The following is a 227,232-nucleotide window of genomic DNA, read 5'->3' on the forward strand; positions in this document are numbered from 1 at the left end:
GAACACGCCTTGAAGTGACGGTTACGATCGAGCCAACATCGCCAAGAAAATGCTTCCTCCCACTCTCATGATCGTTTGTCGACATTGCCGTCGCTGAGAAAGTGGGATCGCTTTCTTGGTGAAGGGACTCTTAGCACCGGGTGCGCCAAACGTAGGTGTTGAGTTTTGTTTTGTGTTGTAAGTGCTTTACAGTTATGGCTTTGTGGGTATTGGAAAAGGTTTGTTTCTTGCTCGGGGCGATCTTCGGGCCGATTGGCTGAGCTAGTGAAGCAGGCACGGTTAAGCGGATTTGCCTTGTTTCTGTGCATTTATTAATGTGCCGACCGGGGGGCCTGCAACGCGAGGTTCCGTCGGGAATCGTGGTGCTGTAGCAGGGCGATGATGATCGGCGAGGACGCTGGTGATCTCGGCGAGGACGCTGCGATGGGCGGGACGCTGCGATGGGGGGCCCCCTCTCGCACCCATCGATCATGGGGCGATTGGGACGGAAGCGGCCGGTGGCGATGGGCCGGTGGCGATGGGAGTGAGGGTGGCGACCATCATCGCCGCCTGATGGGCAACCTGCGTGCAGTCGCGAAGCAGCTGGCGGAGAGAAAGCGAGGCCGCCGGCGCAGAAGAAGGGGCCACCGGCGCAGAGGAAGCACAGGGCCGTGTGATCGTCCGTTGCACGCTCCTGACGCTGGACAGGCCGGTTCGCAGGGGGCGGGAATGCATCCCAGCGGGATTGCGTCCAAGGACGCCTCTACCTCCGCTGCGACAGGCACGTGTTTAGCGGTTGCGAAGATTCGTTTAGCGGGCGAAAAGATAGGTAGCGGGCGAAAAGATGGGCGAGGCGACCCCGACGCGCTACCGCGTCGGGGGAAGTTGCTGCGACGCCTCGGTGATGCGCTAGTAGGCCTTCGCGAAGATCGCTTTTTTGGCCGCCGGACGGCCTGTTGCAAAACAGACGCCGCTGACATCATTGTGGTCGCGTGGCACGCAGCGAATCGTCACCTTCAATTCTTTTAATAGCGCATCAATCGACGCTTCATCCGCGAAATAGCAACGCGCGAAGCCGCCGTGAATCTCGGGTTGCGCTTCGTTTTTGGGGGTAAAGAACTTACGGAACTCGGCTTCGTTATCGATATCGACGGTGTTGGATTCACGCAACTCGAGAGCGCGATCGAAAAGATTCTGTTGCATATCAGCAAGCGTCTTGCCGATCGTTTGAATGAATTCGGCTCGGGGCAGCCCGACACTTTTGGCTTGGTCCCGTCGGCCTACAAAGACCGAGTTCTTCTCGATGTCTTTGGGGCCGACTTCGATGCGGATTGGCACGCCGCGTTTGACGTGATGCCATTTCTTTTCGCCGCCGCGGACGTCTCGATCGTCGACCTCGACGCGAATGGGCAGGCCCGCATAGGTTTGTGCCATCAACTCTTTTTGCAGGCTCGCGACGTACTCCAAGACCTCCGCTCGCTGAGCCTGGTCACGATAAATCGGTAGGATCACGACTTGCGAGGGAGCCAAGCGTGGAGGCAGGACAAATCCGTCATCGTCACTATGGGTCATGATCAGTGCACCGACCAATCGGGTGGATACCCCCCAGCTAGTCGTCCAGGCAAATTCGCGATCGCCGGCTTCGGTTTGGAAGGCGATCTCTTGAGCTTTGGAGAAATTTTGGCCGAGGAAGTGGCTGGTGCCCGCTTGCAGTGCCTTGCGGTCTTGCATCATGGCTTCGATCGAAAGCGTGTCGACGGCCCCAGGAAAACGCTCCGCAGCCGTTTTGCTGCCGACGATCACGGGCATCGCCATCCAATTTTCGGCAAAGTCCGCGTAGACGTTGATCATCCGTTCGGTTTCTTCGATCGCTTCGGCGGCGGTGGCATGCACGGTATGACCTTCTTGCCACAAAAATTCGGCGGTCCGCAAAAACATGCGAGTGCGCATTTCCCAGCGGACGACGTTGGCCCATTGGTTGATCAGAATCGGCAGGTCACGATAGCTTTGCACCCATTTGGCATAGGTTGCACCGATGATCGTTTCGCTCGTCGGACGGATGATCAACGGCTCTTCGAGTTTGCCCGCGGGGCGGAGACCTCCATCGGGGTCGGGCTCGAGTCGGTGGTGCGTGACGACCGCGCATTCTTTCGCGAAGCCCTCGACATGTTCGGCTTCCTTTTCCAGAAAGCTCATCGGGATCAAGAGCGGGAAGTAGGCGTTTTGGTGTCCGGTGGCCTTGAACATGTCGTCCAGGGCGCGTTGCATGTTCTCCCACAATCGATAGCCCCAGGGCTTGATCACCATGCATCCACGCACGGGGGAATTCTCGGCCAAATCGGCAGCGCGAATGACCTGTTGGTACCACTCTGGGTAATCGTCCGCGCGAGTCGGTTGGATGGCAGTTTGAGGTGGTTTGGCCATAGAATTACGAGACCGCGATGGGGGGGAAGGCGAGTGTGAGCAAGGGAGCTGGAAAGTGGACCACCGGTGGCAGAAAACGTGACCAAACGCTGATTGTGGGCACTGTTGCGTTTTTGCCTAGACCCCGTTGGCCAAGTCCAGGTATCGGGATGCGGAGATGCATCCGGTTCGTTGTGGAACGCTTGGCCGTGAATGTCGCCCAAGCTCGCTCCACCGACGAGAGCCTCGCCAACCGGCGGCGCGGTTGGAGGCAAAAAGTAGGCCGCAAAAATGAGGCTAAGTCGACCCGCGTTAACGTCGTAGATTCAAGAGCTCGTCGAGCAATTGTTGGCTGGTCGTGATCACGCGGCTATTGCCTCGATATTGAGTGCTGGCGAGCACGAGTGAGATCAAGTCCTTGCCGATGTCGGTGTTGCTAAGCTCCAAAGCACCTCCGATCACGCCGCCGATCCCGTTTTCGCCGGGGCCACCTTGGACGGGCAAACCGGTGTTGATCCCTTGAGCGTACAGGTTCAAACCACGCGATTCCAAGCCAGCCGGGTTAGCGAAACGCGCCAGTTGGATTTTGCCAAGGTCACGGGAGATGCCGTTGCTGAACACCCCTCGAATGCTTCCGTCTTCGCCAATTGCGTAGCTGGTCAACACCCCCGGCCCGCTGCCGTCTTGCTGTGTTGCCGCAAGCGTAGCGTTTTGCGTTGCCAAACCGGAAACCTTTGTGAAGTCGACCTTGATTTGCAGCGGCGAAACACTGGGGGTACCTTCTCGGTTGATCGCAATTTGATCGTTGGTGGCGGTAACGAAGTTGCCGTTTCCATCAAATTTGATCAAACCGGTGCCGACCGAGATGTCGGTGCCATTTGCGGTTTGGTTGTCACTGCTGTCGGCATACCAGCGATAAATGGTTTGTTCATTGGTACGACTTTCGAGTGTCGTGGACATCCGCACCTTGACCGGAACCCCGAGTGAGTCGTAGACGACGAAGTCGCTGACCGCGCTCTGGCCGGTGGCTTCTTGGACGGTGCCAAAGGCGAGATTGGGCGTGGTGACGTTCCCGTTGCGCGCCGTGATCCGAAAGGCTGACAGGTCGATGTCCAATGCATTCGATGTGCCGGTGTTGCTGACAAATTGAATGGTGCCGTCTTGGATGTAGCCCCCAGGAGAAATGGTGCCCGATTGGCCCGGTAAGGTATTCTCGGAGGGAGGAATTGGATTTCGAGCGTCGACTTGAACGGTTTGGATGCCGGAGGAGTCCTCGATGAAATCGATGAAATCTTGTAACGTCGTGGTCTCGGTGATTTCGAAATCTTGGGTCCCTAACGCACGCTCTCCTTTGCGACCGCTGTAGCTAAGGGTTCCCAGTTCAAACGCCTTTTCGTATTTGACGCCGTCACGCTTCAGCACGTCGGTCAGCAAGGTGCCTGCGTTGATCTGAGGACCATCCATGTCGAGCAGTTTGTTCCCGCTGGTGGTCAAATCGGCGATTTCGGCATCCGATTTTCCATCGGTAAAGGTTTCGCCCGGGGCGACCGTGTCGACTAAGTAGAAGTTGTTCTGGTCATTGGACAAGTTGCGGTAGATCTTGATCTCGTTGTAGTTCGGAAACCCGTCGGTCAGTCCGGGAACCGGAGGGGTCGGAAATCCCGAGAGCGAAATGCGACCGTCAACGATGTTTTGCGGCCCGATTAAAACGCTCGGGCGTGTTTCCGGTTCACCCGCACGGCCGTACGTCACCATGTAGGTGTAGTTCCCCGTCAGCTTGGTATCGTTAAGCGGCGTGGGCGAGAGTGGCGTCGCACCCGTATCGTCGAATGTGGCTCCCGCGGCAGCCGAACCGAGACGGAAAAACTCGTTCCCATCGGGGCCGGTGCGATAAATGTTCACGGTGGAGTAATCGCCCCCGTTGGGGTCCACCGGAAGCGCACCCAGTTCGACGCGTCCACCCGCCCCTACGGTTGCGTTGATGACACCACTAGGTGCCGCTTCGTTTCCTTGGCTATCGACCAGGGCCACGCGGTATTTGTAGGTGCCTGCGGCCAACGTGCCGGCACCACTGGTGTCGACCGTCACGCCCGTGGGGTCCGACAACGGAGCGCTGGTGACGGTAATGCCGCTGGCATCGGGCTGAGGTACTTTGGCGTCACCCAGACGCAGACTTTGGATGATCTGGCCTTGGGTTGCGAGATCACCTTGGGGCGTCAGTGTGCCTTCAAACGAGACATTAGAGGTGACCTTGGCAACGCTTTCGGTGCCCAACGGAACCGTCATCGGTACTAACTGGGACTCCTGCAAACGAAATTGCTCGTCGACGCCATAACCGAGCAAACGCTGACCCGTGGAATTGACCAATTCGGCGTTGCTGTTGAGTTTAAAGATGCCGTTGCGAGTGTAGAGACGTTCACCCGAACTGCCTTCGACGATGAAGAAACCATCGCCTTGAATTGCCAAGTCGGACGGACTGCTGCTGATCTCGATCGTCCCTTGGTTGTGGTTCGAAGCGATTTCCGCAACTTGAACCCCTAGTCCAATTTGTCGTGGGTTCGTCCCGCCATTGTCGGGCGTCGAGCCACCGCCGAGCGACAAGGTTTGCAGGAACTGTGTCGCAAAGACCGCCTCGGAGGACTTGAAGCCGACCGTTTGCGAGTTCGCCAAGTTATTGCCGATCACATCGATTTGTGTTTCGGCAGCTGAAAGTCCCGTCAGAGCGGTGGTCAGTGCTGAGGTTAATCCCATCGACTAAGTTCCTATTCGCGTCACCGAATAGAAAGGCGTCGATTTTGAGCGGCTATCGAGCTCACTCACGTAATCGTCAAATTCTACCCAGTCTGAATTTCTCGAATGTTCTTAATCTCCATCGTCTTTTCACCCACGTGAACTTTGACAGAACGTGAATTGTTCTCGTCACTAGTTTCCACGGTGATCCGATCGACCACGCCATTGATGTTGCTAGCATCGTCTGCCAAGCCTTCCACGGTGCGGCCGATCAGCCCGCTCGCGGTGACCAACTCTTGGCTGTTGGAGAGATTCGTTAGCGTTTGGGTCAATTGATCGGTGGCCCCGATTTCGCGAATTTGGCCGATCTGTTGGATCATTTCGGCATTGTCGGTGGGGTTCAGCGGATCTTGGTTTTGTAATTCGCTAATCAACAGCTTCATGAAACTGTCGGTATCGACAGAAGAAAAGCTGTCATTGGTGCCGGTCTGGCCCGTTTGCTCTTGGGCGGTGAATTGAGAAGTACCGGTTTGGCCGATTTGCGACATGGTCGAAGCCCTTTTTTAGGGATGAATTTTCGATGCGGGGGGAGGGACTCTCGATCAATACGTTCTTGTACGCGATGGAACGCAGATCTGACGAGAGCAATCTTTTTTCGTTGGAGACAAGTTTTCACTGCTTGCAAAACAAGCGACGGGATGTATAGGCACATATTCTTCCCGTTTCGCCCTTCACGGACGGTGTTCCTACCGTTGCGTGGAGGTTGGGCGTCGAATAGCCTCTTAGAGTCTATCGGCGAAACACAAGCGTTGAGTTTTTTCGGCGTTGACTCGTTAGATGCACTCCTCCCTTGCTCCCCTGCCTGGATTCAGTTTCAAAACCTAAGGAATGAAATAATGTTGGCGTTGCTTGTCTGGTTAATTGCCTGCGGCTCCTCGATTTTGGCGTTGGTTTGGGCTTACCGTTTCTATCGTGAAATGATGCAGGCCGATGAAGGCAACGAATTGATGCGAGAGATCGCTCAAAGCGTTCGTGAAGGTGCTGACGCCTATTTGAAACAGCAATACAAATGGGTCGCGATCGTTTTCATTTTTGTCGCTGCGTTGCTAGCGGTGGCTGCATTCGTGTTGAAGGTGCAGAATGCGTTTGTTCCGATCGCCTTTTTGATGGGCGGATTCTTTAGCGGGCTTTGCGGTTGGTTTGGAATGAAAACGGCGACCTATGCGAGCAGTCGCACCGCCGCGGGAGCCCAGCGTTCGCTCAATGACGGATTGCAAATCGCGTTTCGAAGTGGCGCGGTGATGGGGTTGACCGTGGTCGGCATGGGACTGATTTACATCTGTTTTTGGTTTGCGGTTTTGTATTGGTTGTTGCCCATGATCGGCGGCGGCAAGTATGCGATGACGTTGCAGCAGATCTCGGTCGCGATGTTGTCGTTTGGAATGGGGGCGAGTGCGCAAGCCTTGTTCGCGCGTGTCGGCGGTGGCATTTTTACCAAGGCGGCCGATGTCGGAGCGGACTTGGTCGGCAAGGTCGAGCAAAGTTTGAAGGAGGACTCGCCACGTAATCCTGCCACGATTGCGGACAATGTCGGCGACAACGTGGGCGACGTCGCGGGCATGGGGGCCGACTTGTACGAGTCGTATTGTGGCTCGATCTTGGCGGCATCCGCGCTGGGGGTCGCCGCGTTCCAATCCAGTGCAGGATTGCCCGAAGGCTATGATGCGACCTCAGCCCAATTGCAAGCGATGCTGCTTCCGCTGGCGATTGCGGGGGTCGGGATTTTGTTGTCGATCGTGGGGATCTACGCTGTCCGAACCGGGGAGGAACCATCTCAAAAGGCGCTGTTGAAGGCGTTGGGCAAGGGGATCAACCGATCGTCGTTGTTGGTCATGGTTGCCGCTGTGGGGCTTTCGGTGTGGTTGATGCCGCCGGTTCCCGGCACGATGATCCTGGGCGTCATCCCGGGAATCGCCGTTAGTATCATCGTCGGTTTGGTCGCGGGATGGGGCATCGGTCAATGGACCGAACGCGTGACGAGCGATGAGTATCCGGCGACACGCAAACTCGCCGGGCAAGCTGAAACGGGCCCCGCCACGCTGATTATCGGCGGGGTGGCCGACGGCATGTTAAGCACCTGGGTTCCCGTCGTGATTGTGTGTGCGGCGATGTTGCTGTCGTTTGGGTTCGCCAACGGAGGATCGTTCAATGAAATGAATCATTTTTCGTTAGGGCTCTACGGCGTTGGCATCGCGGCCGTCGGAATGCTGAGCACGCTGGGAATCACGTTGGCCACCGACGCTTATGGACCGATCGCCGACAATGCGGGCGGCAACGCCGAAATGTCCGGCTTGGAAGACATTGTGCGGGAGCGAACCGATGCACTCGATAGTCTGGGCAATACGACCGCCGCGACCGGCAAGGGATTTGCGATTGGCTCCGCTGCGTTGACGGCGCTGGCGCTGTTGGCGGCCTACGTCGAGGGCGTTCGGGATGGAATGGTTCGCTGGGGCGATGATTACGTGCTCAGCGAAGCGGTGACCGACGATGGGGTGTATCAGATGACGCCCGATTTGATCCTCAACAAGGCAGGCGACGATTCGGAGGTTTTCCTGGTCCTCAATCCCTCATTGGATAAGGACGTGCAAGTCAAAGAGTGGCGAGCCTTAAGCAATCCGAAACTCGATGAAACGATCGTCTCCTTGCCCGGTGAGAAGCATTATGGGCGAGTGGAATCGATCGGAGCTGCGATCGTTTCGGTGCGGCATGCGAATTTGAAAGACTTCCTTCTCTTCTACGATGCGACGGTGATGAACCCTCGCGTCCTGGTGGGAGTTTTCTTAGGAGCGATGAGTACGTTTCTGTTTTGTGCGATGACGATGAAGTCGGTGGGGCGTGCCGCCCAGGGGATGGTGATCGAGGTCCGCCGACAATTCCTTGCCAATCCCGGCATTTTGGACGGTTCGGTCAAGCCGGACTACGAGACGCCGGTCAACATCAGTACCAAGGCGGCTCAGCGAGAAATGATTCTGCCCAGCTTGTTGGGGCTGCTGATGCCGATCCTGGTCGGCTTGGTGCTGGGCGTCGGGGGAGTGTTGGGGTTATTGGTCGGCTGTTTGACGAGCGGGTTCTGTTTGGCCGTCTTCATGGCCAATAGCGGTGGAGCCTGGGATAACGCGAAAAAGTATATTGAGGCCGATCATCACGGCGGAAAAGGGAGTGATGCTCACAAAGCAGCGGTTGTAGGGGATACCGTTGGGGATCCTTTTAAGGATACTAGCGGTCCTAGCTTGAATATTCTGATCAAGTTAATGAGTATGGTGAGCGTCGTCGTTGCAGGTTTGGTGGTTCGTTATTCGCTCGTCGCGATGGGGATCTTCTAGGCCAATGTTAGAAACATAGCAGGCTATGAGTAAACGTATTTCTGGGATTTTGACTCCACACATCACCCCGGTCGATCGCCATGGGCGGGTCGATGAAGACCGTCTCTGTGGTTATATCGATTGGTTGATTGAACGCGGCGTCGACGGGTTGTACCCCAACGGCAGTACCGGTGAATTTGTTCGATTTACTCCTGAGGAACGCCGCCGGATCATTCGTGTCGTCGTCGACCATACGGCCGGTCGCGTGCCGGTGTTGGCCGGAGCCGCCGAAGCGAACGTCAAAGAAACCATCGCGGCCTGTGATGCCTATGGTGAAATGGGGGTCCGCGCAGTCGCAATCGTGGCTCCGTTTTACTACCGCCTCAGCGACCAAGGGGTGTACGCCTACTTTAAAGAAATCGCCGATACCGTCTCGGTCGATGTGACGCTCTACAACATTCCCATGTTTGCGTCGCCGATTGAGCTGCCCACGGTGATCCGCTTGGCGAGCGAATGTCCGCGAGTTGTCGGGATCAAAGACAGCTCGGGGGATTTGCCATTCATGATGCGGATGATTGCGGCCATTCGTCCGATGCGGGACGATTTTTCGTTCTTGACCGGATGGGATGCATCGTTGGCGGCGATGTTGATCGCCGGAGCCGACGGGGGCACCAATGCGACCAGCGGGGTTGTGCCTGAGTTAACCCGCGCGCTGCATCGCGCCGTCAAAGCGGGAAACATCGACGACGCAATCCGACTGCAGTACCAATTGTTGCCGCTGTTTGATGCCATGCTCGGATTGGGTGAGTTTCCCGAAGGATTTCGCGCCGGAGCCCGATCGCGGGGTTGGGATCTCGGACCAGGGCGTGTCCCGGTTTCCGAGCAACAACGTGATGCGATCGCGAGAACTCAGCGAGAAATCGACGCGTTGGTTTCGGGAGTCACCGAATGCGGATCGGGAAAGCAGACCGTGTTGCCCGCCGATACGATCGAGCAAATTGTCCAACGAGTGCTGCGGCAATTGTAAGGCGTTTTCCGCAGCGAACCCAGAAATCCCAGACGACTTGAAACGCTTCGCGAGTTTGGGGCGCTTCGCGGGGGCCAAGCATAGGCAACGAGACATCGCACTTGGCTGGGGTGTTTCAGCTGAGGTGTTTCGATTCAGCCCCGATGGGCTTGGCGTTGAAAACTAGGCGAAGGTTGGGGACTGCCGAGCTCCATCGACTGGGGGGGGCAGTTGCATCGACTGGAGGGCTCTGTGCCGTCCAAGTTGACCGGGGCCGTCCGAGTTGATCGGGGCCGTCCGAGTTGATCGGGGCCGTCCGAGTTGACCGGGGCCGTCCGAGTTGATCGGGCGAAATGCCGAGGATCGTGCGCAAATTCACCAGAACAAAGGTTGCGATGCGGCCAAACTCGGCGGCCGAACTCGATGGCCATGGGGGGGGGGCGGTCAGTCTGACCCGCTCCCTACTCTCTTTACCGTGCACCAATGTTTAGGTGCACTCCGGGATGAAGCTTTAGAATCCGATATGGATTGAGCTGCCGCGGCGGCGCGGGTGGTGGCCATGGTGGTAGTCGTAGTGACCATGGTGATAGTAGTGCGGACGATAGGTCGGCACGATAATCGGTTCATGGACGATCACCGGTTGTCGAACGACGGGTTGGGCGATGACGGGCTGGGCAACACGCGATGATCTTTGGATCCCGGTGGGGGCTTGTTGCATTGCTGAAATCACCGCTTCACTTACCCCTTGTTGGTGCAAGGCGATGATGTCTGCGACTTGCAAGGTTTGTTGAACCCCGCGTTGGCGAACTTGGTTGGAAATCACCGCATCGCTAAGTCCACTACGGCTCATCGAAACCACATCGGCAACGGAAACGGCCTCTTGGGTCGCTGCGAGGTTGGATTGTTGAGCTTGGTATTGCTGTTGTTGCGATTGGTAGTATTGCTGTTGTTGTTGATATTGTTTTTCTTTGTCCGAAGCGTTGCCGAGCAATCCACCCGCGACGGCACCGACGACGCCCCCGATGGCGGCGCCCGCACCCGCTTTGTCGTTATGGTCACCGATCAAACCGCCCGCGACCGCACCGGCTAGTCCACCGAATGTCGCACCCCGTTGGGTTCCCGCTTGACCATAACCAACGCTTGGCAAGCAAATGGCCATCGAAGCGATGATCAACCATCGAAAGCTTGTTTTGGAAATCATATTAACGCGTCCTTGCAATACCCGCGGATGGCGAAGCCCAGCTTCACCCGCCCCGCAGCATGAAATTTGTTGTAGCGCGGAATTGTTGTGTTGTAGCGCAGAGATCAACCGTCCGAAATAGATGATCGAACCGATCCTCAGCGTTGTTTGAAACTATCTAATAACTTTCAGAGCGGTTTGAGAACAATGCCAATTTTTTCGGAAAAAGCCTACCGGGGCAGATCGGGATCGCGGTCGGCGATGTTTGAAATCGTGCGAATAAAATCATGGGCGTCATCAAATTCGCGGTAAACGCTGGCAAAGCGAATGTAGGCGACTTGGTCGAGCGACGCCAAGTGTTTCAGCACGATGTCGCCAATTTGCCCCGCCGTGACTTCGGAATCAAACGATTCGTAGATGTCGGCCTCGATCGTTTGCACCACTTGCTCAATCTTGGAGCTTTGGATGGGACGTTTTGAACAGGCGCGTTCAATCCCGCGGCGAATCTTTTCACGATCGAGCGGTTCTCGAGTTTCGTCGCTTTTGACCACGCGAACATTGAGCTGTTCGAGCTTCTCCAGCGTCGAGAAGCGTCGATGACAGGACGAGCAGACTCGTTTTCGGCGGACCATATAACCGCCTTCGGCGGCTCGTGTGTCAAGAACACGGTCGTTATCAACGTGACAGTAGGGACAACGCATGCGTGATTCGACTTCAATGATGGGGGCGGTGTTTCCGTAGTATCGGAAACCGAGGGGCTGGGCCGCAAGGGCTTGGGGGCAACGCAAATTGAGTATTGTGAAGCTGCGATTCGGCTGACGTTTCTCGGGGGGCTGTCGCTCTTGGCATTCCAACGCGATACAATCGTGATTGCGTCCGATCGGTGAGTTCGGGCGAACCGGGGGGGCAGCTCGGTAGTAAGCCCGGTCGTAAGCCCGAATGCGAGTTCCATTTCTCCGTTGCGAGTCAATGGAATTCGCTGCAATGAATTCTTAGCGTGGTAAGAGGAAATTGGCGTGGCCGAGTGGTATATCCAACAGCTTGATGCGCCTGAAGACATTGGCCCTTTGCGCCCCAGTGATCTGTTGATGAAGGTTCGCGCGGGCGACGTCAAACCCGATACGTTGATTCGCAAAGATGATTCAGCATGGTTTGTCGCCGCAGAGGTGGGCGGTTTGTTCGAAGCGGCAATGCGTCCGACGATCGAATATTTTTGCCCCCAATGTGAACGCCCCGTCAATGAACCGCCCGTGCGTTGCGGAAACTGTGGCCGAGAAATCCACAAGGCACTGACGCGGATTACGGAAAACACCATCTCCAGTGGCTCGGTGATCCCTGGTCAACCGGGACGCTCGGTGCAAAGTTGGCTCAAACGCAAAATGCTACGTCGCCCTCAAGATGGCGAAGCGTAGCACGTTGCGATTTACATTGTTGCCTTGCATCGAAGGCGGATGAGGTAAGGCATCGCCGATCTGCAGAGCCCGTTTTCACTGCGGCCTAGAACTTTACCGCGGATTAGAACTTGAAGTGAGCACTCGCGGTCAAACCGGTGATGAAGATGTCGTCATCCATTTGAATATTGCGGCCGAGATTGGGGGTCACTACTTGGTTGAGTTGATCTGCTGCCGATGCCAATCCGGCGATGTACCACAGTTCGGCTCCGGCTCGTAGCGTTAGCATCTCGCCAAGTTGGTAGCGGTACCCGCCCCCGATTTCGAAGACGCCCGCAAGTTCGGTCTCTTCGTCGATGTTGGCAACGACCGTCGTGCCGGCGTTGAACAAACGTGTGTCGGATTCGGCAAAGTTCAAGTACCCGCCGGCACGACCACGGAAGTCGACATAGCCGTTGCAGGACACTGGGAACAGCAGGTCCATGCCAATCTGAGCACCGAACATCGAGTTTTCGACATCGCTACGCAACAAGCCGCGGTCGCCACTGGCGATTAGGCTGTTGTAGTTATACAGCTCATCGTAGTCGATGTAACGAGCTCCGAAGAGGATCTTGGCAACTTCCCAACCGACTAGGATCTTGTTGGCTTCGATGCTCCAATACTCGGCGTTGTAATCTTGAGATTGGAATACCGCGTCGTTGAACGTGCTTAGATCGCCAGCAGCGACAGGGATTCCCGGCACTAATACTGAATCGATTCCACCGAGACCATTGGTCAAACTAGCGTTCATGTCCCACTCTAAAGGTGCCACAATGGTGGCTTCCCAGCCGTGAACGCAATCGGGAACCGTCCCCACGGTAAAGCGTGGAGCGAACTCGAAGTCGAATTCATCGAGCGAAAAGTGTTGGCTGTAACTGAAACGGTCGCTTGCATCGAGATCCATGTACAAGGCTTCGCCGACGACATACCAGTAGGGTTCGCACGCGACCCCGCAACCCAGGTAGTCGCCGTTCAGACTCATCGCGGAGTAGCCGCCGTAGCTCGACCCACACGCTCCACTACCACACGCTCCACTGCCGCAGGCTCCGCCACAGTTGGTGACGCCCGAGTAACAGCCGGTTTGTGCCACCGAGCCTTGTGCTAAGGACTCTGGTAGATTGCCAACCGTCGAAACTTGACCGCTCGTTCCGCCGAGAGTTTCATACCCCGAGGCGTTGACGACACGGAATTGTTGGTTGCCGTGCATCACCGACTTGGGTGTCGAAGCGGTCGGTGACCCGAAGACGCCGAGGGAGCCCGGGTCCGCATTCGCGTCAGCAACGGTTAGCGTGCTGGCGAGGAGTCCGCACATGGCAATGGTGCGAGCGGCAGTGCGGCGGAAGTGTTTTAGCATCGAATGGATCTTCATCATCAAACCTCGTTGACTCTCAGTGCGTTTGGATGCACCGCTTGGTATTGACCGCTTGGATGGACGGGGAAGGGATGTGCTTCGTGAACTAGCGAATTGTCAGTTCATCACGCACGGGTATTAAGCAGGTCTTGCGGACCATGCGAAGGATTTTTGACGCCGTAGCTTCACTGGAACACGTTCCGTGAATGACCAATTGATCGCCGACGGTTTTGACGACAACCTTGCTGTCGGGGAACGATTGTTTGATCGTCCGCGTCAGTAATTGGGCCTTGTCTCCAACCGAGTTTCCGGTTGCTTCCACCGCGTCTTGGACATGCACGTCGAATTGACGGACCATCGATCGACCGTCGGTCGCCCCATCGGCCCAAACGACGAGGCGTGTGGTTCCGTGTCCGGCTCCAATCAACTTCAATTCGTTGGATCCCGCAGCGATCGCATGACAGATGTTTTGATCTTCAATGCTGACACGCCGGAGGTCGCCGCCAATGGTCAACGTGCGAACCTGGGCTCGTGTGATATAGAGCGGTGTCGCTGCCCCGGTCGGTTGTGGCAAGTGGGTGACTTGGGTGCCACTTCCTTCGCCAATGATGCCTTCGACGTGGTCCTCGTCGCTGAGCATCGGTGGGCTAACCGATTGAACGGCCGCAGCCGTCGTGGGGCCCTCGCTGCGTTCGTAGCCCAGTGGAGGAGCTTGAACCGCAACCGGAGGACGATAACGCTTCGCAGGTTGTCGGGTGGCGTCCTTTGGTCGCTCAAAGGTCGGAGCGACCTGGGCCGTCAAATGAGGGTGACCGGACATGCCACGGGGCGAGTGTTCCATCGACTCAGCCGACGACTCGCTGGTTTCGTTGAGTGGTCGAAGTTGGGGCTGAACCTGGGGCCCAGTGTTGGGGTTCGAGTTGGACCAGGCCGGTTCCGTTGCCATTTCTACGACGACGTTTTCAGATCCTCGAGAATCCTTTTCGAGAACGCTCGAATCGGTCTCGCGGGAAGTCGTGTCGACAGCCATCGTTTCCGAGTCAATCTCCTCGGAGTTGATCTCTACCGATTCATCGCTTGCCTGGTCGGCCGGTACCACCAATCCAGTGGAGTCGTCCGACAGCGAAAAGTAGATTGGTTCGGAATCCGGCAGCGGTTCCAGGTTAGGGCTATCGACGACTGCATCACGTTGGTCGTCCGTGGACGTGGGCAGATCGAGAGCGGGCGACGATTCGACCGTCCTCTCGTTGACACTCGTTTGAGCGTTAACGGTGGAAGGGATCGCGGGGCCGGTGGAGGTCAAATCGACAACGGCTTCGACGAGATCCCCGTTTCCGTGGTGAGCGGAACCGACTAGTGGGTTGGGTTGAATGGAAGGAGCCGGTAGCTCCTCAATCGTGAGTGCGGCACCCGATGAGCTGACGATGCGGGGGCTTCCGATTGGATGTAACCCAATCGCTGCTCCGATCGGCTTGAGCCGAATCGCAGCGGGGGCATCTCCCGATGCCAATTGGATCGCAGGATCCACGCTCTTCGTCACCGGTTCGGTTTCACAGAACGGATTCGCTCGAACCGTTTGGCCTGGGCCTGTTGTCTGGTAATCGATCTGTTGGATCGGCTGCAGCGGCAACGGAGGCATGATCCGAAATGTGGTCGCGGTGGGAGCGAGCGCATTCGGTTCGGCCCCAAGCGTCGTCGATGGGGTTAACCACGACGAACTTACCGCGATGACAAGCAAGCTGAGAGCAGCCCGTTGCCGAGTCCGTTTTTGTTTTTTCAAGCTGGTTCTTAAGTCACGCATGCCGCATCCTTGCGTCCGAACGAGTTGGTGCGCCCCCCTCGGCTCACCATGAAGGAAACGTGCAAATTGCACGAGTCCTCCGGTTGCTCTAGTTATCGGATGCGAATTGCAATGACATTAACGATTCTGACGTCTCTGGCGGGTGTGGCGGTTGTTTGAGTCGTGCCAGTTGTGCTGAAATTGCTCGGAAGAGGTGTTTTAACGGTTGTTTCGTTGCAATGCCTTTCCGCAGCAGGCATGGGGGCAAAGACACTTTGCGGTAAAAAATGGCGGGGCTTTGAGCGGTTGGGGGGGGCCGATGGCACTTCGAAGCGATGCCGACGGCATTTTAGTGGCGGCGTTGATCGATCGACGCCTTGCAACGTTGACGCTTGGCTTCGAACAACACGACCGCCGCAGAGACCGAGACATTCAAGCTGTCGACCTTGCCGAACATCGGAATCCGCACGCCCGCGATGTCGACCCCCTCGGCGTGTTGCCAGCGCGGACCGAGTCCGTTGGCTTCGCTGCCAACAATCACGGCAATCGAGCCTGAAAAATCGGTCTCCCAAAGCTCTTGGGATGATTCAACGCGGGCTGCGACGAGTCGAATGTTTTGCTCGATTAGGAAACGGGCGACGTCCTTTTCGCAGCCAACGGCACTGGGAATTTGAAAGATGGTACCGAGAGAGCTGCGAATGGCATTGGGGTTATAAATGTCGCTCCCCCCTCCGCAGAGGATCACTGCATCAACGCCTGAGGCATCCGCACAACGGAACACGGCGCCAATGTTTCCCGGCTTTTCAAGACTATCAAGGACCAAAACTAAGGCGTTCGGTGGCAGCTTGAGTTGATCGAGCGAGTGGTCGGGTTGCACAAATTCGCTGACCACGCCGCGGAACGATTCGCCATACGCGATCTTTGCCATCACCGCATCGGAAACAACACGCAGGGTTTGCGAAGATTTGGCGGCTTCGATGACGATAGAAATTCGGGGGTCGGTCTCGTGGGCTTGCCCAGGGTTCGCCCCGGTGCGTTTTTGAGGGGGCGAATCATGCCGAGGCTGGGGGATTCCCGATTCGGGAAGAAAAAGCCCCACCAAGTCCAAGCCGGCGTCGATCGCTTGCAGCGTTTCCCGCCAACCATCGACAAGCAGACGTTTCTCGCGTCGTCGTGTACGATTATCTCTCAATCGAACGAGGCGTCGAACCGTGGGATTTGCGGGGCTGCGAAGTACTAGTGGCTCCGATTCGCTCATGCCAAACTCTTGTTAAACGTTGATTCAGGCTCGTGTCGGCATCAACACGGCCCTTAAATACAGTGACTTTGAAAACGGAATACGAACGCGATGAGCAAGACGCTAACCTGTGACGAGGTGACCTCAAAACGCGACCAGAAGGAATTTCTTTATCTGGAGCGCGAAGTTTATCGGGACAACCCCCATTGGGTTCCACCGCTGTGGGCCGAACGTCGCAAAATTGTCGGTTTCAAGCACCACCCTTTTTATGACGATGCCGACCGACAAGCGTTTCTGGTTCGCCGCGAGGGACGCGCCGTGGGCCGCATTTTGGCCGTCGTGAACCATGCTCACAATCGTTGTCATCATGAAAAACGTGGCTTCGTCGGCTTCTTTGAGTGCGAGAACGACCGTGAAGCGAGCGGGTTGCTGTTCCAGCATGCCTTCGATTGGTTGCGACAACAAGGGATGACCGATGTTCGCGGCCCCGTCCATCCCAGTCTGAATTACGAGGTCGGGTTGTTGGTCGACGGCTTCGATTCCCCCCCCACGTTCATGATCCCCTACAACCACGACTACTACGAAGGTCTGTTTCTTGAATCAGGATTTGAGCAGGTACAGGACTTGTTCAGCTACGAAGCGCACATGGATATCCTCGAAGATCTCGATCCCAAATTGGCCTTCGTGATTGAAGAGGCGACGCGTCGATTCAAAGTGAATTGTCGCCCCATCGATCGCAAGCGATTCAAAGAAGATGTCCGCTCGTTTCTGGAAATTTACAACCAATCGCTGCAACGTACCTGGGGCTACGTGCCGATGAGCGAAGCTGAAATTCGCGTCCAAAGCGATGGCTTGAAACACTTGATCGTTCCCGAATTGACCAGCATCGCGGAAATTGATGGACGCCCCGTCGGGGCGGGCTTTGGGTTGCTTGATTACAACCAAATCATTCGAAAAATTGATGGGAATTTATTCCCCTTTGGATGGATCAAGCTGTTAACCGGTAAACGAAAAATTGATCGCCTGCGTTTGATCAGCACCAATGTCTTGCCGGAATATCAAAAATGGGGGCTGGGTTTGGTGACCCTCTCGCGGATCTTGCCGGACGCGATCGACTTTGGGATCCAAATCGGCGAGTTCTCCTGGGTGTTAGAGAGCAATTCGCTCTCACGAGGGACGATCGAGCGTGGCGGGGCAACGCGGACCAAGACGCACCGGCTGTATGATCGGACGCTGGAGGCGTAGATGATTGCCTTCGGGCGAGCGGACGTTTCCGCCCAGTCCAATTCTGCCCAGTCCAATCGGGTTAACTTGCATTAGCCGCGTCAAAAAACGCGATCTCGGATGAGTTTACCAACGACCCTGGTCATCGAGGTCGTTGGCAATCATACTTTGTCACTCGTCTCATTTTTGCCGTCTGAATCGTCGTCGTCCCCCGTATCGCCATAAACTCGAACATGCCGGAAAACCGAATCGTTATTACCGGAGCGGGCGTGGCGTCTGCGATCGGACTGGGCCAGCAAGACTTCTTCGACGCATTTCTCCGCGGCGAATCCGGGGTCCGCTCCCTTGCCGATCGCGATGATGAGGGTCCCGTTCCGCCGCCAGGATGCGAAAACGACGGTTTTTGGATCGGGGCTCCGATTGTCGGTTTTGATGGAAAACAGTTCGTCAAACCGCGCAAGGCCCTGAAGGTGATGTCACGCGAGATCCAACTCGCTTATGTCTCGGCAATGATGGCGATCGAGGACGCAGGGCTCGATACCGTCCTCCCGGCGAGCGTTCCCGCTGCCGATCACTCTGCTGCTGATCAATCCGCATCGGACTCCATTTCGTTCGCTCCGCAAGAGATCGGGACCGTGTTTGGCAGCGAGATGCTGTACGGTCCCCCGACCGAATTGGCCGAGGCATTCCAAAAGTGCCTCGACGAAAATGGCGACATGGACGAGTCCCGCTTTGGCGAGGCTGCGATGCGGAGCGTGATGCCGCTGTGGATGCTGAAGTACCTGCCCAATATGCCTGCTTGTCATGTCGGCATTGCGGTCAATGCACACGGTCCTAATAACTCGCTAGTGGTCGGTGACACCTCGGGCCCAGCGGCGTTGGACGAAGCGATCTCGTGTCTCACTCGCCGAATTGCCTCGTGCATGATCACCGGAGCCGCAGGGACGCGAATCAACGCGACTCGGTTGAACTATCGCAATGATCTGCCAATCGCTGAAGCAACGCCCAAGATTGCCGACGCCTCGCGTCCCTTTGATCCCGAATCCAAGGGAGTCGTCGGAGGCGAAGCGGCTGCCGTGTTCGTGCTTGAAACCCTTGCGTCGTCGACCCGACGCGGTGCGGCCCCGCTTGCCGAAGTGGTCGGGATCGCCTCGCGATTTGTTGCGTCTGGCGGTATGTCGCTAGCGAAACGCTCCTGCGATATTCACACCGCCGGCATCCGGGGCTCTGCCAAAGCAATCGAATTAGCGGTTGCTGATGCGATGCGAAAAGCGAAGGTGACGGCCAACGACATCGGGTTTGTGGTTTCACATGCGATGGGCGATCCCATCATCGACGTTCAAGAGCGAGACGCGCTGCAGAGAATGTTGCCTAACATTCCGGTTGTCACTCCGATCTCGACTCTGGGGCACACCGGAGCGGCGAGCGGATCGATCGAGCTCCTCGTCGGCGTGTTGGCGTTGAAGCGAAACATGATTCCACCCTCGATTCAACTTTCGCCAACAACCCACACCAAGCCTGTCGTTTCCGATGCTCAGCGGCTGACAAAAAGGTATGGGATTTGTTTAAGTCACACGCCCGAAGGGGCGGCAATCGCCACGGTCCTGGCGAGTGTGAACTAGCACACAGGTGGCCTCCGTTGGCCTAGCCATGTCGGCCTAAACGCGTGCAACGGAGTCTGCTTTTTAGGCTCGCGTGGAGATCGCGTTTCTCAAGCCGTTGTCGATCCTCTTGCCACAAAAAATTGCCACAAAAAAAAGGCGAGTTCGAATCAAGCGATTCGAACCCGCCTTTTGGGATCGCAAATGCGTCCTGCGCGTTATGCGAAGGGGCTGTGCTTGCCGGGAACCGGCACAGGGTATTTGCCATCGTCACCGGGCATCACTGGCGGATCGGATTCAAGCGTGTACTCGTCGATTCCGGGACTCAGGTTCGCACCCTTTTGCATCAGGTCATCCCATTTGATCACCTTGCCCGAGTAGCAAGCTTCGCGACCTAGAATGGCGGTGAAGGTCGATTTTGCACCGATCTCCCCTTCGTTGTAGATATCGCCTCGCATCAGCGCTTCGATCAAATCATGTTGCTCTTGTTGATGGCCGTTCTCGCTCTTGCCAGTGAACTTCCATGGGTTCTCGCCTTCGATCGTTCCCGAGGGGTCGGACGAACCTTTGGTGCCATGAGCGTACTCGCCGACATGGTTCCAACCGCCCGCGAGGTGACGTCCTTGGCTGAACATCTTGGATCCATCGGCGAAGGTGTATTCACAGAAGGTGTGATCAAAAATCTGTGACTTCGTTGCGTCGCCACCTTCGCGCATCTCACGTCCTCCCATCCCGTTGCATTCAACGGGGTAGGCATCCTTGACCCAGCAACCGACGTCAAGGTTGTGGATATGTTGTTCACAGATCTGGTCGCCCGAGAGCCAATTGAAGTGGTACCAATTGTTGGTTTGGAAGGCCATTTCCGTCATGTCTTTGTCGCGGTTGCGATACCAGATGCCGCTACCGTTCCAGTAGACGCGTTGAGTGATCACGTCACCAATCGCACCGTCGTGGATTCGTTTAATCGTCTCCATGTAACGCGGTTCGTGACGGCGTTGCAGACCAATGCCCACCATGCGATTCTTTTTCTTCGATGCTTCGACGGCGGCTAAGACCCGCTGAACACCGGGAGCGTCCGAAGCGACGGGCTTTTCCATGAAGACGTGTCGATTCTTTTCGATCGCGTATTCAAATTGCTGAGGTTTAAACCCAGGCGGGGTCGCGATCACCACGAGGTCGCAATCGACGTCAATCGCTTTCTTGTAGGCATCGAGTCCCGCGAAAATTTGATCCTGCGGCACAGCGACTTTGTCTTGATGCGACTGAGCGAGGCGTTTGACGGCATACTCGGCCTTGTTTTGAAACGCATCGGCCACCGCGACCAACTTCACGTTCCCCTTGGTGTTCATGATGTTGGTCGCGGCACCCGAACCTCGTCCACCACATCCGATGACGACGAATTTGATCTCATCGCTTCCCGCAGCATGAGCCGTGCGAGCGACGTTCGTTGCAATCGCGGCACTAGCGGCGACTGCCGTGGATTGCTTCAGAAATTTGCGACGAGAAGGAGTATTTTGCATCAGGGAAGTTCCTCTTGCGGAAAAAACAGGTGAGCGGGGGATGGATCAAATTGCGTGTCGACTCGAACGATTCACGAACTTTGGAAACCATTTATGTTGACTAAGCTCTCAATTATAGACGCTAAACAGGGGAAAGTCGCGTTTGGATCCGGCAAGGGGAAAACGTTTTCCCATATCGGCGGCATAGCAGTTTCTTTGTTCAGCCATGGTCGTCGCACGCGGCTGATCTGAACAAAAGCGGGTGACCCCAGCGAACCGGTGGATCACCGCGAACATGACTCGCGTCGAAATGGGGGGCGGACTGCAGTCGCCTCGGCGGCGGTTGGGGGGATTCGAGGGATCGTGCTTGCTGCTCACGCTTCCCAATTTGCTTAAGCCACCCGATGTAGCGGTTTGCATGCAGTGACAACGGGGATGCAGCTTAGTTTGTGAGGTTAATGCTTGCGATTGCAGACTGTCGTACCTACCATGCTTACATAGAGGTAATTCGTTTTCCTCCGCGTTTTGCACCGTAACGATGCCTCGTTCGTTCCTGTGCGACTTGCATGGTTGACGCGGTTGTGTGTGTTATTTGAATTCGACTTCTCGTTCGTCTGGGTGTCACGCTAGTGAGTCTTTCCGAAGTTGACCGACAGTTTCTGCAACGGTGTCTGGAGCGTGCGCCCCGCGCTTGGCAGAACTTCGTCGATCGATTTTTGGGGTTGGTGGTCCATGTGGCCAACCATACCGCTGAGTCGCGTGGGATTACGCTCGATCAATCGACGCGTGATGATCTCGTTTCGGAGGTCTTTCTGGCTTTGATTGCCAACGATTTTGGCGTCTTGCGGCGGTTCCGACGCAATTGCTCCTTGGCAACCTATTTGACAGTGGTTTCACGCCGTGTGATTGCCCGCCGTTTGGTGACATGGCAAACGACGGTACAGACGACGCATCATCTCGAGGCGAATCATCGCGATCTCGAGACGAATCATCGCGGGGCGAGCGGGGCGGAAGATAGCGGGCCGCATTCAAGAATCGAAAACCGCGAAGAGGTTCAGCAATTGCTGTTGAGGCTCGACCCGCAAGAAGCCAATGTGGTGCGGATGTACCACTTGGAAGGCAAGAGTTATCACGAGATTAGCCAAAGCGTCGGGCTGGCTGAGAATAGTATCGGCCCGGTGCTTAGCCGAGCACGATCCAAGATGCGCGGTGATGCCACTTGAAGGCGACGCCTAATGGAGGGTGTGCCAACGAGTGATGTGTTAGCTAATCCTTCGCATCGGCTGCGAATAACCATGGCTCTTCTTCGCAGAGCCTGACGGCCATTCGCAGAGCCGAAAGTTCGCAGAGACTGGCGGCCATTCACGGGGACTGGTGGCCAGTTTCGAAGCCCTGCATCGTGTCCAACGTGACTACGATAGGCTTTTATCGCGTCAAGCTTTATTCGTTAATCGGTTCAATCGTTGCCGACATGCTGCCCTTACAGCGAGCGATCAGTTCGTCTTTTCCGAACGCGTGGATCTGGTCTCGCTTCAGTTCCGCATGCTCGAGCGTCGTGGTCAAGCAAATTGCTTTTCCCGAGTTGTCGACTTCTTTGGCAATTTGGAAACCGGTTTCAATGGGATGACGAAAGACGCTTTTCATCATCAGCACCACATATTCGTAGCTGTGGTCCGAATCGTCCCACAAAACGACACTGTAGCGAGGCTGCTTTTTCGCCTTGGGCTTCTTGCGGTGATCGACTTTCGGTTCGGCCACTTCGGGTTCGGCCACCATTGTATGATGATCTGCCATTACTGAGCATGCTCCTTGCAACATTTGACGGTTGGTTACAAACATTCCAGATAATGCTAACGTTTTAAACGATTCAATTCGTGAAAACTTGGGATGGAGACTTACGTCTCCACGCTGGCTTGCCCTCATTTTCGAGTGGCATCGCCAAACAGGCAAACGGCTAGACTCCCACCGGCGGCCTGGAAAACACGCCGTCCTCGAACTTTCGTGTGCTGGTCGGTTTCGTTTCTAAGACTTAGGATTGTCTCTCGTTTTCGTTCTCAGCAACGAAGCTATATTGTAGCGCCGTTGGACTTCGCACGGCAGTCCTGGTTAGCACGTTTTTGAGTGTCTTGCCGCAATTTTGGGTCCTGCGGTGGCAAGCTTTAACGGCACTTCCGCATTATACCTCGTTCCAAGTACCCCAGACCGATTCGATGAACTTACCCGCTTTGTTGGACACTCTGGCTAAGGATTCCGATCGCCATTTGGACGAGTTAGTTCAGTGGTTGAAAATTCCTAGCATCAGCAGCGACACTTCCCATCGCGAACCGACCGCGGCGGCAGCTGATTGGGTCGCGGCAAAGTTGCAAAACGCCGGTTTGGCGACCGAATTGGTGCCGACCGATGGACATCCCATGGTCATCGCCCAGACGCCGGCCGTTCCCGGGGCTCCGGTGGCGCTGGTTTACGGTCACTATGACGTACAGCCGGTCGAACCACTCGAGGAATGGAAAACGGGGCCGTTTGAGCCCACCGTTCGCGATGGCAATCTCTATGCACGCGGGGCAACCGACGACAAAGGTCAAGTCTTGACCCATGTCCAAAGCGTTTGTGATTGGTTAGCCACCGGTGAACCGCTGCCGCTGCAGATCAAGTTTTTGATCGAAGGCGAAGAGGAAGTGGGCAGCGAAAACCTCGAACGGATGTTGCCCAGCCTGCGCGAGCGTTTGGCATGCGATTGTGTGGTCATCAGCGATAGCGGTCAGTATGCCGAAGGCCAACCCGCGATTACCTATGGGCTGCGGGGGATCGCAACCTATGAATTAGAGCTCAAAGGTCCAGCCCAGGATTTGCACAGTGGTTCGTTCGGCGGAGCGGTCATGAATCCGGCCATCGCGTTATGCCACCTGCTCTCCTCGATCGTCGATCGCGAAGGTCGCATCCAAATCGAAGGATTTTATGACGACGTTCAAGCGTTAAGCCAAGCCGAACGCGATGCCTGGGCTCGTTTGCCTCAATCGGATGCTCAGTTTGCCAAGGGCGTTGGCGTCACGGAATTGTTTGGCGAAAAGGGCTTTACGACCGACGAACGCCGTTGGGCAAGGCCGACGTTTGATGTCAATGGATTGCGCAGCGGGCATCAAGGCGAAGGCGTCAAGACGATCATTCCGGCAACCGCGTCCGCAAAACTCAGTTTCCGCTTGGTCGCCAACCAGAATCCGCAAACGGTGACCACTGCACTCCAGCGTCACTTGGAGCAACATCTCCCTAGCGGTGTGCGGTTTACCTTGCGACCCGATCATGGAGCCCCGGGGATGTTGGCTGACCCAGAGAGCCGTTTTGCCACCGCGGCATCGCGTGCGATCGAAGCCGCCTTTGGTGTCGCCCCCGTGATGATTCGCGAAGGGGGTTCAATCCCGATCGTGACCCGCTTCCAAGATGTGCTCGATTGCGACTGTCTGTTGTTGGGATGGGGATTGTCGGACGATAATGCACACAGCCCGAACGAAAAATTCAAGATCCAAGATTATCATCGAGGCATTGCAGCCTCGGCGATGCTTTGGAGTGAACTCGGAAAACTAAGCGAAAGCAAATAGAGACTATGCTCGATCGAAAATTTATTATTCAGAATGCACAAATGATCAGCGACAACTGCAAGCGTCGCGGTGTCAATTGTGATATTGAAACGCTGGTCGCACTCGATGAACGTCGACTCGTCACGCTGCAAAATGCACAAGACTTGAATCGACAAGCCAACGAAGTCAGCAAGGGAATCGGTGCGGCCAAGGACGCCGACGAACGTCAGCAGATGATCGAGAGGGGCCGCCAACTGCGTGAGCAGAAAGAAGCCGCTCAGCGCGAGCACGATCAATTGGATGAACAGATCAGCGGCATTCAAGCTCAAATTCCTAACCTCACGCATCCCGACGCACCGACCGGCGGTGAAGAGGATGCGAACGAATTATCGTTCGGCAAAACCGCGAAGCCCAAGTTTGATTTCAAACCGCTCGACCATCTCGAACTGGGCGAAAAACATGACCTGTTCGATTTTGAATCGGGGGCGCGGGTAGCGGGTGCCGGTTTCTACTTTTTGCGAAACGCGGCGGTACGGCTCGATTTGGCGCTGCAGCAATTCGCCGTCAGCTTTTTGTCCGAGCGTGGGTTCACCCCCGTGACGACGCCCGATGTGGCGCTCACGAGCGTGCTGCACGGAACAGGCTTTAACCCGCGTGGCCCCGAAACGCAAATTTACAGCATCGAAAATACCGAATTGAATCTCGTCGCAACCGCCGAAATTCCACTCGGCGGCATGATGTCGGGACAGACCCTTGAGTTGGAGAAGTTGCCGTTGCGGCTTTGTGGCCTCAGTCACTGTTTTCGAACCGAAGCGGGCGCAGCAGGACGCGCTTCGAAAGGACTCTATCGAGTTCACCAATTCACCAAGGTCGAAATGTTTGCCTTCAGCTCGCCCGAGCAAAGCGATGTCTTGCATGAAGAAATGCGTTCGCTCGAATGCGAACTGTTCGATCAATTGGAAGTGCCCTACCGGGTCATCGATACTGCTAGCGGCGATCTCGGCGGCCCCGCCTATCGTAAGTACGACCTCGAAGCGTGGATGCCCGGCCGAGGCGAAGCGGGCGAGTGGGGGGAAGTCACCAGCACTAGCAATTGCACCGACTACCAAGCCCGACGACTAAACATTCGCTTCAAGCGAGCGGGACAAAAGGGGACCGAGTTTGTTCACACCTTGAACGGCACCGCCGTGGCAACCGGGCGAGCCATGATTTCGATCATCGAAAATCATCAGCGAGCCGATGGCAGCATTGCCGTCCCGAAAGTGCTGCAACCTTGGGTGGGCACCGATGTGATCGGTTAAGGAGGGGCGCGCGTTAACCGCATCTTCCCCTCCCCTCGCTTTTTCTGTCGAGGTTCCCAACTGGCATTGACACCCCGTTCGCTCAGTTCCTAGGTTCCCAACTGAATGTGAAATGGGGTCATGGTTGAACGGATTTTACCGATTTGGGGAATTTGTTTGATTGACCGATGTCCAATTGTCCGAATGAGCGAAAGGATATCGCTTGTTCGGAAACCAGGGGTCAAGGTAGGCAGGGATGCTTTCAAAACTTGCAAATAACCGTCGTGCACTCGTTGCCGCATGTGTGACCGCTTCGTGCTTATCGCTCGGATGCCGTTCTAGTATGCGACCCTTGAGTATGTTTGCTCGACATAAAGAACCTTCGGCCGAAGCGCTTGCAGGAGCGGGGCCAACGAAAACCTATCCTGCCCCACCGAGCGCCTCGGTGACCCCCGAGGCCATCGCCTCGGTCGCAGGAGGCACGGCGGGATCTCGCAACGATCCTATGAGCGGAAATACGGCCACTCAGATTGCCGGTAACACTCCCAAAACCCCGGCCTTTGCCGGCGAGGATCGCTCCTCCGGATTTGCAACCCCCGCATCGGCAAACATGTCAGCCGCTCAGGCCAACGGTTTCCAGGGGACGCCACAAACCGCATCCTACGCGAACAGCGGCAATCCGAATGCGATGACCTCGGGCTATCAATTCGGCAAGAAAACCTTCACGCCGAAGACGAGCGAGTCGGTCGCGGCGACGACGCCAACCGGTTCACAGTTCACATCACCTTCTACGACGGCGCCTTCAAGCTACACGGCCCCCTCATCGTTTACGCCTCCCGCTTTGGCGGCATCGAAAACAAGCGACTCGACCAGCGGCACAAACGCAGCTTCCGATGCGGGGCTAGGCTCAGGCGGCTTTATGCTTCCGAGTGATATCGCCGCGACCGTTCCCAAGACCACTGCATCGGCAACCGAGGCGGTGGGCGGGTGGACGCCTCCATCACTGGCGACGTCAAACGCCTCACCAGCCGCAAGTGATTCCTCGGTTGCGGAAACGAAGACGGCCAAAGCGATTAGCAGCACTTCGGAGACTCCGGCGAGCTTCACGCCATCGGGCGGCGCCGCAGCGACTACGGAGTCAACGAAAAGCGGTGGCTACATGCCGGGAAGCACCAGCGGTTCCTCGGCTTATCCCGGCACCAACTATGCACCCACGAGCACCTCGGGGTCATTCTACCGATAACGCGGATGGATCATCCGGGCTAGCGCGAGCTTCCGGGGGGCGTTATCGCCAACGCCGCTGTGCTCGCTCGCTGGCGGCGTGAACTCGACTTTCGCGGTCTACCAACAAATGTCGTTGGCATTGAAGATGGGGCCTTCGACACAGGTGCGTTTGTAATCCCAAGGCTCGGGACCTTCTTGGCGAACCTTTGCCACACAAGAAAAACAGACGCCGATGCCACAGGCCATCGGCGTTTCCATCGAAACGTCGCAGTCGACTTCGGCCTCGGCGCAAACCTTTGCGACCTTTTCCATCATGATTTCGGGGCCGCAGGTGACGACGCGAATGCGCTCATCCTTGGACAATTCCGCCAATCGGGCCGCCAACACATCGGGAACCAGTTGGCGCACGCCTGCGGAACCGTCGTCCGTACAGAGAGTGACGTCGAAATCGGCCGCGCGGAAGTCGTCCACGCCGGCCAAGAATGATTTTTTTCGAGCTCCGTAGATCAATTCCACATTTTGGCTCCAGCCGTTTTCACGCGCCGGACTGCCGAATGATTGTGACCCATTTGCCTCGCGTCCAAGCGTTAGCATCGGCGTTTGCCCGATCCCTCCCACCGCCATGATCAAGCGGTCACAGGGTGTATTGGAGAAACCGTTGCCAAGCGGTCCCCAGAGCGTGACCGCCGTTCCCAAGGCAGCGTTTGCGAGCGTCTCCGTCATGACACCCTTGCGAAGATAAACCAGGTCGATCCAGGTGGGAGTTCCCGTGGAATCGTTCGTGACATTGTAGACCGCTAAGGCGCGGCCAATCAAAGGTGCGTCAGTTCCCGCCAAGCGAATCATCACGAATTGGCCTGGCACGACGGAAGCCGCAATCGCGGGCGCGGCGACCCGCAAGCGGTACGTCTTCTCGCCCACCAACTCGTTTTGCTCAATCGCCGATTGGACTTGGGTCATCTTGTCGGCGTAATACTTTGCGTGCAGCTTCGACATGGGGATTAACGTCTTCGTTTCTTTTTCGCGTTTCGATTACTGGACTGTTTTCCCGCCGCTTTCCCTTGGGAGCCGAACGATTTTTTGGTTGCCCGCTTGGCCCCTCCGCGGCCACTCGTCGCAGTGGACTTCTTGCGTTTTTCGGGCTTGGGCTCCGCGGGTTCACCGCCGATGATCACGCCGGTGGTTGGCGGTGGCTCGTAGCTCGGCGATCGATCGATGCGAATGCCGCGAGTCTTGATTGGACCCGCTGGAGGTGCTCCGGTGCGTTTGGCTGGCTTGGCGGGGCCTGACTTGCGTTGCCCCGACTTGGTGGAGTCCGCACGCTGTGTTTGCCGCGTTCCGGTGGCTCGGCGAGAGCCCACGGGTTTCGCAGTCGCGCCGGCTCGTGCTGCCGTCTTGTTTTTATCGGTCTTGTCTTGGCTCGCCGAGGTCCTGCCCCGCGGCCGTCCACCTTCTTGGGCTTCCTTGGCGGCGTGCCTGATCGATTCCTCTGCGGCGTTTCGCAACTTTTTGACTTCGTCGCGACCTAAAACGCGATAGGCACCGATCGGGATTTCACCCAAACGAAGCGGTCCCACGGCGATCCGGCGAAGTTGTTGCACCTTGTGTCCAAGACGCGCAAAGATGCGACGGATTTCGCGGTTCTTGCCTTCGCGAAGCGTGACTTCCAATTCGGTCGCCTTGCCGCGACTCTTCAGTACCTTCGCCCCCTCGACCCGTACAAAGCCTTCGGCGATATAAATCCCCTTTTCCATCTGTTTCATCGCCTTGACGTCGACCTTGCCGGCGACCGTGACGCGATAAACCTTTTGGATTTGGTACTTTGGATGAGCGAGCTTTTGGGCGAGTTCGCCATCGTTGGTCAGCAGAATCAAACCTTCACTGCTGCGATCCAAGCGACCCACGGGGAACACTCGCTCGGTGGGCGGCACCATGTCGATGACACGGGGACGCCCCTGTGGATCCGAGTTGGTCGTGACCACGCCGACAGGTTTGTTGACCGCGTAATAGACAAGCTTCTGAGCTCGCAACGCCACGCCATCGACGAAGACCTTCGCCTCCTTGGGATCAAAGCTGGCACCTAATTGATCGACGATCTTGCCGTTGACTTCGACCCGTCCCTCGATGATCAACTCTTCGCATTGTCGCCGGCTCCCAAAGCCGGCGGCAGCCAGCAATTTTTGCAGACGAATTTCAATGCTGCTTTCCGGTGAAGCATCTTCAACCGGGGTGCGGCGTTTGGGTTTGAATTTTTTTGAGCTTGGGCGTGGCATTCGTGTTCTCGGGCCGTCGACATGGACTTATCGACAAAAGGTACCAGAACAAAGCCGGTTTGTGACGCAGGGGTATTTTATCTGGCCAAAGAGGGCTGGGGGAAGTAGGGAAGCCGAAGTAGGCAAAGCGAAGTGCCCCCGTTACGGTGCAGCGACAGGGCGACGGTATCAGGAGCATGCGGTGCTGTGCTCGCCCCCCGCTAGACTGGCCGACTCCGTTTGCAGTTACACGATTCCCGTGATTCCAGCTGTTGTGATTTCAGCAAACCATAGCCCGATCCGCCCGCGACGGGACGAGTCGAGATCGATTTTCCCTCGCTCACGCGTCGGGTTGTGAAAAGCAGGCGACTTCAGGACCCAATGACGGGTACAAGATCGACTAGCGGCCCAACCAAGGCATCGCATCCGGAATCAGACGATTGCGGACCGGTTCCGGCAAGGGTTGCTGATAGCTCGGTGGACGCGAAGCGGCCTCGTAGGGGGCGATGTCATTCTGGGGGTAGGGGTCGTGGACGATCGCGTTGGCTTGTTGCTGGTTCATCGTTCCCGGTGCAGCGAACCAGCCTCCGCCACGACATCCGGTTATTGAGATCGCGAGTACGGCAGTGCAGAGAAGTGCCGAAATTTTGATTGGGGGGATTCGCATGCGTCCGATTCCATTGGATTGCCACGGCCGGGCAATGTGCTCGTCCGCAAGCAGTTTTCTGCTTTTAGCAAGTCACGACCCATCGGTGGGAGAGTACGAAGTCTGGGTGTCGTCTGCCAAGAGGAATTAGGAGGGTGGCAGCGGAAGGGAACACGTCCTGCCCTTCGATAAAGACTATCGAAATGAAGCCTTCACCCGATGCAGTGTCGATGCCATTTGATAGCAAGATTGACGAGAGATGGTTTCAGTTGCGAGGGTTGTTGCGGATGGGTTGGTGGCCCCCTCTTAGGTTGTGCCGCTTGCGACGCGAGAAGACATCGTGGGGGGGGGCGAGAATACATCGCGGGGGAACGCGCGATCCGGTTCACACGGCGGTCATTTCCAAGGCGGTGCTGTGCTCGCCCAAATCGAGCCGAACGGGGCCGAGTGCCGCTGGCAGTAGTAGAGAATCGCCAGTCGCAAGCCGCAGTTTTTCGGTCGTGGTGGTCAACGTCGCGGTGCCCGACGGCACGGTGATCAGGTGGAATCGATCGTCGTCGCCGAACGTTTCGCCCGTTACCGGAGCGGGGCCACTTTGGAAGGCGCGGAGCACAAATTTGTCACACATCACCAGCGTTTGCCACGCATGCACGTCCTGTCGGACTTGGATGGGTTGGACCGGGCCGCGGTCAAAATCGGTGACTTCAAGGCCTCGTTGAAGATGCAATTCGCGAGAATTTCCCTGCTCGTCGACTCGATTCCAATCGAACAACCGGAACGTGGTGTCGCTGGATTGTTGGATCTCGGCGACCAGCAATCCCTTGCCCAAGGCGTGGACCGTTCCTGCGGGAATGAAGACGCAGTTTCCGGGTTCAGGGTGAAATTGATGTAGCACCTCCTCGGCCCTACCCTCTTGGATTGCCGCGCGTAGGTCGGCTTCACGGACCCCCGTTTTCAAGCCCGCGTAGACGACGCTATCGGGTTGGGCGGCGACGATATACCACGCTTCCGTTTTACCCCGATCGGGAATCGGCATTTTTGCAGCGTAATTATCGGACGGGTGGACTTGAACCGACAACACCCGATTACAATCGAGGTACTTTAGTAGCAAAGGGAATTCGTCATCTTCGGACTCGCCCATCAACCATGGTTGGTGCTCTACTAGTAGCTCGCGAAGGCTTTTCCCCGCTAAGGGGCCCGAGACAACGATGCTCTGGTCGGCTCCGTGATCGACAACTTCCCAACTTTCCGCGTAATTGGCACCCTCGCCGATCGGTTTCCCGAGATGATCGCCGAGCAATCGGCCCCCCCACAGAGTTTGTTTCAAAACGGGCTTGAATCGAAGCGGATATGGCTCAATCATGGACACGAAATCGAAGCTTTCAGGTTTTTAGAGACTTGAATCGACGATGGTGACATCGAAAAGAAAGATGCGTTGTTAGACTGGTGCTATGGTCATCGTAGCGTCGCTGGCATTCGGCGCGGCCCCCCAAATTTAGTCAACTCGACTCGCATTTAACCTCTTTAACCTCGACTCTTAATTAAAAAATCTATCGTGGATCGACCGGCACTCCCTAAAGACGACCTTTTCGAGAATTCAACGATGACCTTCGGGGAACACCTCGAAGAGTTGCGTGGCAGTCTGGTCAAGGCAATTATTTGGCTCGGTGTCGGCTTATGCGTTGGTCTTTTCTTTGCCAACGACGTGATACGGTTTATCCAGGCACCGCTTCAAGGTGCGATTCAGCAGTTTAATGCGGACCGCGATTTGAACAGTTTGGGGTACAAGGATTTATCCGATCCTGAAATTCAGCCGCTGCGTGAATTCTTGATGCAGAATGCGCTGGTCTGGGAAACGATTTACGAAATTCCCGCCGAACTGCAAACATTGGCTCCCGAATCGATCCAGCCCAATGCGCAAGAGGGGACTGACGGAGGTGACGTCGATGCTCCGGCGTTGACGGTCAAGCCGCTGGTGATGAAAGAGTTGCTGCAAAAATTGCCTGAACCGTCGGCGCTGCAGCCCAAGATCCAGTTGCGGCAAAGCAAGACCAGCGTCAGTTCGCTCAAGATCGAAGAACCCTTCATGATTTGGGTCAAGGCAGGCTTGATTGTCGGAGCGGTTTTGGCTTCCCCGATGATTCTGTATCACCTTTGGACCTTTGTCGCCTCTGGCTTGCATGCACATGAGCGTCGCCACGTTTATCTCTACATGCCGATTAGCGTGGTGCTCTTTAGTTCGGGGGTCGTGCTCGCTTTCTTTCTCGTGTTGCACTACGTCCTAACGTTCTTGTTGGCGTTCAATGGCAGCATGGATGTGGCGGTGGAGCCTCGGTTGACCTACTACGTTAACTTCGTCTTGATGTTGCCACTCGGGTTCGGGATCGCGTTTCAATTGCCTTTGGTGATGTTATTCCTACAACGCATTGGGCTTTTCGAAACCGAGGCGTACATCCAAAGTTGGAAGGTTGCCGTGTTGGTGATCTTCGTGATGTCGATGTTGTTAACGCCTGCGGACGTGACCAGCATGGTGGCATTGGCGATTCCGTTGATGTTGCTGTATTTCCTCGGCATTTTGATGTGCAAGTTCATTCCACGAGGGCGAGGCCTGGGCAGCGCCGCCTACGATCCTGCGTAGCCGATCGGGATGATCGGCGTACCGGGATGGTGTCGCGTCGCCGTCGTCACCCGGCGGCAACCCTCCGCGAGCGGAGCTTGGCTTGCCCGTAGCTCAAGCAGATGCCGCCATCGGCGGATCGCGTGGAGGCCGAGTCGTTGTAAACGCTAGAATCGGGTTGATCGGCGTGGGGATCTCGCCGTTTGGCCGGAATGGAAGCTTGTTTTTCTGGTTTTTACTGGCGGGGTGCTACACTCGGGATTCTCAAATCTCGACGGAGCAAGCACTCTCTCTACCGGCTCAATTATGCATTTGCAATCGTTTCTGTTGGTCGTCCTTTCGCTGAGTTGTGGTTCGCTGCCGGCGGGCGAAGTCGATCTGACGCGAGCGGTTGTGGCTACGTTGGGGATGATTGTGGCTTGGTGGATACTTTGCCATATCGCAGCCAGGACCACTTCGCAACAAGTGATTGCGGGAAATATCGAACCGATCCAAGGGGCTCAGTGGCTGGAAACGCAATTGGATGTGTTTCGCTGGCTCGGTCTCGGGGTCGTCGTGATGTGTTTAGCAGGCTTTGGCTTGGCGAGAAATCTTGATGCCATGCCCGTCATTCAAAACTCGATGTTTTTGCAGTCGTTGGTGCTGTTGTTTCCCGGGCTAGCGATTTCAGCGGCAAGTTGGTCTGCCGAGCATCGCTATGGCGTGTTGCTTGAATACGCTGACCGTGGCATTGTCACCCACCTTCGCAGTATCGTCAGTTCATTTCGTGGTGGGGTGGCTTGGTTGGTGGTTCCGATTTTGATGTTGTTAGCCAGTGCCGACGCCATCACGCGGTTGCCGATTAGCCAGCAACAAGCGGGATGGGTGATGGCGGGGGCGCTCGTTTTGTTTCTATGTGTGGGACTCCCTTGGTTGGCCTCTCGATTATTCAAAACAGGTCCACTGGATGGCGAAGCGGAGGCATGGGTGGCGAGTTTGTTGTCCGCCTCGGGTTTGCAGCGCACCAAGGCGGTTCGCTGGGATACGGAAGGGCGTTCCTTTAATGCCTTGATTACCGGTTTTGTTCCTCCGCTGCGAACGTTGTTGTTGTCGGATCGATTGCTCGACGAACTTCCTCGCGGACAGTTGGCGATGGTGGTGCTTCACGAAGCGGCTCATTTGCGTCGCCGTCATGTGCCGTTGCGAATGTTGTCGATTCTGCCCGCTTGGGGGGTGGGGGCGGGCGTCACGCGATTGGCTGGCGATGCGAGTTGGGCGATGGTGGCCGGAAGCGTCGTGGCAATCATCTTGACGCTGGGGGTTTTGCGTTTGATTGCCTATCGGACGGAGTTTGACGCCGATGTCCAAGCCTGTCGCTTGGCCGAGAAAATTGCACCGTCGGTGAGTGAGGTGCCCGAGAGCTATGCCGCGGCTGCCGAGGCGTTGAGCCGGGCGCTCATTCGAGTCACCGAAGATCATCCTGCCGCACGCAAACCCACATGGCTTCATCCCGGAGTCGTCGACCGAATTGAATGCATCCGCCGACAACGGATCATTCCCAACGTTAATAACGTGACCGCTGGGACCATGGCAAATCCGGTATAGCCGTGGATTTCCACCAAGGTGTGCATCGTTAGGGTGGACGCCATCGGTAACATGCACATGAACACGCTGGCAATCGAAAGCAGTCCGGTCACCAGCGTCAACCAGAATCCGAGCTGCAGCAGCGTATTGGATTGCTGCGTGCCGATCGCTTGACCGATCATCAAGATCCCTAGGATCGGTAGTGCGGTCACGACCCCGCCGCTAGCCATCATGTGCACGATCAGTGCCTTGCCCGATAAGTGACCGCCGGTGAGCGACGGCAATGCGGTGACGGCGAGCACGGCGGTGCAGACCACCGTCACGAGCAGGCAGATTCGAATCGCGAGTTTGATCATAGCGTCCAAGGCAAGGCTTCTTAGGCAATGCTTGTTTTGAAAGAGGCGGTGTGCGGTGTTTTTTTCAGACCGTGTGATGATTGCGGCGGGTGAAGCGTGAAGCCAAGGCTCCCACGCCGACGAGAAGGATCAGGCACAGCAACGCAATGGATGTCGCCATGATGTACTTGAACGAGGCGCGTCCCGCGAACAATTGGTTCCACATCAACGTTTGATTGGGATCAAGTCCTTGCAGCGAAGCCATCGTGATTCGTTCGCCTTGGTCGGGGCCAGGGCCTATCGATTGGACGGTCGATGCAAAGATCGCACTTTGCTCGCTGTGGCATTCGGTGCATCCACCGGCGCCAAGCGACCAACCCGCGGGACGCACGTTATGAGCGATCGGCCACGTCATCATTTCAATCGCATCGGTGTTTTTGATTTCATCGCGTGGCACTTGAGATAGCGAATTGCCCTCATCCGTACGGCGATAAACAAATCCGCTGGAGACGTAGACCGCGGTTTCGACGTTCAATTCTTTTTCGATCGCGGCGAGTGACGCCGAGACTTTCTCATGAAATAATTCGCGGCCGGCGGCATTCTGTGCCGCTGCCAATGTTTCGTGCTCTGCCGGTGTCAGTTCCGTTTCGGGTGCTTTGGCCCGCTCGTCACCGAGAATTTTCTTACGCTCGCTCGAGCTCAGTTTCGGCTTGATGATTTCTTTGACAAAGTCGCGGCGTACGCGCAGCGATTTACGCGTCAGGTCATACGTCGTTGCAGGGTCGAGTGGTTGGATTTTGCCTTCGCTGAACGTGCCCCAAAACGCGGGCCAGAGGGCGCGTTGCGGATAAATTTTTCCATCATCCCCTTTGCTGTAGATGGGCCCCGCAATGGACGGTAGTTCCAAACCGGTACGATGATCTTTTGACCCCAGTGAATGGGACAGGCTGGTCATGATTTGCATCGCCTGTTCGCGTGGTAAAGGGCCTCCGTGGCATGCGGTACACGCGAGTTTCTCGAAATGCAGAGGCGGCAGCCCTGCATGGTGAGGAAAGGGGGCGCCCAGACGTCCGGGGCGCGAGGCGATGGTGGACGAACCGGTTTGCTCGGATCCCATGTGACATCCGCTGCAAGAGAGTGTTTCGATTGTCGTGGCGCTGACCGACGACGGGTTGCTCTCGCCTGCAAAACCGCGAGTGGTGTGATGTTCAATGCCGTTGCGGTGACAATCAACGCACTGCATCCCGGCGCGAAGATGGACGTCTTCGTCATGCATCCAACGTAATTCGATCCCTTGATCGGTCACGGTTTGTTGGCTGTGGCATTGGAAGCACGCGTTGTTGCTCGGTTGCCGGACCAAGTCCATGAACACGGTGCCGTCGAGTTCAAAGCGGCGAGGATCGTAGGTGACTTTGGGAAGCTTCTGTTGCGTGGACTCGTCCGCGGGGTCCGCGTCATCCTTGATTCTAGAAACGCTGCCTTTCACGGTGCCAAGTCGGATTCCGGCGGTGGCGGCCCAGGCAAAGTTTTCGTCCTCAATTTGTTCGCGCCGTGAATTGAAGTCGTACACACCGCTGCTGGCATGACAGACCATGCAATCGATTTGCAGCGAACCGCTCAAGGGCCAGCGATTGGAGGTGGCGGCGTGGCGAGCTTCCTCGCGGCTGGTTTCGGCGGCGTCTCCATCCACCTGTGGGGCGACCGCGAAGCCTCCGCCTGGGACGCGGCTACCAAATTGGTGCGTCATGTCCCAGTGGCTGATTCCGAGATCCTGTGGGTTGAACGTTTGTTTCCAATCGCGATACGAGAGCGGGAGCTGCGTTCCGGTTCGAGGGTCGGTCCAAATCCAAGGCTCCCCTACGCGTCCGTCGACCGTGTCGTTCATGAAGGCATTGAAATGCCAACCGTGGGAAATGGTCTCGTAGTCATGGCAGCGACCGCATGTGTTCAGCGACGAGTAAGGTTGGTCGGATTCCGGAGTGATTTTGCGATTGTGGATGTCATACAGATCGATGTGGTGGATGTAGCGAGCATTTGAATCGCTATGAGCGTATTTAGTGGTTTGCCCATACAAGAGTTCAGGACTCGCTATGGTCATACTTCCTGCAATCAAAATCGCGTAAAAGCGGATTCCTGAGGACGTAGCAATACGGTGAGCAGCGCGGAGATTGCGGTAGCGGAACATCGGGTGGCCATCACTTGATGTTAGAAAAGTCAAAGACGTGCCGGGCGACAATGACGTGCCGGGCGACCGCCGATGATGCAAAGAGGACAAGGAACTGCAAAATGGTTTGAGCTTCGCTGGCATGCCGATCAAGCTGTCTTGGCTAAATCGCCCGCCGCTGAATCGTCTGCCTGTGGATGGGAAATGATCGGGGGAGGCCCCCGCGGGAGGCCCTGCATCCCATCACGACCGTAAATGCACCCTATTCACGATTCGCCGAATCCACCCCATAATTTTGCCTTGGCTAGTTTATAAACCTTTTACGCATGGAATTCGAGATGGGACGTTCAGGAGTGATCACTTTCAAAGGCAATCCAATGACTTTGGAAGGAAGCGATTTGGTCGTGGGAGCGACGGCACCTTCGTTTTCGTTGCACTATGCCGAAAATGGAATTCAGACGTTGACTCTTGACGATCTGAAAGGAAAACCCTCGATCATCAGCGTCGTGCCAAGTTTGGACACCCCAACTTGCGCAACGCAAACCAAGCGATTCAACGAAGAACTGGGTTCGCTCGGCGACAAAATCAACGCGGTCACCGTTAGCCGCGACTTGCCGTTCGCACAGGCTCGCTTTTGTGGCGCTGAAAATGTCAAGATGCGCACCGCGAGCGACTATCAAACTCACGCGTTCGGAACCGACTACGGTTTGACGATTGAGGAACTGAAGCTTTTGACACGAGCCGTCATCGTGTTGGATGCCGACGGCAAGGTGGCTTACAAGGAAGTGGTTGCCGAGGTTACCCAAGAGCCTGATTACAGTGCGGCGATGGCTGCACTGCGTATGTTGGTTTAGTTCGCTCCTCAGGCGTGGATGATTGAGATGACAAATGAATCCCCTTCGGTTGTAGTGGCGGCCTTGTACCGGTTCGTTTCGCTTCCGGATTACGTCGAGCTGAAGGCGCCGATACACGCTGAGATGGTTTCTTGCCATGTGCGTGGGACGTTGTTGCTTGCGGCCGAGGGGATTAATGGAACGATTGCGGGGTCGCGTGAAGGGATCGATACGTTGTTATCGATGCTTCGTTCGGACCCGCGATTAGCCGATCTCGAGGTCAAGGAATCCTTTTGCGATGAACTTCCGTTTAAACGCTCACGAGTGCGTTTGAAGAAAGAGATCGTCACGCTCGGTGTGGATGGCATCGACCCCAATGATGCGGTGGGGACCTATGTGGATCCCACTCAATGGAATGAATTGATCGGCGATCCCGATGTGTTGCTGATTGATACTCGAAATGATTATGAAGTGGCGATCGGCACTTTCGAAGGGGCAACGAATCCTGAGACCCATTCGTTTCGCCAGTTTCCTGATTACGTCGACGAGCACCTTGATCCTGAAAAACACACCAAGGTGGCGATGTTTTGCACCGGCGGGATCCGCTGTGAAAAATCAACGGCACTGTTGAAGCAACGCGGCTTCAAAGAGGTCTACCATCTGCGTGGTGGCATCCTTAAGTACCTCGAACAGGTGCCGCAGGAAGAGTCTCGCTGGAATGGCGACTGTTTTGTTTTCGACGAGCGAGTCGCGGTCGGCCATGGATTGAGTGTGAGTGAGCATGTATTGTGCTTTGCCTGCGGTTGGCCGGTCGATCGCGAAGCTCAGCAACATGCCGATTACCAACCGGGGGTTCATTGTCCGCAGTGTGTGGATAAAATTTCGGACGAGCAAAAGCGTCGTTTTGCCGAGCGGCAGCGGCAGCTCGAGCAAGCAAAGCAAAAAAGTTAGTCATTTTTTGCTGACATTTAAGGTCGCAGATTGGACCAAGAAGCTCGTTTAGTGCTCGATTAGCGATCGGTCGGTTGGGATCCTCGGGTTATCGATCGGTTTGGCTGGCGTCATCCTCCCCTCATCTGTTTAATGGCGGATGCGTTTTTTATGTGCAATGTGTTACAATGGACAACGACGTAATGATTGCATGAACTAGTTTGGATTACCGAGGAATTTAGATGGCGGATACGGAATCAGAAAACACATCTTTGGATACCGTGGTCGAAGGTCAAGTCGGGGTTGATGCAACAAAGATCGATCAACCTGTCGCTACGGAAGTCGTGGTTCCTGGTTTAACGCTAGCGGATGTGAAAGCATCGCCTGAGGATATCGACGCAGACGGATTTGTCAGCCTGTGGAACATCGCGTCGAACGCGTGCAACAAAAATACCATCGAAACGAGAGAGTTGGCCGCGAGATTGCTGTGCTTCTTGTGCCGAAAGCAATGCGACTTTGTGGTCACCAGCGGCAACAATGCCGAGTACCTTGACCAGTGGTTTGAGCGTGACAACAAGTTGCTGTACGACTGGAAACCCGAAAGCGAAACGGTCGATGTCGTGGCTCAGCACGCGGAAGTGCCTCACGATGCATTCGTTAGTTTTCTCGATAACAACAAGTTTGATCCGGCTGGGAAATACGCTGCAACGCGTGCCGTTCGCGTTCAATGGTTCCAGGAAATGTGGTGCGTTGGCTAGGTCGCGTTTGAGTGCACCTATGACGATCGCCGAACGCGTGATGCGTTCCGTTTCTAAGTAGGATTCGACATGTTGGAGGAGGCTGTTTCAAGGTCTCCGTGATCTCCGTTACCCCGGGCTCATTCCTAATCTCATGTCGAATCCACTCCGCCAACCAGCACCGCAACCAGATGGGTTGCCCCCAGTCCCCGCGAAGAAAAAAGGGGGGGCACTATTGGGCTGTCTGGGGGCGGTTGTCTTTTTCTTCGCATTGCTTCTCTGCGGTGGTGCTGGGGCGTATTGGTACTTCGCCGAGCAATTGGAAACGTTCACGGCGAGTGCGCCCGTCGAATTGCCCGTCGTGGAGTATGCGCCTGAGAAAATTGAAAAGCTTGAAGCTGAGATCGAGACATTCCGTCAATCGCTTGAGGCACCCGAGGCCCAGCACCAAGAGCTCGTCTTAACCGCCGATGACATCAATGCCTTGATCAGTAGGAACGAGGCGCTGCGTGGCAAGTTGCATGTCAATATCGTTGAGGGGCAAGTGATCGGTGACGTGAGTGTGCCGACCGATTCGATACCGGGAGGCGAAGGACGCTTTTTCAATGCGAAGGTTCGGTTTGATGTTTCGCTGGAAGAGGGCGAGGTGGTGATTTTGCTGGCTAGCGCAGAGGTCAAAGGCCGTGAAGTACCGAAGCCGATTGTCGACGCGATGGCGGGCCAGAATCTAGCCAAAGACTTGTACAAAAATCCAGAAGCGGCACAGTGGCTTGAGCGTTTCGAGAGTATCACGTTCGAGGAAGATCGCGTCAGGATTCGCGTCACAGCGGAGCCTGGAGTCGACCAGGGGGCGTTCGAAATGCCTGTGCGTTCGTTGCTCGCCCCCACCTCGGGTGCGATGCCCGTATCGTAGCATCTCGGCGGCTTAGTGTCTCGGTGTCGGAGCTGCAGCGAATGCTGAGTTGATTCAGCGGTCTGTTCTCGCTCAGATGATAGAGAGAGCGGATTTTGGGGGTGAATGAGTCCCGTCGGTTTGGGGGCGCTCGCTGTGCTATAAAAAGTTGTCGCTTAGGCGGCGCTGCATCAGAATCGGTCTTTACACGCGTTGGCTCAGTTCGCTAACGACGGTGTCATGGTTTCGAGTGGAGGAGAAGCGTGATGTCCCCTTTTCTATCGATCGTCGGGTTTGTGCTGGCCAACGTGTTGGTGGGTGGTGCGTCAGGGGGGCCCGCAAGCTTGGCGGAGCGCGTGGATCTGATCGAGCTGAATCACTTTGTCGATGAGAACGGCCGCGAAGTTTTTCAGCAGCTCATTTTCTATGATTGGTCAAAGCAAGAGAGGCGATTTCACGTTCGCGCCTGGCGTTTGATCAAGGGCCCCGAGCAATTGCCGGTTCGCCGCTGGAACCCAACGTTGTATGAGTGTGTTTGGCACGATGGCGGGGTCCGGAAAATGGTCACTGCGTCATCGATGCGAGAGACGTGGTCGCAAGAAGATCCGGAGCGAGCCAACCGCAGGTTCCTTGCCGAAGATCGGCGTATCCCGCTCTGGAGGCCTCGGGCGGCTCAAGGTAAGCGTGGGGCCACGCGGCGTTAGAACGCGTCGCGTCGATTGCACTGCAATGGGCCGGGGTTGCGCGGGCGGGGTGACTCCGCTTAGCGTTGCTCCACCCGTCCAGGCATGCGATCTAGGAAGTTGCGGGCGTGGTCAAGGATTTCGTCGTAGGAGTGGGTTTCCACATCTTCACCGATCAGTTCCACTTCGAGTGGGCCGTCGTAGTGGTACTCGTGAAGCGTTTCCAGGATCGTTCGCAATGGAACGCAACCATCGCCAAGCAAGCAGCGATTCATTTCGCCTAACGGCGAGTGTTTTGCATCACCGAGTTGAACGAGATGCAAGTGCGGCACCACGTCGGGTAGCCAGCGAACGACCTCTTCATCCATCCCGACATGATAGGTATCGAGAACGAGTCCGAGATTGGGGCTGTTGACCGTTTCAATGATGTCGAGTGTCGATTGCAAGTCGTTTACAAACGACCACTCATCGCCGCATCCCGGGTGGAAAGGTTCGAGTGATAAGCGAACCCCAAACTCTTCGGCGACGCCAGCGATCTCATGCAGTGCGTCGCAGAGAGTACGACGAGCATGGTTGCGAATGTGGTTGTTTTGCCCCCCGGCTAAAACGATCAAGGTTTCCGCTTTTAGGTTTGCCGCGTCGCGAACCGCATGGATTGCATCGGCAATGGCGTCGTCGGTCGCACGCCCGTCGCTGCCGGTGAAGCCGCCGACCCAAGAAAGTGAAGTGACCGACAGGTTTGCTTCGGCTAGTAGTTCAATCGTGCGATCCAGTCCGAAGTCTTCGAGCTTTGGGCGATAGACACCGATCCCGCTGAAGCCTCGCGATGCGTAGGCCTGCACATCTTCGGTGAAACTCCAGCGCAGTGTCGACAACTGGCTGATGGCAAGCGTGTTCTTCCGTGGGGGTTTGCTTGTCGAGAAGTGGTCCATTCCGATTTGGTTCTCAGTGAGTTTATTCGAACGAATGAATCCGGACGAATGTTTACAGAGTGCCCTGCGTCCATCGCGTGCGGGTCGCAGTATGGATAGCTGGCCCAATTTTGTAAAGATTCGTTTGCCCGCTTCATTCGCTATGGAATTCTTTTCAGTAAACAAAAAATATTCGTCGAAAACGAAGGGTTTTTGCTTACTTCATGTGCGGTAATCGGCGCCCTTGGCTCCGCGCGAGGGTCAGTTGATCATTCAACTCCTCAACGCTTAGAGATGCTATCGGAATGGTGATGAGGAACTGCGGGTCGATCTCACTACTGATCCGTCGCTTTGCTAGCTGTTCGACTTCTTCCTCTAACGCATCGAGCCATGCGGGGACATCGAGCCCAACTCCCGTGGGGTGTCGCGTCAGGATTTCGGATTCGGCTTCGAGTAATTCGAAGGCTCGGCTCGGCTGATTGTTCTCCGCATCTCGCATCGCAGGTCCGACCAGGGCTCGCATGCGATCGATGGTCATGGGTTGCACAAAGCGTTCCAGGATTCGGTCGGCGACGGTCGGCATTCGCATCGCATAGTCTTTTTGCATTTGCCGAAGCTTCTTGACGTAAATTTCGGCTTCGGAGTCGATGCGTTCACTGAGGCTGCGTCGCCATAGCACCGATGCGGCTTCGAGTCCGCTGCGAACGAGAACCTCGTGCGCCCACATCACCGGTTTTAGGTTCCATGCGATACGTTCATAGCGAACGCGCAAGCGGAGAAAGTCGAGGAACATATAGACAAGGTCGCCGCGATCGCTTTGCGTTGTGGTGCTATTGTAATCGAGGTACTCGGCGTGGTGGTCGATTAGCGATTCATAAACCAGGGTGATCGGGCGTTCCGCTCGCGAGATTTTCAAAGCCCCCGATTCGAGGTCTTGGAAAAGTTTTGTATCACAAAACTGATCGTCACCCTCTTGAATGACACGTTCGAGCCAGGCGTCGACGCCTTGGTGCAGGATCGCTCGGACATTACCAAGCTGCAAAAACATTTGCGTGAAAATGGGGTCACCGTACTCTTTGATGAACTCCACTAGCAGAGCCCATTTTTTGGGGTCGGTTACGGTTTCCAGCGGCGACAGGCGAAGCGTTTGGCTGTGCGCCAACCAGCTGCCTAGCAGTGTTTCGGTCAATCGCTCGAGTAAGGGGATCAGTGCATCGGCGAGCGCGTCTTCGTCGACGGGGGTGCCGCTGTTTTCGGAGTTGATGCGGACCGACTCGACGATCGAGGCGACGAGGGAACGAAAGCCGACTTGGAACAGTCCATCGAATTCGGTGACGGCGCCGATACCGATCGGATTGAGTTGTTCCATCTCGCGGGCGGTTTCGATCAACCGGCATGCCTCGGCAATCAAGCCGCGTCGCGGTAACCACAGCATCAGATGTCGCAGCACGCGTTGTCGCAATCGCGCGACATAGATTTTGACGGGATCGCCGCCACGTGAGAGCGGGATGTAGAGTAGGTTTTTGTCTCGAAGTGCAGCCAGGAAGGGGGGGAATTGCTGGCGTACTTCATCGCTATCACCACCGATCAGGGCGGCGAACATTTTGACGCTTTGGGCGTCATCTTCAAGCATTTCGTGATCGGGGTCGATCGAATTCCAGCTGGTCGTGGGGTGCGCGAGCAGCGAGCCGCAGACCAATCGTCGCGAATCGGACATCTCGACCGCCGTGCCGATGATGCGTTCCATCAATGAATCACGCAGGACTCGGTGTCGATCGTAGTTGCGCATCGATTCTTTGTCGCTGCCGCCCGGAGTGATCTTGTAGCGACGCACGGCATCAAGCAATTCGAGCAGACCGATGCGGTTTTCACGTGCCCGGGCGCCCCATGACTCGAGGGAATGCACGCGGTCGGGCAAGTCGCTCTCGTTTTGGTCCATCACGGCAATGTCCGCGGCGACCGCCCACATGCGAGCGAGCGATTGCAAGAAGCTAAGGTGCTCGGTCAGTCGCTTGGATTCGGCTTCGAGTTCATCGCGGCTCCCATCGTCGCCGTACTCGTAGATCGCGCCTTCGTTGCCATCGTCGGTTGTGTCGCGGTAGGACATGTCTTCATACGCGGCGTCGTAGAGACCTCCTTCGTCTTCACTCTCTTCCTCGATTTGCAGCAATTCGCGATCCCAGTCGCGATTTTTGGACGCGCCGGGCGATTGATCTAGGTTGAAATTTGGCGCCGACCAAAATGATTCGGCATTGGCTTCGAGGTAGTCAAAGAACTTGCGAACCAGAGGCCAGATCGCAGCGGTGTCTTTGCCGGCGGATTGTTTCAGCGCCGGTTGCACGTAGGCTTCGGCTTCGCCTTCGAGTGAAAAACGCAGACGCAATAACCAGCGTTCGGCGAGTCGCGGCAGCGAGCTTCCGCCCACGCGCAAACCAACGCGGTCGGCATTGTTAAGCCAGTACACTAGTAACGCCATCGCCGGAGTGAAGTCATCGCGATCGAGCAATGCCGAGATCACCAGCGCGTAGGCGCGTGGCGAGTCAAACATTTCAGCATGAGGCGCCCAGAACGCGATGTTGCCAGCCTCGGCACCCCCTTCGTGCCACAGCCGGAGCGCTCGGGCGACAAGTTTTGCTGAGTCGTAGGACTCCAGTGGGTCGACCGCTTCGATCGAATCGATCGTGTGCGCTGCGAATTGACGCCACCACTCGGCCATCTCGCGATAGCGAAGCTCCATCTCGTCGTAGGCGGCTTGGTTATTCTGAGCTGCCGCTTCGCTCCAAACTCGAGCCATGTAGCTAAAGATTTGCTCGATCATGAATAGCAAATCGTCGACACGGGCGTCGTGGACGCTGCACTCGGGACTCGGGTAGAGGCTGAAATTGCCGCCAAAACCAAGGATGTCCCAAGGGTCGATCACGGCGCCACATTCGATCGAACGCCGCAACAAATCAAAGGACTCCGAGGGAACTCGCAGTGCGTCTTCGAGTTTTCCGGCGCGCAGGGCTCGCAGCCCTAGTGTGATGTCGCAATCGATCCGGCAAAACATTCTCGCCGAAGCCGCCGGAACGGTGTCGGCTTGGCGTTTCGCCGCATCGGGATACCCCATGCGTGCATACATGCGAGCGAGTTGGACATGCTGCACTTGAACGGCGCGGCGTTCGGCGAGCGCCGCGTTAAGGTGTTGTCGCACCGCGCCGAAGGGTTGCCGTCGCATCTGTTGTTCGCGCGCCAAGCGTTCGGCGTGTTCCCCGGTGAGTTGTTGAAGACGGTCTTCGTAAAACGCATCACGGTACAACGCAATCGGCTTCATCAGCGATGTCAATGTAATGTCGCTGGTGTAGGCGCCTGGGCCCCAGCCGCTAATGCCTGAGGCCATCAGGATCGTGCCCGCCAGTACCGTGGCCGCTTCGGATAGCAGTTCCGCAGGATCGATCTCGCTTGGTTCTCGCAGTCGGCTTAGCAGCGCATCGAGTGTGACTTGGCGCAACACGAAGCGGTTAAAATAGCCGTCGAGGGTGATCGAGCGTGTGTCCCAGCCACCAAAGTGATAGTTCGGCCGCCGGTTGACGGGGTGGTCAAAGTCAAAGGCGCGAGGATCGAGCGAGAGTTCGTCAACGCGGTCGAGGTCAAACGCGGCGGCGCGAAGGATCTCGGGGTCGGTGTTCCGCAACACTTCGATCGCGGAAGCGATGATCTTGTGGTAGGGGCCCGCGGAAATGCCAGCCCCAGCGATATACAGCGGAATGGGACGCACGAATTCGTGCGGATAGGGTTCGCAACGACGATTTTCGAGCACCGGCACAGGGCGATAGCCGACGTAGTCGTTGAGTTGTTCGATGGCCATCTCGACAATGGCATCGTCGCTGAGGGGGGAATCTTGTTTGCCGAACGCAATCGCCAAAATGACATCGGCGGCGCGTCCCATGAAAAAGCCGTTGAACAACAGCTCGGGTTGTTGATGGAACAACAAATCGCGGTGGTAGTCGACGTAGGCTGGAAGCAGATCGCTCCACAGGATCTTGACAACACGCTTGGCCTGGCTGGTGTCGCGAAACGCGCTTTGACTGGCCTGTAGCGAGTCAAGGGTCTCGTTCATCCAGTCCTTGAGCACCAACCAAGCGGGCGGGCCGCTGAGCGGATCGCCCGCCGATGCCTGTTGATAGACTTGGTTCCAAGCGGCGAAGGTCGCTGGGTCGCTGGTACCGGACGAAAAGTTTAGATAGCCCGCCAGTCGCCGAAGCGGTTCAGTGATTGCATCGGGTGGCGAAAGTGTTGACATCTCGTTGGGCACGTTTCAGGAAGAAAGCGTCGGTGGGTAGAAAGTCATTGCGGGGGGGCGAGATGTGGGATTGGTTTCCAAGAGGAGCCGCGTCTGATTCGGCCTCTCGCAGACCGCTCCCACTAATTTCTCACTCGTTGCTCAGCCTTTCTTCTTCTTTTTTGCGACCGCCTTCTTCTTGGTTGTTTTCTTGGCCGTTGCGGTAGCGGCTTTTACTTTGCTTACGGTTTTCTTCTTGCTGGTCTTAGGGGGCGACTTCTTCGCGGCGGATTTCTTGGCGACCTTCTTGCTGGTGGCTTTCTTCTTTTTCGTCGTGCCACCAAAGATGGAGCTCCAACCGTCCGAATACTTTTCGTTTGTGCCGACTCGAAGAATGGTCATCTGATTTGTCTTTGTTTTGTAGGGGTGCGTGAATCGCAAGTGGGAAGCGGGGCAACACAAGGGGCCGCCGCTTCGTGAATTAAAACGTGGCTGACGCGCCGGACGCGTCAGCCGAATGAACAACAGGAGGCGATGGGATTATCCCGCGTGAATGCTCTTGTAACGTGCTCGCTTGGAGGCGTCGTCTGGATCGTCTCCCATTCGCTCGCGTAGGTTTCGTTCGTAGATATCGAAGTTTCCTTCGCACCACGTCAGTTTTCCGTCACCTTCAAACGCCAGGATATGGGTTGCGAGTCGATCAAGGAACCAGCGGTCATGGCTGGTAACGACGACGCAGCCTGCGAAATTCTCAATCGCCTCTTCCAACGCACGCAACGTGTCGACGTCGAGGTCATTGGTCGGTTCATCCAACAGCAACACATTACAACCTTTACGGAGCAAGGTTGCCAAGTGGACTCGATTGCGTTCTCCACCGGAAAGGTTGCCGACTTTCTTTTCTTGGTCGGGGCCCTTGAAGTTGAAACGTGACACGTAGGAGCGGGACGCGATGCTGCGTCCGCCCATATCCAAGTGATCGTGTCCACCACTGATTTCTTGGAAAACCGTTTTGTTGGGATCGAGCGCGTCGCGACTCTGGTCAACGTAGCCGAGGTCCACCGTTTCACCCACGCGGATCGTTCCCGAATCGGGGGTATCTTGGCCGGTGAGCATGCGGAATAGCGTCGTTTTTCCGGCGCCGTTAGGGCCAATCACGCCCACGATACCGCCTGGGGGCAGGCGGAACGAAAGGTTGTCGATCAGCACTTTATCGCCGAAGGCTTTGTGAACGCCGGTGCCTTCGATGACGAGGTCGCCCAAGTGGCGTCCCGGCGGAATTTGGATTTCAAGCTCGTCAGGTTTGTCCTCGTAAGATTGCGCCGACATTTCTTCGTACGACTTGATGCGAGCTTTGCTTTTGGCTTGTCGCGCCTTCGGGCTCATGCGAATCCACTCCAGCTCGCGAGCCAGTGTTTTGTCACGCGCTTTTTGAGTGCGTTGCTCGACGGCCAGTCGTTTGGCGCGTGCGTCGAGCCATGCCGTGTAGTTACCTTCAAAGGGAATGCCTTGGCCGCGATCGATTTCCAGAATCCACTGCGCCACATTGTCGAGGAAGTAGCGATCGTGGGTAACCGCGACGACGGTTCCGCTGTAGCGTGCCAGGTGTTGCTCGAGCCACGATACCGATTCGGCATCAAGGTGGTTGGTCGGTTCGTCCAACAGCAACAGGTCGGGTTGGCGAATCAGCAGTTGGCACATTGCCACGCGGCGACGCTCGCCCCCGGAAAGCTTCGTGATCTCGGCATCGCCGGGTGGCAAGTTCATTACCGCCATTGCTGTTTCTACTTGGCGATCGAGTTCCCACAGGTTTTGGGTGTCGATAATGTCCTGCAGTTTCGCCATCTCGTCACAGAGCTTCATCATCTCCTTGTCGTCGCTGACATCGCCCAGCAGCACGCTGATTTCGTTGTAGCGGTCGAGGATCGCCTGGCGGTCGGCAACGGCGGTTTGCACGTTTTCAAAGACCGTCTTGGTGGGGTCCAGCGGTGGTTCTTGCTCCAGGTATCCGACACTGAAGCCATTGCCTAAGCGCGCGGTCCCTTCGAACTCGGTGTCTTGACCCGCCATGATCCGCAACAGCGTGGATTTACCCGCGCCATTGGGGCCGAGGACTCCAATCTTTGCACCTGGGTAAAACGCCAAGTTAACCTCATTGAGCACGACTTTCTGGCCGTGCTTTTTGGTTAGATTCGTAACTTGGTAAATGAATTGTCCAGCCATGGGGAATTTTGAAGTTGAGAGTGAAGAGGGGTGGAAGTGAGACCGAAGGAACTTGAGGGTGGGGGGATGCACCGTTCGCCATGCAAGCTGCGTTTATTCCCATTCAATGGTGGCAGGCGGCTTGCTGCTAATGTCGTAGCAAACGCGGTTGATCCCCGCGACTTCGTTAATGATGCGTGTGCTCATTCGTGCGAGCAAGTCGTACGGTAATCGGCTCCAGTCCGCCGTCATGAAGTCGTCGGTCTTGACGCTGCGGATCGCAATCGCGTTGTCATACGTGCGTGCGTCGCCCATCACACCGACACTTTGCACCGGCAGCAAAACCGCGAACGATTGGCTGGTTTCACGATACAGACCGGCGTTGATGATTTCTTCGACGACGATCGAATCGGCTTCGCGAAGGACTTGCAATTTTTCGCGGGTGACTTCGCCCAGGCAACGCACCGCCAAGCCTGGGCCTGGGAACGGATGCCGCCAAACCAGTGATTCAGGAAGGCCAAGTTCGAGCCCCAGTTGTCGCACTTCGTCTTTGAATAAATCACGCAGCGGTTCGATTAGCTCGAACCCAAGTTCGTCCGGCAGTCCGCCGACGTTGTGGTGCAGTTTGATGGTTGCGGCGGGCCCATCCGGGTCAGCACCACTTTCGATCACATCGGGATAAAGCGTGCCTTGGGCGAGAAAGTGAGCGTCTTTAATCTTTGTCGCTTCCGCCTTGAAGCAATCGATGAACGCGTAGCCAATGCGGCGACGTTTTTCCTGGGGTTCACTGATCCCTTCGAGGGTCGCCATGAATTGTTCTTCGGCGTCGACGACATGCAGGTCGGTTTTGAAGTGATCGCCAAACTCGCGAATCACCATCGCTTGCTCGTCTTTGCGCAGCAGACCATTGTCGATCAGGATACAGGAGAGTTGCGGGCCAATGGCTTTGTAGAGCAGTGCCGCAACGACCGAAGAATCGACGCCGCCGCTAAGTCCACAGATCACTCGTCGGTCGCCAACGAGTTGCCGCACGTGATCAATTGCCGCTTGGGCAAAGTCACCGAGTTGCCAGGTGCCCTCACATCCACAAATATCGATGACAAAGTTCTTCAGGATTTGTCCGCCTTGAGGCGTGTGCGTTACTTCAGGATGAAATTGCATCCCAAAGATCGGCAGCGTGCGATGTGCGATCGCGGCGTAGGGGCAGGTGCTGGTTTGGGCAAGCGGTTCAAACACTTCGGAGACAGACGAAATCTGGTCGCCATGGCTCATCCACACCTCGATATCGCCGTTCAAATCGCGGAACAGCGATTCGTTATTGCGAATCGTGCAGTTGGCGCGGCCGTATTCGCGACTGGGCGTGTTGTCCACCTTTCCGCCCAACGCGGCACAGACCAATTGCATGCCGTAGCAAATTCCCAGCACCGGGATGCCAAGTTCGAACAGTTTGGGATCGCATTTGGGAGCTCCGTCGACATAAACGCTCGACGGACCGCCGGATAAGATAATCCCTTTGGGATTCAGTTCGGCGATTCGATCTGCGGCGATGTCATGACGCAGGATCTGGCAATAAACATTTTGTTCCCGAACGCGTCGGGCAATCAATTGTGCGGTCTGTGAGCCAAAATCGAGTACCACGATCCGCTGTGCGGTCAGGCTATCGGACGTGAGTTCAGCTACGGAGAGAGTCGTATCGGCCATCGCAACGCTTGGGTTGTTTCCGCTCAATGGAGGCATCAATACAGGATGCCTTTTCGGGCTAGCGGAATGAGTGGTGTCGCAGGAAAGAATCATGAAGTGTAGAAAATGCCACATTGATACCCAAGGGGCCTGGGTGAAATCGTTCGGCGACAGGGCCTTTTCAGTGCTTGGGTACGTTCTATGACGGACTCTGCGTCCTTCCTACTCGATAAAACGATCGCAATGAGAATTTTATTAACCAATGATGACGGTGTGTTTGCTCCTGGTTTGGCTGCGCTCGGGCAGCAACTTCGCCATCTGGGCGAGGTTGTCGTCGTGGCGCCAGCGACGGAGCAGAGTGGCGTGGGGCATTCGATCACCTTTTTGTCACCGTTAACCTGTAAATCGATTCGCCGGGATGGCCAACATTGGGCTTGGGCCGTCGATGGATCGCCCGCCGATTGCGTGAAATTAGCGATCGCGGAACTGTTTAAGGATGATCCCATCGATTTGGTGGTCAGCGGGATCAACAACGGGCTCAATGCGGGAGTCAACGTTTTGTACTCTGGTACGGTGGCCGCGGCGATCGAAGGCGCCTTTTTCGGAGTCACCAGCGTGGCTGTCTCGCTGGAATACGATCCCGATGCCGATTTCCAAGCCGCGGCGGTGATTGCTCGCGATGTCGTGGGCGGATTGGTCAAGCGTCCCGAAGCGAGCGGGCGATTGTTTAATTTGAACATCCCCACCGCGGCGACGCTTTCGCCGCCCCATCTGTCCATCGTCCCAATGGGACTTGCTCAGTATGGCCGGATGTATGAAAAACGCCAAGATCCGGGGGGGCGTGACTACTACTGGGCGTTGTGGTCGGAACCGGAAAAACCGCCCGCGGAGCATTCTGACGTGACGGCCTTGCGGAATGGCAATGTGACGCTGACGCCGCTTCAATTTGATCTCACCGTCCAGCCGTTGCTCGAATCGATGGACGATTGGGAGCTCGAGCTCTAACGGACCCTTTTGGGTTTCGCCGCTTGCGGCTAATATTTTGCTTGTTGCAGCCGTTCCCCGCACGGGGCGGATTGCGAGCAAACAAGCGAACAACTCAACGACCCAACAGCCAACCCCGCGATCGGAATCGTGGGGGCGGCTCCTTTCCCTTTTCCCTCTCACAAGAGTGACCGTACCGATGAGCGTTGCAAGCACCGATATTCAAACCCTAGCCATCGATACCATCCGAGCCCTTAGTATGGATGCCGTGCAAACGGCAAACAGTGGTCACCCCGGCACCCCTATGGCGTTGGCGCCGGTTGCGTACCAAATCTTCAACAAAACGATGGATTACGATCCCGCACGGCCTCATTGGCCCAATCGAGATCGGTTCGTCCTCTCTTGTGGCCACGCATCGATGCTGCTCTATAGCACCTTGCATTTGGCGGGCGTTAAGGCGGTCGATAAGTCGGGTAAGGTGCTCGACGAACTGTCAATCAAACTCGATGACATCAAGAATTTCCGTCAAATTGGCAGCGTTTGTGCAGGGCACCCCGAATTTGCCGAAGCCGCAGGGATCGAAACCACCACAGGCCCTCTCGGTGCCGGGGTCAGTAATTCCGTCGGGATGGCCATGGCTGAGAAATGGCTCGCCGCAAACTACAACACCAAGGACGCCGTGTTGTTTGACTACAACACCTACGCGCTGTGCAGCGATGGCGACTTGATGGAGGGGGTTGCGTGTGAAGCGGCCTCGGTCGCGGGACACTTGAAACTCGACAACCTTTGCTGGATCTACGACGACAACCACATCACCATCGAAGGCGATACCGATCTTGCGTTCAGCGAAGATGTGGCCACTCGCTTCGAAGGGCTCGGTTGGAATGTCGTTCGTGTGGACGACGCCAACGATACGGCCTCGCTCGCCTCGGCGCTCGCAAAGTTCAAAGCTTGCAGCGACAAGCCGACGTTGATCATCGTTCGCAGTGTGATCGGTTGGGGAGCGCCTAATAAGCAGGATACCCACGGCGCTCACGGCGCTCCTTTGGGTTGGGACGAAGTCGCGCTCGCCAAACAGGCCTACGGTTTGCCCGCCGACGAAAAATTCTACGTCCCCGAAGGGGTTCGTGAAGATTTCGCCACGAACGTCGGAGCACGCGGAAGCGAAGCTTCCAAGGCTTGGGACGTCGTTTGGGCTAAGTACAAGGAGTCCAATGCCGCTAAGGCTGCGGAACTCGAAGCGATGTTCGCCGGTGAGTTGCCCGAGGGCTGGGACAAGGACATCCCTGTTTTCGAAGCAAGCGAAAAAGGCGATGCAACGCGAAACAGCAGCGGCAAGGTGCTTAACGCGATCGCAAAAAATGTCCCTTTCATGCTGGGGGGCTCTGCTGACTTGGCGCCCAGCACGAAGACTGAATTGACGTTCGAGGGTGCCGGCGAGTTTCTGCCCGGTCATTACGGCGGCCGTAACTTGCACTTCGGGATCCGCGAACATGCAATGGCGGGAATCGTCAACGGTTTGTCCCTTTCCGGGCTGCGAAGCTTCGGAGCGACGTTCTTCGTCTTTAGTGATTACATGCGTGGTGGTTTGCGATTGAGCAGCATCATGCACCAACCGGTCATGTACATCTTGACGCACGATTCGATCGGCGTTGGCGAAGACGGACCCACGCACCAGCCGATCGAGCATTTGGCCGCTTGCCGTGCCATTCCTGGGATGAACGTGTTCCGCCCAGGGGATGCAAATGAAGTCGCCGAATGCTATCGAACCGCAATGCAGATCAGCGATCACCCCGCCATGTTCGTGCTTTCACGCCAAAATATGCCCACCTTGGACCGCACTCAATATGCTGCGGCAAGTGGTTGCAGTCGGGGCGCTTACGTGTTGAGCGATTGTGAAGGCTCGCCCGATGTGATTTTGATGGGCAGCGGAAGTGAGTTGTACATGTGTGTCGATGCGGCTAAAGAGTTGACCGCGGCGGGCAAGAAGGTTCGCGTCGTGAGCGTTCCTTGCATGGACATCTTTGCCGCTCAGGACCAGGCTTATATCGACAGCGTTTTGCCACCAAGCGTGACAAACCGAGTCGCGATCGAAGCCGGAGTTCGCATGTGTTGGGATCGCTGGATTGGCAGTGCCGGCAAGTTTGTCGGGATGAGCGGTTTTGGCGCCAGTGGGCCTTTTGAGCAGGTTTACGAGCACTTCGGTATCAATGCAGCAGCCATGGTTGCCGCTGCGAATGCCTAGTTTCAAGCCATCTTGTTGCTATTAGAGGGTAGCCCGTGGCTGCCCTTCGGGGACGCCGGGGCTGCCTCAGGGGCGAGGCGTCCAGCGGTGCTAGCCTTTTTTATCTCTTCTGCTCGTGAGGCACCGCTCGCTGCGTATGCCGATGACGCTATAGGAAGTCCTTCTCTCGGCCGGTTCAATGTTGAGGTTGCTCTCGCACCGCGAAGCGAATATGTAAGAGTTTGCTGCCGAATAGTCGTGTAGGGCCGGTGCCTACCGGTCGCTCACACGGCGAAGTGAAAATAGGAGAGTTTGCTAGCGGCTAACGCAGCAAGTCTTCGGTTTTAAGGCTGGCGTGATGCGGGGATCGATGCGGAAGCCCGCTTAGTTGGGTGGGGCGGGATACTAAAGCAAGCACCCGGTCAACGGTCTCGTTAGCATGAGTGAGACGGCGTTTAGAGGTGGGGGGGCAACGAGTGCTTCTGTCATCCTTCCTCGCCGCGAGCGGTGCCTCTGCGGGTGCCGCTGATCACGGTGATTAAATAGTTGTTTGCCGATGGTATACGAGAAATGGGGCTCTTCAGCGAAGTGATGTTGGGTGTCGCGTCGGTGGTGTCCGGGAAGTACCCAATTGCGGTGCTTCACGAGATGCGTCGGTTCGCGATAGGTTGTTGGATTCGATGGGGGTGAATGTCACGTTCACCTTGACGGTTTTTGCTGACGGCGGGCGATCGAGGCCCTTATAGTGTACAACCTCAGTGGCGTTCCGATTGCTTGGTCTCTCGGTGACGTGTTCGATGAAACAAGGGCGGCCAATAATTGATGCATGCGACAACACGTTTCGAGCCGAATCCCACTGTAACTCTTCATGGGTCGACTCACGGAAATTCCGATAAAGAGTTATTGCGTCATTACGATGGACTGACCCGGGCTTCGAAAGTCAGTTGGACGGGACATCATCATCTGCTGCGTCTTTTGGGTCAGGGCGGCCAGGGCGAGGTGTATTTGACGGAGTATCGAGGGACCGACGGATTTACGGTTCCGGTCGCCATGAAGGTTTTCTCACCCGAGCGTTATGCGGACGCTCGCGCCTACGAAGAGTCGATGGCACGCGTCGCGTCCGTCGCAGCCCGGGTGGCGTTGATCCAGCACGATAATCTGCTCGACGTTCAGAATTTTTTTGAGCGAGACCGCATTCGCATCATGATGATGGAATGGATCGATGGTTACGATCTGCGCCAATTGGTTTCCCCCAGCTGTTTGGAGTTGTTGCGGAATCGTGTTAGCCAGCGGCGTTGGGATTACATTAACGAAGTCATTTTAACCGACGGCGTCGGTCAGTCGCGATTCAAGGCGGGAGTGGCCGTTGCGATTATGCGTGAGTGCTTGGCGGCGCTTGCGGCATTGCACCGCGAGAACATTGTTCACGGTGACGTGAAGCCTGCGAATATCATGCTCAAGCGATCGGGGCATGCGAAGTTGATCGACATGGGGTCCGCGTTTGACTTTACCAACCCGCCCCGCGATCGCGAGTGCACGCCGGTTTATGCGGCACCCGAGGTGCTTGAGAACAACGAAGCGACGCCGCGCAGTGACTTGGCAAGTGTTGGTTACGTTTTGATTGAGCTGTTAAGTGGGGTGAACCCGTTTAATGGTTTTGAAAATTTGCGACAATTGTTGCAAGCCAAGCGAGAGTTGCCCGCGCGGCTGCATAAGATTTTGCCAGAGGATGTGCTGCGGAACGAATTGTTGATGAGCTTTTTACAGGGCTTGATTGCTCCGGATCCGAACCGACGCTTCCCCAGCGCTGAAGCCGCCGAGCATGTGGAGCAAGGTGCGGCGGCGTTCCATCGTCAATTGATTCGTAGCGATATGGCGACCGAGTATGACAATGACATTCGCGTCTGGCTCGAAGAGCTCAGACAACTCGAAGAATTTGAGCAATAGAATTAGGATGGATCAGCAGCATTTGGACGTCGCCGTGGCCGCGGCAAAAGCAGGAGCCGTTGAGTTGATGGCCCGTCGTGATGATCGTGTGGTGCGCGAGAAGGCGCCGAAGGATTTGGTCACCGACGCGGATCTCGCTTCCCAGAAGGCGGTTCGCGAAATTTTGCTAAGCCACTTTGCCGACTATGCGTTTGTTGGCGAAGAAGAGGGCGAAAATGAGCCGCCCGAGGCCGTTCGCCGAGGGGCTCTCGATGCTCCGCCGTGCTGGGTCGTCGATCCTTTGGATGGCACGGTGAACTATGTTCATCGTCTGCAGAGTTTCGCAGTGTCGATTGGTTTGTACGCTGCGGGGAAAATGCGTTTAGGCGTGATTTATGATCCGGTTTGTGACGAAATCTTTACCGCGATTGATGGCGGCGGTGCGTATGTCAACGGTCGTAAAATGAAGGTGAGTGGTCAGCATGACCTCAACGATAGCTTGCTCGCGTGTAGCTTCCCTGCGGGAGTGACCGCGGACTCGCCGGATGTGGCGAGGTTCGTTCGCGTGTTAGAGAGGTCGCGCGCGTTGCGGCGACTCGGTTCGTGTGCGTTGAATATGTGTTACGTCGCCGACGGTCGACTCGATGGCTATTGGGCGACCTGTGTTCATTCTTGGGATGCCGCTGCGGGGATCGTGATCGCACGCGAAGCCGGAGCGTCAATCTCCGCTTATGATGGTTCCTCGCTCGATGATTGGAAGCCGAGGTTCTGTGTTTCCGGGTCCTCGGAATTGCAGCGAACGTTGGTGGGTTTGTTGGCCTAAATCCGCGGTGCATGCGAGATGGGCGTTAGCGAGGTTTCTCGATCTTAACGATCTCGGCTTCGAAGACTTCCACGATCGATTTGACCATCTCGTTGGCTTCGATTTCCTTCATTCGCTGCATTCGCGAGCGGCCGGGATCGACAACGACCGCTTTGGGGGCCACTGCTTTGGGCGGTGCCAGTTGAAGTTCCAAGGCAATGTCACAACCCGCTAATTTTGCCACGGCGGTGTTGAGTTGCGTCTTGTGTTGCGGGCTTTCGCAGCGGCTGAAGGCGAGTTTTGATTCTCCAGGAAAAATCAATCGTAGCTTGCCTTCCTCGGCAACGACTCGCGTGACGGCTCGGGCGAGTGTTTCGGTCATCGGTTCGACCGTAGCGATCGCTTCGTTCCAGATGCGTTCTGCATTGGCTTGATTCCAGGCGGGGGCCGAAGCTGACCGCGTGGGGGCCGGTTGCGCCGGGGCTGAATTCGCGGGGGCCGAATTCGTGGGGACCGGCGGAGCGTTGGTGGGGCTGGGCTCGGTCTTGCTGGCTGCTGCTGGTGCGTCGTTGGCGGCCGGGCTCGCCGTGGTGTTTGTCACCGTCGGAGCGGGCGCGCCGGCGGGGCGGCTCGCGGCGGGTTCCGCACTTGGGCCTGAAGGAGTTGGGCCTGAAGGAGTCGCCGGGTTAGCTACTGTGTTTTTTTTTTCGGCGGCGCCACGCTGGGTCGGCGCTGTGGGGATCGAATCCGCTGCGGCTGCCAAGTCGGCGATCTGTTGCAAGTCGGGCAGGCTGCAGATTTGAATCGCGGTCGCTTCGAGCAGCACGCGTGAGTAGACGCTGTGGCGAATTCGAACAAGAGTTTGGTCGACTAATCCGACGACCGCTAAGACCGTTTGCAGCCCCCAGCGTTGCCCGAGTTCGTTCAGTTCGTCGTAAAGTGCGGTCGAGGTATGTCGCATCAAGGTTGCGTCGCAGCCGACGGTGACGGCCATCAGATCGCGAAAATAGGCGAGCAATTGTTCGGCTAGTCGGCCCGCGTCCACGCCCGCATCGATGCCGGCATCCAATTGCCGGAGGACTTCGGCGGCGTCGCGTTGTGCCATCGCTTGGGCGAGGGCGTGCAGACGTTCGTCGTCCGCTGTGCCGAGCATCGCATGCACCTGCTCGGCGGTCAATTTGCCATCGCTAAAGCTAAGCACTTGCTCGAGCAGTGATTGGCTATCACGCATGGAGCCCGCCGCCCGTCGAGCGATCAGCTCCAAGGCTTTTTCGTCGGCATCCGCGTTCTCGGCGTGCACGATTTCACGCAGTCGGTCGACGATTTTTGGAACTTCGACCGGTGCAAAGTCAAAACGCTGGCAGCGACTCAGGACCGTGATCGGAAGTTTTTCAGGGTCGGTCGTGCAGAAGATGAACTTCACGTGCTCGGGCGGTTCTTCGAGCGTTTTTAATAACGCGTTGAAGGCCGCACCGGTCAACATGTGCACTTCGTCGATGATGTAGATTTTGTAGCGAGATCGGCTGGGGCGGACGCCCACGTTCGCACGCAGGGAGCGGATTTCATCGATCCCGCGATTGCTCGCACCGTCAATTTCGATGACGTCAACGTCTTCGCCCGAATCGATCGCTTGGGCAACGTCCGTGTCATTGTCGGGCGTTGCGGTCGGCCCGGACGGGTCGTTGAGCGCTTTGGCAAAAATGCGTGCCGTCGACGTTTTGCCGACTCCACGTGCGCCGGTGAAGAGATAGGCGTGCCCGACGCGGTTGGTGTCGATGGCGTTCTTTAACGCCCGCCCGACGTGGTCTTGTCCGACCAATTGGTCAAAGGCGCGGGGGCGATAACGCCGCGCAACGACCACATAAGAGTCTTGCTTTTGGGCGTTTTGCTGACCGGAAGACTCAGGCATGGGGCGAGATGAAAACAGTACGCGTAATGATTTTCAGCGCGTCGCGAGCCGAACGCGGTTGAGTTTGAGCTTGGCTGCGAGCGGCCCGTTTTCCTGGCATTGCCTCGCGGCAATTTGCGTTCGAGATGCGGCAACGTCGTGCCCGAAAGAGGCGACCCTCACACAGAGCTACACCGCTTATGGCTGCTCCAGTTAAGGCCTGACCAGGTTCACGATTCACAATCGCAAGGGTCGCCACTTTCGGGCACAATTCGTTTCGCGTCAGAAGGGGTGATTCTGACAGAAAATGTCTTCTTTGGGAACCGTCCACTGTGAAATGTGCAGTGGATTTTAAACGGCCGCCATTGCCCCGGGGTGCAGGTCGGCTCCGGTGGCTACTGCGAGACACCATGTCCGCTGACGAGGCACCATGTCCACTGGGGCGAGACCCCGAGTCCACTGCGAGGCGATGGCTCGCAGTAGTGGGAGGTTCTTGGGCTCGTTGTCGTTGAGGGTTTAGCGGCGTTTGCCGCCGCGGCCTCGTCCACCACCGCCGCTACCGCGGGCGGGAGTCTTTTTGTGGTTTTCCACATTGGCATCGACGAGCAGGCTGACGGTTTCAAGCCACGTTGGAGCCGAGGGGCGGTCGGCCGATCCCTCGGAGTCGGAGGCGTTGCGTCGTCCACGGCCACGTGAGCGAGAGCTGCTTTCGGAGGACTCGTCTTGATCGGACGGCTCTCGTGAGCTTGAATCGCGAGCGCCGCGAGATCCTCGTCCTGATTGTGGACGTCGCTTCTCTCGGCGGATCGCATCGGCTTCATCGTCGTCTTCGTGGTCGTCGTCGAACGATGGAAGTTCAGCGAAGGTGTCGACGGAATCGTCGTTCTTTGCCTCGTCTTCGGGGCGGTTGGCTTCGTCGCGGTTGCGTCCGCGTCGGCCACCGCGTCGGCCTCTTCGGCGCGATCGTGGGCGTGGAGCCTCTTCGTCGCGATCGGCTGCTTTGGGCTCGTCGACGTCTTGGTCCTCGCTCAGTACGTCATCGTCGTCAAAGTCGTCGACGAACAGGTTCGAAGCGAAGCCATCTTCGAAGTCTCGGTCATCGTCTTGGGCTCGTTCGGGGCGCGACCGTCCCGAGCGATTGCTCGGTTCAACCGCTTCTTTGGCTGGCGATCGCTGGCGACGCCCTGCATCGCGATCGCTGGCGGGGCTGCGCTGTGAGTCGCGTGACGATCCGCCTCGCGATCCTTGCTCACGACCGCCTTGCTCACGACCGCGGCCCGAATCGCTACGGCCCGAATCGCTACGGCCCGAGTCAGAGCGGCCCGAATCGCTGCTCGCTGCAGCGGTGCGTCCGCCTTCGCTGCGATTTCGCTCGCCACGTCGAGGTGACGCCTCGCGACCGGCACGCGGTTTTTCTTCGCTTTGAGCGGGAGTCTCTTCGCCGCGCTCGAGTTGGTCCTCGGTGATCCGTTGGCGGACACCCCGGCGACGGCCTCGCCGCCGTGGGGCGCGCTCGCCCGTTTCGGAATCGTCATCGTTGAGCGACGATTTCTTTGAGATGAATTTGCCTTCAGGTTCGTCCGAAGATTGCACATCACGGCTTCGTTCGCTCCGCCCGCGTGAGGGTGCAGGGGTGTCGCGGCGGCTCTCTGCGGGTGTGGGGCGTCGGCGTGGCGCACCAAAGGCCTCCGTGATGTCTTCGCCGCTGTCTTCCGATGGGGCAACATCGAGCCCGGTGCCGAAGCCACTTCCTTGACTCTTCGCAGGGCTGGGGCGGCGGTCGCTCGCAGCGTCTTGGGGCGAATCTGAGCGTGACTTCGTTTGGTTGTCGCGGCGGCCCCCCTCCGATCGCTCCGGGCGATTTCGGGAATCCGAAGGCGCAGGGGCCTGTCGCGATGGCGACTCGGAGGATGGGCTTCGCTCGATTGCGAAGTCATCGTCTACCGTGACACCAAGTTGATTGGCGAGGCTTCCCCATGCTTGGTCGGTATCTTCGTTCGCGGCGGGGGCAGTCGCTAGTTTGGGGGTTTCTGGCGAATTGGAGGTGCCAACCGGGTTGCGGGGACGATCCTGGAAGCCGGCTGGTTTGCTGGTCTCCGCTGGACGCTCCGCTTCGGTGGACCGTTTGGCGACCGCTTGGGCTTTTTTGGGAGGGCCAAATCCAGGGATGTTTTGGGGTGGAGTAGCTGAGCGAAGGGCGTCGAGCACATCTTCCACGCTTTTGGGGGCGTCCCCGCTCGTCTTCGAAGTGACGGGAGTGGGCAGGTTTTGTCGCTTGGGGCGTTCCCCCTGTTCCGTTGGCTGCGGTGCCGTCTCTTTGGAGGCTAGATCCGACGATGATTGTTTTCGAGACGATTCTGCTTTGGAGGTTTCGGGTTCAGGCGAGGGGGCAACGGGCTTTTTCGGAGCCGCTTTCTTTTTCGGCGAATCGCTTGAGTTCGAAGCCCCGAGTAGGTTGGCAAGAAAGTTCCAGTGATCAGATCTCATGGATAACTGTTTGGGTAGAATTTTGTGTGTTTTGTAGTGTTTTGGCTGGTCGCAGCAGCAAGGAGGAGCGTTTGGAGCCTGCGAGGAAATCGCAACAAGGGCTCAAGGGACGCATCAAACGTGGTCCGCGCGAAACCAGCAAAACAAAGTGACTTCGTCGAATTTTGGACAGCATTCCGAGTTGGAATTTGCTTTCGATCTTTTACGATCAAAGTGGCTGACTAGATATAGCTTACCGACACAGACGCCCGCATGCGCTATCAGATTCAAGCCTGAGTTATAGCTTGACAAGATTTTTCTCCCAAGCCCGAACCCCGAAATATACTGATTACGCGGCTGGAAACTGAGGGTTAAACCGCATGGAAGCCCTCTGCCGTCATGGCCATTTATCGGGTTTGTTTGGGCTTTTAAGCGAATTTGATCCTCTGGGGGGCTGTCGTCGAATTGATTGTCGGCGGAGCATTTAGTGATAAATGGTCCCGTTTTTGCACGGATTTAGGAACCGTTAATGCAGTTTGGCGAAGGAACGTTGGCGTTTTGCCTCGCGTTTTCCGATCATGTTCTAGAGGCTCCCTCTTTCAGGAGCGGCAGACGGTGACCGCAAAATGAGCTCCTCGCGGTTGCCACGATTGTAGCAGGCGTGAAATTTGTCCTCGATAAAACCAAGCCTCTCCTAGGTCTATCTTCTAAACATGATGTTGCGACCAGCCAAACACGCTCTCGCTCTACTCATTTCGATGAGCTGGGGGCTCGGTCTGTGGCTGGGGTTGGTGATTTGCCTCGTCAATGGCGTTTTCGTGGCCTCGGCGACGGGGCAAGAGGCGGCGCCGCAGGGGAACACGCGTTACTGGACGACGAATTGGAACTTTGACTCGATCGATGTCAAACAGCTCAATCGTCGGTTGGCGCAGATGGGGGTCGGGATCCCGATCGAAATGGAAGGGATCGTTTCGGTCAATTTCAAGGTTTCGGTCCCCTTGAATGCAATCACCGACGGTCGCAAATATCGTTTTGAGGGGCTGGTTCGGTCGTCGCGGTTGCAGCTTGAGCGAGTGGGGTTGGAAGATTTTCAATCTCACCTGCGTGTGGCGGATGGGGTGATGACGATTGACCAAATCCAGGCGAAGCTCAGCGAAGGGACCGCCAGTGGTGTGCCGAATCGCGTGGCAGAAAGGAAACGAAACGCGAGTCGCGTCGGCACTGTTTCTGGCTCCGCGACGCTCCAACTCTCGCCGATCGGCGACATCGACGCGTCGCTGATGACCGAGTCGGTAGCGATCGAGCCGTTACATCAATTGCTTCTGACGATTCAAAACCGCGACGACCGAGAGCCACTCGATGGCGTCGTTTCGGGAGAGCTTCAGTTTCGAGCACCGCTAAAAGAGATACGGGATATCCGCCTTTGGAACGCGAAAACCAACTTGCGAATCGCAGGTTTGTCGCGTGGGGATGCCTTGCCGCTGGACGTCGATCCCGCATCGATCTCGATTGCGGATGGAGTGCTGCGAGCGGATGATTTGCAAGTCCGTTCGACGGAGGCTCCCGAGTTGTCCGCCCGGGTGCGAGGTAGGGTCGAGTTGATCAAGCAACAGCGGTTTGCTCTGGCGATTCGAGCGGACAATTTGCCGCTGGAGGTTTTGACGCGAATCGCGGGAGCCAGCCCAAGTCGCTTTGGCGAAGGGCAAGTGGATGTCGACGCTACCGCCAGCGGCGAACTGGCGAGCCGAAAATGGGATCTCAAAGGACGCGTTGCTTCGCCAAAATTACGCGTCGCGGGAGTCGATCTGGGGTTGATCGAACACGCGTTTGAGTTTGATGAACAACACCTCCGCTTGGCCCCGCTGCGTTCGCTAGCCGGGCAAAATCGCAGCGATTTGATCCTGCAAGAGGTGAGTGCGAATTATCAGCTGTCGGCGCAACAATGGTTGCTTTCGAATGTCGATGCCCGTCTGTTCGGTGGCGAAATCACGGGGGACGCATCGCTCGCGTTGGATAAGCGAGAACGCAGCAAGCTGAACTTGAAGTGGCGTGGTTTGACGCCGACGGTGAACGCCCAACTGTTTTCGCTTGCCGATGTGGTGATTTCAGCGAGCTCCTCGGGCGAGATCGCATGGACCATCCCGGCGGGCGATTGGAGTCGTTTGGATGATCAGAGCGGGAAGTTGGATGTGCGGCTCGAATCGATCAAAGTGGGCGAAGCCACCGTCGGTGAACTGCACCTAGCAATCGCAAAAAACGCAGACGAGTTGCAACTGAAGGCGGACGGGAATCTGTTCGGTGGCGAAGTCACCGTGGTTACAAGATCGGACGTCATCTCAGGCATGACGTGGCGTGATTTGTGGCAACGTCCGGCACAGATCGATCTCTCGTTGGATGCCCTCAGACTCGATCGGTTGATCGCCTCGGTTCCCCGCCAAGTGCTTGTCTCGCCACGCTATCGCCAGCTTCGTGGTCAAGTGTCCGCAGACATCGAGTGGACCGGAACGCCGCATGCCAAAGCTTCCGATTCCCCTTGGGAATCCGAGATGACAGTTCAGTTAGAGCATTTGTCGATGGGATCGGTGTTGCTGACGCGGCGTTTGGATGCAAGCGTTCGCACTCAAGGAAGTTCGGTTACCATTGACAATGTTTCGGGTAACTACGCCCGAGGTCGGGTGACGGCGAGGGGGCAATGGAATCTCGTTGAAAACGACGGGCATCTCGATGTTCAAGTGGATTCGGTGGATGCGACGGATTCGATCCACTTGGTGTCCGAGTCGGTCGCCAAGCGAGTCCAAGGGAAATTGTCGGGCCAGTTTCATCTGACAGGCGGACGCTCCATTCGCGCGCGGGGGGCGGTGCAAGCGAGTGACGCCTTTGTCGCCGGAGTTCCTGTGGGCAACGCAAACTGCGGTCTGCTCGCATCCTATTCGCTTCGCAGCGGGCAATGGGATGCCTCGTTTTCTTCGATCAAGGGAAACGTTGCTCGCGGCCAGTTGATGGGGCAAGCAAAAATAAAGTCGTCTTATCGCCCAAAGCGATTTGATCTGGCGAGCCGATGGTCGTTTGAACGAGTCAATTTTGCGAAGCTGATCTCCGATGCCGGGGGAGGAAACTCGTCGTACGCGATTGGGCAAGTTCGAGGATCGCTCACCTTGGCGGGCGAAGGAATCGCCTCCCATTCCGATCTGCGCGGTCAATTCAAAACCGAGTTGGCGGGGTCGCAAGCAGCCGCCATCCCCGGTCTCAGCGAAGCACAGCGGTTTCTTGGTGCGATACCGTTGGCCGGAATTCGGGTCGAATCAGGCCGGCTCGAGGGGACGATCGCCGGGGGCCGCGCTCGCATCGATGAATTTGTGCTGAGCAGCCCGCAACTCAAAATGTGGGCCGAAGGATTCGTTCAACTTGATAGCAATCGAATGGATATCGAGGCGGTGATCTCAACGGGGAATTTTGAGACGAGCCAGCTAACGGCCTTGTACTTGCAAGCCGCGTCCTTCACCGCGCTCTCGCCCGTCTCTCTTTTGATTCGTATCAATCAATTGCTCAGCAACCGCACGATCTATGTGGACGTGGGCGGCACCCTGGCCGATCCGAAGCTGAAGTTGCGACCACTGGCAACGCTGCGGGACGAAGTCGCTCGCTATCTCATTGCGGAGGTGTTGGGACTCAATTGTGCTGCCTTGAGCTCGGGAAATCCGTTCGATCTCCAGGATTAAGCCGTGATGTTGGACCCCCTGGAGCGTCGGTGGCCGGCAGGCTCGTGTTGGCAACCGCTGTGGAACTTTGCGGTTTGTAATGGAAAATGCGGTTTGCGTAGAAAAAAGTGGGCATCACAATTGCACCGGCCATGCCCCTCTTGTTAGGACGATAAAAGCGACTGGATCAATTCAGTCGATTTTTATCTTGCCTGGGACGCCCCCTCGATGTTTCGCACACTATTAATCGTTCTGTGTTTAACGCCTGGGGTTGGTTGCAGCTCGCTGGGGATCTCGCTGTTCCCGGCCGGTCACCATTTAACCAAGCAAGCCGAAGAGGTGTTAAGACGTTCACCGAATGCTCCTGCATTGCCGCGAGAGCTGCATCGAACCGTGATTCCGGTGCATTATCTTGAGCCCGGTGACACGCTCTTGATTGAAACCGTCAAGCTCGACAGCGATGTGCGACTGCCTGCGGACCAGCAGGTCATGACCGATGGCAGCATCGATTTGGGCGGCTACGGACGTGTGGTCGTAGCCGGTTTGACGCTGGAAGATGCCGAAGGCCTTGTCGAGCAAGCTCTCCTCGACGAAGGGGAAGAGAAGACAGCGATTAACATTCGGCTGTTGGATGCCATGCATCGTTTTTACGTGCTCGGCGAAGTGAATTCGCCGGGAAGTTATCCGTTAACGGGATTCGAGTCGGTGCTCGATGGCATTTTGGCGGCTGGCGGTTTGACCAGCGATGCGGCACAGTGCAAGATTTTGCTCGCTCGCCCCACTCCATCACATGCATCCCGGGTCACACTGCCGATCTGCTATCGCGAGATCGCACAAATGGGCGATACCTCGACAAACTACCAACTTCAGCCCGGAGATCGGATCTACGTGGCGAGTCGTTCGTTTTTTGATGAGCTGATGTTCTGGACCGCTACCGATACGTGCGACCGTTGTTGCAAGCGTCAATCGCCCAGTTCCAATCCGGAGAGCGTCAATACGGTTACACCCGTGATGCCTGGTTTGATCGGAGTGCCGATGTCACGAGAATCTTACGTCACGCAAGAGCTTCATTCGTCCACTTCGCTGCCGACCGAAGCGCCCGTCTATTCCGAAACGTATGCGGGGCCGGCGCTGGATGCCGAGGGCGAACAACTGCCTTCGCCACGAGGGACGGAGGATCCGCAGGCACGCGAACTGGAATCGAGCCGTATTTTTGTGCCCCGATCCTCTAAGACCCGCGCTCCCTTTGATGCTCCGCTAGCGGCCCCCAGCAAAGCCTCTTCCGCAGACGCGTTGAAGCGGGAGTCGAAGGGGCAGCTTGATTTTGCCGAGCCAATGAAGCTTCCCGGCGACGAGCCCTAAGTCGAAGGCGAGCTCGGTCACCTCTCCTTTGATAGCATTTTGCCAAGTAAAATCGCAACGAATTTTTCGTAGGGACGTTTGCTTTGCGTCGCCGGATTGCCTAATATCTCCGCCCAAGAACAAGGATGTCTTTTTAGGTAGAGAAAAGCCTCTTTGTGATTCGGAGTGGACGAATTTTGTTGGCATTTTGTTGAAGAGGGAGTTGAAGAGAATGACACGTATTCCATTGAGCCGCGTTGAAGAGGAAGCACGACTTCGCCGCGAGCGTCTCGACCTCAGCATTGCTGAGATGGGGCTTTCGGTCCGCACGACGAATTGTTTGGAGGAAACTGGGATTTTGACCGTCCGAGATCTTCTTAACGCGACCCCACGGCGTTTGTTGGGGATTAGCAACTTCGGCGAGAAAACCCTCGGAGAGGTTTACGCCGCGTTGGAAGAGCTGGGGTTCTATCGTCCTGGTCGCGAAGCAGCTGTGGTTTCGTAGTCTCTTATGCCCCGATTTCCTAAGCCTTGGAGCAAAAAGCGGGGCAAGCGACGATTAGGTCATGTGCTCAGCGGAATCGCAGGTGAAGCTGTTTTTTACGCTTCGCTTTTTCTGCTGGGCGTGTTTGGAATTTCGGTCGTTTTGATCGCGCGGTTTGCGCCCGAGCAGGCGCTCCAAGGTTCCTCCGAAACGCTCTCGAGCTCGCTTAGTTTTTGGGTTTTTGGGATCCTTTCCCTGGCCGCGATCGCGATCGGGGGTGGGGGATTGTTGATTCGGCTGGGCAGTTTACGGTCCAGCCACGAGCGTCGTTCGGCCAACGCCACTCGCGTAGGCACGATTGAAATCATCGGACCGACCGCCGACGACGATTCCAAGTTGCCGAGCGTGCCCCAAGGCAGGATGCTAACCGATAGCCCCGGCGAGCGTCTGACGTATCGCTTGGCAATGTCTAATCCTGACGACGGAGGTGTGTTGGGACCCGCGATGTTGGCATTGCTTTGGAATACCGTTTGGTTCGTTTTGTTAGCCGTGGTAGTTTCGGGGGTTTATTACGACCGTCCTCGTTACATCTTAACTTTCCTGTTGATTCCCTTAGGCGGAATCGGATTTTGGGCGTTTCGTTCCTTCATCGTCCAGGTGCGACGGATTGCGGGAGTGGGAGCCACGATCGTTGAAATCAGCCACCATCCGTTGGTCTCAGGCGACAATTACCGCCTCTATGTTTCCCAAATGGGACGCTTGAAACTTCGCCGTTTGAAAGTTTTGTTGTGCTGTGAAGAAGAGACGTTTTATCGCCAGGGGACGGACGTTCGGGTCGAAAGGCACGAAGCATTTAGCCAAGTAATTTTAAATCAGCGCGACGTTGCGGTTGACCCGCAGGCACCTTGGGAACAACAATTAGCCATCGAGCTTCCCGAAAATGTCATGCATTCCTTTGTCAGTTCTCACAATGCAATTCGCTGGAAGATCGTGGTTTCTGGAGAGTCACGTCCTTGGCCATCGTTCTGCCGAAGTTTCCCCGTCATCGTTCATCCACCCGGGTTGCCTCCGAACCGCAACCCGCGGTGAGTGTATCGCTCTGTCGTGATGACGCGACGTATGAGGTTGGTGACGCACTAACGGCGCGCTGGCGAATTAGCCGTGTGCCTTTGGAGCAACTCCAAGGACTTGAGATCTCGGTCCTTTGGCACACCGAAGGCAAAGGGGACGAAGATCTTCATGTGCACCATTTTCATCGCCTCGATGAGAATCAATTGCGGCAAAGCGGTCTCATCGGCTCGCAGTCGGTTTCGTGCAAATTGCCATTCACGCCTCTGAGCTACCATGGCCATCTGATCCGATTGCGTTGGTGTATTCGTCTGCGGTTGTTTGTTGCCGGCGCACGCGAAACGGTCACCGAGCAACCGTTCCACTTGGTTTCCAATCGGCTGCGGGCGAGCATGCCGTTGGGAAGCGATTTGGTGGCCACCGGCAACAAGGTCGCTTCCACTGCGACCGAGTCCAGCAAGGCTGTGGTTTTGAAAAAGGGATTCGTCCATCACAGTCGCTCGAGCCGGTTAGCGACCGCCTCGAATGCGAAGCGAAGCTAAGCTGTAGGCGCGGCGGTGGATTTTCAGCCCTCCAATCCGTTTTGCACTCGCATTGTCCGGCCAGGCGCGATTCCGTACCAGTTCGATGGAGATCGCGATGCCGCTGCCGTTCTGCAGGACTTGGTTGGTCGCTTGCTGCGATCTCGATACCACTTGGTCGTCGGCCCCCACGGTTCAGGCAAGTCGACACTCGTTCGCGAATTGGTTCCGCACCTAAAACGCGGTTTTGCCCATTGGCTCGAAGTGCAACTGCACAGTAACTTGCCACGGCACGGCGATATGCGTTGCCCACCGCGTGGGCCGAAGCGATGGTTTGCCCAGTGGATGCATTGGCGCCGCATGCACGCGAGGGTGGCTGCCCAGCAATCCCAGGCCCCGCGTGGTAGTTTGTTGATCATTGACGGGCTTGAGCAATTATCCTTGCTCGGAGTGTTTGCGACACGGTGGCGGGCCAAGCGATCGGGCCACGCGGTGTTAGCGACGAGTCACCGAGAGCACGCTGGCTTCGAGACCTTGATCAACACGACCCTTCGACCACACAAGATTGTCGAACTGACCGAGTTCTTGATTGCATCGCTCGCGGAGCCCGAACAGGAACGGGTGCGACGCGAATTGGGACGCCGGTCGCTTGGCCCGCAAACCAATCTTCGGGATCTTTGGTTTGATTTTTACGATTTAATTGAAACCTCTCGGAGGCAACCGTATGCCAGTTCGCTTGACCGTTGTGATCGTCCAAACGCCCCCGTCGAAACTTGCTCCGGCGAATCTCGCAACGCAGCCGGGTGACGCTAGCGGCATCCAAGGGGGGCGTGTCGATGCGGTTGTGGGGGAGTTGCTCGGTTTGCCCGAGATTGATCTCACGTTGATCAATCGCTTGGAAGCGGTGTCCGACGCCTCCACCGATCAACTCACGCTCGAGGGGATCGCGGGGGATATGGTGGTGTTGGATTGGCAAACGCCCGAGCAAACGTGTCAGTCGCTAGCGACGATCAAAATCGCGGGAGTGCGATGGCCACACAAAGATGATCCCGCTGCGGTAGTCCATCCTGGCGAGCGGCGCCGACGATTTTATGCGTTTGATCTACGTCAGTTTGCGTTGGCCAGCGCGGTGCGGGAATCGATATCGCAACTGATTGCCGCGAAACAGGTGAAGACCGTTTCATTCTCGCTGGGGCCAAACCCAAAGAAACCGATTTCGCTGCCCACGGGGGCCGTCACGGTTCAAAGTCTCTCGTTACCGGAGACAGAGAAGCTGGAGACAGAGAAGCCGGGCACGGGGAAACCGGAGACTGGGGCAAGTGAGACTGGGGCGGGCGAGATTGTTGACCAACACACGGACCAGCACCGCGCTGCAGCTGCCTCTCACTCTGCGGCACAGCTCGATGCGTTGGTCGACCAGCTGGATGAATTCGATCAATAACATTGGGGAATCGCGTTTGCCCGGTCTCTTTTTGGGAGCATGATTCTCCTTACATCCGGTGGGGGGGCAATTAGGCTGGGTGAATTGCCACAAGGCGTCGCGGGTGATAACCTATTGCGGGGGCACCCTCGATTGACAGGCCCCCGCTTTCTTCCTTTCATTCTTGCGAAAGCAATCTATGTCGGCTATTACGACCCAAGTAGTGAACGAGATATTGTTGGTGGGTTTTACCGACAGCAAAATTCTTGACAGCCAACGAATCGAACAAGTCGGGCGCGAGCTTCAGGAGGCCGTTCCGCAGGCGGTTCACAAAAAGATGCTGTTGAACTTTCGCGGTGTCTCGTTCATGTCATCCGCGATGATCACCAAGTTGGTGATGCTGAACAAAGGATGCAAAGTTCAAGGCGTGGGGCTCAAGTTTTGCGAAGTTTCGCCCAACGTGATGGAAGTTTTCAAAATCACCAAGCTGAACAAGCTCTTTGATATTCAAGAGGGCGAAGAGAAGGCGATGGCGAGTTTCGACAAGAAAGGTTGGTTTGGTTGAGCGCCGCCGACTTTGATTCGACCCCGCATGATCCAAAATCGAGTGGTTCCGGTCATCGCGCTGAAACGCTTCGCTCACTTGAAAACAGTCGTTTGATTGAAGCGGAGCGTGCCACCGTGGGGCACGAAATTCACGACACGTTGCTGCCGTTGCTATTCGGGGCTTCGGCGGGGCTTCACAATCTGATCCAGCAGCCTGGGGGCGATCAGTCGGATGCCAGCGTGGATGCTGCGGCTCACTTGCGTCGCGAGCAACTTAAAAAAATTGCTCACTGGATTGATCAGGCTCTGGAAACTGGCCGACGCATTCTTGGCTCCGCCTATCCCGCTGAATTGGCTCATCGCAATTGGGCTGATGCCGCTGCCGATACCCTCCAACGCATCCTCGACGAAGCGACGCAACGTCGGACATCCGTTCAATGGGATGTTTCGGACGCCGCAAAAATCCTCTCTGAACCGATTGCGACGGCGGCCTATCGGATTGTCATTGAAGCGGTCCGCAACGCGTGTCGCCATGGCAAGGCGACCGAAGTGCGTGTCGCGGCAAGGGTGCAAGAAGACAAGTTGAGCCTTGTCGTGGAGGACAACGGAATCGGTTTTGACCCCCAGCATGTTGCGCCGGATCGCTTCGGAATTCGGTCGATGAGCGGACGTGCCCATTTAGTCGGGGGACAACTCTTGCTGAGCTCGCAGCCCAGCGGGCCCACGACGGTCACGTTTCGCTGCCCCATAGATTCACCGGCGGCGGATTCATCGACGGCCGATTCATCGACGGCTGGCGAAGAGGCGTTTTAGGCAGCTTCGCTTGAATTCATGTCTTTCAGCGACTTGCCGAGTCGCTTCTTGTTTGCAGCCGCCTTTCCACGCGTTGATTTTGTCGGTCCCGTATCGGTCGCCAACAGAGCCGCGACGTTGGGATGCAGATCATCGCTGTCCTCGGGCGTGCCAATTTGCTCAATCGCGTCGCTGACACCAAGCAATACCGATTGACGTACTCCGTCTCGCAGCCATTCAAAGAAATTCACGTTCATTGCAGCTCTCCGTCCCTGGTTTGGATTTGAGGTTTTTCCGAGGTGCGTCCAAAGCCTCACACTTCTACTTCGTGGGTTCTAGGATACAAACACGCGAACCGTCTAGACCGATTTCATGGCGGTCTCACCATTTCCGCTGGACAACGCATCCCCTCGCTCGACCGGATCGTAATCCCCGTCGAGATCCGAAAGCGGGAGCTGCGGCATGCTCTATGTGCCAGGCGTCATCGTGGGAGGGCGTCATCGTGGGGGGGGGCGCCATCGGCTCCACGCCGAGACTCGGCCGGCTTCACGCCCATGGAGGGCCGTTGCCTACGCTGCTCGTCGAATCGGTTCGTGGGAAGCGTCATCGCTTCGTATCGGCATCCGGATGATCGATTCCTCGGCCGCAGGCGATTCTTCGGCTGCCTCCGCTTCCTCGTGGGCGTCAATTTCATCGCGATGGAAGACGCATTGCAGCGAGCCCGAATGCGAATAGATTTTCAATTCATCTTCTTCGATGAACCAAATCGCGCGATACTCGGCGGTGCGAAAGCAACGGCCACAGAAGAAACCGTCTCGGATCAACATCGATTCGGACAAGATTTTTGAACTAACATGCTCGGTTTCGGCATCCGCACCCTGGTCGGAAACCCATTGGCATAGGCGATTTCGGACAGCTTCCAAACGTTGAGAATTTGTCATGCGAAGTTCAAATCACGGTCGAATCGGGGAAACGCAACCGCATCGCTTGGCACGGCGGTGAGAAAACCCCGGAAAAGGAAGTGAGGGTGCGGGAGGGACTCGTTGATCGTGACATTCTCCCACTCTATTCTTTTCGACGCATTGCAATCGTTTCATTCGATCCATCTCGATTCGCAGGCAATCTGGCCCTAAACTTCCCAGAGTGCCATTGTTTTTTGCCACCTTTGCATCCTGGAACGGATTTTATGCGAGTTTTGTTAGACGAAACGGAATTGAACGAAGGCGTCCTGCGTCTGGCGAGCGAGATTGATCAGTACTATGGAAATCAGCGTCACTTGACCGTGATTGCCGTAATGACAGGAAGTTTGGTGCTGTTTGCCGATCTGATCCGTCGACTGTCGATGCCACAACGGGTGGGAGTGGTCCAAGCGTCGAGCTATCGTGGCGGCACCGAGTCAGGAGAGTTACGCGTTGATTCTCAGATGATGATTGATGTTTCGGGGCGTGACGTTTTATTGGTGGACGACATTTTCGACACTGGGAAAACGCTCGATCGACTGCAGAAAATGATGCTTCAATCGGGGGCCGCAACCGTCAAGACCGCGGTCCTTTTGCATAAAAATCGTGAGCATTCGGTGGCGCTACGTCCCGACTTTGTCGCCTTTGAAATTCCCGACGAATTTGTGGTCGGCTACGGGTTAGACTATTTAGATATGTATCGCAATCTTCCTTACTTGGCCGTGCTTGAACCCGCCGAGATCGAGGCCACCGCATCGGAATCGCAGCCGTGAGTGTCAATCAAAATGCAAGGCCGTTGAGAGTCCTCTTGGTGGGCCGTCACTTCTGGCCTCACGCGTCATTTGATGCCGCCGGTTTCTTGGGGCAATTAGCCGTCGACTTGCATCGCAGCGGTCTGCATGTGGAGGTTGTAACGCCTCGTTATGCTGCATCGTGGCCCGAGCATTTCCACTTTCGTGAAATCCCGGTTCACCGCCCCGCCGCAGCGCCCCGCAGCGATTGGTCGATGGGACGTTACGTTCGACACCTCGCGACATGGTTAAAGGAAAACAGTGGCTCGTTTGATCTCGTCTTAGTCGATTCGATGCGTGAGGAATCGCAAGCCGTGATTGAAGCGGCCAGTGAATCCGGGATCGCAACGGTGCTGATTTGTGGAGGTCACTCCACCGACATCGACCCCGCGTGGTGGCAATCCTCACGCAGCGCTCGGCGATGTGTTGCGACGAGCAAGGAGGCCGACGCCATTGTCGTTAAAAATGCGGTTGCCGAGCGAATGATGCTTGCGCAAGGCTTCCCCCAAGAATTGCTGCAGCGAATCGAAATCGGCTTCACCAGCATCAGCAGTCATATCGAGGATACACGTTCGGCAGCACGCGTCCGTTTGGCGGCCGTGAATTCGGACTTGACCACCATGCCCGAGACTCCAGTGGTGTTGTGCACCGGTCGGATGCAAAAGGACGGCGCAATGAACTTGTTGGCCAACGCGGTTCGCCCCTTGATTGCTCGGCGACCGGATTTGCGATTTTGGTTTGTGGGCGATGGTCCCCATCGACAATCGATGTACGATTTTTTACGTGGCGAAGGGGTGCGTCATTCGATCGCGATGCCGGGATCGTTTGTCGACATCAGCGATTTGATGCTGGCTGCGGACGTGTTCTTCCAAGGAGACCATCAAGGGCTCGATTTTGCGTTGCCCGCGGCCGTCGCCGCCGCCCTTCCGATTGTGGCCATCGAGACGCCCGAAGTGCGATCAACGCTGACTCCTGGGGGCAAACCGCACCACCGTGTCGCCGCTGCGTCTCGCGCCAACCACGGTTCCGAAGCGGGTCAGGACACGGATGATGTGACTTGGCTTTCCGCCGCGACGTCCAAGTCCATTCGAGTGGCGCTGAATCATCTGCTCGACAATCTACCCCAAGCCAGACTCAATGCGTTGCAACTTCGACGCGATCTTGTGCGGTGGCGCCCGCAAGCGAAGTCGATCGAAGCCTACATCGATTTAGTGACGCGGGTGGTTCGCGAGAAGTCGGTGTCTCGGTCACGAATTGTTAATGATTCGAATTCGATCGAGGCTGCCTCATGAGCATGCGCATTGCATTGGTGATTCCCACAATGGACCGTGGAGGCGCCGAAAAACAGCTCTGTTTGTTGGCCGAGCATTTACCGCGAGATCAATTCGATGTCCACGTGATCTTGCTGACACGCGACGGCCCCCGCAGCGAGTCGCTGCGGGCGGCGGGGATTCCCGTGACCGTGATTGGCAAACGATTCAAAGCGGATCCGACGGCGCTGTTTCGCTTGCGCCGAGAACTGGTGCGTTTGAAACCGGATGTGGTACACACCTGGATCTTCGCAGCGAATAGTTTTGGGCGTGCGGCTGCCAAACTTGCCCGTGTACCGCGGATCCTCGCCAGTGAGCGTTGTGTCGATCCATGGAAAACGGAAGTCCATTTTGGGATCGATCGGCGACTGGCCCGCTGGACCGACGCGATTACCACCAACAGCACCGGGGTGGTTGATTTTTATGCCTCGCACGGGATCGCCCGAGATAAATTTCACGTCATCCCTAACGCAATCCAACCGCGATCGGAGTGCGAGATCGAGCGTGCCGAAGCGCTGGATCGTTTGCAGGTTCCCCAGCAGCAAAAGCTAATTCTTGCGGTGGGGCGTTTGTGGCCTCAAAAACGCTATCGCGATCTGATTTGGGCGGCGGAGCTGCTCGGCAGCGTCCGCGATGATATTACTTTGGTGATCATCGGTGACGGGCCACAGCGGGGGGAATTGCTTCGCTTTCGCGACTCCGTCTCCATCCCCGAGCGAGTGCGATTCGCCGGCACTCGGCACGATGTTTCAGAATTGTTGCCCCATGCTGACGCATTTTGGATCGGCAGCGATTACGAAGGGCAAAGCAATTCAGTGATCGAAGCGATGCAGGCGGCGGTGCCGGTGGTGGCCTCGGACATTCCTGGAAACCGGGATTTGGTGATCCCCGAAGTGACCGGCAAACTGGTGGCGGTGGGCGATACGGCCGATTTTGCTCGGCAAACGCTTGAATTGCTGGAAAACCACGAGCTGGGGGCTCGCTACGCTGGAGCGGCCCAGCAGCGGATCGCCACCGAGTTCACGGTCGAGGCGATGGTGCGAGCTCACGCCGAGTTGTATGGCCGTGGCCACTGATACGCGCCGTGGCCACTGATACGCGCCGTGGCCAATGATACTCGCCGTGGCCGCTGACACATCAAACGGGACCACGCGGTGATTCTCGTAGCAAATCAGCCAGGATTTTTGGTAAGAGGTTCCGTTCGTAACGATCAGGAGATGATAGGGGGGGCAAAATTGACGGCAAAAGTTAATTTTGACTCAATTACTCGTTGAGCCATGAATCGAGACAGATACCATCGATCTTGTGCTGAGCGTCAAGCACACCGTGTTCATCTAATTCCCTTGGATTCCTTTCCAAAGCCTTTAGGTCACTCACGTCCTTCCCCACGAAGACTACCTACACCATCATCAGGTACCGCCATCTATGGATATGAGCGAGACAAGCCAGCCCGCTATCGATGAAGTCGATTTGATGTTGGCGAATGCCCGCTTGCGTGACGAGCTCGAGCCCTATCGTGACGAATCGATCGATAGCTCGTCGATGCACCGGATGCCACTGCAAACTGAAAACGAGTATCTGACTTCGATGTTGGCTTGGGAGCGTGCTCCGGCACTTCCCATCACATCCTGGTTCAATCCTCCGTTGCAATTGCCGACTCCTGATTCGGTTTCCGACAGCACGCTTCCGCGGTTGTTGGCGAACACGATCGAGCGTTTGTATTCCCAACGCGTCGTTCTCAAGTTCACGGACCATTTATCGGATCGTGAGCTGTACAAAATTATCTATCGCGACATCATGCCATCGTGTGAGAAAAAACTCGATATTCCTGGCAAGTGCCTGGAATGGCGATGTGTCGAGGATAATGAAACTTGGCTTCGCTTCTATGCGGACGCCGTAGATCGACGTCGCTTTCAAGAAGAGTACGATGTTGATTTACCGCCTTCAGAGCAACCGAAGTACAAGCGGAATCTACCCGGCAATTAGCCTAACCTTTGCGGTAGATCCACATACACGCTAGTGCGGCGACGGCATCTTTCCAACCAATTTTTTTGCCTTCGTCGTACCCTCGGTAATCATAGTTCGTCGGAACTTCTAATAAACGAATCTGCTTGGCTGCAATCTTTGCTGTGATTTCAGGCTCAAATCCAAAGCGACATTCTTTCAGTGAAATGCTTCTTAGCATTTCACCATCGAACGCCTTGTGGCAGGTTTCCATGTCGGTCAAACGCAATCCAGTCATCTGGTTGCTTAGCGTCGTCAACATCCAATTGCCCAAACGATGAACCAACGACGGGTCCGTTGAACCGCCCAGGTAACGCGATCCGTAAACGACATCGGCGTTGCCATCGAGGATCGGCCATATCGCTCTTAGCAAGAACGCGGGATCATATTCGAGATCCGCGTCCTGGATCGCCACGACCCCTCCTCGGCTATGACGAATCGCCAATCGCACCGCAGACCCTTTGCCATGATTGCGTCGACGCCGAATCACGGTGCGGTTCGCTCGCGGTGCTAAACCGGCGAGCCACTCGCTCGTTCCATCGGTGCTGCCATCATCGACGACGATCACTTCGGTCGAACGAGGCATCACTTCGTCAATCCGCTCAAGCACTTTGCCCAGCGTTTCTCGTTCATTGAAAACGGGAACAATGATGGTCAAGTCGTAGTGATCAAGCGGCTCCGCGTGGGCCGCCGCGATCGACGCTTGGGCGAGAAAGTCGAGTGTGGCTTCGGTGCGGTGAATGACTTCGTCGGTCGAATCGACCAGGTCGATGTCCCAGCAGTCGCTCGCATCGGCCGCTTGAAAATCCGCCCGTTGGTCACCCGCGCGTGCGCTATCTTGGAGCGGAGATGCGTTCCTGGATTGTGCTTGGATCGCAACGGGGATCGTCTTGAGCCCCAAGTCAGTAGGGTGCTCGGTTTTGATTGGCATGCTCAGCTCATTCTCAGGCAGTGATATCGATGGGAATGGGGGGGCTTCCCGCTGTAAACCTGGGCTCTCAATATCGCTTGAGTCGGATAATTCGTCTCAACCGGATGCATCTTGCGATGCGGTAACGTAAGTGGTTCCGGTTAATCCGTTTATGCCGCCACCATCGCATGCGGCGGCATTGCCGTTTCTAAAGCCACCCTTTGGGAATCGGAGGACCCTCCAATGGTGCGGGGCCGTCTGCAGCTAAGTTGTTTCCTTACCGAAAGTGAGGCAAACCGAAAGTGGGGAGAAGTGCGTCCAATGGAGTGGCTCGCCGTCGTTTGAGACGATGGGGGGCGGTTGGCAATCGATGAATGGAGCCGGAGAGGGAGATGGGTTGGGGACCACGCAAGCGTTCTCGGACACGGGAGTGCAATGAATCGTTCTCACGTCCATTCACAGCGGTCGCTCCCGGTGTGGTGCTCAATAGCGTGGTGCTCAATGACGTGGTGCTCAATGACGCGTTCTTCAATTAAATCGCTCCCAGTTCGCTAACCGCTAGATCCAACCCAGAGCCGTCCGCTACATTATCGACCTTGATGACCTTCCGCACCTTGCTGCAGTTTTCGTAACGCGAACCGCGTCCCCACTTGGCTGCCTAGCCCATTTTGACTGACTCTTTTACCTTTTGGTTAACTCGAAACATCCGCGAGGCTTTCGCGTAAGTTGTTTTCTCACTTACGCTTCCGGTTAATTTACGGCTGACGTTGGCACTGTCCTGCGAAGCCAGGATCGGGAGGCAACGGAAGTAAGTTTCCCGCACCCGCTGCTGGAAACCGCTGCTGCGGGGTTTTGAACCACGGGGAACCGATACTTTTTTCACGCGATTCCAACGCGAAATCGACATTATGGACCTACTGCTTTATCTAGCCCTAATCCCCTCGCTTGGTGTTGCAGCCCAATGGATTGCGTGGCGAACGGGTTTACCTGGCATCTTGCTGCTGTTGTTGTTCGGAGTCCTGTTGGGGCAGTTTGTCCAACCGGATTCGTATCTTGCCGAATTGACCGGGGGCGAGATTGCCAAGGCAGGTCCCGAGTTATTGTTCCCGATCGTTTCGCTCTCGGTCGCGGTGATCATGTTCGAAGGGGGATTGTCGCTCAAATTTCATGAGCTTCGTGAAGCGGGCAGTGCCGCGTTTCGGTTAGTGACCCTCGGCGCATTGATTACGTTCTTGGGCACCGCGGTGGCCTCCCATTTCACGCTTGGCTTTGCGTGGCCCATCAGTTTTTTGCTGGGGGCAATTTTAACGGTGACCGGTCCGACGGTGATTGGCCCGCTGCTTCGGCAAGTCCGGCCGACCCGGCGTGTGGCGTCGACGTTGAAGTGGGAAGGGATCGTGATCGACCCGATCGGAGCGGTTTTGGCCGTGCTCGTGTTTGAGAATATTTTGGTGCATTCGTCCGAGCCGAATCTCGGTTCGGCGATTTTTATGCTTTCCAAAACCATCCTCGTGGGGATGGGACTCGGCTGCGCCGGCGGCGCTTTTCTGACCACAGCATTTCGGCGTTATTGGGTGCCCGATCAACTGCACGGGATTGGGACGCTTTCGGTCGGGTTGCTGTTATACGCAATCAGTGACCATTTGGCGCACGAGTCCGGTTTGATCACGGTGACCGTGATCGGATTGTGGTTGACGAATCAGCGTCACTTTGACATCGAGCACATCATCGAGCTCAAAGAGAACCTACGGACGCTGCTAATCGGTTGTCTGTTTATTGTTCTGGGTTCGCGCGTGGCCATTGATGATGTGATCGCTCATGGTTGGCATGGTTTGTTGTTTTTGCTGTTGATGATTCTGATCGTGCGGCCGATCTCCGCGTTTGTCTCGCTGTTGGGCTCGCCGCTTGATTTACGAGAGCGAGCCTTTGTCGCCTCGCTTGCCCCCCGCGGGATCGTCGCTGCGGCGGTTAGCAGTGTTTTTGCGTTGGAAATCGAACGCCGCGGCGGGGCGTTTGATCTCGCCGGCTCGGATCAACTTGCCACCGTGACGTTTCTGGTCATCGCGGGAACGGTCGCCGTGTACGGGATTGCCGCTTCGCCCATTGCTCGACTGTTGGGACTTGCCGATGAAAAGTCCAATGGAGCTTTGATTGCGGGTGCGGAACACTGGGTGAGAGACTTTGCCCTGGAGCTCAATAACGCGGGCGTGCCGGTGATGCTGCTCGACACGAACTACAACAAGGTTTCACAGGCGCGTGTCGCGGGGCTACGAGCGGAGTGCATCAATATTCTTAACGAGCATGCACGCAAGGATCTGACGGTGGCGGGGATTGGGCGTTTTCTGGCCATGACCCCGAATGATGAAGTCAACTCGCTGGCGGTTCGAGAGTGTCGTGGGATGTTCGAACGCGCCCAGCTTTATCAGCTTAATTTCAGCGTGAAAAACACGAATTCACGGCGTGAAATGACCCGGAATTTGATGGGGCGACAACTTTTTCGCGAAGGGTTGACGTTCTCGAAAATTCGCGACCTGCATGAGTCCGGCGCCCTATTCAAAACCACCAAATTGTCCGATTCCTTCAGCTACACTGACTTTATTCGTCGGTATAATGAGGTTCCCGAACTGTTGTGTGTGATTTCAAGCGATGGAACCCCGCTGATGAATACGGTCAGCGATCCTTTGAAACCCGAGTCGGGGCAAACGATTATTTGTCTGGTCACGTCGGTTCCGTTGCCAGTCGAGCATGTGGCGATGGATCCAGAGACCAAGTCGGCAAAAGGATAATGCGTTGGCAAAGCCATTGGTCGCTTTGGCGAAGCGAATGATGACGTTGCGGGACCTGCATGATCCTGGATCCGTAACCCACTTCCCTTCCCTTTCTCGGTCCCTCTCTTATCGATGTTGATTCCTCCGTTCACGCTACTGCTTGCCCTGCTACCGCTGATTGGCTACCTGATTTTGATCGGTGGCATTCGCGCCTCAGGACGGGCGATGATTACGACCGGAGCCCGTGACGTTGCTGCATTAGGGATTGCGATCAGCGGGTTGGTTGCGGTCGGACCCGCGGAATTGTTTTTCCCCACTCCGGCGGCCAGCATGTTTGGACCCTGGGTTTGGTTTGCGATTGCGACCTTCTACTCGCTTTGCTTGACCCTCATCGCGATCACAAGCCGGCCCAAACTCGTCATCTATGGTCGTTCGCCTGAGCAAGTCTTCGAGCCTTTGTTGCAAGCCGCTCGTCGGCTTGATCCTGCGGCGGTCGGCGATGCGACGCGGTGGCAAGTCACGTTGCCCACGATCCAAGTCCAATTGCGAGTCGATGGCCATCCGGGAGCGGACTCCGCTCAAATATTGGCGTTTGAACCGAATCTCACGCCTCGATTTTGGCATCAATTGCAAGGATATCTCCGCGAAGCGGTTCCCCGACAGTCGGTGCCACGCAATTTCGCAGGGTTTTCGATGCTCTTGGCTGCCGCCTGTCTGATCGGTCTTTTGCTTTGGCATAGCTCCGGTCGAGAAGAGCTTGTCGTTGAGGGCTTTCGTAAATGGTTGTGGCGATGAAATAATACCGTTGGTCTTTTATTCCCATCCCTTAGGGGCTGTCCCCAATGAAGGGCAGCTACTCAACCATGCTTGCAAAAGAAGTCAAACCTGGATCCGTCGTGGTCCACGAAGGAAACCCGATCGTCATCGTTTCGCTGTCGGTTCAATCGCCCTCAGCTCGTGGCGCCGCGACCTTGTACAAATTTCGTGGCCGCAATGTCGTCACGCGAAATAAAGTCGACATCACGTTCAAAGGAACCGATGTCGTTGCCGAAGCAGATTTTTCCAAACGCAATGTGCAATTGATGTATACCGATCCAACTCATATGTACGTGATGGATCAGGAGAGTTTTCTGCAATACGACGTGCCCATCGAAGATGCGGAAGAGCAACTTCCGTACATCACCGAAGGGCTCGAAGGCATTCGGGCACTGGTTTACAACGACGAGTGCGTGGGGATTGAGCTTCCAGCGTCGGTCGAGTTGACGATCAAACAGTGTGACCCAAGTATCAAGGGCAACTCTGCGACCGCTCGGACGAAGCCTGCGACCTTGGAAACCGATCTTGTCGTGCACGTCCCCGAATACATCAAAGAAGGGGAGCGAATCAAAGTCGATACCCGCACGGGCGAATTCTTGTCGCGTGCTTAGGGCTCGCGGGCGACATTTTCGATTCCGCAACACAACCCAACATCGAACGCTCGGCGGCGTTCGATGTTGGCAATTTTTACCGCAGCTCTACAAGGCAGCGGGCTTTTCAGCGGCGTATTTCACGAACGCTTTCGCGGTTTCGTCGGCATTGAAGTCACCTTGATAAAGGATCACTCGGCAGCGGATCGACATCGTTTCGCCATCCTTCAGGGTGGTACCTTCTGTTTTATCGCCGCCGTTGAAGTGGTAGTGGCCAAACGGGTTTGCAGCAAACAAACCGTAGGTGCGAACGTGCCAATTGCAGGGTGCGGCAAAACTCGACGGATGATAGAAAACGGACATCCCCACGGGCTTGTTATTGACCGGGCCCGAGTAATTTACCCAATTCGATTTCTTGGCCCAGGCTGCCGAGTCGGTTAGCCCTTCTGCATTGGTGATCTTGCCGCCCTGCTTGGCGTCAACCTTCATGGTGCCAGCGACGCGGATGCCCAAGCTTCCTTCTTTGGTATCACCGAAGTTCACATCGCCATCGGTCGCGCGCAGGACAACCTCAAAGTCGATGATTCGTTTTCCATCAAGCGTGCGAAAGGTGGTGCGACGTGAATCGGACAGCTGGCGTTTTCCTTCGCCGTCATTCCAGTCATTTTCGGTGGTGATGACGACCGCGTTGTGTTTTTTATCGACGGTGGCTTTCCCTGCAGTTTGGACAATCCGTCCCGCACCTTCATGGGCGTCATCGATCCAGAAATCGACTCCGTTGACCTCGCCGTGCGTGAACCACATTGAACGATGATGGTCGTGGTCTAATTTTTCGCCCTCGGTTCCCGATTTCATCGGGAAGTCACGCGTCATCCGTTCTCCCCCAGGGCCGATCACGGGATAAATAATCGGGAAACCGTTTTGGTTCGCGATATAGCCGGCGAACAATTTACCGTTGTCGTAAACGTTCCATCCCTTGGGCGAGTCTTCTTCGGTCACGCTCAACGTGGCGGTAGTCGCTGCGGTTTCTGCCCATGCATCGGACGAGCCGACCGCTGCGAACGCAACCGAGGCAGACGCGAGGGTAACAAAACGCAGCGATTTAAGTACTTGAGCTTTCAACTTTTCCATGGTCGTTCCTAGGGAGTAAAACAAAGTGGTCATTCAGCGGAACCTGGCAAGCCGGGCTCCGCCGATTGATATGGGGTTAACGGAGTTCGTTGGTGTCGATATTGGGCTTGGCATCGGGGACGCCATCGGTTTCGTCGCCAATGTCGTTCAGCTTATAGTTTAATTGCAGCTTTTCGATCCCGATGTCAACAATCACAAGATCTTGGCCGGGAGGAATTTTTGTTTGCGTTTCCAGTTCATTGGTATGGCTTGGAACGTCTTTATCCAGCACCGAGGCGACTTCGTGCCCGTCATCGACATCAAAGGCCACGAAGTCCAAGGTGCGGGTGCGGACCGGAGGGTTGCGGAATGTCGATCGACCACGCGTCAACAACACCGCAGGCGTCGAGTCGGGTTGATGGATGGTGCATCCCCAAGCTTCCTCGAATTCTTTTTGCCACAGTAGAGTTCCGTCGCCGAGTGAAATTGTAAACAAGGCGTTGGTTGTTTCGTGGTCGTTGCCTTCGCGTGTATGGAGCTGCGAGCTAGACGGCAATTCATTGGGTTTCGGGCGACGCATCGGCAGCAAGAAGAACTTATCCTCCAACCGCATCGCATGCAGCCCAATCAAGTCGGGGTAAGCGGGCAATTGCAAACTGCTGATTTCGGTGGCATCCATCAAATCCCAAAGGGTTGCGTTTCCCGCGGTGTCCAATAGTGAGAAATAGCGGCCTCCCACAATGCGGCCGTAGGACGCGGGGATGTTTTCGTTGGTGCGGTTCGCCTCGGCGGCTCGTTTGCTGAGTTTGATATCGTTGGTAAAGGGATTGATCAAGCGAATCTCATACTCACGTGACGTGGTGGTAGGTTGATACGCTAGGACATGTTCGCCTTGGGCGGTCCAAATTTGGCCGTGGGTCCATGGGGTTTCGCCTCGCTTGGCTCCGTCATGCAGGTCGTAAAACACCATTCGTTTTTCACTATCGGAAACCACCGCGATTTGCTTGCCATCGCAGAGGACGACGCCGCTAACGGGGGCATCCGAATTTCGCCACTGCGTTTCCGAGGTGAACAGATCAAGCGACATCAACTCACCGCCCTGGAGTGCCAATACACGGTCGCCAAGGATTGGGCCTAGATTGAACGTGGGGACCGGGGTTCGGGCGGTCGCACCATTGATCAAATATTGAAAAACCTGGTCGCCAAATCGAGTGGGGCTGCTGCGTCGTTTCAGCAGAGGTGAATCGTCACTACTGAGGCTGTGTCGCCAGAGGACCGATTCATTCGCTTGGCTATCGAGCCGATGCAAGTCGATCGCAACGAGCGCGTTGGGAGTGACGACGACCATCACGCCGCCAGAAATTTTGGCCTCGTTTTGTCCCATGTCACGTTGCCGGTTTTCGAGATCCAGCGGAATCCCGCGAGGATAGCCATGCGGATTTCGCAGCGCCAAGGCAAACGCACCTTCACTGACCAAACGCCAACCTTGGAATTCCCGGCCCGCTAAGATTGTCGTTTCCGAAACCTGTTGCTTTAGCGACATCGTCGCTCGCGTGCGACTCGGCCGCGGTTCCCACTTTAGGCTCGCTGAATCGGACCACTCCGGTGTTGTGATCAGTGGCAGCGTCGCGGCTTCGAGTTCATCGAGCATTGCGAGCTCGGGGCCATCTTCGCGACCGCGAAGCTGTTCTAAGATGTGAATCGCATCCTTGGCAAAACCGCTCCGCGCGTAAATTTTGGCCAGACGAAACAAGCGATCCGTCGGTAACGATTCCAATTGAGCGTCGGTCGCGAGTCGGTTACCGAGCTGCAAGCTGTAGGCGCGAAGCCATTCTTGTTCTTTCTCGAATCGTGTCGATAACTCGTTCCGAATCGGATCGGATCCTGTCACCGAACCGAATTGTTGTAGCAATCGCCACAACAAGTTATTGGGGCTATGGAGTTTATCTGCGAACGAATCGGCAAAGATACGGTTGACTCGCTCGCGATCCTTCGCCCCGGTTTGGCTCGCTAATTCGGCCGACCGCGCCGCTAACCAAGCGTCGAGCGAACACTGACGACCCGCATCTGAGACAATGCGATTGATCGCATCTTCGCTGGCGGGTTCCGACGTCACGACGTTGGACAACTCAAGCATGTACTTCGCGGCATCCTCGTGCTTTTCAGCTTGCAGTGCCGCACGCACCCGTAACGCTAATAACTCCACGCGTTGTTCGGGTTGGTAAATCAACTTATCAAGCGTTTCCACTAAGCCGCCATCGACTTCGGGGGATTCACGTAGCGAGTCGAGCATGGCTGCGACCGACAACATCAATGCTTCGTCGTTGTCCGGTTCTTGCTCTCGTGCTCGGGCCAACAACGTCAACGCTTCGTCTCGCTGACCACGTTGAATTAGTAGTTCGGCTTTATGAATGAGCGCCTGGATATCCTCGGGGTTCCGCGCTAAGGCTTGCTCGATCTTGGGACCTAGTGACGCTTCCCCATAAGCGACGGCAAGCGAAGTGGGGCTGTGAGACATCAACTCGCCCTGGGCGGCAACGAGATTGCCGAGTGGGAATCGTAGTTGGCGACGATCCAACGCCGATCCGTCACTCAACGAGACCTTGATGATTTCATTCGATGTCGTGGGCAACAAATAATAACCTTCTCCAAACACGCCCCGTCCCGAAATGTTCTGACCGACCGTTAACAGGTCCGATGTCGTGGTCCACACATTGGTGCCGGTTTGGGCATCGTAGGCACTCATTTGGTTGGTCCCGACCAAGAAAAATTTGCCGTCACGGATCCCCGCCAGGTAGCGCATCGTGATGCGGTTTTTTTCACTAAACAATGCTTCCCCACTCACCAAATCGAATCCATAGAGTCGATCGGATTCGATCGGCGTGACCAGCAAGGTTTGGTCCGCCGCGATGGCGGTTCCGTTGTGCCAACGCTGCATCAGCGGCACGGTTTCGACACCGCGACCTCGTCCAGCCATGTTGCGAGCAAAATCGTCGTTTCGATTGAAGATCGTTCCCCAACGAAACATCCGGTCGACCAAGTCGATCGCGACCATCGCTCCGGCGCCGGTGGGGCAGATCAATACGCCTTCATGGAACGTCGGTGTCGCCCCCGCCACCCGCCGAACCGGATCGGTGTCGACGCCTCCCGTCTCCACGGCGGTCAGATGTTGACGCCACAATTCCTCCCCCGTGGCTGGATCGAGACAGACCAATAAGATGTCGCCCGCGATTTCAACAAGCGAGTAAAGGCGTCCATCAAGTGGCAACGGTGGGCCGAGGAAAAACGCGTCGCTCAGTGTCGATGCGGTGCTCTCTCCCTTGCCCAGACGCCACAATAGTTTTCCTTCGGTTGCCAAATCCAACGCGACAAGCGTATTGGAACTGCTGTCGGCAGGACGGGTGCCACGCATCCCCATGATCGGACTAAACGATGCCATCTCGACTTCACCAAGATCATCGACCATGAACACCCGCTTGCCATCGCTACTGATTTCTCCGTAGGGCAAGTCATTCCAAACACGTTGGGTCAACAGGTCCGCAGCATCGTCTTCGCCGGGAATGGCGTCAAACTCGATCTCGTTGGATTGATGGCTTTGATGGGGCGAGAACCATGGGTACATCCAAATGCGTTTGCCGCTGAGGTAGTCGACGCCCACGAGCCGTTCGGTGGTTCGCATCAGAACTTGGTCACCGACCCGAATCGGAGTCCAGCTCGGCGGCGGCAATTTTCCACTCGATGCTAAGCTCGATGACACCTCTCGAAGGGTGCGACCTTGGCGTGGACTGGCTGTTGTATCTAGCAACCAACGTTCATTCTCCAGCGGCATTTCACCCTGGCTCAATTCATTGCGATTGGGTTCGCCACCGAAGATCGGATAGTCGGCGTCGTTGCGCTCGATGGCATCGCGGTTGAGCAGGTGCTTTTCAAGCCAGCTCTTCCACTCGTCGGCCGAAGCAATCGTTTCCGATTTCCCATCGATCGTGACCGACGCCCCTTTCCAATCAAATTCGGCAACGTCACGACCCGATGCGTGGCACGTCGCTGCGTAAAGGAGGTGGACTGATTCACCTAGGTGTGAAATTGCCGCCGGTACCGTCACGATGTCGTCAAGCAACATCGAAGCGGCTAACGCATGACCGCCGTAGAATTCACGTTTGGCTAGTAATAGCGACGCTTCATAGCCTGCGTCGGTGTGAAAATACATGCGTCGAACCGCGGCCACGGCTTTCCAATCGCGTGTCGCGGCCGCATCGCCGAGCATCTTACGCGATAACGGACCGTAGCGAAGTTGATAGGTTTCGCGGGCTTGGGAAGGCAGGCTGCCGACGATGTCGCGCGCCCGACGAAAAAGACTCTCTTTGAATAGAGTCGTGCCGTTTGTCGCTTCATCGGCGTCCAGGAAAAAATCTTGCCCGCCAAGTCCATTCTCGTCGTTCGCTCTGGAGTCTCGCTGTAACAGGTCGCCAAGTCGCACTACCGCATCACTGTAACTCTGACTTTCAATCGCACGCTCCGCTTCACGTAGTTGCTGCAGCATGCCTCGCGGTGCTTCAATAAACCGTCCCGATTGTGCCCCCGAGATCGGGCGAAAGAACCCTTGCGCCCAACTGCCTTTCGTCATCGTGACTGAGGCGAGGACGAAGAGACAAGCCACCGAGAAATGCAATCGGTCCATCTTTAAGCACGTACGCACAGCAAATCCTGTGAATGAAAGGGTGAGGGGGCGGACGATTTTAGTGAGCCGCAACGAGTTTTCCCTACAACGTATTGTACCGCAAAGCACCCGCTCGATTGGACCGCAGGTTAGCAAGTTTATGGGATCCTCGCGCAATCCGACAAAGCCGAATGCTTCGATATTGACGCAGCTGCCCTGCGAATGCCGCGAGGTTCTGCGGTGTCCGCCCGCCCGCTCGCCCGCAGGCCCGCTCGCCGGCCCACGCGCCCATCCACGCGCCCGTCCGTCCGCTCCTGTAACGCTTCGAAAAGCAGTTGCCGCCTCGTCGACGAAACTCCCAAACCGAACGCGCCGAAATTCTCGCCGCGGTTCACGACGAGATCCGCATGCGTGATGGACCGAGGAGCCGCATGCGCGACAGACCGAGGGGCGATGTGAAAGCAACCGGAGTCACATCGGGGGCGGCTAAGTACACCGGCGAAAAAAGCCGCGTCGCATCGTGACCTCAAGCGTCGCGATAACGCGCACTAAACCTTCTTCGGTTTTGCCGATTGAACGCAGGAGCGGATCTGCGCAAACACCTCATCTGGCGATCGACTGCCATCGATATGTCGCACGATCCCGTGGCTTTCGTAGTAATTCAAAAGCGGAGCGGTTTGGTTGAAGAAAACGCGAAGCCGAGCGGAGATCGTTTCTGCATTGTCATCGGGCCGGTTCTCGATCTTAGCTCGATTCAACAGTCGTGAAACCAGTTCCTCCTGTCCGACGCTCAAATCAAGAACGAGATCCAAGCCATCGTTCTTGGTTGCTAAATGCTCATCGAGCATTTGGGCTTGGTCGAGCGTTCTGGGGAAGCCGTCGAACAAGCACCCCCCCCTGCAATCGCCTTCGACCAATCGCTTCGTCACGATTCGCATGACAAGATAATCGGGGGCGAGTCGACCGCCGTCAATGTATCCCGATACGATCCGCCCCAACGCGGACTCCTTGCGCGTCGCGCGCAACATCTCGCCGGTGGAGAGATGAGGGATGTCAAGTAACTGCGTAAGCCGCTTGCACTGAGTTCCCTTGCCAGCACCCGGCGGTCCGATAAAGACGATCCGCATCGCGCTCTACTCTAGAAATGCGTGAACTCAACTGTAAAACGCCAGCTCGTGATCTAGCGTATCTCGAACCGAGGTCGAGATACGATCAACGAGTCAGCTCACCACGTGCCAATGGTTCGACTAAACCACCGGCGAAACGCCTCCGCCGGCTCCTTCAAGCAAGCCGCGATAGTTTCTCATCACCAAGTGCGAGTCGATTTTTTGGACCAGGTCAAACGCAACACTCACTGCGATCAACAGACCGGTGCCGCCGTAGAAACCGGCGATCGAGTAAGGCACCCCAAGGGAGCCGTAGACGATTGTCGGAACGATTGCCACGATCGAGAGGAAGCCTGCACCCACGTACGTGATTCGCACCATTACCTTTTCCAGGTAATCGGTCGTTCGTTTCCCAGGTCGATAGCCGGGAATAAACGTTCCACTGTCTCGCAAGTTGTCTGACATTTCCTTCGGGTTGAAGGTGATCGCCGTCCAGAAGAAACAGAAGAAGAAAATCAACGCCACATACAATAGATTGAAGATGTACGACGTCTGGTCGCTCAGCGTCAAACTAAACATGTTCAGCACGTTAAACACGCCTCCGCCACCCTCGAAGCGTCCGGCCATGAAACCAAACATTACGCCTGGGATCATCAACAAGCTGCTCGCGAAAATAATCGGCATCACGCCGGCTTGGTTAATGCGTAGTGGCAAGTGTTGACGTGTGCCACCGTAGACGCGACGACCTCGAGTGAACTTGGCCGATTGAGTTGGAATCTTGCGTTGTCCGAGCGTGATAAAGACCACGCCGAAAACGACCCCTACAAACAACAACACCAATAAGATCAATGTTTCAATACCGACCTGGCCGCGGCTCAGCCCCGTCAGCTCGGTTTTCATGTTACGGATCAATTCGTACAGTGCCTTCGGCATCTGAGCCAAAATGCCGGCCATGATCAGCAAACTGATCCCGTTGCCGATCCCGTATTCGTCGATCTGTTCGCCGAGCCACATTAGGAACACGGTTCCACAGGTCATCACCAACACGGCCACCATTTGCCAGCCAAAGTACAAGCCGGTGGCATCCGCGTTTAGGAAGTTCGGATTGATATTGCCGTAGCCGGTGCTACCACCCGCCATCAACATGAACTTGAGGTACATGTAGCTCTGGATCACACAGATGAACACGGTCAAGTAACGCGTGTATTCGTTCAGTTTCTTGCGGCCAGCTTCGCCTTCCTTTTTCAACTCCTCGAGCGGTTTGTACACGCTGCCGAGCAGTTGGAAGATAATCGATGCCGAAATGTAAGGCATGATTCCGAGACCGAAGATGGTCGCTTGGCGAAGATCGCTAGCAGCGAACACGCTAACTTTCTCGAAGAAATCGGAGGCCGCTCCGCCCGCCGCGTCGCCCATGTTTGTTGCAATCATCGGCAGCGGAATATGAAACCCGATCCGATAAACCGCCAAGAGGCCGATGGTGAGGAGAACCTTCTTACGAAGCTCAGGAATCGAAAAAATGATTCGTAGTTTCTCAAACATACGTCTAGGCTATCTCAGAGTGTGGGACAGGTCTTTGCGAAGAAAGCCTGCCTAAATCCTAATGGCAGACCCCGAAATCAAGGCTGCCCCACGATGTGAACGCTGATTGCTTCACTTACATTTATCGGCCGAGTCTATCGTTTACACGAATTTGCAGCGATAGGGAAGTGAGTCTTGAGCTAATAAAAAAGGGATGAATGCTCGCATCCACCCCTCTTCGTTTAATTCATAGTTTTTTCGAACGCTAAGCGATCACGCTTTCGCTTCACGTTGCTTCTTCAAATCAGCAGCGCGCTCAGCGGGTGGGCGTTTGGCGATCAACTTGATGATCGTTCCTCCCGCCGCGGTGATCTTCTCTTCAGCTGACTTGCTGAAGCGGTGTGCCGACACGGTCAGCTTTTTGGTCAATTCGCCGTCGCCGAGGATCTTCACTTCGTCGAAGGTACCTTTCGCAAGGTCCTTCTCCGCGAGCAACTTCAAAGTGACTTCCGCACCATCGTCGAAGCTATCGTTCAACCGACCGACGTTCACTGCGAATACGGTCAGCGCCCAACGGTTGTTGAAACCACGCTTTGGAATGCGACGGAACATTGGCATCGCACCGCCCTGAAAGTTGGGCTTGCGGCTGTATCCGCTGCGACTCTTGTGTCCGTTGTGACCACGGCCGGACGTCTTTCCGGTACCACTACCGGGACCGCGACCAATTCGTTTTCGGGCGCGGTGCTTGGTTATCCCGCGATGCACGTCGTTGAGGTTCATAACGAAACCTGAGCCAATTTCTTATTGTAATCGTTGTCTAGTTGTTCGCCGAGTTCGGACCGTACTATACGGTCAACTCGTTGAGTTCTACGCCCCGCAAAGCAGCGATCTGCTCGCGTGTACGCAGCTTGGAAAGTGCGTCGATGGTCGCTTTGACCAATGTGACTGGATTGTTGGTTCCGTATGATTTGGTCAAGATGTCGTGGATGCCGCATGCTTCGCATACCGCACGAACCGCCTGCCCAGCGATGATACCGGTACCAGCTCCTGCTGGAATCATGACAACCTTGGCGGCACCGAAGTGACCCCAAACTTGATGAGGGATGGTTCCGTCAACCACAGGAACTTCAATCAAGCTATTGCTAGCTTGCTTTTGTGCCTTTTGAACGCTTGGGGGAACCTCGTTTGCTTTGCCGTAGCCCCAACCGACTTGGCCCTTGCCGTTGCCGACAACAACCATCGCTGCAAAACTGAAACGCCGACCGCCTTTAACAACGGCAGCACAACGCTTGATCTTGACGACGCGATCTAGCAAATCACCGAGATGGTTTTCTTCGCTATTATTTCGCTTGTTTCGTGGTCCGTTACTAATCGTTCTGTCCTCAGGAAATGTTTCTTTACGTTCTGATCAAACTTTAGAATTGCAGTCCGGCTTCTCGCGCGGCTTCTGCGAACGCCTTGACCCGACCGTGGTACTTGTTGTGACCCCGGTCTAGTTTGACCGCTGTGACTCCGACCGACGAGGCACGTTCCGCGATTAGCTTTCCGATCGCCGCGGCCGCGTCATTGTTTCCGCCATTGCTTAAGCTGGCTCGGACGCTCTTGTCCAACGTGCTCGCACTCACAAGGGTGCGACCCGACTCATCGTCGACCAATTGGCAACCAAAGTGCTTGAGTGACCGTTGAACGCAAAGTCGAGGATGATCAGCACTGCCTCGCAATTTATTGCGCACGTGGTGCCGTCGACGTAAACGTTTCTTTTGCAGCTTCTTATTCTTGTCCATCGTTCTATTCGCTAGCTCTATGCCCAGATTTGATTTTACGCCGAATGACTACTTGGTCGCAGACTTACCAGGCTTGATCTTAACGTATTCGCCTTGATATCGAATCCCCTTGCCTTTGTAAGGCTCAGGAGTACGACAAGCACGCACTTCGGCGGCAAATTGGCCAACGCTCTGTTTGTCGCAGCCTTGGACGACAATATGAGTCTGGTCCGGGCAGCTGACCTGTAGGTTGCTTGGGATCTTGCACTGCAATTCGTTGGCAAAACCAACACGCAACTGCAACACATCTCCGCTGATCGACGCCAAGTAGCCAACGCCGACAATTTCTAGTTTCTTCTCGTAGCCCTTCGTCACACCCTCGATCATGTTTTTCACGAGAGCGCGGGTCAATCCGTGAAGCTCACGCGAGGTGCGGTCGTCGTTATCACGACTGACGATCACTTCGTTGTCGTCGCCATTGATGGTGACGGTCACTTCGGGGCGATGTTCAAACGTCAACTTGCCCTTGGGGCCTTCTACTTCGATGACGTTGCCGTTAACAGCCACTTTCGCGCCACTGTCGATTGCAACCGGCTTCTTTCCGATACGGCTCATTGTTTTGTCTTCGTTATCTGCGGAGATGTCTACAACGAGAACATCTGCGTTTGACTGTGCAAATTTATGGATTGAGTTTCGCTTACCGCTGGCCCACCGGCGAAGTCGCCGAGTGGTAACCGAGCTGCAGCACTAGGATACTTCGCAAAGAACTTCGCCACCGACATTGTCGCGGCGAGCTTCACGATCGCTGACCACGCCCTTGCTGGTGCTGATGATGCTAATGCCCATCCCACCGAGAATCGGTCGCAGTTCTTTGCTGTGGCTGTACAAACGACGGCCAGGCTTGCTGATTCGCTTGATCGATTGGATCACGCGTTCGCCGTTAGGGCCGTACTTGAGTTCTAGGCGAAGGGTTGGCGAAGGATTGTCTTCGTCAACTTCTTTCCAGTCCCAGATGAATCCTTCTCGCTTGAGCACATCCGCAACACCGCGTTTAACGCGACTCGTTGGGATATCCACATACGGCTTTTCGACGCGTACCGCGTTGCGGATTCGAGTCAACATGTCGGCAATTGGGTCTGTCATCATAATTAAGTTCTCCCCTTTTGAATTACCAACTGGCCTTGCGAACGCCGGGGATCAACCCAATGTTGGCGTTTTCGCGAAAACAGATTCTGCACAAACCAAACTTGCGATACACCGATCGAGGACGACCGCAAAATTTGCAGCGGTTCTCTTGTCGAGTGCTGAATTTTGGTTTTCGTGCGGCCTTCGCGATTTTCGATTTACTTGCCACGGGCGCTGGTTCCGTTGATTAATTCAGGGTCTTTGTTTTGTTTCGTAATAACATGTCGATAGAAGCGACAAGACGATCGCGACTCTAAGCGGCGTCGGTCTTTTTCTTCTTTTCAGCCTTGAAAGGCATTCCAAACTGAGTCAGCAGATCGCGAGCTTCATCATTCGTTTTTGCCGATGTGACGATCGTGATGTTCATTCCCTGGGGACGGGTGAATTTGTCTGGGTTCAACTCGGAGAAGACCAGTTGTTCACTCAAGCCAAGAGTGTAGTTTCCACTACCGTCGAACGCGTTCCGGTTGATACCGCGAAAGTCACGAACTCGCGGTAACACGATCGAAATCAAACGGTCGAGGAACTCGAACATCCGTTGGCGTCGTAGTGTCACCATGCAACCGATCGGCATACCTTCACGCAATCGGAATCCGGCGATCGATTTGCGAGCCAAGGTCACCACAGGCTTTTGGCCTGCGATCTCGGTCATGGCTTCGTACGCCAAGTCGAGGACCTTCTTGTCGCCGGTCGCCGCGCCCACACCCATGTTCAACGTGATCTTTTCGACACGTGGGATTTGGTGCGGATTCTGGTAGCTATGCAGATCGGCCAACGCTTTGCGTATGGTCTCTTCATAGCGAACTTGCATTCGTGGTTTGGATTCAGCCATTTTGGCTCAGCTACATCTAATGTGTTGAACGGTTGTATTGTATTTTCACCGAGCCGTTTCACTGAACGACTCGCAGCCGATTTGTTGGCGAGATTAACGCCAACAAGTCACCAGCTACTTTGCTGCGTAGGTTGCTCTTGCTGGAGCAATTTTGCCCAGCGATGCGCCACTTTTCTTGGCGAAACGTTCTTTGCTGCCGTCGGCCAAGTAGCGGACGCCAACGCGAGTTGGGGTGCCGGTGGTTGGATCGATCAGCATGACATTGCTTGCCGAGATGGGCATCTCTTTGTTGAGACGACCGCCTTGGGGGTTCTTTTGGCTGCGGCGAACGTGCTTCCAAACTCGGCCAGCACCTTCGACGACAACCTTATTTTCTTTACGATCGATTTTCAGGATCTTTCCTTTGTGCCCTTTGTCGGCACCAGCTGTCACCTGGACTTCGTCATCAACGCGGAAAAACATGGTAATTCGTACTTGGGTAAAAATTTGGATTGCTTAATCTATCGTGGTTTTCTAGAAAGCCAAGACTCCGAACGGCTTTGTTCGCCTGAATCTGGCGACTTTCCTTCAAATTAAACCACTTCGTTCGCCAGACTAACGATCTTCATGAAGCTTCGGTCCCGAAGCTCACGAGCAACCGCACCGAAAATACGCGTTCCACGAGGGGCTTTGTCCTTGTCGATCAAAACGACAGCGTTTGTATCGAACTTGATGTAGCTACCATCGGGGCGTCGGGTCGGAGTCTTGGTGCGAACGATGACCGCACGCACAATCGCTTTCTTCTTGACGTCGCTGCCAGGAATAACGCTCTTGACGCTGCAGACAATCACATCACCGACTCCAGCAAACCGGCGACGACTGCCTCCGAGTACCTTGATGCACATCACTTGACGAGCGCCAGTGTTATCGGCGACTTCGAGACGGGATTCTTGTTGGATCATGATCTATCGTGGCCGGAGGCCATTCCGCTACTAAACGAAAATTATGTGTTGTTACACGGCTTTTCAACCGTCGGTTCAAAGCCGCGTCGCTGGGGTACAGCGTTGGGTTCAATGGCTTAGCGTCTAATTGGACTCAGCCGCGTGGGTCGCTTCCATCGCCTCGGTTTCAGCCGATGCTTTACGAGCCGCACGCAGTGCAGCCACATCCACATCGGTGCTCTTTTCGAGCACGCGGACCAACCGCCAACGCTTGAGCTTGCTCAATGGCTCGGATTCGATGATCTCAACGCGATCGCCAGCACCCGACTCGTTGTTCTCATCGTGGACATGGCAAACCGTCCGTCTGCGAACATACTTTTTGTACTTCGGATGTTTAACGACACGGTTGATCTCGACGCGACGAGTCTTGCTCATCTTGTCGCTGGTCACGGTTCCGGTAACGACGCGCTTTGGCATAGGTCTTTAGTACCCGTTGGCGGACGGGAAATTAGGGGTTAGTTGTAGTCGCCTTGGAACGCTCTGTTTGGATCGTTTTGACCCGAGCAATCGTGCGACGGTTTTTTCTGATTTCGCTCGGAGTGTTGAGCCGTTCCGATTGAGACTGGAAACGCAAGCGAAACAGGGTTTGACCCGCTTCATTTGCAGTCGCTTCCAGCTGATCGTCGCTCATCTCGCGAAGTTCGGTTGTCTTTGTCATAGCTTTGAAATGTCTTAGGTGTAAGCGAACTCATCGCGACGGCCGCAATTGGCCGTCGCCTGTTACTCACATTAAGCAGTGCGTCGTTCAACGAACCGAACTTTGACCGGTAGTTTGCTCGCTAGACGAGCAAAACAAACCTTGGCCTGTTGTTCGGTAACACCACTGAGTTCGTATAAAATGGTTCCCGGCTTAACAACCGCGGCCCAGAAATCCGGTTCACCCTTACCCTTACCCATACGAGTTTCCAGCGGAGTGCTGGTAACCGATTTGTTGGGGAAGATTCGAATGTACAGTTTTCCTTCGCCGCGGACGTATTGCTGGGCAGCGATACGACCGGCTTCAATCGTCGTGGCTTTGATCCAACCCGCATCTAGCGATTGAATACCATAGTCACCGAAGACGACTGTGTTGCCGCGCGTCGCGTTACCTTTTATGCGACCTCTTTGGCTTTTTCGATGCTTGACCCGCTTGGGCATCAGCGCCATCGGATTCGTCTCCGTAAGTACCTTGATTAATCCAAACCTGAATCCCGATGTGCCCCTGTGGCGTCACCGCTTCAGTCGTTCCGTAGTCAATTTTCGCTTGCAGGGTGCTCAACGGAATTGAACCCGCAATTTGTTTCTCTCGGCGAGCCATCTCAGCTCCACCTAACCGGCCTGCCAATTGAATCTTGATTCCCTTGGCTCCGGCATCCATCGTCTGTTCGAGCGATCGCTTCATCGTACGACGAAAACTTGATCGTTTGGACAGTTGTTGTGCGATGTCTTCGGCAACCAGCTGTGCTTGCAGTTCCGGGCGACCGACTTCTTCAACCTTCAAGTTGATTCGTCGGCCGATCAGGTTTTGCAATTCCGCTTGAAGGATCTCAATTTCTTGGCCCTTCTTGCCAATGATCAAACCTGGTCGTGCGACGTACAACATCACGCGAACTTCGTCACGCGTACGCTCGATCTCAATGCGATCGATGCCCGCGTTCTTGTATTGTGTTTTCTTGGGATGCTTAGTGATAAACTCTCGCAGCTTGCGATCTTCTACCAACAAGTCCGCGAAGTCCTGCTTCGACGCATACCAACGACTGTTCCAGCCGCGGGTCACGCCTAGTCGAAACGCAATCGGGTTAACTTTTTGACCCATAACTTAGGACTCGTATGTTCTTTCTAACGGGATTGGTTTGTTCCGACCGCTCCTTAGCGTGCCCGAACAATCGATTCGTCAAATCTGTTTGGTTTAAACTTCGTCAATCGGCGTCAAGCCAACGCTGATATGGCTACTTCGCTTTTTGATCATGAACGCGGTTCCGCGAGCACGGGGACGAATGCGTTTCAGCATTGGTCCGCCGTCGATGCGAACATCGGTCAATACCAACTCTTCAATGCGGTGGCTTCGGCCATCGTTTTGATCAGGATCTTGTGCGTTGCCGATTGCACTCTTGATGCACTTCTCAAGCATTCTCGCACCACGTTGTGGTTGAAACTTGAGTGTATCAAGTGCCTCGTCGGCGTACATGCCTCGGACTAAATTCGCCAGAAGTCGCACTTTTTGTGCGCTGATTCTCGCGTTCCGATAGTGTGCTTTGAAACTTGCCATAACTTATCTCGTGTTCGGTTACACCAACGTGTTACTTTTTGCCGCCCTTGCCGCCGTGACCCTTGAAGGTCCGCGTCGGAGCAAATTCGCCTAGCTTGTGTCCTACCATGTCTTCGGACACCAGCACCTTTACATGCTTGCGACCGTCGTGAACCATGAATGTGATATTCACGAATTCAGGGACGATTGTGCAACCACGAGCCCAGGTCTTGATTGGTTCGGCGCGAGCACCATCAAGTTGCTTTTGGACCTTGAAGAACAACTTCGGGTCGACGAACGGGCCTTTTTTGCTGCTACGGCTCATAATCAATCAATTTTTAAATGCCAGACCACAGGGCACCAGTGCCTTGGGCCCAGGGAATATGTTCCTGGTGAATGTCTTACTTGTGTAGCTTCAGTTGACCATAACGGCGGCTCTTACGCCGACGAACGATCGAGCTGTTGCTTGGTTTGCGTTTTTGGCGTGTCGACCCGCCCTTGGCACTCTTGCCCTGAGGACTTACTGGGTGACGACCACCCTTGGTTCGGCCTTCACCACCACCGTGCGGGTGGTCGATCGGGTTCATTGCAGTACCGCGAACGTGAGGGCGTCGGCCCAACCAACGTGAACGACCCGCTTTTCCGAGGCGGACATTCATGTGATCGCTGTTGCCGACTTGACCAATGGTCGCTCGGCAAACGCTAGGGATCCGGCGAATTTCACCGCTTGGCAGTGAAATCTGTGCCCAATCTGCCTCACGAGCCATCAATGTCGCTTGCGTTCCCGCCGATCGACAAAGCGTTGCTCCCCGGCCGGCTCGCAATTCGATGCAGCAAACCGTGGTGCCCAATGGGATGTTCTTCAATGGCAGGCAATTGCCGACTACCGGAGCCGCATCGGGACCGTTGAGCACCGTGGCACCCGCTTTTAAACCCGCAGGAGCGACGACGTAATGCTTTTCGCCATCCGCGTACTTCAGCAATGCGATCCGAGCCGAACGGTTCGGGTCGTATTGAACCGAGTCCACGACTGCCGGCATTCCGTCTTTGTTGCGACGGAAGTCGATGACACGATACATTTGCTTGTGACCGCCACCACGGTGACGTGCGGTGATCTTGCCCTGGTTGTTGCGTCCGCCGGTCTTTCGCTTCTTGCGAAGCAAGTTCCGCTCGGGCTTGGCACCAGGAGTCAACTCGGCAAAGTCGCTTACTGACGCGTTTCGGCGTCCAGCACTTGTCGGTTTGTAGACTCGGATTCCCATGATGATTCAGTCAGCAGTTAACAGTTTGCAGTTTTCAGTTTCGGTTAAAAAGCGGTCGTTGCCGCGATTCTAATGTGCTAGAAGAAGTCGATGCGGTGGTCGGGGCCGAGCTTCACAATCGCCTTCTTCCAATCCGCGGTGCGTCCCGCTCGGAAGCGGTAGCGGCGGGTTTTGCCTTTGCGAGTTTGCGTGCGAACCTTCTCGACCTTTACGTCGAAAAGCGTCTCAACCGCGTTTTTCACATCGAGCTTGGTGGCATCGCGGTGAATCTGGAACGCGTATTGATTGTTGCGGCTTGCCCGGTGTACACCCTTTTCGGTGACGAGCGGGCGAAGCAGAACCTGGTGCGGCTCTAAGTCGATCGCGTTCGCAGGTGCTGGTGGTTTAATATGTGCCATTGTTTCTTCACTCGGCTAAAACATTTGTTGTGCTGCGGTGGCGAGGCGTAGGGTTTTTGCTACGCCGCGCGAGCGGGTTAATCGCTACGGACTCGTTCGTTCGACGTCCTACTCGTCGCTGGCTTGTGGGCCAGCGAACGTGCCGTCCTTGATTTTATCCAAGGCATCCTTGGTCACCAGCATTCGCTTCGGACGCAAAACTTCCAGTGCGTTCAAATCGCGAACCGGGTGGACGCTAACGCCTTGGATGTTGCGGCCACTCTTGTAGACCGTCATGTCCTGGTCAGCGGTTGCAACCAAGGTGCTCGTGCCCTCAAGGCCAAGTGCCTTTAGGATCGTAGCCATCTGTTTCGTCTTGGGGGTGTCGAAACCGAGCGAATCGATTACCAGCACTTCACCATCATCGATCTTGGATCGGATTGCCATACGGGTCGCCAATCGAACTGCCTTTTTGGGCAACCGGTAGCTGTAGTCGCGAGGCTTGACCGTGCGAGCCACGCCACCGCCACGGCGAATGTTGGTTCGCTTGCTGCCGGCACGTGCGTTGCCCGTGCCTTTTTGGCGATACATTTTCTTTGTCGTGCCGCTCACCTGGCCGCGAGTACGAGTGTTGTGTGAGCCTTGGCGTTTGTTCGCCTGGTACATCACCACAACGTCGTGCAGCAATTGCTTGCTGACGCGATTCGCGATTGCTTCAGTGTCGATATCGTATTTACCGACTTCGCTGCCGGTAGCATTGTAAATGGTTAGGGATGCCATCGGATGCTTTAACCCACCTTGTTAGTTTGGCGGACCGAAACGAAACCACCATTGGGACCAGGGATCGCACCACGGACGAGCAACAGATTGTTCTCGGCGTCGATGCGAACCACTTCCAGGTTTCGGACGGTCGTCTTTGTGTTGCCGTATTGGCCAGCCATCGGCAGGCCCTTGAAAACGCGACTTGGTGCCGCTGAGCAGCCGGTGCTGCCCGGGTAACGGTGACATTTCTTGACACCGTGCGACGCACGTTGGCCGGCAAAGTTGTGTCGCTTCATGACACCCGCATAGCCGCGGCCCTTGCTCGTGCCGGTGACGTCGACTTTCTTGACTTCGGCGAACTGGTCGACCGTTACGGCCGTGCCTACTTCGAGGTCGCTTTCGCCTCGGAATTCGCGAATGTATCGTTGCGGCTCGCAACCAGCTTTAGGGGTCGCTTCGACGCCAGCGGCGGCACGCCCCTTGCTTCGCTTGCTGTCTAGCTTCGCGACGTGGCCACGCTCACTGCGGATCGCAAGGCGGCGAGGCTTGTCTTCGAATCCCAGTTGAACCGCACGATAGCCGTCACGCTCTTCGCTGCGAAGTTGCAGTACGTAGCACGGGCCAGCCTGGATGACCGTTACCGGTACCGACGTACCGTCTTCGAGGAAGACCTGAGTCATCCCGACCTTCCTGCCGAGAATTGATGGTGACATATATTTCATCTCGCCCTGCTATTGTGCAGAGCGTCCGTCGTTCGTGTTTGGAACCCAAGATCGCCGAGCCGAACCTTTCATCCCCGGGCTGCGTCGCATTGTCGTGCGGAGCCGGATCCTGTGGTTATCGTCTCGACTTCCGTTCATTTCGGAAACCGTATGCTTCTTAGACTGAGTGCAAAGTTTGCCGCTGGAGTAACTGACAAAGCCTTAGAGGGCTTCGGGAGATCCGCTCTTTTCCAGAACAGCAGTCACTCCGCTTGGCGATTGGCTAACTGGCCTTATCGTGCCGATGCTTTGATTTTGATATCAACGCCAGCGGGAAGACTTAGCTTGTTCAGTGCTTCGATCGTCTTGGCTGTCGCCTGGACAATGTCAATGAGACGCTTGTGCGTCCGGATCTCGTACTGTTGACGAGCTTTTTTGTTTACAAAGGGACCCGAAAGGACCGTGTACCGCTCGACTCGAGTCGGCAACGGGATCGGTCCGTGCACTTCGCTGTGCGTACGCTTTACCGTATCGACGATTTCCTGTGCGCTAATGTCCAGCACAGAGTGATCGTATGCTTCCATACGAATTCGGATAACCTCACTAGCACCGGCTGACACGATTGCAGATCCGTCGAAAAAAGGGTGAAAGGTAATTGAGTGTTTGCTGTCGTTGCGGCCTGTTGTTTTGCCAGGTCGCTCACGATAGAACTCCATTGTCCCAGAGCGAAAAATTTGCCCAGGTGGAAGGCGGAGAATTTACGCGCGATTTCGTTTTGCGTCAACGGCTGTTGAACGTTTAGTGAAATTTCTTTTGATTTTCTTCTGCAGTGGACACTCAGTTTTGGCACTTTGGCACACCGGAGGTCGGGTTTGCGAAGAAGAATAGGGTTATATCGTGTTTTTACATTGATGGTTGGGCTCGTTCCGCTTGCATTGTTGATGATCGCAAGGCAGCTGAGCCCAAGCTCACAGGGGTTGGGGACACACCAGCAGCTCGGGCTGCCCCCTTGTTCGATGCGGTTAATTTTCGGAATTCGCTGTCCCGCGTGCGGGATGACCACCTCTTGGTCTTACTTTACTCGCGGGCAATGGCTCGATAGTGTCCAAGTGAATTCAGGTGGTTTTCTGCTTGCCTTGGTCGCCTGCTTGGGCGTTGTTTTGTCCGTCATTTGTTTGGTGAAGCCCGGTGTTGACTTGATGCGATATCAAAAAGTGGCGGGAATTACGGCACTTTGTATCGCATTGGTCACGTTTGTGGACTGGGCGGTTCGTCTTTATCAATGACGGGAATTGCGGCGTTGCCCAGGGTGACGGCGACTCAGGCTCCGCGCTCTTCACCAAGTGTCTCGTTGGCGAGGCTGCGGCATTCCCCCCCCGTCCATTGCTATCAAGCGGCATTGGTAGGGCTGGGGAGTTTTGGCGGCACGGTCTCTCGGTGCCATTGATTTTTGGGCGTTGCGTCGTTCGTAGCTGGTGACATCCACTGATCTGATTGCTATCGGCGACACGGATGTCGGAATCCAGCTGCTCGTTTGGTATTTTGAAAATCGGTGTGGTAATGGGGATGCGAAAATGCGTATGCAGTGGTTGTGACACTCTTGCTTTTTGAAACGGATCGTGTCGATGGGCCCCATTTGACGTCGATTTGAGTTGTTGATTTGACCGGGGCCATCGGTTCGGTGGTGCGAAAGGATTCGCTAAAATATGAATAAGTCTATATTCGCTAGGTCGGCTACGTGGTTCACGTTTGCGAGTGTGCTGCTCTCGTTGGTTTTGGCGACTCAAGTGGGATGCTTGGGCTTGTTGTCAAACTTTATGCATGCGGTTGGCGCCGACAAAGTTCCTGCCGATTACAAGGATGCCAAGAAGCTTGCCAAGGGGCGGCTTGCGATCGTGACGCTCGCCGATAACAGCGAGTACTCGGACAATATCTCGGCGCGACTTTTGAGCCGAAATGTCCGTGAAATCCTGACGCGAGAGCTCAGCGGCGTGAGTTTGGTTCGCGAAGATGAAATTGCCGATTGGCGAGACAGTAATGGCTGGGATAAAGTGGACTTCGCTGCGATCGGCAAAGGGGTCAAGGCCGATAAAGTGATTGGAATTGAATTGCGGAATTTGCGTCTTCGTGATGGAGCAACCCTTTATCGCGGACGATCCGACGCTACCGTGGTTGTGATCGATGTGCCGACGGGCGAGGTGCTTTATCGTCGCGATTTAGACGAGTACACCTATCCGACCACGGCCGGCCAATACACGAGCGAAACAACCGAATCGCGGTTTCGAAAGCTTTATCTAGGAATGTTGGCGACCCAGATCGGTCGATCGTTCCACGCCTACGATTTTAGCGACACCGTTGCGATCGATGGCGCAATCGCCAGCCAGTGATCACGCCACTTGGGCTCAAGCGGAAGCCGGGCTCAAGCGGAAGCAACTGCGTGTATGTTGGATTAACGCTGAAAAACCGCCGAGGGACGTGTTTGTGAAACGCCGTTAATGCGTTTTGGAATCACGTCGCGGTTTGCGTTCGCTACGCCCATCGGAGCAGGCCGCGGCGACGAGATTTGGCCTCCAGCAACGGGGCCCACTCGCTTGTTAAAACGGCCTTCATTGGCACGTTGTGGCTAGAATTCCAGCGTCCCTTTTCACTCCAGTGTAATTTACTGCTGGAGTCCGGGTGCGTGTGTTTTAAGCTCGAGATGGAGGGGCGATACACGCATGAATCCGCCGCATGGCGGCGGTCGACGGTGCCCTCTGGGCGGCCTATTATAAGTCGCCGACTGGCGGTAACACTGGAGCTTCAGGGGCCATCGCTGCAGCGGCATCGGTTGCCGGATCTTCGACTGCGGTTGGATCTGCCGCGGGAGCCTCCGCCGTGTCTCCAGGGGCCGCAGGAGGGGCGTTGCCATCGGCTGGCGCAGCGACGCTCGCTGGGGCCGCCGCAGGACCCGCAGGAACGATCGGGCTGGCTGCGGGAGCTTCGGGGACGGCATCGGTGGGAGCTTGGGCTGCCTTGTCGGCCGGAATGCCTGACATTTCCCTCGCCGCAGCCTGTTCGATTTCAATCGCGACGGGGCCCGCCATCTCCTTCAAAACTTCGATCTGCGCCACTAACGCTTCCATGAACAAGAGTTCGTCCGCGTTGGATTGATCGTTTAACGACTCCACGACCGCTTTCATGTCGGATAGCCATTTTTCAACAACCACTTTGTCCTTCTCTGCTACCGAGGCAAGCAGTCCAGCGGGGGTTTTGGGGATGCCAAGATTTGGGCTGCCGCTGGCACCGAGGTAGAGTTGTTGGATGATGAAGAGCAGTCGTTTGCGCGACGCAATCACTTCGGGTGCTTGGGGAAGCGCCGTGGTGTTGGCGGATCCGCCGGCGAAGCCTTCCATGTCCATCATCATCATGCCGTCCATCTCCATCTGCGAGCGACCACGGCCTCCGCCGCCAGGCCCCATGGCCATGCCTTCCATACCGCTATCGGCCATCATCATTTCGGGGCCCATCATGCCGTCTTCCATGCCTTCCATGCCTGGCCCTCCCATTCCCATTCTCATTCCATTGCGGCCACCTGAGGGCGTCTTTTTCGGTTTGTCGGTCACTTGCAAATGCGAATCCGGAGACGATGGCTGTAGATTTGCCTGTGTGGGGCGTTCAAGGGATTGCATGCGTTTAAGTTCGTCTTGAAGCGACAACCAAACGCGCGCAGACCAGCTTTCGAGGATGGTGCTGGGCGATTCAACCTGCCCTTGCAGTTCCTTCATTTGCCCGACGCGCGCCGCCGAATAAAGGGCGATTAGGTTAGGCCGTTTCGGATCGGCACTGATGCTAACAAGCTGCTTGGCAAGATCGGGAGCAGCACCGGTGCGGGCGTAATCGAGGATGTCCACTGCATAGCGTTGCAGAAAAGCGTGAGCCTTTTTGCTGCGGTTTTGTGGGACTGGCGCGTCCAGCAACTGAGTCATTAGCTGGGTCAATTTGGTCCGCTCGTCCGGTTTCAGATAATAAAATCCGTAGGTGACATAACGGCGGATTCCATGCAAAGCGGCCGCCCGAATGCCTTCAGCGTTGGCCTCGTCCTCGTAAAGTTGGATCAAAATCGGTAAGCACACCGTGAGCGGCACCGGTGGCTGTTGCTTTATTTGATCGGCCTGTTTGATATCGAGTCGGCCCAAAACGAGCGTCGCGTTGATGCGGGCGATTGGAGCATAATTCCCCTCGGCAACCTGCTTCATCCCGATGTACACCCACTTCAGCATTTCATTCGCTCCGGGAACCCCGCTTCGCTGAGCACGGCTGAGGTAGCCCATCGCGTCTTGAACGCTTTTCGAAACTTCCTCCAGCGCGTCGGGCTGGGTCATCTTCGCAGGCAGATACCGCGTGAAATATGCCTGTGCCACTCGGAGGTCTTTGAAGTTCGCGACGACGTCACGATGGCTTGAAAATGCCGCCGCGGCACGCTCCATCCGCTTGATGGTGTCTTCATTTTTGAATGCATCGATCATAGGGATCGAATCGAATTTCGCTTCTTGGCCTCGGGTTTGCACCCCCATAAACGCCATCGTCACCACTAAAATGGCGAAGAACATACCCACTAAACGTGTCTGGTGGGGCTGCTGCGACAAGTTGATTGCAGTTGCCACGCGAAGAGTCATTCGTTTCACTCGTGAAATGCGGTGCCCACCGATAAATCGGTGTGGTCTGAGATGAGATGGTTTGCTCTATTATCTCAGATTGAGGGCCCAAGCGTCAAACATTCCCGAGGTTCGACTCGAGAAAAAACGTGAAAAACGGACGGTCGGAGGGGCAATGTGTACTTTCATGGCGGATCAAACTCATTGTTGGGGTGAATGATGAAGCGTCCTGCGAAACCTTCGCCGCAGCGGCAACCTCTTGCCGACGCACAACCAGCTCGCAAACCCTCCGTTTCGTCACCGGGGACTCCTGCTAGGGCCGTGCGAGAAAGGGAGCCCACGCCATTCGCCCGAAAGTCGTCGGAGGGGATTTCGCCGCGAGACCCCGATGTCTTGCATCGTTTGGCGGAGGAAGTCGGTTCACGTCGGTTTTCAAGCCAGCAAATCCAGGCTTGGCAGAGTGAGATCTATCAGCAAACGCTCTCGCTCAGTCGTTTGATCAGCCAGCCCAATTTCACCAAAGTCGGCCGCGATGATTTGGTCAGGATGATTCAAATGTACGACGAGCGGTTCTTTGCCGGGAAAATTTTGCCCGCCGCGCGTGCCGAAGGGATCTCCTTTGGGTTTTCATCGCGGATGACGCGAATCGCTGGCAAGCTGGTCACGCACTATCCTGAAGGGATCCATCGCAAGCGGAAATTTGAGCTGATCCTGTCGTCGACGCTGTTATTTCAAACGTTCGAGGATGTCGATCGGCCCGTCGAGGTGACAGGCCGTGTTTGTCGGAATCGACTCGAGGCGATGCAACGCATTGCCGAGCACGAATTCACGCACTTGATCGAGATGTTGATTTGGAACTGCGGGAATTGTAGCGAGAAGCGGTTCCAGTCGATTGCCAGTCGTTATTTTGGACATCGTGATTATCGGCATGATTTGATCACCCAGCGTGAGCGAGCGGTTACGAAATTTGACGTTCGCGTCGGAGATCAAGTGCAATTTGGACATGACGGTCACACGATGTGCGGCCGTGTTAATCGCATCACCCGCCGCGCAACCGTGCTAGTCGAAAATCACAAAGGCCAACCGTTCAGTGACGGTGGCCGCTATGTTCGCTACTACGTGCCGCTCGAGAAGCTAACCAAAGTAAACTGAGCCCAAGGTAAATTAACCTAAGGGCATTCGTAGGGCGTCGTCCCGATCGCGGACTCTCGCTACACCAAAATTTCCTCGACGACACGGCCTGCAACATCGGTCAGGCGGAAATCGCGTCCCGCGTACGGGTAGGTCAAGCGAGTATGATCAATTCCTAGCAAGTGCAAGAGGGTGGCGTGCAGGTCATGCATGTGCACGCGATCGGTCCGAGCGTAGTAGCCGAAATCATCCGTTTCGCCATACGCAAACCCGCTTTTAACTCCGCCTCCGGACAACACCATCGTAAAGCCTTGGGGATTATGGTCTCGCCCATTTTTGCCTTGTACCACGGGGGTTCGGCCGAACTCGCCCCCCCACACCACAAGCGTTTCATCCCATAAGCCACGGCGTTTTAGGTCGCGAATCAGCGCGGCGATCGGCAAGTCGGTCGCCGCTGCGTTTTTGTTGTGACCGTCTTCTAGATTGCCATGTTGGTCCCAAACTTGTCCACTGCTGACACTGATGAATCGCACACCCGCCTCGGCCAATCGACGCGCCAACAAACAACCACGTCCATACGAATCGGTCGTCTTTTCACCGATCCCATAATCTCGTAGCGTCGCCGCGGACTCGTTGTTCAGGTTCATTGCCTCAGGTGCAGCGTTTCGCATTCGCGACGCTAAATCGACCGCTTCGATAGCCCCTTCGATTTCGCGATCCGCACCACTGCGGGCCAAATGCCGCTGGTTCATCGCTTGAATTAGATCGAATCGATCACGCAACGATGCTTCGTCCTCGCGGCTGTCAAGAAACGGAATCTTGCCATCGCCGAACCGCCCGTTGCGTCCGATCACGGTCGCTTGGTGCATCGCCGGCAGAAACGCGGCGCCGTAGTTACGGGGGCCGCCATGCGCCGTCGCGGGCGAGATCGCCACATGCGCCGGCAAGTCGGGATGTCCGCTGCCCAGCGCGTAACTGATCCATGCTCCCACGCTCGGACGCACCAGGTTGTCACTGCCGGTGTTGACCATGCTGACGGCTTGCCCATGCGATTGCCCTTTCGTGTGCATGCTGCGGATCACACACATCGAGTCGATTTCGGATGCCATGTGAGGCAGCAAATCGCTGACCCAAAGTCCCGATTCGCCGCGTTTCTTGAATTTCCACGGTCCGTTCATCAGCGTCGGGGCCGCGTCAATGTTCGGTGGCAAGGCAAAGGGAAGCGGCTTTCCATCCTGCTTCGCCAACATCGGTTTGTAATCGAACGTGTCGATGTGACTCGGCCCACCATGCATGAACAAAAAGATCACGCGTTTGATTCGCGGCGGCACGTGAGGCACCTCGATTGCCGCGGCGGAGCAACGCGAAACAAGCGAAGGTGCCGAAACCATGAGCGACCCCAATCCGATCCCAGCAGCCGTATTGAAGCGTCGTCGTGAAAGAGTCATGTTCGGATCTTGGGTTACGGGCGGGGTGAAATCGAGGCCGGCATGTTCAAGCGGGGTGAGTGTGGTTGAGGGAGATGCTAGTCGAGTAATCGGAATTCGGTCGCGGCAAACATCGCGGCTATAAAGGCATGCCATCGCGAGGTTGAATTCTCGTGGCCAGCGAAAAATGCGGTGGCAATTTCACGGTCCTCCGCCGTCGGCATCCTCTGAAAACAACATCGATAGGCCTCTTCGATCCGCGCCGAAAAATCGGAGTGATTGCTGCAGATTCGCTTCGCCGTCGCCTCGGACCACTGCTTGATTTCGGGGCTGTTGATCAACACCAACGCTTGACCAGGCACATTTGTGGTCGGACGTTTGCCCACCAAAAGGTCGGGATCCGCCGAGTCCAACGCTGTCACCAATGCCGGTACATAACCGCGGACAACCGGCATATACAGCGTGCGGCAGGACTGTGAAAGCAAACCGATCTCGGAGTTGCTGTCGCTGTTGTTGTTCGAAACGAGTGTCCCCATCCCCTTCATCGGTTCATAACGAGGGTTGCGATCGAGTTGGTTCGCGGCGACGAGCATCGTGTCGCGGATCGCTTCGGCGGGCATTCGGCGGCGGTGGACTCGCCAAAGAAGGCGATTTTCAGGATCACTTTCACTCGAAATTGAGTTCATTGATGACGATCGCTGGTAGGCTTGCGTCGTGACGATCCTACGGATCAACGGTTTTAATTGCCAACCACCTCGCAAAAAGTCAGATGCCAGAAAGTCGAGTAATTCAGGGTGTGAGGGACGTTCGCCCTGCACGCCAAAATTATCGACTGTCCGCACGATCCCTTCGCCCATCAGATGCATCCAAACGCGATTGACAAACACGCGAGCCACGAGCGGATTGTCTGGATCGGTCAACCAATCGGCCAATTCCAAACGTCCACTACCCTGAGGGGACGCAATTGTGGCGGTCCCGCCGCTACAGACTTGCAAGAAGCCGCGTTGCACAACGTCGCCCAAGTTGGCCGTCTCGCCGCGAATATGAATCGGGCAGTCCGCAATCGCGTCGCTGCTTCGGTCTCGCGGCGCCATCGCCAAGGGTAGCGGTTCGGGGGGATTCTTTTTCAGTTCCGCGAGCTTCGCTTGAACCTGTTCCCGTTCGCTGCTTTTTTGTTTGACCGCTTGGGCGATGCGAGGATCCGGTTTCGGCTTGCCGTCTGACTCGCTCGTTGCGTCCACCTGCAAGAATTGGATCGCGTCTACAATCACATAGCCATCGGTGTTGGCGTTGCGGATCGTGACGATGGCCTCTTGATCTGCATCGAACTGGAACTCACCCAGCGAATTCCAGATTTCGTCGATGGCCGCTGTTCGTTGGTTAACGAACAGCTCATGATCGCCGCTGGCATCCTTGATCGTGACGGGAACCTGTGACGCACGATTGGAGCTCGGCGAACCTGCTAGCCGGATTTCATAGCGTCCGGACTTCGGCAGAGGCACGGAAAATTGAATCGACAGACTACCTTTGTCCGCGTTGTTATCGTGCACGTATCCTTTGGACACAAAGGTGTGGAAAAGCTTTGAAGCTTTCCATAGACCCGTCTTTTTGCCTGCCTCGTCATCGATCACTAACCCGCGGTGAGTGGTGCGTTCTTTCAGTGCCGACAATTCTTTATCGAGTTGCTTCAAACTATCCTCGAGCGTTCTTTGTTTTTGCGTGTAATCCGCCAAGGCTTTTTTGTGTTTGTCGCTGGTCGGCAGTGGGGTCTTGTTCCACGTGCTGACGTACAGCTGGCTTTCTCCGTTGAGCGTTTGGGTGCTGCGGAAAATTCCGGCTAACGCGTAGTAGTCTCGCATCGGCACAGGATCAAACTTGTGGTCGTGGCAGCGAGCACACCCCAGCGTCAGTCCTAAGAAAGCACGCCCAACGGTGTCGATCTGTTCGTCGACCACATCCATCTCGAGTTTGACTTTGTCGCGTTCACTCAGCATCTTCGTCCCCAACATCAGAAACGTCGTGGCGACCAAGTTGTCCCAACGCTGCGAATCGCTTGACGCGGGTAAAAGGTCGCCGGCGATCTGTTGCTGGATCATTTCGTCAATCGATCGGCCGTCGGCAAACGAGCGAACCAAATAGTCGCGATAACGCCAAGCGTCGTGATGTGTCGCGTTGAAGTCGGCTCCGTTGCTGTCGGCGTACCTCGCAAGATCCATCCAGTGACGAGCCCAATGTTCGGCAAACCCCGTTGAGCTTAGCAGTCGATCGACAATCTGGTTCCAATGTTGTGGGGATGGATCGTGTTGCCACGCTTTTTGTAATTCGAGCCCCGGAGGAAGTCCGGTCAGATCAAAGCAAAGTCGTCGCAGGCGAATTTCCGGAGACGCCAGCTCATTGGCGTCAATCTTCGCTTGCTCGAGTTTCTCATCTAAAAAACAATCGATCGGCGTACTGTGGAAACGATTGGGTTCGCCCGACGCGGAAGTAGCGAGCGTTTTCTGTTTTGATGGGATGGCGATGGGAATCGCCGGAGCTTCGATCGGGCGAAACGCCCAAAATTGTTTGCCCGCTTCGATGTCGATCGCGGGCTTCGATTGAGGAATCGCGAGCGGCTGGTCTCGCGGATCGATCGCTCCTGCAGAAATCCATTGTTCGAAATCCGCGATCACCTTGGCTGGCAATGGTCCTTGGGGCGGCATTTCAGACGATTCGTAGCGGATCGCGGAAATCAACAAACTCGCCTTGGGGTCACCCTGCACAATGGCAGGTCCACTGTCACCGCCGCTTATCATGCCGCCCGAGGAATCCAGTAATAACGATCCGCCAAGATCGTCCGAGCTCGATGAGTGGCACTTGTAGCAATGTTCAACCAGAACGGGGCGGATGCGGCTCTCGAAAAATTCGACCGATCCTGGTTCCTGAGAACACGCAGTAAGCGAACAAAACGCCAACGAAAAAACGAACCCAGCGGTCAAAATGACACGACCATTCATCGAGCTGGGGACTGTAGCCATGGCGTAAGTCTATCGAGTGCAGGGCAGGGATTGACGTGGATGGAGTCGGGATCGGCCGTGGACGCCACTTACGGGTGTTTCGATGCCCTCCTAGGTTAGCACAAACGGTTTATTCCTGCACAATAACAACTGAATTGAAGCTCGCTGCACGTTTTTGTGGCGGTAAGGTCATTACGGATGCGGCCGACCGTTTCCCCTGTTTTGTTCCATCACACCAACGAATTCGATGTCCATGAATATTCTGATTTTGACCGGCGCCGGAATTTCGGCGGAATCGGGCGTGCCCACCTTTCGAGACGCGAATGGGCTATGGGAAGGACATCGGTTCGAGGATGTTGCCACACCCCAAGCGTTCCGGCGCAACCCTTCCTTGGTGCACCATTTTTATAACCAGCGTCGCCGCAGTTTGTTGGACGTTCGGATTCAACCCAATCCTGCTCATCGAGCCCTGGCGGAATTCGAAGCTGAACATCGGGGCGGGTTCTTGCTGGTAACCCAAAATATCGATGACCTGCATGTGCGAGCGGGCAGCAAGAACGTGCTGGCGATGCACGGCGAACTCCTGAAAGCTCGCTGCGAAACCACTGAGGAAATTTTTCCATGGCGTGACGATCTCGATGAAACGACGACAAACCCCAATCACCCCGAATTCATCGGAACGATGCGTCCCCACGTGGTGTGGTTTGGGGAGATGCCCCTGGGGCTCGCACGAATCGAAGAGGCCGCGAGAAACGCAGACCTGTTTATTGCGATCGGAACCTCTGCGGTTGTCTATCCGGCCGCGGGAATCGTCAGACAAACCAAACCCACGTGCCGAAAAATTGAAATCAACCTCGACGCCACCCCAAACTCTTCTGAGTTTGATCAGTCGATTCGAGGGAAGGCCAGCATCGAAGTGCCCGCATTCTTGAAGAGTTTGGCCTCCGGTTGATGCGTTGGATCGAGATCAGAGGGCATTAACCAGAGGGAAAGCGGCTTTCACCTTGACGTGTCACACAGCCGATTTGGGGGCGTCAAGTCAAGGGAGCGAGTGCCAGATTTACTTGATCTTGAAAAGCTCGACTACAAAATGCAGCGTCGCGTTGGGTGGGATCACTCCTCCGGCGCCTCGTGCACCGTACCCGAGTTCCGCGGGGATCTCGAGTTCGATCATGCCTCCTTCGCCGACGAGTTGCAGCCCCTCGGTCCATCCCTTGATCACGCCGCTTAATGGGAATGAGATTTTAGAAGCGCGGCGATACGAACTGTCAAAGATGGATCCATCGTCGAGCCAGCCTTTGTAATGAACCTCGACGCTGTCACTGGCACTGGGGCTTGCGTTATCACTCTTGCGGAGCATGCGGTACTTCAAGCCGGAGTCGGTCGTTATGAATTGCCCATCGGCATCCTCATCGATCGGGCCGGGCTTCTCCTGTTCTTGGGAATCCGCCGGACCGGGTTCAGGCTTCGGACCATCCTTGTCCTCGGGGGCCTCTTCGCCACTGGCGCCGACCGTCATGGAAACAAAAAGCAACAAAAGCAGAGCCGTTTTAAGCATGTGATTCATCCACAAAGTAGAAGCAGGGGGCATACGTGAGCGGCAAATCATATCAAAAATGAAGAATCGCAGGCCGAGTCAATTAGAAATCGCAGTTGCAAGTTCAGGTGCACTGCCATGCTCCGCCCATGTTTTGTGCCCTGCCATCCCGCTCACATGCGTGACGTTTTGATTCACGTCTCCGAAACCTACCGTGGAAAGGTCAAAACGAACGACGTCACTTCAGTGGAGGCATCGGAGTGTTCCGAATGAAATGTGCAAGTTCACGGTCATCAAGCACGCCGAGGTCGCAAACGCGGCCAAGCCTCGCCGAAGGAAACTTCTGGCTTAGTCTGATTGAACCCAAACTCTGGGAGGGGCGGTACTTTGCGAGGAGAAGGTTTGAGGTAGACCGAAGCGTTACAGACGACATGCGAGATCAAAGAACCCTCCCCGCTTGTTTCACGCGTCCCACCTGAAATTAGAATTCACCTTCCCCTTGGGGAGGTCAGAGTCGGCAATAGCCGGCTCTGGTTGGGGGCGTTGAGTTGGAAGTGGATCGTGCAAGCATCGTTTCCCACCATCCCCGGCCCCATGGTGCGGACTTCCCGTCCCAGCCGGGAAGGTGAAATATCACGAGGCAAACGGAACGGGAGCGTTACCGTCGGCGCATAAAAAAACTCTCTTGCAGCAAAGCTACAAGAGAGTTTTAAAAATCCGGCAATACCTACTTTCACGCTGGTATGCACTATCATCGGCTCAGAAAGCTTGACTTCTGTGTTCGGGATGGGAACAGGTATGACCTTTCTGATATGGTCGCCGGAAAGACACACTTACGGGTATTTCACCGCAAGTGCGCCGAGTTGTTTGGTAGCTGTTATTGTATCTGAAAGAGTTTTCTTAAACTTCGTCGAAGCCATGTATCCCTATAGAACATGAGTGCGGGATATCGATGGCCAAACTTTCGCCCGTTAGTACTGGTTAGCTTAATACCTTACGGTACTTACACGCCCAGCCTATCAACCAAGTCGTCTTCTTGGGGGCTTTCGACTAATGTCTACGAATCCTAATCTTGGAGCGGGCTTCACGCTTAGATGCTTTCAGCGTTTATCCGTTCCGAAGTTAGCTATCCAGCCGTGCCGCTAGCGCGACAACTGGTACACCAGAGCTTCGTCCAACTAAATCCTCTCGTACTAAAGTTGAACCTCCTCAAGATTCGTACGCCCACGGCAGATAGGGACCGACCTGTCTCACGACGGTCTGAACCCAGCTCACGTACCACTTTCATTGGCGAACAGCCAAACCCTTGGGAGCTTCTACACCCCCAGGATGTGATGAGCCGACATCGAGGTGCCAAACCGCATCGCCGCTGTGGACGCTCGGATGCGATAAGCCTGTTATCCCCGGAGTACCTTTTATCTGATGAGCGATAACCCTTCCATTCGGGATTACCGGATCACTAAGACCTACTTTCGTACCTGCTCGACTTATGGGTCTCGCAGTCAAGCACACTTCTAACTTTACTCTCTTCGCCTGATTACCGACCAGGCTGAGTGTACCTTTGCACTCCTCCGTTACTCTTTGGGAGGAGACCGCCCCAGTCAAACTGCCCGACTGACATTGTCCTTCGCCCTGATTCAAGGGATCGAAGTTAGAATTAAAATATAACCAGGCTGGTATTTCAACGACGGCTCCTTCGACACTAGCGTGCCGATCTCAAAGCCTCCCAGCTATCCTACACAAATTATATCTCAACCCAATATCAGCCTACAGTAAAGGTTCACGGGGTCTTTCCGTCTAACCGCGGGTATGTGGCATCTTCACCACAACTACAATTTCACCGGGTCTGTGGTTGAGACAGTGCTCCAATCGTTACGCCTTTCATGCAGGTCGGAACTTACCCGACAAGGAACTTCGCTACCTTAGGACCCTCATAGTTAGGGCCGCCGTTTATTGGGGCTTCGGTCGCCAGCTTCGCTCCGAAGAGCTAACCGTCTTCCTTAACCTACCAACACCGGGCAGGCGTCAGACTCTATACATCCACTTGCGTGTTAGCAGAGTCCTGTGTTTTTGATAAACAGTCGTTAGAGCCGATTTTCTGTGGCCCACTTGCGTGGGCGCCCCTTATCGCGAACTTACGGGGCCATTTTGCAGAGTTCCTTAACCACAGTTCTCCCGAGCGCCTTAGAATTCTCATCTCGCCTACCTGTGTCAGTTTTAGTACGGTCAGTTGCTTAACTTCGCAGCTTTTCTTGGACGTCCTTCCAATGACTTCGAGAACTTAAACGCTCTCGAGCTATACCTTGGCTTATGTCGGGTCTTTTAATCCCCAACACCTCAGTGGTCGCTACGGACATTTCTATTCGTACCGCTCACTTTCCGGACGCCGTCCCTGCGATTAGATACACAACCGGCACAGGAATATTGACCTGTTATCCATCCCCTACGCCTTTCGGCCTCGGGTAAGGTACCGGCTAACCCTGGGCGGATTTGCCTTCCCCAGGAAACCTTAGGCTTTCGGCGAATAGGATTCTCACCTATTTTATCGTTACTCATTCCGGCATAATCACCCGATGACGCCAACACCGCTCGTTACCGTACGGCTTGTATCTCGTCATCGGCGCTCTCCTACCACTTTAACCCGAAGGTTAAAATCCGCTGCTTCGGTGTTTTACTTACTCCCGTTCATTATCGGCGCAGAAATGCTCGACTGGTAAGCTGTTACGCACTTTTTAAATGGTGGCTGCTTCTAAGCCAACATCCCAGCTGTCACGGCATTCCAACTTCCTTAGTGACTAAGTAAAACTTCGGGACCTTAGCAGGCGATCTGGGTTGTTTCCCTCTCGACCCTGGAGCTTATCCCCCAGGGACTGACTGCCGCGGTACGGTCACCGGTATTCGGAGTTTGGTTCGGTGGGGTACCCCGGGAAGGGCCCCCATCCGATTCAGTATCTCTACCCCCGGTAACTAATTTACACGACGCTATCCCTCAAGATATTTCGGAGAGAACGAGCTATCTCCTGGTTTGATTACACTTTCAGTCCTCCCCACAAGTCATCCCCTCAGTTTTCAACCTAAGTGGGTTCGGTCCTCCACGCAGTTTAACCCGCGCTTCAACCTGCTCATGGGTAGATCACACAGGTTTCGCGTCTGCAGCAAACGACATATTTCGCCCTATTCAGACTCGGTTTCCCTTGGGCTTCGTTCCGTAAGAACTTAACCAAGCCGTTTACCACAACTCGCCGGATCATTATGCAAAAGGCACGCCGTCACACATTAAAATAGTGCTCCGACCGCTTGTAGGCACATGGTTTCAGGTTCACATTCCTCCCCTAGCAGGGGTTCTTCTCACCTTTCACTCACGCTACTGGTACGCTATCGGTCGTTAGAGAGTATTTAGCCTTACGGGATGGTCCCCGTGGATTCAGTCCAGGTTTCACGTGACTGGACCTACTCAGGTGCTCCTATGGTGCATGCTTATTTTCGTGTACGGGGCTGTCACCCGCTATGGCGATCCTTCCCAGAATCTTCCACTAACAACACACAATCCAATATCGAAGTCCTACAACCCCGCGAAGGAAACCTTCACGGTTTGGGCTATACCGATTTCGCTCGCCGCTACTGACGGTATCGATTTTTCTTTCTCTTCCTCTGGTTACTTAGATGTTTCAGTTCACCAGGTTGTAACTAACCTGCCTATGAATTCAGCAGGCAGCAATCGGGTATCCCGGGATCATCGCTTGTTTGTCAACTCCCCCAGGCATTTCGCAGACTTCCACGCCCTTCATTCTTCTAACGCCAAGACATCCCCCATGTGCCCTTAATAGATTGGCCATCGAAATCCCGAACTCAAAAGTGTTTGACCACAATCAAGCGCGACAAATCGTTGGTTTCTATGGTTAACGATATCACATGTGGTGATTGCTGCTTTACTCCACCCACTCCGAAGAGAAGGCTTCACTGACTACAGCAATCACGTTGCACAGAATCCTATAAGAATACATTCTCGCCAACGCTTTCCATTGCGACCCGCACAGTAAACTGCGTGAATCGAACTTAGGCGTTGGCAACGCTTCTCAGAACTTGTTTTCACTTCTCTCGCTTTGAAACAGAGCCTCCCAAGACTTAGCCTTGAGCTGAACTGCCCTTTGCGAGTGTAGTGCTCTTTCAGATGCCAACTACCAAACAACCAAATTGTCAAATATCAATGCGTTGCGTTCGAGTGTAAGTCGATAGTGCAACGGACGCTGCCTTGTGAGCAGCCGGTTGACGTCATCTTTGGAAGGCGAGCAAGTCGCGTTCCGTTCTTGGCGTCAGCCGGTCGTTCACAAGTGAGGGCGAAGAATACTGTTGAAGGTTTTCTTCGTCAACCTCGTTTTGAGAAGCTTTTTAAAGTTTCTTAAAACTTAGTTGATTCGCTTGAGACTCGTGTTTTCGGGGCACCGAGGTGTCCGTTGAACGCTTGTCTCAGGCAGGAAGGAAGGATATCGATTTCGAACCTGGGGTCAACCTCTGTTTGAGGAAAAGTTCAGGTTTTGTTCGTGTCGTTTGAATCTTTCAAGAAGAATGATTCTCTGGACACTTTCGTATCTTTCACTTCACCTGAATCACTTGCGTGATTCAGGCTAGTGGAGGTAGACGGACTTGAACCGACGGCCTCCTGCGTGCAAAGCAGGCGCTCTCCCAACTGAGCTATACCCCCGAGGCGATTTGTGAAGTTTGCATAGTGAGCGGACTGACGTCAAGCTGACTAATTAAGAACTTCTTAAATCGCTTCTAATTAACTCTTCACTTCTCTAAGTGGGCGTACCAGAACTCGAATCTGGGACCTCGTCGTTATCAGCGACGCGCTCTAACCAACTGAGCTATACGCCCGAATTGTTTTGTTTCAGCAAGTCGCTAGGCGACCGCTGCTGTTTCAATTCACCTCCTGGAGTTCGCATTCGGTAGTTGATCGTTACCGCGAATGTTCCAAGAGGGGCAAAGTTTACGCAAACTACGTCGGCTGTCAAAGGGAAGAGATGCCTCTAACAGACAAATTCGTTGCTTTTCTCTTTTTGACCTCCTTACCAACCGCTGTTTTGGCTTCGATTGGCTCACCAAAGTACCGTTTCAGTTGTTGGCTGAAGTGTCAATTCCTCTCGTGAGACCTTTTCTTCGACCAGCCTTGCGTCGGTTCTTAACCAATCTCGATGAATTTGATCGGTTTCTTGTTTTTGGTCGGTGGAGCTTGTCAGCGATCGGGCCCCTGGAACGCGGCATCACGTGGTGATTTGGCGAGTTGGGCCGCGTTTGCCGGGGATCCGCGGTGCGTTCGGTGTGGCGGCTCGGCCATCGATGATGGCTGAGACCCGGGGGCGTTCCAGATTCAAGCGGGTTCAGCCAGACGCGGTTAATAAAAATCGACGCTTTAAAAATCGACATTCCCACCGGGGGCTAGGTTCGGGCACAATAATTGGTATTGCTGTGAAAGCGAAAGGCCGGAAAGATCCGGCTAAAATTCGAAACTCCGCAGGCAATCTTTCAAATACACGGTTCCTGGCGGCACCCTCCTACAACTCTTTGATGGAATGTTTGGCATGATGGATCTCCCCCCTCCCGGACGGTTTGTTCGTTATCGAACCGGCTTCATTGGTATGGTTGAATCGATTTCTTCCCCGAAATGCCTGACGAAAGCGACGTCGACGATGACGTTGGTTGCGGCAGGTTTGTTGGCATTGCCGATGACTCCAGCCGTGGCTGCGACTCCTTCGGCCAAGGATGCGCTGCAGTTGAAGCCGGTTCAGGCCGATGTCGAATACGAGCAAGTGGAGGCGTCTGAGGTTGCGAAATGCACCGTGACGGATTTAGAGCACAACGATTGGTCCGGTTGGGAAGTGCGGGCGGGCGATGGAACTTTGCTGCGTCGATTTGCCGACACTAACGACGACAACAAAGTCGATATGTGGTGCTATTTCAATTTTGGAATCGAGGTTTATCGGGATATTGATCGTGATTTTAACACAAAAGCCGATGAATACCGCTGGTTTGGTACCGCTGGTACTCGCTGGGGATTGGATGAAAACGAAGACGGCAAGATCGACGCTTGGAAGCAAATTTCCCCCGAGGAAGTGACCGCGGAAGTGGTTGCGGCCCTACGCGATCGCGATGTGGCACGCTTCACCCGTTTGATGGTCACCGGCAAAGATCTCGAGTCGATCGGGGTGGGCAGCGAGACGATGCGGCGATTAGGCGGGAAGGCCACTCTCGCGGTTCAAAAGTTTGGTGAGTTTGCAAAATCTCAAAAGGCCGTCGGACGCGACGCAAAATGGGTTCAATTTGCAGCTGCCACTCCCGGGGTTGTTCCCAGTGGAACCGCGGGATCGAGCAAAGATATCACCGTGTATGAGAACGCGGTCGCCATGTTCGAAGACGCAGACGGTAGCGGTCAACTGTTGGTCGGAACGATTGTTCGCGTCGGTGATGCTTGGCGAATTGTCGATTTACCATCGATTGGGGAAGACGGCGAGGCGGTCGCTCAATCATCGGGAAACTTTTTTACCCCTGGAGGGATGGGAGGATCCGCGGCGAATCTGAACTCGGGAATCGGAGCTCAATCCCAACAATTGGTCACGGAGCTCGAAGAAATCGATCGCAAGCTCGCCACGACCAGCAATCCCAAGGACTTGGCCAAGCTTCATGAAGGACGGGCCCAATTGGTGTCGCGTTTAATTCGAGCCACTGAGAACCCAAGCGAGCGAGATGCGTGGACGCGTCAGTTGATCGATACCGTCAGTATGGCGACGCAAAGCGGGGCATATCCCGATGGAATTAAGCAATTGAAAGCGATCGTCACCTCACTGGGGGACAACAACGAGTCGCTAAAGGCCTATGCGGAATACATGATGATCGGCTCTGAATATGCGCTGCGTCAAACTCCCGATGCCGATTTTGCGGAAGTCCAGAAATGGTATTTGGAAACCTTGATCGATTTTGTCGATCGCTACCCACGGATGCCAGAATCGGCTCAAGCGATGTTGCAATTAGCACTCAGCAAAGAGTTTGAAGACAAAGAGAGCGAAGCCCTGGGCTACTACAAAAAGGCTGCCGAGGCATTTCCAGGTTCCGACACGTCGGAGAAAGCCGAAGGAGCCGTTCGTCGCCTCGAATCGGTGGGCCAAGTGATCGATCTGCAAGGGCTGTCGATCGATGGTAAACCATTCAAGCTCTCACAACTGCGTGGTCGTCCCGTGGTGTTGCACTACTGGGCGACCTGGTGCGAGCCATGCAAGCAGGACATGAAGCTGTTGCGTGGTTTGCAGGCGCGTTATCAGAAGGCCGGGTTGCAGCTTGTCGGCGTGAATGTCGATGCGACTCGCGAAATGGCTAAGGGATTTTTGAAGGAGACTCCCCTGCCCTGGATCCAATTGTTCGACGACGGGGGACTCGAATCGAGTGACCTTGCTAAAGCGTTTGGCGTCCAGACCTTGCCTACAATGATGTTAATCGATGAGCGAGGCCGAGTGGTTCGTCACAATGTTCGCGCTGCCGAGCTCGAAAGCGAACTCGAGAAAATGACGAAGAAGTAGACTTCCGCAGCCTTGGTGGCCGAATGCCTTCGTGGGTTTCGCCAATCCAATGAGTTTGCCGTCAAATGACAGCCGCTTGGATCTCAGCTCGAGAATCAGGCGGCTTTTTTTGTGGACGCAACGCTCTTCTTAACGTTTCGTTACCCCGCGAGCTTCGTTGCCCGAGAGGCGGGCACTCTTGTAAAACACCCCTCGCATTCCTTGTTGCGGCGGGCGAATGCCCCTCCCAATTCCTCGCTTGTTGTGATGTCTGATCTTGGTGCAGCGGTCCTTGTGCGCGGTTATGCTATGAATTCGGCTACGGTACTCGGTCGTCGTTTCCGCTTCTATACTTGCTGGGCAACCCTGCGACGATGAATCGGCAGCGATGGTGGTTGCTCCTTCTCGAAGTCACTTTTCGATCAGGTAATAAACGCGATGGGCAAGCGGGATGATCTTCTTCGTCAATTAAAAAAGGCCGATCGACGACGTGGTCGCCGTACGTCTAGTACCGCGGCGTCGAACGATTCGGGGCGTCAGAGTCCTGGGGCGAGTGACGCTGCGGACCAGGTGGATGTGACGGCATTGATCGTTTCCGATGTGCTCGCGTTTGCACATTCAGAGAAAGGTTGTCGAGATCCCCAGGTCGTTTCCGCGCTGCGTTCATTGCTACGGGGGTCTGACCCAACGGTGCCCGTTGCACGTGGTTTACGCGATCAGATACAGCTCATCGCGGATCGTCCCGACGTCAACCTTCGCGACTTTCGCAGCTCGGTCAAAGGCCTTTTGGAACAAGCAGCGCAGTTCGATCGCGAGGCAGGCAATGACGACCGCTTTTTGAATTATTTAGCAGTGTTAATCGAGTAAGCCAGTGTTAATCGAGTAAGCCAGCGTTAATCGAGTAAGCCAGCGTTAATCGAGTAAGCCAGCGTTAATCGAGTAAGCCGGTGCCCCGCGAGTAAGGCAGAGCATGGGATGCCAATTTTTAGCACGACATAGCCCTCTTCAGACGTTCAATATGAATCGCACTCCAATTGAAAATCCGTATCTCAGCTCAGCAGCGACCCGCGACGAAGCCGGTCAGACCAATTTGAGTGGACTGGTTCGCACGGGCCAGATCATCGCATTTGCGCTGCTGCAAGGCGTTCTGTTCATCACCGCAATTTTTGCTTATTTGACGTTTGTCTCCGGTGGAAATGGGGAGCACGGCGCGGCCGCGGGGAACGCTGCGATGCCGGAAAATGACGGCGATTGGGTGTTTTTGTTGATCGGTATCGTAGCCTGCTTCGCCGGTTGTTTCGCCTCTTTCGTTGTTAATCGATTGATGAAGCAAATGGCGATTAGGCAATTTGTGGCCTCGGGATCCGAGGTTGCGGTGCCGGTCGCGGAAACCGTGACGATCACTCCCGAAATCAGTCAATTGTTGGCGGCATCCCAAACGCAGACGATCATCGGTTTGGCTATCGTCGAAGGTGCCGCAGTGATCAACGTGGTCTTGATGATGCTCGATGAAAACATGTTGCATCTCGTGATGGTCGCATTTTGTCTGGTCGCGATGGCGGTCCAATTTCCTACGCTGCGAAAAAAAATGGATCTGATCGAGTTCGCCGCACGGGCATCGCGAGACCGAATCTGAAACCCAGTAGAGGTGGAGAGTAAAGAATGCCCTCTCCGGGCCATGGAGCCCAGCTCTCCCCGAGGGAGGATGAAGTGGGAGGGGAATTTGAAAAAGCTAAATTGAAAATCGCGGGGAACTGTACTGGATTTGATCTGACAAGAGGAAACGGAGGGGCCCGACGAGCGCAGTTGTCGGGCTACATTGGAAGAATGGGCGTACCTGTCCAGTGCAACCAATCCTCCTCGGACGCTACCCGCGTCCGCCCCTCCTCCCGCAAGCGGACGGGTAAACCAAAACTCTCCCTGCCTCCCTGCCTCCCTGCCTCCCTGCCTCCCTGTCTCCTTGTCTCCTTGTCTCCTTGTCTCCTTGTCTCCTTGTCTCCTTGTCTCCTCACTAGATTGCCATCGACGGTAGCCTGTCTCGGATGCTATAGCCGTTGATTCCGTTTTCAGCTTTCGCTATCCAAAATCCGAGGTCGGCTTTGATGAAATTTCCAGCCCCCATTGCTGGATCGTTCTGCGTTTTGATGACGATCGTTGGATGTTCATCTGAAAATGCCAACGATGCTACTGGCTGGCAAGCGAATGGCGAGTCGAGAGTCGAAGCCACTCAAACGCCCGAAGCGGAACCGACGTTTGAAGTCGCTTCACCAGAATCGACCGCAGGCATGCGGTCGATGCCACGTGCCGAATACTCCGTCGCCCCGCAGCAGATCGAGGCCCCTTTTCAACAGTCCGAGGCGATGCGACAGCCGCAGGCGATGCAAACGCCCCCAGCCATGCAAATGCCCCTCGCCATACAAATGGATGCTCGGTCAATGCCAATGGAAGCAGCCGATGCAGTAGATCCACACGTCAGCCTTCCGGCGGGTGCGCAGCGAAATGGAGACGACGGCTTCGCGACCGTGCAAGTCTTTTATGCAACCGATCGCCAGCGAGGCCCTCTGACGTTGGCCGATTACCAAATCAGCGGCGAAAAACAAATCGTGCAAATGATTGCGATCGCCGCGATCGGCTTATTCGCCTTCGCGATGCTCAATTGGATGCGAGGGCGATCACGCACGGGCGCCTTGTCAGCGATCATGGGGGGTGGTGTCGCTTGCCTAGCGGCTGCGTTCATCGCGTTTGGGCAGGCGAGTATTGAAAAACACGGGGTGACCTATACGGCGGATCGCGGCGTGCTGGTGCGAGGTGTCTGCGAAGTCACGGTTCCTGATTCCCATCGCCGTGGGTTGGTGGAACGTCCCAGTCTGCTGAAATTCGAAGTGCGCGAAAATCAGCGTGAACACATTGTATTGACTAGCGCCGTGGAGCTCGCCGAAACCGATTTTCAACAACGCTTGTCTGAAACCGTCGCCCAGTCCAGCGATCGTGACTTGTTGGTCTTCATTCATGGCTACAACGTCGGCTTCGAGGCCGCCGTTCAGCGTACCGCTCAAATCGCCGTCGATTTGCCTTTTGAAGGCGTTCCGGTTTGCTATAGCTGGCCCAGCCAAGCGTCGCTGTTGGGTTACACGATCGACGAAAATAATTCCGAATGGACGATCCCCCATTTGAAGCAATTTTTAAGCGAGCTTGCCAGCGAATCAGGAGCCACGTCGATCAACGTGGTCGCTCATAGCATGGGCAATCGAGCGATGACCGCAGCGATGCAACAGATTCGCTGGGAGTTGCCTGAGGGCGTTGCCCCGCCATTTGATCGCATCGTGTTAGCCGCTCCCGATGTCGATGCGGATCGTTTTCGCCGTGACCTGGCCCCCGCGTTGTTGGAGGTTTCGAATCAGGTCACCCTTTACGCTTCTTCGGATGATCAAGCTTTGATTGCGTCCAAGAAGGTGCACGGTTATCCACGCGCCGGTGAGAGTGGAGCCAATATATTGGTGGTCCCGGGAGTTGAGACGATCGATGTCAGCGGCATCGACCTGAGTTTATTGGGGCATAGCTACTATGGTGACAACGAATCGATGCTGCGTGATCTCTACGAACTGGTTCGCTCGCGATTGCCCGCACCGCAGCGCAACATGTTGATCGCACGGCAAGCAGGCGAGATGATCTATTGGCAGCTCGCCCAGCGAGAAACCACCCCGCTGCGATAGACCGACGCTGTGGGGAGGGAGACAGGGAGACAAGGAGACAAGGAGAGAGGGAGAGAGGGAGAGAGGGAGACAGCTGTGACATCCTCCCTCTGGGAGGGTCGGTCGCAGGAGGCGGCCGGGGAGGGCTGGTGGCCCTGAGCTTGCATGTTCCTATTTCGGGGACACGACGTCATTTCGAACACTCCGAGGCCCCGCCCACAGCCGCCTACCGCCACAAAAAGCACCCAAGGCCCCGCGTCTGCGGAACCTTGGGTTCTTTGTATTTAACAAGCCATTTTCAACGAGCAAACGCTTCCGCCTTACGCGTTCTTAGGTTGCTTACGCAATTGGATCCATTCGCTGTGGAACGTGCCGTCCATGTCGGTTCGTTTGTAGGTGTGAGCACCGAAGTAATCACGTTGAGCCTGCAGCATGTTGGCGGGCAAGCGTGCCATGCGGTAGCCATCGTAATAGCACAACGCGGTGCTGAACGCTGGCACTGGGATACCCAGGATCGAAGCGGCCGCAACCACAGCACGCCACTTCTCTTGTGCGTTTTCAACGGCATTCTCGAAGAATGGGTGCAGCAGCAAGTTTTCGAGGTTCGGGTCCTCGTCGAATGCTTCCTTGATGCGATCCAAGAAGACCGCACGGATGATGCAACCACCACGCCATAGCAGGGCGCAGTCGCCGTAGTTGAGGTCCCACTTGTGCTCCGCCGATGCCGCTTGAAGCTGGACGAAGCCTTGAGCGTAGCTGACGATTTTGGAGGCGTACAAGGCTTGACGGACCGCTTCGACAAACGCTTCGCGATCGCCGACCATCTTCATCGCGGCTGCCCGCATTTCTGCGTTGGATGCTTCCGAAGGACCATTGAGTTTTTCACTGGCACGCACGCGAGCTTCTTTTTGAGCCGACAAACCGCGTGCGAACACAGCCGTGGTCACCAACGTGCTCGGCACGCCAAGATCCAAGGCCAATTGGCTCATCCATTTTCCGGTGCCCTTGGCACCGGCGACATCCAAAATCTTGTCGACCAAGTAGCCATCGCCACCTTGGTCATCTTTGACGCTGAAAATGTCACGACTGATTTCGATCAAGTAGCTCGCCAAGTCGCCATCGTTCCACTTGTCAAACACGTCGTAGAGTTCGTCGTTGGATAGACCGCCGACCTCGCGAAGCAATTGGTACGCTTCGCAGATCAGTTGCATGTCGCCATATTCGATCCCGTTGTGGACCATTTTGACATAGTGACCGGCACCGCGAGGGCCGACCCATTCGCAACAAGGAATGTCATTGTTGGGGCCGACCTTGGCCGAAATCGCTTGGAACATCTCTTTGACTTCGGGCCAAGCGCCCGCGCTGCCGCCGGGCATCATGCTGGGGCCCAATAACGCCCCTTCTTCACCACCTGAAACGCCGCAACCACAGAACAGCAGCCCTGCGTCTTCGACTTTCTTGGTTCGTCGCTCGGTGTCAGCGTAGTGCGTGTTACCGCCATCAATGATGATGTCGCCGGGCTCGCAAAGTGGGATCAATTGGTCAATGATCGCGTCGACCGCAGGTCCCGCTTGCACCAACAACATCAACTTGCGTGGTCGTTTGACCGATTTGACGAATTCTTCGATCGAGTGCGTGCCGACAAAGTTCTTTCCTTTGGCTCGGCCATTGATCAGGTTGTCAACCTTCTCGGTGGTGCGGTTGAAGACGGCAACTTTGTAGCCGCGACTTTCGACGTTTAAAGCCAAGTTCTCGCCCATCACCGCTAGTCCGATTAGGCCAAAATCGCAATCGCCGCTCATAGTTTTTCCAGGTAGTAAAAGGAGGTTGGATAGAAGTTCCGCCGGATTTTAGGCGCTGTTAACAAAACGGGGAAGAACGGGAGAAAACCGGGGAGTTGGGACAGGGGGGGCCAGCGGTGGGGGGAATGGAGCGAGAAGTCTCCCCGCAAGGAAGCTGTGGTGGTAAATCCCCACTCAATCACACCCGGATCGGCCGTGAGAAGTGACAAATATTCGTCTCAATCGCTAAAACGTTCCTAAACCACCACCGATTAGCGGATATCCAGCGTTCATTTGTTGCTGCAGCGCTCTGCGGCGATTATTGTCAAAGGACGCAAGCTGTATATGCTGCGCAATTGACCCATCTTTTCGCAAAGTCGCCTTTTTAGGCTGAGTGATGAAAAAAACAAATCGAATTGCTGCCCTGCTCGTTTTTGCCCTCTTGTTCTCATTCGGATCCGATCAGGTTTCGGCGCAGAACCAATTGGCTGGGGTGGATGTGGACGCCAATGGCATCTTGAAGGTCAAACAGTTTGATCCACGCTTGGCCCAACAACGACTCGCCGAAGCTCGCAATCGTGCCGAGACTGGCGTGATGCAAACGAGCAAGTTGCGAAAAGTCTCGCTCAATCGACTCGAAGCGGAAATCGCAAAGCAACTCGAAGCGGGCGGGACCGTGTCGGATGACATGAAAGCGTTGGCAGGCTTAACCTCGCTCGAATACGTCTTTTTCTACCCCGATACCAAAGACATCGTTATCGCCGGACCGGCCGAAGGTTTTGTGCCCGATCCCACCGAACGGCTCGTCGGCATTCAGACGGGAAAACCGACCGTTTTGCTCGAAGACGTCGTGACCGCGCTACGTGCCTACGCTCCCGGGGCGAAGCCCACTTCGACCATCAGCGTTTCGATCGACCCAACTAGCGAAGGGCTCCAGCGGATGCAGCGATTCCTGGCTTCGGTCCGCGGTCGAGTGCAACCAAGCGACGCCGAGCGATTGGCGATGGGGCTGAAAGACAACCTGGGGCTGCAAACCGTCACCATCAAAGGCATTCCCAATTCGACTCACTTTGCCCGCGTCTTGGTCGAAGCTGATTATCGCATGAAGCTTGTCGGGATTGGACTCGAACGTCTGCCGGTGCGTTTGCAAAGTTACGTCGATCGGGCGAATCCGAACACCGTGGCCTCCAACGCAATGGAACGTTGGTACTTCCAACCCAACTATGACGCGATCTCGGTCAGCGAAGATGGGCTGGCAATGCGAATCAATGAACGAGGCGTGGAGCTTGTGGGCGCCAATGAACGCGTCGCCAATGGACGTCGGATGCAAATTGCCGGCAAAGTAAACCGTGCCAGCCAGACGTTCTGTAAAGATTTCACTGCGGCGTTCCCCGAAATCGCCCAAAAGGTTCGCGTCTATGCCGAACTCAGCCAGTTGATCGATATCGCCGTCGCTGCGGCTTACATCCAAGAACAGGATTTCTATGGCCAGGCCGATTGGTCGATGCCCGTTTTACAGGACGAAACGTTGGTTTCCGTTGAAACCTACACCGCGCCGGAGCAAGTGGAAACGGCTGTCAACGCCGTCTGGCGCGGCAACACGCTGATGACGCCGCTCGGAGGGGGAGTGAATATGCAGCCACGACAAGCACTCAAAGCCGAGCATGTCCGCCAGGATACGGATGGCCGAGTCGTGAAGACCCACAGCGAAGCGGGCCCAAGTCAACTCAAAGAGGGACAATGGTGGTGGGATTGATCCCGCATCATGCCATTGCGTGATCGGCGCTCTCTCGCGTCACACCAATGCAACGCACCTTCTTTCGGGTCCGGTCGTTTTTCAGTTTCGCAGCCCCATCGAGTTACATCACGCTCCAGGCGAAGCATAGGAGGGGCGGGGCACGAGCCTCTCGCGATTTTCCGGAGCCGGGCGTTTCTCAACCGACCGCTCTTGGCGAGGAGACCGCATCGGTGCGAGTGAGCGGGTGTCGCCAATAGCCCATGGGACGCTCAGGACGCGAAACATCGTGACGCTCATGCTATCGGGGCGTATGATGTTTTTCGTGCTTTTGTCTCAACGCATCCGCGCGGAATGCTCATGAATCGGCCCAGTGAATTTCGCATGCCCAGTGACGAGTGTCGGCTCGTCGTGGTCCAGGACCAATTGCAACCGTGTCCGTATCTCGGCGACACGATGGCTCGTATGCCGCTTCGGCTTCCCATCGGCAACGTGACCCCGGAAATCACCGATCAAATGCTGGCGATGGGATTTCGCCGTAGCGGCGACTTTGTCTATCGCACGCAATGCCCTGCCTGCCAAGCATGTCATCCGACGCGGCTTGATGTGTCGACATTCCGGTGGACAAAATCGTTTAAACGCGTGCTCCGTCGTGGAGATCAAGACCTGACTTGGCAATGGAATCCACCAAGTGTCGATGCCCTGCGCACGGAAATGTTTAACCAACATCGTCACCAGCGAAACTTGGGAATCCGTGATGAACAGGTCGACGAAGACGCTTACCGCTCATTCCTCTCGGACTCGTGTTGCGAGACTCGTGAGCTCTCCATCTGGAAGGCGAACCGACTCGTTGCCGTTTCGATTGTCGACATCGGCCGGCGTAGCACTTCGGCGGTCTACACTCACTTTCGGCCCGAAGAGAGTCGCTACAGCCTGGGTACCTACGCGGTGTTAAAGCAAATCGAGTGGGCGCAAGCCACTGCTCGCCAATATGTTTATCTCGGTATGTACGTCGCCGAGAACTCGCACCTGAATTACAAGTCCCGCTTCCAACCGCAACAGCGTCTCGTGGAAGGCCGGTGGATTGATTTCGACCAACGGTGAGCTTGCCATCCTCACTCTCCCGCTTGCGGGAGGGGCGGACGCGTTAGCGGCTGCGGAGGGCTGGCGACACGACGCTTGCACGGTCCTTCTTTTCTAGTCTTTCTGGCTTGAAAACGCGTCTCTGGGCGGCACCCGCAGGCACTCGAACTGCTCGTCCCCTCCCCTTTGCAGTAGAATCAGGCGTGTCTTACTCTCTTTTCTTCCTGCCTGAGTCAGGTTCGACACGATGATGGTTCAACGTCTTACGTGCCTTGGGGTTCCCCTTGGCCTGTTTTTTGTCGCTTCCTTTATGACGGGCGACAGTTTGGCTCAACCGCCTCTCAGTCGTCTGCAATCGGGCGAGTTTGCTGCAGCCCTGAATGATGCTGCAAACGCATCACCTCAACAGCGAGACCAATTTCTGGCAAAAATTTCGACGGCTCAATCCGCGGTCGGCGATTCGGTGGCGGCAAATTCGACGCTTCGAGGAATCGAATCCGCAGAGGCGAGGAGTCAGGTGATCGAAACGAACAATGGAGCGGCGGGAGGAAGTTCGTTTGCCGATTTTGGTTCGCTGATGGCGCTGATCGAAACCACGGTTGTTCCCGATACCTGGGAATCTCTCGGCGGCCCCAGCACAATGGCCCCCTATCCTCAAGGGGTTTTTGTTGATCCCCAGGGAACGTTGCGCGAGTGTGAAACGTTGAGGCATGCCAATGCGATGGACAATCTAGTCGCCCAGCTCGACGATGCTGCGACTGCAACCGGTCATGCCGCCTTGTTTGCACCGTCAGCGTGGCGCACGCCCTCGCCGCTACGCAGCGTTTCACTGCGTCGATTACGCGACGCCCTTTCGTCATACCAGGTTTCGGGCCAGAGCGTTCCCGAGTCCATCCAGTATCTCGCAGGTTTATCCCAAGTCCGCTTTGTTCAATTCACCGACGACGACATTGTCCTCTCGGGTGAAGTGGGGGGCATCGAGACGTATCAAGGATGGTATCGGGATCGGGTCACCGCTCGCAACACCATGCGACTCGACTTTTTGTTGACTTGTTTGGCGGCTGCACAGAATGGCCAATCGTTTGGCTGTACGATCGATCCATCGCGTGAAGGTTTGCAAAACGCGGTCCAAGCTGCGGTGGGAATTCAAAACAAGTCGATTCCAATTGGCACTGCCGCCGAAGCGGTCCGCGTTGCCTTAGGAATGCAGCGAGTCGAGGTGTTTGGTACGCCACCGGACACGGTGTTGGGGTATGTGATGGTCGAAGCCGACCGGCACATGAAGCAACTTGCCCTCGGTGAGCGTGAATTGCCCGAGGGAGCGATCGACTACCTCGATGCCGTCGACACCTTGATCGCCCGAGGCCCGCCGCGCGATTTACTGTTGCGTCTGTGGTTTACCGCATCCCCGCGAAGCGTGCGTTCAGATACGAATCAACGAGTTTTTGAAATCCAAGGCACTCCGATTCGCTTGAGCGGCCAAAACGAACGCGCGATCGCCAGCGGCCAACGTGGCCATCTGACAAACGATCCTCGCACGGAGTTGTTTGTTGCCGATTTTAATCAGAATTGGGATCGGATCCGCCAGCAGTATCCGATCTATGGGGCTCTTGAATCGGTCTATCAAGCGGCGTCGATTGCCGAGTTAGCCCAACGCTATACCGAAGCGCGTGCCCACGATGCATTGATTCAAAGTGTGTCGCAGTTCAATGCCGATCGGCCTTGGATGTTGACTGCCCCGCGGCAAGTCGAATCGATCGCGACGATGCACACGGTTCGCCACGGCAAGCAAAACCACCACATCGTGATCGCCAGTGGAGGCGTGTCGGTCGACCCAAAGCAAACACTGCCGTCACAATTCGATCGCTACGCAACGCTCGATGCCATCTCAGCATCCACCGATCCACGCCCTCGTCTGCTCCAACGTTGGTGGTGGGACAGTGAGGAGTGAGGAGTGAGGAGTGAGGAGTGAGGAGTGAGGAGTGAGGAGACAAGGAGACAAGGAGACAAGGAGACAGGGAGACAGGGAGACAGGGAGACAGGGAGACAGGGAGACAGGGAGACAGGGAGACAGGGAGACAGGGAGACAGGGAGACAGGGAGAGTGTTTTGGCTCACGCTCCCTTTCCCCTCCTAAAGCCCCGACGTTGAGCATGCTCCGCCTCATCCCAACCGCTTGATCGCTTTGCGAGTCAGATACGGAATTGATTTTTGAATGGGGGGCCAACTCGCTTTCGCTCCCTTTTTAGGGCGGACGATGATATCGATCCCGTCCGGGACACGGTCTTGCTGAGTTCGAAAGGATTCGCGGATCAATCGTTTCCAATGGTTGCGGGCGACTGCGTTTCCAGTTCGTTTGGGAATCGTCACGCCAATCCGACTCGCCGATTTGCTGTCACGTTTAACAGCAAACAGCACCAACACGCCGTCAGCCACGCACACTCCGCGACGCAGGATCAAGGTGAACTGCGAACTGTGGACGATGCGGCGGGATTTGGGAAACCGATAACGCACGGAAGCGGGCCGTTAAAGATGAGCGTGAAGAGGAAGAACGAATATCAGTGGTTATGTAGGTGACCCGTGAGGTTCACAACGCGAAGCGTTAGCGAGGGGATTGTCGTTGTTTGCTCCGCAAACAAAACGCACCGCTAACAAACTCGGACCTCGATTGAGCGGGATTGCGACGGCTCACCCGCTTAGCTCACCCGTTTATAACACCCGCTTAGAACGACAAATCGTGTCGCAGGTTCAGCGGATTTCGTTCGGCAAACTTCTCGACCAATTCCTTCGACTCATCATCGATCGATTCAGGTAAACGAATTTGCAGTTCGACGATCAAGTCGCCTGCCGAGCCATCGCGATTGCGAATCCCCTGGCCTTTCAGCCGCAATCGTCGGCCGCTGCTGGTGCCCGCAGGAACCGACAAGGTGACTGTGCCTGAGGGGGTCGGCACGTCGATCTTGGCTCCTAGCATCGCTTCGGATAGAGAAACGGGGAGCTTGAGTTCCAAGTTTTTGCCGATCCGGCGGAAGTGAGGGTGGTCGGATACTTTGATCAACAAGATCAAATCTCCCCTAGGCCCTCCATTTGGCGACGGTTCGCCTTGGTCACGCAAGCGGATTTTTGATCCCGTTTCCACACCGGGTGGGATCGTGACCGACAACTTTTCATTTTTGCCGGTGCGATTTAAATAGAACTCTGTCGTGCCTCCCAAGACAGCGGTTTGGAGTGGCAATTCCAATTCATGACGAATGTTGCCACCCCGTTGCGGGGGCGCGGCACGACGGCCACGGCCGGCGCCTCTTCCTGCACCGCCGCGTGCTCCACCGCCCATCAGTTGTTCAAAGAAGTCGGAGAAGCCACCTTCGAATTTGACGTCACCGCCACCGCGGCCACCAAATATTTGTTCCAAATCGAGTCCTTCAAAGCCCGCGCCGCCACCACCGCCGGCGTGAGGGTTGAAGCCCCCGCCGCGAATTTTCTCGAAATCCGCACCATAGCGGTCATAAGCCGCACGTTTTTCTTCATCGCTGAGTACGTCGTAAGCTTCCTGGACACGCTTAAACTTCTCGCGTGCCGTTTTATCGTCCTGATTCTTATCTGGATGATATTTCAACGCCAACTTGCGGTGAGCTTTCTTGATATCGTCTTTCGTGGCGTCGCGAGCGACGCCTAAAATTTGGTAAAGATCTTCTGCCACGACTTCAGATTTCGGTACGGTGTAATGGTTAGGGAAATTTTGCGCAGTGCCAACTTGGCAGATTGCCTTGTATTCGCCTAGCAGGAGCAAACGGCGAACCGATCTTAAATCTTCGATCTTCGGCCGGCATAAGTCGGCAAGCCACGGAGCCACGGAGCGGATGTCGCGAAGAGTTTCCGCGGCATTAGAGCAAACGGGAAACCGACGAGCGGAGTCGGCGGGCGACATGACGAAAATGGAGCGTGCAAGATCAATGCAACCCCCCCCTCCCCCGCCGCCCACACTCCGGGCCGTTCTGCAGAGGGGCGAGAAGACCCCTCTCCTTGTCTCCTTGTCTCCTTGTCTCCTCACTCCTCACTCCTCACTCCTCACTCCTCACTCCTCACTCCTCACTCCTCACTCCGATCGCATGAATCGACTCATTCCTTCCTTGCTGCCTCTGTTTGCTGTCGCGGTTATCTCGTTCACAGCCCTGCCGATGGCGGCTTTCGCCGCAGGCGGAAAATTGACGATCCGAGTTGATGATGAAACGACGGGCGAGCCAGCCAGTGCACGGCTGGAGCTCTTTCGCGGAAACGAAAGCGGCCGGCGGATGCCGATTCGGCGTAGCGTTCCCGCCGGGATTGGTGTCGTGATCGATCGCTCCCTGGAGGTTTCCTTCCCTGACGGGCCCTATGCGTTCCGGTTGACTCGAGGCCCCGAGTATCGGGTCATTCGCGGGAATTTTGCACTCGATCCCGAAAGTCTTGATGAGCATCGGGTGCGTTTGCCCCGAATGATCAACATGCTCGACAAAGGTTGGACGAGTGGTGATTGTTGTTTGCTGGCGTCCCCCCACAGTCTGCCGCTGCGGATGGCGTCGGAAGATTTACACGTCGCCGCGGTGCTTGGTCACGAAGATGCGAAGCCGATTGCCGGTCGCGACCGGGATGATCCACCCGCCAACGATCCTTCATGGATTCGCGAAGACGCGGTGCACGATCGCGGGCTGCTGTTTTACGGATTGCCGGCAAAGCAAGACTCAGCCGAACATTCCAATGCGGAAGGCCAACTGGGTGACGAGCAATCGGAATCGCAGTCATCACACGTCCGTCCTGACAAACCGGTCGTCGCTCGACTCGCAGCCCTGCCAAAAAACGAGCCAAATCTTCATGACATCGAACGCGAGGGGAATACGGAAGTCCGAGTTGCGATTGAAAACCCGTTCGCATGGCCGTTGCCGGTCTGGTTGGCGAGTCAGCGGGTGGATGGATTCTTCCTTTTCGGTGATTGGCTGCGTTTGGACCGCAAGATCATCAACCCCAAGGACGGGCGAGCGCCCGATGGACCGCGAACGGAGCATCCAACGGAGCTAGGGCGTTGGGCTGAGCGAATATACAACAACATGCTCGAAGCTGGATTTCGGATTCCACCGCTTGCTGGCAGCGGTTCGAATGCACCGACGACCCCGGTCGGCTACAACCGGCTCTACGTCGCCGCTCCCATCGAATCTTACCGCGATCTTGATGGTAACACGGCGGTTGCCCAACGAATTCATAGCGAAGCGGAATGGTGGCATCACGCATTCAATGGCAACAGTGTTGCAACGAACGGACCGATGTTGTTGCCCACCTTGAGCGGTAAGATCCCCGGTTTCGTGTTCACGGCCAATGGCGGAGAGAAGCTAACGCTGCAGCCAGAGATTCAGTTGTCGGTGCGCGATCCCGTCGACTACTTAGAAGTCGTTCACAACGGGCAAGTCTTCTACAGCGCTCGGTTGGATGAGTTTGCCAAGGCCGGTGGGGTGATCCCCGCGTTGGATGTCGAAGAGAGTGGTTGGGTGATGATCCGGGTTATCACGCTGTACGAAGATCATTACCGAGCGGCGGTCAGTGCGCCGTGGTACATCGAGTTCGATGGCCGGTCACGCGTGACAAGGCGAAGCGTCGAGTTTTTTCGCGATTGGCTCAGCCAATACGAAGCGAGGCTAAAGAAGTTACCGCCGAATGAACTCGCACCGCATGTCCCCTACATCCGAGCCGCCCGTGCGTTTTGGTCCGCCCGCCAGCAGCAAGCAGAGGAGTGAGGCGTCGCCAAGACTTTCGGCTCCCCCAACTTCCCCTCCTCGAAACTTGTTTTGGGGAGGTCAGAGCGAGCGTTTAGCAAGCTCTGGGTGGGGCCTCGGAGTTGCAAGAAATGGAGCGTGCAAGATCAATGCAATCAGCCCTCCCCGGCCGCTAACGCGTCCGACCCTCCCAAAATAGGAGGGTGAATCAAAACACTCTTCACTCCTCTTCATACTGATCCAACAGCGCCTGCGGCACTCGTTGCACTTTCCCATCACGGTCGATCACTGCCAATGTCACGGTAGCATCGACTAGCGTCTCCGGTTGCCCGGATGGAGTCTTTCGCGTGATCGTATACTCGTGAATGATCTTGGCGGCTGTCACGCGAGCGATGGAGGTCTGCACCGTGATCAGGTCATCGTATTGAGCCGGTCGCTTGTAGCGGCAGTCGACACGTACGACAACGACCAGTTGTCCAGACGCTTCCATTTCACGGTAGCAACCGCCGGAGGCTCTTAGCAACTCAGTGCGACCGATTTCGAAGTAACGCAAGTAATTCGAGTGATGGACAAAGCCCATCGGATCGCACTCGTCATACCGAACGCGAAGTTCAAGCGAATGATGTTTCATAGGTAAGGTGGACGCCACAGTCTGACGTTCTAGGGGGACGTCCTAAGGATTCGCTGCGACAAAGAGGCTGAAGGTTGTTATCGGAACCGGTTTTCAAGCAAGCTTAAACGTCCGAATCAACCCCTGTCATCGACAGGGGCACGGCCTTTTTCGCTTTCCTCGATGAAGTGCTTCCTCGGCCCTTAACCACGACGGGAGCCATATTGGACCTCGAAGAGTCCCGTCCCTTGCTAGTGTCACTGCCATTACGGCGACGGTATCGGTTGGTGTAGCGGCCATAGCGATAGTAGCCATACCCCTTGTAACCATCGCTTGTACCTGCCTCATCTGAGTTGTTGATGACTACTCCGAACAGGTTGGCGCCGACGCTTCGCAAAATGTTCACAGACTCTTTCGCGTTCGGCTTACTCTTGCGGCGAATTCGCAGTGCCATTATCACCCCATCCGCCATCCCCGCGGTAATGCTTGGGTCGGTAACGACCAATAGCGGTGGAGTGTCCAGGATCACGTAGTCGTAGTCTTCACGCAGTAACTCAATCAATTCGCCCATCTCGGGCAGCGTTAATGCTTCGGCGGGATTCGCGGGAATGGGGCCACTAGGCATCACCTGCAAGGTGCTAAGCGGAGTTTCGTGACAGGCCTCACTCGGATCGCAATCGCCGTTGAGAACGTTTGACAGCCCCAGTTTGCTCTTCATCGCAAAGTTATCGGTGATTTGCGGGCGACGAAGGTCACAATCGATCACGAGTACACGTTTGCCGCTTTGTGCAATCGAACAAGCCAAGTTGCCAGCGACGGTCGTTTTACCGTCACCCGGCAGCGGGCTGGTGACCTGCACTACTTTGCCGCCATCAATCCCCGCTAACTCAAAGAAAATCGCAGTGCGGCAAGAGCGGATCGCTTCAGCCGCGACGGATGCGGGTTGATGCAACACCGCCATCCCCGGATCCAAATCCTTGTATGGATTGATTTCATCTTTCGTTGGTTTCCGAATTCGACCTTTGAAGAACGGAACGTGCGTCAAAACGGGGACTGCTAAAAGTGCGGAAATTTCCTCTGGATCTCGGAACGTATTGGCGTTCATTTCAAGCAGCAGTGCCAAGCCGGCACCAATCACAAGTCCAATAAACGTGCCCATGGCAAGGGTTCGCGTCAGATTGGGACCCACTCGGCCCGCCCTCGAAGGGGCGGTGAGTTCTTGTACCCGAGTTCCGCCTTCCTCTTCGGTTAAACTGACTCGAGCCATCTGCTCTTCAAGTTGGTCCATTAAGTCTCGGTTTCGTTCAAGCTCCCGAAGCATTGCGACATTGTCTTGTTCGTATTTTGCCAACTCGATTGCCGCGGCTCTTTCATCAACAATTTGTTTGTCTAGCTCGAGAATTTGATTCTTCAGCAGGTCTAATTCTGCCTTCGCAGCGATCAGTACTGCCGAAATCGCTTCCTTGGCTTTTTCTTTGGGATCAATCGTTTTGATTTCATTCTCTTTCTTTATTTCCATCAACCGCTTGGTTTGGTCCACAACGATGCGACGAAGCTCGCTCTTCATCAAAGAGAGTTCGGTGTCCAATTGTTTGACTGTCGGATGGCTGGCACCAAATTCGTTCGCCATCTTGTTGCGTTCAATGATCAAAGGGACCAGTTGTTGATCCAGTTTCAACTGAGCAAGCTCCACATCGGCGTCAACCAGATTTCGTGTGATCTCATTTTCGACGTTCGACAATTCGAGATTGACGTTCAGCAGTTTGCTGATCACTGCCATGGCGATCAGATGATCATTGGCTTGGCTGTAAATTGACTCTACCGCTGCGAGTTGTGTCGCCTTTTGACGCATCTGCTCGTTGAGTTCACTTCGTTTACCGGTTAAGAAAAGTTGGCTTTCGCGGTGAGGATTAATTGCTTCACCTTGGCTGTTCCAAGCGAGCGGGGCATCGCGGCGAAAATCTCGGTATTGCTTTTCAAGGTCCGTCATCTTTGGATGCAATTGTTCGATCGCAACAGAGATCAATTGCAACAGTTCACTACGAGAACTTTTTTGTCGTTCGTTAAAGAACGTTTGCATCGCATCGCTGAATGCTTTGACCGAAGCTTCGCAAAGTTCGGCATCAGAGTGCTCGAAGCTCAACACGGCAACGAATGATTGTGCAACCCTTCCTCCTGTGCCTTCAACGGTAAGCGACAGCCCACCACGGGCGGTGCCGTTGTATCGGGTCGGGTCGCCACCAAAACGTTCCTGTAACGGCACCATCTCTGGATTGTCGAACGCCATCTTTACGACACGGTCGCTATACAGATGGGAGCTCAGAATGTCGACACTCGGAACCCCGCCAATCACGTCACCGGTCATCGAGTCAAGGATCGCCGGACGATCCGATTCCACAATCAAGCGAGTGGACGCTCGAAAAGTTTCCGGTGTTTTCAGGTACAACAAAAAGCCGGCCGTAGCACCCACGATCGCAGGTAGGATCACCGCCCATCGGTAACGCCAAAGTGATGCCAGCAGGTTCGTCGAGTCCGCGCTGGTGTCACTCATCGATCGGTCTGCGCCAGTAATGGCGGGGGCTTGGGAATAAGCAAGCCCGCGGTCAGATGATTGCTTCATGAAATATCAAATCGAGAAAAAATGGCGGAAGACGAAGGAGATGCGTCGATCCGATTTTGCGAGATGTTTGGTGAATACAGCGTCTGCATCGAAAATGGCAACTTTCCGAATCTCAGTCTACCGATCAAGTGTTGCTTGGACTAGCAAAAGTTGAACATAAACTGTGTTTGCCTACAAAAACACGGAACAACCGTTTAAATCTGTACAGGTTGGACAGGTTGTCCGGCCGTTGCAGTAGAGCAAGCGAGAAACGTTGGAGTTGGCTCCGCTGTTTTTTATCGCTCCTGAGGATCACGCTCTCCGCTTGCGACTCGCTTCGCGGTCAGTCGGTCTAGCGGCGGAGTGAAACGACGACGTAATTTTGGCACGATGTCAAACGCGAATTCAAAAGATCGCAACAACTCGACCATGGTGCTTTCGCTGGGGGAGAGTGTTCGCTGAATCAGTTGCCGTTAGGGAACCGGGGTTCAGGTAGACATGCTTTGGGGGAACATGCTTTTGCCCCTTAAAAACTGGGGCAGTTTGGATAGCGGTTTAGTCAGACGTAATCCCCATGGTGGTTTTAGACCATTTGCCGTCCAAGCTCGCCGATCATCACGGTTCGCCGTAATCCGATTTTTTAGCGTGGCGTTGCTTTCACCGCCCACCCGCATCTTGACGAGAATCTCTGGAATGTAGCCCACTCGAATTTGTTGGTGAACCATCAGTCGGACGATCCATTCGTAATCGGCGGCCGATCCGAAGTCCGTTAGATACATTCCGAACTTCTCGTAGACCGATTTTCGAACGTAGACGGTCGGATGAGGTGGCATCCAACCTCGTCGGAAGCGACGTGCATCAAAGTGTCCCGACTTCCAATAGCGAATCACGCGGTCGGGGTTTGCCGCATCCACGTAAACTAAGTCACCATAGACGGCGTCCACTTTTTCTCGCGAAAACGTATCGGAAATCCGTCGCAATGCCTCTCGTGAATAGAACAAGTCGTCGGCATGCAGAAAGCCAACCACATCGCCGGTCGCCGCTCGGATGCCCTTGTTTAACGCATCATAGATACCGTCGTCAGGCTCACGGATGCTTGTTGCGATACGGGGCTTGTTCGCAGCGATGACGTCCGCGGTGCCATCCGTGGACATCCCGTCGACAAGAATGTGTTCATGCTCGGTCGCAAGCTGTGATGCCACGCTGTCGATTGTCGACGCGAGGGTCGATTCTCGATTGAATACAGCAGTGATGACGGAAATCTTCATGGCAGCAACGTTCCACGAGGTTCAGCGATGGCATTGGCTTGGTGACTGAGTCTGCCGCGGCATTGTGTCTTTGAAATAGGAAAGGAGAGCACGCGTGACACGATTTCACCGCAGGCTGGTTTCGTCATTGTAAATCTCGTTCCGATTTTTTTAGAATAATAAACCATTCATAAATCGCCATCAGCAGACAGAATCGTAGGCCTGGTCTTCCGTCTAAAAAGCCGCATTTGAGCAAGTACTGGTAAAAGAATCGAACAACGGGGCGTGCGGGCAATCTGCGGCTAAGGCCTCGCAGGGCATGTCGGCGAATTGCTCGATCTTTAGAGATCAATTGGCGAAACATGAAATTGGGCTCTGCTTGTCGCTCGAGAGCAGACTCGTAAGTCGAATACTTGTTATGCCGTTCGATCCAGTTAGAGATTCCCTTGCTGAACGCATCGTGAATAAAGGGTTCGTTAATCTTTGGAATGGTTCCAACAAGCCGAGGAATCGGTACCTCGCCATGTCCTGAATCTTCAAACGCAGGCGTGTTGCGTCTTACCAGACGCATAATCCATACGGGGAATCCATCGGAATACTTTAGCCATGTCCCTTGGAACATGGTCTTACGACACAGGGCAAACGCAGCGCAATCATTCGGCGCGACTCGGACCGCATCGCTCACTGCCCTTGCGAACGAAGGCGTTGATGTCTCATCGGCATCGAAATGCAAAATCCATTCGCCTTGTACTTGGGGTTGTCGCATCGCCCAGTTTCGCTGCGAAGCAAAGCTTTCGAAGGCATGGTTCATGACTTTTGCCCCCGCGCTGCGAGCAATGTCCGCTGTGCCATCGGTCGAGTTGTCGTCAACCACAATCACCTCGCTGCACCAGTCAAGCGATTGGATGCAGCGGGCGATATTGGCAGCTTCATTGCGGCAAATAACGATGGCGGAAATCATGGGCATGTCATCGGTTCAGGGCCGTCACCGCGTAAACCGCGATGAGCGTGACGCCATGGGAGAAGGCTATTCTGAGTCAACACGCAATGTCCTTTCCTTGATGTGCGTGGCTGGGTTTCCTGCTACCACGGTCCAAGCCGGGACGTCCTTCATCGCAACGGCTCTCGCACCCACGATCGCGCCGTTACCAACGTTGACATTGGGACCAAGGAATGCGTCGGCGCAGATCCAGACGTCATCACCAATGGTGATGGGCGTTTTTTGTAAATCCATCGTTGGCGATTGGTAATCATGTGAGCCAGCGCAGAGGTGGCATCCTTGCGAAACCGTCACGCGTCTACCAAGCGTGATTTTGCCTAGGTTGTAAATTCGGGCTCGCTCGCCAATGGCGGTGTCGTCGCCAATTTCTAATTGCCATGGAAACGTGATTTTTACCGTGTTGTAGAGATGCACACGGCGGCCAATCTTGGCTCCGAAAAATCGTAGGATCCAGCAGCGAGTTTCAAACAGTGGTCGGGGGATCAGACGGAAAATAAGCTCACCCAAGGCCCACGCGATACGCGCCCCTTGGACTTGCCACGAGTAGTTTTTGGCGTTTCGGTTTTCGCTGATTCGTAACGTCATGTTTCAATTGCAACCTGCCTCTGCAAGAGGCAGGTCAGGGAGGCCGCGTTTTATCGCGTTTGGGGGATTTCTAATAGTTCGCTCCAGCGGTCAATTACGCGGGAACGATCGTAATTCAAGGCGATTTCACGAAGGTCTTTGCTCGCCTGCAAGTCTCCTGTTACAAAGCATTCCATTCGATCCGCTAACGCGACGGAGTCACCGGGGGGAAACATCCATCCCATTTCCTGCTGAGACGCTAACTCAGGGATCGCAGCGACGTTGGTTGCAATCACGGGAGTTTGGCAGGCAAAGGCTTCCAACACGATCAGCCCAAAGCACTCGAGCGCACGCGTTGGTAACACGAAGCAGTCGGCTGCAGCGTATGCCAAGGGGAGTTGCGTTTCGGGGAGTCGCCCCAATAGCCGCACGCTATCTCGCAATTCAGCGGCATCGATCCGAGATTGCAGTTCGTCTCGCAGTGGTCCGCCACCGCCAATCAGCAAGCGAAAGGAATGCCCACGTTGACGCAACAATGCGCAGGCGTCCACAAGTGTATCGAGCCCCATTCGATTCTCGAGTCGCCGCAATGTAAAGAACAAGGGGTGGTCGGTCCGCCAATCGCCACCCAGTTGCGACCGGAGGAGGCCGCGATCCTCGGCCGGTTGGAATCGTTCCGTCTCCACCCACCCCGGAGCAACGATTCCTTTCCCTTTCACAACGCTACCGTACTTTTTTGCAATTTGATCCATCGTGAATTGCGAGAGCGTTTGGACACGATCGGCAAGAGCACAATTACGCCGTTCCACTCGGCCAGCCATCCAGATCGACAGTCGTGTGGCGATGCTGATATTACCCGCCACATTGCTCAACAGTTCGTCATCAAAAGGTGAATGAACCGTATAGTTAATGAGCACGTTTTTTCGACTGTGGAGAGCCTTGGCGGCACCGAGTCCTTGTAGCGGGCTGTGGCTGCTCACCGCCACAATTGGATTCTTTGCATCAAGTTGCTCCACCAACATGCGAGTTTGCTGTACATGATGGGCCATCCGCCCGCGACCGCTCGTACCTGCGGCGGGTGGTGAGTAGCGATGCACCTGCACGCCATCGACTACCTCTTGGGCAGGAAGACATTCTTTGCCCGGAGCGGCGCAACAGACGTAGGACACCCGGTGGCCGCGATTCGCCAGATCGATCGCGAATTCCGACGCTAAACGGAATGAGCCACCGATCATGTCGTCGTACCAAGCATGGCACGCGACGATTAGGTGAGGGTGAGTGGGAGAAGACATTGGCCTTTCGTAAAACCTTCGTTAGCCAACGACAAATTCGCGTCGTGCTGGTACATAGAGTCCGAACACCGCGCCCATCAGGATCATCACGATCACACCGCTGCCGGGATCTCCACTGAATTGCTGATGCGAAATGGTAAAAGATGCTCCGTAGGCTAGCACCATTGAGACAAGTGAAAGCTGAAGAATTTTGGTTTGGAAGGTTCCAAGCGGATTGCCCATTGCCCGTTTGACCGCGAAATAAAAGTGTTTTCCCGCGATCACTACGCAAATCACGCCGAACAGTCCTAGTTCCATAAAAATGCGGCTGATACCATCCTCCTGCCACGCCCTCGGTCCCGAGATGCCGCCCATGTGATAGCGTCCCTGAGTCGCCGACCCAAGCCCTGCACCAAACACCCCAGTTTGATGAATGGTGCCGAGTACCGAATTGGAAATCAGTTCATTCGCCCTTATGCCCCCTTCGGTAATCAGGCTGGAGGCAAAGTCTGCGTAGGCATCGTTATCGCTGCCTCTGCCAAGCATCAGCAAGCTAACTCCGACCGGTAGCGCTAAACTAGCTAAGAATCCCAGCATACGGTTTGCAGGGACTAGGTTTTTTAATTTACCGATAAAGAACCAAGCAGCGACAAACACAAAAGGCATCCCAATCATCTTACGACGACCCGCTAGAAACAGGCAGAAAAATGCCCAGGATGCAATGGCAATCCATCCCGCTTTTGGTCGACCGTCGGCCCGCACGTAAAAACAGAAGCAAAACATCGCAACCGATGCTGCATGAAGTCCCATGATATCCGGACTGCGGTAGAAGCCCGAAATAAGGTCCACAGTGTACCCGCTTCGATAACGGATCCAGTTCATGCCTCGCATACCGCCAAGCCCCGCCCAGTCGTAGCCGAGATGCTCGAGCGGGACGCCAATCAAGAAAACTGCGTTGACAAAAATATAGAACGCGAGCATTCCATAAATATCCTTGGATTGCCGAGGCAATGCATAGCCAATCGCCAAGCCGAATAGCGGGACCACGAAAGAAACTCCGCCCACGACCGCCATCTTGTAGCCACCTGGGTAAAGAATCACTGCCAATCCTGCGGCTGGAACCAAACCGATCAGAAAGGTCGAGATGCTTTTACGCAGCAGTGGGTGTTCGGAAAAGGCTCGCGACACAAGTCCTGGATAGGACTTCGTCGCACCGAGGAAGACGGCACCCCAAACCGCTGCCCCGGCGACGGTGATCAAAACGCTTTCCGAGGGATCCGTCTTGCGAACGATATCACGTAGCAAGTCGATGAAAATTGCGAAGTAAATACCACGCCGGAAATCACTCAATGCAATCAGCGCCGACAACGCGACAAAGCTGTAGTAGATCGTAGTCATCGAACGACGATGCGCCTCGGGATTTCAGGATCGTGACAAACCGTCACATCGTTACCGTTTGATTTTGCGTTCATGGGCTGCGGATGTTAACTGTTTTGTAGCGGCCACGATGCCCTCGGCGGCAACGAGAGGCGAATAATCGCTAATCAGCTCCTGGCACGCTGCGCGCATCGACTGGAGTTGTTCAGGATAGACTGACACTTGCACCATTAATTCAGCAAGCTGATCCCATTGGCCAAATGGAAATACCCAGCCTGTTTTACCGTTGACGATCAGATCGAACGCACAACCAATTTGGTCACTCACGATAGCAGGTAAGCCACACGCCATCGCTTCATTGACCACTAAACCCCAGGTTTCTCCATGGTCCGAAGGGAGCACCAAAGTGTCCGCAGCGACGTAGGCGTCCACGATCTCGCTCTGGTTCAAGAAACCAGCAAACGTGACAGGAAGAGATTTTGCCTCAGCGAATCGTTGGCATTCGCGGCGAAGTTCACCATCTCCAACCATCAATAAGTGCAGGTTCGAGGAGGAATGATACGCTTTTTCAAATGCATGTAGAAGTTCCAAAGGGTGTTTCTTTGTTTCAAACTTGCCACAAAAAAGAAGGCATAGGCTATCAGTTGGGATGCCCCAAGCGAGACGCAGTGTGTCACGTTGCGGTGCAGCAGCAGTCGCCGCCAAGGTGAAGCGATCATTCTCAACGCAGTAAGGCGCATCGAACATGCGAGAATCCAAAACGCCATAGTTGCGATAGAACTCTCGGTTCGCGGTACCGATCGGTAGAAAAGCATCAAATTGACGTACTAGCCGCTTTTGTACCGTCTTTTTCCACCATGCACGCGGTCGCAGTAGATTCGCCTCGCCGCGAACAATACAAGGGATTTGCAATCGTTTGCACGCCCAGAGCGTTTGCAAGCAGGTTTTGACGACCCAGCCATTGACGATCACCACGTCCGTTTTTCGCTGCTTGAGTTCGGCCGCAATGCCGGGGGTGTCACATCCTCGATAATGTGTGACTCCGGGATCTGCAGAAACATTCTTCAACACGCTGTACTGGTAACCTTCCAAGAGCGGAACGTCCCACTGGAAGTCGACGCTAAAGCCAGCTCCCTGGGCTGCCGCGTCGGGCAGCATCGCAAACAACACCTGGAACTCCATGTCGTCCCGCTGCGCCAAGTGCCGAAACACCGGAACTTGGTACTGAATGGGGTGACTTGTAACAAATGCCACACTTGGTTTGGACGTGCGGTTCACCGTTCGTCATCCGATATTGTCTGGATGAGTCGCGGTCCCGAAACTCGTAGCGCGATTGCGCCAATGAACGCTCTGGTTTCGCCAATGAATTTTACAGGGATCCACCAAGGATGCTTGAGATGAAATCGGGTGCAGACTTCGCGAACCATTCGCCGGCTGATGTAAGTCCAGCGTTTCAAACCGCGACCGTGCAGCAACGCGAAATAGTGGTCACCGATACCATGTTCTGGTGACATCGAAGTGAGGTGATTGCTGTTGCTGCGGGTACCACCGCGCGGTGCCCGCAGATGATAGATGCGTGCTTTCGGTAGAAACGCTATTTTGCCGCCCGACTTGCACAACCGCTTGCTGAATTCGTTGTCAAATCGATAGGCGACCGGAGGTGTGAAGTTCTCATCGAAGCCTCCAACTTGTAACGCGCGCTGGCGGCGGACGGTCATATTGCCCGACATCGCGTTTTCGATCATCGCGGGACGGTTCGAACGGAATCGAAAGTCGGCGTCGGCAAAGCAGCCGTTACTCTCGGTATGGACATAGTCGTCATCAGGATTCTCACCCGGCTGTAACACCTGCCCCGCGACTGCCCAGATTTCATCACTCGAGAAGCCGTCCATGTGAGCCGCAAGGAACCCGGAATCGATTCTGATATCGTCATCCAGAAAAAGTACGAACTCTTGGCTTGCTCGTCTCAAGGCCTCGTTCAACGCCCCGGGCTGAGACGCCTTGTCGAGTTGCAGCCAAACGATGTGATTGTCGTGATGCCACGCGGCGAGGTGCGCGGCTACCGACGGATCGTGCTCGGCAGATTGGTCAACGACCAGAATCTCGCTTGCGCGTGGGGTCTGGTCCAGCAGCATCTGGATAGTGTCCACGAGTACCTGTTCCCGGCCCAGTGTCGGAATGGCAATCGTGAGGGGAAGAGTCGACGTTGACATTGCTTAGGGATCGAGCCGCGAGCTTTGTTGTTCTTCAATTACCGCGACCAGTTCGCGGATTCCTTGAATCCTTGCGATCTGAGATTCCAATAGATGGATTTGAAAATGGCTTTCAACGTCCATGATCAGGTTGACCTGCTGCAGCGAATCCCAACCGTCGATTGAATCACGCGTGGTATCGATGCTGATCTGGTCCGCATCAACGCCGAACAGATCGCTGACGATTGATGCGACGGTATTCAGAATTTCGATTTGTTCGCTGCTCATGTCTGGCCCGGGGGTGTCACTGGAGGTACCCGCATCTTAATCCAGGCTGGCATTTCCACGCTACTTCTTTGCCCGCAATTCAATTCCCAGGCCCCGTTTGCAAAAACAAAACCGTGCTGATCGTAAAAATCCGCGCAAGGTGAATTCTTTGCGGTGGGAATGTACCTGCCGATAATCCTTTCACAGGACCTCAACCGCGCAATATCAATGATCTCAGTCAGCATTGCCGTTTCGATGTTTCGACCAATCACCCGACAGCTCATCAAAAGCGAATCGATCTCACACCCGTCCGGCTCGAACCGCAGAATCGCTACACCCACGATACCACTGTCGCCGAACCGGTCGGAGACTTGAAAGGCTAATACTTCTGACTCATTTGCCCGGCTGAGTTCATTGATTTGCTGGATCGAATAACGCCGCGTCGTCAAATTGAATTGATTTGTCTTCTGGGTCAACTGTGCGACTCGCTCCAGCATCGCCGCATCAGGATCGATCCGCTCGACGACCGTTTCCAGAGAGTGCAGGTATGTTTCCAAATCACTGGACTCTGCCTGAGCATCTCGCCGCGAACGCTGCTGCGCGTACATGCGACCGCGATTCTGATCATCCTGGCTGACCCATCGACGTTCAAAACCGATTTCATCACGAACGATAGCTGAATAGCCTGAGGCGTCTTTGCCGACGTCCAGTACACGGACTTGCGGCAATGCATGTCGCACCTGTTGCTGTTCAACCGGGTTGTCATCAAGAAACACAAAACTGTCAATTCCGACATTCAGTTCAGCTGCCAATGACTGCAGATTTGAGCTTTTGTTTTCCCAGTTGATACGCACGGCCGCGAAATGCTCCGGACGCAACAGCATATCCGGATGCTGCTGGATCACCTGCCATGCATCAGCATGATTGTTTTTGCTGCAGATCGCCAACAATACACCGCGATGGTGAAGATCAAGCAACGCTTGTTGTAGCTTTCGGTGTGGTTGTCCGGCAGGCGAATCGTCGAGTCGTATACCATCGTACCCGTCCTCGCCGACAACTCCGTGCCACATCGTGTTGTCCAGATCAACTACCAGAACTTTTTTGGCGGGCAAGCTCAAAGCTCCGATGTGCTTCAGCCAATGCTTTGCAAGCACGGCGACTGCATCGCTGGCCATGGGCAGTCGAATGGTTTGCCAGCGTTGTTCGTCATACCAACGTGACGCACCGAATCCATAAACCAAATGCTCCATGTCCAGCAGGCAAAATCCCGGACGCCGGTCGATTTCACATCGCAGAAATTGATTGATCCGCTGGATGCAATCACGCTGACCGCCCGGTCGTCCCGGGTCACCGATCCCGAGACACAGCAGCGGAGGTGGCTCGAGATTGTGGATTACCATGTATCCCGAATTGTGTTTGCGAAAGTGGTCCATCAGCGTTCCAAGCTCGTTGCAGACCCGATCGACGATCTTCTCGGTATCGGATTCTGTGCGGCTGGCGAATCCGTCCCACAATTCGGGGGCGACCACGCGCGTCAGCAATGCCAGGATTGTGACGTCCGCTTCAAAACGGTGGTAATCACTGCCCGGCGTCAACAGCTCTTGTGCATACGTATTGAACTGACCGAGAAATGGATCGATTCTCAATCGCTGTGTGTAAGCACTTGCCGTCAACAGCGCAACGGCGGGCTCAATCGTGTACGCTCGCAGGAATGCAACCTTGATCCCCGCCAGACAAAAATCATCACGAACGGGATCCAGAGTTCGTTTTGTCCACGCGGACAATGCGGCACTGGGATCCGCATCCCATGCACGCGCAAGCCAGAGTTGAACCTCGGAGAAATTTTGATCATTCAAGGCGGCGGCGATTTGCGACTTGCATTCAGCAAGACGCGCCCGTTTATCAAAATGATTTACTTCCATTACTTTCGCTGGTAGATCTGACGTATTGATTCAAGCACCGTAGAGGGCGCGTTTGCAAATTCTTCTGGCACCAATGCGGCGGTTTGATCCGTTTTCAGCTTTGGCCACCGCGGGCAATGCACCTGAAGTCCGTCGATTCGATTTTCAAGATGTTTGCAAACAGTCTCAGCTGCCGCTTTGGCGGCAGCGTATTCCACCATTTCCCGGGGAATGGTATCTAGGAACGCGGTCGACGGACAAAGCAAATTTTGAACCTGGAAGCCGTCACGCACCAACCCATGAATCAATTCGCTAACCCCGTAAACATAATAGCCACAAAAATCCTGGAACTTCGCTGTCGAAAACTCTCCCGTCCCTGCCGAAATCGCAGGGGTGGCAAAATAGTACACATCCAGACTGGTGGCGGGAGGTTTCAAATCGGTAAGCACCAAATCTCGGACATTCAGTTGAGTTATCGTGATCTCCCCTGGGGCCTCACAAAGTTCCTCTTTCATTCGCAACGCGTCGGATCTGCCACGTGCAAAGGTGAGAGTCACATCAGCGCCTCCTGCTGCGAGCAGTTTACACGCGACTTCGCCCAAGCCTCGCGAGCCGCCAACCACCAGCGCTGAAGAGCCGGCAAATTCCTCCGGTCCGACCAAACCGCAGGCGTCCGCGAAGGAGAGTTGCCGGGTTGGTTCGGGGCGAACAAAAGCGGTGATCTCACCGGTGCATTCAGGTGTTTTTATGCTCAGTGTGGCCATGCGGAAACGTTTGTCGGCGCGAATGACTTGATAAGCCATGGCACGCTTAGGGCAGGTTTCTGCAACGGGCGAAAACGAAAAATCGAAACGTGAGTACAAGGAATGGCGGCCAGGACATTCCATACCGACGAGCGTCGATGTCGTCACGAGATCACACAACTGATTAACGGGAATCGACTGATACGCACTTGGAAAGCGTTCTGCCAAAGAGTTGGAGTCGACTGGGTAACGCAGTTCGCCACAGGCCGTTTCGACCTCGTCAAACGTTCTGCTGCGGATCGCCACATCGGCCTTTTTCGCGACACAATTACCCGAATCAGATGGTCGATTGTCGTTCTGAAACAAAACGTCGAAAAAAGCAACTTGAGCCCCAGTCGATATGGTTACACGGAACTGAAGTGCTCCCCGTTCCGTTAATGTCCAGGTTACTTTGTCGCCGACGACTACCGGACGCAGAAACGACCCCTTTAACGATTCAAGCCGGATCCGATCCGTCTGCGAACAGAGTAGCTCAAGCCCTTGCATGACTAGGTGCATCCCATGGACTACCGGCATTCCAAAAACGGTTCTCCTGGATTCCAACGGGTCAACATGCAGCGGGTTAAAATCACCGCTGATCTTCGCAAACTCAAGACAGTCCTGAAGCTCAAAGACCTTGTGAGCGGTTTTCGTCATTGCGGAAGCGGCTCTGGAATTCATACGTTGCCCTCCCGCATTCCCAACATTCTTGCCGGAGGTGAACCCACAATACTGCCAGGCTTGACGTCCTGAGAGACCACCGCCCCCGGACCCACAATCGCTCCCTCCCCGATGTGTACTCCCTGCAGAATCACGGAACCCACACACAGAAGCACACCGTCGCCGATGGTAATGCGATCGGAGCTACAACCTTGTCCGTCGATCAATTCACCGGAAAAAGTGTTGTGTTTGTGGTCGGAAATGACCACTCCATCTCCAATCAGACAATGATCTCCGATCGACACTCCATCGCTGATCAGCAAATGGGTTCCGCGCCCAATGAAAACGTGATCGCCAACAACAATCTCCGCATCATCGCTTACGACATCAAACCAAACGTCCGGTTCCAGAACACATCGGGTGCCAAATTTGGTTGTCCACGGTCGATCGATTCGTGACTTGCATCCAAACAAACATTTTGCTCCTACAGCAGCGCCGCAGACTGCAAACCATTTGCTGCGGATTCTGGCAAACGACAATCGTTTGATTTCGGCAAACTTCCAAAGGAGACGGGAAAAGCTCATCGTGCCCGAGTGGCCCTTTTATCGTTCGATACTGATTTCAGACGTTCGGCAAAGAATTGTTCCAATTCCCGCCCGACACGTTCCCAAGTATGTTGGTCTGCGGTTTTTACCGCGGCCGATGACATTTTGCCGGCGGCCTGCAGATCGCGTTGTATCTCAACAACCCGATCGACAATCTGCTGCGGTGCGTTGAAATCGCACAAAAATCCATTCAAGCCGTGCTGTATAATATCGACCATGCCTCCCGCGGTTGTTCCAATCACGCAAAGTCCGCGCGACATCGCCTCCAAAAATATTTTGCCGAAACCGTCAAATAGTGAGGGGTAAAGAAAAACGCCGTGCCCGTCGAACTCTTTAACCAACTCTTCTTGCGTCATCCAACCGAGCAAGCGAACTCGCGGAGCGACCGGTCCGAGTAAATTTTTCACTTTGGCATGGTCGCCCGGATGACAGATCCACGTGAGCGACAGATTCTCGTCCGCGGACAGTAACTGTTTCGCAGCGGTTGCAACAGCGTGCGGACCTTTTGCGAAATGGTAACCCGCCACGTATAGCATCTTACGCAATCGGCGCGGCGTCATCTGCGGGACGTGGTTCGCACGGAATACTGCTGCGGGTGCCTGTGGGATCGTCGCGATTTGCTCCCAGGCAAGCCGATGTCGCTGGTGCAGGAACTGTGCATCCAGACTGTTGCTGACGACATAACCATCACAGACTTTCGACGCCTTGTGAATATGCTGGCCCGTTACCGACACTAGGCATTTACTCAGTTTCGACTTGATCGATGAGTGGGCGGCAAGACCCAGGATTCGAGACCACTTCGACAGCACCTCTTCCAAATGATCATCCAATCCGTGACTTCGCACGATAAATGCACCTTCAAAGCCCCGTGATCGGAGTTTCCTACCGGCGAGAAAGCTTTGTCCGAGATTTACGGTAACGATATCAAACGAGGTGCGACGACTAGCAGCCAGAATGGCTTTCGCATACGTCCCTGGCAACTCCAATGCATAGTGCAGGTTTCCATGAGCGATTCGCCTAGGCAGTTCGTCGGCCCAAATCGTCTGGACCTCATGTCCAAGGTTCCGCAATTGCCGAACCATCAGTAATTCTGTTCCGCCAGCACCCGAATTTGGATCAGGATCGACTTCAGATACCCAAAGAATTTTCATGCGTCGCGCGGAAACAACTGTCGCAGATTGTGGACCAGCAGCGCTTTCCAAGCTCTCAGGTGAAAAGCATTCGAGGCTATCGCGCGTTTGAAATACTGACCTGCAAGTATGGGATCTTTTTCTGCAAGCGCAGCTCCCACCAGCAGTAGACTGGTCGCGCGATCAAAGCTGGAAGTGGTTTCATCCTTGCGCACGCGACATTTCTCAGACAACCGTTCTGCTTCACGCAACCACTCGTGATCAGCAGCACCCTGCCGGGTGGCTCGAAAGCAGGCCTGGGCCAGTTCACTGAATTGCTTCTGCGCATCCTGGAATCGCGCGCTGATACAGTCAGTGCTGACGGTGCGCTGATAGAGAACTTCGGGCACCACCACAAAATTGCCAATTTCTGACAACCGCAGCCAAAGGTCACTGTCCTGGGCATAGTAAAAGGGAACGCGGTAACCGCCGACCCGTTCAAGTGCATCACGGCGCATGAGCACGCTTCCGTGGGCGGGCACACCGATCAGGTGATGATCCTCACCGGATGCCAGTTTAACGGTGTGGCCGAGATTCCTGTGTGTTTCGCACACGATGCCTTCCGGGGTGACATCTTCGACCCAGCAAGTAGCCAACACCGCAGACTCGTCTCTTGCTAACGCGGCAACCTGTTTTTCTAGCCGATCAGGTATCGAAATATCGTCCGCATCCTGTCTGGCAATGAATTCTCCTTGTGCCATTCCAGACGCAGTGATCAAAGCCTGAGTTAATCCTCGGTTCTCCTGATGAAGAATTTTCAGACGCTGATCCTGCTTGGCCAATTCATCGAGAATTCGCCCGGTATCATCCACTGATCCATCATTAATGACGATGCACTCCAGATCAGTGAAGGACTGTTCCAAAATTCCTATAACCGATTCACCGACTGAATGGGCGGCGTTGCGGACTCCGATGATGACTGAAACATCTGGCATTAACTCAATACAGCTATGAGAGCAGAATGATTGTGGTGATCGATTCCAGCCAATCGATCAAGTCCGGCTGGTGGCGATTCTTCGGTCCGTCGCCGGGAAAAAGATATCTCGAAATTTCAATACAGGAAACTCGATTATGTTCGCCATTACGATTCCCAGGCACAGGCTTAATAGCAATGAAAGGAACACCGTAACGTAGGTACTAACGTCGACTGTTCGTTCATGAATTCGCGGGATGATCCAACTTGCCACGACGGCGTGCCAGACATAGATGGAATAGGAATAGGTGCCGACCCAGGCAAGGCTGCTGGAAATAAAGCCAGGGTTTTTCATCTTAAGCGGGATCACTGCGAACAGAATCATGGCGCTGCCGAGGTAGTTTGTCGTAAGCCCATAGACACGTATCCAGCTATACTCTCGCGCGGAATAGATGAACGGGGGCATCACAAGCAAAATCCCTGCAGTCAGCAGGATCACGCGATATCGCGCCGAAAAATTGATGAACCAATCGTGTTGGAAGTTCCACAAATAAGCCAACAGGATTCCCATCGACAGGGCATCGCACCGCAAGTGGGTTACCGCCGGCACGTTAGTAAACGTGTTGGCAAATGCGATACGCAAGCTCAAGACTACCACACCAACGCCAACAAGGATTGGCGGCCATGACCGAAACGGATTGCCCGAACCGAATCTTGAACAGCTCCAAACCAAGATAATCACCGCAATGTAGAAGTGCTCCTCAACGGCAAGAGACCATGTGTGTCCCCACACGCTTGGCAGGTAGTTTTGCACAAACAAGGCTTCTGCAAGCAGTTTGCCGGGGCTGATATTTGAGAGGTCGTTGGCAAGCAGGACAATGCAAATCGTCGTGACGAACAGAAAGAAATAGAATGCCGGATATATTTTCAGAGCCCTTCGGATGGCAAACCGTCCTGCACGAACACGCCCGTCGCGTTTGTATTCCCGAAACAGCAAGCTGGTAACAAGGAATCCGCTCAACACAAAAAACAAGTCCACTCCAATCCACCCACCGCGTTTAAGGGCCATCATTAGCGGGTTTGCAGGTGCAGGGGTATGGCTGATTATCACCAAGATGCAGGCTATCGCTCGCAGTATGTCAAGCTGTGCAAGACGTTTCGGCTCTTGTATTTCCTCTGTCATCGATTCGCGTTGCACGTCGCGTGGCAGCCCGCGAATCGGCCGGATCCGAACTGATATAACAGGAATGATTCAACCGTCATAAGCACGTAGCAGACTTGTTCCTTGTCTGGCACGAATATATTGGCAACAGGATAATTACGATTGCAAGTCCCTCCGTCATCAATGATACGCGCGATGTCGCGATCCAATGTCATTATGTCATCCACGCTTGCTTCATCGTGTCGCTGCCGGGGCGTCGTCGCAACTTGCTGAATGACTCACAGATAGTCCCAACGATTCTCCATCCCAGTAACCGCGCCATCGTGCCCACGAGACGATATTGTGTCCCTGACCCACCAGCGCAATCCGCTTTTCTCGCCACTTCAAAGCACTCGTGCGCTAGCTTCGTCTGCCCGGAACGTCCGAGCTGACGCGCAAGCGAGAACGCCCAGCGAGAGAAGTGCTGCATCTCCGGACCACCAACCTCCACCCCGGCCTGCTTCGCACAAAAATACAGAGTCGGAATCAGTTGACCAAAGTCTCTCAACGCGTTTACGCTCAGGCCACCTCCCGTCAGCCGCTCATGGGTATGTTGCCGGTGCTGCGAAACGAATTCATTGCAGAACACCAGCTTCGTTCCGAGTGCTCCGACGCGAGCGTCGTAGTGCCAGTCCTCTCCCATCCGCATCGTTGTCCACGCTCCAACCTGATCGCAAACGCTGCGTCGATACAAAGGCGTGTGCGTATTCCACCAGCGGTCAACCAACAATTCAGGAAACAGCGATTCAAATCGAACCCCTGACTTCTTAAAGGGGGCAACCAGCACATGCCCCGTTTCATTGATCAGGCAAGTCTTCCCGTAGGAGACGCCACAGTCGGGATTGGATTGAAGTGCTTCGACCTGAGCAGTGAACTTGTTGGGCAGTAGGCGGTCGTCACTGTCTAGGTATTGGATAAACTCACCACGAGCGATTTGCCTGCCCCGCTCGCGAGCGCCGCCGGGTCCGCAATTCGCAATGCGAATGGATCGCACAATGTCCGGATTTCCCGACACGATCGATTGAATCAACTCGGGCGTGTCATCTGTCGATCCGTCATCGACAAGAATCACTTCGATGGGGCGATAGGATTGCGCGAGAACACTCTCCACCGCTGCCTCCAAAAACACCGCTCGGTTGTATACCGGAATGATCGTGGACACCAATGACGCGTGAATATTCATTCGGTTGGTCGCACGTCTGACTTCGAGACACAGAATCCCAAACTGCCTGTGCGGTAAAGTGCATCACACTTCCGGTCAATTTCCGGCCATTTCATTTTCCGCGGCGTCAGGAACGGCGTTCGCCTGTCAAAACGATGCAGCATCCCCAGCATCCACCTGACTGGACGCGAATATCGCCCCATTCGCGACAACGAACGCAGTGTATCCATCGACGACCAGAGTTGATCCACCTTCAATTCAGGCGCTGATTCGATTAGAGACAGAAAACCCCATGGTGTGACGTGAAAGAACGATTGGTGAAATGGCTCACCCAGTGAGACTGTGCCCAGATAAATGCCACCCGGTCGCAACACTCTGCAAACCTCGCTGACCGCGACAAACGGATTATACAAGTGTTCCAGCACCGCATAGGAAAGCACGCAATCAAATGATCCGTCTTTGAACGGCAGTGCATGCGCATCTGCAAGAAAGTCGGCGGCCTTATTCGAGTAGTCGACGCCAACGTATCGATGATTCAATGATTCCACTGGGGCGGCGTGATCACGCGATCCGCATCCAAGATCCAGCACATCAATGCCGCTGGCAAAACGATCCTGAACAAGCGACATCAGCTGAGAGCAGTCTCGAACCGACTTCGGCCCGGCATAGGTAATGTCAGGTGCCATCAATCTGACTGATTTTAGATGCTCTTCAGGATCGAGCCTCAGGAATTTAGGCATTGAAATGTTGGCGAACGTGCGATTCTTCGGTCGCAAATCACGACCCGTGCGATCCTCGAACTTGCAAGTTCCGCAACGTGGAAACGATTCAAACGAAACGTTGCCACCGCAGTCGGGACAACTCAGCACGTCTCGATACCAAGGGGCTTGTGTATTCAATTCGGTTGTATTCTCTCGCTGCATCAGACGTCCGGACTGCTGTCAAGTTTCTTCAGACAAACACTGGATGAGACAAACAGGCAGTCAGCCCGCCGTAAGAGGTGCGAACCATCAAACTCTCTGCGCTGATCATATATCCCGAAAACACCCATTCCCTGTGAATGCATGAATTCATTGAAATCCGCGAACGGCACATGTTTCTCGTTACCTAACGAGAATCCCAATTCCGCCAGCACGGTACTGATCGCGTTGCGTTTAAAAAGTTCCTCTGCTCCCCTGACAACCTCCAAGTCGAAACCTTCGGTGTCTATCTTCAGGTAATCAATCTTATGAATTTCGTGATTCTCGCAGAATTGACTGAGCGATTGCACGGATACTTCCTCGACTTCCAGCGGTTCTTCATTGTCAAAATTAACAAATGAATTGTTGCAGCTTCCCTGATAAATGTTGATTTTCGCAACTGAAGTGCTGGCCCCTAACGCCAACTGATGACATCGCACATTGGGGAATCGCCGAACATTCTTGGTCAATGTATCGAAGGTTGATTTGACCGGTTCAAATGCGTGGATAATGGCACGCGGATATTGCTGGGCAAGACTGCAAGCGGTCTGCCCAACATTGGCACCTACATCAAAAATTATGGACGGGGCTTCACTAATAATCCTCGTCCGATCAAATCGCAGATTGTTTCCGCGAGGAAACCAACCACGATAAATTCTGCAATCAAACCATCGCTCCATCAAACGTTTTGTATTACTCAACAGTTCCATCACAGCGGGTGCTCCCCGGAAACGGCGTTTAGGAAGGGCTGTAGCGCGTCCAGATCGACATGCAAATCACGAAAGAGTGGTTTGCCTTCAGCTGGTTTGCCCACAAAGTGCCAGTAGTCGTGCCCGAGAATACTGGCGACCGCGTAAAAGTGAGGATTGGGTGACCCGGAATCACGTATTTCTGCGACGCGTGTGCCTGGCGCGCAAAAGAGCAGGTTGGCAAAACCCGCACCGTGCAACCCAATGACCGCTTGCGCACTTGCCATGACTTCCATCTGTTCGACAAATGAAAGTTTCTCAAGAAAAACACGTTCAAAACCATACGGCTGAATTTTATTCCAAAATTCAGTTTCATTACTCATTCGACGGTTCGCGCACTCTTCCCTACAAATGTAGATGCGTCTGTCTTTCCGACCCGGAGGCAACCCAGAAGTGAGTCTTTGGCGGATTTCGCCGAGCACGCGACTGTTAAACATGCTATAGCGGAAAACATTGAGCCGCCTGACCTCGATCACTTCGTCCGCTGATTCCAGGAATAACGGGTCACGCACGCCAAGCATCTGCAGAGCATCCCGACGGGGCTGATCCAGAAGGTCCGCCGCCGGCAGCAGGATCGGTACATCTGGTAAGTGCGTTTGCGCCAGGTGAATCCTTGGTAAATGAAAGAACAGCCACAGAAAATAATTTCGCGTGGAGTGGGTGCCAACCCAACAGGCTGAATCAATCTGCCGGACTGTCGGCCGGCCACGAAGTAATCGCGCATGATCCGGTGAGAATTGACAGCCGTCAACGACCACTTCGCGGTCATCGTTAGTGATGACCGCGTAGAAGTCGTTTTGCCACGGGCTGCGTACCCGCAGCAACCGGCAGTCCCGTAACTCGGCGGCCACCGGGCCCAGTTGAAGCAGTTCGGGCACGTCGTAGAACGAGAACGCATACTTACCCCGCGAATCCTCCAACTCCGTGCGGCTATGAATATTCTGCGGAAGTCGAAAGTCTCCTGGCTCGTCGTCCATCAACCTGCACCAGGTTGTTCCCTGTTCGGTGCAGTAGTCTTCGCTCGCTGTTTGTTGTAGACACGGGTAACCGAGATACCGCGGCGGAACATTCAGGTTTCTTATCAACCGGTTCCGTACGCGATCAAGTAACGATGGATTCATGATGATTGAACCTGATCCAATCTCCGGTCGTTTCCGTTTGACTGGATTCGCGTGAAAAAATGGTTGCAACCGACGGTCGTGACCCGCTCATAGTTCCTTGCAGCCAGGTATTGGCCAACAAGATCCCTTTCCCGGTCATAGGTGCACTCGGTTACCAGTACCGTCGGCCGAAAACGCTCAAGGTCCAGCCCGTCCAGTACTTCCATTTCATGCCCCTCGACATCAATTGTCATGAAATCGATTGGGCCAGTGACATCTTTGAGAATCTCGTTCAAGCTCCGGTGCGGGACGGTAACCGACTCGATGCTGGCGTTCAGTCGTTTGCACTTTTCGAGATGAACAGGATCGGCCTCGGTGAACGACATCATTCCGGACCAGTCGGCATCGGAGCGAACCTTGTTGAAGGTGATTGTGCCGCTGGCGTCGCGACCGCCGACGGCTGCCTGTACCACGTCGCTTTCAGGTCGATTCATACGGCAACGGTCCGCCATTTCCGGATCGGGTTCGACCAGAATGCACTTCCAACCCAGTGCTTCGAAGGCGTAGGTGTTGCTGCAGGATTTTCCGTCGAAGGCGCCGACCTCCACACACGTTCCATCCGATTTTCGCTCAAAGTAGTTCCACAGAAAGACGTCTTCGCCATGCTGGGATTGAAAGCTGATTGTCTTGTTGTGGATATGCGATGCCAGATCTGAGTACACCTGATTACTGGCCTCGTTTTGTGCAATCCTCGCAGCCCGTATTTGCTGCTGGAGATTTTCGAGACGGCTCCAAAGTCCACGAATTGCCCTGCGTGTCCTAAATGCGACTAACAGGATGCAAACGAGACTCGCAACAAACATAGCGACAGTGGCTGTCATCATCTTCGAACCGCCTTAATCATTGAATTCGGGTTCACTACTTGCGGTCTCTTGGAGACCTGCTTACGCGGCGCATGCGATGTCGAACGTCTTGAGCGATCCGAAACAAAGTTGGCGAGGCGTGCCTGTTCAAACAGCCGTAATGGTCCAAAATCTCAGCCGCAATTCGTTCGTAAAGTTGCGGTCGCGTTGCCCACTTCTGTGAGATTGCGCGATCGCGATTCTGTAAAACGAACGGGCGCATCTGCTCGTACCGTTGCCAGGAAAGGCTGTCCAGGATTGACTCCAACTCATCCACGGATTGGAATGAGATTAGGCCGCGTTCGTCAAAATATCGATGAATCCCGTCGCAGCCGTAGTAAATCGGAACGGTTTCTGTCAGCAGGCAATCGATGATTTTTTCGGAAAAATAGGCATCACGGCTGCAATTCTCCATGGCGATTGAGAATGCATAGTCGGCCAGGCCATCCATTTTACTGTCGATCCACTTAACACCTTTACCAAAGCGGTCCACTCCGGAACGGTTGGCAAGGCGTGCGATCACCTCGTTCCTCAATACATGCCCGGCGACTGGGTTTTGATGGTGGGCACCGATCATTGATACTAAGCGGATCTTATTGTAGTCGCGACGCTCAAGTGAGTCGTCACCCAGCCAGTTGGTTCCGAAAACGAGTTCGCGATACGGGAATCCGCGTTCCAGCAATCGCGCATCGTGCGTCAGCACTATCGCGAACCGATTGCACAGATTGACGTCTTCAAAAAAAGGAACGCTGGTGTTGGGTTCGCTTAGGACCGCAATCCGAAGCCTCTTGGGGTAGCGAAGATAACTGCGGCCGGTGGTCGCAAAATAGTCCAAAAACAAGCCCAAGTGATAACGCATCGCTTCGGACTTGCCATCTTCGAACCGGAACCGCAATTGCGTCTGCTCACAAGTCACATCAAGGGACTTTGCGGTACGATGCCCGTAACAATCAATATTCAAAACCGACCGTTTCATCCGTTGTGCCTGAGAATGTCTGGCAGAGATTGTTTCAAACTAGACAAGCGGGTCAATCCTGCCAGATGACACTAGGGGCAAGCTCACCGAAAGGACGTGCCGCCAACTGCTTGATGCGGCTTGTTGCGGGTTTCGCCATGATTTGATCCCGGTGCTCGGCGTTGCGATCACCCGAGCGATTGGGGGCTTCGGGATGCCATAAATGGAACACCGGCAGAAACGCGCCTTCGCTGTGTTCCAGCTGCCGTGCACGATCGAGAAACTCGTTGTCTTCGCCGCCCCAGCCATAAAAAGCTTCGTCGTGACCGCCAATTTCCATATAAGCTTTACGGGTCACAGCCATCGGGGTGGGGTTGTTCTGAACGACTTGTTCCAGTTGGGTCACCGACTGAAATGAACGCTGATTCTGTACGCGCTCAGAAGCGGCCTGGTCCAGATAAAATATGTAACGGGGCAACCGCGACGACTGAAGCTTTCCGTTGACTCGTTTGGCGACCTCTCTGCCAAAATGCGTCGGGACGACATAGTCACCGTCGTGTAGGACAACAACGCGACCTTTGGCACGCCGTGCTCCAAAATTCAACGCCCAGGAACGGTTGTACGGCATTTCCCGGCACGTGGTAGGCGTGTGATAGTAGCGAGCCCCATCAGGTACGTGCTCTGCGAACTCCTGCTGCCAACTTTGTTCGACAATGATCACCTCCGTCTCACAGTCCGATTGGCCCAGCAACGATGCCACCGTTGCCTGAAACTGAGGAAGGCGTCCGGTACCCCGGACACCTACCACGAATGAAACCTCCGGACGGTCTGAACAGGCGTTGGGCCGGGTGTCAAACGCCACCGGCCACTGTTGCAAACAATGCTGCAGGATTTGGCCGCCGACATGCGGTAAAAAACGGGCAACCGTCAGCGGTGAACTATCCCGCCAGTGACAAATGCGGCCGTCTGTCTCAGGGGTTGTTGTAATTTTCTCATGGCGATTGTGTAGGTCTTTCCAGTTCCATCCGAAAGCAGATGCCACGCCCGGGAACTTGAGTATCAGTTCGGTGCGCCAGCGCTCATGCAGCCAGCAACCAAGGTATTCCTTAAAAGTCAATGAATGAGGGGCCATGATCAGTGTGGAGGTGGTATAGGGCGATTCTAAACGCGTTTGAGCAGCACGTCAGCCTGCAGGGGCTGACCGTCCGGGGCAAAACAGAAACCATCCATCACCTGCGGGACGAAACCAAAATGCGTCGCGTAATTGACGATTTCATGCCAGAGAGGCGCACCCGCGTAGAGCGGAGTGAATTGAACCTCGGAGATGATGTACTCAATATCTCGGAGTCGATCACCACAACCTTTTAATGCTTCCAGCTCAAATCCCTGAACATCCAACTTGAGAAGTTTCACTGCTTCGATGGAATTCTCCGTCAGGTAAGTGTCGAGCCTCGTAACCGGCACCGCTTCCCTCCGGACTTCATCAAAATCCATATCCGGCCAACCTTGGGTTGCCGCGTCGGCTACCGAAAGAAACGAACTGGCTCCGTGCATGCCCGTAACGATCAACTCCATTTGCGACATGCTGCTGCCGACGCCCAGATGATTCACAATGCAGCGTGGCGAACCTCGAAATGCACCCCAGGTGGATGCAATTCCCTCCAGTCGTGTAGACAGCTCCCCGTTGGGTTCAAAACAATGTACTTGCGTCAGAGGTGCCTGAACCAGCACCTTTGATGCAAACCCCCCTTTATTGGCACCGACGTCCAGGACCACACCGGGCGTCGTCCCGAAGTCGACCAGATCAAGGACGGGACGTTCGCATTGGTACGTCTTCCTGCGCGTTTGGCGACGCATACGGATGAAGTTTCTGACCAAGTCAATCATTAAAATTCCATCTCGGCGGTTGATAAGAAGGCATTTAGATATTGAACGGGATTTTCAGACATCGGTCGGTGTGAGATATCGATGCGGCCACAATGGATCGTTTGATTCGACTGCCCACGCAGCGTTTCGAAATTCACGGTGTGACAATCGCGACTCCCGGTTCCCGCGACCTGACAGATGATTCACGCAATCAGTCCGTTTGATCCTGGTTTCACACTAGCCTTTGGTTTGGCGATCGATGCTTTCCGAGAATCGATGAATTCATCAAGTTGCACGGTCAGATCCTCAATGGCCGCAAGTCTCGCAACATCGAATGATCGAGTATCAAACGGCCATTCTTCTCCTTGTTTCATGGCGTCTGGAATCCCAAGTATCCTTCGTTTGACCTTGTAGAAGGTGTCGGACAGACCGGCGGGCAACCAGCGAAACCGACTCGCCAAACTATTGCCTTCATTGATTTCGCGAGGAGGAATTGCGGGAACGGTTCGAGGCTCCAGTTCACGCGAAGACAGCAGAGCAGATTCCCAGCCATCGACACAACGCTCCCATGAGTAACGCGACGTGACCAACTTGTGTGCGTCTTGCGACAATGTCGCCAATGTTCCGCGGTTCCGATCGAGCTGCCTGACGACTTCCGCACATCCCGCTGTATCTCCAATGTCGAACAGCCTCGCCGTTTCGCCATCAATCAGAAACCCTTCAGTGCGATGGCCAACGTACTTTGATGAGACGGGAACGACACCGTGAGACATTGCTTCAATCAGCGATATCCCAAAACCCTCCGACTGGGAAAACGACAGCAGAATGTCCGTCTGCGGAAAAATGTCGCGGTGTAAACTGATCGAATCAACGAATCCATGAAAGCGCACCGAACGGGAGGTGATTGCGTTCCGTAGAATTTCATCACAGGGGCCGCTTCCAAAAACGTCAAGTTGATATTTCAACTTCATTGATTCCAGTGCGTCGACAACACCGATCATGTCCGTCACTCGTTTGTCCACGTCTGCCAGTCTTCCAACATACGCCAGACGCAGCGGTTGTTGCGGAGCGGCCTGTGGATGCAATGGATGAAGCGATGTGCCATTAGGAACATGGAAAATATGGGACTTCGGCATCCCAGCCCATTCCGCGAGTCGGCAAGTCAGTGCTCCCGGATTCACAGAAACATCGGCAAAGGGCTGGAAAAGTGTGGCGTCCGCAATCTGTGTCGGCATGTTCGTGTGCAATGAAAGTACATAGCGACCATGATAGTCGCCGTTCCTTTTTAGAGCGCAAACCGCATCGTGCGCATCAACCACCGACATGGGAATGTAGTAATCGGGGCGCAGGCGTTTAATCGTTCGCATGACCGCCCTCACGCGAGCACCCATCGTCATCGTCGACCCGTCGATCGTGACTGTCTCAAGGTTCGGATGCGCGACTTTATATCCGGTGGAGTCATTTGTGCTTGGGCCGTGGACAAGTGCCACGATCGGTTCCCAGCCACGTTTTTCCAAACCACTGCTAAGTTGATCGAGCCATGTTTGTACGCCGCCGATCGGGCTGGATGTGGGGCAAACAAAAAGTAAACGGTGACCTTTTACCATGATTTTCGTCAGCTAAGTGCGTTTGCAGCCGGTTTCGTCGACCGCCACAACGGTGGACAGTGGCCGGCCAGGAACCAGCGTTCTACCAACCAGTAAAACATCGCCCCTGCAATCAGACAGATGGGGGCATAGATGAGCATGCGCAAAATCCATTCGGTCTGTGAGTGTTCAAAAGGAATATACTTTTCCAGGACAAAAATCACCGGTACATGGATCAAATAGACTGAGTAGGAAATCTTCCCGATGCAGGAGATGCCGGTCGCGAGCGAATTGCGCAATAGGACGTGGTCCTTTGCCTGCACACACCAGTTCAGAAAGCAGAAAAACGCAACGGCGAATCCGAGTTCACCAACGCTGCTCACGTTGGGAATCCATCCGGACCAGGAGTCCATGTCAACCAATTCCGCGAGTCTTGTCTGCGCTAGAAATCCGAACGTCAACCGATTGGTCAGCATGCCTGCTGTTGCTGCGAGGAGCCCATAGGTCATGGACGAACACCAGCGGGGGAGACGGCAGTTTCCGAAATAAGCGTCAACGGCAAGCGCACCCAGTGCCCAATGAAGCCAAAAATTGAATGGCCACAATTGCCAATAACCAAGTCCGTAGGCGTCCGGCAGGCCCGGAGTAGCACCACGCCAAATGATAGTCGTGATGGCAGCCACCGAGATCGCAACGGTGTGGTTCCGAATCCGAATCATTAAGAACAGCAAGAAGTAGAATGCGTAAAGTTGTTCCTCCATTCCCAGTGACCAAAACGGAGTGTTTCCCAAGCCACCGGCGTAATCAGCCGTTAGGTTGTGAACCATCAGCAGATGAGTCGCCAGATCAGGCCCAATCGAATTCGCCAGGTCAGGCATTCGCTCATGAATCAACAACGCGAAGCTCACACTCAAGACGATGGCCGCGACATAAGGAGGGTAAAGTCGCCAGAATCGCCTTTTCCAGAATTCGACCCAGTTCAATGAACATTTGCCGCTGGTGGCTCTTGTGATAGCGGTTCGTCGATGGATACAAAAACCGGAAATGAGCACAAACAGCGGCACTCCCAGATAACCAAAATCCATCAGCAGGCTTGGGAAGAACCAGATGTTTTCACGAAAACCGCCGATCGCGTAGTGGGGGATGTGACATAACACCACCGCTAAGACCGCCAGACCCCGCAGGATATCGATACCCACCAATCGTTGCTCAATCAGTGACTGTGAATTCCTTATTTCAGGCGACTGGTTCAAGTTGCGTCTCCGCTTCCAACTTCACCGCTAACGCGGCGATCTCCGCTTGTTCCACTTCGCTCATCAGGCCACTTGCCGTCGGCCATTCACTACCCGGCGCATGATGCAACACGGGCTTATTCAACACACGACGAAGCCACAACTGCAGCGAAGACGGGACCCCCCACTGGCTCAGTCGACCGCCCAATCGCTCGGGGATCCGTGGAAAGTTGTCGACTTTGGCCGGCAACTTCAGACATTGGTTCAATACATCACGCCATAAATCCAATGCTCCGGCATGAGAGTATTTACCCGTCTGCGTTTCCATCGCAGACTTTGAAAGTTGCGATAACAGTGCGGGAGTTGATAGCAATTCCCCAACCCGCTGGGCCGCAATTTCGGGATGACCCACGGGAAAGCAAAGCGAATTGATGCGATTTAGGAATTGACCCTCCGCATGCATTCCCGTGAATTCTGATACGACCGGAACGACTCCATGAGCCATCGCTTCACGCGGTGAAATCGTCACTCCTTCCCATGCCGCAAAGTGAACAAAGCAATCGGCATTTGGATAGAATCGATTGTACAATTCCGCTTGGTCAACCCAACCGTGCATGGTCACCTGACCGTTGTCGATCAGAAGTTTCAGCTGATCGGCTATGCGATCCTCCTCCGGTCCGGCGCCACAGATATCGAGCCGGAATTCGATTCCCAAGGCCAGTAACGCCTGCGTGAACGGGATCAAATCGAGTGCACGCTTTTGTTGTTGTTCCAACCGGCCGGCATACAGCAAACGGATCGGCTTTTGGTCATTAAATGATTGCGAGTCTTTTGGGGAAACAGCTTCACGTGGCGGATGGACTCCTCCTGCGATGCTTTCAACACGCTGTTCCTCCATACCGCCGATTTGACGGCAGGCTGCGGCGATTAGTTTTCCCGAAGTCACACACAAATCGATATTGCCACAACAACGTCGCACGTCGCTGATGTAGGCGCTCTCGTACGCACGCACACCAACGGCCAGTCGCGGTGCACGGGACAGATCGTCCGCTTTGAGCTGTGCGACCGCTTGGTACGCGTCAAAAACCCGCATCGACAAAACGACGTTCGGGCTGGTTTTTCTGATCGTCTCGCGAAGTGATTTTAATCTTGCCGCCCGGGTGCCGTGTGTGCCGTCAATTTCGATGGTTTCAAGGTTGCGATGCACACGGCGGTAGGCGTCGGGATCATCAAAACTCGCCCCGCGAGTCAGTCCCAGAATGGTCTGCCACCCCCGTGATGGAAGCTCGCGACAAAGATCTGCAACAATCCGATCCGCGCCACCGAGCGGGTTGTGGGATCGCGTAATGATCAGCAGGCGGGACATTTTTCAGGAATGATCATTGGGGGATAATTGTTAGATTCAACGTATTCGGCAGTCCATCTGATCGTACTGCCCGCATCGGCGGAATATACTTCATTATCCCATTTTCTCTAGCCAAATACCTGCACCGGTATTCTTTAGGCAGAGCGGCATAAACTTCTCCAGCAGGTGTCGCTTCTGAGCTCCCAACGCGTCGCCCCACATCCTGATTTGATACTTGCTGTTGTCCATCAGCAGGCAATGCAGCATGTACGCTTCGTTCCAGGAACGGCCTCCCAGAATCCATTCTTCCGGATATTCAAACGGGTAGAACACATCGTGAACATGAATCCAAACTCCCGGTTTCAACCTTGGCAGAATATCGAAGAATAAAAAGTTGACGTCACTGCCAGCCTTTCCCACGTGCGACGAATCGATGAACAGGATATCATTTGGCTGCAGCTGCTCAAACAGATCCGGATCAACGTTCTGCACTTTGTCCTGGACGATGTTGACTCGCTGCGCGTCGCCCGAACGGAGATTCCTCAGCAGGCGATCAGGATAAGGTTCGACAAAAGTACATCGCATACGACCGTCAAGGAACAGGTCGTTTACATCAAGAGCGAGGCAGGAGGAAAAACCAGAGCCGATTTCAATCAGCCGGGCGGGCTGCAGATGCCTGAGGAGTGTGTACATCAGGACACCGTCCGCGTAGCAATAGATTCCGTTGTCCAACCAGTAGCGGTGTGGTTCCCGATCCGACTGTGCCTCACTGAACGGTAGTTCACTGTAGAATTGCGCAAGTTCCAGAAACAGCGATTCCTGACTGTCCCAATTCAGATCGACGCCGGCTATTTCACAGACTGCGCGGTTACCGGAGCGCTCGCCAATTCCCTTGGCCTCATTTGCATCGGGAATAGCCGAATAGTAATGCCCGGGTGGAAATTCTTGCCCGGCTTTCAACGAAAGCACATCTTCCCTCAGCCGGTCGCGGTCCGCGACAATTCGCCGCACGCCTGGCAGTGCTTTGAAAATAGTCTTCAATGCTTTATTCATCATGTGTGACCTTCGGCAGGCTGGCTGAAACTGCGCGCGAACTAAAATCAGCATCCGCTGAGACTTCCCGGCTTGGCTCGACGGGAAAACAATCATGCGGAGCAAGGAATTCACGTGTACTACGTTCAAATTGTGCCCGTCCTAGGATCGTCGATCCAATCCTCGCTGTCGCATCGCTTTGCTCATTGAGAACATTTTGATCCCCAAGATTTAATCGCAAAAATTCAGCCAATCTGCTAGGCTCGAGATCATGGGTCAGCAAACCGAAGCCATGCTTTTTCGAGAATCCTGTCAGCGAACTGTGGTGGGGCGCGTGCAGAAGTACGGGGCGTCCGGTTCCCGCGTAAGTACTTAACTTGGTGGGAAACGACAGACGTGCCAATGGTTCCTGCAGAGGTTCGAATGGATGTGGCAAATATAACGCATCGCAATTTGTCAGAATCCGCATCACTTCCGGCACAGATCGCCAGCCATAAAAACGACATTCGGCCGGTTTAAAAGCCCGAAACCGGATGTCGCTTCCCGCAACCACAAGCACGATACGTTTGCGGCCGATGCGCCAGTCCAATTCGTCGAGCGCCCGATGGAATGCCTTCCATGCCGAATAACAATACATGCTTCCGCTTATGCCGATTCGAAACTCGTCTTTCGAAGTCGGCTCGCTGAGGGGCGTCACGCTGTCCTGTATTCCATGTCGAATGATGACCGATGATGCCTGTGATTTCTTCGCATAAGCATCGGCCATCGGTTCGCAAATCACTCCCAGTCGATCCGCCCTCCGCAGCAGGAAATCAAAACGCTTCAAGGTGCGGGCGAACGTAAATCGGTCCAGTTTCCGCTGCATCAGGATATCCCGCGGATCATCCCAGATGTGCACGAGCATCGGTACTTCGGTTGCCGCACGAACTGCTGCCGCGACATCGATCGTGACGGTTGAATTCAGGATGGTCCAAATCTGGTCAGGTGACTCCTGGTGTACGAAGTCGATTACATCGCGACTAAGTTGCCTGACAGCCGGCTCATAACGTCGCAAACGATCGGAAATCGTGGTGATCGTTCCTTTCCATCCTGGCGCATTTCGACGGGCAAACTCAGCAGGAGGAACAAAACATTGCTGCTGGGTAAGGTGTTGGCGCTGTCTCTTGTCGAAGTGTTCCTGGGTGATCAGACCTGCATAGGAGACAGGCTCAATCCCGTCGCAGCCCAGCATCTCTTCAATCAGGATTTCGCCGACACCACCGTCGCCAGGCGGCATGCCGGAGATAAGCATCGTTTTCATTTGCGGGTTAAGCTAACGGAATAGATTATGACTGGGGACGAAGATTCCGATTTTCAAACAAACAGTCGAACTGCAGGATGTGACCGCTTTTCTTATTGCGCCACTGATCGACATTTCCGCAGTACGCAAATCCGTGCGACTTCATGATTTCGTAGATGCGATCGAATCCTGGTTCACCTTCATATAAGGGTTGTGCGCTCACTTCCACCACGACGGCGATGACTTTTTGCAATGTTTGTTCGGCACCCAACAGGACTTGTTCCTCAAATCCTTGAACGTCGATTTTCATCAGTATCGGCTCCTCGAGTTCGAGGTCGTTCAAGATGTCGTCCAGACGGCTGATGACAATCTCTTCCTGTACCGATTCAGCGGTATGAGGCAATTCAACTTTGTGAAGCGAACCCATCGGCAACAGAGATGAACTGGGTGTGAAAGCACTTCGATTGATTGTCGCAGTACCGGGCTCACTGCCCAGCGCCGTATGAAATGCCAACGATGGAGCCAGTTCTGCCTGTTTACTTTGCAACGTCTCAAAACAGCTTTTCAGCGGTTCGAATGAGACGATTTTTGCCCCCGGGAGAAATTCGCGAATAAGCCCGGCGAACTGGCCTTCATTAGCGCCGATATCCAACACCGTACCGGGGTGATATTCCTTCAGACAGCCCCAACTATCACGCATGCGCTTCTTGTACTCGAGCAAACGTCGTTCTCCGACCGGCAGGGCCTTCCGTAATTCCCATCCGGCGGTCTTCAGCAGCGACAGAATAGGGCGTGTTATCAGCCGGCGCACGTTATTGAATTCCCATTGGACGAAGGACAACCGCGAGAATGCGGCTGGCGATGGCGGTTCCAAACTTCGTTACCGTTCGGTGGATAAGTTGTAGCATTCTGGAATGCTCCCAATTTCTGACCGCGCACCACCACGTAGTTTTACCGTAATCAAGAGACTCGATTACCTGAGCGGCCTTTCAAGAATCGACGTAGAAATTTCGGCAAGCAAAATTGACGTGGCAAACCATCCAACCTGCGATGAAGCTCTAATCTGGCCGCTTCATACAGTTGAATATCAAATCGATTTCGTTCCTTGATCGCATCGATTTCGTCCGGGATCAACCCCTGGATCGAAGGGTGGCTTCGGGTTACGTTTCTTCTAACGGTGGGACCAACCTGGAATCCAAAATGATGACGGACAAGCCGGAGGGTCTTTTGGTACTCTTCCAGAATTCCGGTCACGTTTCGAGGATTCATGACATGAGCGATAGCGCGGTCGGCGTCGTCCTGATTGACTCGATCATTTATATCTGAGCTGTAACAGTCATAACGATTGCAAAGGAGTCGTGTTTGTTGATTGTCCAATTCAAATGAAGCATCAGATTGGGCAAACTCAAGCAGCGAATGCTGTTGAGCAAAGCTGTGCAGGTAGTGATTCGGTACACTACGGGCAAACCAGTAGAGAGAAACCATCCGGTTAACAGGCTCACGTATAATCGTTACATACTGACAGGGCCTGGAAATATGCTTGTGAATCCCTTGCGGCATATGCCCGTATACGAAGGCATACTTGTTGCGTTCTTCCAAGGGCATCGATTTGAACTCGGATAGGCGAGCGTCATACTTTTCGGGTTGGCCGTTAAGTTCAGGTGTCCGGCTATGATCATTCAGGTCAAATGCCAGCATGTTTTTCGGGATTTGCGATTCCATGTATGCAAGAAATGAGTTGCCTCCACATTTTGGGATATGAATGAAAATGAGTGCGGATTCAGCAAAGTTAAACTTGTTCATATTTGAAGCTGTCTTGCGACGAGTCACTACTTTGGTTCCAAGTCAACACCGGTGCAATGGTTCCCATCCTTGAACGCTGCCAACGCTCTCTATTGGGATATTGCAATGAGACTTGAAAATGGAGCGTGGGCATTTCCTCTGCCGAAGCCACGCGTCGTCGAACGTAAACTAGAGGCGATACGCGGTAACTACCGGCGTTGAGCAGGTTGGCTGGGATTTCTGTTTCATAGACGTGGGTGCCAATGCTGACAGGAAACGGCGCAGCGTCATTCAGGTAACTTCGGAATAGAACACTTCCATGCATGTCTCTCAATTCGACACCAAAATCTACCTGGTTGCTTTCTGCTGAGATTTTGACGCGGAACGCTAATGGAATTGATTCGCCACTGAAATATTCACTCCTGCGTTCGTTTTTCGTACCAATTCGCATTTCGAGAACCGCTGCGTCCGCACCTGCGCAATCGCTATCTTTGGCTCGCCAGTGAATTTCCTGTTGTTGAGAGCCCTGCGAAAGGTATTGCCCAAGCACGTATTCCGTCGCACCATTGGCAACGAGTCTTCCGTTCTGCAAGAGTATGGAATGTGAACAAAGATTCCTGATCGCAGCCATGTTGTGACTCACAAACAATACCGTCTTTCCCGATTCGGCAACGTTCTGCATTTTTTTGATGCAACGTTTCTGGAATTCGGCGTCACCGACTGCGAGGACTTCATCGACAATCAATATCTCTGGATCAAGGTGCGCGGCAACGGCAAAGCCCAGGCGTACCGTCATACCACTGCTATAACGTTTTACCGGTGTATCTAGAAATTTCTCCACGCCGGCGAAGTCGACAATGCTGTCAAGCTGGCGATTGATTTCCCGCTTCCTCATGCCCAGGATGGTTCCATTCAAATAGACGTTCTCGCGTCCGGTTAACTCCGGATGAAATCCGGTGCCGACCTCCAGCAAGCTGGCAACGCGACCATGCAGTACAGCCCGCCCTGTAGTCGGACGGGTGATCTGGCTGAGAATCTTCAGCAGCGTACTCTTACCAGCTCCATTCTTTCCGATGATGCCGACAGCCTCCCCCTGGCCAACATCGAATGAAACGTCTTTGAGTGCCCAGAAATGTCCGTCTTCCACACGGGATTCATCTAGCACCGTCGACTTATCGGGCGGACTCCGGTGAAACACACGCCGAACCATGCCGTTGGTCAATTCGCGGATTGAGCCAGCGTGCGTGAGCCCAAGCTTGTAATGTTTACTGAGATCGTTGACGGTGATCGACAGGGTCATGCTAGTCGTTCAATCCAAACGAAGGGGCAATTTGCGACATTTATGAATTGTACGGCCATGCTTACTAAATTACGTCCGCAAAAGTCGTTTCCACTTTACGGAACCAGACAATGCCCAACAGCAGGATCCCTAGCGAGATCGCGGAGGAGAGTCCCAGCAGGAGAAAGTTGGGCGGGGCGCTTCCCAATACCGACCAGCGGAATCCTTCAACAACCCCGACCATCGGGTTCAACGCATAGATTGGTCGCCAAGCTTCGGGGACAGCTGAGATGGGGTAAATGATGGGACAAAGGTACATCCAAATTTGTATTAGAAATGGAATTGCCATCCCCACATCGCGGTACTTCACGTTGAGCGCGGTAAACCAAATGCCGAATGCGAGTGCTGTTAAGATTGTCACGAAAACAAACACAGGCAGGCATAGTATCGGCCAGCCGGGGATGTATTGGTAGAAGACCATCAGCCCGGCAAGGACGATCAATTGAAGTACAAGTTCCACGAGTCCGACACCGACGGTGGCCAGCGGAAGTACGAGACGCGGAAAGTAAACCTTTTTCAACAGCGCCCCGCCACCCACGATACTTCCGGTCACGGCACTTAATGTCCCTGAGAAGTACATCCAGGGAATCAATCCTGCAAAAGCAAAGATAGGGTATGGGACATCGGTTTCGATTCGTACGAAAACGCTGAACACAAGCGTATAGATCAATGCAGTGACGAGCGGTCGCAGGATTGCCCAGCCATAACCGACGACGCTTTGGCGAAATCTCGCCGAAATATCCCGCCACATCAACAACAGGAGCAAGTCCCTGTATCTCCAGACCTCGACAAGGTTGAGCGCAAACCAGCTGGATGGCGGTTCAATTACCGTCACTAGGTCATGAGTCGATGACTTCGGAGACTCGGGCGAATCGATGTCTTTCCGCTCGGACGGGCTGGCGTCCGGTTTTTTCGCGTCGGTAAGTGGGGCGGAGGAGGACAACGGTTTCAATGCTTCACTAGTCCGGGAATTTGCTGGAACGCTTTCGCGCAAGTTTGCCAGTCTAAGCGGGAGGCGTTTGAGCGTGCGACGTCGGACCACGTTTTCCACTGGGTATCGTTCACGAGTGCCGATTCCAGAGCGTTGGCGGTCCATTCGGGATCATCGTAAGTGCCGAATCGTCCAGCACCTTCGCATATCTCCGCAATCGCACAGCAGTTCGTGCTGACGATCGGGGTCCCAAACGCCATCGCTTCCGCCGCAGGAATACCAAAGGATTCACAGCAGCTCATTAAACTGAAAACACGGCTTGTTGCATACAGTCGATGAAGTTCTTCATCGCTGACTTTGCCCAAAATCTGAACATGATCGTCGAGCGAATGAGCCGCGATAAGCGACTTGATTCTCTGGTGATAGCTTTCGACTGGCCAAGGACCAACAAATTTTAATGTTGCTGGAATCGACCTTTGGTGAAGTCGATGAACCGCTTCGACTAGGGTCTCGGCACCCTTCCAAGGTGCCATTGCTGATACAGACAGAATTGAGAATGGCTCCCGTTGGGCATCGCTCATTTCGCTGGCCGTATCAAACGTATCTTGGTTGAGTCCGACGTTCGCGATGTCGGCTCGATTTTCGGTGACGCCCGGATTCCCTTTTTGATACAGAGAGCGTAGGTGACCGGAGAGATAGATCATCATATCTGCGTTGCGGAACGCTTTAGCGTAGCCGAGTCGTTGCAGACGCGCCTTGAAGCGTTGCTGCCACCCGAATTGAGCTTGTGGAATATAGCACCATGGGTTCTGGCAAAGCACCGCTTGCGGCACTGGGCAGCCTGGGGTGACGGCCCCCGAGACGCTTAGTACCACATCGGCACCGATTTCTCTGCTAACCGAACCAAAGTTTCTCAGTTCCCACCACGCTCGACGCACCCAATCACGATATTGATTCGATACGACTCTCGTTTGCACGCCTGCGTCCAAGAGATCGAAAGGCGGTTGCTCGCTTTCGTAATGAAGTACGGTGATCGAATGCTCCGGAAGCATCCAACGTGCTGTAGGTCTCAAAAAACCGTACACCACATGTTGGCCACTCATGGAGCCGATCGATAATGCGTTTACGAGTAGATGCAAGAAATTAAGACTTTGCCTAGGCGCGGACTTCGTCCACTTGGGTGACACTCACCCTTTGAAGTTAGTTGAATTGCGGTTGCTGGTGGTGGAACCGCAGGGATTCTTCAATTCGAGACTTGTATGTTTCTCTGATACTTGCTCAGCCGCCGGTCCGTTCACTCGTTGTCCGTCGTGTTGGCGGAACCTCGGCTTACTCGTTTCGCTAAGCGGGCGAACGAAGCGTCTGAAGGGCTTACGCGGATGCGGTTGCAGAGGCAATTCCGAACGGAAACTCGCGTTTTCAGATTTACAAAAGTATCCTGATCGCCCCCCCCCCAAATTGCAAGCACGCTTTTGCCAAATTGCTGTAATCTCGTCCGATGGGGGGCGTTTTGTAGGGGGGTAACATTTTCGTTTTTGCGGAAGAAGCTAGGGGCGATTAGCCATTTGCTCGATGAGTCCGTCGAAACGTTCCTCATCGGGGAAAAGCCGTTTAGCGTTTCTTGCTTCCGACAATGCCTTTGCTCGCTGGTGTTGCGCACCCAGCCGCGTGATCAGCTTGAGACGCAAGGCTACATTCTTGGCATCCAAACGGATTGCCCGCTCGTAGCCGGCAAAGGATTCTTGATACCGTTTCAAAACGTACGCAGTGTCGGCCCACAGTTCTTCACAACTCGCTCGCTCGGAGATCGTTTCGCTCTGGTCACAACCGAGTCCGTCGAGCGCCTGACTCAAAAACACAAGGTCGGGTGCGGGACGAGTGTTCAGGTACTTGGCTGCAGCTCGATAATTCACTGGCGACGGAGGGACGACGCTGGAGAGCGAGAGCTCCGGGTATGCTTCAAGCATCTTGAGTGCCGCGGCGGTTTGACTCGGTTGACGTTCTAAGAGTTGTTTGAGGTAGGTCACCCCGAGTTCCAACTCGTAACTGTCGAGAGACAATTGGGCCAGTTGACGCAGCGCCGTCGAATTCGTTCCGTACAGGGTGCATAGTTGATTTAGGATCGCTCTCGTCCGCGTAGGATCCGTATACACAAAATCGAGATACAGACTCGCCGTCCGCGCCTCGCGGGAAAGCGGTCGCACACGGAGCTCCGATTCGGCATGTTGTAATGATGCGGCATAGTGCGGCGAAAGTGGTTGGGGGGACACGATTTCCTTTTCAGCCTCTTCGTGTTCCACGCCGACAGCATGGCTGACCCCGCTGCTGCTCGGCTTCGTTGCCAGGGACGCGTTCGACCTGTGCCACTTCAGACGACGCACCGCAGGAGCGGTTTGTAGGTACAACGAACGTAGTTGTGCAGTCGTTTGGGGGCTTCCCTGTAACACCTCGTCATAGCGAGCTAATTGAAAATGGATGTCGCTGAGGATGCGAAAGACTATCGGTGATGCGGTTTGTTTGGCGAGGGATTCGAGCGGAGCGAGGACGCTTTCGAGTTGCTCGGGTTCGGGGCCTGATTGGTTCAGCATCCCTTGCGCCGTTTGAGTTAGTGAGTCAATGTGGGCATCCGATTGCAACACGCGATAGGCCCATAGGCTGGGCAGAAACACGATGCATGCCACCGCGATGGGAGGTAAGGGCGACTTTTGAGCTTGGAACCGGATGCGTGGTTTGCGTGCGATGGGCAATGCGGCGGACGGTAGTTCTTCATTCTCTGCATTTTCGGATTCATCGTTCTCATTGCCTTCGTTGCCTACACTGTCTGGCGTTTGCAGTTCGTTGCCCCGGACTCGGGCGTCCGGGGTGCTGGGGAGCACCATGATGCCTCGCGTGGCGATGACGGACAAAATGATCGCACAGGCGATTAAATTGGCGGGGATGATCAGCCCCATGTCAAAGAACTGAGAAACGGCAAGCGAGCCGAGAATGTACCAACCCGCAACCCGCAACCCGTGATCCACTGGGTCCGGGGAATCGTCTAATTTGTTTAGCGAAAGGATCATCCCCACCAGCAAGACACTGATGAAAATAACTCCTGGGATCCCCTGCTCGGTAAACATCTCCAGCCACAGATTGTCGGCATGATGTGCCCATCCGTCGCTGCTTTGAGCAAGTTGCGTGAGGTGTGCGTCGGCGAACGTCCCCAATCCGCTTCCTGTCGGCAGGTACGTGATCGCTGCAGCAATGCTGTCGCTCCAGAGTGGGATTCGACCATCGTTGAGCAGGGTCGATTCGTCCTGGTCCGAAAACAATTCCATTCGATTCAGCGATGTCAAATCGAGGTTGAATGGGACAATCAACATTGCCACGGCAATGGAGATGATGGCAATGATTACTGGAATCGTGGTCGTGCCACGTCGCGCACGGATCCAACCCAGCGCGAGCGTCAAGCCAATCACGGCGCTGACTAATCCACCTCGCGATCCACAGACCAGTAGCGCGGCGGTGCACAGCACCAAGCTGATCACTGCGACACTTGAATCCCGGTCGCTGGCGAGCGAAATGAGGTCGTTGACTTCGAAGTTCTCGTCATCGACTTCCGTTCCAATCAACGCAGACAGTCGCCATGCGAGCGCTCCCAAACTGGCCCCAACACCAATATTCATCATCAACGCCGCGTTGTTGCGATTGATAAAGGCGGCGAAATGAATGCCAAGATCGATCGAATTCATTCCCAGTAAATCGGATTCAGGGCTAATCAGTAGGAAAATGCCCAGTCCGGCGTGGACGGCAGCCCCGGCGGCGAGTCCGGCCAACAGCAGCACCAGTCGCTTGCGATTTTGAAATACGGTCGCGGAGGTCCATGCCAAGGTGGCGACCACCAATAGCATCGCCAGCGTATGCCGCGAACTGGCGGGATCGATCGAAATTGGGTGCATCGATGATCGTCCGGCGGTGCCATCGCTCTGCGGCCCTAAGATTGGATCGAGCCAAGTAGTGTAGGCGGCGGCGGAACCGGGACTGAGAATGCTGACTAGTGATCCAGGCAGCGGCAACGTTTGAAACCAAGCAAACGCGGCCCAGCCAAGCAACACGATCGCCAACCAGTGAAAACGAGGTCCCCCTTGAATTTCTCGGTCCATGATCGAGGGTAATGCTAGAACGCCCGCAACCAGCACCGCGACCCCGGAAGCCCATTGAGCCCAGGGATGGATGCCGCCGTAGTCAAACGCGACCACACAGGGCAGCGCGGTCAGAATGCATGCGGATGCCCAAAGCGATAACTGGCGTAGAAGGAGAGCGATTGTTTTCATGGAGTTTTTCTAGCGGACGCCTCCGCTGGGGAGCGTTTTCGCGATCGATCAGGTTCGGCGATCAGGTTCGGCGATCAGGTTCGGCCCACAAGCGGGTTGCTATTTCGATTAGAACGCACCCCGCTATGCGGGTGGTGTCCGCAGGGGGAGCGTCGGCCGAAATTTTTGCAACTTCCGCTGCAAATGCCCATTCTAATTGCCTAGGCATGGAACGCACCGATTTTACACTCCCCTTGGGGATCGGCCGAAACGTGATCACTCGCTGGGACACGTGTCGGCGAACCGAGGGATGTTTCCCGTTTGAAGCGGGGCGGATTAAGAAGAAGAGGGGAGCGTGTTGCTCCTCGCCCCGATCGACGAGACTCTGACGTCGATCGGGGCTTTGTTCACGGTAGGGAACGTTAGTTCATCCCGAATGCGTTGCGAAGTTCTTCAATGACTTCGTCCGGCATCGCGTTGACGTCGCCAATCGCCTTGGCGTTAATGACCGCTTCGGCTGTGGATTCCAGCACCTCTAGGCGATCGAACGCGTCCAGCACGCTGGTTCCCGCGACCAGCACTCCATCATTGGTGAGAATCGCGGTGGGCGATTTCAGCGAAACGAAGTTGGCGATCTCGCCATCGGATTGGTATTGAACGCCGTAGGGAACGCGGGCGACATCATGCAGAAAAACGTAACTTTCCGGAATCGTGCGCGTGTCAAAGGCAGAGTCGGTGACGCTAAATGCCGTCGCGTTAACGGGATGAGCGAAGACGACGGCGTTGACCTCGGGGTGTGCCGCGTAGATCGATCGGTGGGCTAATGTGGCGCGACTCGGCATCTTGCCCTGCTCCGCTGCTAAGCCTTTGACTAACACCAAGTCCTCGATTTCGAGTCCTTCGCGATCTTGTTGGGACGGGGTGATCACGAATGAGTCGGAGTCGATCCGAGCTGAAAAGCTCCCCTCGGTACTGATCAACAGTCGTTGGCGACAACCGCGCCGGATGAATTCACACAACTCGCGCCGTCGTTCTTTTTCATTCGCGGAAGCTTCACCAGGGACGAAGGAATCGAAGTCAACCTGGCGCTGCTGAACCTGTGCCAGTTTTTCATCGCTCAAGTACGATACCCGATCAAGCTGGTTGCCCTTGATGATCGTTTTGCCCGTGAATTCGAGCGCTTCGAAGCGTTGAAACGCCTGGGACATCGAATCACCTCCGACGACAACGCCATGGTTCTCCAGGATCACACTATTGCAACCGTCGCCGAAGGTGTCAGCAATGTTTTTCCCTAACCGCTCGCTGCCGGGCAGCGCATAAGGCGCGAAGCCAGGTTTCCCACACACGCTGTGGGCTTGATGGAAAATCCGGGTGTCGGGCGTTTGCCCACAGATGCTGAACGCGACCAGTGCAACGGGATGGGCGTGAACGATCGCTTGCAGATCAGGCCGCGCTTCGTAGATCGCTTTGTGAAACGGGAATTCGGATGATGGGGGATGGGGACCATCGACGGTTCCGTCGGCGCGGACGCAGATGATGTCGCGTCGGGTCAGATTTCCTTTGTCCACACGGGCTGGCGTGATCCAAATGTCGCCGTTGGATTCCCGGATGGATAGGTTGCCGCCCGAGGTGGTTGTCATGCGATAGCGATAAATTCGCTGCATCGTGTGCATGATCTCGTCACGTGGATGGGCAAGGTTGCGATGGTTCGTCATGGCTAAAAGCTTGGTTCAAGAATTTGAGGAGGAGGGGGCGTCGCTGATCGGATCTTCGCAATACTGCTCTCACGCTAATAACGTCATTTGCGGAGCACTAAAGGATGCCGGTCGAGGCGCTGATCGCAGCGCCGGGGAAAGGCAAACGACACTGCTAGAAAGTGGGGCGTTTGAATGTGGCTGGCAGAACGAGGAGTGCCTTTGGATTGGCGACCCCCGTGAGGATCGGGGGCGAACGCTCCGAAATTGCATTGCACAGGGACCGCGTCATCACTGTATTTTGCATCGTTCGCAATCCGCCTCAAGCGGTGAACGACGCACTCGGTGGACTCGCTCGTGGGAAGCTTTATCGCGGTGCAATGGAGGTTGTGCAATGGAGGGTAAGTGAAAAAGCTCTCGGCGCGATTGCTCTCGGCGCGATTGGGGCAACGCGTATGAGGGCAGCGAGATTCGAGTCGGAGCCTTCCCGCGCAATCGCGGGAAGGCTCGGTCGAGGCTAACGAGATCTTAGTTCAGCGGGCGAACGATTGAAGTGCTGCGGTAATAATCCAGCAGCGTTTCGACTGACAATACGCCGCCTCCCATACCGCTCTTGTTGACGCCGCCGTAGGGAACGCCTTGGGCGAAGACGTTGTGAGCGTTGATCCAGCTGTTGCCCGCCACCATCGCTTCGGCCACTCGTGATGCCCTCCCTAAGTCGGGCGTCCAGACGCTGTTGGCGAGCCCGTAATCGGTGCGATTGACCATCTCAATCGCTTCCTCTTCGTTCTTGAAAGGAGCGAGATAGGCGACCGGGCCAAAAATCTCTTCCCGTGCTGCGATGTTGTCGAGCGATCCGGTCATTAATGCCGGTTTTACGTAATGTCCCTCATACCCCTGTACCGTTGCAGGACCTCCTTCGAGCAAGCACTTTGCGCCCTCGGCTTGTCCTTTTTCGAGATAACTCAGTACTCGCTCACGCTGTTTTGCGTTAACGACGGGGCCCATTTGGGTCGATCCGTTACGTTGGTAGCCGACTTCAATTTTCTTCATGCGGTCAACACACGCGTTGACGAAGGAATCAAAAATCTTTTCGTGGACGATCCAGCGGGTGGCGTCACAACAGACTTGACCGGTGTGGAATGTGATCGCTCCGACTAGTTTGTCGGCAGTCTCTTCTACACTGACATCATCAAACACCACTGCGGCTCCCTTGCCGCCCAGTTCGAGTTTGACAGGAACGAGGTTGCGGCCACACGCTTCACCGACCAAACGGCCGACCTCGGGCGATCCGGTGAACGACATTCGCTTGATCTTATGGCTCGCCGAGAGAGCCGCTCCAGCGGTCGCTCCGCCGCCGGTGACGACATTGATCACGCCATCAGGAATGCCTACTTCGGTTGCAACCTGGGCAAGATACAACGCCGAGAGGGGCGTATCTTCAGCGGGTTTGATCACGACGGTGTTCCCCGCGACGAGCGCCGGGGTGATGCCCCAGCCGATCAACAGGAACGGGAAATTCCATGGAAAGATGAATCCACAGGCGCCCCAGGGTTGCCGGTACTTCCACGCCTCGTGCCCTTTCACGGCGAGCGTCGAGCGTGGGTTCATATGCTGACCCATCTCAATGAAATAACGCAGGGTGTCAATGAAGTTTTGTACATCGCCGGCCGCTTGCGCCTCGATCTTGCCGGCATCGAGGGACTCGAGTTGAGCAAAGATGGCGATCCGTCGTTCGACTTCATCCGCTAGACGGTGCAACAGGGCGCCACGTTCGTTGACGGGAAGTTTGGCCCACGCTTGTTTGACAAACGCTTCGTTAGCGACATCGATCGCGCGATCAATATCCTCGGGTGTCAAGTCATGCACTTCAGCCAGGAGTTCACCGGACCCGGGGTCGTACGTCGCGATCGTCTTCCCGCTGGTCGATGGCATCGGTTGGCCGCCCACGAAGGCGGGCAAAGAACCGCGGTTGAGAAAGGCGGTGACTTCGGGCAAAAGCTTCGTTTGAGTCGCTGTGCTCATCGTTTAACTCGTGGGCAGGAGGATGCAAGGGGAGAAAATGGGGAGTGGTTTTAAGGCCCCCGATTAGATCCGTGAACTGGACCGGAGGCCTGGAATCAGCGGGGGGCTGAGGACCAGTTTTTCTTAGGAGGTGGTGATCGCAATTTGTTCCACCGATTCTCCCGTCGTCCACTTTGTGTAGTCGTTGGGATCTCGGTGTACTTGGCGGTAGATTGTATCACGCTCGACCGGCTCACGCCCGGCTTCGCTGATCAAGTTGCGAATATCGTCGACCGACAAACATTGTGGTGTTGTCGCTCCAGCGTCGTGATAAATCAGTTCATGGCGAACGGTACCGTCGATGTCGTCCGCTCCGTAGGCCAATGCGGTTTGCGCGGTCTCGACCCCTAACATGATCCAGTACGCCTTGATGTGCTGGACGTTGTCGAGCATCAACCGGCTGATTGCCATGGTTCTTAGGTCCATAATGCCCGATGGTTTTTTGATCTCGGACAACTTGGTGTTTTCGGGATGAAATGCTAACGGGATGAAGACTTGGAAGCCACCCGTTTCATCTTGCAAATCACGCAGGCGGATCAAATGGTCGATTCGGTGGTATGCCTTCTCGACATGCCCGTACAGCATCGTGCAATTGGTGCGTAACCCAATTTGATGGGCGGTGCGGTGGATGTCCAACCAAGCGTGCGTGTTGGCTTTGTGTTCGCACAGTTGGTCACGCACTTCGGGATGAAAGATCTCGGCCCCGCCGCCTGGCATGCTGCCGAGTCCCGCTTCACGTAAATCTTCGAGCACCCAGCGAACCGATTTCTTGGTTTGGAACTCAAACCAATTGATCTCCACGGCGGTCCAGCCCTTTAAGTGGATTTGGGGGTAGTGGGTGTGCAACAGTTCGATCAGGTGACGGTACCACTCGTACGGTTTTTGATGGTGCAGCCCGCCGACGATGTGCATTTCGGTACATCCGTTTTCGGTCGCCTCTTGGCCGCGCTGCAAGATTTGTTCGTCGTTCATCGCGTACCCTTTGGGGTCGCGCAAATCGCTGCGGAAGGCGCAGAACCGACATCGATACACACACACGTTGGTCGGATTTAGGTGAGTATTGATGTTGAAGTAACCGACGTTACCGTTCTTTCGCTCGCGAACCAAATTGGCGAGTTCACCCACGGCGCCGAGTGATACTTCGGGATCGTAAAGAAAAATGCCGTCATCGAGCGAGAGCCGCTGTTCCGCTTCGACTTTGTCGCGGATTTCTCGAAACCTTGCTTCGCGTTCTTTAGTAATCATGCGTTGGATATGGGTCAGGGAAAGAGTTGGGTGGGGGTAGCGATGCGGCGCTAGCGGTCGTTTGGATGGCTTGGAATGATGAGACTATTTCCCGTTGAGGGATAGCAGGCTGGCATCCTATCGCACTTAAAACCATGCACAGTCGAGGGTTCCGGCGATGAGGAGGATCAGGCTGATGGCGGCGTTGGTGTTAAAAAAAGCTTCGTTAACGCGGTCGAGGTCGTCGGGACGCACGAGTCGATGCTGCCACAGCACCAACGCCGTGACCACGGCCAACACGACCCCAAAAAATACGCCCAATCCCGTGTTCTCGGCAACCATCGGTAGCAGACTCAATAGCCCCAACATCAAAATATGAAATCCCGCGGCGATCTTCAGGGCTCCGGCAATGCCAAATTTCGCCGGGATGCTGTGCAATCCGGATTGCGCATCGAAGTCGGCGTCCTGGCAGGCATAGATGATGTCGAAACCAGTGACCCACGCGGCGACGGCGGCAGCCAAAATCAAGGGAGCAATCAGATCGGACGGATGAGTGGTGACCTCGCTGCCGCGAATCGCCACCCAGGCACAGATCGGCGAAAGACTCAGCGCAACTCCCAACCAAACGTGGGCCGCAGCGGTGAACCGTTTCGCTAAACTGTAGCCACACAGAAATAGCAGCACGGGAACGGAGGCGTAAAGCGGAATTGGGTTGGGGAAAAACAACAGCGTCGAAGCGACGAAGCCGAGCGAGCACGCGATCGTAAATAGCCAAACACTTTTGCGAGAAAGGACGCCAGCAGGAAGATGACGTTTCTCGGTGCGGGGGTTTTGAGCGTCGATCTTGTGATCAACAAGTCGGTTGAAGGCCATCGCGGCGCTGCGGGCAAACACCATGCACAACAAAATGCCGGCGATGTCTTGCCAGCGGAACGAGGGGTGGGTTCCAGAGTCCAGGGGAGTCGAGAATGCCATCACGGTCGCCAGTGCCGCAAACGGCAGTGCAAACACGGTGTGGCTGAAGCGAATCAGTCCAAGCCAATGCGAGAGGTTCATGATTCCCCCCAACGCTGGATCAGTGAATTGTCGACCCCGATTTGGTCCATGATCCGGCTGACGACAAAGTCCACTAACGAGTCGAGCGACTCGACGCCGTGATACCAACCGGGCATCGCAGGCAACATCACCGCGCCGGCGGCAGCGACCCGATGCATGTTTTCGAGCTGCAGGACGCTGAGTGGCGTTTCGCGGGGGACGAGGACTAGTTTGCGATGTTCTTTCAAATGCACCTCTGCCGCACGTTGGATCAAGTTCGAACCCGCCGCACGCGCGATACCGCTGAGCGTGCTACCACTACAGGGACAAACCACCATCGCTTGCGTCTTGAACGACCCGCTTGCGATCGGGGTAAAGTAATCATCGTGGCGATGATAGTGCAACCGTGCCAACGTCGCCGCGTCGGGCGTGTCGACCGATGCGGTGGACCATGCCGGCGAGAGGGTCAACAGCGGGGCGAGATCGACGCTACGGAGATCGAGTCGATGATCGAGTTCTTGTTGGATGACCGCAGCACCACTGGGGCTGATCGTGACATGGACCTCGTGGCCATCACGAGCCAAGAGTTGTAGTAAGCGGACCCCGTAGATCGCTCCGCTCGCGCCGGTGATCGCCAACACGATCGGGCGACCTTTATCGGAGCCACTGCGATCGGGACGCGGTTCGGTTGCGTTTTGAGGACTCACTCTACTTCCGCTCACGGGGTGGTCTCCGACGCGGAGGCATCCGTAGATTGAGGTTTTCTACCTTGATAGATCGTCGCCACGCCGAACGTCATCGGCGTGAATTTCACGTCGGTCAATCCTGCGGCGGTCATGCGATCGGCGAGGGCTTGGCCGTCAGGAAATTGGACAACCGATTCGGGCAAGTAACTGTAAGCCGATTTGTCGTTGCGGGCGAAGAGTTGGCCGATGCGTGGTAGCACGTTGCGGAAGTAGAATCCATACGCTTGGCGGAGACCGAACAAGCGTGGCTGAGAAAACTCGAGCACCACGACTTGGCCCCCCGGGGTACAGACGCGAGTCATCTCGCGCAGTCCTTGATCGGTGTCGGTCACGTTGCGCAGTCCAAAGGCGACCGTCACACATTGGAAACGGTTGTCCGAGAACGGCAGCGATTGTGAATCCGCTTCGATGAATTCGATCGTTTCGCTGGGCGTTCCGACCCGCCGTTTCTTGATCGCGATTTCGAGCATCGCTGGGCAAAAATCGCTGCCGACGACACGAACGTTTTTAGGTGCTTTTTTCGCGATCGCAATCGCTAAGTCACCGGTGCCGGTGCAGGTATCGAGTACGGGATCGCTCGCGCTAAGTCTCAGGATCCGCACGGTTCGCCACCGCCAATAACGGTCGATACTGAGTGACAAGAGGTGATTCATCGCGTCGTAGCGAGGTGCAATTTGACGAAACATCTCTTGGACGCGTGAACCGCTCTTATCCACAAGCGGGGACGCGGAGTCCGCGTTGGGAGAGGTTTGCGTTTCGTGTTCGGTTGCGACCATCGATCGTCCAACGGGTTTCGTGTGAGGTGAAGCCGAGTTTGGGAGACCGCCGAGCGGACTCTTTAGCCCAGTAAGTTAATCGTCCAAGTCGATGCGGTGAAGCCCGACGGGTTTGCGGTGGCACTTTGTGTAGCCCATCCCACACGTTTGAGGGAGAATGGCGAATGCAAACTGAAAAGGGGCCAGCTTGCTGCATTCCATCCTTTTTCAATTTGCTGTGTTCCTTCTGTATTTTGCAATCTTGTTGGAACGACCGCGGCGGGCGGTGAGTCGCTCCTCCTCACCCTCCCCGAAGCTTCCCGCGTCCGGCCCTCTCAGGGGGAGGGTGAAGTTTGGATTTGCATGTTAGAAAGACCGTAAATTAGCGGCACTGTATAACTGTCTCGCGATCGTTTTTTCCACAAAGTCAAAGATTTTCAGTCCGATGCGAACCTTGCTTTTCGATATCGATGGAACGCTGTTGCTGACCAACCGCGGGGGGCAAGGGGCTTTTGAGTTGGCGCTTCGGCAAGAATTCGAATTAGCCGACGCGACGGCCGACGTCGATTACGCCGGACGAACCGATCGAGGCATTTTGGATGAATTGCTGATTTTGAACGGTTTAGAGCCAAACGAATCGAATCGAGCGCGTTTGCAAAATCGCTACATTTCCTTACTGCCACTGATGTTGCAGCAGCGCGGTGGGACGGTGTTGCCGGGGGTGATTGAGTTGTTAGAGCGGTTGGCGACGGACGCGCGAGTGTGCGTCAGCGTGATGACGGGCAATTTAGTCGAGACGGCGCACCACAAATTGGATCATTTTGGGTTGCGGCACTATGTTCGCTGGATCGTCGGCGGCGATAGCGACCTGCATCGCGACGACTTGGCTCGCCGGGCCCGCGAAATGATCCGCAGCGAGTCGGGCGAGGCCGCTTGTGAGCGGATCATGGTGATTGGCGATACCCCGGCTGATATCCGTTGTGGGCATGCGATCGGCGCCAGTGTGGTGGCGGTTTGCACAGGCGGTTATTCACGTCAGACGCTGGAAGTCGAAAAACCGCTGTTGGTCGTCGACGATTTGTCCGACCTGATGGCGCTGTTGCCGATTCTAGTCGGTGAGTGAGCGATGACTCTGGGTGGGGTTTGGAAGTGGGGTGTGCACGTTCCGTATCACCAGCCCTCCCCGGCCGCTAACGCGTCCGACCCTCCCGCAAGCCGGAGGGTGAAAGCGGAGGCTAGCGGATCAGACTCATGTAGAAGCTGAAGATCTTTGTGTCGTCCGTCGGTGCCTTGGTGACGGGGTAGGCAAAGTCGAATGCCAACGGTGCAGGACCGAGCATCGGGATCGCGACGCGAAGCCCCATCCCAGGTGCGACGCGGAATGAATCTTTGTGGAGTTCAATATCCGACTCGACCGTTCCGAAGTCAACAAAGGCGACTCCCTTGAATGCATCGTCGGCGGTGATCGGGAACATGTACTCGACCGTATTGAGGAACTTGAAACGGCCGCCGACCTCCACGTTGCCGCTGGGGCTGGTGACCACCGGACTTGCACCGCGGAAGTCAAAGCCGCGAAGGGTGGCGTAACCCCCGGCGAAAAAGTTTTCAAACAACGGAGTGTCTTCGCCACTGAATCCAAGTTGGTTGGAGTAGGAAAGCGTTTGCCGTCCGCTGCCGTCGGCGCGTTGGGATAACAACCAATACTTGCGGTATTCCAGTTCGAATCTTGAGTAATCGAAGTCGCCAAACGCTTGTTCAAAACTGAATTCGAAGTAGTGCCCTTGGCTTGATTGAATGGGGCTATCGCGAGTGTCATGTTTGAGCGACATCGTACCCGCGTACAAATCGTTGCGACCGACGTTATCGTGAAGCACGGCTTCTAAGGGAGCGATCCCACGGACGCGTGGACGAGTGATATCGACGCTCTGGCCACTGACGCCCATCGAAATCGACAAGTCAGGTGTGATGCGGTAACCGAAACTGAGGCGACCGCCGAGTCGTTCTTCATCCCAATCGTTGAAGCGTCGGTCGACCAAAAAACCGCTCACCGACATGCTGACCGGTTTGTATCCGAACAGGTTGGGGTCGGCAAAGTTAATCGTATAGCGATCAAAGTCGCTGCCGGGCGCCATTTCGATGCGAAAGGTTTGTCCGGCACCACGAAAGGCAGTCCCGCTGAATAAATCTTGAAACGATCGAGGCCAACGCATGATGTCGAAGTTGCGTTCGTCGATCGTGATCTGACCGGTCACGCCGGCGTCACTGTTGACGGCACCGCCGAGCATGATACGCCCGGTTCGGGCCGGGAACCCGTTGATGATCAAGTCAGCTTCGCGAACCGTGGGCATCGGCACGCTCGAGGGCGCGCCACCGTAAGGATCGTCACCATAGGGAAGCAGGGTTCCTGAGTCAGGATAGCTTGCTCCAGGGAAGGTGTTCGTCGGAGGCCCAAAGGTGGTGTCGGGATACGATGGGGCTCCGTACTGCGTCGAGGGCGCGTAACTCGAGGGCGGAACGCTCGACTGCGGTGCACCATAAACGCTGCCGCCGCTATTGCTTTGAGACGGATTGGCAAGCGAAGGCGGTGAGGTGTACGCAGGCGTGCTGGGGTATTGACGCGCCACGTAGCGATCGCTGTCGGGTTGCACCGGGATCAGCCCATCGCCGTCTTGGGAATGACCCTCGGGGGAATCGGGGGCTGTGTTCGGGATACCCACCAGCGACGCATCGCTCGGAGTCGAAACCAGTTGCGTTGCCAAACCAGGAGAGGTGTTGAGCGTGGCCGTTGGCGTGGAGTTTGCTGCTAACGGAAGGGAGCAACTTGGCGATTGGGGCGCAAAACAGTTGCAACCGCCGAGGGTGGCCGCGAGCGCGACAGCACCGATCGAGCACGCAATGTTTCGTGCGGATTTTTCAATCGATTGCATCATGCGGACGGCTTCATCGGATGAGTGATGTTCAAACTTAGTATGCATCGCCAACCTCACCTTCGGTCGGAACCACTTTGATGTCGGGAGCATCAGCGATCTGAGGATTGGTTTCTAGCAATTGGCTGCGTTCAATGCGACGTCGATTTAATTCAAGCGAGCGACGATCGATGACGTCTCCTTCGCGAAGGTCGACCATGTTCAACATCGTCGACTCACGCATCAGATGCGGTTCGCCTTCGATGTTGACTAAAATGCGTCCGACTTTCCAAATGTCGCCTTCGGTGACCTCGTAAACAAGGTCGACGACGTTCGCTTCATCTCGCATGACCGTCTTGGGTTCGACTTCGGCGTAAATGAATCCGAGCTCACCATAACCGTAGGTGATTTCGCCGATGTCGCGACGCATCAGGGTGCCGTCGAACATGTCACCCGCTTTGAGTGAGAGACGTTGGCGAAGCGATTCTTCGGTGATGAATTGGTTGCCCACGATTTTAATGTCGTTGACTTTGAACCGTGGCCCTTCGTTGACAACAAAGGTGACGGTCATCCATTTGCCAGATTCGTCGTAGCTTAATCGTCGACCCACGGTGGCCGTTAAGAAACCGAGGTTGTGGTAGTAGGTCGCCAACACGTTGACGTCGTTGTCGATCTTGGCCAAATCGGCGGTGTTGCCAATGTAGGACAAAATGCCTGCGGTTGGTCCACGGCTGGTGATAATCTTTTTCAGTCTCGCCTCGGTAACGATCGTGTTACCCTTGATGACGATGTCGGCGATCCGTTCTTTGGGACCTTCGTTGATGCGAAAAATGACAACGCCGGGGTCGGTTTCGTAGCCAATTTGGACATCGACCGCGACTTGGTTGAAGCCTTCTTCGTGATAATAATCGATCATTCGGCGGCGGGCCGATTCGATGGAAAATTCGCTCAACGGATCGTTAGCTTGGACGCCCGCGCGATTTCGAATCTCGCGGTTGTTCAGCGCGCGGTGGCCGTGGAAGACCACTTTCGTGATCACCGGACGCTCGTGAACGAAATAGGTTACCGCGACTCCTTCAGGACGCTCGTCGAGCTTGAAGGTGACGTGATCAAAGGAACCCATGTCGTTGAGTCGTCGGACGTCGCCGAGAACCGTTTCGTAATCGTAAAAGCGGTCTTTACGAGTTTCAATTTTTTGCAGGATCAGGTGGGTGCCGATGGCTTGGTTGCCACGTACCGAGACATCTAGAACGATCGCATCCCCTTTTTCGCGGCGGATCGCCAACCCATCTCGACTCCGCACGTGATCGCGGAATTTGGGCTTGGTGTCTGGGGCTGGCGCACTGGGGCCACCCTGTCCGCCTCCGAACCCTCCACCGCCGCCCATTTGTGCGTTTGCCGGTGATACCGTGAGGGCAACGGGGATTAGTATGGCCATCGAAATGGCGCAGACGGCACTACAGCACAGCGTGCGTCGAGGCGTTCGAGCAGTCATACGGTTAGCAGTCCGACGAGTCATACAAAAAGGTGTTTCGTTTTAGGAAAAACCGTTACGTCCTTGAATTTCTCCGCTTCGGAAATGGCATCAATGTCATTGCACCATTGATTTCCCATCTATTTGCGGTTTGAAGATTGGTAACTACCAATGCGAACGCTATCACGACAAGGCGGATTTGAAACTAATTCCGAGAGTTTGCGTGCGTCGGAGGAGTCGTGCCGAGAGAATGGGCGAGGCTGGGGTTTTGTATGCCCCCCTTGGCGATAGCGAGGGAGGTGTTGCCGCGTGACGAAACACCCTTCCGTTTGGGAGGGCTTTTCCACGACGGCCGGTCTGCAGCGCGGTCGGCCCCCACCCAGAGCTAGCTGAACGCTCGCTTTGACCTCCCCCAACCAAGTTTGTCGGAGGTGTTACGCGCGGCTGGGGAGGGTTCTTCCTCGACCGACTGTTTGCGGCGCAATCGAGGTGCAGACTAAGAATTGGCTGGGATTGCTTTTGTTTTCGCGATTTTTCCCAGCGTCTTGATCGCGGTTTTCATTGCCGCAATGTCGATTTCGTGGACGTTGATGGGGTCCCCGATGCCGCGAAGCATGGTGATCGTCAGCCGTCCGCCAAGATGCTGACGAAACTCCTCGAGCCCTTCCATCAATCGATCGACCGGTTCGAGACAAGGGTGCCAAAGCTGAATGCGCAGGTCATGCAAGCATTGAATGGCCTGTTCGGCGTCCTGTTGAGGCAGGCCAAACTTTAGCGAGGAATACAAGCAGTCGATTGCCACGCCGATCGCAACGGCTTCGCCGTGACGAATCTGGTACTGGGAGAGCGATTCAAGTTTGTGGGCAGACCAATGACCGAAATCTAGCGGACGCGCTTCGAGCATTTCGAAGGGGTCGCCTCCGGCGGTGATATGCTGCAGGTGCAGCGTACACGAGCGATGGATCGCTCGACGTGATGCATCGGGATCACGCTCGGAAATCTGCCCCGCGTGTTCCGCCAGCCACTGAAATTCTTGCGAGTCTTTCAGCAACGCGACCTTAACGGCTTCGCTCAAACCGCTGCGGAACTCGCGATCCGGTAGCGTTTCAAGGAGTCCCGAATCGTTAATCACGGCCCAGGGAACGGCAAACGTGCCGATCCAGTTCTTCTTGTCAAAGTAGTTGATGGCATTTTTGACACCGACTCCCGAGTCGGCTTGAGCCAACGTGGTTGTGGGCAATCGTACCAAACGGATGCCGCGATGCGCGATCGCCGCAGCGTAGCCGACTGCATCTAACATGGCCCCGCCGCCAACGGCAATGATGTAGCTGCGGCGATCGAGGTTTCGTGCGTGGATCTCAGCTAAAATCTCCTCCACCGCATCTTGCGTGTTCTTGATCGGTTCACCGCCATCGAGAACCATGGGCGGCGAGACCAAGTCGATCGCGGCGTTGGTTTTCAGTTGGGCTGCGATTCGCTCGACTCGGTTGCTGGATTGGACAACAGATCGTTCCGCGACCAGCAAGACTCGGGCTGATCCATTGTCGCCACCATCGAGTAAATCGACCAACAACGAAAAGTCATCGCCAGCGACATCGTCCGTGACCCGCAATCGATGCACAAAGGAGGCGGTGAAGGGAATGTCGGTTGAATTGGAGAGACGATTCGGCATGGATATTTTTAAAGGGTTTGCTTGTGCTACGTGCGGCCAAATTCTTTCGGCATCACAATCAGAGCCGAAGACGCTAGTTGCAGAGGGGATGGGAATAAAGTCGGTAAGCAGTGAGGCAGGAATGATCGGGTGAAATCCCATTAGCCGCTTGGGCGTTAGCCCCGGTTGAACGTGCGAACCGTGGCTAACGCCAAAACGGCTAATATACCGAAAGGCTCCTGCCGAGCGGCTTAGGCCCGCGGTTCGCGCCGTGCCGCTACAAAAGTGACGGCATTGGGCTCGCGCCATCGACTCGCCGAACGCCCGTCATTTCGCCTGCGATCTACCTAACAACTTGCTTAATAAGTTTCATCCTGCCATCCCCGCCATAACCAACGGAGTGAATCTGGGAAAATCGCGCCGCCATGTTTTCCATTGTGCGCCCCGGTGCCAAAAACCAATTTGTAGTCGTAATCCTTGAACGCCAATGCCTTGGCCATTTGGCGATTAGCCAGCGGCCAGTTTCCAAATTGGTTGTCGATATCGTTTTCGCCATCTTGCAACAAGACACGGATCGGCTTCGCTTCCGCTTTGCGAATCATCGGCGGATAGTTATGGCCACCGCGGAGGTCAACGAAGCTGCCGATGTGGCTAAGGACTTTTTGGAATTGATCCGAACGATGCCAAGCGACGGTGAATGCACAAATCCCCCCCGAACTGTTTCCACAAATCGCTCGAAGTTTAGGGTTTTTGGTGATTCGATAGTCTTTTTCAAGCTCAGGAAGAATTTCCGTCAACAGGAATTCGGCATAGTCGCCGCTCACGGTGTCGTACTCGAAGCTCCGGTTGCTCGGTCGGGGGCTCCAGCCGCGTTTTTCGGCGAGTTCTCCCTTATGCCCTGGGTCAATCATGACCGCAATGGTCACTGGCATCTCGCCACGGGCGATCAAATTGTCAAACACGACCGGGACGCGAAAGTCTCCTGTGGTGCCTTCAAAGGCGTGCCCATCTTGGAAAACCATTAAAGCGGCGGGCGTTTTGCCATCGTATTGAGCGGGAACGTAGACGCTGTATCGGCGCTGCGTGCCCTCGAATACCTTGCTTGACTTCCAAGTGTGCTGAGTCACCACCCCATGCGGCACCGCATCGTTCGCTTTCGAATCGGGGCCATGTTGGTACTCCTCCGCATCAACGGTAGTGGGAGGGAGGACGCAGATCGCGAAGGCGACAAAAACCGGCAGTGAACGAAGTCGACACATCGAAAGACTCGGTTACCAATGGAGGGGGGCGTTGGGGGGAGGGACGCTGGAACGTCATTTGTTATTTTAGCAGCTTAGACTCGTTTTTTCGCGTGGGCATGGCACAAAAGGCCTTGGGTGCCGTAGCGGCATCGCTAAATCTCGCTCACGAAAATCGAATTCATATTCATTTCTTCTCTTCATTGAACCGATCGTGATGCAAAAAAAACGTTTAGGAAGCAGCGGTGTCGTCGTCAGCGATATTTGTATGGGAACGATGACGTTTGGTAGTCAATGTGACGAAAGTACCAGTCATGCGATCTGTGACCTGGCTTACGAATCGGGGATCGATTTTTTCGATGCGGCTGAGATTTACCCGGTGCCTCCCAGCAAGGAGACGATCGGTGTCACGGAGGAGATCTTCGGGCGTTGGATGAAAACCAAGCCACGCGAGTCGATGGTGGTGGCGACGAAGGTCACTGGGCCGGGACATGGATGGTTTGAGCCTCCGGTGCGTTACGGCAAAACTTCGCTCGATCGCCATCAAATTCGGCGTGCCTGCGATGATTCGCTTCGCCGCCTCGGTACCGACTACATCGATCTTTATCAAACACATTGGCCCGATCATGGGATGCCCTACGAAGAAGTGCTGGGGGCGTTGACGGAGTTGCGGGATGCGGGCAAGGTTCGCGTGATTGGTTGCAGCAACGAAACCAGTTGGGGCGTGATGAAGAGTTTGTGGACGGCCGAAGCTCAGGGACTCGATCGTTACCAAACCGTTCAAAACAACTTTAGTTTGATCAATCGACGCTGTGAAAGTGAGTTGGCCCAAGTCCTACGAAACGAGAAGTTGAGTCTGCTGCCATACTCGCCGCTCGGCGGAGGGGTTTTGACGGGCAAGTACAACCAAACACCTCCAGCGGGCGCTCGCTTTACGGACTATTTGCTCAAGGGTGAACCGCGTCAAAAGAAGATGGCTCAGCGATTCGTGAACGACCGCACGCTCGAGACAGCGCGGCGGATGGAGGAAATCGCCCAGTCGATTGGGACCTCGGTTACGGCGCTGGCGGTCGCTTGGAGCCGCCAGCATGATTTTGTCGCTTCGACGATCATTGGGGCGACAAGTACGGCTCAACTCAAGGAGTCGTTAGTGGCAAAGGAGTTGATTTTGGACGCCGAAACCTTGGCACGCATCGATCAAGTCGATGCGGAGATTCCAACTCCGATGACCGAGGACGGATTGCGACGTTTGTAGCAATTGGAGCGGTTGTGATGGGGGATTTTCGAGAAAATCGAACTTCAGGGCTCCGTTTTTCGTCATTGTTCTAAAACGTGAACTATTTTGGCGTTCATGAAGAACGTCGTCATTGTCCTGATGAACCTGATTGTCGTGACCACTTGTGGTGCCACGGATTGGTTGACGCTGCCGAGCAAGTACAGCCACGATCCGGTTACGTTGCAACGCGTCGCCCAGTTCCAACCTGCGGCAACTCCTGCGGTTCCCGAATCCGCAAACTTTCGCACCAGCGGCTATACGCACGTTCGCAGCAATTTGAACTACGGGCAATCGTCGGACAACTATCACCGCGTGGAGACTTGGGGCGATCCCGTTCGCCCCTATGGTGAATGGCAGTATCCGTTTCGACCCTACAGCGTCCCCTATGCCGCCTGGGGAGCCCCGTTTGCTGGGATGCATGTCGGTCCCTACGGCAATGCTCCCTTCGGCAATGTGCCCTACGGGCAAGCCGATCGTAGAGAGCATTCCCAAGGCAACGGGGATCATCGCGATCGGGGCTATGATGATCGCTCAGGCTATCGGCCATAGCGGTGAAATCGCCGCGTCGCATCCCTTATAAACACCCGCCCTTTTGGGAGGGTCGGACGCGGGCCGCGTCCGGGGAGGGCTGGTGACCCTGAACTTGCACGCTCCATTTCTAACACCCCGGCGACCCCACCCAGAGCTAGCTAAACGCTCGCTCTGACCTCCCCCAGACAAGTTTTGGGGAGGTGTTGCACGCGGAAGCACCCTCTCCCATTGGGGATCGTTTAGCCTAGCAATTCCGATGCGACTGAGTCGGCGAACAAGATGCCCCGTGGGGTCAATGAAATATGATCGCCGCGGCGTTGAATGAAGCCGTCACGCGTCGATGTTTCGATTGCCTCGGCACACAATGTAAACAGGTCGACGCCAGTCTCGCGACTCAGTTTGGCAAAGTCGATGCCGTCGATCATGCGGACGCCGAAGGCAGCACGCTCGCGTGCGTATTGCTCTTGAGTGATCGGTTCGGATTCGGCGATGGGCGATTGGTTGCTTTCGATTCGCTTAAGATACGTTGTGGTACTGCGATGATTGACTTCACGACGTCCCTCGACGAATCTTGCCGCGCCGGGGCCTGCCGCGTACCAGCCTCGTCCTTCCCAGTAGGCAAGGTTGTGGCGACAACGAAAACCGTCTTTGGCAAAGTTTGAAATCTCGTAGTGATGGATCCCTCGTTGAGCAGTCACTTGGCGCGTCAGCGTGTACATCGCGACTTCGACGTCCTCGTCCACCCCTTCCAATCGGCCCAGGCGTTTTGCGTTCCAGAACGACGTCCCCTTCTCGAACGTCAACGCATAGGTGGAAAGATGGTTGATCGGTAAATCGAGGGCGGTTTGTAAATCCGCTTGCCAATCGGAAACGCTTTCTCCGGGGGCGGCAAAGATCAAATCAACCGAGACATTGCCGATCCACTTCGCGGCAAGTTCGATGGCCGCCGCGGCTTGGGCGGCCGAATGACTTCGCTGCAACAACTTTAGCTTTTCAGGGGTGAACGATTGGACGCCCAGGCTGATGCGATTGATTCCGTTGTCGGCAAGCACGCGAAGTTTTTCTTCATCGATGTCTTCCGGGTTCGCTTCCACACTTCGCTCGGAATGCTCCGACAAATCAAATCGAACGGCGAGTTGCTTGAGTAGCCAATCGAGTTCTGCGACAGGTAGGTGCGTCGGAGTTCCGCCGCCCAAGAAGAGGGTGTCGATTTCGGGGCGATCAAGTGACGCGAGTTCTTGATCGATCGCGGAGAGAAATGGTTTCATCAGCTCGTCGCGGTTGGCGATCACACTGAAGTTGCAATAGCCGCAGCGATGTCGGCAAAACGGAACATGGACGTAGGCCGATCGCGAAGTCGGCCACGCCCAGTTTGGATCGCTAGGGGCTAGCTTGGTTTGCATCGTTAGAGCCACAGTTTTAGCCGGCCACCGATGGCATCAGGAAGCGCCTTTTGCACAAGCCGTTTGACCTGTGTGTCGTTGTAACGCGTGCTGAGGTGCGACGCGATGATCAGTTCGTTTTGAAACCGATCGGCGCGTTGTCGGTAATCGTCGATATGCATATGCCCGTGCTTGTGGATCTTTTCCTTGCGGTGTTCGGGGGCGACGAAGGTCAATTCGCTGACCAGAGTCTTGGCTTCGTAAAAGACAGGATTGTTGTCGAGTCCCGGAGGCGAGGTGTCGCCGGTGTACGCAAACACCGGGACGCGAGTTTCTTCGGTGATCTCGGTCCCGGCAAGTTTGAGGTCTCGGATCTTGTCGCCCTGGAGACCTTGGAACTCGGGCTTCAATTTGTGACGGCGTTGATGAATGACAAAGCCAAGTGAATCAATCGTATGGCGGGTCGGTAGCGATGTCACGATATACTCGCGGCTGATCGAAGTTTCGTCACCTGGCAACAAGCCGATCAATTCACATGGCATCGCGCCTCGGTCAAGTCGCCGAAACATTTGCAGCATGTCCCAAGTCGTATCGACCGCAGAATCGGGAAGGTAGATCACCGGTGGGTCCATCTTCATCATGCGTCGGCGAGAAACGTAAGCCGGCAATGCCGCGATGTGGTCCAGGTGGGCGTGCGAGATAAACATGGTGGGGGTTCCCATGAAATCCCATGGTTGCCCGCCACAATCAAACAGCACCTTTAGTTCGTTCACACGCCAATAGGTTTGCACGGCCGCGCGAGAATAGCCTTCGATGGTTAGCCCATCGTGAACGTGAGTTAGAACGGGAAGGTTTTCAACCATCGGGCCGCAGAAATGAGTGCGAATTGTGAGGGAACGTGTCCAGGCCCGAACAAGATATCGTGAAGGGGTGGTTTGCTGTACCGGACACGATTGATGGCATGCCGCCAAGATCCGTGAGCGCCGGCGAAAGAAATCTGGGCGTCTTTTCCGGCAGTGGACCTTGGATCAAAAAACTGTCGTGCGAGGGGGGGGTAACGAGATTCACCCCATCTCGCGACGTTAACGCATGCGGATTGGCATGTTGCTCGCTTCAATCGCTTTGGCACCGTAGTTGTCCACTTCGTTGACATTCAAACTGTCTGAATAGTGTGCGGTTCGTACCACATAGATGTCGCCATGCTCACGCTGTTCCACCGCCGCCCCATGGTGTCGGGTCAATTCGAGTGTGGCGAGGAACCAACCGATTAAGGACGACTTGTGGATGCCGCCGGTGACCAAGTCCATCAACGGAACTTGTTCGTCTAATTTCAAACGATCGTGAATCCGTTGCATATAAACGTGAATCGGGGTGTCGTCGTAGACGACTTCGGTGGGAGGCGGACCGGCGGCTTCACGCATGATTCGCCCGAACGCACTAACCAAATCCCAGATTTCGAGATCGATGATCGGTTGGTCGCCTAAATCGACCCTGCGGCTGGGAAGGTCGTCGGACATCCGTTCATAACGCTGCTGCCAACGTTGCCCCATTTCATCGAGAATCGAGGCGGCATCGCGAATCTCTTTGTACTGAAGCAATCGCTCGATTAATTCGGATTGGGGGTCGAGGATCTCTTCTTCCTCGGCTTCTTCGACAATTTTGGGAAGGACCGCGAGGCTCTTCATCTCCACCAGCGTGGAGGCCAAATCGAGGAAATCGCCCACTTCGCCCAGGTCCAATTCCTGCAAGATGTCCATGTAGCCGAGGTATTGGTCGACAATTTTGGCGAGCGACATCTCGGGTAACGCCACCTCTTGGCGGCGAACCAAATAGAGCAACAGGTCGAGAGGCCCTCGGTATGCTGGCAATTCGACACGGAAATTCATGGTTTTGCCGAGGCCTTGACGCGTGCCAGCGCGCCGAAATGAGAGCGTGGACGAGCGTGAGGAGATAAAAAAAGGACTGAATTCTCAGATTAGCTTAGCAGGAGCGATCACTCTAGAGACGTTTTTGTTGTCATTTGCAGTGTATTTCACTCTTCGTAACGGAGGGAGGAGCCAACGACGAACACGATCTCGGCACCCGCGATCTTTCAGCGCCGATCTCGACGCTAACGCCCTTGTTGGTTTTTGCCCTCAAAATTATCATACTGGGCTCGACAAAGCGGTCCAATCCAAATCCTCGTAGATGACGACACCCCCCATCTGATGAGCAAAGACAACCAGCGACACGTGCTTAGTGCACTTGTTCAAAACGTGCCAGGCGTTCTGGCTCACATTTCCGGCATGCTTGCCTCGCGCGGATACAATATCGATTCGTTAGCGGTCGGCGAAACCGAAGACAAGCATCTTTCTCGCATGACGTTTGTCGTCGTGGGAGACGATCGCGTGCTGGAACAAGTCGGCAAACAGCTGGAAAAAATTGTCACGGTCGTGCAAGTACTCGACGTCAGCAGCCGTGATTTCGTCGAGCGTGATTTGTTGTTGATGAAAATCAAAGCACCCGCTGGACCGGTACGCAGCGAGATTCGCGAACTGGTCGATATTTTTCGAGCCAAGATCGTCGACGTGGGCCTCGATGAATTGATGGTTGAAATCAGCGGCCGCGAAAACAAAGTCCAAGCGTTCATCGAACGAATGCGGCCCTATGGAATCACGGAACTGGCTCGCACCGGTCGGATCGCGATGATTCGCAGCGATAGCGAATTGCCCCGGACCAAGGCTGCCTCGGCAAAGGTTGTCACCGTATAGTGACCGACCGTTAGCTCCCGAAAAAAAATCTCCCTCTTTACTTTACTACCCAAAGATTTGAACGCTGCTATGGCTGCTACGATTTACTACGAAAATGATGCCGATTTGTCTCACCTGAAGGGCAAAACGGTTGCAATCCTTGGCTACGGTTCGCAAGGCCACGCGCAAGCTCAGAACCTTCGCGACAGCGGATGCAACGTCATCATTGGACAACGTCCTGGTTCGGCTAACTACGACTTGGCTGTTTCGCACGGCTTCGAGCCAATGTCGATTGAAGACGCAACCAAGGCAGCAGATGTCATCAACATCCTTCTTCCCGATGAAGTTCAAGGCGACATTTATCGCGACTCCATCGAGCCCAACTTGAAGCCGGGCAACGTGTTGATGTGCTCGCACGGTTTCAACATCCACTTTGGCCAGATCCAGCCACCCAAGGGAATCGATACCTTGCTCGTCGCTCCTAAGGGCCCTGGGCACTTGGTCCGCAGCGAATATGTAAAAGGGGGCGGTGTCCCTTGTTTGATCGCCTTGGGCGAAGGCGCCTCCGAAGCGACCAAGCAGATTGGTTTGGCGTACGCCAAGGGAATCGGCGGAACGCGCGGCGGAGTGATCGAGACTTCGTTCGCGGAAGAAACCGAAACCGATCTGTTCGGCGAGCAGGTGGTACTTTGCGGCGGCGTGAGCGAGCTTGTCAAAGCCGGTTTTGAAACGTTGGTCGAAGCGGGTTACCAACCTGAGATGGCCTACTTCGAGTGCATGCACGAATTGAAGTTGATCGTCGATTTGTTGTACGAAGGTGGTTTGAGCTACATGCGTTACAGCATTAGTAACACCGCAGAGTATGGCGATTACGTCAGCGGTCCTCGTATCATTACGCCGGAAACCAAGGCCGAAATGAAGCGAGTTTTGAATGAAATCCAATGTGGTGAATTCGCTCGCAAATGGATCTCCGAAAACCGTGCCGGTGCACCGTTCTTCAAAGCAACCCGTCGTCGCGAACGCGAACATGGTGTTGAACAAGTCGGCCGCGGTCTTCGCCGCATGATGACTTGGATCGACGAAAAGGAAGTTTGATCCATGGCGGCGTCAGATCACTTGTCAACGCCGAACGTTGCCAAGCTGACGCAGATGCAGATCGATGCGGTTCGGCGCTGGCATGCCGAACCGGTCGACAATCGGTTCACGGGACTTGAAGGTCTCGTTTGTCAACAACATGCCATGAACTTCTGTTTGTGGCACGAAGAGGATAAGGCACGAAACCCCGCTGCGACCGACGTTGAGATCGCCGGGGTGAAACGGGCGATCGACGGGTTAAATCAACGGCGTAATGATTTGATCGAAGACGTCGATGACGCTATCTCCGAACTTATTCGGGCCTCTGGTATTACGGTTGCATCCGATGCCGCGATCAATACCGAAACTCCTGGCAGTGTGATCGATCGTTTGTCGATCATGTCGCTACGTATTTTCCATTACGGCGAACAATGTGATCGCATGGATGTCGAAGAGGAGCATCGGAAAAAGGTGCTCCAGCGATTGGCGGTTTGCAAAACGCAGCACGCGGATTTGTCGTTTTCGTTACAGCAATTGTTCGACGATCTGTTTGCCGGGCGAAAACGCCATCAGACGTACCGCCAGTTGAAGATGTATAACGATGCGTCGCTCAACCCAGCCATCTACAACGCATCGCGACAATCGTAGTCCCCGGTTGCTAACGCGTCCGACCCTCCCAACAGGGAGGGTGTTTCACCGCGCCGCAACACCTCCTGACAAACTCGTTTGGAGTGACGCTGTCCTATCCTTTGACAACCAAGTTCACCAACCGGCCGGGGACGACAATCTGTTTGACGATCGTTTTACCCTCGAGCTGTTCGGCCACTTTGGGATCCCCCAAGGCAATTTCAATTAATTGATCCTTGTTCGCGTCGGGGGAAACATTGATCTTGGATTTGATCTTTCCGTTGATTTGAACCGGGATCTCAATGCTGCTTTGGGCCAGCGCCGCTTCGTCCCATTCGGGCCAAGTTGCGTTTGCGACAGCGCCTTGACCGCCGAGCAGCATCCAGAGCTCTTCGGCCAAGTGGGGAGCGTAGGGCGACAGCAGGATCAGAAAGGACTTCATCGCTTCGATCGGACGCTGCTCGGATCGTGTGAAGAAGTTTGTGAACTCCATCATGCGAGCGATTGCGGTATTGAAGCTCATCGCTTCGGTATCTTCGGTGACCTTGCGAATCGTTTGATGGAGGGTTCGCAATTGTGCTTCGTCACACGGTTTGTCGGTGATGGCGTCGCACAACGCCACTTCGTCGGCGTCTTGATCAACGATCATTCGCCAGACGCGGTCCAAGAAATTACGGACTCCGCCGACACCGTCCATCGACCATGGCTTGGTGGCTTCGAGTGGTCCCATGAACATTTCGTACAATCGCAATGCATCGGCGCCGTAATCTTTCACGACGGTATCGGGATTGACGACGTTGCCGCGGCTTTTAGACATTTTGTCGGCTTTTGCCAGGACTTTGAAGTCGGTGCCCGCCAAGAACGTTTGCCCTTTGCGTTTTTCCGTTTCGTCATCGCTGAGATCGGAGTCATCGGAATGCTTGAGGATGATCGAAACTTTCTCTCCGTCTTCGGCACGATCGCCTCGGATCCCTTTTTGATCCAAGTCCGTCTTCGCCGCTTGGTAGTCTTCATCGCTCATGTGGTATTGAGGCGAACCAAGGATCATGCCTTGATTGACGAGTCGTCCAAACGGTTCCGGCGTGCTAACGTGTCCGCGGTCGTAAAGGACCTTGTGCCAAAATCGCGAGTACAACAAGTGCAGGACCGCATGCTCGGCACCTCCGACATACAGGTCGACAGGCATCCATTGCTTTTCTTTCTCCGGATCGATCATCGCGTGATCGTTTTTCGGATCGATGTATCGCAAGTAATACCAGCACGAACCTGCCCACTGTGGCATCGTGTTGGTTTCGCGGCGATAGCGTTTGCCGTCGATCGTCACGTACAACCAATCCTCATCGGCTTTGGCCAATGGGGGTTCGGGCCGCCCGTGCGGTTTGTAATCTTTCAAATCGGGTAAACGCACGGGCAGTTCCGAGGTATCGACCGCTCGTTTGATTCCGGTCGCGTCGCCGTTCTCATCCACCTCGTGGAGAATTGGGAACGGTTCGCCCCAAAATCGTTGGCGGCTGAACAACCAATCGCGAAGTTTGAAGTTAACCGCTTCACTGCCTTGCCCCGTTTCCGACAACCAAGTGGTCACAGCGGTTTTGACTTCCTGGGTCGTTTGGCCGTTGAACTGAGCGCTGTTGATGGCGGTTCCTTGCGCGGCGAAACAGGCTTTACCGGCCAGGATCGCATCGCGGTTAGGATCGTCGGCATCTGGATCCACGACAGGGATGACCTTCAAATCAAATTGTTGGGCAAATTCAAAGTCCCGTTCATCGTGGGCGGGGACCGCCATGATGGCACCGGTTCCGTAACCGGCAAGCACGTAGTCCGCGACCCAAATCGGAATCGATTCGCCATTGACGGGATTGATCGCTGTCGATCCGGTGAAGACGCCTGTTTTCACCTTGTCGCCTTCGGTCCGTTCGCGATCGCTCTTGAACGAGGCTTTCTCACGATACGCATGGACCGCTTCGGATTGCGCAGGCGTGGTCAAGCGATCGACTAATGGGTGTTCAGGTGAAACGACCATATACGTGGCACCAAACAACGTATCGGGGCGTGTCGTGTAGACGCGTAGGGCATCGTCGCCCGATTCGGCGGGAAAGGCGTTCTTGGTTCTCGCCGCTTTCCAGGCTTCAAACTGGTCTGCTTGGCCGACATAAAAGTCGACTTCCGCACCCGTGCTGCGTCCGATCCAATCGGTTTGTAGCTTTTTGATTCCGGTGGGCCAATCGAGATCGTCGAGTCCCGCCGCCAAGCGTTCCGCGTAAGCGGTAATGCGGAGCATCCATTGCCGCAGCGGGATGCGTTTGACCGGATAGCCACCCCGATCGCTTTTGCCATCAATCACCTCTTCATTGGCAAGCACGGTGCCGAGTTCTTGGCACCAATTCACCAGCGCGTCGTCTTGATATGCCAAGCGTTGGGAGTCGCGATAGGCGGCGATCGCCACTTCGCCTTGGGCCTCGACCTCCACGGGGATAGGCAATTCTGCGATCGGACGCCCCTTTTGCGCTTCGCTGTCAAACCATGTGTCGTAGAGGACCAGGAAAATCCACTGAGTCCAGCGAAAGTAGTCTTCATCGGTGGTCGCCAACACGCGATCCCAGTCGTAGCTAAAGCCGAGCATCTTTAGCTGACGCGTGAAATTATCGATGTTTTTTTGGGTCTGCAAACGCGGGTGTTCGCCTGTTTTGATCGCGTGTTCCTCGGCGGGCAAGCCGAATGCGTCAAAGCCCATCGGGTGCAGCACGCTTTCGCCTCGAAGTCTCGCAAAACGCGAAATGATATCGGTCGCGGTATAGCCTTCGGGATGCCCAACGTGTAATCCGTCGCCACTGGGGTAGGGAAACATGTCCAAAACGTACCTTTTCTTCCCGGTCGGATGCTCCGGTGTAGCGAAGGTGCGGTTTTGTTCCCAATAGGCTTGCCAGCGAGGTTCGATTTCGGCGGGATTATAGCGAGGCATGGAATTTAGCTTTGGCGTAAGGGGGGGAGTCTGGCTGTCGAAGAGTCGTGCATCGGCACTAAAACTTGGGACGAAGAAATCGTTGGGAAAGAGCTTTGCTCCGTACTGTTGGCGGATCCGATTCGGTCATTCCCCGTTTTAACGGCGATTTATGAATCGGCGGGAGGGGGGATTGGACCCGCCGCAAGTTCTTTTCAAACGATTTCAACAAGCTCAAAGGGAGAATTCTAGGAAATACAGGGGCGGATGAAAGGTGGACCGAAAAACCTTGATTTCAGTTCGCTTGCCGCTGCGGGAGTGAGATGGCAAGCGGCGGCGGCTTTGCGATTGGGATTTCGCCGTTGACGCTCCCCCCATGCAATGGCTACAGAGCAACCATCATGAGACTTCATCTGCTTCGTCTGACCGTCATTTGCACAGGGATCGCCCTTGGCGTCGGCTGTCGTACGTACGCTCCGATCGCTGTTTGGACGCCTCCGGGGCTACAATCGACGGTGGGCAAGCGAGTGGCGGTTTCCCAGGTGGTCGGACCTGCCGAGATCGCAAAGCAAGTTCAACAAAAATTGATCGCATCGGCTCCTCATGATCAGGGCCGCGAGTTCGAGCTCGTTGATTCCGAAACGTTGCAACCCAAGTCTCCGATTCGTTTGGTCGCCGCCACCGAGGACCAGTCCAGTGACGTGGCGCTCGCCTCGGTCGCCCGACGCGAGGGCTACGACTACATTTTGCGTGGGGAGGTTCTCTCCGAACGAACGCATGGAGTGCGACCAACTGATCCCGATCTCTTGGCGATCTCTTGGCGATTGACGGCGATCGATGCTCATCAGGCTTCGGCCGGAACACCGGTGGTCGTGGAGCGATCGACTGCGATCGAGCGATATCCTGAGCTCGCGCTCCTCTCAGACCCCGATGAGCAATTGGTTGCCGCTGCGGTGCGAGAAACGCATCGCTTGTTTTCGCCGTCACTTGCGCACCAGAGGGTCTCGTTGGCGGTCCCCTTGCTGACGCCCGGTCGAGCCGATGTGCGGCGTGGCAACGCGGCAGCGAAGCAAGGTGATTGGCAACAAGCGACGACGTACTGGACCAGGGCCGCCGAGCAGCACCCGATGCAGGCTGCGGCAACGCATAACTTGGCGTTGGCTGCCGCAGCTTCGCAGGACTTCTCGCTGGCGAAGCAGTTGGCCAGAAAGGCGGTACGGCAATACCCGCTGCCGATGTACCAGCAGACATTGGTCTGGATTGAACAAACCCAGCGGCAATATCACGAGGCCTTCAATCTACCGGATCCACCCGAAGGTTGGTTCCTGACCCGTTCGTAGCGGCGGTTGCGGGCGAGTGCGCTCGAGGCAAACGATGGAGGCAAGCGGTGGGAACCATTGAAAATGGTAAAATTGCAAACTGAAAATTTTAAATTGGATGACGCGAGGATGCATCGCGAGTCGCGGGTCCGTTTTCCTACGCTTTATTGTTCAATTTAAAATTGTCAATTTTACTTTTTCAATCCTTTCGGCCTCCCCGGTCGCTCTCGCATCGGACCCTCCCTTACGAGAGGGGGTTGCGCAATGGGAAAAACCACACGGCAAGCGGTCGTGCCGCTTAGGCCAGTTCCTCGAGTCGTCCGGTACTGTCCCCGATCGACTCCGCAGGCGTTCCCATGCAGTCGAGCATCGAGAGGAACAGGTTTGCCATCGGCCGTTCGGTCTTGGGCTCGATGTACCGACCGGTGCGAATCTTTCCGCCCGCGCCGCCGGCGAGCACGATCGGCAAGTCTTCGTGTCGGTGGCGGTTGCCGTCGCTAAGGCCGCTGCCGTACAGCACCAATGATTGATCCAATAGGGTTCCGGTGCCTTCCTGGATGGAGTCCAGTCGCTTCAGGAAGTATTCGAATTGCTCGACGAGGTAATGGTCGATTCGTTTGAGTTTTTCGACTTGGTCTTCTTGGTTGCGATGGTGACTGAGTTGGTGATGCCCTTCCTTGATATCGATTTCGGAATAGCGGCGACTCCCGCCCGCAGAATCGAGCATCAAGGTGGCAACGCGTGTGGTGTCGGTTTGGAACCCGACCGCCATGATGTCGTACATCAATCTCGCATGTTCGCGGAACGCCTCGACTCGCCCAAAGGGGACTTCAAGATCAGGCATTGCGGCACGGTCGGCTTGTTCACTGCGTTCGATTTGGGATTCGATATCACGGATGCTGGAGAAGTATTCGTCCAGTTTGCGTTGGTCGGACCGGCCCACATTCTTCATGATCCGCTTGGCATCTTCGGCGACGACATCGAGGATACTTTTGCGATAGAAGTCGCGTTCTTTTCTCGCTGCGTCACTGCCGCGATTGAACATCCGCTCGAATGCCATTCGCGGGTTGACTTCCTTTGGCATCGGTTGTGACTCGCTACGCCACGAGACATTGGACGAGTACGCACAGCCATATCCGCTGTCGCAGCTGCCTGCATTGCGGCTGCCGACGAGCCCTAGTTCGATTGATGGCAGCGTTGTTTTTCCGACCAATTGGTTGGCTGCGACTTGATCGACCGAGATGCCGAGTTTGATGTTGCTGCTCGTCTTGACGGGGCGCGCGGCGGTCAAGAAGGTGGAACCACCGCGGGCGTGGTCGCCGGCACCGTCTTTGTGTGCCCGGCCGTTGTCATGCGCCAGACCCGAGATCACATTGATCTTCGACTTGAACGCTTCGAGCGGCTTCAGCGTGGGAGAGAGTTGCCAATCGTCGCCGCTTCCGGTCGGTTTCCAATCCGACATGATCGCGCCGTTGGGGAAGAACACACAGGCCATTCGCACGGGCGTTTCATCCTGTGACGATGGAGGGCCGGTGGCTGCAAACACGCTGCGTGCAACGGGAGTCATCGATTCAAGCAGCGGTAGACCGATCGCAAGTCCCGCGCCGCGAAGCATGGTTCGTCGACTTAGTGGCTGGCTCATTGTTTCTCCTCCGAAGAATTGATTTTAATTGGAACGTAACTGGTTTTGAAACGGGCGGCTTCGCACGACTTCTAGGATCACGTCGGTAAACCGGTAGCCATCGGTGGCGGTGGTGTTCGCAATCGATTCGATCACGCAGCGGTCCGTTGGCGACAATTCGCGACCGAGCGAAAAGGTCAGCAAGCGGCGAATGGTCGTTCTCGCAAAGACATCTTTTTCGCTGTTGCCGAGTACCTCGGCGAGTTCGGCCGCTCCGGAAAATCGACGACCACCGGGCAGTTCGCCCGATGCGTCGATGTTGGATTGGGGAGTGGAGGGGCGGAATTGACCCACCGCATCAAATTGCTCTAATCCAAAACCGAGTTGATCCATCACCCGATGGCATGCGGCACACGCGGGATCCGCACGATGGATTTCGAGCTGTTCGCGGAACGATGCGTTTGCGTCAGCCGTTTTCGACTCTTCGAGCTCGGGAACGCCGACCGGCGGTTCTGGGGGAGGAGTGCCGAGGATGTTTTCAAGGATCCATTTCCCACGCTGTACCGGAGAGGTGCGATTGGGGTTACTCGTCAACGTCAATACACTCGCGTGGGACAGCACCCCACGGCGAGGCGTCGCGGTGAGTGAGACACGCTCGAATTGTTCCTTGCCGCTGTGTTCGACTTGGTAAAAACGAGCCAGTTGCGGATTGAGGAAGGTGTAGTCAGCGGTTAGCAATTCGTGAGCGGGACGGTTCTCGCGAACGAGATGCAGGAACAATCGTTCGGTTTCTTCGGACATCGCCGCGGCCAGTGACGAATCGTATTTGGGAAACAATTTCTCGTCGGCTTCATGCCCCGTTAGATTGCGAAGTCCAAGCCATTGAGCGGCGAACTCGGATCCCAACGATTTGGCACGATCATCCTTAAGCATGCGGCGAACATGATCGTCGATGACCTTGCCTTGCAACTTTCCTTGGTCGGCGTCACTCAGCAGCGCTTCGTCGGGCGTACTGCTCCACAAAAAGTAGGACAATCGAGTGGCAAGTTGGTGCTGCGTCAGCTTCGATTCAGGTGTTTTAGCTTGCTCCGATGCATCGGAGTTTTCTGGGGCTTGATCGCCGGGCGTTTCCACTCGAAACAAAAATCGCGGCGACATCAAGATCCCCGTAATCGCGATCTGTAATCCACGGTAGTAACTTTCGTCTCGCTCTGTCGCCACTTCGACCAGCGATGCGAATCGCTTAACCTCGTCGTCCGTCACCGGGCCGCGAAAGGCACGACGCATCAACGGTTTGAGACATTCGGCCGCCGCTTCGGTTACGTTTTTCCATTTCTTCTTGCCTCCATCATAGCTGGCTTCCTTACGAACGATCTTCAAGTGCGACGCGGGTAGTTCGTCTTTGCGTGAGCCATGGGGGCCATTGAATCGAAGTCGCCGGACTAAGTGAGGGTACTTTTCCTTCTCAAACTTGCCGCTCGGCTTCAATGTCGTTTTTTCGGCACGCTGTTTCGCAATGACTTCTTCGGTTAAGTCGTCGATGTGGGGTGATTTCGCTTCGCCTACAACGGCATCCTTGGCAACCACCTCGATCAGGAATCGGTTCAATCCCTTCTTAAGAACAAGGTTTGCTTTTTTGTTTTTGCTTCCGCCCCCAGTGCCGAAGTGGCCCAGTTCGTATTTCGTCAACAAGACGCCGTTGGTATCGAAAAGACCAAACGTAACGGGGGCCGCCTTTTCGTTGCTGGCCCCTCCATAGAACTGAACTGTGTACGTCCCATCAACGGGGATCTCGACTTCGGCCCAAGCGTATGCGTCTGGGCTCAGGAAACGACCAAAAAAGCTTCCGGTCTTCGCATCCCCTCGTACATGGAACTGGTCGCTGGCAATCTCAGCATTGAGTTTTGGTAGCGTCGCGGGGTCCACGATCACGCGTGCTGCGACCGACTCTGCGGCTGCGAAGTATTTCTCCATCAACAAAGGGGACAATGACAGTACGTCGCCGTTGTTGTCAAAGCCGCCACCGACCTCGTCCGATGGAAATGCATCGGAGGGGCGCAGGTCAATCTCAAACAAATCGCGAATCGTGTTGTTGTATTCGGACCGATTCAATCGGCGAGTGGTCGCGTTGCTGGGACGATGTTGCGAGTTGCATGCGACGCTGTAGAGGATCTGTTCGAGCGAATCGACTAATGCGGCCCGCTCCTGTTCGCTCGGTTGATCGGCATCGTCGGGGGGCATCGCGCCAAATCGGACGATTTCGAGTACCCGTTCCACCGAACCGAGGTCCGTGTCGATGGATTGGGCATCCTTGTAATACTTCAGATTCAAGCCAGCATCACCATCCTCGGAACCGTGGCAATCCAAACACAATCGCTCGATCAGCGGCCAACCGGTTTGTTGCCACTGTTCAAGGGAACGTTGAAGTTCGCGGTGCGCTGAGTCTTCCTCCGCTGACGCGCGCGGCGTCACCGAAAGGAAGGGCATCATGCTCAATAACAGCACGACGATGCGGCGTGGGATGGAGAAAGAATGCAAGGCACTTTGGGGGGCGTTGGGAAGGACTTCGCAAGCGACCCGCACGCTGGTGTCGGCGGGGCGTTGTGTCGGCGGGACGACGAGGGGGGCGGAAGGGATTGCCTTGGTCTCGGGAAACCAATGGCGATTCGCTTGAGGGAAGGGGGGAAAGTGTGGAGGGAGCGTTTTCAGGGACGCACTGCTAGTATTGTACGGGATTCGCAGCACGAATCCACCTTAATTCCCGGTGTTGGAGGGGCTGCCCCACGTTTGGAGCATTGTTTTGTTCATGGGTGGGGGGCGGTTTTTCAGGGGAAATTACCTTCGGAACTCCGCAGTCGGTCTCAGCTGATCAATCGCTTAGGGCGTCCTTGGTTGTCGACACAAGCGATCGTGGAGGTCGCTTCGACAACCAATTTGCCGTCACGCTCGATACGGTAGGCGTGGTACATCCGCACCTTTTTCGCCTCGATCAGTGTTGTCGTGATGGTTAGTAGATCGTCAAATTCGGCGGCGGCGAAATACTTTATATTCATTTCCGTCACAACCAGCATCCGTCCCGAATCTTCAAATTGTTTATAGCTGAGTCCCGCGGATCTCAGCATTTCAACCCGTCCTCGCTCGAAATAAGTCAAGTAGTTGGCGTGGTGGACACGTTTTTGTCCATCGGTTTCGTAATAACCAACCCGAAGTTCGAGTTGGTGATTTGAGCCGCTTTTAAGTAGATCCGCTTTCATTGAGGTTCCCGTTTATCGGTTTAATCGTTGGAATGGTGGTTAAATCGGAGTATTCGGCGAGCGCTCGCTGGCGATCCGAAAATTGGCAAAGATTGACCCTTGATGTGGTCGAAGCGTAAACTTCCCTTTGATTTTCTAACAGTATTTACGTAACAAGACGAGCTTACGATGAGCGCTGGCGATGGATCCGATTCAGTGACCGCATATCAGACCGCTCGCGGTCGAGATTTTCCGGCACTTCGTCAGTTCACGGTTTTTCTCGAAAATCGAGTGGGCCAACTGTTAGAGGTGGTCAAACGCTTCGAAGGGACGGGAATCCGAATTTGTGCCCTTTCGATCAGCGATGCTGCGGAATGTGCCTTCGTTCGCTTTCTCGTAAGTGATGCGGACCGCGGACGTGAAATTCTTGAACGCAGTGGTTTGGCGATTATCGAGACCGATCTGATCGGAGTCGAATTACCAGCCGGACCTCAGCCATTGCTACGCGTTTGTACGGCGCTGTTGCAAGCGGAGCTGAACATCATTCAAGCCTATCCGTTGTTTGTCCGCCCGCACGGCAAGCCGGCGGTAGCGATCATGGTCGAAAATATCGAATTTGCGATGAAAACGCTGCATGAAAAAGGCTTTCAGATCTTGACCGAAGGTGACTTGGACGACAATCCGATCAACGAACCCTAGCGTTCGGTTTTCAGTCCCCCTCCCCCCAGCGAAATTGCTGCGTTCGTAGGCTGGACCACAGCGCAGGGGGAGTTACGGCAAGGTGACGAGAACTCAACCGCCGCAACCCAACCGTCACAGGGGGCAAGTAGCCGGGTCAAGTCGTGAAGCGTGATTTGGTCTCGGGCTACGTCTCTTCGGTCGTTTCCGTTTCGGGCGGATAGCGTTTAAGCCATTCACGCAATGTTCCTCGGTGCATGCCCAGCATCTCCGCCGCGGCAGCGCGATTGCCCTCGGTGTGTTGCACGACAAGTCGCAGAAACGTCGGCATGGTCGCCGACAGAAAACGCTCATTGAGATCGCGCAGGTCGGTCGGAGCGTTGGATAGCTCGCGTTGAGTCCATGTCGCGACTGCGGCGGCCAGCGAACCGCCTGCGGCGAGTTCGAGCGTGCCGCCTTGCCTTGGCTCCGGGAAGTCATCCAGTCTCAGAGGACGTCCCCGCGCTAGCACCGATGCATGCTCGACCGCGTTTCGCAGCTCCCGAACATTTCCCCACCAAGGTCGTTTTTGTAATTCCTCGATTACCGATTCATCGATGGCATGGGCCGCGGATGGGTAACCGATGCGGCTGAGGAAATATTCAATCAACATCGGAATGTCTTCGCTGCGATGCCGGAGTGGCGGCAAGCGGATGGAAACGGCGCTGAGCCGATATAGCAAATCTTCGCGAAACGTTTCTTGTTGAACTGCTTTTTCAAGGTCACGGTTCGTGGCGGCGATGATCCGTACATTCGCTTTGCGAGGGACGACATCGCCAACGGCGGTAAATTCGCCTTGTTCTAAGACTCTCAATAATTTCGCTTGAATCGCGAGCGGAAGTTCACCGATTTCATCCAATAGAATCGAACCACCACTGGATAATTCAAACAGCCCTTTTCGATCGGCGTCCGCCCCGGTGAAGGAGCCTTTGACATGCCCGAACAACTCACTCTCAATCACCGTTTCGCTCAAAGTCACTGGAGCGATTGGCAAGTAGGGTTTGTCACTGCGGCGACTATGGCGATGGATCGCAGCGGCCGCGAGTTCTTTGCCGGTGCCCGTTTCGCCCGTGATCAGCACCGATAAGTCGCTGTCAGCTACCAACGCGATTTGACGGAATACTTGTTGCATCGCCGGGGATTTGCCGACCAATAATGAAGCATCCGCCCCTGCGGGCGTTGCCCTCTCGTCGGCTTGCACGGGGGGACCCGCGTGGAGAGCTTGTTCCACTGCTTGGGCTGCGTCTTCTAAGCGAAACGGCTTGGTGAGATAGTCACAAGCTCCGGCATGAACCGCGCCGACCGCCGTTTCCAAATCGCCGAATGCGGTCATGACAATCACCGGAGCGTCGTGGCTGGCTTGGCGTAATTGAGGCAACGCGCTGATGCCGTCTTCACCGGGCAAACGGACGTCGAGCAGAATCAAATCAAGCGGCCGGGAATGGGCGATCTGTAGTGCCGCTTCGGCGGAAGAGGCGATCAGCACTTCATGCCCCGCATCACTTAGCAGACGCTGGAAACCCCAGCAAATGGTCGGCTCGTCATCGACAACAAGAATGCAGCGTTTGGGGGTCATCGGGATTCGTCGCGGGGAGCGGGGAGGCGGGGAGAACAAGTGCGGGCGGTAAAGGTGAATCGCGTCATGCCTTCGCGGCGGTCCCAGGTGACGGATCCACCATGGCGTAACGCCGTTCGGCGAACCAACGCGAGCCCGAGCCCGAGGCCTTCGGGCTTGCTGGTAACAAACGGTTCAAAAATTTGATCGGCCAGCGTTTCAGGAGGTCCTGGGCCATCGTCGATGATTTCGATGCAGCATTGCGATTCGCTCGTTTGCGACACATTGACGTGCACGTTGGATCCGACGGCAATCGCATTGAGAACGAGATTCGAAACCGCTGCGGAGTAGCTCGGTCCATCGCAGACCTCGACTTCGGCTAAGTCGTTGGTGAGCGACCAATGCACATCGACATGGCGATGTTTGGCAATCGGATCGAGGCTGTGACGCAGGTGTTTGACGCAATCCACCAATCGTTCTGGACGATCTTCGTCTTGCTTGCCCGCGGCGACGAGGGTGAGTTGGCGAACGTAGTCTTCGGTTTGTTCGATCTGGTCTATCGCGATGGAGAGGCTTGTCTCGTCCGATTCGTGGCAACTGCGTTGGTGCAATTCGATTGCCATGCGGGCGCCTGTCAAGCTATTTCGCAATTGATGGGCGAGTCCCGATGCGAGTTGGTGCAACAATTTCTCGCCTTGAGTTCGATTCAATTGCTGCCACATTTCTGATAACTGATCCGACATCCTTTGGACTGACGCGCCTAGCAGCCCAAGTTCATCGGTCGGGTCGGTGGGGATCTCGGTATCAAAATGCCCTTCGGCGATTGCATTGACTTGACGCTGGAGATGCGAAAGCCGATTGATCAATCGATTGGCAATCCAGAACGTGACCGACGACAACAGCAGAATCGTCGAAAATCCAGTTGCCAATGGGAACGCGGCGGCTCGAATGCGGGCGCGGTTCCGATCGTGGTTGTTGAACAGCACTGCGATGCGGTCGACGCCATCGTTGCCCGCCGCAGGGCCTTGGCGGGAAAAAACTTTGTAGAGATAGACTTCCGCACCGAGGGTTCGCTTGGCGAAGTCGTTTGTAGCGGATTTCGCTGTCAGGGGGGGCTGCCAGGATTGGAGGGGAACGGGAATCGAGGCGTTGGTGATTCGTCCGCTTTTTGCGATCGCGATCAGCTCGGTATCGGTCAGCCGTGAAAGCGATTGAACGATCGATTGCGTCAGCGGAAAGGGAGATCCGGCAAGGGTCGCTTCGATCGAATCATAGCGTGTTTCGATCGAAGCACGGGACCAACGATCGCCCAAGCGATACGATGCGATCGTGACCGCGGTGGCGGCGATCATCGAAGCGGCGATCAACGGCACTAGCAAGCGGAGTCGTAGCGAGCGGAAACGCGGGCTCACGTGGAAAGTCTCTATTGATCGAGTCGAAAACGCCAATGATACTCAAGGCTCGACGGTTATCAAACGCCGCCTCCGCGATGGTGATTTATCCGTCGCGTGGCGAAAAATGCGGCGGTTTCGCGGTCGCGTGAAGGGAAACCAAGCTCCGTCCCGACGGCGATTTTGCGTTTTCAGCCGTTGGTATGAGACATGCTTATAGGACGGGCCTACTTCGATCCGTATTCGCTCCGTCCTCCCCGATTCCAGGAAAGCACCCCGTGCGATCAATGAACCCAAAGCGTGCCTTTACCCTTGTTGAACTGCTAGTCGTGATTGCCATTATCGGTGTTTTGGTGGGTTTGTTACTGCCTGCGGTCCAAGCCGCTCGCGAGGCGGCGCGAAGGATGCAGTGTCAAAATCGATTGAAACAACTGGCGTTGGCGTCCCACAATTATCATGCCACGTTCAGCATGTTTCCACCTTCAGCCACGGTGGATTTGAAGGTTTCCAGTACGGGAAACAATGGGTCCTGGGGCGTCCACGGGCGAATCTTACCGTTTCTTGAACAGGGAAACCTGTACGAGAGGGTCGACTTGTCATTGCCTTGGGATAACCAAATGGCGATCGACAATTTGCAAATTTCGACCTACGCCTGTCCCAGCGATCCCGGCGCGGGCCAAGCTAGAGATCCCGGAGCGGGACGTCCGCGGTTGTATCCGACCAGTTACGGTTTTAATTTTGGGACCTGGTTCGTGTTTGACCCCCGCAGCCAACAAGGTGGGGACGGAATGTTCTATCCAAATTCGTTTTTGCGGTTTCGTGACTGCTTGGATGGAACTAGCGAGACGCTGTTGGTGGCGGAAGTAAAGGCCTGGACACCGTACACGCGAAACGGCGGCCCCGCGTCCACTCAGGTGCCCACCCATGCCAGCGAGGTCGCGGCTGCCGCGGCGATGGCGACAAGTTTTAAATTGGAGCCTGCGACGGGGCACACCGAATGGCCCGATGGTCGCGTCCATCACACCGGGTTTACAACCACGTTGACGCCGGGCACCAGCGTCCCATATACGAGCGGCGGAAACGAATTTGATATCGATTACAATGCTTGGCAAGAAGGTCGCAACGGCAACGCTGGGCAGCCGACCTACGCCGCGGTGACCGCGCGTAGTTATCACCCAGGCTTAGTACAAGTCGCCTACCTCGACGGTTCGGTTTCCAGTGTCTCGGAGTCGGTCGAGATCACGGTCTGGAGAGCAATGGGCACGCGAGCGGGCCACGAACTGGTCCAACGCGAACGCTAACGAGCCCGCGGAGGATGCTTACGCCTTGACGATCGTGGTGGAGGTTTGTAGCCCTTGAGTTGCATTTCGCGTATCGATGACTAATTGGGACCAGTCACAAAGTTGTTGATAGTCGACGTTGGCGTGAGCCGTCGCGATTAACGTCAGGTCAAAGCTTGCGATCGTCGCTCGATTCCACTCGACGGACTGGGTCCCAGCCCAATGAGCGTGTTCACGACTGGGGCGAATCACCGGAATATACGGATCGTAAAACGCGACTTCGGCACCGGTGTTTTTAAGCATGTCAAGCAGGATGTAGCCAGGCGATTCGCGATCGTCGTCGACATTCGCCTTGTATGACAATCCGACCAACAACACCTTGCTTCCGTTGAGCGGTTTGCGAACGGTGTTAAGTGCATCGGCGACTTTGTGGACCACGTAGTTGGGCATCGAGGTGTTGATCTCGCCCGCCAATTCGATAAAGCGAGTGGCTTGACCATACTCGCGCGCTTTCCAGGTCAAATAAAACGGATCGATCGGGATACAGTGACCGCCCAGGCCGGGCCCGGGATAGAACGGCATGTATCCAAATGGCTTCGTCTTGGCCGCTTCGATCACTTCCCAAACATCGATCCCCATCGCTTCGTAGACGACCTTCAATTCGTTGACCAAGGCGATGTTGACGCTGCGAAAAATGTTTTCCAATAGCTTCGTTGCTTCCGCGGCGCGGCAACTTGAAACCGGCACGATCTTCTGTACCGCACGCGAGTATAATTCGGTCGCTTTTTCCAAGCATGCGGGAGTCAATCCGCCGACGACTTTGGGAATCATCGCTACCTTGCTGTCCGGGTTTCCAGGGTCTTCTCGCTCGGGCGAAAATGCGAGATGAAAATCCTTGCCGGCGGTCAATCCTGAGCCTTGTTCGAGCACCGTTCGCAGGTCTTCGTCGGTGGTTCCCGGATAGGTCGTCGATTCAAGTACGACCAAGGTACCCGGGGTTAGATAGGGCGCGATCGCAGCTCCCGTTTCTAAAATGTAAGAGATATCGGGTTCACGATTCTTATTGAGCGGACTTGGAACACAGATCACAACGGCTCGCGATTCGCTAACCAAGCTAAAGTCCGTGCTCGCTTTTAAACGCCCCGCGTCGACTTGTTCCTCGATCGATTCCTGCGAAATGTGATGGATGTACGACTTGCCCGCATTGATTGCGTCGACCTTGGCTTTGTCGATATCCAAGCCAAGCACCTGGCAGTGGTTCTTGGCAAATTGAAGCCCAAGGGGTAGGCCGACATAGCCGAGACCGACAATGGCAAGATCGTTCATGTTCCGTTGTACTGAGTTTGAGGAAAAAGGAAGGGAGGCGTCGCGTGTAATCGGGGCGTGATCGTGATCGTAATCGTGATTAAGGGGGCACGCTTGGCAATTAGTCTAGTCAATCGACCTCTCCCAAAACGAATTTCGAAGCAAGAATATGCTCGGTTTGTTCGACTCCCTCGTTTTCCTGGGCGGAACTCGTTGGCATCCTAGACTCGACGCCGTCGTGGAGAGGTTCGTTGTCGGTTGATTCGTTTTTGGTTGATTCGTTTTCGGTTGATTTGTTGTTAGCGGGGCACCGATCGCAAATATTGGGCGTAATCGTTGTTGAATTCCTCCGCCAATTTCAGCAGCTGGGCGCGATCGATGAACCCATTGATGTACGCGATTTCTTCCGGGCAGGCAATTTTCAACCCTTGCCGTTTCTCCACCGCGGCCACGAAGTTACACGCGTCCAACAAGGAGTCCTTGGTGCCCGTATCAAGCCAGGCGAATCCGCGGGAGAATAGTTCCACGGTCAACTCGCCTCGTTCCATATAAAGGCGGTTAACATCGGTGATTTCCAATTCGCCACGCGCGGAGGGTTTAAGGTTTGCCGCGATTTCAATGATCGAATTGTCATAGAAATACAATCCGGGGATGGCGTAATTAGATTTGGCTTTGGAGGGTTTCTCCTCGATCGAAATCACCGTTCCCTGGGCATCAAATTCGACCACGCCATATCGCTCGGGGTCGGTCACTTGATAACCAAACACCGTGGCACCTTGTTGCTTTTGTGCTGCGGTTGCCAACGTTTTTCGAAATCCTTGCCCGTAGAAAATGTTGTCTCCCAACACCAGGGCGACGCGATCCTTGCCTATGAATTCGGCTCCGATGATGAATGCCTGGGCCAGCCCTTCGGGATTGGGTTGCTCGGCGTACTTCAGTTCGATGCCCCACTGAGATCCGTCGCCGAGCAATCGCTCAAACGCTGGCAAGTCTTGAGGAGTCGAAATCAGCAGGATCTCACGGATTCCAGCCAGCATCAGCGTGGACAGCGGATAGTAGACCATCGGCTTGTCGTAGATCGGAATCAATTGTTTGCTGACCGCCCGAGTCGCGGGATGTAGCCGAGTGCCCGATCCGCCTGCAAGAATAATACCCTTCATCATGGAGGTCCCCAATGTGTTGCGTCTAGGAGCGAGGTGATTCGAGGCGGTCGCAAAGCGACGTGTGGGCTGGGGTGATTTCCCCCGAAACACGCCCTGTTTACGCGGATTAGCTCGTCGTCGGGGCAGGCGTCCATGATTTCAATGCGTGTTCGATGGCTTCTTCAATGGGCGTTAAATGGATTCCTGTTGCGAGCAACTTGCTGCTGTCCATCACGCAATTCGATCGTGGTGTTTTGGCGGCGAATTGCATGAATTGACTTTCGTCGTCAAAGAACTTGAATTCTTTCTCGGGCAACAGATGGGCTTGGATCATCGCGACCACTTGTCGCGTTGTGATTTTGCCTGGGTTGGTGATGTTGTAAATGCCGGTGTCGACGCGTTGGGTCCAGGTTTCTAAGCAGGCTTGTACGAATTCGTTTAACTGCGAGACAGAATTGGTTGCTTCGAGCAGGGTATTGTAACGCATCAATTTGGTCAGGTAGTTGCGCGGCGTCTCTTCGTGGTTAAAAGGGATGCGCAAACGCCAAACATAGCAGTTCTCAGCACCCGCAAGCACTTCTTCGCCAAGCGCCTTGGTCCCCGAGTAAAAGCTGCAATTGTTGGTGCGAAACGAAAAATTGGGAGGGTCGGTTTCACGGAAGCCGCTGCCGTCTTCGCGAGCACCTGTATAGATGCAACCGGATGAAACGTGTCCCCACGTCAGAGATTCGGACTCGCATGCTTCACGCACCACACCTGGCAACACCGCGTTGCCCATCAAGCAATCGGCCTTGTGCAATTCACAGGCATCGACGTTGGGTTTGCCCGTGTAACCGGCGGCATTGATCAGGAACTCCGGTTTGGTTTCCCGGATCAATCGGATCAGCGAATCGCGATGGCTGTAGTCAACTTCCCGTCGTGAAATACCACGATATTCAATCCCTTGCCGGTCGAACATCTTTGTGAATTCGCTACCGATATAGCCGCTGCTACCGAGGATGATAATCATGGCAATCTCAGGTTAGTCGTTCAAATTCAAATTGCCGCAAGAATCAATGGATCGGTGATGGCAAGGGACGGTCTGCGTCGGACGTCGTTAGTTGCTTTTGCCGATCGCAAAAATTTCAAAACCAATTTTCCTCAACGCTTGGCGATCGAGAATGTTGCGTCCGTCGTAGATGAACGCGGGTTTCTGCATCGTTTGGTAAATGCGTTCAAAGTCGAGTGTGCGGAACTCATCCCACTCGGTCAGCAGTGCGATGGCGTGTGAATGGATCGCGGCATCGTAGGCGTTATCGACAACGGTGACATTCGATTCGACGAGTTCGCGGTCGAGGTCGGAAATCGTTCCCGATAAATCGCTTAAGGCTGACAGCAGTTCGGAGACGATGGTTTCCTTCTCGACTTTGGGGTCATAGATCACCAAGCGAGCACGTTCACGAAGTAAATCGCGGCAAACGTAGATCGCAGCACTTTCACGTGTGTCGTTGGTGTCCTTTTTGAACGCAAATCCCAAGATGGCAATTTTTTTGTCACTGACCGTGTTAAACATCGTGCGACAAATCCGCTCGGCAAAACGACGTTTTTGGTAGTCGTTCATGATTACGACCTGTTCCCAATAGTCAGCCACTTCGCGAAGCCCAAAGTGCTCGCATAGGTAGACGAGGTTCAAGATGTCTTTTTGGAAACAACTGCCTCCGAAACCGACCGATGCCTTTAGGAACTTAGGGCCAATTCTCGAGTCGGTTCCAATCGCTTTGGAGACTTCGTCGACATCGGCTTCGGTTGCCTCGCACAGCGCAGAAATCGCATTGATGCTCGAGACTCGCTGAGCCAAGAAGGCGTTCGCAGTCAGCTTGGAAAGTTCGCTGCTCCATAGATTCGTGCTCAGGATTTTTTCTCGTGGAACCCATTGGGCATAGACCTCCGCTAACGTTTGGACCGCCTTGGGAGATTCGCCTCCAATCAAAACACGATCGGGATCGAGCAGATCGTCGATCGCAGTCCCTTCGGCAAGGAATTCGGGGTTACTTAAAACGTCAAACGTCGCTCCATTATCAGCGGAGGAGAGGATGCGTTTGATTGCTTCGGCGGTACGCACCGGCAAGGTCGATTTTTCGACAACAATTTTATGACCCTCGGAAACCTTCGCTATTTGCCGCGCACATTTTTCGATGAACTCCAGGTTTGCGGCGCGACCCGCTCCAATTCCAAAATGCTTCGTCGGTGTGTTGACCGCAATGAAGATGATATCCGCTTCCGCAATCGCTTCGTCAACGTTTGTCGAAAACGTCAAGTTGCGGCCGCGAGCTTCCCGGACAACCTCATCGAGGCCGGGCTCGTAAATCGGCAATGTGTCGGAGTTCCATGCCGCAATACGTTGCGGGTTCAGATCGACGACGTGAACCGCGATTTCCGGGCACTGTTTGGCAATCATCGCCATCGTGGGGCCGCCGACGTAGCCAGCTCCAATGCAACAGATCTTCATGAAATTTCGGGGGGGACGTGTGGAGTATATGAAAGGTGGACTGAGAGAAGGGCTAGGCTTTGAGGGGCGGGCACAGCGCACATCGAATGACCCTAGCCTGATTGATCATGAATGTAACGCAATTGGTAAACTCGACCGAGTTACTTTTGTCTTAGGGGATGAACCCGTCCCCAGATGGTGGTTAATGGCCTCCAAGGGAATGCAGGCCGCTTGTTCGTATCCTGCATTAGCGGCGATCGGCATCGCGTTTGGAGATCATTTTGGAACGATCATACTCGACCATTTGTTTTGCCAGGTCCGGAAGCGTGAGCGTCGCTTTCCAATTCAATTGCCGCCACGCTTTCGCTGGATCTCCAATCAACCGCTGGACTTCCGACGGTCGCATAAACGCTTTGTCTTGACGAACATAGCGGCGCCAATCGAGGTTCACCGCATCAAACGAAGCTGCCAAGAAGTCTTCGACCGTATTACGAGTGCCGGTTGCCAAAATGAAGTCGTCCGCGGTGTCTTGCTGTAACATCGACCACATCCCCTGGACATAGTCGGGGGCGTAGCCCCAGTCACGCACGGTATCGAGGGAGCCAAGCACCAATTCGTCCTGCATTCCCAGGGAGATGGCCGCCGCTGCACGGGTGATTTTTCGAGTCACAAACGATTCACCACGACGCGGGGATTCGTGGTTGTAGCAAATCGCATTGCAGGCGAACAAATCAAACGATTCGCGGTACAGGGTTACCATTTGGGTTGCAAATGTTTTCGCGACGCCATACGGCGTCACTGGACGCATGGGCGTCATTTCGTTCTGGGGGCTCTCGATCGGCCGTCCAAAAATTTCACTGCTGCTGATGTGCAATAACCGGGGACGCTTTTCCAGATCGCGGAGGATTTCGAGAAGCTTCAGGGTCCCCATGGCAGTAAATTGGCACGTCGTTTCGGGAATGTCGAAACTGGCACCGACATGACTTTGCCCGGCTAGATGATAAACCTCATCGGGACGGGTGCGAACCAAAATGCGCCGGATTGTGGTCGTGTCATCGAGATCCGCGTAATGCAAGAACAAACGATGATTGTAGATCGATGGATCATGAAAAAGATGGTCAAGCCGCGTCCGCTGCGTGATGCTGCTGCGACGCACCAAGCCATGGACGGTGTAGCCCTTTTGGAGTAACCATTCGGTCAAATAGGAGCCGTCTTGGCCGGTGATCCCTGTGATTAACGCCGACTTCATCCGATCAGCTCCAATTGACAATCCTCAAGTTTGACGCTGACTCCTTGTTCCATGAAACGAACACAGACCAACAATCGCGTTTCTTGTTCACGCCGGAGAATGGTGCCTTCATAGCCGGCAAAGGAACCACTTCTAACACGAACATTCTGACCGGGCTCCAAACGACTTTCGATCGTCATCGGAACCCCTAGATGGATCAGGTTATAGATTTGTTTTAGATCCGCAACAAACTCATCCACCTCGGTGATGTCTGCTGCCTTCTGAATGCAACCGCTACAGATCGCTTGATAACGCGACTCGTCATTCTCACCACAAACAAACACGTAATTGCTGAACAGCGGAACGTAGCTCGTTCGCATGCGGCCGGCGGGGGACCGTTTACGCTGTGGAATCAGCGGCCCGTAATGCCAAATCTCATGTTTCCGCAAATGACGCATCAATTGCTTCTCTTGCCGTGATTTGGTGTACATCAACCACCACTTGTGAGCGAGAATCACCGATTGGTTTAGCAAGTCCTCGGGAAAGCAATCGGGTTCTTGGGGCAGGATGGGCATCGGCGATTTGCAGATAAATGAGTCGTCGGGGATATCCGAATGCTCGACTCAAGCAACCAAATAGAAGTGAGGCGAAACAGGACGAGACAGCCGACCAAGATGATATAACTTGTCGGGATCAACAACCGCAACTCGGCAAGCTCCGCAGCGCTTTATCACTGTTGATGCTAGCCATGACTGTTGTGAGGAAAGAACGGACTGGGGGTTACTCGTTTCCCTCGCATTCCGTTGCGGTCACTTTGAACTCAATACCGTTGCATCGGTCCGCCCTTTTGGGGTTGAACCCAATGGCCCTTGCAACTGTTCGGACTTCGGCCAAAAGAAGGCTCCTGGATCGGCTTTGCGAGGGTTTTCCAACGATTCAATGATATGGTCAATTTGAGGGACGAGTTCGTTCAAATGCTCGATGAACTGAGAGATTTCTGTATATATCTGCGGTGACTTGGCGGGAGCAACAATCTCCAATCGCCCGATCACCAACTCACGACCGTCTTTGGTACAGCGAGTGAATAGGGGGACACACATCGTCAGCTGCAAGGCTTTATCAGGCAAACGCACGCTGTGCCAAGAGGCGTGATAGCTCTCATGCAACCAGGCTAGATTTAGGTTGATTTTGATGCTTGCCAGTTCATGGGATCGTGCGAGCTCTACCAAAGGTTCCCAAACCGTTTCCCAACAACCTGATCCCTGAAGTGCATGGATTCGATGCTGCTTCTGCGTGTCGCATTGGGTTGGGGAGGCCGAAAATGAACGGCAAAAATGTAAGGTTCGAATGGCTAGTAGCTTTGATTCTGCGTGGCCGAACGAGCGTGTCAAAATGAGGATGCTGAGGACAAGCAATGCCCCGGCGATAGCGAGCCAAGGCAGCGAGTAGTAGGTGGAGACAAACGAAAGGGTCGTCGTAATCAAACACATACTTGCAACCACCGCAAGCATCCCGAGGCTGCCGTATTTGGCCTGCAACAGATGGTGTAAGTGGGCTCGATCGGTAGCGTAGAGACTGCGACCGGTGAGCCATCGACGCAAAATCGCTGCGGAGGAATCAAACAGCGGGAGGGCCAGGATTGCAACGGGAGCCGACGCCAATACGGTCGATTCCTTGGTGTTGCTCCAGATCGATAGGACTCCCACAAAGAACCCAATCATCATGCTGCCGGCATCGCCAAGGTAGATTGTCGCCGGAGGCCGATTGAAAACCAGGAATCCCAGTAGCGCGCTGGATAATACGAAGCAAAGCGTCCCCGTTAAGTTGACGCCTGAGCGACTGCTTAATAATCCCAGCCCCGCGCAAACAATACAGCCCACCGTAGTTGCCATGCCGTCGGCACCGTCGATCAGATTCAAGGCGTTGATGGCAATCAGCAACCAAAGCATCGTGATCGGGAACGCGAAATTTCCAAGCTCGAGGTGGAAACCAATCACATTGATTTGCTTGATGATCGTTCCGCTTCCCACCACACTGGCAACGATCAAACATTGGAACAGTAATTTGAGTCGCCCCCGCAATGGCCAGCGATCATCAATCAAACCGACCAACAACACCGCAGCTGCGGCGAGGAAGAGCACGTACCATTTTGAGCTAAAGTGGCCAAGCGAAAAATGATTGAAATGGCGATCGATGAGAACCGTCGTACCCAAGCCAATTAACAGCGCAGCGAATACCGCCACGCCTCCGCCCAGGGCAACCGGCGTTTGGTGCAGTTTTCGTTCACTGTCCGGCTTGTCGGTTAACCCGGCGTGGATTGCGATCGCTCGGATCAGAGGGACGAGGATCAGCGCGCTAGCTGCGGAAACCGTGAGGCCGCTTAGCAGCAACCAGTTCATAAGGTTCGCCTGAGAGTTGTAAGTCTAGATGGGGGGGCTCTTCGTGCTCGGCAATCTTCGTCGTCAATTTAGCTGACCGCTAGAGCTGGGGGGCAGCTTGTGGGACCCGCATTTGCAACTGATGTAGGCAGGACTCGTCGTCGGCTATCGTCATGTTGGGGGGCGAAAAGGCAATGCAATCAAAATCAATTTCCGCCCATTATAAAACTAAATGGGCACCAAGATGGGGGTGATATGCGAAAAAAGGCCGAATTCGTTGAAAGGAGAACGGCACCGTCGTCAAAGTTTCACCACTAGAGCTGTGTTTGACGGTTTCGATCGTTTTACTCCATACGATCGAAATAGTCGCCCCAATGCGTGTTTTCGAAACTTTTGGTTAATCCCTCACAGCCGTCACGGCGATACATACCATTGAGCGGGTGTTCTTTCTAGCACAACCCGCACCAATTGTCGGACTAGAACACGGAATGCCTTTGCTGCCAAAAGGGGGGCCAAATGGCGATTCGTTCAAAATTTTTGCCGCAATCACGAATCAGCGTCCAGAGTGGCGTCGCGGCCGGGAAGATCATGTTGAATCAAAAATCTTCTGTATCGAAATCTTCTGTATCCAAAGCGTTCACCCGTTTTGGCATGAGTCAGGGGGAGGTGGCATGTCGTTTGAGCAATCGAGCACGGAGGCTGAATCATCTCACTCGCGCTGCTCTGTTAACAGGGCTTTCGGTTGTCGTGCTCAGCGCAGGCGGATGTACGATGATCAGTGGCGCGACGCACGCCTTGAAGAATCATGACGGCGTCAATGAATTTATGATTGGCCACCGTAATAAAACGATGGCAGCGAAGGCGTGGCATTGCCAGAAGGAAAACTTCGGTAATCCATCGAACGCTTTCAAGGATGGTTTCATCCAGGGATATCTGGATATCTGCGACGGAGGGCATGGCTGTACTCCAGCGATTGCTCCTTCCCAGTATTGGGGGTGGATGTATCAGTCGTCTAACGGCCAAGTCGCCGTAAATGATTGGTTTGCTGGATTCCCAATGGGAGCCAAAGCAGCCGAGCAGGATGGAGTCGGGCATTGGAGCGGCGTTGGAACCGCGCATCGTCCCGCAGGTCCGCATCCGGCGGCGGTTTTGCCTCATCCAACCGCACCGACGTTGCTCGATCACGACGATCACGACGACCACATAACGAGTCCGTTTCTTGACGACGTGGGAAGTGATTTCGGTCGTCCGTCATCTCAATTGAGTGTCCCGGTTGATCGTGAGGACGCGCCAACGGTGCTGCTCAATGACACCAGCGGTTTCAGTGAAGTTGACGCTGCTCTGCCGATGCAGAGTGATGGTGGCTACACGTTCTCGGCATCCTCCGATGGGGTACCAGATCTTGAGCCAAGATTCAGCGGTGATACGGATGCACCCGAATCGATCGGTTTGGAAAACGATTTCAACATCGATCAGGTCTACGCAGATTACCAGCAGGAAGGTTTGGAGTCCGCGGCTGAGGCTTCGGTGAGTTCCACGCCTGCGGCGAGTTCCGCGACCGGAAAGTTGCCGTTTAGCTTCCAGTAAGCACGGCTCTGAGATTAGTTCTGGCGACGCCAAGAAGCGCCCCATTTACGCATAAGCATTGTCATTCGATAGAGAGTTCAGGGATGAACAGGAAACCTTTGCAAGCCAAAAAACGGGCGTTCCGTGTATTGCGGTCTTTCAAGACCGCTGCCGCTGCCGGCCTTTTTTGCACAGCCTTTAGCGGCTGCTCGACGCTGACGCAGCCAATTGATGGTGTGCCCGCGAACCGATTGCCGCCAGAGTTTTTTGCCGAGCCAAAAAACGATCTCGTGCCCGTAGATATCTCGTTGCTGTCACTTGAGCCGCCACGGGATTACCAGTTGTCGGGAGGCGACATTCTTGGTGTGTATATCGAAGGCGTCCTGCCTTTCAATCCACCAAACGCGCCGCCGGAACCGCCGCCGGTCAACTTCCCCGACGCGGACAGCACCCTACCGCCTTCGATTGGTTATCCGATCGCGGTCCAGGACGATGGGACATTGGCGTTGCCGCTAATCGAACCACTCCAGGTCGAGGGGTTAACGCTCGACCAGGTTCGTGAAGCAATTCGTGATGCCTATATCGATAGCGAGATTTTGCGTCCCGAAAAAGCACGTCCGATCGTTACGATCATCAAAGAGCGTACTTATGACGTGATCGTGGTTCGCGAAGATACAGCCACTCGCTCCGGAGGCGGCGACGAAATCCGAGGCCTTTCCGATCAAAGCGCGAGCGGAGGCTTGGTGAAGCTGCGGGCCTACCAGAACGATATTCTGCATGCACTTGTGGAAACAGGCGGATTGCCTGGATTGACTGCGAAGAATGAAGTCAAGATTCTTCGGGCAAATAAAGCAGATCAGAGGAAGCGGGCTCAGTTCGTACAACAGTTTTATGCTCAGCAGCAAGCGGCTAAGCTCAATCCCTGTGCACACCTTCCGGAACTGCCCGAGGATCCATCGATTCTCCGTATTCCACTGCGAGTCAAGCCAGGTGTGGTTCCCAATATTACCGATGCCGACGTACGTCTCGAGTCAGGCGATATTGTCTACATCGAATCGAGAGAAACCGAAGTGTACTACACCGGTGGCATGTTGGGTGGAGGCGAGTTCCCGCTGCCGCGTGATTACGACCTCGACGTGGTCGGCGCGATGGCACTTGCGGGCCAGGGACTGGGTGCCAGTAACAATCAACGTGGTGGCGGAGGACTCGGCGGCGGGGTTTCGAGCATCGGAGGAGTTCCGCCAGGGCTCGTCTATATTCTCCGCAAGACGCCAGGTAATGGTCAGGTCGCGATCGAGGTTGATCTAGCGAAAGCACTCAATGATCCGAGACAACGGCCCTTGATTCAGGCTGGCGACACCATCATCCTGCAATACAAGTGTGAGGAAGAACTACTGAACTTCGGCTTGGGGACCTTCTTTACATTCGGGGTTCGTGAGTTGTTCCGCAACTAGCCGCTCATTAGCAAGGTTTGACGCAAACCGCCGCACACTGAGGTTTACCTCTGTGTGCGGCGGTTTTTTTTTTTGCGAACGATTCCTGGTGCGTGCCGTGTGGGAAATCTGCCGCACTAGCACAACCTTAAATAGGTCGTAGGCCCGACTCCCTGTGCGAACCGGAGACATGGGGGACGTTTTTTGCAGTAACCATCCTCGCTCTTTTCGGGAGCGAGGATCAGCTGATAAGAGCTCGATCGAGTGTCCCAGCGAGAAGCGTTTGTCGGTTGGGCAAAGACCGACGGGAGCAATTTCCGCAGACTGTGCGAGCGAATGGGGATCTCACGCCAGACCGGCTACAGGTGACGAGAGCGTCATCGAGCTTCCGCCGAAGAACTTCGGACGGATCGCTCGCGAAAATTTCACGGATCACCCGCACAGACGTCCGCAGAGATCGACCAAAAGGTGCTGCAGATCCGCGGTGCTCACCCGGCCTGGGACGGTTCGATGTTTCGCAAGCGGATCGAAGTCATCGGTGAAAACATACGGCCTGCGCCCATCACGATCGTCTCGGTCACGGAAGCGACATGCTCGAATCCGTGACGCTGAATCGGCCAAGCAAAAGCCATGGACGCGATTCGAGCGAGAGCGTCCCAACGACCTATGGCAAGTCGACTTCCAACGCGAGTTCACGCTGAACAACGAGAGCGATTGTTACCGGCAACCCCTGATGGGCGATCACTCTCCGTTTTCACGGGGGATCCTCGCTTGCGGGAATCAGACGCGGCAAACGGTCCACGGACCTTTCGAAAAGTGTTCACGATCTTCGGATTTCCAGACGCGATTTGCCTCGACAACGGTACCCCTTGGGGCGGTAGTCACTTGGTGCGTCAGGCAAATCTTACCGCGTAGTTGATGCGTTAGGGCGTGGATGTGATTTACGGTTGTTCACCCTATCCCCCTGGACCGCGGCAAGCTCAAAGGATTTCAATCAGCACGCTGATACGAGAAGTCCTGCAAGATCGTTCACTGTGCAGGCGGACGTAAGCTCAAGAGGGATTTGATCCTTGGCGAAACGTCTACAACTTGGAGCGTCCTAGTGAGGGATTGAATATGGAAACACCGTAGCAGCGGTACCAAATCCGTGAGCGAATTGTTCCAGGAGCATCTCATCGGTTTGAGTAGGACTCAAATGGATGAAGTTTGGGATGACAGTCGCTGTCTTGGTCAAACCGCCACCCAGTTCCCCGAACAACATGTACCGGGATAAAAAGGAGGCCACCGGCCCCGAATCCCATGGCAATTTGCTAGCCACTGCCAACCGGGGGCGTCTCAACATAGCGCAACAATTCGAGAGATAAAGTGTGATTCCTCACTCTTGCCCTCGGGAGCAAAGGTGGCAATTCAATGAGGAAACGTGGGAGTTGCCGCCGATGCCGATCGATAGCCTGATTCACACACCATTCCCCCGCCGCATAAGGCTGAGCGGGTGGGAGTGGTCACGCGATCGCGTTCGATACTCGGAACCGGGATTGCATCCTTCGTTTCCGCCGTCGGCCGCCCCCAGTTTGCATGCAAGGATCTAGGTTCGCGATGCGGCGAAGGATGGCGATGGCGAGAGTGGAGGGAAGGTCGCGAAGAGGCAGCCATGCTCAGCGTTTTGCGTCTACCCGGTTTCTTCAAACGTTCACGACCGAGCTTGGCGCTGGGTTGCGAGCCGGAGTGTTTTCAGTTGGAGTCGCTGAGCCAGAGTCGAATGCAATCGGTCGGCCCGCCAAAGTGAACGCAATGTTGCAATGCGCGCACGAAAAAACCCGTCTCGGCTGGCGACAGTCCGAAACGGGTTATCCGTTTGATTATGATGATGACACAGACCCGAAGATCTGAATTCTGTTGAGTGTAGTGCAAGGTCACTTCCACGGATCCGACATTGCTAATCACTCCGAAGAGCGAACAACAAGTCGATTTCTAAGATCCTTAGAAAGGAGGTGATCCAGCCGCAGGTTCCCCTACGGCTACCTTGTTACGACTTAGTCCCAATTGTCGAGCTGACCTTCGGCACCTGCCTCCCTTGCGGGTTAGCTTGGTGACTTCGGGCCCTCCCAACTTTCGTGGCTTGACGGGCGGTGTGTACAAGGCTCAGGAACACATTCACCGTAGTATGCTGACCTACGATTACTAGCGATTCCGGCTTCATGCAGGCGAGTTGCAGCCTGCAATCCGAACTGAGGCACGGTTTTTAGGATTTGCTCCACCTCGCGGTATTGCGTCCGTTTGTCCGTACCATTGTAGGACGTGTGCAGCCCTAGACATAAAGGCCATGAGGACTTGACGTCATCCCCACCTTCCTCCGGTTTGACACCGGCAGTCTCTTTAGAGTCCCCGGCATTACCCGCTGGCAACTAAAGATAAGGGTTTCGCTCGTTAAGGGACTTAACCCGACATCTCACGACACGAGCTGACGACAGCCATGCAGCACCTGTGCAAGAGCTCCCCGAAGGGCACTCTCTACTTTCATAGGGATTCTCAAGCATGTCAAGTCTAGGATAAGGTTCTTCGCGTAGCCTCGAATTAAGCCACATCCTCCACCGCTTGTGTGAGCCCCCGTCAATTCCTTTGAGTTTCAGCCTTGCGACCATACTCCCCAGGCGGAATACTTAACGCTTTCGCTACGGCCGAGAGGATGTGGAAGTCCCCTCAACCCAGTATTCATCGTTTACGGCTAGGACTACCGGGGTATCTAATCCCGTTCGCTACCCTAGCTTTCGTTCCTCAGCGTCAGAAAAGACCCAGTGATGCGCCTTCGCCACCGGTGTTCCCTATGATATCAACGCATTTCACCGCTCCACCATAAGTTCCCATCACCCCTGTCTTCCTCGAGCCTAGTGGTTTGAAACGCAGTTCCACGGTTGGGCCGTGGGCTTTCACATCTCACCTTCTAGGCCGCCTACGAACGCTTTAAGCCCAGTGATACCGAATAACGTTTGGACGGTTCGTCTTACCGCGGCTGCTGGCACGAACTTAGCCCGTCCTTCCTCTGAAGATCGGTCAAACTAAGGGGATAACCCCCTAGCATTTCCTAGCTTCTGACAGCGGTTTACAACCCGAGGGCCTTCATCCCGCACGCGGCGTCGCTTGGTCAGGCTTTCGCCCATTGCCAAAGATTCTCGACTGCAGCCACCCGTAGGTGTCTGGGCAGTGTCTCAGTCCCAGTGAGCCGGGCCATGCTCTCACACCCGGTAGCCATCGTAGCCTTGGTGAGCCATTACCTCACCAACTAGCTAATAGCACGCGGTCCAATCCTCAAGCGGAATCTCACCTTTGATCCAAAGATATTATTCGGTATTACTAACAGTTTCCCGTTACTATCCCGAGCTCGAGGGCATGTAACCACGCCTTACTCTCCCTTTCGCCACTGTCCCCTCTCCTAGCAAGCTATTTGAGGTTCTCGTACGACTTGCATGCCTAATCCACGCCGCCAACGTTCATTCTGAGCCAGGATCAAACCCTTCAATTTTGTATTGATTCACCAGCCAGCAAGCTGACCGGGAGAAAGCAAAGTTAAACCGAAAGTTGATTCTGCTCTGAGGGCCTCGGTAAAGACCCTCAGCGATTCGCCATTGTTTCGACACCATCTTGCATCAACAGCAAGCAGTGTCGAGGAATGACCTCGCAACTGAACTCAACAGAAGTTTCATCACCAAATTGTCAATGATCGGTCGAGGCTGGAACGTTTAGTCTTCGCTGGTGAGCGAATGTTGTTGCCAACCTTGAGAGAGGGATGATTACGGATCTTCCCTTCTGGGTCAAGGCTGTACGGTCCACTTTTCAGGATTTTCATGAATTAGATCGGCAGATGATCGTAAATCGAACGCGGGATTCGACAAAAGAGGCGTGTTTTACGGGGCGAAACGCGTTCGCGTTCGTTTCGAAGAAGTTTGGGGAAAACTTTGGCTTCATGGTCCTAATCTGCTTGGACATTGCCACCTTTGGGTTGCGAGCTCGGTTTTGGCGCTGGTTTTGAACCCCGTTTTGAAGCCCCGGCGGGTTGGAAGCGGGAGGTGCACCGTCCGAAAACGGGGTGAATGGGCCCGATTGGCGATGTGGCGGCGCCGCGAAGCGGCGATTTCCCAGGAACGGTTTTCAGGAACGATCGTTGTGGAACTTCCGTCTCGGTCGGCTGCGGTACCGGAAATCGTAGGTCGGGCTAGCGCGATCGGAGGCAATGGGTCTCCACGGGCGTCGGCGGCTGGCGGATTTCTGCGACGCGGCTGCATCCGTGAATGCTTTGTTGCCCGTCCATGTGGTTGCCTCGCCTGTGGCAGTACGTCCGCAAGACCTCGTCCGTGATCGGCGGTTGTGCGATGGGGAAAATCAAACGTTGACCTCCCCCTTCGCCGGGTGATCCAGCGGTTTGGCTCGTTAGCCGTTCGAAAGCGGGATGCCCTTGAACGATCAATGCCTTTGAACCATCAGTTCCAGATCAGTCCTGGCCAGATCGATCCGGGCCAGATCGCAAAGGGAGGCCGACGGACGGGGGGCGTTCTCGACTTGGCGACGCGTCGGTGGGCTGTGCTTCCGGAGTATTTTGCATGTTGGAGCAGCGAAGTCAGCGATCACGTCCACTAGAGCAGTAAATCGAAAATTCTTGCAGCATAGTATAATGTCAAAATCCTCGGTCGCTTCTGCGGTGGGCGAGGCGGCTTGATACTCGCATCGCTGTATAACGCATTGTGACTGTTGCGTATTCGGCATTCGTCGAGTTCCCCGGTGGCGTGGGTTCGGCGTCGTCGACTTTAGGTGCGGCGCGGGGCCCACCCGGTCGCGGAGAGTGAAACGTTCGGAAAACACTGGCCGACTCGCACGGCTTCGCGAGATGAAACCCCGGTTTAGTGACAAAGCGGATCGCGTTGGGCGTTTGTCGCTAGCGGTCGTTGAGCGGAGTCTCGGGATTGCAGCGTGAAGGAAGGTTTGGCGATCCGAAGATGGGGTGGTTGTTTAGGCATTTTCATCGGACGGGATCGGGGCAAAGGCATCATTGGTCCAATATGCATGTCTAAGGATCCATGTCTAAGTGAGAGCAGCCGAGTTCCACCGCCGAAGTGGTTCATAGCGGGAGTCCGGATCGATGGTTTTAGAAAACGATCGATCCGGATGGTTGGCATGAAGGTTTCCCTGTCTTTGGTTCCGCTCTCTTTCAGTGCTCAGTTCGAGCATGGAATGGGCCGCAAACTTGAAAATAGGTCCAGCCGTGAGCCGGAGTCGGTCGGCGAACGATGTTGCCGCCGAGACCCACGCTCGACGGCATGATTGCCTAGGCTTCGCAGCTTCGCCAAAGCCCCTTGCGGTTGCGGTCTGGCGCGGAATCAGAGGAAGGTGACTTCGTTTCCAAGCGGTGTCCACGATGACGAGCGAATAAATTTCAAAGAAGTCTTCGTGAGAGCTGGGAGTGAAGTTGGGTCAGAAAGTGCCGTGTTTTACGGGGTTCTGTTTCGTCGATAGGCGAGGCTTGGCTGCTGGCGGGAGCCCGCTTTTGAAATCTTTTCGAGAATAACCCTCAAACGTCATTGACGCCGGGAGCCGGCGCCCCTATTCTTCGCCCTCACCTGTGACCAACCGGCTGACGCCAAGAACGGAACGCGACTTGCTCGCCTACCAAAGATGACGTCAACCGGCTGCTCACAAGGCAGCGTCCGTTGCACTATCGACTTACACTCGAACGCAACGCATTGATATTTGACAATCTGGTTGTTTGGTAGTTGGCATCTGAAAGAGCACTACACTCGCAAAGGGCAGTTCAGCTCAAGACTAAGTCTTGGGAGGCTCTGTTTCAAAGCGAGAGAAGTGAAAACAAGTTCTGAGAAGCGTTGCCAACGCCTAAGTTCGATTCACGCAGTTTACTGTGCGGGTCGCAATGGAAAGCGTTGGCGAGAATGTATTCTTATAGGATTCTGTGCAACGTGATTGCTGTAGTCAGTGAAGCCTTCTCTTCGGAGTGGGTGGAGTAAAGCAGCAATCACCACATGTGATATCGTTAATCATAGAAACCAACGATTTGTCGCGCTTGATTGTGGTCAAACACTTTTGAGTTCGGGATTTCGATGGCCAATCTATTAAGGGCACATGGGGGATGTCTTGGCGTTAGAAGAATGAAGGGCGTGGAAGTCTGCGAAATGCCTGGGGGAGTTGACAAACAAGCGATGATCCCGGGATACCCGATTGCTGCCTGCTGAATTCATAGGCAGGTTAGTTACAACCTGGTGAACTGAAACATCTAAGTAACCAGAGGAAGAGAAAGAAAAATCGATACCGTCAGTAGCGGCGAGCGAAATCGGTATAGCCCAAACCGTGAAGGTTTCCTTCGCGGGGTTGTAGGACTTCGATATTGGATTGTGTGTTGTTAGTGGAAGATTCTGGGAAGGATCGCCATAGCGGGTGACAGCCCCGTACACGAAAATAAGCATGCACCATAGGAGCACCTGAGTAGGTCCAGTCACGTGAAACCTGGACTGAATCCACGGGGACCATCCCGTAAGGCTAAATACTCTCTAACGACCGATAGCGTACCAGTAGCGTGAGTGAAAGGTGAGAAGAACCCCTGCTAGGGGAGGAATGTGAACCTGAAACCATGTGCCTACAAGCGGTCGGAGCACTATTTTAATGTGTGACGGCGTGCCTTTTGCATAATGATCCGGCGAGTTGTGGTAAACGGCTTGGTGAAGT

Annotated in this window: 180 protein-coding genes, 2 tRNA genes, 4 rRNA genes and 1 other RNA gene; 62 read left to right on the forward strand and 125 right to left on the reverse strand. The window is 55.1% G+C overall.

Annotated features, from left to right (window positions below; translation table 11 throughout):
- Nucleotides 1-888: 888 nt before the first annotated feature.
- The 3 genes from proS to Pla52o_RS04285 all read right to left on the reverse strand — a co-directional run bounded on the left by proS (nt 889) and on the right by Pla52o_RS04285 (nt 5,660).
- Nucleotides 889-2,403 (reverse strand): proline--tRNA ligase, encoded by a 1,515-nt coding sequence (proS, locus tag Pla52o_RS04275; RefSeq protein ID WP_146593294.1) that lies wholly within the window; start codon nt 2,401-2,403, stop codon nt 889-891.
- 291 nt (nt 2,404-2,694) lie between these two features.
- Nucleotides 2,695-5,133, reverse strand: a complete 2,439-nt coding sequence (locus tag Pla52o_RS04280) for a flagellar hook-basal body complex protein (RefSeq protein ID WP_146593295.1) — start codon at nt 5,131-5,133, stop codon at nt 2,695-2,697.
- 83 nt (nt 5,134-5,216) lie between these two features.
- Nucleotides 5,217-5,660, reverse strand: a complete 444-nt coding sequence (locus tag Pla52o_RS04285; RefSeq protein WP_146593296.1) for a flagellar hook assembly protein FlgD — start codon at nt 5,658-5,660, stop codon at nt 5,217-5,219.
- A 348-nt stretch (nt 5,661-6,008) separates the two neighbouring features.
- Between Pla52o_RS04285 and Pla52o_RS04290 the strand changes: the two genes are divergently transcribed.
- Together Pla52o_RS04290 and Pla52o_RS04295 are read left to right on the forward strand one after the other, a co-directional pair.
- Nucleotides 6,009-8,495 (forward strand): sodium-translocating pyrophosphatase, encoded by a 2,487-nt coding sequence (locus Pla52o_RS04290; protein WP_146593297.1) that lies wholly within the window; start codon nt 6,009-6,011, stop codon nt 8,493-8,495.
- A gap of 25 nt (nt 8,496-8,520) precedes the next feature.
- The gene (locus Pla52o_RS04295) at nt 8,521-9,501 is read left to right on the forward strand and encodes a dihydrodipicolinate synthase family protein (RefSeq protein WP_146593298.1); all 981 of its coding nucleotides are present in this window, start codon (nt 8,521-8,523) and stop codon (nt 9,499-9,501) included.
- A 490-nt stretch (nt 9,502-9,991) separates the two neighbouring features.
- On the opposite strand, the gene Pla52o_RS04300 is transcribed toward Pla52o_RS04295, so the two are convergent.
- Nucleotides 9,992-10,681 carry a glycine zipper domain-containing protein gene (locus tag Pla52o_RS04300; protein WP_146593299.1) on the reverse strand — a complete coding sequence of 230 codons (690 nt, stop codon included), beginning with the start codon at nt 10,679-10,681 and terminating at the stop codon, nt 9,992-9,994.
- A gap of 209 nt (nt 10,682-10,890) precedes the next feature.
- The gene (gene nrdR / locus Pla52o_RS04305; RefSeq protein ID WP_146593300.1) at nt 10,891-11,361 is read right to left on the reverse strand and encodes a transcriptional regulator NrdR; all 471 of its coding nucleotides are present in this window, start codon (nt 11,359-11,361) and stop codon (nt 10,891-10,893) included.
- Between the two features lie 315 nt (nt 11,362-11,676).
- Here nrdR and Pla52o_RS04310 point away from each other — a divergent pair, with 315 nt between their 5' ends.
- Complete coding sequence (locus Pla52o_RS04310; protein WP_146593301.1) at nt 11,677-12,072, forward strand: DUF4339 domain-containing protein; 396 nt, start codon at nt 11,677-11,679, stop codon at nt 12,070-12,072.
- A 103-nt stretch (nt 12,073-12,175) separates the two neighbouring features.
- Here the strand turns inward: Pla52o_RS04310 and Pla52o_RS04315 are convergent, their stop codons facing one another.
- From Pla52o_RS04315 to Pla52o_RS04325, 3 genes are all read right to left on the reverse strand, one after another.
- Nucleotides 12,176-13,462, reverse strand: a complete 1,287-nt coding sequence (locus Pla52o_RS04315) for a hypothetical protein (protein WP_146593302.1) — start codon at nt 13,460-13,462, stop codon at nt 12,176-12,178.
- Nucleotides 13,463-13,547: 85 nt separating this feature from the next.
- On the reverse strand, nt 13,548-15,242 hold the full coding sequence (locus tag Pla52o_RS04320) for a pilus assembly protein N-terminal domain-containing protein (RefSeq protein ID WP_146593303.1): 1,695 nt from the start codon (nt 15,240-15,242) through the stop codon (nt 13,548-13,550).
- A 328-nt stretch (nt 15,243-15,570) separates the two neighbouring features.
- Nucleotides 15,571-16,479 carry a TrmH family RNA methyltransferase gene (locus tag Pla52o_RS04325; RefSeq protein ID WP_146593304.1) on the reverse strand — a complete coding sequence of 303 codons (909 nt, stop codon included), beginning with the start codon at nt 16,477-16,479 and terminating at the stop codon, nt 15,571-15,573.
- Nucleotides 16,480-16,569: 90 nt separating this feature from the next.
- Between Pla52o_RS04325 and Pla52o_RS04330 the strand changes: the two genes are divergently transcribed.
- Nucleotides 16,570-17,703: an N-acetyltransferase gene (locus Pla52o_RS04330; RefSeq protein WP_146593305.1), complete on the forward strand. Its 1,134-nt coding sequence runs from the start codon at nt 16,570-16,572 to the stop codon at nt 17,701-17,703.
- A 212-nt stretch (nt 17,704-17,915) separates the two neighbouring features.
- Nucleotides 17,916-19,304: a beta-ketoacyl-[acyl-carrier-protein] synthase family protein gene (locus tag Pla52o_RS04335; protein ID WP_146593306.1), complete on the forward strand. Its 1,389-nt coding sequence runs from the start codon at nt 17,916-17,918 to the stop codon at nt 19,302-19,304.
- A gap of 197 nt (nt 19,305-19,501) precedes the next feature.
- Here Pla52o_RS04335 and Pla52o_RS04340 read toward each other — a convergent pair whose 3' ends face one another.
- On the reverse strand, nt 19,502-20,803 hold the full coding sequence (locus Pla52o_RS04340) for a Gfo/Idh/MocA family protein (protein WP_146593307.1): 1,302 nt from the start codon (nt 20,801-20,803) through the stop codon (nt 19,502-19,504).
- A 608-nt stretch (nt 20,804-21,411) separates the two neighbouring features.
- On the opposite strand from Pla52o_RS04340, the gene Pla52o_RS04345 reads away from it, so the two are divergent.
- Nucleotides 21,412-22,005: a sigma-70 family RNA polymerase sigma factor gene (locus Pla52o_RS04345; RefSeq protein ID WP_146593308.1), complete on the forward strand. Its 594-nt coding sequence runs from the start codon at nt 21,412-21,414 to the stop codon at nt 22,003-22,005.
- 217 nt (nt 22,006-22,222) lie between these two features.
- On the opposite strand, the gene Pla52o_RS04350 is transcribed toward Pla52o_RS04345, so the two are convergent.
- On the reverse strand, nt 22,223-22,576 hold the full coding sequence (locus tag Pla52o_RS04350; RefSeq protein WP_146593309.1) for an ATP-dependent Clp protease adaptor ClpS: 354 nt from the start codon (nt 22,574-22,576) through the stop codon (nt 22,223-22,225).
- A 416-nt stretch (nt 22,577-22,992) separates the two neighbouring features.
- Here Pla52o_RS04350 and Pla52o_RS04355 point away from each other — a divergent pair, with 416 nt between their 5' ends.
- From Pla52o_RS04355 to Pla52o_RS04365, 3 genes are all read left to right on the forward strand, one after another.
- Nucleotides 22,993-24,375: a dipeptidase gene (locus Pla52o_RS04355; RefSeq protein WP_146593310.1), complete on the forward strand. Its 1,383-nt coding sequence runs from the start codon at nt 22,993-22,995 to the stop codon at nt 24,373-24,375.
- Nucleotides 24,376-24,380: 5 nt separating this feature from the next.
- Nucleotides 24,381-25,655 carry a serine--tRNA ligase gene (gene serS / locus Pla52o_RS04360; RefSeq protein WP_146593311.1) on the forward strand — a complete coding sequence of 425 codons (1,275 nt, stop codon included), beginning with the start codon at nt 24,381-24,383 and terminating at the stop codon, nt 25,653-25,655.
- A gap of 337 nt (nt 25,656-25,992) precedes the next feature.
- A complete protein-coding gene (locus tag Pla52o_RS04365) occupies nt 25,993-26,877 on the forward strand; it encodes a hypothetical protein (RefSeq protein WP_146593312.1) in 885 nt (294 codons plus the stop codon).
- Nucleotides 26,878-26,975: 98 nt separating this feature from the next.
- Here the strand turns inward: Pla52o_RS04365 and Pla52o_RS04370 are convergent, their stop codons facing one another.
- The 4 genes from Pla52o_RS04370 to Pla52o_RS04385 form a co-directional block, all read right to left on the reverse strand.
- Nucleotides 26,976-27,854: a dihydroorotate dehydrogenase electron transfer subunit gene (locus Pla52o_RS04370; protein ID WP_146593313.1), complete on the reverse strand. Its 879-nt coding sequence runs from the start codon at nt 27,852-27,854 to the stop codon at nt 26,976-26,978.
- A gap of 5 nt (nt 27,855-27,859) precedes the next feature.
- The gene (locus Pla52o_RS04375) at nt 27,860-29,131 is read right to left on the reverse strand and encodes a pseudouridine synthase (RefSeq protein ID WP_146593314.1); all 1,272 of its coding nucleotides are present in this window, start codon (nt 29,129-29,131) and stop codon (nt 27,860-27,862) included.
- A 379-nt stretch (nt 29,132-29,510) separates the two neighbouring features.
- Nucleotides 29,511-29,777, reverse strand: a complete 267-nt coding sequence (locus Pla52o_RS04380; protein ID WP_146593315.1) for a membrane or secreted protein — start codon at nt 29,775-29,777, stop codon at nt 29,511-29,513.
- Between the two features lie 364 nt (nt 29,778-30,141).
- Complete coding sequence (locus Pla52o_RS04385) at nt 30,142-31,119, reverse strand: type I phosphomannose isomerase catalytic subunit (protein WP_231612076.1); 978 nt, start codon at nt 31,117-31,119, stop codon at nt 30,142-30,144.
- Between the two features lie 192 nt (nt 31,120-31,311).
- Between Pla52o_RS04385 and tatC the strand changes: the two genes are divergently transcribed.
- Entirely contained in the window at nt 31,312-32,394 is a 1,083-nt protein-coding gene (gene tatC / locus Pla52o_RS04390) for a twin-arginine translocase subunit TatC (protein ID WP_390620831.1), read from the forward strand.
- Between the two features lie 285 nt (nt 32,395-32,679).
- Nucleotides 32,680-33,957, forward strand: a complete 1,278-nt coding sequence (locus Pla52o_RS04395; protein ID WP_146593317.1) for a M48 family metalloprotease — start codon at nt 32,680-32,682, stop codon at nt 33,955-33,957.
- Here the strand turns inward: Pla52o_RS04395 and Pla52o_RS04400 are convergent.
- Nucleotides 33,858-34,292 carry a hypothetical protein gene (locus Pla52o_RS04400; protein ID WP_197168984.1) on the reverse strand — a complete coding sequence of 145 codons (435 nt, stop codon included), beginning with the start codon at nt 34,290-34,292 and terminating at the stop codon, nt 33,858-33,860. The genes Pla52o_RS04395 and Pla52o_RS04400 overlap by 100 nt on opposite strands.
- A 64-nt stretch (nt 34,293-34,356) precedes the next feature.
- A complete protein-coding gene (locus tag Pla52o_RS04405) occupies nt 34,357-36,369 on the reverse strand; it encodes a multiheme c-type cytochrome (RefSeq protein WP_197168985.1) in 2,013 nt (670 codons plus the stop codon).
- 404 nt (nt 36,370-36,773) lie between these two features.
- On the opposite strand from Pla52o_RS04405, the gene tpx reads away from it, so the two are divergent.
- The 5 genes from tpx to Pla52o_RS04430 all read left to right on the forward strand — a co-directional run bounded on the left by tpx (nt 36,774) and on the right by Pla52o_RS04430 (nt 40,531).
- Entirely contained in the window at nt 36,774-37,289 is a 516-nt protein-coding gene (tpx, locus tag Pla52o_RS04410) for a thiol peroxidase (RefSeq protein WP_146593318.1), read from the forward strand.
- Between the two features lie 18 nt (nt 37,290-37,307).
- Nucleotides 37,308-38,219, forward strand: coding sequence for an oxygen-dependent tRNA uridine(34) hydroxylase TrhO (gene trhO / locus Pla52o_RS04415; RefSeq protein WP_146593319.1), 912 nt, complete (start codon nt 37,308-37,310; stop codon nt 38,217-38,219).
- A gap of 221 nt (nt 38,220-38,440) precedes the next feature.
- Nucleotides 38,441-38,956, forward strand: coding sequence for a hypothetical protein (locus Pla52o_RS04420; RefSeq protein ID WP_146593320.1), 516 nt, complete (start codon nt 38,441-38,443; stop codon nt 38,954-38,956).
- A gap of 133 nt (nt 38,957-39,089) precedes the next feature.
- Nucleotides 39,090-39,848 carry a hypothetical protein gene (locus tag Pla52o_RS04425; RefSeq protein WP_146593321.1) on the forward strand — a complete coding sequence of 253 codons (759 nt, stop codon included), beginning with the start codon at nt 39,090-39,092 and terminating at the stop codon, nt 39,846-39,848.
- 245 nt (nt 39,849-40,093) lie between these two features.
- Nucleotides 40,094-40,531 carry a hypothetical protein gene (locus Pla52o_RS04430; RefSeq protein ID WP_146593322.1) on the forward strand — a complete coding sequence of 146 codons (438 nt, stop codon included), beginning with the start codon at nt 40,094-40,096 and terminating at the stop codon, nt 40,529-40,531.
- Between the two features lie 59 nt (nt 40,532-40,590).
- On the opposite strand, the gene Pla52o_RS04435 is transcribed toward Pla52o_RS04430, so the two are convergent.
- From Pla52o_RS04435 to guaA, 5 genes are all read right to left on the reverse strand, one after another.
- Nucleotides 40,591-41,442 carry a sugar phosphate isomerase/epimerase family protein gene (locus Pla52o_RS04435; protein ID WP_146593323.1) on the reverse strand — a complete coding sequence of 284 codons (852 nt, stop codon included), beginning with the start codon at nt 41,440-41,442 and terminating at the stop codon, nt 40,591-40,593.
- A gap of 196 nt (nt 41,443-41,638) precedes the next feature.
- Nucleotides 41,639-45,703: a hypothetical protein gene (locus Pla52o_RS04440; protein ID WP_146593324.1), complete on the reverse strand. Its 4,065-nt coding sequence runs from the start codon at nt 45,701-45,703 to the stop codon at nt 41,639-41,641.
- Between the two features lie 141 nt (nt 45,704-45,844).
- Complete coding sequence (locus Pla52o_RS04445) at nt 45,845-46,084, reverse strand: hypothetical protein (RefSeq protein ID WP_146593325.1); 240 nt, start codon at nt 46,082-46,084, stop codon at nt 45,845-45,847.
- Between the two features lie 138 nt (nt 46,085-46,222).
- A complete protein-coding gene (ettA, locus tag Pla52o_RS04450) occupies nt 46,223-47,902 on the reverse strand; it encodes an energy-dependent translational throttle protein EttA (protein WP_146593326.1) in 1,680 nt (559 codons plus the stop codon).
- Between the two features lie 93 nt (nt 47,903-47,995).
- Nucleotides 47,996-49,618 carry a glutamine-hydrolyzing GMP synthase gene (gene guaA / locus Pla52o_RS04455; protein ID WP_449289954.1) on the reverse strand — a complete coding sequence of 541 codons (1,623 nt, stop codon included), beginning with the start codon at nt 49,616-49,618 and terminating at the stop codon, nt 47,996-47,998.
- A gap of 186 nt (nt 49,619-49,804) precedes the next feature.
- Between guaA and surE the strand changes: the two genes are divergently transcribed.
- The 4 genes from surE to Pla52o_RS04475 all read left to right on the forward strand — a co-directional run bounded on the left by surE (nt 49,805) and on the right by Pla52o_RS04475 (nt 55,518).
- On the forward strand, nt 49,805-50,566 hold the full coding sequence (gene surE / locus Pla52o_RS04460) for a 5'/3'-nucleotidase SurE (protein ID WP_146593327.1): 762 nt from the start codon (nt 49,805-49,807) through the stop codon (nt 50,564-50,566).
- 178 nt (nt 50,567-50,744) lie between these two features.
- Nucleotides 50,745-52,790 (forward strand): transketolase, encoded by a 2,046-nt coding sequence (tkt, locus tag Pla52o_RS04465; RefSeq protein WP_146593328.1) that lies wholly within the window; start codon nt 50,745-50,747, stop codon nt 52,788-52,790.
- Nucleotides 52,791-53,591: 801 nt separating this feature from the next.
- Nucleotides 53,592-54,716: a serine/threonine-protein kinase gene (locus Pla52o_RS04470; protein ID WP_146593329.1), complete on the forward strand. Its 1,125-nt coding sequence runs from the start codon at nt 53,592-53,594 to the stop codon at nt 54,714-54,716.
- A gap of 7 nt (nt 54,717-54,723) precedes the next feature.
- The gene (locus Pla52o_RS04475) at nt 54,724-55,518 is read left to right on the forward strand and encodes an inositol monophosphatase family protein (protein WP_146593330.1); all 795 of its coding nucleotides are present in this window, start codon (nt 54,724-54,726) and stop codon (nt 55,516-55,518) included.
- Between the two features lie 25 nt (nt 55,519-55,543).
- Here the strand turns inward: Pla52o_RS04475 and dnaX are convergent, their stop codons facing one another.
- From dnaX to Pla52o_RS04490, 3 genes are all read right to left on the reverse strand, one after another.
- The gene (gene dnaX / locus Pla52o_RS04480) at nt 55,544-57,406 is read right to left on the reverse strand and encodes a DNA polymerase III subunit gamma/tau (RefSeq protein WP_146593331.1); all 1,863 of its coding nucleotides are present in this window, start codon (nt 57,404-57,406) and stop codon (nt 55,544-55,546) included.
- Between the two features lie 144 nt (nt 57,407-57,550).
- An RNA gene (ffs, locus tag Pla52o_RS04485) (signal recognition particle sRNA small type) lies at nt 57,551-57,645 on the reverse strand.
- A 256-nt stretch (nt 57,646-57,901) separates the two neighbouring features.
- The gene (locus tag Pla52o_RS04490; protein ID WP_146593332.1) at nt 57,902-59,872 is read right to left on the reverse strand and encodes a hypothetical protein; all 1,971 of its coding nucleotides are present in this window, start codon (nt 59,870-59,872) and stop codon (nt 57,902-57,904) included.
- 692 nt (nt 59,873-60,564) lie between these two features.
- Between Pla52o_RS04490 and Pla52o_RS04495 the strand changes: the two genes are divergently transcribed.
- The 9 genes from Pla52o_RS04495 (at nt 60,565) to Pla52o_RS04535 (ending at nt 69,742) form a co-directional block, all read left to right on the forward strand.
- Nucleotides 60,565-63,570, forward strand: a complete 3,006-nt coding sequence (locus tag Pla52o_RS04495; protein ID WP_146593333.1) for an AsmA-like C-terminal region-containing protein — start codon at nt 60,565-60,567, stop codon at nt 63,568-63,570.
- A gap of 207 nt (nt 63,571-63,777) precedes the next feature.
- Nucleotides 63,778-64,911 carry a polysaccharide biosynthesis/export family protein gene (locus Pla52o_RS04500; protein WP_146593334.1) on the forward strand — a complete coding sequence of 378 codons (1,134 nt, stop codon included), beginning with the start codon at nt 63,778-63,780 and terminating at the stop codon, nt 64,909-64,911.
- A 211-nt stretch (nt 64,912-65,122) separates the two neighbouring features.
- The gene (locus Pla52o_RS04505) at nt 65,123-65,395 is read left to right on the forward strand and encodes a DNA-directed RNA polymerase subunit alpha C-terminal domain-containing protein (protein WP_146593335.1); all 273 of its coding nucleotides are present in this window, start codon (nt 65,123-65,125) and stop codon (nt 65,393-65,395) included.
- Between the two features lie 6 nt (nt 65,396-65,401).
- On the forward strand, nt 65,402-66,463 hold the full coding sequence (locus Pla52o_RS04510; protein WP_146593336.1) for a hypothetical protein: 1,062 nt from the start codon (nt 65,402-65,404) through the stop codon (nt 66,461-66,463).
- Nucleotides 66,460-66,984 carry a hypothetical protein gene (locus Pla52o_RS04515; RefSeq protein WP_146593337.1) on the forward strand — a complete coding sequence of 175 codons (525 nt, stop codon included), beginning with the start codon at nt 66,460-66,462 and terminating at the stop codon, nt 66,982-66,984. Before Pla52o_RS04510 ends, Pla52o_RS04515 begins: the two co-directional genes overlap by 4 nt.
- A gap of 15 nt (nt 66,985-66,999) precedes the next feature.
- Nucleotides 67,000-67,770: an ATP-binding protein gene (locus tag Pla52o_RS04520; protein ID WP_146593338.1), complete on the forward strand. Its 771-nt coding sequence runs from the start codon at nt 67,000-67,002 to the stop codon at nt 67,768-67,770.
- A complete protein-coding gene (locus Pla52o_RS04525) occupies nt 67,688-68,404 on the forward strand; it encodes a hypothetical protein (RefSeq protein ID WP_146593339.1) in 717 nt (238 codons plus the stop codon). Before Pla52o_RS04520 ends, Pla52o_RS04525 begins: the two co-directional genes overlap by 83 nt.
- Before the next feature lie 178 nt (nt 68,405-68,582).
- Nucleotides 68,583-68,948 carry an STAS domain-containing protein gene (locus Pla52o_RS04530; RefSeq protein WP_146593340.1) on the forward strand — a complete coding sequence of 122 codons (366 nt, stop codon included), beginning with the start codon at nt 68,583-68,585 and terminating at the stop codon, nt 68,946-68,948.
- Nucleotides 68,936-69,742: a sensor histidine kinase gene (locus Pla52o_RS04535; RefSeq protein ID WP_146593341.1), complete on the forward strand. Its 807-nt coding sequence runs from the start codon at nt 68,936-68,938 to the stop codon at nt 69,740-69,742. The genes Pla52o_RS04530 and Pla52o_RS04535 overlap by 13 nt, the downstream gene beginning before the upstream one ends.
- Here the strand turns inward: Pla52o_RS04535 and Pla52o_RS04540 are convergent.
- Together Pla52o_RS04540 and Pla52o_RS04545 are read right to left on the reverse strand one after the other, a co-directional pair.
- Nucleotides 69,739-69,978: a hypothetical protein gene (locus Pla52o_RS04540; protein WP_146593342.1), complete on the reverse strand. Its 240-nt coding sequence runs from the start codon at nt 69,976-69,978 to the stop codon at nt 69,739-69,741. The two genes, Pla52o_RS04535 and Pla52o_RS04540, sit on opposite strands and share 4 nt — an antisense overlap.
- A gap of 312 nt (nt 69,979-70,290) precedes the next feature.
- Nucleotides 70,291-70,662: a hypothetical protein gene (locus Pla52o_RS04545; protein ID WP_146593343.1), complete on the reverse strand. Its 372-nt coding sequence runs from the start codon at nt 70,660-70,662 to the stop codon at nt 70,291-70,293.
- Between the two features lie 245 nt (nt 70,663-70,907).
- Here Pla52o_RS04545 and hpt point away from each other — a divergent pair, with 245 nt between their 5' ends.
- From hpt to Pla52o_RS04565, 4 genes are all read left to right on the forward strand, one after another.
- On the forward strand, nt 70,908-71,453 hold the full coding sequence (gene hpt / locus Pla52o_RS04550) for a hypoxanthine phosphoribosyltransferase (protein ID WP_146593344.1): 546 nt from the start codon (nt 70,908-70,910) through the stop codon (nt 71,451-71,453).
- The gene (locus Pla52o_RS04555) at nt 71,450-72,763 is read left to right on the forward strand and encodes a glycosyltransferase (RefSeq protein WP_146593345.1); all 1,314 of its coding nucleotides are present in this window, start codon (nt 71,450-71,452) and stop codon (nt 72,761-72,763) included. The genes hpt and Pla52o_RS04555 overlap by 4 nt, the downstream gene beginning before the upstream one ends.
- 2 nt (nt 72,764-72,765) lie before the next feature.
- Entirely contained in the window at nt 72,766-73,857 is a 1,092-nt protein-coding gene (locus tag Pla52o_RS04560; RefSeq protein WP_146593562.1) for a glycosyltransferase family 4 protein, read from the forward strand.
- Nucleotides 73,858-74,212: 355 nt separating this feature from the next.
- Nucleotides 74,213-74,767 carry a hypothetical protein gene (locus tag Pla52o_RS04565; protein ID WP_146593346.1) on the forward strand — a complete coding sequence of 185 codons (555 nt, stop codon included), beginning with the start codon at nt 74,213-74,215 and terminating at the stop codon, nt 74,765-74,767.
- A gap of 1 nt (nt 74,768) precedes the next feature.
- Here Pla52o_RS04565 and Pla52o_RS04570 read toward each other — a convergent pair whose 3' ends face one another.
- Nucleotides 74,769-75,716 (reverse strand): glycosyltransferase family 2 protein, encoded by a 948-nt coding sequence (locus tag Pla52o_RS04570; RefSeq protein WP_146593347.1) that lies wholly within the window; start codon nt 75,714-75,716, stop codon nt 74,769-74,771.
- Nucleotides 75,717-76,603: 887 nt separating this feature from the next.
- Between Pla52o_RS04570 and Pla52o_RS04575 the strand changes: the two genes are divergently transcribed.
- The 3 genes from Pla52o_RS04575 to Pla52o_RS04585 all read left to right on the forward strand — a co-directional run bounded on the left by Pla52o_RS04575 (nt 76,604) and on the right by Pla52o_RS04585 (nt 79,890).
- A complete protein-coding gene (locus tag Pla52o_RS04575; protein WP_146593348.1) occupies nt 76,604-78,481 on the forward strand; it encodes a cation:proton antiporter in 1,878 nt (625 codons plus the stop codon).
- 114 nt (nt 78,482-78,595) lie between these two features.
- Complete coding sequence (locus tag Pla52o_RS04580) at nt 78,596-79,258, forward strand: hypothetical protein (RefSeq protein WP_146593349.1); 663 nt, start codon at nt 78,596-78,598, stop codon at nt 79,256-79,258.
- 68 nt (nt 79,259-79,326) lie between these two features.
- A complete protein-coding gene (locus tag Pla52o_RS04585; RefSeq protein WP_146593350.1) occupies nt 79,327-79,890 on the forward strand; it encodes an elongation factor P in 564 nt (187 codons plus the stop codon).
- Nucleotides 79,891-79,977: 87 nt separating this feature from the next.
- Here the strand turns inward: Pla52o_RS04585 and Pla52o_RS04590 are convergent, their stop codons facing one another.
- The 24 genes from Pla52o_RS04590 to rpsJ form a co-directional block, all read right to left on the reverse strand.
- Nucleotides 79,978-81,000, reverse strand: a complete 1,023-nt coding sequence (locus tag Pla52o_RS04590) for a DUF6807 domain-containing protein (protein WP_197168986.1) — start codon at nt 80,998-81,000, stop codon at nt 79,978-79,980.
- Nucleotides 81,001-81,076: 76 nt separating this feature from the next.
- Nucleotides 81,077-85,675, reverse strand: coding sequence for an outer membrane protein assembly factor BamB family protein (locus Pla52o_RS04595; protein ID WP_197168987.1), 4,599 nt, complete (start codon nt 85,673-85,675; stop codon nt 81,077-81,079).
- Between the two features lie 509 nt (nt 85,676-86,184).
- Nucleotides 86,185-86,763: an adenylate kinase gene (locus tag Pla52o_RS04600; protein WP_146593353.1), complete on the reverse strand. Its 579-nt coding sequence runs from the start codon at nt 86,761-86,763 to the stop codon at nt 86,185-86,187.
- 120 nt (nt 86,764-86,883) lie between these two features.
- Nucleotides 86,884-88,284, reverse strand: a complete 1,401-nt coding sequence (secY, locus tag Pla52o_RS04605) for a preprotein translocase subunit SecY (protein ID WP_146593354.1) — start codon at nt 88,282-88,284, stop codon at nt 86,884-86,886.
- A 252-nt stretch (nt 88,285-88,536) separates the two neighbouring features.
- Entirely contained in the window at nt 88,537-89,043 is a 507-nt protein-coding gene (gene rplO, locus Pla52o_RS04610) for a 50S ribosomal protein L15 (RefSeq protein ID WP_146593355.1), read from the reverse strand.
- A 64-nt stretch (nt 89,044-89,107) separates the two neighbouring features.
- Nucleotides 89,108-89,635 (reverse strand): 30S ribosomal protein S5, encoded by a 528-nt coding sequence (gene rpsE, locus Pla52o_RS04615; RefSeq protein ID WP_146593356.1) that lies wholly within the window; start codon nt 89,633-89,635, stop codon nt 89,108-89,110.
- A 43-nt stretch (nt 89,636-89,678) separates the two neighbouring features.
- Nucleotides 89,679-90,047 carry a 50S ribosomal protein L18 gene (rplR, locus tag Pla52o_RS04620; protein WP_146593357.1) on the reverse strand — a complete coding sequence of 123 codons (369 nt, stop codon included), beginning with the start codon at nt 90,045-90,047 and terminating at the stop codon, nt 89,679-89,681.
- 48 nt (nt 90,048-90,095) lie between these two features.
- Nucleotides 90,096-90,641, reverse strand: a complete 546-nt coding sequence (gene rplF / locus Pla52o_RS04625; RefSeq protein ID WP_146593358.1) for a 50S ribosomal protein L6 — start codon at nt 90,639-90,641, stop codon at nt 90,096-90,098.
- A 132-nt stretch (nt 90,642-90,773) separates the two neighbouring features.
- Nucleotides 90,774-91,172, reverse strand: a complete 399-nt coding sequence (gene rpsH, locus Pla52o_RS04630; protein WP_146593359.1) for a 30S ribosomal protein S8 — start codon at nt 91,170-91,172, stop codon at nt 90,774-90,776.
- Nucleotides 91,173-91,194: 22 nt separating this feature from the next.
- Complete coding sequence (locus tag Pla52o_RS04635; protein ID WP_081614327.1) at nt 91,195-91,380, reverse strand: type Z 30S ribosomal protein S14; 186 nt, start codon at nt 91,378-91,380, stop codon at nt 91,195-91,197.
- An 84-nt stretch (nt 91,381-91,464) separates the two neighbouring features.
- The gene (rplE, locus tag Pla52o_RS04640; protein ID WP_146593360.1) at nt 91,465-92,043 is read right to left on the reverse strand and encodes a 50S ribosomal protein L5; all 579 of its coding nucleotides are present in this window, start codon (nt 92,041-92,043) and stop codon (nt 91,465-91,467) included.
- Nucleotides 92,044-92,157: 114 nt separating this feature from the next.
- On the reverse strand, nt 92,158-92,505 hold the full coding sequence (gene rplX / locus Pla52o_RS04645) for a 50S ribosomal protein L24 (protein ID WP_146593361.1): 348 nt from the start codon (nt 92,503-92,505) through the stop codon (nt 92,158-92,160).
- Nucleotides 92,506-92,615: 110 nt separating this feature from the next.
- Entirely contained in the window at nt 92,616-92,984 is a 369-nt protein-coding gene (gene rplN, locus Pla52o_RS04650; RefSeq protein WP_146593362.1) for a 50S ribosomal protein L14, read from the reverse strand.
- A 123-nt stretch (nt 92,985-93,107) separates the two neighbouring features.
- Nucleotides 93,108-93,440 (reverse strand): 30S ribosomal protein S17, encoded by a 333-nt coding sequence (gene rpsQ, locus Pla52o_RS04655; RefSeq protein ID WP_146593363.1) that lies wholly within the window; start codon nt 93,438-93,440, stop codon nt 93,108-93,110.
- A gap of 31 nt (nt 93,441-93,471) precedes the next feature.
- Complete coding sequence (gene rpmC, locus Pla52o_RS04660) at nt 93,472-93,681, reverse strand: 50S ribosomal protein L29 (RefSeq protein WP_146593364.1); 210 nt, start codon at nt 93,679-93,681, stop codon at nt 93,472-93,474.
- Nucleotides 93,682-93,752: 71 nt separating this feature from the next.
- Nucleotides 93,753-94,169 (reverse strand): 50S ribosomal protein L16, encoded by a 417-nt coding sequence (gene rplP / locus Pla52o_RS04665; protein ID WP_146593365.1) that lies wholly within the window; start codon nt 94,167-94,169, stop codon nt 93,753-93,755.
- A complete protein-coding gene (rpsC, locus tag Pla52o_RS04670) occupies nt 94,108-94,818 on the reverse strand; it encodes a 30S ribosomal protein S3 (RefSeq protein ID WP_146593366.1) in 711 nt (236 codons plus the stop codon). The genes rplP and rpsC overlap by 62 nt, the downstream gene beginning before the upstream one ends.
- A 93-nt stretch (nt 94,819-94,911) precedes the next feature.
- Complete coding sequence (gene rplV / locus Pla52o_RS04675; RefSeq protein ID WP_146593367.1) at nt 94,912-95,271, reverse strand: 50S ribosomal protein L22; 360 nt, start codon at nt 95,269-95,271, stop codon at nt 94,912-94,914.
- 31 nt (nt 95,272-95,302) lie between these two features.
- Nucleotides 95,303-95,575 carry a 30S ribosomal protein S19 gene (rpsS, locus tag Pla52o_RS04680; RefSeq protein ID WP_146593368.1) on the reverse strand — a complete coding sequence of 91 codons (273 nt, stop codon included), beginning with the start codon at nt 95,573-95,575 and terminating at the stop codon, nt 95,303-95,305.
- A 76-nt stretch (nt 95,576-95,651) separates the two neighbouring features.
- A complete protein-coding gene (rplB, locus tag Pla52o_RS04685; protein ID WP_146593369.1) occupies nt 95,652-96,512 on the reverse strand; it encodes a 50S ribosomal protein L2 in 861 nt (286 codons plus the stop codon).
- 77 nt (nt 96,513-96,589) lie between these two features.
- On the reverse strand, nt 96,590-96,910 hold the full coding sequence (gene rplW / locus Pla52o_RS04690) for a 50S ribosomal protein L23 (RefSeq protein WP_146593370.1): 321 nt from the start codon (nt 96,908-96,910) through the stop codon (nt 96,590-96,592).
- A 108-nt stretch (nt 96,911-97,018) separates the two neighbouring features.
- A complete protein-coding gene (rplD, locus tag Pla52o_RS04695) occupies nt 97,019-97,669 on the reverse strand; it encodes a 50S ribosomal protein L4 (RefSeq protein ID WP_146593371.1) in 651 nt (216 codons plus the stop codon).
- Nucleotides 97,670-97,677: 8 nt separating this feature from the next.
- Complete coding sequence (gene rplC / locus Pla52o_RS04700) at nt 97,678-98,331, reverse strand: 50S ribosomal protein L3 (RefSeq protein WP_231612111.1); 654 nt, start codon at nt 98,329-98,331, stop codon at nt 97,678-97,680.
- Nucleotides 98,332-98,645: 314 nt separating this feature from the next.
- The gene (gene rpsJ, locus Pla52o_RS04705; protein ID WP_146593373.1) at nt 98,646-98,972 is read right to left on the reverse strand and encodes a 30S ribosomal protein S10; all 327 of its coding nucleotides are present in this window, start codon (nt 98,970-98,972) and stop codon (nt 98,646-98,648) included.
- A 396-nt stretch (nt 98,973-99,368) separates the two neighbouring features.
- Between rpsJ and Pla52o_RS27310 the strand changes: the two genes are divergently transcribed.
- Both Pla52o_RS27310 and Pla52o_RS04715 read left to right on the forward strand, forming a co-directional pair.
- Nucleotides 99,369-99,638, forward strand: a complete 270-nt coding sequence (locus Pla52o_RS27310) for a DUF2752 domain-containing protein (RefSeq protein ID WP_261343333.1) — start codon at nt 99,369-99,371, stop codon at nt 99,636-99,638.
- Between the two features lie 420 nt (nt 99,639-100,058).
- Nucleotides 100,059-100,739: a hypothetical protein gene (locus Pla52o_RS04715; RefSeq protein ID WP_146593374.1), complete on the forward strand. Its 681-nt coding sequence runs from the start codon at nt 100,059-100,061 to the stop codon at nt 100,737-100,739.
- 378 nt (nt 100,740-101,117) lie between these two features.
- Here Pla52o_RS04715 and Pla52o_RS04720 read toward each other — a convergent pair whose 3' ends face one another.
- Nucleotides 101,118-102,995 (reverse strand): hypothetical protein, encoded by a 1,878-nt coding sequence (locus Pla52o_RS04720; protein ID WP_146593375.1) that lies wholly within the window; start codon nt 102,993-102,995, stop codon nt 101,118-101,120.
- 207 nt (nt 102,996-103,202) lie between these two features.
- Here Pla52o_RS04720 and Pla52o_RS04725 point away from each other — a divergent pair, with 207 nt between their 5' ends.
- A complete protein-coding gene (locus tag Pla52o_RS04725) occupies nt 103,203-104,138 on the forward strand; it encodes a hypothetical protein (RefSeq protein ID WP_231612081.1) in 936 nt (311 codons plus the stop codon).
- A gap of 59 nt (nt 104,139-104,197) precedes the next feature.
- Here the strand turns inward: Pla52o_RS04725 and Pla52o_RS04730 are convergent, their stop codons facing one another.
- Together Pla52o_RS04730 and Pla52o_RS04735 are read right to left on the reverse strand one after the other, a co-directional pair.
- Nucleotides 104,198-105,565, reverse strand: coding sequence for a DUF1501 domain-containing protein (locus Pla52o_RS04730; RefSeq protein ID WP_146593376.1), 1,368 nt, complete (start codon nt 105,563-105,565; stop codon nt 104,198-104,200).
- Between the two features lie 77 nt (nt 105,566-105,642).
- The gene (locus tag Pla52o_RS04735) at nt 105,643-108,558 is read right to left on the reverse strand and encodes a DUF1553 domain-containing protein (RefSeq protein WP_231612082.1); all 2,916 of its coding nucleotides are present in this window, start codon (nt 108,556-108,558) and stop codon (nt 105,643-105,645) included.
- Between the two features lie 232 nt (nt 108,559-108,790).
- Between Pla52o_RS04735 and Pla52o_RS04740 the strand changes: the two genes are divergently transcribed.
- Nucleotides 108,791-109,489 carry an SIR2 family NAD-dependent protein deacylase gene (locus Pla52o_RS04740; protein ID WP_146593377.1) on the forward strand — a complete coding sequence of 233 codons (699 nt, stop codon included), beginning with the start codon at nt 108,791-108,793 and terminating at the stop codon, nt 109,487-109,489.
- A gap of 108 nt (nt 109,490-109,597) precedes the next feature.
- Here the strand turns inward: Pla52o_RS04740 and Pla52o_RS04745 are convergent, their stop codons facing one another.
- The 5 genes from Pla52o_RS04745 to Pla52o_RS04765 form a co-directional block, all read right to left on the reverse strand.
- Nucleotides 109,598-110,095: an FKBP-type peptidyl-prolyl cis-trans isomerase gene (locus tag Pla52o_RS04745; RefSeq protein ID WP_231612083.1), complete on the reverse strand. Its 498-nt coding sequence runs from the start codon at nt 110,093-110,095 to the stop codon at nt 109,598-109,600.
- A gap of 694 nt (nt 110,096-110,789) precedes the next feature.
- A 5S ribosomal RNA gene (gene rrf / locus Pla52o_RS04750) occupies nt 110,790-110,898 on the reverse strand.
- Between the two features lie 128 nt (nt 110,899-111,026).
- A 23S ribosomal RNA gene (locus Pla52o_RS04755) occupies nt 111,027-113,908 on the reverse strand.
- A gap of 795 nt (nt 113,909-114,703) precedes the next feature.
- Nucleotides 114,704-114,776, reverse strand: a tRNA-Ala gene (locus tag Pla52o_RS04760).
- A gap of 99 nt (nt 114,777-114,875) precedes the next feature.
- Nucleotides 114,876-114,949: transfer RNA gene (locus Pla52o_RS04765), tRNA-Ile, on the reverse strand.
- Between the two features lie 704 nt (nt 114,950-115,653).
- On the opposite strand from Pla52o_RS04765, the gene Pla52o_RS04770 reads away from it, so the two are divergent.
- From Pla52o_RS04770 to Pla52o_RS04785, 4 genes are all read left to right on the forward strand, one after another.
- Nucleotides 115,654-117,642, forward strand: coding sequence for a redoxin family protein (locus Pla52o_RS04770; protein ID WP_231612084.1), 1,989 nt, complete (start codon nt 115,654-115,656; stop codon nt 117,640-117,642).
- Between the two features lie 417 nt (nt 117,643-118,059).
- A complete protein-coding gene (locus tag Pla52o_RS04775) occupies nt 118,060-118,488 on the forward strand; it encodes a hypothetical protein (protein WP_146593379.1) in 429 nt (142 codons plus the stop codon).
- A gap of 151 nt (nt 118,489-118,639) precedes the next feature.
- Nucleotides 118,640-119,257, forward strand: coding sequence for a hypothetical protein (locus Pla52o_RS04780; protein ID WP_146593380.1), 618 nt, complete (start codon nt 118,640-118,642; stop codon nt 119,255-119,257).
- Nucleotides 119,258-119,723: 466 nt separating this feature from the next.
- Entirely contained in the window at nt 119,724-121,334 is a 1,611-nt protein-coding gene (locus Pla52o_RS04785; RefSeq protein ID WP_146593381.1) for an alpha/beta hydrolase, read from the forward strand.
- A 299-nt stretch (nt 121,335-121,633) separates the two neighbouring features.
- Here the strand turns inward: Pla52o_RS04785 and gnd are convergent, their stop codons facing one another.
- The gene (gene gnd, locus Pla52o_RS04790; protein ID WP_146593382.1) at nt 121,634-123,115 is read right to left on the reverse strand and encodes a decarboxylating NADP(+)-dependent phosphogluconate dehydrogenase; all 1,482 of its coding nucleotides are present in this window, start codon (nt 123,113-123,115) and stop codon (nt 121,634-121,636) included.
- Between the two features lie 376 nt (nt 123,116-123,491).
- Between gnd and Pla52o_RS04795 the strand changes: the two genes are divergently transcribed.
- The 3 genes from Pla52o_RS04795 to Pla52o_RS04805 all read left to right on the forward strand — a co-directional run bounded on the left by Pla52o_RS04795 (nt 123,492) and on the right by Pla52o_RS04805 (nt 127,863).
- Nucleotides 123,492-124,850, forward strand: coding sequence for a DUF1598 domain-containing protein (locus Pla52o_RS04795; protein ID WP_146593383.1), 1,359 nt, complete (start codon nt 123,492-123,494; stop codon nt 124,848-124,850).
- A gap of 339 nt (nt 124,851-125,189) precedes the next feature.
- Nucleotides 125,190-125,933, forward strand: coding sequence for an arginyltransferase (locus Pla52o_RS04800; RefSeq protein WP_146593384.1), 744 nt, complete (start codon nt 125,190-125,192; stop codon nt 125,931-125,933).
- A 226-nt stretch (nt 125,934-126,159) separates the two neighbouring features.
- Nucleotides 126,160-127,863, forward strand: a complete 1,704-nt coding sequence (locus Pla52o_RS04805; RefSeq protein WP_146593385.1) for a DUF1598 domain-containing protein — start codon at nt 126,160-126,162, stop codon at nt 127,861-127,863.
- Between the two features lie 211 nt (nt 127,864-128,074).
- On the opposite strand, the gene rnpA is transcribed toward Pla52o_RS04805, so the two are convergent.
- Together rnpA and Pla52o_RS04820 are read right to left on the reverse strand one after the other, a co-directional pair.
- A complete protein-coding gene (gene rnpA, locus Pla52o_RS04815) occupies nt 128,075-128,425 on the reverse strand; it encodes a ribonuclease P protein component (RefSeq protein WP_146593387.1) in 351 nt (116 codons plus the stop codon).
- Between the two features lie 208 nt (nt 128,426-128,633).
- The gene (locus tag Pla52o_RS04820; protein WP_146593388.1) at nt 128,634-129,611 is read right to left on the reverse strand and encodes a DnaJ C-terminal domain-containing protein; all 978 of its coding nucleotides are present in this window, start codon (nt 129,609-129,611) and stop codon (nt 128,634-128,636) included.
- 409 nt (nt 129,612-130,020) lie between these two features.
- On the opposite strand from Pla52o_RS04820, the gene Pla52o_RS04825 reads away from it, so the two are divergent.
- Nucleotides 130,021-131,676, forward strand: coding sequence for a hypothetical protein (locus Pla52o_RS04825; protein WP_146593389.1), 1,656 nt, complete (start codon nt 130,021-130,023; stop codon nt 131,674-131,676).
- A 199-nt stretch (nt 131,677-131,875) separates the two neighbouring features.
- On the opposite strand, the gene Pla52o_RS04830 is transcribed toward Pla52o_RS04825, so the two are convergent.
- Both Pla52o_RS04830 and Pla52o_RS04835 read right to left on the reverse strand, forming a co-directional pair.
- Nucleotides 131,876-132,286 carry an acyl-CoA thioesterase gene (locus Pla52o_RS04830; protein WP_146593390.1) on the reverse strand — a complete coding sequence of 137 codons (411 nt, stop codon included), beginning with the start codon at nt 132,284-132,286 and terminating at the stop codon, nt 131,876-131,878.
- Nucleotides 132,287-132,389: 103 nt separating this feature from the next.
- Nucleotides 132,390-134,816 carry a polysaccharide biosynthesis tyrosine autokinase gene (locus tag Pla52o_RS04835; RefSeq protein WP_231612085.1) on the reverse strand — a complete coding sequence of 809 codons (2,427 nt, stop codon included), beginning with the start codon at nt 134,814-134,816 and terminating at the stop codon, nt 132,390-132,392.
- 90 nt (nt 134,817-134,906) lie between these two features.
- Here Pla52o_RS04835 and Pla52o_RS27645 point away from each other — a divergent pair, with 90 nt between their 5' ends.
- A complete protein-coding gene (locus Pla52o_RS27645) occupies nt 134,907-135,029 on the forward strand; it encodes a hypothetical protein (protein ID WP_261343334.1) in 123 nt (40 codons plus the stop codon).
- 323 nt (nt 135,030-135,352) lie between these two features.
- Here the strand turns inward: Pla52o_RS27645 and Pla52o_RS04840 are convergent, their stop codons facing one another.
- The 39 genes from Pla52o_RS04840 to ubiE form a co-directional block, all read right to left on the reverse strand.
- Entirely contained in the window at nt 135,353-136,132 is a 780-nt protein-coding gene (locus Pla52o_RS04840) for a glycosyltransferase family 2 protein (RefSeq protein WP_146593392.1), read from the reverse strand.
- 124 nt (nt 136,133-136,256) lie between these two features.
- Nucleotides 136,257-137,078: a glycosyltransferase family 2 protein gene (locus Pla52o_RS04845; RefSeq protein WP_146593393.1), complete on the reverse strand. Its 822-nt coding sequence runs from the start codon at nt 137,076-137,078 to the stop codon at nt 136,257-136,259.
- A gap of 60 nt (nt 137,079-137,138) precedes the next feature.
- On the reverse strand, nt 137,139-137,696 hold the full coding sequence (locus Pla52o_RS04850) for a WcaF family extracellular polysaccharide biosynthesis acetyltransferase (protein WP_146593394.1): 558 nt from the start codon (nt 137,694-137,696) through the stop codon (nt 137,139-137,141).
- 50 nt (nt 137,697-137,746) lie between these two features.
- On the reverse strand, nt 137,747-138,967 hold the full coding sequence (locus tag Pla52o_RS04855) for a glycosyltransferase family 4 protein (protein ID WP_146593395.1): 1,221 nt from the start codon (nt 138,965-138,967) through the stop codon (nt 137,747-137,749).
- Nucleotides 138,968-138,988: 21 nt separating this feature from the next.
- Nucleotides 138,989-140,206, reverse strand: a complete 1,218-nt coding sequence (locus Pla52o_RS04860) for a hypothetical protein (RefSeq protein ID WP_146593396.1) — start codon at nt 140,204-140,206, stop codon at nt 138,989-138,991.
- A gap of 189 nt (nt 140,207-140,395) precedes the next feature.
- The gene (locus Pla52o_RS04865) at nt 140,396-141,601 is read right to left on the reverse strand and encodes a glycosyltransferase family 4 protein (RefSeq protein ID WP_146593397.1); all 1,206 of its coding nucleotides are present in this window, start codon (nt 141,599-141,601) and stop codon (nt 140,396-140,398) included.
- Nucleotides 141,598-142,536 (reverse strand): glycosyltransferase family 2 protein, encoded by a 939-nt coding sequence (locus Pla52o_RS04870; RefSeq protein ID WP_146593398.1) that lies wholly within the window; start codon nt 142,534-142,536, stop codon nt 141,598-141,600. Before Pla52o_RS04870 ends, Pla52o_RS04865 begins: the two co-directional genes overlap by 4 nt.
- A gap of 3 nt (nt 142,537-142,539) precedes the next feature.
- A complete protein-coding gene (locus Pla52o_RS04875; RefSeq protein ID WP_146593399.1) occupies nt 142,540-142,803 on the reverse strand; it encodes an acyl carrier protein in 264 nt (87 codons plus the stop codon).
- Nucleotides 142,800-144,704: an HAD-IIIC family phosphatase gene (locus Pla52o_RS04880; RefSeq protein ID WP_146593400.1), complete on the reverse strand. Its 1,905-nt coding sequence runs from the start codon at nt 144,702-144,704 to the stop codon at nt 142,800-142,802. Before Pla52o_RS04880 ends, Pla52o_RS04875 begins: the two co-directional genes overlap by 4 nt.
- A complete protein-coding gene (locus Pla52o_RS04885; protein WP_197168989.1) occupies nt 144,704-146,122 on the reverse strand; it encodes an SDR family NAD(P)-dependent oxidoreductase in 1,419 nt (472 codons plus the stop codon). Before Pla52o_RS04885 ends, Pla52o_RS04880 begins: the two co-directional genes overlap by 1 nt.
- Nucleotides 146,123-146,142: 20 nt before the next feature.
- On the reverse strand, nt 146,143-146,709 hold the full coding sequence (locus Pla52o_RS04890; RefSeq protein WP_146593402.1) for an acyltransferase: 567 nt from the start codon (nt 146,707-146,709) through the stop codon (nt 146,143-146,145).
- Nucleotides 146,706-147,539, reverse strand: coding sequence for a glycosyltransferase family 4 protein (locus tag Pla52o_RS04895; RefSeq protein ID WP_231612112.1), 834 nt, complete (start codon nt 147,537-147,539; stop codon nt 146,706-146,708). The genes Pla52o_RS04890 and Pla52o_RS04895 overlap by 4 nt, the downstream gene beginning before the upstream one ends.
- Nucleotides 147,540-147,877: 338 nt before the next feature.
- Nucleotides 147,878-148,834, reverse strand: coding sequence for a glycosyltransferase family 2 protein (locus Pla52o_RS04900; RefSeq protein WP_146593404.1), 957 nt, complete (start codon nt 148,832-148,834; stop codon nt 147,878-147,880).
- A gap of 57 nt (nt 148,835-148,891) precedes the next feature.
- Complete coding sequence (locus tag Pla52o_RS04905; protein WP_146593405.1) at nt 148,892-149,995, reverse strand: acyltransferase family protein; 1,104 nt, start codon at nt 149,993-149,995, stop codon at nt 148,892-148,894.
- Nucleotides 149,996-150,188: 193 nt separating this feature from the next.
- Entirely contained in the window at nt 150,189-151,196 is a 1,008-nt protein-coding gene (locus tag Pla52o_RS04910) for a glycosyltransferase family 2 protein (RefSeq protein WP_146593406.1), read from the reverse strand.
- Complete coding sequence (locus Pla52o_RS04915; RefSeq protein WP_197168991.1) at nt 151,193-151,861, reverse strand: class I SAM-dependent methyltransferase; 669 nt, start codon at nt 151,859-151,861, stop codon at nt 151,193-151,195. Before Pla52o_RS04915 ends, Pla52o_RS04910 begins: the two co-directional genes overlap by 4 nt.
- A gap of 236 nt (nt 151,862-152,097) precedes the next feature.
- Nucleotides 152,098-152,844 (reverse strand): FkbM family methyltransferase, encoded by a 747-nt coding sequence (locus tag Pla52o_RS04920; RefSeq protein ID WP_231612113.1) that lies wholly within the window; start codon nt 152,842-152,844, stop codon nt 152,098-152,100.
- Nucleotides 152,844-154,004, reverse strand: coding sequence for a glycosyltransferase family 61 protein (locus Pla52o_RS04925; protein WP_146593409.1), 1,161 nt, complete (start codon nt 154,002-154,004; stop codon nt 152,844-152,846). Before Pla52o_RS04925 ends, Pla52o_RS04920 begins: the two co-directional genes overlap by 1 nt.
- On the reverse strand, nt 154,001-154,705 hold the full coding sequence (locus Pla52o_RS04930; RefSeq protein ID WP_197168992.1) for an FkbM family methyltransferase: 705 nt from the start codon (nt 154,703-154,705) through the stop codon (nt 154,001-154,003). Before Pla52o_RS04930 ends, Pla52o_RS04925 begins: the two co-directional genes overlap by 4 nt.
- 196 nt (nt 154,706-154,901) lie before the next feature.
- Nucleotides 154,902-155,726, reverse strand: coding sequence for a glycosyltransferase family 10 domain-containing protein (locus Pla52o_RS04935; RefSeq protein ID WP_197168993.1), 825 nt, complete (start codon nt 155,724-155,726; stop codon nt 154,902-154,904).
- Nucleotides 155,727-155,913: 187 nt separating this feature from the next.
- Nucleotides 155,914-156,957 (reverse strand): galactosyltransferase-related protein, encoded by a 1,044-nt coding sequence (locus Pla52o_RS04940; protein WP_197168994.1) that lies wholly within the window; start codon nt 156,955-156,957, stop codon nt 155,914-155,916.
- Nucleotides 156,958-157,001: 44 nt separating this feature from the next.
- Nucleotides 157,002-157,727 carry an FkbM family methyltransferase gene (locus Pla52o_RS04945; RefSeq protein ID WP_146593413.1) on the reverse strand — a complete coding sequence of 242 codons (726 nt, stop codon included), beginning with the start codon at nt 157,725-157,727 and terminating at the stop codon, nt 157,002-157,004.
- A 182-nt stretch (nt 157,728-157,909) separates the two neighbouring features.
- Nucleotides 157,910-159,313, reverse strand: coding sequence for a glycosyltransferase family 4 protein (locus Pla52o_RS04950; protein ID WP_146593414.1), 1,404 nt, complete (start codon nt 159,311-159,313; stop codon nt 157,910-157,912).
- Nucleotides 159,314-159,321: 8 nt separating this feature from the next.
- On the reverse strand, nt 159,322-160,545 hold the full coding sequence (locus tag Pla52o_RS04955) for an acyltransferase family protein (RefSeq protein ID WP_146593415.1): 1,224 nt from the start codon (nt 160,543-160,545) through the stop codon (nt 159,322-159,324).
- Nucleotides 160,529-161,890, reverse strand: a complete 1,362-nt coding sequence (locus Pla52o_RS04960; RefSeq protein WP_146593416.1) for a glycosyltransferase family 4 protein — start codon at nt 161,888-161,890, stop codon at nt 160,529-160,531. The genes Pla52o_RS04955 and Pla52o_RS04960 overlap by 17 nt, the downstream gene beginning before the upstream one ends.
- A gap of 93 nt (nt 161,891-161,983) precedes the next feature.
- Entirely contained in the window at nt 161,984-162,925 is a 942-nt protein-coding gene (locus tag Pla52o_RS04965; protein ID WP_197168995.1) for a class I SAM-dependent methyltransferase, read from the reverse strand.
- A complete protein-coding gene (locus tag Pla52o_RS26635; RefSeq protein ID WP_197168996.1) occupies nt 162,915-164,201 on the reverse strand; it encodes a hypothetical protein in 1,287 nt (428 codons plus the stop codon). Before Pla52o_RS26635 ends, Pla52o_RS04965 begins: the two co-directional genes overlap by 11 nt.
- A 25-nt stretch (nt 164,202-164,226) precedes the next feature.
- Nucleotides 164,227-165,054: an FkbM family methyltransferase gene (locus Pla52o_RS04970; protein ID WP_197168997.1), complete on the reverse strand. Its 828-nt coding sequence runs from the start codon at nt 165,052-165,054 to the stop codon at nt 164,227-164,229.
- A gap of 86 nt (nt 165,055-165,140) precedes the next feature.
- Nucleotides 165,141-166,010 carry a sulfotransferase family 2 domain-containing protein gene (locus Pla52o_RS04975; RefSeq protein ID WP_146593419.1) on the reverse strand — a complete coding sequence of 290 codons (870 nt, stop codon included), beginning with the start codon at nt 166,008-166,010 and terminating at the stop codon, nt 165,141-165,143.
- A complete protein-coding gene (locus Pla52o_RS04980; protein ID WP_146593420.1) occupies nt 165,970-167,262 on the reverse strand; it encodes an ABC transporter ATP-binding protein in 1,293 nt (430 codons plus the stop codon). The genes Pla52o_RS04975 and Pla52o_RS04980 overlap by 41 nt, the downstream gene beginning before the upstream one ends.
- 64 nt (nt 167,263-167,326) lie before the next feature.
- A complete protein-coding gene (locus Pla52o_RS04985) occupies nt 167,327-168,244 on the reverse strand; it encodes an ABC transporter permease (protein WP_231612086.1) in 918 nt (305 codons plus the stop codon).
- A gap of 5 nt (nt 168,245-168,249) precedes the next feature.
- Complete coding sequence (locus Pla52o_RS04990; protein WP_146593421.1) at nt 168,250-169,335, reverse strand: glycosyltransferase family 4 protein; 1,086 nt, start codon at nt 169,333-169,335, stop codon at nt 168,250-168,252.
- Nucleotides 169,336-169,779: 444 nt separating this feature from the next.
- Nucleotides 169,780-172,545 carry an O-antigen ligase family protein gene (locus Pla52o_RS04995; protein ID WP_146593422.1) on the reverse strand — a complete coding sequence of 922 codons (2,766 nt, stop codon included), beginning with the start codon at nt 172,543-172,545 and terminating at the stop codon, nt 169,780-169,782.
- 401 nt (nt 172,546-172,946) lie between these two features.
- A complete protein-coding gene (locus Pla52o_RS05000) occupies nt 172,947-174,239 on the reverse strand; it encodes a class II aldolase/adducin family protein (RefSeq protein WP_146593423.1) in 1,293 nt (430 codons plus the stop codon).
- Nucleotides 174,240-174,746: 507 nt separating this feature from the next.
- Nucleotides 174,747-176,243, reverse strand: coding sequence for an aldehyde dehydrogenase family protein (locus Pla52o_RS05005; RefSeq protein ID WP_146593424.1), 1,497 nt, complete (start codon nt 176,241-176,243; stop codon nt 174,747-174,749).
- Nucleotides 176,244-176,366: 123 nt separating this feature from the next.
- Nucleotides 176,367-177,527, reverse strand: a complete 1,161-nt coding sequence (gene mqnE / locus Pla52o_RS05010) for an aminofutalosine synthase MqnE (protein ID WP_146593425.1) — start codon at nt 177,525-177,527, stop codon at nt 176,367-176,369.
- A 126-nt stretch (nt 177,528-177,653) separates the two neighbouring features.
- Entirely contained in the window at nt 177,654-178,562 is a 909-nt protein-coding gene (locus Pla52o_RS05015) for a 4-hydroxybenzoate octaprenyltransferase (protein WP_197168999.1), read from the reverse strand.
- Entirely contained in the window at nt 178,559-179,248 is a 690-nt protein-coding gene (locus Pla52o_RS05020; RefSeq protein ID WP_146593567.1) for a UbiX family flavin prenyltransferase, read from the reverse strand. Before Pla52o_RS05020 ends, Pla52o_RS05015 begins: the two co-directional genes overlap by 4 nt.
- 11 nt (nt 179,249-179,259) lie before the next feature.
- Nucleotides 179,260-180,063 (reverse strand): bifunctional demethylmenaquinone methyltransferase/2-methoxy-6-polyprenyl-1,4-benzoquinol methylase UbiE, encoded by an 804-nt coding sequence (ubiE, locus tag Pla52o_RS05025; protein ID WP_146593426.1) that lies wholly within the window; start codon nt 180,061-180,063, stop codon nt 179,260-179,262.
- Nucleotides 180,064-180,487: 424 nt separating this feature from the next.
- Here ubiE and Pla52o_RS05030 point away from each other — a divergent pair, with 424 nt between their 5' ends.
- Nucleotides 180,488-181,165 (forward strand): HAD family hydrolase, encoded by a 678-nt coding sequence (locus Pla52o_RS05030; protein ID WP_146593427.1) that lies wholly within the window; start codon nt 180,488-180,490, stop codon nt 181,163-181,165.
- 112 nt (nt 181,166-181,277) lie between these two features.
- Here Pla52o_RS05030 and Pla52o_RS05035 read toward each other — a convergent pair whose 3' ends face one another.
- The 4 genes from Pla52o_RS05035 to Pla52o_RS05050 form a co-directional block, all read right to left on the reverse strand.
- Nucleotides 181,278-183,017 (reverse strand): BamA/OMP85 family outer membrane protein, encoded by a 1,740-nt coding sequence (locus Pla52o_RS05035; protein WP_231612087.1) that lies wholly within the window; start codon nt 183,015-183,017, stop codon nt 181,278-181,280.
- Entirely contained in the window at nt 183,007-184,386 is a 1,380-nt protein-coding gene (locus tag Pla52o_RS05040) for a BamA/OMP85 family outer membrane protein (RefSeq protein ID WP_231612088.1), read from the reverse strand. The genes Pla52o_RS05035 and Pla52o_RS05040 overlap by 11 nt, the downstream gene beginning before the upstream one ends.
- A gap of 532 nt (nt 184,387-184,918) precedes the next feature.
- Nucleotides 184,919-186,094, reverse strand: coding sequence for a 3-dehydroquinate synthase (locus Pla52o_RS05045; RefSeq protein ID WP_146593428.1), 1,176 nt, complete (start codon nt 186,092-186,094; stop codon nt 184,919-184,921).
- A gap of 338 nt (nt 186,095-186,432) precedes the next feature.
- The gene (locus Pla52o_RS05050) at nt 186,433-187,332 is read right to left on the reverse strand and encodes an alpha/beta hydrolase (RefSeq protein ID WP_146593429.1); all 900 of its coding nucleotides are present in this window, start codon (nt 187,330-187,332) and stop codon (nt 186,433-186,435) included.
- A gap of 196 nt (nt 187,333-187,528) precedes the next feature.
- Between Pla52o_RS05050 and Pla52o_RS05055 the strand changes: the two genes are divergently transcribed.
- Nucleotides 187,529-188,566, forward strand: a complete 1,038-nt coding sequence (locus Pla52o_RS05055; protein WP_146593430.1) for an aldo/keto reductase — start codon at nt 187,529-187,531, stop codon at nt 188,564-188,566.
- Between the two features lie 96 nt (nt 188,567-188,662).
- A complete protein-coding gene (locus tag Pla52o_RS05060; protein ID WP_146593431.1) occupies nt 188,663-189,136 on the forward strand; it encodes a hypothetical protein in 474 nt (157 codons plus the stop codon).
- Nucleotides 189,137-189,357: 221 nt separating this feature from the next.
- Here the strand turns inward: Pla52o_RS05060 and hemW are convergent, their stop codons facing one another.
- The 3 genes from hemW to Pla52o_RS05075 all read right to left on the reverse strand — a co-directional run bounded on the left by hemW (nt 189,358) and on the right by Pla52o_RS05075 (nt 192,386).
- Nucleotides 189,358-190,521, reverse strand: coding sequence for a radical SAM family heme chaperone HemW (gene hemW / locus Pla52o_RS05065; RefSeq protein ID WP_146593432.1), 1,164 nt, complete (start codon nt 190,519-190,521; stop codon nt 189,358-189,360).
- 2 nt (nt 190,522-190,523) lie between these two features.
- Entirely contained in the window at nt 190,524-191,363 is an 840-nt protein-coding gene (locus Pla52o_RS05070; RefSeq protein WP_146593433.1) for an MBL fold metallo-hydrolase, read from the reverse strand.
- A gap of 219 nt (nt 191,364-191,582) precedes the next feature.
- Nucleotides 191,583-192,386, reverse strand: a complete 804-nt coding sequence (locus tag Pla52o_RS05075; protein WP_146593434.1) for a segregation and condensation protein A — start codon at nt 192,384-192,386, stop codon at nt 191,583-191,585.
- Nucleotides 192,387-192,707: 321 nt separating this feature from the next.
- Here Pla52o_RS05075 and ilvN point away from each other — a divergent pair, with 321 nt between their 5' ends.
- The 3 genes from ilvN (at nt 192,708) to Pla52o_RS05090 (ending at nt 194,951) form a co-directional block, all read left to right on the forward strand.
- Nucleotides 192,708-193,250, forward strand: coding sequence for an acetolactate synthase small subunit (gene ilvN, locus Pla52o_RS05080; RefSeq protein WP_146593435.1), 543 nt, complete (start codon nt 192,708-192,710; stop codon nt 193,248-193,250).
- 69 nt (nt 193,251-193,319) lie between these two features.
- Nucleotides 193,320-194,324: a ketol-acid reductoisomerase gene (gene ilvC / locus Pla52o_RS05085; RefSeq protein WP_146593436.1), complete on the forward strand. Its 1,005-nt coding sequence runs from the start codon at nt 193,320-193,322 to the stop codon at nt 194,322-194,324.
- A 3-nt stretch (nt 194,325-194,327) separates the two neighbouring features.
- Nucleotides 194,328-194,951 carry a DUF4254 domain-containing protein gene (locus Pla52o_RS05090; RefSeq protein ID WP_146593437.1) on the forward strand — a complete coding sequence of 208 codons (624 nt, stop codon included), beginning with the start codon at nt 194,328-194,330 and terminating at the stop codon, nt 194,949-194,951.
- A 94-nt stretch (nt 194,952-195,045) separates the two neighbouring features.
- On the opposite strand, the gene leuS is transcribed toward Pla52o_RS05090, so the two are convergent.
- Nucleotides 195,046-197,892, reverse strand: a complete 2,847-nt coding sequence (leuS, locus tag Pla52o_RS05095; RefSeq protein WP_146593438.1) for a leucine--tRNA ligase — start codon at nt 197,890-197,892, stop codon at nt 195,046-195,048.
- 380 nt (nt 197,893-198,272) lie between these two features.
- On the opposite strand from leuS, the gene Pla52o_RS05100 reads away from it, so the two are divergent.
- Complete coding sequence (locus Pla52o_RS05100) at nt 198,273-199,211, forward strand: tetratricopeptide repeat protein (RefSeq protein WP_146593439.1); 939 nt, start codon at nt 198,273-198,275, stop codon at nt 199,209-199,211.
- A gap of 277 nt (nt 199,212-199,488) precedes the next feature.
- Here the strand turns inward: Pla52o_RS05100 and Pla52o_RS05105 are convergent, their stop codons facing one another.
- The 3 genes from Pla52o_RS05105 to Pla52o_RS05115 all read right to left on the reverse strand — a co-directional run bounded on the left by Pla52o_RS05105 (nt 199,489) and on the right by Pla52o_RS05115 (nt 204,065).
- Nucleotides 199,489-200,832 carry a DUF1552 domain-containing protein gene (locus tag Pla52o_RS05105; RefSeq protein ID WP_146593440.1) on the reverse strand — a complete coding sequence of 448 codons (1,344 nt, stop codon included), beginning with the start codon at nt 200,830-200,832 and terminating at the stop codon, nt 199,489-199,491.
- Nucleotides 200,833-200,856: 24 nt separating this feature from the next.
- A complete protein-coding gene (locus Pla52o_RS05110) occupies nt 200,857-203,349 on the reverse strand; it encodes a DUF1592 domain-containing protein (RefSeq protein ID WP_146593441.1) in 2,493 nt (830 codons plus the stop codon).
- Between the two features lie 323 nt (nt 203,350-203,672).
- On the reverse strand, nt 203,673-204,065 hold the full coding sequence (locus Pla52o_RS05115) for an acyl-CoA thioesterase (RefSeq protein ID WP_146593442.1): 393 nt from the start codon (nt 204,063-204,065) through the stop codon (nt 203,673-203,675).
- 168 nt (nt 204,066-204,233) lie between these two features.
- Between Pla52o_RS05115 and Pla52o_RS05120 the strand changes: the two genes are divergently transcribed.
- Nucleotides 204,234-204,743 carry an acetolactate synthase gene (locus tag Pla52o_RS05120; protein ID WP_146593443.1) on the forward strand — a complete coding sequence of 170 codons (510 nt, stop codon included), beginning with the start codon at nt 204,234-204,236 and terminating at the stop codon, nt 204,741-204,743.
- A gap of 166 nt (nt 204,744-204,909) precedes the next feature.
- On the opposite strand, the gene Pla52o_RS05125 is transcribed toward Pla52o_RS05120, so the two are convergent.
- Entirely contained in the window at nt 204,910-206,337 is a 1,428-nt protein-coding gene (locus Pla52o_RS05125; RefSeq protein WP_146593444.1) for a sigma-54-dependent transcriptional regulator, read from the reverse strand.
- Complete coding sequence (locus tag Pla52o_RS05130) at nt 206,334-207,728, reverse strand: sensor histidine kinase (RefSeq protein WP_146593445.1); 1,395 nt, start codon at nt 207,726-207,728, stop codon at nt 206,334-206,336. The genes Pla52o_RS05125 and Pla52o_RS05130 overlap by 4 nt, the downstream gene beginning before the upstream one ends.
- 266 nt (nt 207,729-207,994) lie before the next feature.
- On the opposite strand from Pla52o_RS05130, the gene Pla52o_RS05135 reads away from it, so the two are divergent.
- On the forward strand, nt 207,995-209,008 hold the full coding sequence (locus Pla52o_RS05135) for a DUF1559 family PulG-like putative transporter (protein WP_197169002.1): 1,014 nt from the start codon (nt 207,995-207,997) through the stop codon (nt 209,006-209,008).
- Between the two features lie 18 nt (nt 209,009-209,026).
- On the opposite strand, the gene Pla52o_RS05140 is transcribed toward Pla52o_RS05135, so the two are convergent.
- The 7 genes from Pla52o_RS05140 to Pla52o_RS05170 all read right to left on the reverse strand — a co-directional run bounded on the left by Pla52o_RS05140 (nt 209,027) and on the right by Pla52o_RS05170 (nt 217,528).
- Nucleotides 209,027-210,313: a nucleotide sugar dehydrogenase gene (locus Pla52o_RS05140; RefSeq protein WP_146593447.1), complete on the reverse strand. Its 1,287-nt coding sequence runs from the start codon at nt 210,311-210,313 to the stop codon at nt 209,027-209,029.
- 278 nt (nt 210,314-210,591) lie between these two features.
- Nucleotides 210,592-211,452 (reverse strand): glucose-1-phosphate thymidylyltransferase RfbA, encoded by an 861-nt coding sequence (gene rfbA / locus Pla52o_RS05145; RefSeq protein ID WP_146593571.1) that lies wholly within the window; start codon nt 211,450-211,452, stop codon nt 210,592-210,594.
- Nucleotides 211,453-211,561: 109 nt separating this feature from the next.
- Nucleotides 211,562-212,443 carry a sugar nucleotide-binding protein gene (locus Pla52o_RS05150; protein ID WP_146593448.1) on the reverse strand — a complete coding sequence of 294 codons (882 nt, stop codon included), beginning with the start codon at nt 212,441-212,443 and terminating at the stop codon, nt 211,562-211,564.
- Nucleotides 212,444-212,530: 87 nt separating this feature from the next.
- Nucleotides 212,531-213,922 carry a UDP-glucose 6-dehydrogenase gene (locus Pla52o_RS05155; RefSeq protein WP_146593449.1) on the reverse strand — a complete coding sequence of 464 codons (1,392 nt, stop codon included), beginning with the start codon at nt 213,920-213,922 and terminating at the stop codon, nt 212,531-212,533.
- Nucleotides 213,923-214,148: 226 nt separating this feature from the next.
- Complete coding sequence (locus Pla52o_RS05160) at nt 214,149-215,150, reverse strand: GDP-mannose 4,6-dehydratase (protein WP_146593450.1); 1,002 nt, start codon at nt 215,148-215,150, stop codon at nt 214,149-214,151.
- Nucleotides 215,147-215,704 (reverse strand): transcription termination/antitermination protein NusG, encoded by a 558-nt coding sequence (gene nusG, locus Pla52o_RS05165; RefSeq protein WP_146593451.1) that lies wholly within the window; start codon nt 215,702-215,704, stop codon nt 215,147-215,149. The genes Pla52o_RS05160 and nusG overlap by 4 nt, the downstream gene beginning before the upstream one ends.
- A 234-nt stretch (nt 215,705-215,938) precedes the next feature.
- Nucleotides 215,939-217,528 (reverse strand): MraY family glycosyltransferase, encoded by a 1,590-nt coding sequence (locus Pla52o_RS05170; RefSeq protein ID WP_146593452.1) that lies wholly within the window; start codon nt 217,526-217,528, stop codon nt 215,939-215,941.
- A gap of 495 nt (nt 217,529-218,023) precedes the next feature.
- Between Pla52o_RS05170 and Pla52o_RS05175 the strand changes: the two genes are divergently transcribed.
- Both Pla52o_RS05175 and Pla52o_RS05180 read left to right on the forward strand, forming a co-directional pair.
- The gene (locus tag Pla52o_RS05175; RefSeq protein ID WP_146593453.1) at nt 218,024-219,094 is read left to right on the forward strand and encodes a hypothetical protein; all 1,071 of its coding nucleotides are present in this window, start codon (nt 218,024-218,026) and stop codon (nt 219,092-219,094) included.
- A gap of 83 nt (nt 219,095-219,177) precedes the next feature.
- Nucleotides 219,178-220,527, forward strand: coding sequence for a polysaccharide biosynthesis/export family protein (locus Pla52o_RS05180; RefSeq protein WP_231612089.1), 1,350 nt, complete (start codon nt 219,178-219,180; stop codon nt 220,525-220,527).
- A 467-nt stretch (nt 220,528-220,994) separates the two neighbouring features.
- Here the strand turns inward: Pla52o_RS05180 and Pla52o_RS26645 are convergent, their stop codons facing one another.
- Both Pla52o_RS26645 and Pla52o_RS05185 read right to left on the reverse strand, forming a co-directional pair.
- Nucleotides 220,995-221,138 carry a hypothetical protein gene (locus Pla52o_RS26645; protein WP_197169003.1) on the reverse strand — a complete coding sequence of 48 codons (144 nt, stop codon included), beginning with the start codon at nt 221,136-221,138 and terminating at the stop codon, nt 220,995-220,997.
- A gap of 1,352 nt (nt 221,139-222,490) precedes the next feature.
- Nucleotides 222,491-224,026, reverse strand: a 16S ribosomal RNA gene (locus Pla52o_RS05185).
- A 941-nt stretch (nt 224,027-224,967) separates the two neighbouring features.
- On the opposite strand from Pla52o_RS05185, the gene Pla52o_RS26650 reads away from it, so the two are divergent.
- Nucleotides 224,968-225,138, forward strand: coding sequence for a hypothetical protein (locus Pla52o_RS26650; protein ID WP_197169004.1), 171 nt, complete (start codon nt 224,968-224,970; stop codon nt 225,136-225,138).
- A 1,474-nt stretch (nt 225,139-226,612) separates the two neighbouring features.
- Nucleotides 226,613-227,232, forward strand: a 23S ribosomal RNA gene (locus Pla52o_RS05190); the annotation flags it as partial.

The organism is Novipirellula galeiformis (assembly GCF_007860095.1).
GTDB classification, from domain to species: Bacteria; Planctomycetota; Planctomycetia; order Pirellulales; family Pirellulaceae; genus Novipirellula; species Novipirellula galeiformis.

What these genes read in the sequence shown, in the direction of transcription:
- proS (WP_146593294.1), bottom strand. Translation starts at nt 2,403, where the DNA reads ATGGCCAAACCACCTCAAACTGCCATCCAACCGACTCGCGCGGACGAT.
- Pla52o_RS04280 (WP_146593295.1), bottom strand. Translation starts at nt 5,133, where the DNA reads ATGGGATTAACCTCAGCACTGACCACCGCTCTGACGGGACTTTCAGCT.
- Pla52o_RS04285 (WP_146593296.1), bottom strand. Translation starts at nt 5,660, where the DNA reads ATGTCGCAAATCGGCCAAACCGGTACTTCTCAATTCACCGCCCAAGAG.
- Pla52o_RS04290 (WP_146593297.1), top strand. Translation starts at nt 6,009, where the DNA reads ATGTTGGCGTTGCTTGTCTGGTTAATTGCCTGCGGCTCCTCGATTTTG.
- Pla52o_RS04295 (WP_146593298.1), top strand. Translation starts at nt 8,521, where the DNA reads ATGAGTAAACGTATTTCTGGGATTTTGACTCCACACATCACCCCGGTC.
- Pla52o_RS04300 (WP_146593299.1), bottom strand. Translation starts at nt 10,681, where the DNA reads ATGATTTCCAAAACAAGCTTTCGATGGTTGATCATCGCTTCGATGGCC.
- nrdR (WP_146593300.1), bottom strand. Translation starts at nt 11,361, where the DNA reads ATGCGTTGTCCCTACTGTCACGTTGATAACGACCGTGTTCTTGACACA.
- Pla52o_RS04315 (WP_146593302.1), bottom strand. Translation starts at nt 13,462, where the DNA reads ATGATGAAGATCCATTCGATGCTAAAACACTTCCGCCGCACTGCCGCT.
- Pla52o_RS04320 (WP_146593303.1), bottom strand. Translation starts at nt 15,242, where the DNA reads ATGCGTGACTTAAGAACCAGCTTGAAAAAACAAAAACGGACTCGGCAA.
- Pla52o_RS04325 (WP_146593304.1), bottom strand. Translation starts at nt 16,479, where the DNA reads ATGAGCGAATCGGAGCCACTAGTACTTCGCAGCCCCGCAAATCCCACG.
- Pla52o_RS04330 (WP_146593305.1), top strand. Translation starts at nt 16,570, where the DNA reads ATGAGCAAGACGCTAACCTGTGACGAGGTGACCTCAAAACGCGACCAG.
- Pla52o_RS04335 (WP_146593306.1), top strand. Translation starts at nt 17,916, where the DNA reads ATGCCGGAAAACCGAATCGTTATTACCGGAGCGGGCGTGGCGTCTGCG.
- Pla52o_RS04340 (WP_146593307.1), bottom strand. Translation starts at nt 20,803, where the DNA reads ATGCAAAATACTCCTTCTCGTCGCAAATTTCTGAAGCAATCCACGGCA.
- Pla52o_RS04350 (WP_146593309.1), bottom strand. Translation starts at nt 22,576, where the DNA reads ATGGCAGATCATCATACAATGGTGGCCGAACCCGAAGTGGCCGAACCG.
- Pla52o_RS04355 (WP_146593310.1), top strand. Translation starts at nt 22,993, where the DNA reads ATGAACTTACCCGCTTTGTTGGACACTCTGGCTAAGGATTCCGATCGC.
- serS (WP_146593311.1), top strand. Translation starts at nt 24,381, where the DNA reads ATGCTCGATCGAAAATTTATTATTCAGAATGCACAAATGATCAGCGAC.
- Pla52o_RS04365 (WP_146593312.1), top strand. Translation starts at nt 25,993, where the DNA reads ATGTTTGCTCGACATAAAGAACCTTCGGCCGAAGCGCTTGCAGGAGCG.
- Pla52o_RS04370 (WP_146593313.1), bottom strand. Translation starts at nt 27,854, where the DNA reads ATGTCGAAGCTGCACGCAAAGTATTACGCCGACAAGATGACCCAAGTC.
- Pla52o_RS04375 (WP_146593314.1), bottom strand. Translation starts at nt 29,131, where the DNA reads ATGCCACGCCCAAGCTCAAAAAAATTCAAACCCAAACGCCGCACCCCG.
- Pla52o_RS04380 (WP_146593315.1), bottom strand. Translation starts at nt 29,777, where the DNA reads ATGCGAATCCCCCCAATCAAAATTTCGGCACTTCTCTGCACTGCCGTA.
- Pla52o_RS04385 (WP_231612076.1), bottom strand. Translation starts at nt 31,119, where the DNA reads ATGATTGAGCCATATCCGCTTCGATTCAAGCCCGTTTTGAAACAAACT.
- Pla52o_RS04395 (WP_146593317.1), top strand. Translation starts at nt 32,680, where the DNA reads ATGCATTTGCAATCGTTTCTGTTGGTCGTCCTTTCGCTGAGTTGTGGT.
- Pla52o_RS04400 (WP_197168984.1), bottom strand. Translation starts at nt 34,292, where the DNA reads ATGATCAAACTCGCGATTCGAATCTGCCTGCTCGTGACGGTGGTCTGC.
- Pla52o_RS04405 (WP_197168985.1), bottom strand. Translation starts at nt 36,369, where the DNA reads ATGACCATAGCGAGTCCTGAACTCTTGTATGGGCAAACCACTAAATAC.
- tpx (WP_146593318.1), top strand. Translation starts at nt 36,774, where the DNA reads ATGGGACGTTCAGGAGTGATCACTTTCAAAGGCAATCCAATGACTTTG.
- trhO (WP_146593319.1), top strand. Translation starts at nt 37,308, where the DNA reads ATGATTGAGATGACAAATGAATCCCCTTCGGTTGTAGTGGCGGCCTTG.
- Pla52o_RS04420 (WP_146593320.1), top strand. Translation starts at nt 38,441, where the DNA reads ATGGCGGATACGGAATCAGAAAACACATCTTTGGATACCGTGGTCGAA.
- Pla52o_RS04425 (WP_146593321.1), top strand. Translation starts at nt 39,090, where the DNA reads ATGTCGAATCCACTCCGCCAACCAGCACCGCAACCAGATGGGTTGCCC.
- Pla52o_RS04430 (WP_146593322.1), top strand. Translation starts at nt 40,094, where the DNA reads ATGTCCCCTTTTCTATCGATCGTCGGGTTTGTGCTGGCCAACGTGTTG.
- Pla52o_RS04435 (WP_146593323.1), bottom strand. Translation starts at nt 41,442, where the DNA reads ATGGACCACTTCTCGACAAGCAAACCCCCACGGAAGAACACGCTTGCC.
- Pla52o_RS04440 (WP_146593324.1), bottom strand. Translation starts at nt 45,703, where the DNA reads ATGTCAACACTTTCGCCACCCGATGCAATCACTGAACCGCTTCGGCGA.
- Pla52o_RS04445 (WP_146593325.1), bottom strand. Translation starts at nt 46,084, where the DNA reads ATGACCATTCTTCGAGTCGGCACAAACGAAAAGTATTCGGACGGTTGG.
- ettA (WP_146593326.1), bottom strand. Translation starts at nt 47,902, where the DNA reads ATGGCTGGACAATTCATTTACCAAGTTACGAATCTAACCAAAAAGCAC.
- guaA (WP_449289954.1), bottom strand. Translation starts at nt 49,618, where the DNA reads ATGCCTCCATTGAGCGGAAACAACCCAAGCGTTGCGATGGCCGATACG.
- surE (WP_146593327.1), top strand. Translation starts at nt 49,805, where the DNA reads ATGAGAATTTTATTAACCAATGATGACGGTGTGTTTGCTCCTGGTTTG.
- tkt (WP_146593328.1), top strand. Translation starts at nt 50,745, where the DNA reads ATGAGCGTTGCAAGCACCGATATTCAAACCCTAGCCATCGATACCATC.
- Pla52o_RS04470 (WP_146593329.1), top strand. Translation starts at nt 53,592, where the DNA reads ATGCATGCGACAACACGTTTCGAGCCGAATCCCACTGTAACTCTTCAT.
- Pla52o_RS04475 (WP_146593330.1), top strand. Translation starts at nt 54,724, where the DNA reads ATGGATCAGCAGCATTTGGACGTCGCCGTGGCCGCGGCAAAAGCAGGA.
- dnaX (WP_146593331.1), bottom strand. Translation starts at nt 57,406, where the DNA reads ATGCCTGAGTCTTCCGGTCAGCAAAACGCCCAAAAGCAAGACTCTTAT.
- Pla52o_RS04490 (WP_146593332.1), bottom strand. Translation starts at nt 59,872, where the DNA reads ATGAGATCTGATCACTGGAACTTTCTTGCCAACCTACTCGGGGCTTCG.
- Pla52o_RS04495 (WP_146593333.1), top strand. Translation starts at nt 60,565, where the DNA reads ATGATGTTGCGACCAGCCAAACACGCTCTCGCTCTACTCATTTCGATG.
- Pla52o_RS04500 (WP_146593334.1), top strand. Translation starts at nt 63,778, where the DNA reads ATGTTTCGCACACTATTAATCGTTCTGTGTTTAACGCCTGGGGTTGGT.
- Pla52o_RS04505 (WP_146593335.1), top strand. Translation starts at nt 65,123, where the DNA reads ATGACACGTATTCCATTGAGCCGCGTTGAAGAGGAAGCACGACTTCGC.
- Pla52o_RS04510 (WP_146593336.1), top strand. Translation starts at nt 65,402, where the DNA reads ATGCCCCGATTTCCTAAGCCTTGGAGCAAAAAGCGGGGCAAGCGACGA.
- Pla52o_RS04525 (WP_146593339.1), top strand. Translation starts at nt 67,688, where the DNA reads ATGCCAGTTCGCTTGACCGTTGTGATCGTCCAAACGCCCCCGTCGAAA.
- Pla52o_RS04530 (WP_146593340.1), top strand. Translation starts at nt 68,583, where the DNA reads ATGTCGGCTATTACGACCCAAGTAGTGAACGAGATATTGTTGGTGGGT.
- Pla52o_RS04540 (WP_146593342.1), bottom strand. Translation starts at nt 69,978, where the DNA reads ATGAACGTGAATTTCTTTGAATGGCTGCGAGACGGAGTACGTCAATCG.
- Pla52o_RS04545 (WP_146593343.1), bottom strand. Translation starts at nt 70,662, where the DNA reads ATGACAAATTCTCAACGTTTGGAAGCTGTCCGAAATCGCCTATGCCAA.
- hpt (WP_146593344.1), top strand. Translation starts at nt 70,908, where the DNA reads ATGCGAGTTTTGTTAGACGAAACGGAATTGAACGAAGGCGTCCTGCGT.
- Pla52o_RS04560 (WP_146593562.1), top strand. Translation starts at nt 72,766, where the DNA reads ATGCGCATTGCATTGGTGATTCCCACAATGGACCGTGGAGGCGCCGAA.
- Pla52o_RS04565 (WP_146593346.1), top strand. Translation starts at nt 74,213, where the DNA reads ATGAGCGAGACAAGCCAGCCCGCTATCGATGAAGTCGATTTGATGTTG.
- Pla52o_RS04570 (WP_146593347.1), bottom strand. Translation starts at nt 75,716, where the DNA reads ATGCCAATCAAAACCGAGCACCCTACTGACTTGGGGCTCAAGACGATC.
- Pla52o_RS04575 (WP_146593348.1), top strand. Translation starts at nt 76,604, where the DNA reads ATGGACCTACTGCTTTATCTAGCCCTAATCCCCTCGCTTGGTGTTGCA.
- Pla52o_RS04580 (WP_146593349.1), top strand. Translation starts at nt 78,596, where the DNA reads ATGTTGATTCCTCCGTTCACGCTACTGCTTGCCCTGCTACCGCTGATT.
- Pla52o_RS04585 (WP_146593350.1), top strand. Translation starts at nt 79,327, where the DNA reads ATGCTTGCAAAAGAAGTCAAACCTGGATCCGTCGTGGTCCACGAAGGA.
- Pla52o_RS04590 (WP_197168986.1), bottom strand. Translation starts at nt 81,000, where the DNA reads ATGGAAAAGTTGAAAGCTCAAGTACTTAAATCGCTGCGTTTTGTTACC.
- Pla52o_RS04600 (WP_146593353.1), bottom strand. Translation starts at nt 86,763, where the DNA reads ATGCGGATCGTCTTTATCGGACCGCCGGGTGCTGGCAAGGGAACTCAG.
- secY (WP_146593354.1), bottom strand. Translation starts at nt 88,284, where the DNA reads ATGTTTGAGAAACTACGAATCATTTTTTCGATTCCTGAGCTTCGTAAG.
- rplO (WP_146593355.1), bottom strand. Translation starts at nt 89,043, where the DNA reads ATGAACCTCAACGACGTGCATCGCGGGATAACCAAGCACCGCGCCCGA.
- rplR (WP_146593357.1), bottom strand. Translation starts at nt 90,047, where the DNA reads ATGGACAAGAATAAGAAGCTGCAAAAGAAACGTTTACGTCGACGGCAC.
- rplF (WP_146593358.1), bottom strand. Translation starts at nt 90,641, where the DNA reads ATGAGCCGTATCGGAAAGAAGCCGGTTGCAATCGACAGTGGCGCGAAA.
- rpsH (WP_146593359.1), bottom strand. Translation starts at nt 91,172, where the DNA reads ATGATGACAGACCCAATTGCCGACATGTTGACTCGAATCCGCAACGCG.
- rplE (WP_146593360.1), bottom strand. Translation starts at nt 92,043, where the DNA reads ATGGCTGAATCCAAACCACGAATGCAAGTTCGCTATGAAGAGACCATA.
- rplX (WP_146593361.1), bottom strand. Translation starts at nt 92,505, where the DNA reads ATGTTTTTCCGCGTTGATGACGAAGTCCAGGTGACAGCTGGTGCCGAC.
- rplN (WP_146593362.1), bottom strand. Translation starts at nt 92,984, where the DNA reads ATGATCCAACAAGAATCCCGTCTCGAAGTCGCCGATAACACTGGCGCT.
- rpsQ (WP_146593363.1), bottom strand. Translation starts at nt 93,440, where the DNA reads ATGCCAAAGCGCGTCGTTACCGGAACCGTGACCAGCGACAAGATGAGC.
- rpmC (WP_146593364.1), bottom strand. Translation starts at nt 93,681, where the DNA reads ATGACAAAGACAACCGAACTTCGCGAGATGAGCGACGATCAGCTGGAA.
- rplP (WP_146593365.1), bottom strand. Translation starts at nt 94,169, where the DNA reads ATGGCGCTGATGCCCAAGCGGGTCAAGCATCGAAAAAGCCAAAGAGGT.
- rpsC (WP_146593366.1), bottom strand. Translation starts at nt 94,818, where the DNA reads ATGGGTCAAAAAGTTAACCCGATTGCGTTTCGACTAGGCGTGACCCGC.
- rplV (WP_146593367.1), bottom strand. Translation starts at nt 95,271, where the DNA reads ATGGCAAGTTTCAAAGCACACTATCGGAACGCGAGAATCAGCGCACAA.
- rpsS (WP_146593368.1), bottom strand. Translation starts at nt 95,575, where the DNA reads ATGAGCCGTAGCAGCAAAAAAGGCCCGTTCGTCGACCCGAAGTTGTTC.
- rplB (WP_146593369.1), bottom strand. Translation starts at nt 96,512, where the DNA reads ATGGGAATCCGAGTCTACAAACCGACAAGTGCTGGACGCCGAAACGCG.
- rplW (WP_146593370.1), bottom strand. Translation starts at nt 96,910, where the DNA reads ATGGCACATATTAAACCACCAGCACCTGCGAACGCGATCGACTTAGAG.
- rplD (WP_146593371.1), bottom strand. Translation starts at nt 97,669, where the DNA reads ATGGCATCCCTAACCATTTACAATGCTACCGGCAGCGAAGTCGGTAAA.
- rplC (WP_231612111.1), bottom strand. Translation starts at nt 98,331, where the DNA reads ATGACTCAGGTCTTCCTCGAAGACGGTACGTCGGTACCGGTAACGGTC.
- Pla52o_RS27310 (WP_261343333.1), top strand. Translation starts at nt 99,369, where the DNA reads ATGCGGTTAATTTTCGGAATTCGCTGTCCCGCGTGCGGGATGACCACC.
- Pla52o_RS04715 (WP_146593374.1), top strand. Translation starts at nt 100,059, where the DNA reads ATGAATAAGTCTATATTCGCTAGGTCGGCTACGTGGTTCACGTTTGCG.
- Pla52o_RS04725 (WP_231612081.1), top strand. Translation starts at nt 103,203, where the DNA reads ATGATGAAGCGTCCTGCGAAACCTTCGCCGCAGCGGCAACCTCTTGCC.
- Pla52o_RS04730 (WP_146593376.1), bottom strand. Translation starts at nt 105,565, where the DNA reads ATGACTCTTTCACGACGACGCTTCAATACGGCTGCTGGGATCGGATTG.
- Pla52o_RS04735 (WP_231612082.1), bottom strand. Translation starts at nt 108,558, where the DNA reads ATGGCTACAGTCCCCAGCTCGATGAATGGTCGTGTCATTTTGACCGCT.
- Pla52o_RS04740 (WP_146593377.1), top strand. Translation starts at nt 108,791, where the DNA reads ATGAATATTCTGATTTTGACCGGCGCCGGAATTTCGGCGGAATCGGGC.
- Pla52o_RS04745 (WP_231612083.1), bottom strand. Translation starts at nt 110,095, where the DNA reads ATGCTTAAAACGGCTCTGCTTTTGTTGCTTTTTGTTTCCATGACGGTC.
- Pla52o_RS04770 (WP_231612084.1), top strand. Translation starts at nt 115,654, where the DNA reads ATGATGGATCTCCCCCCTCCCGGACGGTTTGTTCGTTATCGAACCGGC.
- Pla52o_RS04775 (WP_146593379.1), top strand. Translation starts at nt 118,060, where the DNA reads ATGGGCAAGCGGGATGATCTTCTTCGTCAATTAAAAAAGGCCGATCGA.
- Pla52o_RS04780 (WP_146593380.1), top strand. Translation starts at nt 118,640, where the DNA reads ATGAATCGCACTCCAATTGAAAATCCGTATCTCAGCTCAGCAGCGACC.
- Pla52o_RS04785 (WP_146593381.1), top strand. Translation starts at nt 119,724, where the DNA reads ATGAAATTTCCAGCCCCCATTGCTGGATCGTTCTGCGTTTTGATGACG.
- gnd (WP_146593382.1), bottom strand. Translation starts at nt 123,115, where the DNA reads ATGAGCGGCGATTGCGATTTTGGCCTAATCGGACTAGCGGTGATGGGC.
- Pla52o_RS04795 (WP_146593383.1), top strand. Translation starts at nt 123,492, where the DNA reads ATGAAAAAAACAAATCGAATTGCTGCCCTGCTCGTTTTTGCCCTCTTG.
- Pla52o_RS04800 (WP_146593384.1), top strand. Translation starts at nt 125,190, where the DNA reads ATGAATCGGCCCAGTGAATTTCGCATGCCCAGTGACGAGTGTCGGCTC.
- Pla52o_RS04805 (WP_146593385.1), top strand. Translation starts at nt 126,160, where the DNA reads ATGATGGTTCAACGTCTTACGTGCCTTGGGGTTCCCCTTGGCCTGTTT.
- Pla52o_RS04825 (WP_146593389.1), top strand. Translation starts at nt 130,021, where the DNA reads ATGAATCGACTCATTCCTTCCTTGCTGCCTCTGTTTGCTGTCGCGGTT.
- Pla52o_RS04830 (WP_146593390.1), bottom strand. Translation starts at nt 132,286, where the DNA reads ATGAAACATCATTCGCTTGAACTTCGCGTTCGGTATGACGAGTGCGAT.
- Pla52o_RS04835 (WP_231612085.1), bottom strand. Translation starts at nt 134,816, where the DNA reads ATGAGTGACACCAGCGCGGACTCGACGAACCTGCTGGCATCACTTTGG.
- Pla52o_RS27645 (WP_261343334.1), top strand. Translation starts at nt 134,907, where the DNA reads ATGGCGGAAGACGAAGGAGATGCGTCGATCCGATTTTGCGAGATGTTT.
- Pla52o_RS04840 (WP_146593392.1), bottom strand. Translation starts at nt 136,132, where the DNA reads ATGAAGATTTCCGTCATCACTGCTGTATTCAATCGAGAATCGACCCTC.
- Pla52o_RS04845 (WP_146593393.1), bottom strand. Translation starts at nt 137,078, where the DNA reads ATGCCCATGATTTCCGCCATCGTTATTTGCCGCAATGAAGCTGCCAAT.
- Pla52o_RS04850 (WP_146593394.1), bottom strand. Translation starts at nt 137,696, where the DNA reads ATGACGTTACGAATCAGCGAAAACCGAAACGCCAAAAACTACTCGTGG.
- Pla52o_RS04855 (WP_146593395.1), bottom strand. Translation starts at nt 138,967, where the DNA reads ATGTCTTCTCCCACTCACCCTCACCTAATCGTCGCGTGCCATGCTTGG.
- Pla52o_RS04870 (WP_146593398.1), bottom strand. Translation starts at nt 142,536, where the DNA reads ATGTCAACGTCGACTCTTCCCCTCACGATTGCCATTCCGACACTGGGC.
- Pla52o_RS04875 (WP_146593399.1), bottom strand. Translation starts at nt 142,803, where the DNA reads ATGAGCAGCGAACAAATCGAAATTCTGAATACCGTCGCATCAATCGTC.
- Pla52o_RS04880 (WP_146593400.1), bottom strand. Translation starts at nt 144,704, where the DNA reads ATGGAAGTAAATCATTTTGATAAACGGGCGCGTCTTGCTGAATGCAAG.
- Pla52o_RS04885 (WP_197168989.1), bottom strand. Translation starts at nt 146,122, where the DNA reads ATGACGAAAACCGCTCACAAGGTCTTTGAGCTTCAGGACTGTCTTGAG.
- Pla52o_RS04890 (WP_146593402.1), bottom strand. Translation starts at nt 146,709, where the DNA reads ATGAGCTTTTCCCGTCTCCTTTGGAAGTTTGCCGAAATCAAACGATTG.
- Pla52o_RS04900 (WP_146593404.1), bottom strand. Translation starts at nt 148,834, where the DNA reads ATGCCAGATGTTTCAGTCATCATCGGAGTCCGCAACGCCGCCCATTCA.
- Pla52o_RS04905 (WP_146593405.1), bottom strand. Translation starts at nt 149,995, where the DNA reads ATGACAGAGGAAATACAAGAGCCGAAACGTCTTGCACAGCTTGACATA.
- Pla52o_RS04910 (WP_146593406.1), bottom strand. Translation starts at nt 151,196, where the DNA reads ATGAATATTCACGCGTCATTGGTGTCCACGATCATTCCGGTATACAAC.
- Pla52o_RS04915 (WP_197168991.1), bottom strand. Translation starts at nt 151,861, where the DNA reads ATGGCACCTGACATTACCTATGCCGGGCCGAAGTCGGTTCGAGACTGC.
- Pla52o_RS04920 (WP_231612113.1), bottom strand. Translation starts at nt 152,844, where the DNA reads ATGGAACTGTTGAGTAATACAAAACGTTTGATGGAGCGATGGTTTGAT.
- Pla52o_RS04925 (WP_146593409.1), bottom strand. Translation starts at nt 154,004, where the DNA reads ATGAATCCATCGTTACTTGATCGCGTACGGAACCGGTTGATAAGAAAC.
- Pla52o_RS04945 (WP_146593413.1), bottom strand. Translation starts at nt 157,727, where the DNA reads ATGATTGACTTGGTCAGAAACTTCATCCGTATGCGTCGCCAAACGCGC.
- Pla52o_RS04950 (WP_146593414.1), bottom strand. Translation starts at nt 159,313, where the DNA reads ATGGTAAAAGGTCACCGTTTACTTTTTGTTTGCCCCACATCCAGCCCG.
- Pla52o_RS04960 (WP_146593416.1), bottom strand. Translation starts at nt 161,890, where the DNA reads ATGTCCCGCCTGCTGATCATTACGCGATCCCACAACCCGCTCGGTGGC.
- Pla52o_RS04965 (WP_197168995.1), bottom strand. Translation starts at nt 162,925, where the DNA reads ATGATGAATAAAGCATTGAAGACTATTTTCAAAGCACTGCCAGGCGTG.
- Pla52o_RS26635 (WP_197168996.1), bottom strand. Translation starts at nt 164,201, where the DNA reads ATGAAAACGATGCTTATCTCCGGCATGCCGCCTGGCGACGGTGGTGTC.
- Pla52o_RS04980 (WP_146593420.1), bottom strand. Translation starts at nt 167,262, where the DNA reads ATGACCCTGTCGATCACCGTCAACGATCTCAGTAAACATTACAAGCTT.
- Pla52o_RS04990 (WP_146593421.1), bottom strand. Translation starts at nt 169,335, where the DNA reads ATGAGTGGCCAACATGTGGTGTACGGTTTTTTGAGACCTACAGCACGT.
- Pla52o_RS04995 (WP_146593422.1), bottom strand. Translation starts at nt 172,545, where the DNA reads ATGAAAACAATCGCTCTCCTTCTACGCCAGTTATCGCTTTGGGCATCC.
- Pla52o_RS05000 (WP_146593423.1), bottom strand. Translation starts at nt 174,239, where the DNA reads ATGACGAACCATCGCAACCTTGCCCATCCACGTGACGAGATCATGCAC.
- Pla52o_RS05005 (WP_146593424.1), bottom strand. Translation starts at nt 176,243, where the DNA reads ATGAGCACAGCGACTCAAACGAAGCTTTTGCCCGAAGTCACCGCCTTT.
- mqnE (WP_146593425.1), bottom strand. Translation starts at nt 177,527, where the DNA reads ATGATTACTAAAGAACGCGAAGCAAGGTTTCGAGAAATCCGCGACAAA.
- Pla52o_RS05015 (WP_197168999.1), bottom strand. Translation starts at nt 178,562, where the DNA reads ATGAACCTCTCGCATTGGCTTGGACTGATTCGCTTCAGCCACACCGTG.
- ubiE (WP_146593426.1), bottom strand. Translation starts at nt 180,063, where the DNA reads ATGGTCGCAACCGAACACGAAACGCAAACCTCTCCCAACGCGGACTCC.
- Pla52o_RS05030 (WP_146593427.1), top strand. Translation starts at nt 180,488, where the DNA reads ATGCGAACCTTGCTTTTCGATATCGATGGAACGCTGTTGCTGACCAAC.
- Pla52o_RS05035 (WP_231612087.1), bottom strand. Translation starts at nt 183,017, where the DNA reads ATGCATACTAAGTTTGAACATCACTCATCCGATGAAGCCGTCCGCATG.
- Pla52o_RS05040 (WP_231612088.1), bottom strand. Translation starts at nt 184,386, where the DNA reads ATGGCCATACTAATCCCCGTTGCCCTCACGGTATCACCGGCAAACGCA.
- Pla52o_RS05045 (WP_146593428.1), bottom strand. Translation starts at nt 186,094, where the DNA reads ATGCCGAATCGTCTCTCCAATTCAACCGACATTCCCTTCACCGCCTCC.
- Pla52o_RS05050 (WP_146593429.1), bottom strand. Translation starts at nt 187,332, where the DNA reads ATGTGTCGACTTCGTTCACTGCCGGTTTTTGTCGCCTTCGCGATCTGC.
- Pla52o_RS05055 (WP_146593430.1), top strand. Translation starts at nt 187,529, where the DNA reads ATGCAAAAAAAACGTTTAGGAAGCAGCGGTGTCGTCGTCAGCGATATT.
- Pla52o_RS05060 (WP_146593431.1), top strand. Translation starts at nt 188,663, where the DNA reads ATGAAGAACGTCGTCATTGTCCTGATGAACCTGATTGTCGTGACCACT.
- hemW (WP_146593432.1), bottom strand. Translation starts at nt 190,521, where the DNA reads ATGCAAACCAAGCTAGCCCCTAGCGATCCAAACTGGGCGTGGCCGACT.
- Pla52o_RS05070 (WP_146593433.1), bottom strand. Translation starts at nt 191,363, where the DNA reads ATGGTTGAAAACCTTCCCGTTCTAACTCACGTTCACGATGGGCTAACC.
- Pla52o_RS05075 (WP_146593434.1), bottom strand. Translation starts at nt 192,386, where the DNA reads ATGAATTTCCGTGTCGAATTGCCAGCATACCGAGGGCCTCTCGACCTG.
- ilvN (WP_146593435.1), top strand. Translation starts at nt 192,708, where the DNA reads ATGAGCAAAGACAACCAGCGACACGTGCTTAGTGCACTTGTTCAAAAC.
- ilvC (WP_146593436.1), top strand. Translation starts at nt 193,320, where the DNA reads ATGGCTGCTACGATTTACTACGAAAATGATGCCGATTTGTCTCACCTG.
- Pla52o_RS05090 (WP_146593437.1), top strand. Translation starts at nt 194,328, where the DNA reads ATGGCGGCGTCAGATCACTTGTCAACGCCGAACGTTGCCAAGCTGACG.
- leuS (WP_146593438.1), bottom strand. Translation starts at nt 197,892, where the DNA reads ATGCCTCGCTATAATCCCGCCGAAATCGAACCTCGCTGGCAAGCCTAT.
- Pla52o_RS05100 (WP_146593439.1), top strand. Translation starts at nt 198,273, where the DNA reads ATGAGACTTCATCTGCTTCGTCTGACCGTCATTTGCACAGGGATCGCC.
- Pla52o_RS05105 (WP_146593440.1), bottom strand. Translation starts at nt 200,832, where the DNA reads ATGAGCCAGCCACTAAGTCGACGAACCATGCTTCGCGGCGCGGGACTT.
- Pla52o_RS05115 (WP_146593442.1), bottom strand. Translation starts at nt 204,065, where the DNA reads ATGAAAGCGGATCTACTTAAAAGCGGCTCAAATCACCAACTCGAACTT.
- Pla52o_RS05120 (WP_146593443.1), top strand. Translation starts at nt 204,234, where the DNA reads ATGAGCGCTGGCGATGGATCCGATTCAGTGACCGCATATCAGACCGCT.
- Pla52o_RS05125 (WP_146593444.1), bottom strand. Translation starts at nt 206,337, where the DNA reads ATGACCCCCAAACGCTGCATTCTTGTTGTCGATGACGAGCCGACCATT.
- Pla52o_RS05135 (WP_197169002.1), top strand. Translation starts at nt 207,995, where the DNA reads ATGAACCCAAAGCGTGCCTTTACCCTTGTTGAACTGCTAGTCGTGATT.
- Pla52o_RS05140 (WP_146593447.1), bottom strand. Translation starts at nt 210,313, where the DNA reads ATGAACGATCTTGCCATTGTCGGTCTCGGCTATGTCGGCCTACCCCTT.
- rfbA (WP_146593571.1), bottom strand. Translation starts at nt 211,452, where the DNA reads ATGAAGGGTATTATTCTTGCAGGCGGATCGGGCACTCGGCTACATCCC.
- Pla52o_RS05150 (WP_146593448.1), bottom strand. Translation starts at nt 212,443, where the DNA reads ATGATTATCATCCTCGGTAGCAGCGGCTATATCGGTAGCGAATTCACA.
- Pla52o_RS05155 (WP_146593449.1), bottom strand. Translation starts at nt 213,922, where the DNA reads ATGAAGATCTGTTGCATTGGAGCTGGCTACGTCGGCGGCCCCACGATG.
- Pla52o_RS05160 (WP_146593450.1), bottom strand. Translation starts at nt 215,150, where the DNA reads ATGAAGTCGGCGTTAATCACAGGGATCACCGGCCAAGACGGCTCCTAT.
- nusG (WP_146593451.1), bottom strand. Translation starts at nt 215,704, where the DNA reads ATGCCCATCCTGCCCCAAGAACCCGATTGCTTTCCCGAGGACTTGCTA.
- Pla52o_RS05170 (WP_146593452.1), bottom strand. Translation starts at nt 217,528, where the DNA reads ATGAACTGGTTGCTGCTAAGCGGCCTCACGGTTTCCGCAGCTAGCGCG.
- Pla52o_RS05175 (WP_146593453.1), top strand. Translation starts at nt 218,024, where the DNA reads ATGGCGATTCGTTCAAAATTTTTGCCGCAATCACGAATCAGCGTCCAG.
- Pla52o_RS05180 (WP_231612089.1), top strand. Translation starts at nt 219,178, where the DNA reads ATGAACAGGAAACCTTTGCAAGCCAAAAAACGGGCGTTCCGTGTATTG.
- Pla52o_RS26645 (WP_197169003.1), bottom strand. Translation starts at nt 221,138, where the DNA reads ATGGCTTTTGCTTGGCCGATTCAGCGTCACGGATTCGAGCATGTCGCT.
- Pla52o_RS26650 (WP_197169004.1), top strand. Translation starts at nt 224,968, where the DNA reads ATGCCTTTGAACCATCAGTTCCAGATCAGTCCTGGCCAGATCGATCCG.